Source organism: Leifsonia sp. ZF2019, from assembly GCF_019924635.1.
Lineage (GTDB): Bacteria > Actinomycetota > Actinomycetes > Actinomycetales > Microbacteriaceae > Leifsonia.
Map to the genome: position 1 here is coordinate 3326442 of NZ_CP065037.1, position 229734 is coordinate 3556175.

Below are 229734 nucleotides of genomic sequence, written 5' to 3' on the forward strand. Positions count from 1 at the left end.
ATCCCGGCTGTGGATCTGCACGGCAACCTCTCCCAGCCCGCACGCGACCGCAACCTGGCCGCGTTCGGCTCGGGCGAGGTGCGCGTGCTCGTCGCGACCGACGTGGCCGCGCGCGGCGTGCACGTGGACGACGTCGAGCTCGTCGTGCACGTGGACCCGCCGGCGGAGCACAAGGCGTACCTGCACCGCTCCGGCCGCACCGCCCGCGCAGGCAGCGCCGGCGACGTCGTCACCGTGATGCTCTCCGAGCAGGCCGGCGATGTGAAGACCCTCCTGCGCCACGCGGCCATCACGGTGACCCCGCAGCGCGTCTCCGCGGCGTCGGCCGCGGTGACCGAGCTCGTCGGCGAGCCGGCCGAGCGCGTCGCGCCGTCGTCCGCCCCGGCAGCAGCGGCCGGCGGCCAGGCCGGCGGCGGGCGCTCGGGCGCCGGACGCTCCGGCGGCGGGCGCGCGGGCGCTGGACGGTCGGGCGCTGGACGCTCGGGTGGCCAGAGCTCCCGCGGACAGAGCTCCCGCGGACAGAGCGGCGACGCGACGACGCCCGGCGGGGAGACCGCCGGTGGCGGACGACGTCGCGGCGGACGCGGCCGTGGAGCGGCAGTCGAGAACGGCCAGGCGCGTGACGGCCAGCAGCGTGACGGCCAGCAGCGTGAGGGCCAGGGTCGTCGCCGCGGCGGCCAGGGCGGCCAGTCGCGCGGTCAGGGCGGCCAGTCGCACGGGGTCCAGAGCGCCGGTGGTTCGCACGGCTCCCGCGGGCGCGACGCCGCCTCCGAGGGCGGACACCGCTCCGGTGAGCGCTCCGCAGCCAAGCAGGCGTCGGGACGCGGCGGCGAGCGCCGCTCCGGCGGCCCGATGCGTATGGGTGACCTGGTCAACTCCGGCACGAGCCGGGGCCTGGGCTCCCGTCGCGCGCGCGGCTGACCCGGCGCTCCCTCCCGCAGCGTCGCACCCAGGGGTCGCGAACTGCCGCTCCGGCGCGGCCGGAGCGGCAGTTCGCGACCCCTCGGTGCGCCCTAAGCGTTCGCTTGGGCGGCCAGGGCTGCGACCAGGCCGGTGACGAGGCGGTCGAACGTGCGGTCGAGGTCGTCGGGGAGGCCGAAGCCGCCGCCGAGCTCGAGGCTGAGGAACCCGTGGAGGGCGCTGCGGAGGATGCGGATGGCATCGATCTGCGCGTCGTCGGGGAGGCCGAAGCCGCGGATGACGGCGGCGAGCACCTGGATGGTCTCGTCGGCACGGGCGACGAGCTCGGCGTCGGCGGGGTCGGCGAGGTGCGGGGCGACCTGGGTGGCTGCGTACCGGCCGGGGTGGGCACGCGCGTAAGCGCGCACGGCGGTGGCCGCCGAACGCACCGCGTCCTCCCCCGAGCGGCCGATGGTCGCGGCGGCGAGTGCCCGCGTGAGCTCGCCCACCGCCTCCGTGGCGACCACGCGGCGCAGGTCGTCGAGGGACTGGACGTGCTTGTAGAGGCTGGGCACGGCGACCCCGGCCCGGGAGGCGACAGCGGCGAGGGTCAGCCGATCGAAGCCTGCGACACCGCCCTGGTCGACGAGGTCGAGGGCGACGGCGGTGACGGCGGCGCGGTTGAGGCCTGCCCTAGGCACGCGCGGCCTCCCAGCCTTCCGCGCGGCGCTCGCTCAGGAAGGCGAGCGTCGCCGGGACGGTGACATCGGGCCGCTGAGCGTGCGGATAGTGGGCCGCGTCCGCCACCCGGACGACCTCCGCGCCCAGCGACTCGATCCAGTCGGCCTCGGCGGAGGCGTCGGGGAAGTCCGGGTCGAGCTCGCCGACGAAGGCGAGCATCGGAGCGTGGACCTCGGGCAGGCGGGGCTCCACCACCGAGTGGGTGAGCTGGAGGGTCAGCCGGCGGAAATCGCGCAGGCGCCCGGGCTCCCGCAGGCTCGCCCGGATGGCCGCCACATGCTCGCCGAGCCACGGGGCCGTGCGGCCCCTGTTGAGCGGCTTCGTGTAGTAGCCGGCCCAGAACGCCGCGCCCCACGGCCCCGCGAACAGCAGCCGGAACAGCGCGTGCTGGAACCAGGAGGCGACCGGGCTCGTCGCCGGGTCGCGCAGAAGCGGACCGTAGAGCACGAGGCCGGCGATCGCGTCGGGGCGCTCGGCGGCGGCCCACGCGGCGGAGGCCGCACCCATCGAATTGCCCAACACGACGGCGGGACCGCCGAGCGCGTCGATCAGGGCGAGCAGATCTTCGCCGGTGGCGACGTCTCCGAACGTGCGGAAGCCGGTATCGGAGTCGCCATGCGAGCGGAGGTCGGTGACCGCGACGCGGAGACCGGCGTCAACGAGCGGACCGACCAGCTCGCGGTAGCTGGAGCGGAGGTCGCCCATCCCGGGGACGGCGACCACGAGCGGGCCGGAGCCCTCGACGGTGTAGCTGATGCGTCCCTCGGGGCGCTGCAGGAAATGGACCTGCGAGGCGGTGGAAGTCTTCATAGCCATGAAGCTAATACCATTAGCTATAGATCGCAAGCCCTTCACCGCGCCGGCGGCGGCCTCACTCGGCCGCCGACTCGCCCGGCAGCGGCACCGGGTATGCCTCGGCCGCCGACTCGCCCGGCAGCGGCACCGGGTATGCCTCGGCCGCGTCCGCCGAGATGCTCACCTCCCGCCAGGCACCCGCCTCCGCGAGCTGCCGCCGGGAGTAGTCGGCCGCCATGGTGGCGGCCGTCCGCCCGAGCGGCAGATGCGAGGGCTGTTCGGCGGCGTGCGCGACGCGGACGAGGATCTCCGCGGCGCGTTCCGGGTCGCCGGCCATCACACGGCCGGACCGGAGGAGGCCCATCGCGCCGACGGTGGACTCGTACCCGGCAGGGATGTCGCCGACCGTCATCGACGACCCCGCCCAATCGGTGGCGAATCCGCTCGGCTCGACGACCAGGACGCGCACACCGAACGGAGCCGTCTCGGCCGCCAGCACGCGACTGAAGCCGTCCACCGCGAACTTGGCCGCCTGATAGGAGCCGATCCCCGCCGAGCCTCCCACGCGTCCGCCGATGGATGAGAACTGGATGACGAGTCCGCCGCCCTGCTCGCGCAACAGGGGGATCGCGGCGGTGGTGACGCTGTAGACGCCCCAGAAGTTCGTCTCGAACTGGGCGCGGAAGTCCTCCGGCGAGCCTGTCTCGATGGGGGCGACGTTGGCGTAGCCGGCGTTGTTGACGAGCACGTCGATACGGCCGAAGCGGTCCCGCGCGGCCGAGAGCGCCGCCCGGGCGGCGACGGGGTCGGTGACATCGAGAGGCAGGGTGGCGACGCGGTCGTCGCCGTACGCGGCGACGAGGCCGGCCAGCCGCTCGGGAGTGCGCGCGGTGGCGGCGACACGATCGCCGCGGCGGAGGGCCGCCTCCGCGAGGGCGCGTCCGAAGCCGCGCGACGAACCGGTGATGAACCAGGTGAACTCAGACATGCTCGTTAGTACAACACCGTTTCGTTATTAACGCAACTTGGTTGCGCTAGGCTGGAGGGATGCCGACCGAACCGTTCGAACGCGCCCGCTCCGCCGACGCCAAGCGGGCACGCGAGCAGGCGATCCTGCAGGCTGCGCGCGGGGAGGCGCAGAAGCGGGGCATCCGGGAGATCACGCTCACCGACATCGCGGACGCCGTGGGGATGCACAAGTCGGGGCTGCTCCGCTACTTCGAGACGCGCGAGCAGATCTTCCTGCGACTCACGGCGGAGGAGTGGCGGTCCTGGGCGGAATGGCTCCTGCCACTGCTCTCGTCATGGCGGAGCGCGAGCCCGCTGCGATTGGCCGCGGCACTGAGCGACACGCTCGTCTCGCGCCCCCTGTTCTGCGATCTGCTCGCCCACACGCCCCTCAACCTCGAACGCAATGTGTCCGTCGACACCGTGCGCGAGTTCAAGCTCGACGTGCACACGCACGTCGAGGCGATCGCCGGGGAACTGCGACGGCTGCGCCCGGGACTCACCGAGCCGCAGGCGATCGACGTGATCGCGACGGCCACCAGCATGGCGGGCGCCCAGTGGCAGATGGCGACGCCCGGCCCCGAGCTGCAAGCGCTCTACCGCAGCGACCCGCGGCTGCGGCACGCGATCGTCGAGGTCGGCCCGCGACTGACGCGCGTGCTGACGGCGCTGCTGACGGGGATGGCCGCTGCGGACTGATCACGCGACTCATCACGAGGTCTCGGCGGCGTGGCCGACGGATCTCGTGATTCGCGTGTCGCGACGCGTGGCCGACGAGCCGCTTTACGGAGCGACCCGCCCCACTGAGGCCATGGCCGCCTTGACCAGCGCTCCCCTGCCGCCTTCCAGCTCTTCGGCGACCGTCGGGGAGACCGCCTCCTCCGGCGTCATCCACGTGAGCTCGAGCGCATCCTGGCGCGGCTCGCAGGTGCCGGTGACGGGCACGACGTAGGCGAGGGAGACGGCGTGCTGGCGATCGTCGGTGAACGCGGTGACTCCGGGCATGGGGAAGTACTCGGCGACCTGGAAGGGCACGGCGCTGGCGGGAAGCAGGGGGAAGGCCATGGGGCCGAGATCCTTCTCGAGATGGCGGAACAGCGCCTCCCGCAGTGTCTCGCCGTACATCACGCGGCCGGAGACGATGGTGCGGGTGATCTCGCCGACCGCGTTGGCCCGCAGCAGGATGCCGACCTCCGTCACCTGGCCGAGACCGTCCACGCGCACCGGCACGGCTTCGACATAGAGCAGCGGCAGCCGGCGCCGGATCTGCTCCAGCTCGATGTCGCTGAGCCACGCCGGCCCGGGCTGTGCGCCGTCGCCGGGCAGCGGATCGGGGGTGGGATCGGGATCCGGGGTGCGCACGCTCATGGGTCGATATTACGGACAGAGCGCGCCACCGCCACCGAGGGTGGACAGATCTGTTGACGGACGACACGCGATCGGGGGCTGTGGAGCGGATCGTGCTGGGGGACAGAATGATCTGTGTGCCTCTTCCCACACCCGAACTCCGCATCGACCGCGATGCCGTCCTCTGGTCGGCCGGCGAGAAGGACAGAGGGGGCCGCCCCCTCCTCGTCCTCTTGCACGGCTACGGATCGGACGAAGCCGACCTGTTCGGGATCTCCGCCTATCTGCCTCTGGAGCCCGTGATCGCGTCTCTGCGCGCTCCCATCCCCGAGGGGCCCGGTTTCGCGTGGTTCTCGCGCTTCACCAACGTGACGACCGACCCGCTCGCGGGGAACGCCGACGCCGCCGCGCGCGCGGTCCTCGACTGGCTCGACGAGCAGCCCGTGACCCCGACCGGCCTGCTCGGCTTCTCGCAAGGCGGTGCCATGGCGCTGCAGCTGCTGCGGCTCGCACCCGAGCGCTTCGACTACGCCGTGCAGCTGTCGGGCTTCATGGTGCAGGGCGAGCACGCCGGCGACGCCGACCTGGCGCGCGAGCCGGTCCCGGTGTTCTGGGGACGCGGCACGCACGACGACACCATCCCGCCCTCGGCCGTCGATCGCACGGCCCGCTGGCTGCCCGGGCACTCGGCCCTCGACGCCCGCATCTACGAAGGTCTCGGCCACGGCATCTCGTCGATCGAGCTCGGCGACATCTCCACGTTCATCCGTGCACAGCTGACGCGCTGATCCGCGCCGCACGATGCGGACCGAATGCGGAGAACGGCTCGGGCGGAAGCGACATCCGGTCCACATCGCCGGGGCTCGGGAGGGCCGGTGCGGGCGAGACGGCCCGCGGGTTCCGGGTGTCGGTGGTCGGGGGCAGGATGGTGGGGATGGGCGACGTGCTCGAGCGGTTCTCCCCCGCGACCCGTGAATGGTTCCGCGGGGCTTTCGCCGCGCCCACGGCCGCGCAGGAGGGCGCGTGGGAGGCCATCTCGCACGGCCGCCACGCGCTCGTCATCGCCCCCACTGGCTCCGGCAAGACGCTCGCCTCCTTCCTCTGGGCGATCGACCGGCTCGCGAGCGAGGAACGCCCTCCGGACGCTCCGAAGGGCACACGCGTCCTCTACATCTCGCCGCTCAAGGCGCTCGGGGTGGACGTGGAGCGCAATCTGCGTGCGCCGCTCGTCGGCGTGACGCAGACGGCCAAGAGGCTGGGGGCCGAACCTCCGCACGTGACCGTCGGCGTGCGCTCGGGCGACACCCCGTCGTCGGACCGCCGGGCGCTCGTCACGAACCCGCCGGACATCCTCATCACGACGCCCGAGTCGCTGTTCCTCATGCTCACCTCGCAGGCGCGCGAGACCCTCGCCTCGGTCGAGACGGTGATCGTCGACGAGGTGCACGCCGTCGCCTCGACCAAGCGCGGCGCGCACCTCGCGCTCTCCCTGGAGCGCCTCGACGCACTGCTGCCGAAGCCCGCCCAGCGCATCGGGCTCTCCGCGACCGTGCGCCCGCCGGAGGAGGTCGCACGCTTCCTCGGCGGGCGCGGGCCGGTCGAGGTTGTCGCGCCGCCGTCGGGCAAGCGCTTCGACCTGCGGGTCGTGGTGCCGGTCGAGGACATGAGCGAACTCGGCACCTCCACGTTCGCCAGCGACAACGACGACGACTCTCCCCCGCAGGCCGGCTCGATCTGGCCGCACGTCGAGGAGGCGATCGTCGACCGCGTCGTCGAGCACCGGTCCTCCATCGTCTTCACGAATTCGCGCAGGCTCGCCGAGCGCCTGACCGCGCGCCTCAACGAGATCTACGAGGAGCGCCTGCTGGGCGGCGCGCTCGACGCGGCGGGGCAGCGGCAGCCGCCCGCCGAGCTGATGGGCGGATCCGGTCAGACCCGTGGTTCGCAGGCCGTCGCCGACGACGCGGATGCCCTCGTGCTGGCCCGTGCGCACCACGGCTCCGTCAGCAAGGAGCAGCGCGCCCTCATCGAGGACGACCTGAAGACCGGCCGCCTGCGCTGCGTGGTGGCGACGTCGAGCCTGGAACTCGGCATCGACATGGGCGCCGTCGACCTCGTGGTGCAGGTGGAGGCGCCCCCGTCGGTCGCGAGCGGCCTGCAGCGGGTGGGGCGCGCCGGCCACCAGGTCGGCGAGGTCTCGCGCGGCGTGGTCTTCCCCAAACACCGCGCCGACCTCATCCACTCGGCCGTCGCGACCGAGCGGATGACGGCGGGGCTCATCGAGACCCTGCGCGTCCCCGCGAATCCGCTCGACATCCTCGCCCAGCAGACCGTGGCCGCGTGCGCGCTGGAGCCGCTCGACGCGGACGACTGGTTCGACACGGTGCGCCGCAGCGCCCCGTTCGCGACCCTCCCTCGCAGCGCGTACGACGCCACACTCGACCTCCTGGCCGGGCGCTACCCCTCCGACGAGTTCGCCGAGCTGCGCCCCCGGGTGGTGTGGGATCGCGACAGCGGCGAGATCACCGGCCGACCGGGGGCGCAGCGCCTCGCTGTCACGAGCGGCGGCACCATCCCCGACCGCGGCCTGTTCGGCGTCTACATGGTCGGCGAGAAGGCCAGCCGGGTCGGCGAGCTCGACGAGGAGATGGTCTACGAATCGCGTGTCGGAGACGTGTTCGCGCTCGGCTCGACGAGCTGGCGCATCCAGGAGATCACCCACGACCGCGTGCTGGTCACTCCGGCGTTCGGCGAGCCGGGTCGGCTGCCGTTCTGGAAGGGCGACGGCCTCGGCCGCCCGGTGGAGCTGGGCCGTGCGGTCGGCGCCTTTCAACGCGAGCTGAGCACGGCCTCCCCCGCCGATGCCGAGCTGCGCTGCGTCGAGGCAGGGCTCGACGCTTGGGCCACCAGCAACCTCCTGTCGTTCCTGGACGAGCAGAAGACGGCCACCGGGCACATTCCGACCGACCGCACGCTCGTGGTCGAACGCTTCCGCGACGAACTCGGCGACTGGCGCGTGATCCTGCATTCCCCGTACGGCATGCAAGTGCACTCGCCGTGGGCGCTGGCCGTGCAGGCGCGGGTGCGCGAACGCTACGGAATCGACGCGGGCGCCATGGCGGCGGACGACGGGATCATCGTGCGTATTCCCGACACGGAATCCCAGCCGCCCGGAGGCGAGCTCTTCGTCTTCGAACCGCAGGAGCTGGACGAGCTCGTGACCGCCGAGGTCGGCGGCTCCGCGCTGTTCGCCTCGCGCTTCCGCGAGTGTGCGGCGCGTGCCCTGCTGCTGCCGAAGTACAACCCGGGCAAGCGGTCGCCACTCTGGCAGCAGCGGCAGAAGGCGTCGCAGCTGCTCGATGTCGCGCGCAAGTACCCGAGCTTCCCGATCATCCTCGAGACCATCCGCGAGTGCCTGCAAGACGTGTACGACCTCCCGGCGCTCGACGAGGTCGCCAAGCAGATCGAGCAGCGCAGCATCCGCATCGTCGAGGCGAGCACGGAGAGCGCGTCGCCCTTCGCACGGTCGCTCCTGTTCGGCTACGTCGCGGCCTTCATGTACGAAGGCGACAGCCCTCTCGCCGAGCGCCGTGCGGCCGCGCTGTCGCTCGACGCGGGACTCCTCGCCGAGCTGCTCGGCCGCGCCGAGCTCCGCGAGCTGCTCGATCCGGCCGTGATCGAGCGGGTCGAGCTGCAGCTCCAGCGGCTCGACCCCGAGCGGCGGGTGCGGGGCGTGGAGGGCGTGGCGGACCTCCTGCGCCTGCTCGGGCCGCTGAGCACGGAGGAGGTCGCACAGCGCATGCGGGCGGAGGACGGGGCGACCGCCTCGGACGAGGAACCCCTGCCCGACGCCCTCCCGCACGCTTCGCTCACCGAGGCGACCGCGCATCTCGCCGCGCTGGTCGAGACGAAGCGCGCCCTCGCGGTGACGATCGCGGGCGTCGAGCGGTTCTCCGCCATCGAAGATGCCAGCCGGCTGCGCGACGCGCTCGGCGTGCCACTCCCGATCGGCGTGCCGGTCGCCTTCATCGAGCCGGTCGACGATCCGCTCGGCGACCTGGTCAGCCGGTTCGCACGCACCCACGGTCCCTTCGAGACCGCGGACGTCGCCACCCGGTTCGGGCTCGGCACCGCGATCGTCCACGACGCCCTCCGCCGCCTCGCGCACGACGGACGGGTCGTCGAAGGCGAGTTCCGGCCGCACGCCCACGGCAGCGAGTGGAGCGACGCCGAGGTGCTCCGCCGGCTGCGGCGGATGTCGCTCGCGGCCCTCCGCCACGAGGTCGAGCCGGTCGACACGGCGACGTTCGCGCGGTTCCTTCCGGACTGGCAGCACGTCGGCTCCACCCTGCGCGGGGTGGATGCGGTCGCCTCCGTGGTCGAACAGCTCGCGGGGGCGCGCATCCCGGCGTCGGCGTGGGAGTCGCTCGTGCTGCCCAGCCGTGTCGCCGACTACAGCCCGACGATGCTCGACGAGCTGACGGCGACCGGTGAGGTGATCTGGGCGGGCGACGGGTCGCTCCCGGGGTCGGACGGCTGGGTGAGCCTCCACCTCGCGGACTCCGCCCCCCTCACGCTCGCGCCTCCGGGCGAGCACGAACCGGACGAGCTGCAGCGGGCGGCGCTCGACGCGCTGTCCCGCGGCGGCGGATTCTTCTTCCGCCAGCTGTCGGACGCGCTCGGCGCTGCGGCGGGCGAGCCGGTCGACGACTCAGCGCTCGTCACCGCGCTCTGGGACCTCGTCTGGGCGGGGCTGGTCACGAACGACACGCTCGCGCCGCTCCGCACGCTCACCGGGAGCGGGTCCGGCGCGCACAAGCGCCCCCGTCAGCCCGCGCGTGCGCGCATGTACCGCGGTCGCGCTGCCGCCCGGTCGGCGATGGTGACACGCATGGGGCCGCCGACGGTCGCCGGCCGCTGGTCCCTGCTGCCCGAGCGCGACCTCGACTCCACGGTGCGGGCGCATGGACAGGCGGAGACGCTGCTCGATCGCTACGGCGTCGTGACGCGCGGCTCCGTCATGAACGAGGGGACGCCCGGCGGGTTCGCCCTCGCCTACAAGGTGCTCAGCGGCTTCGAGGAGACGGGACGCGCGCGGCGCGGCTACTTCGTCGAGACGCTCGGCGCCGCCCAGTTCGCCACCGGTGCGACGGTCGACCGGATGCGCGGCTTCACCCGCGACCCGCTGCAAGAGCGCGCCTACGCCGCGGTCGCCCTCGCCGCGACGGACCCGGCCAACCCGTACGGAGCGGCGCTCCCGTGGCCGGCCGCCCCGGGCGAGACCGGCACCGGGCACCGCCCGGGACGCAAGGCGGGCGCGCTCGTCGTGCTCGTCGACGGCGAGCTGGCGCTCTACGTCGAGCGCGGCGGCAAGAGCCTGCTCTCGTTCGTGGACCCCGAGGCGCCCGCGAGCCCCCTCGCGCTCGCCTCCGCCTCTCGTGCACTCGCGGCGCTCGTCACCGGGCGCCGTGTCGACAAGCTGGCCGTCGAGACGGTCAACGGGGCCTTCGTGCTCGGGACGCCGACCGGCGACGCGCTCGCCGAGGCCGGCTTCCTCCCCATCCCACGCGGTCTGCGGCTGCGATCATGAGGTGGCGACCGTGACCGACGGAATCCGGCGGGGGCCGCGTGCCCGAGGGTGACACCGTCTACCAGGCCGCCCGCCGGCTTCGGGAGTCGCTGGCCGGGCGCATCCTGACCGCCACCGATTTCCGGGTGCCGCGCTTCGCCACCGTCGACTTCTCCGGAGAGCGCGTCGACGACGTGCTCAGCCGCGGAAAGCACCTGCTGATGCGAGCGGGCGGGTTCACCATCCACTCGCACCTCAAGATGGAAGGCTCGTGGGAGGTGTACCGGTCGGGCGAGCGCTGGCGGCATCCGGCCTTCCAGGCGCGGGTGGTGCTGCGGACCGCGGAGGCCGAGGCGGTCGGATTCCTGCTCGGCATCCTCGAGGTCGTGCCGCGGTCGCAGGAGCAGGACGTCGTCGGGCACCTCGGCCCCGATCTGCTCGGCGCGGACTGGGATGCGGACGAGGCCGTACGGCGGGTCTCCGCTCATCCTGACATTCCGATCGGCGTGGCACTGCTCGACCAGCGGAATCTCGCGGGGCTGGGCAATGTGTACGCTAACGAGTTGTGCTTCTTGCGCGGCATGCTGCCCACACGCCCGGTGGCGGAGGCCGACGTGCCCGCCGCCGTCGACCTGGGCCACCGGCTCATCGTCGCGAACCGCGACCGGCCGCTCCGGGTCACCACCGGCGACACGCGCCGCGGCCGGAACACGTGGGTGTACGGGCGGGGCGGCCAGCCGTGCCGGCGCTGCGGCACACGCATCCGCCGCACGGAGCTCGGACGCACCGAGCTCGAGGAGCGTGTCACCTACTACTGCCCCTCGTGCCAGACCTGACCCGGCGCTTTCTCGCGCGCCCGCGCATCGCCGGTTGCGCGGAAAGCGGGGGCGAGACCGCCGAGCAGGCGGAGAATCCGCGTGCTCGGCGGTGACCGGTCAGGCCGCGGCCGTGGCGAGCGCGCCCGTGCGGATGGTCTCGAGGGCGGTGGACCAGGACTCGAGCTGCTCGAAGAGCGGGGTGAGGGCGGCCTCCTGCTGAGCGGTGGGCTTGAGCGACCAGTTCTCGAAGTCGTGGGCCAGGCTCAGGCCGACGAAGGCGCTGACCGTCGCGACCTGCAGCTGCGAGAGGACGAGGCGCAGGTGCTCGACCGCACGGGCGCCGCCGAAGACGCCATAGCTGACGAAGCCGGCGGCCTTGTTGTTCCACTCGGCGCCGACGAAGTCGATGGCGTTCTTGAGGGCACCGGACGTGCTGTGGTTGTACTCGGGCGTGACGAACAGGTAGCCGTCGAACTCGGCGATCTTCGCCGCCCAGGCCTTGGTGTGGTCGTTCGCGTACTGCCCCATCGCGGCCGGCATGGCCTCGTCGAGGTGCGGCAGGTTCCAGTCGGCGAGGTCGACGAGCTCGTACTCGACGCCCGGGCGCTTCGCAGCGTGCTCGTAGACCCAGCGGGCGACGGCCTCGCCGTTGCGGCCCGGGCGGGTGCTGCCGATGATGATCGCGATCTTCGTCATGTCCATCCTTCGATAATTAGGTGACGTGTCACCCTGTGCGAACCCCGGCATCCACTGCCGCATTCCCGCTGCGCCGACGGAATCCGCCGGACTAGGCTCGTCGCATGGATCCGCGGCACCCGCCGCAGCCCGATGACGTCAACCTCCCGTCCGACGCCTCCGAGGAGGAGCGGCGGCAGGCTCCGTGACTCCGGAGTTCTCCGCCGCCACGCCGCGTAATTCACCGGAATGCCGGAGATCGTGAGCCGATCCGGGCAGATCTCCGGAGTGAGTGGGGCGGAGGCGCGGGAGGGCGGAGGCGCGGGTGACCGGCGCGGAGAGGGCCGTCGCGTGCGAGGATGGCGTATGCCCACCGCGCGCACCCGGCCAGACCCGCGCAAGCTCAGCGCCGACGAAGAAGAGCTCTTCCACGCGTTCTATCTGATGCGCCGCGGCTTCGACCGAACCCTCGATGCGCAGCTGCAGCGCGACGACGGCATCTCCATCTCCGAGCTCGAGGTGCTGATGGCCCTCGTCCGCTCCCCCGGCCGGCGCCTGCGCGTGCGTGATCTGGTGGCCCTCACCGGCTGGGAGAAGAGCCGTGTCTCGCACCAGGTGACGCGGATGGCGGGTCGCGGGCTGGTGGAGCGGCAGGACTGCGCGGAGGACCGCCGGGCCAGCTGGATCCAGCTGACCGGGGACGGCCGTCGCGTCGTCGTCCGTGCACTGCCGCAGCACACGAAGACCATCCGCCGCATCCTCTACGACGCGATCACGCCCGAGCAGCAGGAGACGCTGCTGGAGATCTCGCAGCGGATGACGGCGGCGATGGAGGCCGCGCTCGACGGTGCAGGCGCGGACTGCACCGAGGCGACGACGGACTGAACGTTCTCGCAGGGGCGCCGCTCGCCTGCTGAGGTCCGCCTGGGAGGTCGGAGCCGAAACCCTGGCGATTCGTCGGGAACACCGCCGAAACCAGGGGCTCTTCAGCCTCGGCGCTCTAGCGTTCTCGTGTGCGACGACCGAATCTCCCCGACACCCCCGGCGCCGACGGCCGTGACGACTCCCGCGAGCCGGCGACCGAGGTCTTCGGCCGCGTGCCCGCGGCCGACCCCCGGCGGCCCGTGCGCGCGACGCGACCGGCGTCGGCCGTGCGGTCCGGCGCGGGAGCGGCGGGCGCGGGGAGCGCGGGCGGCGCCGGCTACGGCGGATTCGACCCGTTCGGCAGCGCGGCCGCCGGCGAGGCCGAGACCGGGCGAGGCGGCGGCTCCGGGCGCGGCAGCTCCGGACGCGGCGGACGCGGTCGCGGTGGGCGCGGCGGCGACGGCTCGGGAGGCGCGGGCGGCGGCAAACGCGGCCGCGACCCCCGCAAGCGCCGGCGCACCAAGCGCATCGTCGCCTGGACCGCCGGGACCCTCGCGGTGCTGCTCGTCGTCCTCGGCGGCTACGCGGCTTACAGCTACTTCCGCTTCGTCAACGGCGTGACGCACGTCGACGTGATCTCGAAGTCGGGGAAGGATGTCGACGGCACCGATCAGAACATCCTGCTCGTCGGCGACGACCACCGGCCCGACGGCGCCACGCAGGCCGAACTCGACCAGCTGAGCACCACCGACGACGGCGGCGGCACGAACACCGACACGATGATGATCCTGCACATCCCGGCGGACGGGAAGTCGGCGACGCTCATCTCGCTGCCCCGCGACTCGTGGGTGGACGTGCCCGGTCACGGGATGAACAAGCTCAACGCCGCGTTCTCCCTCGGCGGGGGCGCGACCGATCCGACGAGCGGCGCCAAGCTCCTCATCGACACCGTCCAGAACCTGACCGGCCTGTCGATCGACCACTACGTGCGAGTCTCGCTGCTCGGCTTCTACACGATCGCGCAGGCGCTCGGGCCGGTGCAGGTGTGCCTCAACGAGGCGGTCGACGACCCCTACTCCGGTGCGAACTTCCCCGCCGGCGTCTCGACCCTCGATGCCAAGCAGGCGCTGTCGTTCGTGCGTCAGCGCCACGGCCTCCCGCGCGGCGACCTCGATCGCGTCGTGCGCCAGCAGTACTTCCTCTCGGTGGAGGCGCACAAGTTCCTCTCGGCGGGCACCCTGCTCAACCCGGGCAAGCTGACCAATGTGCTCGACGCCGTGAGCGGATCGCTCGAGACCGACCCCGGCCTCAACTTCCTGCAGCTGGCCGCCCAGCTGCAGGGTCTCACCGGCGGCAAGATCCAGTCGGCGACCATCCCGATCTCCGGCACGCCGACGATCACCGTCGACGGCGAGGACCTCTCCATCGTCGAGGTCGACACGGCCGCCATGCCGGCGTTCATCCAGAGCCTGATGGGCACGCCGAGCGCCTACGAGAAGGCCACCGCGGCGAAGCCCGCCGACACGACCGTGACCGTGCTGAACGGCGGCAGCCAGAACGGCGCGGCGGGCACGGCGACCGAGGCGTTCGCCGCCGCGGGATTCAAGACGGGCACCCCGGGGGACGCGGACACCGTCGCCACCACGACCATCCAGTACCCGTCGGGCCAGGAGGCGCAGGCCAAGGCCGTCGCCGCGCTGCTCCCGGGAGCCGCGGTGCAGGAGACCAGCAGCGTCTCCGGCGTGACGGTCGTGCTCGGCGACGACGGCATCATGCCGTCCGCCGGCGGCGCCTCCTCGGGCGGCTCCTCTGGCTCGAGCGGCTCAGGATCGGCACCCGCGCCGGCGCCGACCCCGTCCGGACCTGCGAAGACCTACAGCGACACCGTCTGCATCAACTGACCGCTCGCCTCCGCCGGCCCGTCAGTCGAACAGCCGCCGGAAGATGTTCGTGTCCGCCAGGTCGACCAGCTCGTCGCCGCGGCCCGACATGATCGTGCGGAGCGCGTACAGGGTGAATCCCTTGACCTGCTCGGCCGTGATCGCGGGCGGGATGCTGAGCTCCTGACGCGCGGTGACGACGTCGATCAGAGCGGGACCGTCGTGCGCGAACGCCGTGCGGAGGGCGCTCTCCAGCTCGTCCGGCTTCTCGACCCGCTGGCCGTGCAGGCCGATGGCCTGCGCGACCTGGGCGAAGTCCGGGTTGTCGAGTCCTGTGCCGAAGTTGACGAAGCCGGCGGCCTTCATCTCCACCTCGACGAAGTTCAGGGACGAGTTGTTGAACACGACGATCTTGACCGGAAGCCTGTTCTGGCGGAGCGTCAGCAGTTCGCCGAGGAGCATCGCGAGGCCGCCGTCCCCGGCGAGCGCGACGATCTGCCGGTCGGGGAAGGCGGCCTGCGCCCCGATCGCGTGCGGGAGGGCGTTGGCCATCGAGCCGTGCGAGAACGAGCCGATGAGCCGCCTCCGGCCGTTCATCCGGAGGTAGCGCGCAGCCCAGACGACCGGCGAGCCGACGTCGGGGATGAAGACGGCGTCGTCCGTCGCCAGCTCGCTGATCAGGCGCGCGACGTACTGCGGGTGGATGGGCGTGCGGTTGCGGTCGTTGACGGCCAGCTCGTCGAGGCTCTTGCGCGCCTTGGCGTAGTGCGCGGTCGAGGAGTCGAGGTGCTTGGTGTCCGAGCGCTCCTTCAGCAGCGGGAGGAGCGCCTCCGCCGTGTCCGCGACGCTGCCGACCAGGCCGAGGTCGATCGGAGTGCGGCGGCCGAGGTTCTCGCCGCGGAGGTCCACCTGGATGATCTTCGCCTTCGACGGGTAGAACTGCTGATACGGGAAGTCGGTGCCCAGCATGAGCAGCACGTCGCACGACTCCATCGCCCGGTAGCCGGACGAGAAGCCGAGGAGGCCGGTCATGCCCACGTCGTACGGGTTGTCGTACTCGATGAACTCCTTGCCACGGAGGGCGTGCACGACCGGGGCTTTGAGGGCCCCCGCGAGCCGGATGAGCTCGGTGTGGCCGCCCTCGACACCGGCGCCCGCCAGGATGGTGACCTTCTTCGCGCCGTTCAGGATGTCGGCCGCGGCGCGCAGCTCCCCGTCCGTCGGCCGGGTGACGCGCGGCGAGTAGCTGATCGGCGCGGACTTGCGGCGGCCGGTGCTCTCCTTCAGGAAGATCTCGCCCGGGACCACGACGACCGCGACGCCGCGACGCTCCACCGCGGTGCGCATGGCGATCTCGAGCACGCGCGGCAGCTGCTCCGGGATGGACACGAGCTCGGTGTAGACCGCCGCCTCCCGGAACATGTCCTGCGGGTGCGTCTCCTGGAAGTAGGTGCTCCCGATCTCGGGACCGGGGATCTGCGCCGCGATCGCGAGCACGGGGACCCGGCTGCGGTTGGCGTCGAACAGGCCGTTGATCAGATGGAGATTGCCCGGGCCGCAGCTGCCCGCGCAGACCGCGAGCTCACCCGTGAGGGCGGCCTCCGCCGCGGCCGCGAACGCCGCCGCCTCCTCGTGGCGCACGTGCTCCCAGGCGACGTCGCCGTCCCGTCGCAGCGCGTCGGTAAAGCCGTTGAGGGAGTCACCGGGGATGCCGTACACCCGCTTCACCCCCGCATCCTTGACGATCTCCACGATGGTGTCGGCGACGGTGGGCATAGCGGGTCTCCTGACGGTCGGCGGGCGATACAGCCCACGCTAGCCCCCGGTCGCGCCGCTGACGAGGGGTGCGTCGGGGCCGGTTAGACTGACCCTCGGGGACTGCACCGCGGGGCGGGGGCAGCACGGGGAGGGGTCCGGGATGTCGGCACGCAAGAAGCAGACGAAGCGAGCGGTCATGCGCCTCGTCTACATCGACTTCTGGTCGGCCCTGAAGATGTCGTTCCTGGTCAGCCTGATCGTCGCCGCGATCACCGTCGTGCTCGCGCTGCTGCTCTGGGCCGCACTCGAGAAGTTCGGCGCCGTCGGGCTCGCCCGCAGCTTCCTCGAAGACGTCGCGGGAGCGCAGGGGGCAGCGCTCGTCGCAGGGATCACGTTCCCGAACTTCATGACGTTCACGCTCGTCGTCGCGCTGCTCGAACTGATCGTCGTCTCAGCGCTCGGGGCGATCGTCGCGGCGCTGTTCAACCTCGCGACCACCACGGTCGGCGGGTGGAAGGTCACGTTCGGGGGCGACTGACCTCCGCATCGCGCTGCTGCGCCCGCAGGTGTTCCAGGCCGCCGACGAGCAGGTCGACGCCGAAGGAGAACTCGGCCGTCGCACTGTCCCCACCCGGTGTGATCGCGGGCTCGGCTGCGTCGGTGAGCACGCCGAGGCTGTCGTACTGCATCCGCTGCTGCTCGTGGGAGACGTGCCCGAGCACGAAGTGCAGGAGCGCGGTCGCGGCGCGGCGGCAGGTGGCGTCGTCGAAGCCGCCCCGTGCCACGGCGGAGGCGAGGCGGTCGAGGGCGGCTCCCGCGCCCAGACCGAGGGCGAGCGTGCTGGCGACCACCTCCGCACCGTCCCGGTACGCGAGCAAGGCGTCGCGGAGGGCCGCCGCCTCGTCGCGGACGGCATCCATCCCGGTCGGCTCGGGAGCGGCCGCGCGGCCCGACGCACCGGCCTCGCTCGCGGCGACGATGCGGTCGGCGAGGTCCGCGAGCAGGGTCTGCTTGTTCGGGAAGTGCCAGTAGAGCGCGCTCGGCTGCACATCGAGGGCGGCCGCGAGGCGGCGCATCGTGAGGTCGGGGAGGCCGTGGTCGTCCAGGATGCGCAGCGCTGTGAGCGCCACATCGTCACGTGTGTGCCTGCGTCCGCTTTCGATCCCCGTCACGATCCCACTATAGTGAACGCTGTTCAGGTGAACAGTGTTCAGGTGAGGATCCCATCATGACCAGTGCCCCCGCTCCCGCCGCCCGTCGGCGCCTCGACGCGACCGACCTCGCGCGCGTCGCCGTGTTCGCGGCCATCGTCGCCGTCCTCGGCCTCCCCGGCGGCTTCACCTTCTTCGGCGGCGTCCCGATCACGGCCCAGACCCTGGGCGTCATGCTCGCCGGCGCGATCCTCGGCCCGTGGCTCGGCGCGCTCTCGATGGCGGTGCTGCTGGCGCTCGTCGCCGCGGGCCTGCCGCTGCTCGCGGGCGGACGCGGCGGCATCGGCGTCTTCCTCGGCCCGTCGGCCGGATACGCGCTGGGCTGGATCGTGGGCGCCCTCGTCATCGGCCTGATCGTGCATGCGGCGGGGCGCAGGCCGGTGTGGTGGCGGACCGCTCTCGGGATGATCGTGGGCGGCATCCTCGTGATCTATGCCGTCGGTATCCCGGTGCAGAGTCTGGTCACCCGCCTGCCCCTCGGCGAGACCGCGCTCACGAGCCTGATGTTCGTGCCCGGCGACCTGGTGAAGGCCGTGCTGGCGACGATCATCGTCTCGACGCTGGTGCGCGCCTACCCGCGGGCGTTCCGTCGGACGTGGCGCCTGGGCGGCACCCGGGCACGTGCAGGTGCGTACGCGGGGCAGGACTCCGCGGCGGGCGTGCCTGCCGGAGAGCCGGAGGCCACGACGACGACGACGACCACGCCGGCTCCGTGACCGCTCACCGGTTCGTCGCCCTCCGGGGACCGGCGCGCACCGTGTTCGCGGGGGTGAGTGCGGCGCACGCGGCAGGCGACGTGCCGCTCGTCGTGGACGAGCGAGCGTCCGCGGCGCAATGGGACACAGTGCGCGCGGTGGTGGACGGCACCCGACCGCATCCCGACGCGGTGTGGGCGACCCTCACCTCGGGCAGCAGCGGGGCCCCGCGCATCGTGCAGCGCACCGCAGCCTCCTGGGCGGCGTCGTTCCCGGCGATCGCCGACCTGCTGGACGCCGGACCCGGCGACGCCGTCGCCCTCCCCGCGCCGCCGGCCTCCTCACTGACGCTCTTCTCGCTGGCGCACGCCCTCGACGGCGCCGGACCCCGCCCGCTCCTGCCGCACGGGCACGTGCTCACGGCGGAGGACGCCGCGAGCGCGACGGCCTTCCACGGGACACCCCATGCCCTGCGCGCCCTCCTGGAGGCCGGTGCTCCCCGGCGACTGCGTACGGCCCTCGTCGGTGGCTCGCACCTCGACCCGCGCCTGCGCCGGCAGGCGGAAGAGAGCGGCATCCGGGTGGCCGCGTACTATGGCGCCGCGGAACTGTCGTACGTTGCGATCGACACCGGAGACGGCCTGCGCGCCTTTCCCGGGGTGGAGCTCGACGTGCGCGACGGCGAGCTGTGGGTGCGGTCGCCGTACACCGCGCTCGGGTACGCGGCTGCCTCCGACGGCCCCGAGCCGTTGCGACGGGACGGCGACTGGGCGACCGTCGGCGACCGCGCCGAGCTGACGGACGGACGGCTGCGTCTGCTCGGCCGGGCGGACGACGCCATCCTGAGCGCCTCGGCGACGATCGTGCCGGAGGAGGTCGAGAGCGTCCTGCGCGCGATCCCGGGCGTGCGCGACGCTGTCGTCTTCGCGCTGCCCCGCGGGCGGGTCGGCGCGCTCGTCGCGGCGGTGATCGAACCGTCCGCCGACGGGATGCCGGACCTCGCACAGCTGCGCCGCACAGCCGACGAGCGCCTCGCGCCCGCGCATCGGCCGCGGCGCTGGTTCGTGGCCGACCTGCCCCGCACCGCGTCCGGGAAGGCGGCGCGCGCCGAGACGGCACGCCGCGCCACCGCCGGGGAGGTGGACCGCATTGGCTGAGCGCAGCGCTCCAGTGATCGTCGCCGCCCGGCGCACCCCGATCGGGACGCGCGGCCGCGCGCTGGCCGCGCTGCGGGTGGAGCACCTCGCCGCGCCCGTCATCCGCTCCGCGCTGACCGACGCCGCCCGGACGACCGGGGGGCGGATCGAAGTCGCAGACGTCGTCCTCGGCAACTGCATGGGCCCCGGAGGCAACCCGGCACGCGTCGCCGCACTCGCCGCCGGCCTGGGGGCGCACGTCCCCGGCGCGACCGTCGACCGGCAGTGCGGGAGCGGTCTGGCCGCGATCATCGACGCGGCCACGGCCATCCGCGCCGGCGATGAGCGCGCCCGGGTCGCCGGAGGGGTGGAGAGCGCCTCCACCGCCCCGGTGCGCTCCCTGGACGGCGTCGCCTACGACCGCGCGCCCTTCGCACCCGACGGGTGGCCCGATCCCGGGATGACGGAGGCGGCGGAGGGCCTGGCACAGCACGACGGCATCCCCCGGTCACGCCAGGACGCCCACGCCGCACGCAGCCACGCCCGCGCGCGTGCGGCCCTCGTCGCCGGTCGGTTCGCGGACGAGATCGTCCCCCTCGCCGGCATGACCGCGGACGACGCGATCGGCGGGGCCGAACGCCTGCTCCCCCGGCTGCCCGCACTCTTCCCGGGCGGATCGCTGACGGCCGGCACCGCGACACGGATCGGCGACGGCGCCGCAGCCGTGGTGCTGGTGCCCGGCGCGCAGGGCGGCGGAGCCGGTGTCGGAGGCCGCACGCACGGCGTCGGCCGGCCCGTCGGTCTCGCCGTCCGCGCACATGCCGTCGTCGGCTGCGACCCCGCCCTCCCCGGAATCGGAGCCGCCCCGGCGGTGCACGCGGCGCTCGGCCGTGCCGGTCTCCGGACGAGCGATGTGGCCGCGTTCGAGATCGTCGAGGCGTTCGCGGCGCAGAGCCTGGCCGTGCTCGACCGCCTCGGCATCGTGGACGACGACGCCCGTGTCTGCGCCGACGGCGGAGCGCTCGCGCTCGGGCATCCCTGGGGCGCGAGCGGCGCGGTCGGCGTCGTGCGTCTCTTCAGCCGGCTCGTGCGCTCCGGCGCGCCCGCGGGGACGATCGGCGTCGCCGCGGCGTCGGTCGGAGGCGGTCTCGGGGTGGCCGCGGTGCTGGAGGTGGTCCGATGAGCGGAATCCGACTCGACGGCGTGACCGTGCGACTCGGCGACGCCGACGTGCTGCGCGATGTCGCCGTCGACCTGGACGCGCGCACGGTCGCGGTGATCGGCGAGAACGGCTCGGGCAAGTCGACCTTCGCGCGACTGCTCGGCGGCCTCACACCGGCGACCGCAGGCCGCGTCGAGGTGCTCGGGCTCGATCCCGCGCGGCAGTCCGCGGAGCTGCGACGTCGCGTCGCGGTCGTCTTCAGCAACCCGGACGCCCAGATCGTGCTGCCGACCGTGGCCGAGGACGTCGCGTTCTCCCTGCGCGCCGAGAAGCCGACCCGCGCCGAGGCGGCCGAACGCGTCGCGCGCGCACTCGCACGGTTCGGGCTCACGGACCTGGCCGAGCGGTCCTCCCACGATCTGTCGGGCGGCCAGAAGCAGCTGCTCGCGCTCTGCGGGGCGTTCATCCGGCATCCCGAGCTCGTGATCGCCGACGAGCCCACCGCCTTCCTCGATGCCCGCAACGCCCGCCGCGTCGCCGACCACCTGTTCGCCGAGGAGCACGGCCACCGGCTGGTGCTCGTCACCCACGACCTGGCTCTCGCGGAGCGGTGCGATGTCGCGGTGCTGTTCGCGGACGGCCGGGTCGCCGGAATCGGCACGCCCGCCGACATCGTGGCCGAGTACGAGGCGAGCATCCGATGGTGACGCTCTACCGGCCCGGAGACGGCCTCCTGCACCGCATGCCCGCCGGGCCGAAGACGCTCGTGCTGCTGGCGCTCGTGCTGGCGGTCTCCCTGTTGCCGTCGGTGTGGTGGACCGCCGCCGCGGCGACCGCCGTGTGCGTGATCGCCTACCTCGCGGCGGGTCTCGGCCTGCGGGAACTCGGACGGCAGGTCGTCGCGGTGCGCTGGGTCGTCGTCGTGACGCTCGCCGGGCAGCTGATCTTCCTGGGCGTGGAGCCCGCCGTCTCGAACACCGCGCGCGTGACGGCCGCGGTCGTGCTCGCCGCTCTGCTGGTGCTGACCACGCGCGTCACCGCCCTGCTCGACGCGATCGAGCGCGGGCTGGCCCCCCTCGCCCGCCTGCGCCTCGACCCGCAGCGGGCCGCGCTGCTGCTGACGGTCACCTTCAGCACCCTCCCCGTGCTCGCCCGCCTCGCCCACGACGTGCGCGAGGCCCAGCGCGCCCGCGGCGGCCGGGCGAGCCTCCGCCTGTTCGCGGTGCCGTTCCTCGTCGTCGCGCTCAAGCACGCCGACCAGCTCGGCGACGCCCTCACCGCACGGGGCGTGCGGTGAGCGGCGGGGCGCCGGATGGGGGTCGGCCGCGCGTCCTCGGTCCGACCGTCGACGAGCAGACCCGGTGCATCCATTACCGCAGCGAGCTCGACGTGATCGCGATCCGTTTCGCGTGCTGCGGTGAGTACTACCCGTGCCACCTGTGCCACGCGGAGGCGGCGGACCATCCCGCGCGGCCGTGGCCGACCGGCTCCGACGACGAGCGGGCCGTGCTCTGCGGCGTCTGCGGCTCCGAGCTGACCGTGGGCGAGTACCTGGCCGTCGCCTCCTGCCCCGCCTGCCGTGCCCCCTTCAACCCGGGCTGCACGCTCCACCGCCCCTTCTACTTCGACTGAGCCGCTCCCGAGACGGCGAATTCTTCGCCGCGTGGGTGGTTTCGCCTGGAGTTTCCGCCGCTTCGCCGCCGGGCGATGGGTGGGCGAAGATGGAGGGATGGCGCACGGATTCGATGAGGCGACCCTGGCGGGCGTGCTCGGACACATGAACGCGGACCACACCGGCGACAACCTCCTGATCGTGCGGGCGTTCGGGTGGCCGGAGGCGGTCGGCGCGGAGATGACCGCATTCGACGGCGACGGCGGGGACTGGCGCGTGGAGCTCGCCGACGGCACGACCGCCGAGGTGCGCGTGCCGTGGTCGGGAGGCCCGATCACGGAACGCCCCGAAGTGCGGCGCGAAGTGGTCGCCCTCTACGACGAATCCTGCCGCCGCCTGGGCGTGGAGCCCCGGCCGCACTGACGGCGCGCCGAGGCGGCCGATTCTCGGCCGCCTCGGCGCTTTCCCCCATACTTCGGGCCGCCTCGATTGCTATGGCGGCGCGATGGGATCAGCCGAACAGCTTGTGGAACCAGTTCCACAGCCAGGCGAGGTCGCAGATCCAGTCCCACCAGCCGCCGCCGGAGGACTTGACCTGGAAGGCGCTCCAGCCGATCACGCCGTTCGACGCGTTCTGCACGGAGAGCTTGTGGTCGCCCTTGTCGAGCTTGGCCGGGAGGGTGAGCTTCAGGACGCCGTTCGCCGGCACCTGCACCCAGCCGCCCGAGATGTTCTTCGGCGAGGAGTACACCCAGACGGAGACCCACTGGCCGGCGAGCTTCGCGTCCACGGTCACCTGGACCGGGTCGCCCGCCTTGTAGCTGGTCTTGTCGAGGGTGACCTTGCCGAAGAGCGCCTTCGTGAGGGCCGACTCCTTGGCCGCCTTCGGGTCCTTCGTCGGCTTCGGGTTCTCGACCGGCTTGTCCGCGACCTTCAGCGCCACCGTGACGGTGGTGCCGGAGTCCGGGGCGGTCAGCACCAGGGTGCTCGCGCCCGCGGCATCGGCCGGGACGGTGAACGCGACGGTCGCGCTGCCGTTCGCGTCCACCGGGACGCTGCCGAGGTCGGTCCCGCTGCCCGTCCACGAGAGCGTCAGCGAGGTGTTCGCCGGGCTGCCGAGGGAGGTCAGGTTCAGCTTCGAGACGGTGAAGGAGACCTGCTGGCCGCGCTGCAGGGTGTCGGTCGGCGCGCCGCTGACGGCCACGCCGCGGCGGGCGAAGCTCGGCGACACCGGGCTGGTGTTCTGCAGGTAGCTGATCCAGGCGTCCCGGTCGATGAGACCGGAGTCCTTGGTGTCCGTCCCGGCCGCGAAGGCACGGAAGTTGTCACCGCCCTGGAGCAGGAACGAGAACGAGCCGATCCGGTACGACTTCGCCGGGTCGATCGGCGCGCCGTTCACGAGGATGCTCGTGACCCGGTCGCCGGCGGCGCGGGAGGCGTCGTACGTGTAGCTGACGTTCTTCGACAGGCCGAGGTTGAGGAACGGCCGGCTCGGCACGGTGCCGTCGGCGTTCGTCTGCCACTGCTGCTCCAGCGCCTGCTTGAACTGCGCGCCCGTGAGGGTCGTCGTCCAGAGGTTGTTCACGAACGGCAGCACGGCGTTCGCCTGCGCGTAGGTGATGGAGCCGTCGGTGCCGTACAGCAGCTCGGCGCGCAGGCCGCCCGGGTTCACCACGCCGATCTCGGCGCCGCCGAGCTCCGCGGGCGAGAGGGTCGACAGCAGCGAGTCGGCGACGAGGTTGCCCAGGGTGGACTCGCTCGCGCGGTCGTCGCGGAGGCCGGAAGCGTATGCCGTCGTGATGTCCTTCGTGACGGAGCCGATCTTCTGGTTGCCGATGACCGCCGCGTCGGCGAGCGCCTTGTCGACGATCGTCTTGACCTGCGCGACCCGCGGGTACGCCGCCACCAGGTCCGCGTCGGCGTCCGTGGTGCGGGCGACGTTGCGGAGGGTGTGGGCGGTGACCTGGTCGGTCTCGGGGTCGACGGTCAACGTGACCTGGCCGATGTTCTCGCCGTAGCTGCCGGTCTGGACGACGGGACGCGTCGCGCCCTCGACGCCCGGCACCGGGGCGTCCCACGCGTACTGCTTGTGCGTGTGACCCGTGAAGATCGCCGAGACCTTCGCGCTCGTCTTGGTGACGATGTCGGCGAACGCGCCGCCGGCGGCGACCTCCTGCTCGAGCGTCGCGCCGTCCGGCGTCCCCGCCCCGGCGCCCTCGTGGTACTCCGCGACGATCACGTCGGCTTCGCCGTTGGAGGCGTCGCCGTCGGTGAGCTGGTTCGCCACGCGGTTGACCGCCTCCACCGGGTCGCCGAAGTCGAGCGTCGAGATGCCGCCCGGCGAGACGAGGGTCGGGGTCTCCTGTGTGACGGCGCCGATGACACCGACCTTGACGCCGTTGACGTCGAACACCGCGTACTCGGGCAGAGCCGGGTTCTTGGTGCCCTTCGTGTAGACGTTCGCGCCGAGGTAGCTGAAGTCCGCCGCGTCCTTCACCCGGCCGGTCAGGTCGGAGAAGCCCTTGTCGAACTCGTGGTTGCCCACCGCGCTGGTCTTCAGCCCGAGCGCATTCAGCACGTCGATGGTCGGGATGTCGCCGGCCGAGGCCGAGGCGAACAGGGAGGCGCCGATGTTGTCGCCGTCGGAGAGGAAGAGGGTGTTGCCCTCGCCGCCCTCCGCGCGCAGCTTCTCGATCGTGCCCGCGAACTTCACGGTGTTGGCGTCGATCCGCCCGTGGAAGTCGTTGATGTTGAGCAGGTTCAGCGTCACCGGCTTCGCGGCGAGACCGAGGCCCACCACGATCGGGTCGTGGTCGCTCGACCGGTACGGGTCGGCGGCGTAGAAGTTCGTGACGTTGTAGTTGTACCGGCTGTACTCCAGCGCGATCGACTCGCCCGAGTTGATGTTCCACACGTCCGCGCCCGTGATCGCGGCGTTGGCCGCGGGTGAGGCGAACACGTGGTCGAGGGAGCCGACCGTGCCGCCGAACGAGTACGTGTGCTTGCTCGTGCGCGTGCTGACCTGGTCCACGTAGCCCGCGTCGGTGAGGACCGTGATCGGGTCCTCCTGCAGGTACGCGTTGAAGTCGCCGATCAGGAGCACCTTGTCGAGGCCGAGGGCGGCCTTGCGCTCGTCGGCGAAGGCGACCAGCGCCTTCGCCTGCTTCACGCGGGAGGCGTTGGACGCGCCCTGGCCGTCGCCCTGGTCGGCGTCGGCCCCGTCGCCGGAGCCCTTCGACTTGAAGTGGTTCACGATGGCGATGAACGCGTTCGCGTCCTTCGCGCCGACCTTCTTGAAGGCCTGAGCGAGCGGCTGGCGGGCGTTCGAGAACGCCGCGTCGTCCAGGATGCGGGAGGCGCCGACCGGCTCCGCGACGGCCTTCTTGTAGATGAATGCGGTGCGGATGACGTCCTCGGAGGACGGCACGGTCGACGGCGACTTCACGTACGCCCAGACCTCACTGCCCGCCGCGGCGTTGAGCGCGCCGACGAGGGTCTTCAGTGCGTCATCGCGGTCGAGCCCGAAGCGGGCCGAGTTCTCGATCTCTTCGAGGGAGACGACGTCGGCGGTCAGTCCGTTGATCGCGGCGACGATCTTCTCCTGCTGGCGCTTGAGGTTGGTCGCGTCGGCGGCGCCGCGGGCGTCGCATCCGCTGTTGACCGTGATCTTGTTGCCGTCGCGGTCGGTGTAGAAGGTGCAGCCGCTCAGCTGGTCGCCCGTCGTGGTGAAGTAGTTCAGCACGTTGAAGGTGGCGAGCTTGAGGTCGCCGCCCACGTTCTCCGGGGCCGCGGTGCGCGTGTTCGCGAAGGTGGCGGGCTGGACCGTCGACGCGTTCGCCGGGGTCAGCTCAGCGGTCGGCTGGAACTTCCACGCGTTGTTGCGGTAGTCGAGGACGACCGGCTTCGTGAACGTGACCGGGGCGCCGACGCGGACCGGGTCGGTCAGCGACAGGTAGGGCAGCGGCTTGGACTTGTTGGCCGCGCTGAGGAAGTTGGTGGAGGCTCCGTCGTCGAGGACGACGCCGCGGGCCTTCACGTCGGCGACGGCGGCGGTGTACTCCGCGGTGCCGGGGCGCGCGACATCGGTGGGCTGCAGCAGCGCGGTCTCGCCTGCGGCCAACCCGATCTCGCCGTACTGGTTGGTCGAGTACGTGTCGGTGACGGTGAAGGGTCCCTGCGGGGCGATCAGCATGCCCTCGAGGCTCTCGCGCTGCGCGTCGGTGGCGGGGAGGCCGACCGTGGCGGGCGCCGGAGCGGTGACGGTGCTCGCGTCGAGCTTGTCGAGCTTCGACGCGGTGATCTCCGTGAGGCCGTTGAACTCGCTGACGGCGCCGGTCACCTGCACGTAGTCGCCGGCGGCGACGGAAGCGGCGTAGGAGGAGCCGTAGACGAAGACCGCGTCGGAGGCGGCGTGGGTGGCCAGGTCGACGGCGCCGCCCGTGCCGGGGGTCTGGATGTAGAACCCGTTGAAGCCGCCGGTCGCGTACTGCGCGGTGACGACGCCGACGGTGGTGACGGTCTGGCCCGCCTTCGGGCTGGTGTCACCGGTTCCCTGGATCTCGGAGATGGCGATCGCGCCGGCCGGGGGTCCCGGGTCGGTCCCGGTTCCGGGGTCGGTTCCCTCGCCCGGGTCGGTCGTGCCGCCTCCGGGGGTGGTCGCCGAGTTCTGCGGCGTGATGGTCGCGCTCAGGGTGAAGTCGGCGCTGTTGTCGTCGGTGTCGGTGAATGACGTGCGGTTCAGCGACTTGACGTCCGTGTTGGCCGAGGGCGCGGGGGCCTTGGCCTTCTCGAACGTGTTCGATGTGCCGTAGCCGAGCAGGTCGACCACGCCGGCCGCGCCCGTGACCGAGCCCGCGGGCAGGGTGAGGGCGGAAGCGGCGTTGGAGAGGATCAGGGTGCCGGTGGTGCCGCTGGGGTTCAGCGCGTTGCTCGCGATGTCGGGCGTCGGGAGGGCGGCGCCGTTGGTGCCGTTCGAGCCTCCCGCGACGAGGTAGTAGCCCTTGGCGGCGATGGAGCCGGTCAGCGGCACGACGCCGTTCGCGGCGCCGGTGCTGGTCGCGGAGCGGTACTGCACGCTCCAGCCGGTGAGGCTCACGGCGGCGTCGCCCGGGTTGTACAGCTCCACGAACTTGTTCGTGTAGGCCGCGCCAGCGCTGCCGCCGGAGAGGTAGGCCTCGTTGATGACGACACCGGTGCCGTCGGTGCTGGCGAACGCCGGCGTCGCGACGAGGGCGCCGGCTGCGAGGCCGGCTCCGACGATCGCGGCCGTGGCAGCGCGCCACACCCTGCCATTCCTGATTGACATTGCTCTCCCTGGTCGGTGGGGGTGGGATGGATCCGACGGTCAGAGTAGGAACCACGATCGTCGGGACTCTGTCTCTTGTGTGAACGTACAGAAAACTCGTTCAGGGGTAGACCGCTCATTTGAGCAGCCTTCGGGGGTGGTCCTGGTCGACCACCCGTGCATGGGTGGGGTCCGGCCCCCGCGGAATCGGGCTGCCCGGGCCGCCGTGCGCCATGATGGGTCCCATGCGGATCGACGAGATCGCCCATTTCCGGGCGCTGGCCGCCGAGGGGCACCTGGCGCTCGCGGCGCAGTCCCTCGGCGTCTCCCAGTCGACCCTCTCCCGGTCACTGGCGCGGCTCGAGGCGGAGGCCGGCGTCGAGCTGCTCGACCGGCGGCGTGGCCACCTCGAGCTCAACCAGTACGGGGAGATCCTGCTCGCCCACGCGGCGCGCGCCGAGCTGGAACTGGAGAACGCGCGGGCGAGGATCGCGGCCCTCCGGGACCCGTCCGCGGGGATCGTCTCCGTCGCGTACGTGTCGTCATTCGGCGGCTGGCTCATCCCACGCGTCGTGAGCGAATACCGCGCGCTGTTCCCCGACATCCGGTTCGTCCTGCGCGGGGGCACCGCGGACACGGTGCTCGACGCCCTGCGGGAGGGGTCGGCCGACGTCGCCTTCCTCAGCCCCGACCCGCGCGATCCCGGGATCGACTGGCACCCGCTCACGGCCGAGCGACTCGTGCTGGGCGTGCCCGTCGGGCACCCGCTCGCCGGCCGCGAACGGGTGACGGTCGACGACCTCACCCCGTACGAGCTCGTCTCGTTGCGCCCGGGCTCCGGGCTCCGCCACATCGCCGACGCCTACTTCTCGGCGCACGGTGTCGTCATGGCGCCGGTGATCGAGGTGACCGAGCTCGCCACCCTGCGCGCCCTCGTGCGTGACGGCGTCGGCGTCGCGCTCATCCCGGACACGCCGGCCGAGGCGGGGATCGTCGCGGTGCCGCTCGCCGACGAGGCGACCAGGGTCGTCGGCCTGGCGCGCAACACCGCGCGGTCGGAGTCGGCCGCCGCGGCGCAGTTCGCACGCTTCGTGCGGGAGGAGCTCGGGCCGCTGGAGTGAGCGCCTCCGGCCGCCCGGAGCGGGCGCGAAGCCGCTCGGCGCCGGGCGAGCGGAGAGGTCAGGTCAGGCGTGGCCCGCGATGACGTCCCAGATCCGCTCGGCGTCCGCCTCCAGCCCGTCCAGCCTCCCGCGCTCGTCGGCGATGAGGTACGCGCCGAAGAACGCCTGGACCGCGACCGTCGCGAGAGAGGAGGGATCGGCCCCCGGGGAGAGCTCGCCCGCCTCGGCCGCCTGTTCGAGGGAACGACCGACCACGGCCGACCAGCGCGCGTACGCGTCGTCGTCGGGTTCGGGGGTCAGCACGGTGCGGCTCAGCTTCATCGCCGCACGCACCCGCGCGTCCGTGGCGAACACGACGGCCACCCGTCGCAGCACCTCGCGAGCGGCGGCGAGGCCCGTCGCCCCGCTCGCATCCACCTCCGCCACGAGCTCCGGCCAGGTCGCATACTTCTCGGCGACGAGCGCCTCGGCGAGATCCTGCTTCGAGCGGAAGTGGAAGTAGACGGCGCCCTTGGTGAGCTGCGTGCGCTCGATGATGCGGTCGAGCCGGGCGCCGGCATAGCCGTGCGCATCGAACTCGGCGGCCGCAGCATCGAGGATCGCCGTGCGGCTGCGCTCGGCGCGTTCCTGACGGGGCATGGACGGGGAGACCTCCGGAGATGGGACGAACGTGGGTCCCCCCAGCGAAGACTGTACCTCCCCGGAACGGGGGCCAGGCGGGACACGCCGCGTCGCATTTCCCTCCGATGAGGCCGGGGATGCGCTTGACTATGCGCGCCCGGCACCGACCCGCCGAGCGCGCGGCGAGGGGGATGCCGACATCCCTCCGGAGCGCGGCATCCAGAGAGGAATCGTCATGAGCTACGAGAACCCCGCACCTCCCGTCCCCCCTGTCGCTGCGGAGGCCGTCCCCCTGTGGGCACCCCTCTACGGGGCCTCCTTCGGCGCGGCCGTCAAGCGCGTCTTCCGCAAGTACGCCGACTTCACCGGACGCGCCAGCCGCAGCGAGTACTGGTGGTGGATACTGTTCTCCGCCCTGGTGGGGATCGTCCTCGAGGCGCTCGCCCTCGTGCTCGGCCTGCCCGGCTCCACCGTCTCGGCGGACGGATCGTCTCAGCCGGGACCGGGGTTCTGGGTGGCCGGTGTGCTGATCCTCGTGTGGATCCTCGGCACGATCGTGCCGCACCTCGCGATCCTCTGGCGCCGCCTCCACGACGCGAACCTCGCCGGGCCGTTCTTCTTCCTGACGTTCGTCCCGTTCGGCAGCCTGGTCGTCTTCATCTTCACCTTGCTGCCCTCCAAGCCCGAGGGGGCACGCTTCGACCGTCCCCACGCGTAGCGGGGCGGCTCAGCAGAGCCGGCTCGGTCAGCAGGAGTCGGCGAACAGTCTCCGGGGCCGTGCGGGGTCCGCGTCGTCCAGCAGGACGGACGCGACCTCGCGCGGCGCCCCGAGCGGATCCTTGCGCCCGGTGGCGACGAACGACCAGTCCGGGCTGCGCTCCGGATCGTGCTCGACCCAGAGGGAGAAGTTCCAGAACCCGCGGAACTCCGGCGCGAGCAGGCCCGGGCCGTCGACGACGAGCACGCCCTCGCGCGTTCGGGAGGGTGCGACGACCTCCGCACGGAACGGGTCCGCCGCGGTGTCGGCCGTGACGCTCACGCGCTCGACGGTGTCTCCCGCCGCTCGGAGCGCCTCCGCCAGCGCGTCCGCAGCCCCGGCCGCATCCGCCTCCGGCACGCCGGTCACCGCGACGAAGCGCGGACCGCGGCGGTAGTGCTGGCGGAACTCCGCAGCGACCTCCGCGTAGAACCTGCCGCGATCTGTGGCCGTGCTGCCCATGACGTCCCCTCCTCCTGTCTCTCATCGGGAACGCTACGCGCGCCCGCTCGATTCCACAGGTCGCGATTCGGCCCGAATGTCGGGAAAGCGTGAGCGAATCCCGACATTCGGGCCGAATGTCGCGGGGTGTCGTTACTTCAGGGGGCCGTAGAGCGGTGCGGTCGCGCGGGCGTGGGTCGCCTGCTCGAAGGCGTACGCGAGGCCGATGATGCCGCTCTCGTCGTAGTCGCGCCCGAGGAACTCGAGGTTGACGTTGGCGCCCACGATCGGGTTGGTGCCGTCACCCGCGGCGGCCTGCCCCATCGGCACGGTGATGGCCGGCATGCCCGTGTTGGGGCTGAGGCGCATGTTCGTGCTGATGGTGCTGTACGGCGAACCGCTCGGGTACACGAGCGAGTCCAGGCCGTTGTCGTTCATCAGCTGCGTGACCGTCGCCTGCCCGGTGGCGATCGCCGTCGTGTGCGTGCCGGACGGACCCGCCCACGCCTGGTACTGCGCGTCCGTCACGTTGTTCCGCGAGGTGTAGATGCTGTTGCGGGAGGTGACGTTGCGGCCGCTCGCCAGGATGTCGGCGATTGAGCGCGCGGTCACCGTCGGCGCCAGGTGGTTCTGGATGTAGATGTTCAGGTCGTGCTTGAACTCGTTCGTGCTGCCACTGCCCTCGTTGAGGGTCGCGGTGAACGCTGCCGGGACGGTGGTGAGCTCGACGACGGTCGCGCCCTGCGCCTCCAGCGTCGCCTTGGCGCTCGCCCAGAGCCGGGTCACGGTGGCGTTGCTGCCGAGCATCGAGGTGACGATGCCGATCCGCTTGCCCTTCAGCGCCTCGGGGTCGAGGGCCGCGGTGTAGGAGGCGGGCACCTTGCCGGCCTGCTCGGCGGTGATCGGGTCGGCCGCATCCACTCCGGTGACGGCGTCGAGGGCGACGGCCGCGTCGGTGACGCTGCGGGCGATCGGACCGCCCGTGTCCTGGCTGAGCGCGAGCGGGATGATGCCCTCGCGGCTGGTCAGGCCGACGGTCGGGCGGATGCCGACCAGTGAGTTGTATGTCGACGGGACGCGGATGGAGCCGCCGGTGTCGGTGCCGAAACCGATCCCGGCGAGGTTGGCCGCGATCGCCGCACCCGTTCCGCCGCTCGAGCCGCCCGCGGTCCGCGCCGTGTTGAGCGGGCTGGCGACGAGGAGGGTCTTGCCCGGCTCCTGGCCCGACGAGAACTCCGAGACGAAGCCGTACGCGAACTCGTCGAGGCTCGCCTTGGCGAGGATGACGGCACCCGCGGCGCGCAGCCCCTTGACCATCGTCGCGTCGTCGCTGGTCTGGTTGCCGTCCCAGCACCCGCAGCCGCCGGTGGTGGGCATGTCGACGGTGTCGTAGTTGTCCTTCACCGCGATCGGGACGCCGAGGAGCATGCTCGTCATGCCCTTCTCGGCCCGGGTGGCGTCGGCCTTCGCGGCGATGGTCAGCGCCTGGGGGTTCTCGGCGATGATCGAGTTGAGCGCCCGGCCGCCGGTGCCCGTGTCGACGACGGTGCGGTCGAGGGCGGCGATGCGGGCGAGGTACTCCTGCGTGATCTTCACCGACGTCGTCACGCCGGCGTTCATCGCGGCCTGCATGTCGAGGGCGGACGCCTCCACCAGCTGGAAGGGGCCGTCGTCGTAGATCATGCGGTGCGAGACGCCGACCAGGTCTGCGACGGTGATCGTGCCGTCCCCGTCGAGGTCGGCCTTCGACACGGCCGACCAGCCGGCGGAGGCGGACGTCTCGCCGAGGTGCGCCGCGACCACGTCGAGGTCTGCGGTGGTGATCTGGCTGTCGCCCGTCAGGTCGGCGGCGGTGTAGTACGGGGCCAGGAACGCTCCGGTCGTGGGAGCGGGCGCCGGCTCCGCGCTCGCGGCCGGTGCGACGACTGCTCCGGTGGCGACCAGGGCGGCGAGCGCCGCGGCGGTGGCGGCGGTCGTGGCGACCCGGCGGCCCTTCGTGCGAGTCTGCATGGGGGTGGTGCTCCTCGAGGTCGGTCGGGCGGTCATCGGGCGTCTCCCGCGCGGCGGCGGCGGACGGTGAACAGCACGGCGGCGGCGCCCGCGGCGAGCAGCGCCAGCGCGCCGATCACGTACGGGAGCGCGTTCGAGCCGGTGGAGGCGAGGTCGCCGTCGACCGCGGACGAGCCGCCGGTGCCGCTGGCGCTCGTGCCGGCGTCTCCCGAGCCTCCTGCGGAGGACGTCGGGGTCGGGGTCGGCGAGCTGACGGCGGCCGGCGTGATGGTGAGCGCCGGGCTCGTCGCGGCGTTGGCGGACGTGACGACGGCGGAGGCGGAGTCGACCAGCGAGAGCGAGCGGACCGTGAACGCCGTGGACCCCGCCGCAGTCGCCCTGAACGTCAGCGTGGAGACGATGTCGCCCGAGAGCGCCGGGGAGGTCCCGAGGCGGGTGTAGACGAGGTCGACCGACCCGCTCGCGGTGCGGACCGCGTCGAAGCCGCCCGCGGGGACGACTGCACTGCCGTCGACGTAGGAGACGACGGAGGGGTCGAACGCGAGGACGGCTTCGTAGCCGAACACGTCGGTGGAGCCGGTGAGGGTCACCGTCACGTCGAAGGTGTCGCCCGCGGTCGCTGTCGTGGGCGCGGAGATCGAGACGCCGGTGACCGCGGGAGCGGCGAGCGCGGGAGCGGCGAGCGCGGGAGCCGCGGCGCCGATCGCGAGGCCGAGTCCGGCGAGCGCTGCCGCCGTCGCGGCGAGGAGGCGCACGTGTCGCCTGGGTTTCTGGTGCATTCGGGTGGTGCCTTCCTCTGGGGGCGAAAGGGGGCGCCGATGCGTCCGCCGTCAGCGGCGAGGACGGGGAGACTCGGAGGCGTCGAGGAGCACGACCTGCGAACGGTCCAGGGCCGGCCGGGGGTGGGCCAGCGGCTGAGGAAGCGGCTCCATCGACACCAGCGACGTTACGGAACGACTGTTTCGGGGAGCGCGCGGTCGTGTTTCTGAGACGTTACACAGACTGGGCCGGGCGACTGTGCGGGCCGCGCGACGCGGCGGTCGGCGTCAGCGGCGCTGGGCCTTCCAGTAGCCGCAGAAGAGGATGTCCTCCTTCGCGACGCCCGTGGCGATCCAGTGGCGGCGCATGGCGATGGCCAGCGCGGACTCGCCCGCCACCCAGCCGTAGAAGCGCTCACCGGGGGTCGGCAGGAGGCGCGCGCGGGTTCCTGCCGCGATCCCCGGGACCGCGTGCGGGTCCTTCCGGACGACCCAGTGCACGTCGACGCCGTCGGGCGAGGAGAGCGGCTGGATGTCGTCGGCGTGCGGGACCTCCAGCACGGCTGTGCCCCTCGTTCCCGCAGCGAGCGTGCTCAGGATGTTGGCCGCCGCGGGCACGCCGGTCTCGTCGGCGACGAGTCGCACGTGCGCGATGCCTGAGGCCGGCGTGAAGGAGATGCCCTCGTCGACGATGGCCACCGCGTCGCCGACGGCGCAGGTCTGCGCCCAGCTCGCCGCCGGTCCACTGGTCCCCGCGGCTGCGGACCCGTGCAGCACGAAGTCCACCTCGAGCTCCGGGCCGTCGACGCCGTCGGGGCGGAACGCGCGCACGGAATAGTTGCGCAGCACCGGCCGCACCGCCTTCGATATCGCCAGATAGCGCGCGAACGCGAAGACATCGAGCTTGGCGGGAAGACGGTTGAGCGCGTCCTCGTCCCCTCCGACGGGAAGGAAGAGCCGGAACCACTGGTCTCCACCGAGCGGGACGAAGCGGCTGATGTCCCCTCCCCCGAGTGTCACGCGCATGAAGCCGGACGAGAGGCGCTGGCGCCGGAGCACGTGCAGCACCAGCAGTTCCGAGCGTTGCGGCTTGATGCGGGTGGTCTGCATGTTGGTTCGGGCCACGGGCTGTCCCTCCAAGGTGGGTCACAGATGAGCCTATTCTTTAGGTAAGGCTAACCTAATACAACTTTGGTCACAGAAGTCGTGTCACCCGTATCGGGTGACGCACCGGTCCTGATCCCGCGCCTACGATCCGAAACACGAAGGAGTAACGCGGACGCTCACGACGTCGGGGGACGTGGATGATCGGAATCTCAGGATGGGCACTCGTGCCCGACGGAGCGACTCGGGTCGACCGTCGCGGGCTCCGTCGTGTCCTGGACGACGGAGAGCGGCGCGCTGCCGTCGTCTCGATCACCGCGTCGGGCGGCACGGGCAAGACCGCCCTGCTCCGCTCCTGGTGCGACGCCGAGCCGGGAGAGCGCTTCCTCGTCGAGGTCGACGGTGGGATCGGGCGCACGCGCGTCGGCGGCCGCACCGACTGGCGGAGGGCCCTCGACGGTGTGCGGGCACAACGGCGTCCCGTCACCGCCGTGATCGACGGCGTCGAGCGCATCCGCACGCACAGCGACCGCGAGCTGCTGCAGGAGGCAGTGCTCGCCTTCGACGCCGCCGTGGTCCTGAGCGGCCGCACGCAGCCGGTGGAGCTCGACCGCATATCGGCCGCCCGCCCGCTCATCACGGTCGGTGTCGCGGACCTCGCGTTCGGACAGCGGGAGGCCGACGAACTGCTGCGATCCGCCGGTGTGCTCCTCCCACCCCAGGACGTCTACGAGTTGGTCGACCGCACCGGCGGGCGGGCCATCACCCTGACCCTGGCCGTGGCCGCCCTCGCGCGCTCCCGTGACCCGCAGGGCGCGATCCGGCGGCTCACCCACTCCCCCGTCGGCGCCGACGAATACTTCGTGGGCACGCTGCTGCACACGCTCGACGAGGAGGACGCCGACGCCCTCCTCTCCCTGGCTGCGGTTCCCGCCTTCGGAGTCGGGCTCGCCGCCGAGCTGACCGGGCACGTCGACGCGGGGGCGACCGTCGAACGGCTCCGCGAGGGCAACGACCTCCTCCAGCGCATCGACGACGGCGAGGAGGGCCACGAATACCGCTTCGACGAGTCGCTGCGCCGTAACCTGCTCGCCGAGCTGGCCCGGCGCGACGCCCCGCGGCTGGACGGCCTGCGCCGCACCGCCGCGCACTGGTACCTGGCGGGTGGAGACCTGCACCGCGGCCTCGAGCACGCGGTCGCCTCCCGGTCGACGGACCTCGTCGAGGACGTCCTCCGCCGCCACGGCCTGGAGATGGTCTTCTCGGGCGACACCGGCCCGGTCCGCGACGCCCTGGGCGCCCTCGAGGACCGCGGCGTGATGTCCGCGGCCACCGGCCTGCTCGGTGCGCTCGTCACCTCCCCGACCCGGCTCGACTCGGTCCGCATCGACCACTTCCTCGCCCTCGCCGAGGAGGAGCCCGCCCGATCCCCCGAGAGCGAACTCGTGCTCGCCGGCATCCTGGGTCTGCGCGGCGACGGTGACACCCAGGCGGACCGCGATCGCTCCCTGGCCCGGCTCGAGCGCGCGGTGGCGCAGTCGATGCGCCGCCCCGCCGGCGATGGCGGCGCCCTGGCGGTCCTCGACGCCCGCATCTTCGCCGAGGCGGCGCGCGCCTCCCTGCTGCTGCGCTCCGGGAGGCCGGGCGAAGCGCTCGAGGCGGCCGACGCGGCCGCCTCGAGCGCGGAGGAGACCGGCCTGCCCTGGCTGCAGATGCTGGGGCTCGAGCTGGCCGCAGCAGCGGCCGCAGCGCAGCGGAGCTGGCCGATCGTGCACCACCTCGAGCGGCGGCTCGCCGGCATCGCCGGCGCCGAACCGAGCACCGACAGCATCGTCGCCGCCAGTGCGCTCCTGCGCGCCGCCGCGGCCGCCTACCAGTCGTGCGAGCCGTTCCGCTCGGCGCACCTCGCCGACATCGTGCAGGCGCGGTGGCGGGGGCTCGACACCGGCGACGTGATCGGCCCACGTGCCCTGCACCTGCTCTTCCGGCTCGACGAAGAGGAGGACCCCCGTGTGGTCTTCGAGGAGATGGAGGACCTCTTCAGCGTCGCTCTGCGGCGCAACCCCCGCACCATCGCGGTGGGGGCTTTCCGCTTCCTCGACCTGACGATGCACTATCGGGGGCGCGCCGAGGTGCGCGGACTCGTGGAGGTGCTCGATTCGCTGCTCGGCCCGCGATCGGTGGAGGCCGCCCTGGGCGGGTCCATCGCGCACGAAGGCACGCACACGCAGGACGCGGACGACGCCATGCTGGAGTCCCTCCTGCTGTCCGGCTCACCGGCGTGGCACAGCAGCAACATCGTCTTCGGCTGGCTGCTCCTCGCTGAACACGCCGCCGAGCGCGGTCGCGAGGATCTGGTCGGCTCCCGCCTGCTGGAGGCGCTGAATGTCGCCGCGCGCACAGAGACGCGACGACCCTTCCTGGCGCGGGACGGCGCCTTCGCCCGGCTGCTCTCCGAGCGGATCGGGAGCTTCGGCGAGCGCGAGGAGTTCGCCCGTTCGGTGCTGGAGGCGGTGGAGTCGTTCGGTCTGCGCCCCGCCGGAACCGAGAGCGGCCCGGCGCTGACCGGCAAGGAGCGTGAGCTCCTGCGGGAGCTGCCGCTGCACCAGAGCATCGGGCAGATCGCCGTGAAGCACAGCATCAGCGCCAACACCGTGAAGACCCATCTGCGCTCGATCTACGCGAAGCTCGACGCCCGCGATCGCGCGCACGCCGTCGAGAACGCCCGCTCGCTCGGGCTCCTGTAGCCTCCGGCTCACGCGCAGCCGGGCCCTCTCCGCCGTGGCATCCGCCGGCGTGCGCACGTGCGCGTCGAGGCGCCGGACGGAGACCCGTCGAATCACCCGGTCCGGGCGATTGAGACCCCTCCCCGCTCCAGCGAGGCTCCCTGTAAGGTCTCTCAATTCTTTCTCGCTGGGGGTTGCATCGTGGTATCCAGTCTCGACATCGGCACAGGAGCGCACAGACGCGATGAGAGGAGGTCACGGACCCCGCGCAGGCTGCTCGGCACCACCGCCGCGGGCGCGGCCGTCGCACTGACGCTCGCGGGTGCGGGCCTGTGGGCCCTGCCCGCGCAGGCAGCCCCCGGCGACACCTCCACCGCGACCGGCCAGTACCTCAGCGGCACGCTGATCGGCCTGGACGCGGCACTGATCGCCTCGCTCGGCGGCGAGGCCGCGGCGAGCACCGGCAGCGCCGACCAGACCAATGCGAACAACCTGAACGTCGGAGTGCTCGGGGTCGTGAACATCGCGGCTCCCGGCGGCATCCAGATCCCGCTGGACCTCGGCGGCGCCGGCGTTGTGTCGCAGTACGCGTCGGCACTCCAGAACGGCTCCTCGGTCGGTGCCTCCGGCCTCACCTCCGACTCCGGCGACATCGGCACCGGGATCACGCCGAAGCCCGGGATCGCCCCGGGGCCCCTGCACGTGAACCTGGCGCAGGCGGTGTCGTCGCTGGGCCTGCCGACCGCGACCCTCGACGAGCTGGCGCAGCTCGACCTGTCCTTGGGTGTCACCGGCGCCCGTGCGGCGCAGGCTGCGCCCACCGCACCCACGGGCGCCTACTCGATCGCCGGCGCGGGGCTCAGCTTCCACAGCGCGACGGTCGCCGGGCTGACCGGCGCGATCGACAGCCAGGTCACCACCGTGCAGAACCTCGTCAACGGGCTCGCGGGAGCGAACGGGACGCTGGCGAACGCGCTGGGCATCCTCAACATCCCCGGGGTGCTCACCACCACCGCCACCGTCACAGCCTCCGACCTCCAGGCCGCCGTCGCCCCGCTGCTCGCCGGCGAGATCACGAATCCGGCATACCCGGGTGTGAGCATCAACCTCGGGACCGGGACGGTCACGGTCGACCTCTCGCAGATCACCGGTCTCGAGAGCCAGGCGCCGAACACCGACATCCTGAGCGCTGCCGTCATCAGCGAGCTGGGCAACCGGATCACGGGCATCCTCGGCGGCCTGATCACACAGGTCCAGACGGTCCTGACCAACACGACCAACGCGCTGACGATCGATCTGTCCGCCACCGTGCTCGGACTCCCGGTCGTGACGGTCAACGAGACGATCGGGCAGCTCCTCGCCGGCGACACCAGCGGCATCAGCGTGGCGGGCATCGCCGCCGGCATCCCGCTCGGGACGGTCCTCTCCGCCCTGCTGACCCCGCTGAACTCGATCGGCGCCGCCGTCACCGCCCTCGGACCCGCGGTCCTCGCGCCCGTCGCCGGCACGCTCGTGCCGGCTCTGAACCCGGTGCTGCGTGGAGTCGTCCGGCTGACGGTCAACAACCAGGCCACCAGCGGTGGTGTCTTCACGGAGACCGCGCTGCGCGCCTCGGTGCTCCCCGACGCACAGGCGCTCACCCTCAACCTCTCGTCGGCGTCCGTCGGCCCGAACGCGCTGGCCGTCCCGCCGGTCGTCGACTCGCTCACCCCGACCAGCGGTCCGGCGGCCGGCGGGACCGCGGTGACCATCACCGGGTCCGGCTTCACCGGCACGACGGTCGTCACCTTCGGCGGAACCGCCGGAACCGCGTTCACCGTCGTGAACGACACCACCATCACCGTCACCACTCCCGCGCATGCGCCCGGCGCGACCGACGTCGTCGTGAACGGGCCCAACGGCAGCTCGGGACCGGGGACCTTCACCTTCCTCGCGGCACCGACCGTCGGCTCCCTCACCCCGACCAGCGGGCCGGAGACCGGAGGCACCGCCGTCACCATCACCGGCACCGGGTTCACGGGAGCCACGGGCGTCACCTTCGGCGGAACGGCCGGGACGGCATTCACGGTCGTGGACGACACCACCATCACCGTCTCCACTCCCGCGCACGCGCCGGGCGCGGCCGACGTCGTCGTCCAGAGCCCGAACGGAGACTCCGCCCCGGGCAGCTTCACCTTCGTCGCCCTGCCCGCCATCTCCTCCCTCGCGCCGACGAGCGGACCGGTGACCGGTGGCACGCCCGTCACCATCACCGGCACCGGTTTCACGGGAGCCACAGGCGTCACCTTCGACGGGACCCCGGGCGTCGGCTTCAGCGTCGTGAACGACACGACGATCACCGTCGCGAGCCCGGCGCACGCCGCAGGCCCGGTCGACGTCGTGGTGCAGCACCCGATCGGGGCCTCCGCCCCGGCGACGTTCACCTACCTCCCGCTGCCCGTGATCACCGGCGTCACTCCCGGCAACGGGCCAGAGACCGGAGGCACCGCCGTCACCATCACCGGCTCCGGGTTCACCGGCACGACGGGCGTGACGTTCGGCGGCACCCCTGGTGCGAACGTGGTCGTCGTCGATGACGGCACCATCACCGTCACCAGCCCGGGACACGCACCCGGCGCGGTCGACGTCATCGTCACCACGCCGGCCGGCGACTCGGCCCCCGGCGACTTCACCTACGACCCGGTGGTGGGCCCGCCCGCCATCGGCACGATCGCCCCCGACCACGGGCCGGAGACCGGAGGCACCGCCGTCACCATCACCGGCAGCGGGTTCACCGGCGCGACCGGGGTGACGTTCGACGGCACCACGGGGACCGCGTTCACCGTGGTCGACGCCAACACGATCACGGTCACCACGCCGGCGCACGCCCCGGGACCGGTGGATGTGGTCGTCACCAGCGGCGGCGGCGACTCCGCTCCGGGCGCCTTCACGTTCGACCAGCTGCCGGCGATCGCCTCGGTGACCCCCGACAGCGGACCGGAGACCGGAGGCACCGCCGTCACCATCACGGGCACCGGGTTCACCGGCGCGACCGGGGTCACCTTCGGCGGAACCGCCGGAACCGCGTTCACCGTCGTGAACGACACCACCATCACCGCGACCACCCCGCCCGGCACTCCCGGCACCGTGGATGTCGTGGTCCAGCACCCGAACGGAGACTCCCAGCCGGGAGACTTCACCTACCTCGAGGTCCCCGCGATCACGTCGCTCACGCCCACCACCGGGCCGGAGACCGGCGGCACCCCCGTCACCATCACCGGCACCGGCTTCACCGGCGCGACCGGGGTCACCTTCGGCGGAACCCCGGGCGTCGGCTTCTCGGTGGTGAACGACACGACCATCACCGTCGCGACTCCCCCGGGCACACCGGGCGACGTGGATGTCGTGGTGCAGCACCCGAACGGCGACTCCGTCCCGGGCACCTTCACCTACCTCCCCGTGCCGGCGATCACCTCGATCAGCCCGGACAGCGGCCCCGAGACGGGCGGCACCGCCGTCACCATCACCGGCACCGGGTTCACGGGAGCCACGGGCGTCACCTTCGGCGGAACCGCTGGAACCGCGTTCACCGTCGTGAACGACACCACCATCACCGCGACCACCCCGCCCGGCACGCCGGGTGACGTCGACGTGATCGTGCAGCACCCGAACGGCGACTCCCAGCCCGGCGACTTCACCTACCTGGCCGTCCCGGCGATCACCTCGATCACCCCGGACAGCGGCCCGGAGGCGGGAGGCACCGCCGTCACCATCACCGGCACCGGGTTCACGGGAGCCACGGGCGTCACCTTCGGCGGCGTCGACGGCACCGGCTTCACGGTCGTGAACGACACGACCATCACGGTCACCACCCCGCCGGGGACCCCGGGGACCGCGGCGGTCGTCGTGGAGCACCCGAACGGCGACTCCCAGCCGGGCGACTTCACGTACCTCGCGGCACCGCCGGTCATCGGCTCCATCGTCCCCGACATCGGGCCGCAGACCGGAGGCACGCACGTGACCATCACCGGCACCGGGTTCACCGGGGCGACGGCGGTCGTGTTCGGCGACGTCCTCCGCACGAACCCGGTCTCGGCGGCGGCCCTGGCGGTCCCGTTCGCGGCGGGCACGCCGGGGACCGACTTCACCGTCGTGAACGACACGACGATCACGGTCACCACGCCGGCGCACCTGCCGGGCACGTACGACCTGGTGATCGAGAGCCCGAACGGCGACTCCGAGCCGGCATTGTTCACCTTCACCCCGGTGGAGGGGGCGCCGGCGATCAGCGGCCTCACGCCGGACCACGGCCCGACGATCGGCGGAACCTCCGTCACGATCTCCGGCGCCGGGTTCACCGGGGCGACCAGCGTGACGGTCGACGGGGCCGCGGTGCCCTTCACCGTGGTGGACGACGGGACGATCACCATCGTCACGCCGCCGCACGCGGTTGGTCCGGTGCCCATCGTGGTGACCACGCCGGTCGGCCCCACTCCCGCGGCGACCTTCACCTACCAGACGGGCGCCACCGTCGGGACGGTCGACCCGGGCCACGGCCCGCAGGGCGGTGGCACGACAGTGACCATCACCGGCAGCTGCTTCACGGGCGCCACCGCGGTGCTCTTCGGATCGAAGCCGGCGACCTCGTTCACCGTCGTGAACGACACGACGATCACGGCCGTCACGCCCTCCGGGACGGGCACCGTCGCGGTCACCGTCACCGGATCGGCCCAGTGCGGCACCGGCACCCTCGCCGGCGGCTTCCGCTACGAGGACCCGGCTGCCATAGCCGGTGGACTCGCCGACACCGGTTCCGACGCCGGCGGCTTCAGCCTCCTGGGCGGATTCGCCCTGCTGCTGATCGCCTGCGGCGCCGGATTCCTCATCCGCCGTACCCGCCGGGCCTGACCGGACCCGGACGAAGAAAGGAGGAGTGTCCATGACCGAGACTCCCGCGGCCCCCGCCCCCAGCCGGCGGGCCCGCAAGCTCAAGGCCGTGCAGGCCGCCGGGCTCGTGCTCGGCGCCGGGGCCGCCGTGACGCTCGCCGCCTGGAACGACTCCGAGCTCGCCCGGGGCACGTTCAGCGCGGGCACCTTCAACCTCGTCGGCAGCGTCGACGGCACGACCTACACCGACCACGCGACGGCGGGCTCGCCGGCGACGCTCGGGTTCACGGTCAACGCCGCGACGCTGTCGCCGGGGGCGGTCACCGCCGCGCCGTTCGCCGTCGAGCTGGCGGCGAACACCACCAACCCGGCCGTCGTGACGATCTCCAGCGCGGGGTCGACGGGCACGGTCACCAACCTCACCTACGAGCTGCTGCAGACGACGACGTTCGGCTGCACGGCCAGCACGACGGGCACCGACCTCGTCCCGGCGGGGACGGCTCTCACCACGGTTCCCGGTTCGACCACGTTCCCGTTGACCCAGGGCACGGGAGGCGCGGCGGGGGCGCCGGTCTTCCTGTGCTTCAAGGTCACCGCGGGAGCGGGTCTCGCGCAGGGGCAGACCGGCGCCGCCACCTGGCAGTTCCAGGCGGCGAGCCAGTAGTCCATGCGTGAGGTGTCGCCGCCCCGCAGCCGGAGTGTTCGGGCCCTCCGGCTGCGGGCGGTGCTCGCCTCGGGACTCGTCCTCGGAGTGGGCGCGGCGGTCACCCTCGCCAGCTGGACCGACAACGAGTTCGCGACGGGCGCGTTCCAGACGTCCGTCTTCAACACCCAGTCGAGCGTGAACGGCGGCGCCTACACCGACAACTCGGTCTCGCCCGGGGCGACGTTCACCGTCGCCGGCCCGTTCGCGCCGGGAGTGTCGTCGTACTTACCCGTCCTCATCCAGACGACCGCCAACTCCGTCGCGGGGACGACCGTGCTGAACGGCGCTGTCCTCGGCGGCTCCGATGCAGCCACGCTCGGCGCGGCCCTGGTCTACCGGGTCGTCCGCACGACCGCCACCTGCAACGCGGCAGCCTTCACCGGCTCCCCCGCGTTCGTCGTCGGCGCTGCGGGGACCACCCGCGCACTGACGGCGGGGCAGGAGACCGGCGTCACCAATCCCCTCGCCGCCGCGACCAGCAGCTCACCGGGCGCGGCGACCGGCTTCTGCTTCGAGGTGACGCTGCCTGCCGGAGCGGCGAACAGCCTGCAGGGCAAGACGGCGACCGCCACCTGGCAGTTCGTCTCGACCTCGAGCTGAGCACGCGGAGCACGGGAGGAGCAGCCATGAGCATCCGGGAGCACACCGACGCCGTGCCCGACGCGCCCGCTCCTCGTCACGCCGCCGGACGGTCGGTCGCGCACGCGCCGCCCTCACAGCCGGTTCCGGCCGCGAAGCGCCCGGCGACACGTGCCGCCTCCCGCGCCGGGGACGCCCTCCTGACGCTGGCCTCCGTCGCCGGCGCCCTCTGCATCCTCGGCGCCATCGCGGCCGCGGTCTTCCACATCACCCTGATCCTCTTCAGCACCGGCTCGATGAGCCCGACCATCCCGGCGGGCGCCGTCGCGCTCGTGCGGGAGATCCCGGCGTCGGAGGCGCGCGTGGGCGACGTCGTGACCGTGGACCGACCCGGCGCACTGCCGATCACCCACCGCGTGGTGTCCTCCCAGCCCCTCGGCGGGGGCCGGGTCGAGCTCGTCCTCCGCGGCGACGCCAATGCCGAGAACGACCCCGCGCCCTACAACGTGTCGCACGTGCGGCTCGTGATCGCGAGCGTGCCCGGCGGGGCGCAGGTCATCGCGTTCTTCTCGAACCCGTTGTTCCTGGGCGGCGCGACCCTGGCGGCGACCGCGCTGGTGGCGTGGGCGTTCTGGCCGCGCGGAGGCGATCCGGCGCCGCGGCGCAGGCGCAGGCGCAGAGGCGGGCGCGACGGCACAGGCCCCGGCCCCGGCACAGGTACAGGCACAGGCGCGGGCACGACCGCGGGTTCTGCGGTCGCCGGCAGCGCGCTCGTCCTGGTGGCGGCCATCGGCACGGGCGCGGCCCTCGCCGTCGCCGTCCCCTCGTCCGCCCGGGCCGACGAGTCCGTGTCGAGCGGCCGCTACCTGACGCTCACGTCCGTCGCCGACCCGACGGCTTTCGCGCAACTCCGCCCGGGCGTCCCCGTCCGATGGGAGGTCGGGGTCGCCGCCGCCACGCCCTCCGCCGCGACGGTCGGGCTGGGCCTGTCATCGACCGGCCCGCTGACCGGCGTGCTCGACATCGGCATCACGGCGTGCGCGGTGCGCTGGTCGGGCACGTCGTGCCCGGGCGCCGCTCAGACACTGTTGGCCACGACACCGCTGTCCGCCGTGCTGTCCGGCCCGGAAGCCGCTGCCGGCGAGCCGCCCGCGCCCGCCGGTGTCGTCGCCGTCGGCGCCATGCCGTCGAGCGAGCAGCGCTGGCTCGCGATCGATGTCACGCTGCAGCCGGGCGCCGCGGACGGGTCGGCCGACCTCGACGTGTGGGCCTGGACCTCAGCCGACGACGTGCAGGCGGCCGCTCCCCCGGTAGCGCTCGCGGCGACCGGGGCGGCCCCGACCCTCCTGACGCCCCTGCTCGCGGGCGGCGCGGTCGTCGCGGGGGCCGGGATCGCCGCCGTCGCGGGAGCGCGCCGCCACCGCCACCCGGGCGACGAGTCGGGCGTGCGATGAGACGCGCCCTGCGCATCACTGCGGTCGGCGCCCTCGCGCTGGCCGCCGCCGGTCTGTTCGGCGTCTCGGGAGGCTCCCCCGCGCGGGCGGGCTGGTCGCGCTCGGTCTACGCCACGGGCTCCGCGACCTCCGGGACGTTGAACCCCGTCCCGACGGTCGCGTGCGGGTCGGCGGGCGGCCTCCTCGCCAGCAACATCCCGATCACGTGGACCACCCCGACGATCGGCGGCAACGCCATCGCCCCGCAGAGCTACACGATCGCCTGGAGCGGCAGCGCCGGCTCCGGCAGCACAACGGTCGCCTATCCTGCCACCACGGGGAACGTCACCGGCTCGACGCTCACCCTCCTCGGCACGTCCACGGTGACGGTCACGGCGGCCTACGGCAGCTGGACGTCGCCGGTGTCGTTGCAGACGCGCACCCTCACGACGACCCTGGGAGCGCTCGGGCTCATCGTGGGGTGGACGTGCGCCTGATGCCCACCGCCGGGAGCAGGATGTCGTCCAGGATCGAGAGCAGGAACTCCCGGTCGACCGCCTTGCGCTGCACGAGCACCCGGTAGGAGGCCATCGAGGGCGCGATGAGCGCGAGCTTCTCGATGTCGGCGTCGGCGGGGATCTCACCGCGCTCGACCGCGCGTCGCAGGAAGATGCGGTTGACGGAGGCGCGCGGCTCCACGATCGCCTCGTTGACGGCGTCGGCCAGCCCGGGGTCCTTCGCGAGCATGGACACGAGGCCGGCCATGATCTGGAGCTTCTTCTCGGCATCGACGATGGTGTGCGGCTTCATCATCGCGACCAGGTCGCCGCGCAGAGTTCCGGTGTCGGGGAGCGCGTCGAAGTCGATGTCGCCCTTCTTCATGCAGGCGACGGCGTCGATCACGAGGTCGGCCTTCGACGCCCAGCGGCGGTAGACGGTCGCCTTCCCCGCCTTGGCGCGGGCGGCGACCATGTCGATCGTCATGCGGTCGTACCCGGTCTCGGCGAGCACGTCGAGGGCGGCGTCGAGGATCTCGGGATCCCGCGTGTGGTCCCGTTTGCGCCCGAGCTTCGTCGCGGGGGCAGGTGCTGAGATGTCCATCTCCTCCAGTGTAGATGAATTTCTGAACAGATTAGATCCGGAACTGGTTGGTTTCGTATATGCTGGCCCGCATGTCGCAGACAAACCCCACCCCTTCGAGCGCCGCACCCGATGCGGCGGCGCCCTCCTCGCGCCGCTGGTGGACGCTCGTCACCGTCGCTCTGGCGCAGCTCATGGTCGTCCTGGATTCGACGGTCGTGAACATCGCCCTCCCCTCCGCGCAGGCCGACCTCGGCTTCTCGAACGCGGACCGCCAGTGGATCGTGACCGCCTACTCGCTCGCCTTCGGCAGCCTCCTGCTGTTCGGAGGCCGCCTCTCCGACCTCATCGGCCGCAAGCGCGCCTTCATCATCGGTCTCATCGGCTTCGCTGCGGCCTCCGCCCTCGGCGGCGCCGCCGACACCTTCGGCCTGCTCGTCGGCGCGCGCGCCCTGCAGGGAGCGTTCGGCGCGCTGCTCGCCCCGACCGCTCTCGCCGTGCTGACCACGACCTTCACCGTTCCGAGGGAACGCGCCCGCGCGTTCGGGATCTTCGGCGCGATCGCGGGAGCCGGCGGCGCGGTCGGCCTGCTGCTCGGCGGCTTCCTGACCGAGCAGTTCGACTGGCGCTGGAACCTCTACATCAACGTCGCCATCGCGATCGTCGCGATCGCCGGTGCGGCCGTCTTCGTGACCTCCGCGCACCGCACCGGCCCGCGCCCGAAGCTCGACGTGCCCGGCACGGTGCTCGTCTCCGGCGCCCTGTTCTCGCTGGTCTACGGCTTCTCGAACGCCGAGTCGGACGGCTGGGACTCGCCGCTCTCGTGGGGCTTCCTCGCCGCAGCGGGCGTGCTGCTGATCGCCTTCGTGCTCTGGCAGCGCCGCGCCCCGCACCCGCTGCTGCCGCTGTCGATCGTCGTCGACCGCAACCGCGCGGCCTCCTACAGCGCCATCCTGATCGCAGGCGCCGGGATGTTCGGCATCTTCCTGTTCGTGACCTATTACCTGCAGGCCACGCTGAAGTTCACGCCCATCCAGACCGGCCTCGCCTTCCTGCCGATGATCGTCATGCTGGTGACCGCCGCGCAGCTGTCGACCAACATCTTCGTACCGCGCTTCGGGCCGAAGGTCATGGTGCCCATCGGGATGACGATCGCCGCGACCGGCATGGTGTACCTCACCCACCTCGGCGTCACCGCGAACTACGCGGTCGACCTGCTGCCGCCGCTCATGATCCTCGGCTTCGGCATGGGCTCGACGATGCCCGCCGCGATCCAGACCGCCACCCTCGGCGTCGACCGGCACTTCGCGGGCGTCGCGTCGGCGATGGTGAACACCAGCCAGCAGGTGGGCGGATCGATCGGCACGGCGCTGCTGAACACCCTGGCGGCCACCGCGGCCACCGACTACCTCGCGGCGCACCTCCCGCCGACCGCGGAGGTCGCGGCGGAGGCCGCCGTGCACAGCTACGCGACGGCCTACTGGTGGGGCGCCGGGTTCTTCGCCTTCGGCGCCGTGCTCTCCGCGTTCCTCTACCGCCGCCGTGCCGCACTCGTGCAGCAGGCCGCGAGCGCGGCGGGCTCGGAGCCGTCCTCGGCCGGCGCACCGGAGCCCGTCATCGCCCACTGACGCCCCTCCCGCGCATCAGCGGGGACGCGGAACGCCGCTCTGCTCGCCGCAGAGCGGCGTTTCACGTCCCCTGTGTCGTTTGCCGTCGACAGGGAAGGGCCTCAGGCGACGAGCACTGGGATCGTCGCCGCGGTCAGGCGCAGCCGCAGTCGTCGCCCTCGCAGCATCCCGGCTCGACGTAGAGCACGACGCGCAGCAGCTCGTCCAGCGCGGGGGCGAGGTGGCCGTCGGCGAGGCGGTACCAGATGCGGCGGCCGTCGGGAACCGCCTCCACGAGTCCGCACCCGCGCAGGCAGGCCAGCTGGTTGGACATGACCTGGCGCGAGACGCCCAGCGCGTCCGCGAGATCGGACGGGTAGGCGGGCGCTTCGCGCAGGGCGAGCAGCACGCCCACCCGGGTCGGGTCCGAGAGCGCGTGCCCGAAGCGGGCGAGTGCAGCCGTGTGGGTGACGGTCGCCGCGGGTGCGAGGAGGCTCATAGCATCGAGGGTACAGAGAACCCTGAATTAAGGGAATCATGAATCGTCCTGGCTGTCCGGAATGTGCCGATCGAGCGCATACTCGGTAGGGGTGTGGAGGCCGACGCCACATCCATCAGGAGGACGGACCATGCAGCTCTCACGCGACGCGATCGGCCGGGCCGTGGTGGACGAGATCGGAGAGGGCGCGCTCGACGGCGCTCCCGCCACGTTCCTCGGTTCCATCGTGACGGGGGTCGCGCTCGCGGTCGGCGAGAGCGAGGTGCGCTACATGGGTGCGAGCGCCGTCCTCTCCGACGACGTCATCGGGGTCCGCGTTGGCGCGTTCACCGACGGCACGGTCGCGACCGTCGAAGCCGCCTACTCCCTCCAGAGCGGCACCGCGAACGTGACCACCCGCGTCCACCGGCGCGGCGACCTCGATCGGCTGGAGGTCATCGGCGGCACCCCCTCCCTCGGCGTCGACGACAACGCCGACTGGCCCGGCCGGTTCACCGTCCGCGCGAGCTACCGCGACGGTCTCGAGCTCACCATCCCCATGAGCGAGGCCAACACTCCGCAGAAGCGCAGCTCCGTCTGGACCATCCTCTCCGCCCTCCGCGAGGACCTCGCGAAGCGCTGATCCGGGTGCGAGACGTGACTCGTTGCGGGTGCGCCGGGCCTCGCACCCGCAAGAACTCACGTCGCGCGCCCGGTCTCATCTACGATTTCCGGACCAAGGAGGCGCTCATGCTCGGGGACATCGAGTGAGCCGCTGGCTCTTCCTCGCCGGGGCGATCCTCTTCGAGGTGACCGCTTCCCTGTCGCTCAAGGGCGCGCTGACGCATCCCGCGCTCTACCTCGTCGTCGCCATCGGCTACGTCGCGTCGTTCACCTGCCTCGGCGCATCGTTGCGGGCCGGGATGGCGCTCGGCGTCGCGTACGGCATCTGGGGTGCCACCGGCGTCGCCCTCACCGCCGCCCTGTCCACCGTCTTCTTCGGGGAGCCGTTCACCCCGCTGATGGGGATGGGCATCGCCCTCATCATCGGCGGGGTGCTGCTCGTCGAGCTCGGCTCGCAGGCGGCGCACCGCCGCGGGGCGGCCGCGTCCGTGGCGCGAGCGGCACCCTCGCCCACGACCGCCGCGGGTTCCGATCCGGTCGAGGGAGGCCGCGAATGATCGTCTGGCTCGCGCTCGCCGGCGCCATCGTCACCGAGGTCTCCGGCACGATCTCCCTCCGCATGGCCACCACCGGCCCCTCTCCGAAACGCATCTGGTACCTCCCTGTGGCGGTCGGCTACGTGCTCGCCTTCACTCTGCTCTCGGTCACCCTCGCCCTCGGTCTCCCGCTCGGGATCGCCTACGGCATCTGGGCCGCCGTCGGCGTCGCCCTCACCGCCGTCCTCGGTCGCCTGCTCTTCCGCGAGCCCCTCACCCCGGTGATGGCGCTCGGCATCCTGCTCATCGGAGCCGGTGTGGTGCTGGTGGAGCTGGGCGCGGCGCACTGACGCGCCGGGAGGGACCGCGAACGCTGGCGCCGGCATGGCGCGTACGGTGGTGGCGATGAGCATCGACGACTTCCGCATCCACGTGTCCGACGAGCTGCTCGCCGATCTGCGCTCCCGCCTCCGGGCGACCCGCTTCGTCGAGCCGCTCGGCTCCGTGCCGTGGGACGGCGGCGCCGGCGGCGCGGTGCTGCGCGACCTCGTCGATTCGTGGCTCGCCTTCGACTGGCGGACGCGCGAGGCGGCCCTCAACGCGTACGACCAGCGTCTGGCCGACGTGGGAGGCCATCGACTGCACTTCGTCCACGTCCCGGCCGCCGGATCGGCGGAGACGCGCATCCCCCTCCTGCTGCTGCACGGGTGGCCGAGTGCGTACACCGAGTATCTGCCGCTCGCAGGACTGCTCGCGAACCCGGCCGCGGCGGGTTCGGACGCGCGGATCGCCTTCGATGTGATCGTCCCGTCGCTGCCGGGCTTCACCTTCTCCGAGCTGCCGGAGGGGCCGCTCACCCGTGCCGCGATCGCGGCGGACCTCCACGAGCTCATGACGACCGTGCTCGGCTACGACCGTTACGCCGCGTTCGGCGGGGACATCGGCGGGGGTGCGGCGACGTGGCTCGGGGTCGACCATCCGGATCACGTGATCGGGATCCAGCTCCTCCACGCCCCGTTCCCGAGCGACGGCGAGGCGCGCACCGAGGAGGAGCGCGACTATCTCGCGTCCGTCGACGCCTACGACGCGAGCGACGGCGGCTACAGCGAGATCATGTGCACGCGCCCGGACACCATCGCTGCCGCTCTCGCCGACTCCCCCGCCGGTCTGCTCGCCTGGATCGCCGACAAGTGGCATGACTGGGTGGACGGCGATCTGGACGCGGCCGTCGCCCGGGACGAGCTGCTCACGATCGCCACGCTCTACTGGGCGACGGGCAGCGTCGGCACGTCGTTCCGGCAGTACTTCGACTACGACGCGAATCCTCCGCGGCCGCCGATCGCCGCGCCGGTCGGCGTGCTGCTCAGCCGCGAACCCGTCATGGCGGGCTTCCCGCGTTCCCTCGCCGAGCGGGCGGCCGCCGACCTCCGCTCCTTCGAGCGTGCTCCGCGGGGCGGCCACTTCCTCGGCCTGGAGCAGCCGCACCTGGCGGCGGACCGCATCAGGGAGTTCTTCGGCGGGCTCGCCTGAGCCCGCGTCCTACCAGCCGCAGGCCGTGAGCTTCGCGACCGCCTCCGTGAGGACCGTGGGTCCGCCGACCAGCGTCACCATGGTGACACATCTCCCTGTCCTCCGGCTTCCGCACGACTCAGTCGTCGCGGCGCTGCCCGAGGCGTGCGGAGGCGGAATCGTCGGAGATGTCGAGGGCTCTCGCCGTCGAGTCCCGGAGGTTCAGGCTGAGCGGGAGCTCCTGGGCCGTCGGCGGCTCGACGCGGCCCTGCAGCAGGTCGAAGAGCAGGCGGGCGCACGCCTGGCCGGCTTCGCCGCCCTTGGTGTCGATCGCGGTGATCGGCGGGTGCGCGGCGCGGAGGTCGCTGCTGTCGACGCAGGACGCGAGGAGGATGTCGCTGCCGATCCTCCGGCCGTCCGCAGCGAGCGCGTGGGAGATCGCGGTGGCCACCCCGTCGCCGGCGCCGATCAGCGCGTCGGTGTCGGGCGACTGCTCGAGCAGGGTCCGGGCGGTGTGCTGCAGTGTCGCCGTGTCGGCTCCGAACGGGGCCACCTCGAGGCGGGGCTCGACACCGATCGTGCGGCACCAATCGCGGTAGGCACCCTGGATCGCGTGCGACCAGTCGGAGTTGGTGGTCGAGGCGATCAGGGCGGGGTGCTGCGCGCCGCGGGCGTTGAGGTGCTCCAGCAGCAAGGTGGTGTACTGGGCGTGGTTCGACCACACGACGCCCGCCGGCTGTCGCCCTCCCGGCAGGCGCTCCGACGAGACGACAGGGAGCCCGGTCCCCAGCAGCCGGGTGATCATCGGGTCCTCGAGGACCGGGTCGATGAGCACGATGCCGTCGACATGCGGGCTGTACGCGGGGCGGGCGTCCGCGGCCGCGACGATGAGCGTCACGTCGTAGTCGAACGCCGCGGCCTCGTTGACGACCCCGTACACGAAAGACAGGTAGTGCTCGCTCCGGACGAGCACCTGCGGGATGTAGAGGCCGATCGCCCCCGTGGTCGCCGTGCGCAGCGAGCGCGCTGAGCGGTTGATCGAGTACCCGAGGCGTTCCGCGGCGACCATCACCGCGTCGCGCGTCGCCGGCGAGACCCGGCCACGCTCGCTGAGGGCGTCGGAGGCCGTGGTCTTGCTGACGCCGGCGGCCCGGGCGACGTCGATGATCGTCACCGGTGCGTGCGTCGGAGCTTTCTGAGCCATGCTCCCCTCCCCCTAGAAGACCTGCCAGGATTCCCGCGACGCTGTGCACGGGCCGCCTTCGTGGAACTGGAGATGCGCGTGCTCCAGGTCGAGCGAGATCGTGAGCAGGGTCTGCCAGCGGTGCTCGAAGGCGAGGTGGGGGTCGGGGTGACAGCACACCGGCGCACCGTCCGCCTCGTGGATGAGCATACCGGCCACCCGCCGCAGAGGATCGGAGGACGAGAGCGACGCCCGACGCTCGCGCAGCCGGTCCAGCCGGCGGTAGCTGCTGGAGGTGCCGGGGACGAGTTCCCCGGGCGCGAGACGGTCGTCGAGGAAGTGATTGGTGTGGAGGAGCAGGCCACCGTCGGAGGGCAGTACCGTGGCGTGACCGCCGGGGCTCAGCTCCACGCTGACCGCCTGCGGACCCGCAGTGGAGGCGGCCACGATCGTGAGCACCGTGGAGGCGGTGACCTCGGCGGACAGCGCGATCGCCACCGCCTCCTCCAGCGTTCCCGCTCCGTCCAGGACGCCGCGCGCGACCGCGTGCACCGGGACGCCCATGCCGCCGCCGTCCTCGGCGTGGTTGAGGATGTTGAAGTGCACCCCGACGCCGTCGCTGTTCACGCCGATCTTGCCGAGGATGCCGAACTCGGTGAAGTAGCGCACCTCGCGGCCCTCGGCCGTGCGGGAGCGGACGACGAGCGTGTCGTCGTTGGAGACGTCGTGCCAGTCCCAGGTCTGCACGGTGCGGGGCGCACCGGTCTCCGGGAGGTAGACCGACGTCGAGCACTCGCCCTCCCCGATCGCGCCGACGGTCGCGAGGATCTCGGTTCGCGCGTTGAGCATCCCGAGCTCCCACGCCGCCCGTCCCGAGCCGGCCGCGAGCCCGCGGAGCTCGTCGGCGAGGGCCGGACGCCACGACGCGATGCGCTCGATCGCGGTCAGCCCGAGGGGCGGGAGGTCGTCGGCGGCGACGCCGACAACCTCGAACAGCTCGGTGTAGCCGGCGATGTTCGCGGCGATCCCGTCGGCGAAGGCGCGACCGAGTTCCTCCCCGCGCAGGAACGGGTCGGTCTGGGTCGTCTCGAAGCGGCGGACGGTCATGCGTTGTCCCTCTCTGGGCTCGGTGCTCGGTGCTGTGTGGCGGGTGTGCGGTGCTCGGGTCCGTTGTGCCGGACCGGGAGCGGGACGGGTCAGCGCGCGCTGCTGAGCACGGCGTCCCACGCGAGTTCGGACGCGATCGCCCCGAGCGCGATCGAATTGACGGCCTGCTCACCGAGCCGGGTGCTGCCGGCCGGCGGGAGGGCGACCTCGTCGGTGGTCAGCGCGAAGAGCGTGTCGCCGTCGTGGTTGGTGTGGAACGGCTGGATGGCGCGGTTCATCGAGCTGTGCACCTGCCGTCCGAACAGCCGCAGCTCCTTGTCGTCGAGCTTCACGTTGGTGATCACCGCCGTCACCGTGGTGTTGCCCGGCGACGTGGTCGGAGCCTCCCCGGCGAGCAGGGCGGCCTCGTAGTCGATGACGGGGAGTCGCCGTTCCCCGGTCTCGCGGTCGTAGTTGCCGCGGATGACGGTCCCGTCCCGGTCGACGATCACGCCGACCGGGTTGACGACCGTGACGACCAGGATGCGCACGGGCCCGATCCGGCGGAAGGCCGCCCCCTGCCCGGTGAACTCGCACCGCGAGAGATCGACTTTGCCGGCGGAGGCGGCGATGCCCGCTCCCACCCGGCCGACCGGGATGGCGTCCTCCCGAGCCGCCAGCAGGGCTGCACGGCCGAGGGCGGCGTCCGGGACGATGCCGGTGTCGCGGGCGGCGAGATCGTAGATGACGGCTCCGGAGGCGGACCGCAGGTCCTGCCAGCCGACCCGGTTGCCCGTGCGTGCGAGAAGCTCCTCATCGACGCCGGTGGCCGCAGCCAGACCGTAGGACGATCCCCCGGCGAAGCAGATCGCGTGGTTGAGCTCCTCGTAGCGGCCGATGATGCCGATCGCGCCGCCCCGCGCGTCCACGGAGGTGCGCGCACCGGCCGGCACGGAGATCACGGTCGCGCCGGTCGGTCCCTCGACGTATTCGGCCGTGCCGACGGTGACGCCGGGGAAGTCGAACGCGACCTCCGAGCGGCCGGGACCGTGGGACGGGACGAGCTCGACATCGTCGTTGCCGACCCGGTCGCCCCAGAACGGCGGAGGGGTGAGCCGGTGCGGGAGGCTGTCGTCGTAGAGGGGCATCGTCGTTCCTTCGGTGCTGGTCATCGTCGTCTCCCGGTTCATCGCGCCGCTCGCAGCACCGCGTCCCAGGCGAGCTCGGAGGCGAGCGCGCCGACGGCGATGGCGGTGATCGGATCGTCCGCGCTCTCGGCGGCGTCCCGTTCGTCGAGATCGACCTCGTCGGTGGTCAGTGCGAACAGGGTGTCGCCGTCGAGCGCGGTGTGGAACGGCTGGATGGCGCGGTTCATCGAGCTGTGCACCTGCCTGCCGAAGTGGATCAGCTCCCTGTCGCTCAACCGCACGTTGGTCACCACGGCGGTGATCGTCGTGTTGCCGCGCTCGGAGGCCGGCCGCTGCGCGCGCTCGAGCGCCGCCAGGTAGTCCGGCTCCAGGCGACGGCGACGGCCGGTGGCCGCGTCGTAGTTGCCGCGGATCACGTCGCCGTCCCTGTCGACGATCACGCCGACGGGGTTGACCACGGTGATGACGAGGACGCGTGCACGGCCCACCTGACCGAATGCAGCGCCCTGGCCGGTGAGCTCGGTGCGCGCGTAGGACAGCTTGCCCGCGCTCGCGCTCGCTCCGGCGCCGACCCGGCCGACCGGGACGCTGCCGTGCTCGGCGGCACGGATCGCGGCCCGGCCGAGGGCCGCGTCCGGGAAGATCGCGTTGTCGCGGGCCGAGAAGTCGTAGATGACCGCGGTGGAGACGAGCTTCAGGTCGTCGACGGCACCGCGGTTGCCGCCGCGCGCCCGCAGTTCGTCGGCGACCCCGGAACCCGCCGACAGCCCGTACACCGAGCCGCCGGTCAAGCAGATCGCGTGTGCGAAGTACTCGAACCCGCTGCTCAGGCCGATGGCCCCGCCCCGGGCGTCGATCGCAAGGCGGGCTCCGGCCGGGATGTGGAGCACGGTGGTGCCGGTCGGGCCTTCCGCGTACTCGGCCACGCCGACCTCCACGCCGGGGAAGTCGTATTCGACGCGGTCGGCGCCGGTGCGCGTGAGCGGGACGAGGTCGAGATCGCGGTTGGCGATGCGGTCGCCCCACACCGGCACGCCGGTGAGTCGGTGGTCGGCGGTGGCGGGTGTCACGGTGCCTCCTGTTGTCACAGTGCCTCCAAGAGCTGGCGAGAGTATTCGTGCTGGGGGGTGTCGTAGAAGCGGCTCGTCTCAGCGAGCTCGACGATCTCGCCGAGCCGCATGACCGCGATCCGCTGCGCCACATAGCGCACCGCGGCGAGGTCGTGGGAGATGAACAGCGCTCCGAAGCCGTGCTCGGCCTGCAGGTCGACGATGAGGTTCAGGATCTGCGCCTGGACCGAGACGTCGAGCGCGCTGACGGCCTCGTCGAAGACGATGAACCGCGGCCGGGTGATCAGCGCACGCGCGATGGCGATGCGCTGACGCTGACCGCCCGAGAGCTCGTGCGGAAAGCGGTCGGCGAGCGCCGGGTCGAGCCGGACCTGTTCGAGCATCCGCGCGACGGCCGGCGCGTGGGCCGAGAGCTTCGAGCGGTCGAGCGCGGCCAGAGGCTCGGCGACCGACAGGGCGACCGGCAGACGCGGGTCGAGCGACCAGAACGGATTCTGCGGAACGGTCTGGACGAGCCCCAGCCTCTCCTTCCGCCTGCCGTACGGCTTGCCGAGGAAGCGCACGTCGCCCGAGGTCGGCGCGCGCAATCCCAGGGCGACGGCCGCGGTCGTCGACTTGCCGGAGCCGGACTCGCCGACCAGCCCGAGGGTCTCACCGGGGGCGACCGCGAGACTGACGTCGCGCATGGCGGTGAGCACCGACCGGCCGCGGCCCCAGCCGCTGACGAACTCGGTCGTCACGTGGTCGAGTTCGAGGATACTGGCGGTCATGGTCGCTCCGTTCTCGAGAGGGCCGCGACGTCCGCGACGCCGAACGACCCCGTGCGGATCCGTTCGCCGGGCGTCGCGCGGGCGGGATCGGCCGCCGCGAGGGAGACGGTGTACGGGTGCTGCGGGTGCTCCAGGACCTGCGCGGCCGGGCCGTCCTCGACGACCGTGCCGCCGTACATGACGACGACGCGGTCGCACCAGCGACCGACCGAGCGCAGATCGTGGCTCAGCCAGAGGACCGTGGTGCCGGCCTCCGCGGCGAGCCCGAAGATCAGCGTCGCCACGTCGGCGCGCACGTTGCTGTCGAGCGCGGCGGTCGGCTCGTCGGCGACGAGCAGACGCGGCGAACGCGCCATGGTCATGGCGATCACCACGCGTTGCGCCATCCCGCCCGAGATCTGATGCGGGAACAGGCGCAGCACCCGCTCGGGCTCCCGGATGCGGACGCTCTCCAACCGGGCGACCAGGGCCGCCGTGTCGGTCGGGAGGCCGCGGAGTGCGAGCGCCAGCTGGCGCCCGATCCTCATGGTGGGGTCGAGCGCGGCCACGGGATCCTGGGGGATGAAGCCGAGGCAGTCTCTGCGGAGGCGACGGATGCCGTCGTCGCCGAGGTCGAGCAGCGCGCTGCCGTCGACGAGCGCGCGTGTCGCGGTGACGGTGGCGTTGGCCGGCAGGAGCCTCCCGCACAGCAGCCCGAGGGTGGACTTGCCCGAGCCGGACTCGCCCACGATGCCGACGGTCTCGCCCGGCTCGACGCGCAGGGTGGCGCGGTCGAGGGCGCGCACGCGGGTGCCGCGGGTGGAGTACTCGACGGTGGCGTCCTGGAGGTCGAGGATCGCGGTCATGTCAGTCTCCTCGCTTCCCGCGGGTCGAAGCGGTCGCGCAGGGCGTCGCCGATGAGGTTGATGGCCAGGATGGCGACGACGAGCACCGCTCCGGGGGCGATGATCAGCCACGGCGCCGTCACCATGTAGACCGTGCCCTCCTGCACCAGCAGACCCAACGAGGACGCGGGCGGCTGGACGCCGTAGCCGAGGAAGGAGAGCCCGCCTTCCACGAGGATCGCGACCGAGAGCGCGTACGTCCCCTGCACCGCGACGGTGCCGGCGACGTTGCGGAGCACATGCCGCGTCATGATCGTCCGGGAGGTCACACCGCTGATCACGGCCGAGGTGATGAAGTCGCGCTCGACGACCTGCCGGGTCGCCTGCCCGACCATCCTCGTCATCAGCGGCACGGTCACGAGCACGATGCTGGCGAGGGCGGCCACGATGCCGGGACCGACGACGGCCGCGACCAGGATCGCGAGCACGATCGCCGGGAACGCGTAGAGGATGTCGCCCACCCGCATGATCGTCCCGCCGGTCTTGCCGCCGCGGTAGCCGGCGACGATGCCGCAGAACGTCGCGATGACCGCGGTGAGCGCGACGGCCACGGCCGACAGCAGCAGCGTCGTCGTGATCCCCTCCAGCAGTCGGGGCAGGAGCGAGCGGCCGAGGCTGTCCGTCCCGGCGGGGAACTCCAGCGACGGCGGCGCCAGCCGGCGTCCCACGATGTCGGTGGGGCTGCCGCCCAGGCCGAGCAGGCGGCCCAGGACCGCGGAGAGGAAGAGGACCGTCAGCACCCACATGGCCGACGTGGTCAGGGCGTCGAACGAGGCGAGGTAGCGCCAGGCCCGTGCAAGGGCGTTGCCGCTGCGCTTCTCGGAGATGATCGCGGTCATGCTCTCCTCCCCTTCTTCGCGACGCTGACGCGGGGGTCGATGACGCCGGTGAGCACGTCGACCATCAGGCTCGCGAGCACGAAGACCGCGGTCGCGAGCAGGACGCAGGCCTGGATCACGGTGTAATCGCGGCGGCTCAGCGCGAGGACGAGGTAGCTGCCGAGGCCGGACACGTTGAACACCTGCTCGACGATCACGGCCCCGCCCAGGAGGTAGGCCGTGATCGTCGCGGTCAGGGTCAGGACGGGGATGAGGGCGTTGCGCAGGACGTGGTGCCGCACGATGAACCACGGCGACTCCCCGCGGGCGACGGCGGCGGCGATGTGCGGCTCGACCAGCACGCCCATCACCGAGTCCCGGGTCGTGCGAGCGGTGGCCGCCACGCAGAAGATGGAGAGCACCAACGCCGGCAGCAGAAGACTCACCGTCCCCGCCCAGAAGTCCTGAGCCGGGGAGACGAAGCCTCCCACCGACAGACCCAGATCGAACCGGGAGAACACGAACACCACGATCGAGCCGACGACGAACTCCGGGAGGCTGATCCCGATGGTCGACACGATCCGCGTGAGCGCGCTGCGTCGGCCGGTCGACGCGTGCGTGCCTGCGGCGATCCCGAGCGGGACACCGACGAGCAGGGTGACGATCATCGCGATCGCCGCCAGCATCGCCGTGACGGGGAGCCGTGCGAGGATCTCGTCGAGCACCGGTCGCTGGCTGGCGAGCGACAGGCCGAAGTCGCCGCGCATCGCGCTGCCGAGCCAGAGCGCGTACTGCTCGGGCAGGCTCTTGCCGAGGCCGAGCGTCTGCCGCAGCTGCTCCTTCGCCGCGTCGCTCGAGAGCGGGCCGAGCACGATCTGGCTGAAATCGCCGGGGAGGCTCCTGATCGCCACGAAGATCAGGATCGAAGCGCCGAGCAGCACCGCCAGTGCGCTCAGGAGCCTCCCCGGAAGCCACCGGAGGACACGCATCGCTACTTCGACCCCGTCAGCCGGAAGTCGGTGAGGTAGCGGAAGATGTCGCCGTAGCCCTCGGTCGAGTTGATCGTGGCGCTCAGCTTGTCGGTGCGGTACGCGATCACGCCGGGCCGGGTCATCAGGGGCACCTGCTCCGCCGTGCGATCGACTTCGGCGCACAGCTTGGTGAGGACGGCGTCGCGCGAGTCGCCGACGGGCTCCTCGTTGGCCTGCACCACCAGGTCGTTGAGCGTCTTCGAGCCCGTCATGAACCGCGAGGTGAAGGTAGCCTGGTCGGTGTTCCACCAGCGCGAGACCATCGCGGCGTCGCCGTAGCCGGCGTACCAGCTGATTCCGAGGTCGGCCGATGCGGTCTTGTCGCCGCCGTAGAACACGTCGGTGTAGGTCGCGGTGTCGACGAGCTTGATGTCGACCGTGATGCCGTAGGGCCGCAGCTGCTGCTGGATCACCTGTGCGATCTTGCCCGGCGCACTCTCCTCGTTCCAGGTGACCAGGCTGAGGCGGATGTCGCTCGCGCCCGCGTCCTTCAGCAGCTTCGTGATGTCGTCCTTGCTGAGGGTGGCGGACGGGAGCTCGGAAGGCGTGCAGGAGCCGGGGAGCCCGACCGGGGTGACGCCCGTGGCCTTGCCGTGGCCGGCGAGCGTGAGGTCCGACAGCTGGGCGCGGTCGATGGCGGCGTTCACGGCGAACCGCACCTTCTCGTCATGCAGAGGGGAGGACGGGTCGGTCGAGTTGAGGATGAGGTAGTAGAAGTCGGTGTTCTGCTGGTTGACCGCCTTGACCTCTTTGGTGCCGGCGAGGAGATCGAGCGTGTCGGCGTTGTTGAAGAAGGCGTACTGCACGCTGCCGTCGCGGATGGCCGCCAGGCGGCTCGCCTCGTCCGGGACGATCTTGATGTCGAGCGTGTCGGGGCCGACCTTCTTCGCGTCGTAGTAGTGCGGGTTCTTCTCGAAGGTCCACGACTCGTCCTGCACGTGCGAGGAGGCGACGTAGGGACCCGTGCCGACCATCTGCTTGGCGAGGTCGATCGTGCCCGCGCGCACCTCCGCGGCGGGGACGATCGCGGCCGGGGTGTTGGCGAGCGCTCCGAGGAGCGCGGTGTACGGCGCGGAGAGGTGGATGGTCACCTCGTCGGGCGCGTTGACCTCCACGGAGGAGATCGGGCCGAGCTGGAGCGCCCAGGACGATTTGCTCTCCTGGAGCAGCTCGATGCTGCCCTTGACGTCGTCTGCGGTCATGGGACGGCCGTTGGAGAACACGGCGTCCGTGCGGAGGTGGAAGACGTATTCGGTGGGGCTGACGATGTCCCACGAGGTGGCGAGTTCGGGCTTGAACCCGAACTTCTGGTCGACGGTGACGAGCGTCTGATAGCTGAGCCCCTCGATCGTCCAGGAGCGTGCGGTGGTCGCGTACCGCGGGTCGAGGCCGTTCGCCTCGACCGTGTCGTAGTCGAGGTCGGCGTGCAGGGTGCCCCCGGTGGGGAGCGAGGTGTCTGCGACGCTGAGGAAGCCGGGAGAGACGTCGCCGGTTCCCGAGCTGACGTCTTTGTCATTCGAGGAACAGGCGGTGAGGAGCAGGGCGACCGTGACGACGGCCGTCCCGATTGTCAGGGATTTTCGCATGCTGGCGACTCCTTGCGCTGTGGGTGCGGCGAGGCCGCGGGGGCGGGCGGATGGGGGTGGGGGGACCCGGAGTTGCAGTGAAGTGCGATGCCGGATCGTTCCGGCATTGGAGGCAATGTAGCGTCACCTCGCGAACCGCGTCAATACCCCGAAGCGAGAAAACATCAGCGCACTCGACCCGCCCGGGAGTCGGCGGGAGTTCGGCGGCACAGCCGGCCATTGACGAAGGGTGGCCGATGTCGCTATCTTCGCTGGCATGCCGGAACGATCCGGCTCGGACGCACGGCGGAAGGAGCAGCCGATGGCCCCAGCACGCGTCGAGAGCATCCTGCGCTACCCGGTCAAGGGCCTCGCCGGCGTCGCCGCCCGCGGGCCGGTCGAGCTGCTGCCGGGCCGCGGCCTGCGCTGGGATCGTGGCCACGCGATCGAGAACGGCATCGTCGCGCCGCGCAGCGCCAGCGGATGGAATCCCCGCGAGACGTACTTCCATGTCGCGAAGAACGAGCAGATCGTCCGGATCGCGACCGCCCTCGACGATGCGGAGAGCCCGCACCCCCTCCTGACGCTGACCACACTGCCCGACGGACGGGAAGCGACGCTGCGGCTCGGCGGGGAGACGCTGCAGGCGCAGGCGGTGGACGCCCTCCTGGCCGCTGCGCTCCCCGCCGGCCCCCTCGGTCCTCCCACCCTGGTCCGCCGGAGCGGCGGCCTCTGGGACTGGCCGGCCGCCGAGCTCTCGATCATCAACCTCGCCACCCTCGAGGCTCTGGCGGCGGCGGGCGACCATCCCGTCGATCCGCGCCGGTTCCGGGGCAACCTGTACCTGGAGGGCCTGCCCGCCTGGGGTGAGCTGAGGCTCCTCGGGCGCAGGATCCGCGTCGGAAGCGCGGTGCTCGAGGTCTTCCAGCCCACCGACCGGTGCCGGGCGACCACGATCGACCCCGCCACCGGCGTCTCGGACCTCAACGTGCCCGCCCTGCTCGCGAGCCGCTTCGGCCACATGTTCTGCGGCGTGTACGCGCGCGTGATCGACGCGGGCCGGATCGCCGCCGGTGATGAGATCGAGATCGTGGGCGACGCCGATCCCCGACCGGCAGGGAGCCACGACTGGCCGCGCACCGCACGCGTGCTGGAGCGCGTGGTGGAGTCTCCCTCCGTCGTCAGCTTCTGGTTCGACGACCCGCTCGGGCTGCTGCCGCTGGCCGCCGCCGGACGGCACGTGCGCATCCACCTCCCGGGCGCGGACGCCCCGGCGTGGCGGTGCTACACGATCTCGGGCGTCGAGCCTGGCCGGTTCCGGATCAGCGTCAAACGCGACGGGAGGATCTCCCGTGCGCTGCACGACGCGCTGAGAACGGGCGGCGAACTCGTCGTCACCGGGCCGTTCGGCGATGTCACCCTCGACGACGCACCGGACGAGACAGGAGGCGTGCTGCTGCTCAGCGCCGGCGTCGGCATCACGCCGACCGTCGCCATGCTGCGCGCGCTCGGCGAGACCCGCCGCCCTGTGCGGGTCGTGCACACGGAGCGCTCCGGCGACGACCTCTCGCTCTGGCACGAGGTCGTCGCGCTGTGCGCGATGCTGCCCGACGCCCGCGCACAGCTGCATCTCTCCCGCGAGAGCGATGACCAGACGGCGGAGCTCGGCGCGATCGCCGGCCGCCCCACCGACGCCCATCTCTCCGCCGCTCTCTCGGAGCTGGCCGGACCGGACGGCGCGGCGATCGATACGGTCTCCGCGTACGCGTGCGGTCCCGGCACCTTCGCGATCGACCTCCGGGACCGGCTCGCGCGGCTCGGGCTGCCCGCCGACCGGTTCGAATACGAGGTGTTCTTCTCGCCGACCGCCGCCGCTCTCGCTCCCGCGCGCACGCCCTCGACGGCCGGACCGCACCGCGTCCGCTTCGGGGACGACGAGACCACGTGGACTCCGGCTTCCGGGTCGATCCTCGACGCCGTGGAGGGGGTCGGCGCCGACTGGCCGAGCGGCTGCCGGGTCGGCGCGTGCGGCACCTGCACGCGCGTGCTGCTCAGTGGGACGGTCGAGTACCTGACCGATCCGCTGACGCCGCCCGCAGCCGGCTGCGTCCTCGTCTGCTGCACCGCCCCGACCTCGGACGTGACGCTCGAACCGCCCGCCTGACCGCCACACCCTCCTGACCCCTCCCTTCCGAAGGAACCGACGTGAACACGCACTCCGCCCTGCCTCCTGCCGGACTCGTACAACCGACCCCGCCCACGCTCGACGCCGCGGAGGCCGAGGCCGTCGCGTTCGACGGATTCGGCGTCCGCGGCGTCGCGCACGCGCTCGGAAGCCATCAGGACCGCAACTTCCTCCTGCGGACCGAATCCGGCCGGCTCCTGCTCAAGGTGGCGAACCCCGGCACCACGGCCGAGGAGTTGGAGGCGCAGTCGGCGGCTGCAGCCCGCGTCGCCGACGTCACGGGGATCCGCGCCCCGCTCTCCCGCCCGCGCCAGGACGGCAGCACGGTCCACACATTCCACGAGGGCGGCCGGCCCGACGGACGGACGCTGAACGCGCGGCTGCTGGAGTACGTCGACGGAACACCGCTCGCGGGCGCCGGTCACCTCTCCCGTCCGAACACGCGCGCGATCGGCTCCCTCGCGGCCCAGGTGGACATCGCACTGGCCGAGCTCGACCACCCCGGCCTGGAACGCGTCCACCAGTGGGATCTGCGCCGCGCACCCCAGGTACTCGACGCACTCCTCCCGTTCGTTCGCGACGCGGCGTTGCGCGGTCGGCTGCTCGTCGCCGCCGAGTCGGCCTGGGCGCACGTGCAGCGCGTCGAGTCCCGGTTGCCGGTCCAACCGATCCACGGCGATCTGACGGACGACAACCTCGTCTCGGACGACCCTGCCGGTCGGCGTCCCGACGGCGTGATCGACTTCGGCGACCTGAACCGCAGCTGGCGAGTGGCCGAGCCCGCGATCACGGTCTCGTCGCTGCTGCACCATGCCGGGGGCGGCATCCAGACCGCCCTGCCCGCACTGGCGGCGTACGCCGCCGCGTCACCGCTCAGCCACGACGAGGCCGAGGCGCTCTGGCCCCTCGTCGTGCTCCGTGGCGCGGTGCTGATCGCCAGCGCGCACCACGTACTGGCGACCGATCCCGGCAACGGCTACGCCGCCGAGAACCTGACGCACGAGACGGCGATCTTCGAGCGCGCGACCGCCCTCCCGCTCGAGGTCGCCACCGCGCTGGTCATCGACGCGACCGGCCATGAACGCCCGCTCCTGGTCATGCCGGAAGCCGGGCCGCTCATCCCCGCCCTCGCCCCGGCCGATATCGCGGTCCTCGACTTCTCCGCGTCGAGCGAGGCGCTCGCGGGCGGCGTGTGGCTCGACGCGGAGGCGGAGACGAGGATCGCGGTCGAGGCCCTCGCCTCCGGCGCCCGCGCGACGCTGACGCGGTTCGCGGAGCCGCGACTGACCCGCTCCCGCCCCCTGGACCCCGCCGAGCCGGAGAACGCGGTGCTCGGCGTCGAGCTCACGTTCGCCGCACCCCAGCAACTCGTCGCGCCGTGGCCCGGTGTCGCGGACGTCTCGCCCGACGGGGTCGAGCTCCGCGGAGGCGGCCTCCTGCTGCGACTGGAAGGGGCGGAGGCCGTCGTCGATCCGGGCACCGCCGTCGAGGCGGGGGACCCGGTCGGCGTGGCGGACGGAGCGTTGGCCCTTCGCGTGCAGCGGGCGGATGCCACGACGGTGTGGGCCACCCGACCCGCGCTCGTCGCCGCCTGGCGGGCGCTGGTCGCCGACCCGACGGACCTTCTGCTCGGCCGGGCCCCGTCGCCGACCGCTGCGCCCGCCGACGAGCTGCTCAGGCGGCGGGACCGCGCGTTCGCGCGTGTGCAGGAGCACTACTTCGATGAGCCTCCCGTCATCGTGCGCGGCTGGAAGCAGTACCTGATCGACGCCGACGCGCGCGTGTACCTGGACGTGCTCAACAATGTCAGCGCCATCGGGCACGCCCATCCCCGCGTCGCGTCGGCCGTCGGCCGGCAGCTCCGCACGCTGAACACGAACTCTCGTTTCAACTACCCGGCCGTGGTCGAGTTCTCCGAACGCCTGAGCGCCCTCCTGCCCGACGAACTCGACAGCGTCTTCCTCGTGAACAGCGGCTCGGAGGCCGTCGAGCTCGCCCTCCGGCTCGCTCGTGCGGCCACCGACCGGGAGGACGTCCTCACCATGCGGGAGGCCTATCACGGTTGGACCGGCCTCGCCGACGCCGTCTCGACCTCCCTTGCCGACAATCCGCACGCGCTCTCCACCCGTCCCGGCTGGGTGCACACGGTGGACGCACCGAACAGCTATCGCGGCACCCACCGGGGCGCGGACGCCGGCGCGTACGCGCTCGACGCGGTCGCCGAGGTTCACCGTCTGGCGGCGGAGGGAACCCCGGTCGGCGCCGTCATCGCCGAGACGTTCTACGGCAACGCCGGCGGCATCCCGCTTCCGGACGGGTACCTCGCCTCGGTCTACGCCGCCGTCCGCGCGCACGGCGGCGTGACGATCGCCGACGAGGTGCAGGTCGGGTACGGCCGGCTCGGCCAGTGGTTCTGGGGCTTCGAGCAGCAGGAGGTCGTCCCCGACATCGTCGCCGTCGCCAAGGCGATGGGCAACGGCCACCCGCTCGGGGCGGTCATCACCTCGCGGGCGATCGCCGAGCGGTTCCGCACGCAGGGCTACTTCTTCTCCTCCGCGGGCGGGAGCCCCGTGTCCTGCGTCGTCGGCCTGACGGTCCTCGACGTCCTGCGCGACGAACGCCTCCAGGAGAACGCCGCAACCGTCGGCGCACACCTCGCGCGGCGGCTGCGCGAGCTCGGCGACCGCCACCCCCTCGTCGGGGCCGTGCACGGCTCCGGACTCTACCTCGGCCTCGAGTTCGTGCGCGACCGCGAGGCGCTCGAACCCGCCACGGAGGAGACCCGGGCGATCTGCGAGCGCCTCCGCGAGCTGGGCGTCATCGTGCAACCCACGAGCGACCGCCAATGCGTCCTGAAGATCAAGCCGCCGCTCTGCCTCACCATCGCCGACGCGGACGCATTCGTCGAGCGGCTGGACGAGGTTCTCACGTCCGGGTGGTGAGTCCGAAGGAGCGGAGAACCGGGGCGGGTTCGCGGAGACCGGTCGATCACGAGACGGCTGACCGGGCTCCGCGACGGCGACGCGCGTGGTCCGCCCCGGGAAGCGTGGCCGCTCGCCGGTTCCCCGCCTGAGGCCGGCCACGGCTGTCGTCATCCGATCTCGCGGTGACCTAGGTTGTCGACAATCGACATTCGAGATACGATGCAGTTCTTCACGAGGGAGTTCATGTGTCTGTCACAACCACGCCGCCGGCGAGACTGCAGAGTCGTTCCCGGGTCATCCTCTTCTCCGTCGTCGCCGCGATCGGCGGCTTCCTGTTCGGGTTCGACACGGCCATCATCAACGGCGCGGTCGATCCGATCGAGAAGAGCTTCCACCTCTCCTCCGTGGGCATCGGCGTGGTCGTGTCCATCACACTCTTCGGGGCCGCGCTCGGAGCGTTCTCCACCGGATGGCTCGCGGATCGGATCGGCCGGCCCCGGGTCATGCTGATCGCTGCGGTCGTCTTCGCCGCATCGGCAGTGGGGTGCGGCCTCTCCACCGGATTATGGGACCTGAGCTTCTGGCGGCTGCTGATCGGCGTCTCAGTCGGAGCCGTCACGGTGATCGGACCGCTCTACATCTCGGAGATTGCGCCGGCGCACATCCGAGGACGGCTGTCGTCCCTCCAGCAGATGGCGATCGTCCTGGGCATCTTCGCGGCGCTGCTCTCCGATGCGTCGATCGCGGCCGGCCTCTCGGGAGCGGACGCTCTCCACTTCCTCGGCTTGCCGGCATGGAGGTGGATGTTCATCGCTGGGGTTGTGCCCGCCGTCGTCTACGGCTTCGCATCCTTCCTGGTGCCCGAGTCGCCTCGCTACCTGGTGGCGCGCGGACGTGACGACGCAGCCCTGCGGGTCCTCCAACGGCTCGAGAACGACTCGGCCGATGCGTCGGCCGCGAAGGTCCTCGAGATTCGTGCGACGCTCGATTCGGCGACTCGGCCGCGATTCTCCGACCTCCTCTCCCGGCGAACCGGGTTCCTGCCGATCGTGTGGATCGGCATCGCACTGGCGGCGCTGCAGTCACTCGTCGGCATCGACGTGATCTTCTACTACTCGACCTCTCTGTGGCAGTCCGTCGGTTTCTCCGAGTCCGCCTCCTTCGGCCTGTCCGTCTTCAGCTCGATCGTCAACGTCGTCGCGACGGTCGTCGCCATCCTCCTCATCGACCGCGTCGGCCGACGGCGACTCCTCCTCATCGGGTCGGCGGGGATGTTCGTCAGTCTCGCCGTCGTCGCCATCGGCTTCTCGAGCGCCACGACGATCGACGGCGCACTGGTGCTCGCAGACGACTGGGGCGTGCTCACCCTCATCGGCGCGAACGTGTTCGTCATCGCCTTCGCGATCTCGTGGGGACCCGTCGTATGGGTGCTCCTCGGCGAGATGTTCCCCAACCGCATCCGCGGCATCGCCCTCTCCGTCGCAGCCACCGCCAACTGGACGTGCGAGGTCATCCTCAATCTGACGTTCCCGACGCTGCGCGACATCTCGCTCTCCGGAAGCTACGCCATCTACGCGGTGATGGCGCTCGTGTCCTGGTTCGTCGTCTACTTCGGCGTCCGCGAGACCCGCGATCGCGAGCTGGAGGAGATGACGTCGAGCGTGAGCGCGGCGGCGGTCCGCCCGCGACCGCTTCCTAGGCGCCGGTCGGCGGCTCGCTGAAGTGGGTGCGGATATGGTCCACGACTGCTTTCTCGGCGCTGGCGGCGTCCCCGCCCTTCAGGACGGCGATGAGCTCCCGATGCTGGGCCGCGACATCCGACGGATTGCCGTAGTAGGACGCGTCACGACGGAAGTACGCACGCACGCGGGGCTGGATGGAACGCCAGATCTGCAGACAGTGCTGCTGACCGGAGAAAAGGACGACCGCCTCGTGGAAGCGGACGTCGTCGTCGGCGATCTCACCGAGGTCTCCGCGCGCCGCGGCCCGCTCCATGCTCTCGACGATGCCTTCGAGCGCGCGGAAGTCGTCCTCGCTCATGCGATCCATCGCCTTGCGGAACGCGAACTGCTCCAGCGCGATCCGGACGGGGACGAGGACGTTCTCTATCTCCTCCTGGCTGACCCCGAGCACCTCGGTCCCACGGTACGGGTACGAGACGATGAGGCCCTCTTGCTCGAGCTGGCGCAACGCCTCGCGCACGGGTGCCCTGCTGGTGCCGAGCTGGTGAGCGACGTCGAGCTCGACCAGCTTGTAACCCGGGGGGAGCTCACCGGAGGTGATGGCCTCGCGGAGGACACCGGCCACGCCCTCACGACGGGACGTGGACGGAAGAGCGCGGAGCGGCAGCGTTGACATTCCTCCATGTTAGCCGTTGTTTTTTGTCGACATTCGACGAACGAGTAAGAAACGAGAGAAGTAGTGAAAATCACCAGAATTGAGACATGCGGTCTCCGCGGCGCGACGCCCGAGGGCGGCTGGTCGAACGAGTTGCGACCCGACGACGTGGTCCACACGCTCGTCGCGGTGCACACCGACGCGGGCGTGGTCGGGATCGGGAGCGCGTTCACCACTCAGCACCTCGTCGACGCCGCACTCGAGGTGCTCTCGCCTCTGCTCCTCGGCGAGGAAGCCCTCGATGTGGAGCGTCTCACGGAAACGCTCCACCAGAGCGCCTTCTGGATGGGCCGTGGCGGAAGCCTCACACACGCCACGAGCGCCATCGACATCGCCCTGTGGGATGTCGTGGGGCAGGCCCTCGGGCAACCGGTCGGTCGACTCCTCGGCGGCCGTCATCGAGAACTCGTGCGGCCCTACGCGTCGCTTCTCATGGACGAGCCCGCGATCCTCCGCGACAACCTGACCGCGATGGTCGATGCCGGATTCGAGGCCTTCAAGATCGGCTGGTGGAAGTTCGGGAGGGTGGACGCAGCGACAGACGAACGCACCGTCGCGGCCGCACGAGAGGCGGTCGGCGACCGGTTGCTCGCTGTAGACGCAGGCGGCTCGGAGGCGTTCTTCCCCGGGACGCTGGCGTGGGCCAAGCGGACGGCTGCGATGTTGAGGGACTACGACGTCGCGTGGTTCGAGGAGGCGCTCCCTCCCGAGGACATCGACGGTTTCGTGGAGCTGCGCGCGTCCTCCCCCGTTCCGATCAGCGGTGGCGAAGTGCTCACCCGGCGGCAGAGCTTCCAGCCCTACCTCGAAAGGCGGGCGTTCGACATCGTCCAGCCGGACACGACGAAAGGCGGCGGCCTCAGCGAGTCGCGGCGGATCGGCTGGATGGCCGCTGACCACGGCGTCCGTCTCGTTCCGCACGGATGGAACACGGGCGTCGGCCTCGCCGCCGACCTGCAGCTCGCCTCCGCGCTCCCGGGCACGGACCTGGTGGAGTACAAGACGGGGTCGGCGTACGTCGACGATCTCGTGAGCGGCGGATGGCGCCTCGACGCGGATGGAACCCTCGCCATCCCGTCGGCACCCGGCTTGGGCATCTCCCTCGACGCCGACGCGCTCGGTCGCTACGGCACGAACCCGCGTTTCGCGGACGTCGAGCGATGAGACCGGGACCAGCCTCCCGCCGCCTCATCGCCGTGCTGCGCGCCGAGCACGCCTCGGCCTACCGCCCCGTCGTCCGAACGCTCGTCGAATGCGGTATCCGCGAGATCGAGCTGACGCTCACTACGCCGGAGACCCTGCGCGACGTCCGCAGCCTCAGAGAGGAGTTCGGCCGGGACGCCTCGATCGGCGTCGGTACGGTCACCAGCGAGGAGCTCGCGCGACGGGCGCTCGACGCGGGAGCCCAGTTTCTCGTCACACCGGGCCTCGTCCCCGGCGTGCCGGCGTCGGCCTCGCGACTCGGCGTGCCGACCATCATGGGCGCGCTGACGCCGACGGAGGTCCTTGCGGCGACGAATGCCGGCGCGGACGCGGTGAAGATCTTCCCCGCTTCCGCGGTCGGACCGGGATACCTCCGCCAGCTGCGTGGCCCCTTCCCGTCGCTGGCGGCCATCCCCTCGGGCGGGGTCGAGATCGCCGATGCGGACGGATGGTTCGCCGCCGGTGCTGTCGCCGTCTCGATGGGCGGCCCTCTGATCGGCGACGCGCTCGCCGGCGGATCGCTCGCCGAGCTCCGCGAGCGGGCCGCGCGACTGGTCGCGGCGGCGGGCGGAGTCGGCACACCATGACGACGACCCACGCCCGCGTGCTCGTCGTGGGCGAGACCATGGGGCTGCTCACGAGCGGCGCCCATCTGCGTGCGGGGGGCCCGGTCCGCTTCTCCGTCGGCGGAGCGGAGACCAACACCGCCATCGGGCTCCGCCGCCAGGGGATCCCCGTCCGCTGGCTGACCCGGCTGGGCGACGACGCCGTCGGCGAGTCCGTCCTCGCTGCGATCCGCTCCGAGGACGTCGAGGCCGTGGCAGCGCTCGATCCACTCCGGCCCACCGGCCTCATGATGAAAGAGGCCAGGCCGGGCGGGCTGACCCGGGTCTCTTACTACCGCTCGGGCAGCGCCGCCTCGGCGCTGAGCGCAGCAGATGTTCGGGTGGAGCTTCTCGACGGAGTCGAACTGCTGCATGTGACGGGAATCACCCCTGCACTGTCCGACTCCGCCGCCTCCGCCGTGATCGAGGCCGTCCGGCTCGCCCGCGCGTGCGACATCCGGGTCAGCCTCGACGTCAACTACCGCTCGTCGCTGTGGTCCCGCGAGCAGGCCGGCGAGCGGCTCGCCGGCGTGGCATCGCTGGCGGACATCGTGTTCGGCGATCGCCAGGAGCTCGAGCTCCTGATCGACGCGTCCACGACGGCGACGGTCTCCGATGAGGCCCTCCTCGACACCATCGCCGGCATCGGTCCCGGTGAGGTCGTGCTCAAGCGTGGCGAGCGCGGAGCTGTAGCTCTCGCCGACGGATGCGTGCGCCATCAGGCGGTCTTCCCCATCACGCCCGTCGACACCGTCGGGGCCGGCGATGCCTTCGTGGCGGGGTACCTCGCCGGCGTGCTGGATGCCCGACCGCTCGACGATCGACTACGACGCGCGTGCGCGTGCGGAGCGCTGGCGTGCCTGAGTGAAGGCGACTGGGAGGGCTCCCCGACCGTCGCTGAGCTCGCCGCGTTCCTCGGGGGCGGTGACCCCGTTCTCCGCTGAGCCGCCGCTGGCGACCGGTGCGGCCGTGACGGAGTCGCGTCAGCCGGCTCTCCGACGGTGCCGACCGGCCCGCGCGCCCGGACGCTGCCCACCTGATCGGCGGCGGCGAGAACCTCGAAGACGGCCCGGCCGTCTCAGAAGTCGTTGGCGCTCTTCGCCATGAGGCCGCCGTCGCAGACGAGATGGCTCCCGGTGACGTACGAGCTCTCTCGACTCAGCAGCCAGAAGGCCGCATCGGCCACCTCCCCGGGCTCAGCCATCCGCGCCAGGGGTATCTGTACCTCCGCGAGCTTCTGCAGGCGCCGGCGTTCGGCCTCCCGTTCGACACCCTCGAGACCGAAGTAGAGCATCGGCGTGTCGGTCGCGCCGGGTACGAGGCCGTTCACCCGGATACCGTCCGTCGCGAGGTCGAGCGCGGCGGCTCGGACGAGCGCCGAGACCCCGCCCTTCGACGCCCCGTACGCGGCGTTGCCACCCCCCGCGAACCCGACGAAGGCGGAGGGCGAGGAGACACAGACGATCGCCCCGCCCCGACCGGCGCTGCGCATCAGCCGAGCGGCGGCCTGCACCGTGAGGAAGGTTCCGGTGAGGTTCGTGTCGATGACCCGCTGCCACGTGTCCACGCCGAGCTCGGCGACGTGGCCGTTGAGCTCGATCCCCGCATTCGCCACGACCCCGTCCACGCTGCCCAGCTCCGCCGAAGCGCGTTCGAAAGCACCGAAGACGTCCTCCTCGCGTGACACGTCTCCCCCGAGGGCGAGAGTGCGGGAGCTTCCGGCCGCCTCGCACTCACGCGCAACCTCCCTGGCCCGGGTGAGATCCCGGTCGAGCACCGCGACGAAGCGGCCGGCACGGGCGACGCGCAGGGCGATCGCCCTCCCGATCCCGCTCCCTCCGCCCGTGATCACCACTGTCTCAGTCATCGTTCCTCCTTCGAACCCATCATCGAGGCCGCGTCCCGGCGCTGCTCGATCCTGACGCGATAGCGCTGAGTCTCGCCGGAGCCGATCCGCGTCACCGACTCCGACGCTCGCGCGTCCACGATCCCGAGACCCCGCGACGTGCATGGCTCCCAGGCGAAGCAGTCCACATCCTCCAGCTCCTCCGACGCGAAGCTCGACCAGAGGACGCCGAAGGGGAGACCTTCCGCCTCGATGGTGACAGTCGGCCGGCCGCGAGGTGCGACGACCGTCAGCGACGGGGTCGTCCACTGAGCATGCCCTGTCCATCCGTCCGCCCGCGCCGTGAGAGGCAGTGTTCGGGGCGAGACGATCGCTCCTCCGCCGAAAAGAGCGCGCGGGAAGCACGGATGCTCGCCGAACGTGTAGCTTCGCACGCCATCGCTCCGATTGGTGATCGACGTGGTCACGGTGAGCGTCCCCGGCTCGACCCGGATGTCACGGGCCACGGTCGCTCCACCACCGTCCAGGAAATCTCCCGAGACCGACGTCGTGAGCCGTGCGGCCTGCTCCTGCTCCACCCGCCAGGCGACGCGGGGCGCCCAGCCGTGCTGCCAGGTGTCTTCGTCGGGCGTCCCGGCCAGCGGGAACATCGGGAACCAGCCGCCCCGGAAGATGCCGTCGTCGAAGTCCCGCTCGGACCGCCGCCCCGGTGGGCCGGGGGCAGGGAGCGACGATCGCGCGCCATCCCTTCGGTAAAGGAGCTCCACGCCACCGACCGCGAACGACGAGATCAGGCAGCCGTACCCGGGATGGATGACCGCACTCGTCTCTCCCGCGCCCGTCCCTCCCGCGCTCAGCCGGACCTCGGTCACGCCGCGACCCAGGGCGCCGGAAGCAATTCCGGGCCGCCCGTGGACGGGTAGGTCGCCAGGGAACGGAAGCCCTCGGCGTAGGCGAAGCCGGTGCCCATCGCGCGCAGAGATGCCTGAGTCCTGGCATTCGCGATGTAGTCGTCCCCGTAAGCGATGCGCATCCACTCGACCTGGCTGTCGTGGATCGCCAGAAGCTCCTCCTTGAGCTGCTGCGTCCGGGTCACGTCGACCAGCAGTTCCGGTGCCGGCCCGACACCGCCGAGGGTGTCCATGATGAAGAGATGCGGGATCTTGTCCAACGCCGCCAGCCGGGTGCGCACAAGAGGGACTGCCGCGGGGATCCTCGCATCGATAGCGACCTGGCCGGCGGTGCGGTGGTCCGGGTGGTAGTCCTCCTGCGAGTGCACGAAGACCACGTCGGGCCTCGCCTGCCGGTAGGCATCGATGAACCGCTCGCGGACCTCACGGGTGTTGAAGAGCATCTCGTCCTGGAATCCCATCCAGATCAGTTCGGCGCCGAGCGCGCGTGTCGCCGCGGTCGCTTCCTCGAAACGTCGCTGCGCGATCGGGACGGGATCGTCCCCCGGGCCTCCCACCTCTCCATTCGTTGCGATGGCGAATGTCAGGCGCGCGCCCTGTTGCGCGTACAACGCCATCGTCCCGCCGCACAGCAGCTCGATATCGTCCGGGTGCGCGCCGATGGCGAGCACCGATGGCTCCGATGCGCTCACTTGACACTCCCTGCTGTCAGTCCTTGGACGAGGAATCGTTGGCACAGCACCACCAGGATGATCCCGGGGATCATGCTGATGACGCCGATGGCCGCGGCTGCGCCGAAATCTGCTCCGGTCGGAGACTGCAGAAGACTCGAGAGGAGCTTCGTAACCGTCTGGGTCTGCTCCCCGGTGAATGTGACCGACAGCATGAGCTCGTTCCACGAGGCGAGGAAGGAGAAGAACGCCACGACGACGATCGCGGGGGCGATCATCGGCAGCACGATCCTCACCAGGCTGGAGAACTCCGAGAGGCCGTCGAGTTGAGCGGCCTCCTGCACCTCCTCGGGGAAGTCTTCGAAGAACCCGCGGAGCATCCAGATGGCGAACGGCACGTTGAAGGTGGAGAACGCGAGCACGAGCCCGACGTACGTGTCGATCAGCCCCGTGGCCGAGTAGACCAGGTAGAGCGGGATGAGGAGGATCACCGGCGGGAGAGCGCGCAGCGACAGCACATAGGTCGGAGCCGATCTCAATATTCCCCGACGCGCTCGGGCTATCGCATAGGCCGCCGGAACCGAGATGACCAGAGTCAACAACATCGACCCGAAGGCGACGATGAGGCTGTTCCTGATACTCGCCGCGCCGCCGAGATCGGCGAACAGCCGTGCGAAATGGTCGAACGTCGTCTGCTCGGGCACCCAGCGGAAGGGGGTCGCGAAGTAGTCGCCCGGCGTCTTCACCGATGTGAGCGCGATCCAGGCGATCGGGAACAGCGATACCGCCGCACCGACAGCGACGAATGCCGTCAGGGCGATCTGCCCTGCCACTGCGCGTGATTTCATCGTCTTCCCTCCAGGACGCGGATCAGCCCGCGGCTGATCAGGACCGTGATCGCCGTCAGCGCCAGACCCATTGCTGCGGCGTAGCCGATGTCGAAGAACTGGATCCCCTGCTTGTACACGTAGAAGCTGACGGTCTCCGTCGCCGATGCGGGGCCTCCCCCGGTCATGACGAAGATGACATCGAAGATCCGGAACAGGTCGATCATGCGGAACAGCAGCGCGACCAGCAGGAACTTCCGGATGAGCGGAAAGGTGATGGCCCAGAACCGCTGCCATCCGCCTGCGCCGTCCACGCTCGAGGCTTCACCGATCTCTTTCGGGATCGCGGCGAGCGCCGCCAGGGCGATGAGCATCACGAACGGCGTGTTCTGCCAGATGTCCGCCAGTGCGATGGCGATCCGGGCCAGTGCACCGTTGCCCAGCCAGTCGAGACCGACCCCGGTGGCGGTCCGGACGGCGTTGTCGACCGGGCCCCACTCGGAGGTGAAGAGGAAGCGGAAGGCCATCCCCGCGGAGGCGCCGGACACCATGACCGGCAGCGCAAGCAGCGTCGTGAGGATCGCTCTCCCTCGCCGGAGCGAGCTGATCGCCAACGCCCACACGACCCCCATGACCATCTCGACGGCGAGAGCCGGCAGCGCGATGAGCGCGGTCGTCGCGAGGGATGCGCCGAAGGCGGGGTCGGTGAACAGGCGTGCGTAGTTCGCCAGACCGACCGGCGTCGGCTCCGTCGACGCGAAAGAGTAGCCGTAGAACGATGTCCACGTCGCGTACCCCAGCGGGATCAGCACGAGTGCCGAGGTGAAGACGATGGCTCCCCCCGAGTAGCCCCACACGTAGCGCCCGGTGGACGCGTGGGTCGCACTCATCGCAGGAGTTCTTGTGCGCTCGGCCACTCCGACTCGACCGAGATCACCGCTTCCCGCTCGAGCGAGCGCTGGAGCGCGCTCAGCACCAGCACGGTGGCGAGGCCGTCGCGTCCATCGGGACGGAGCTGCCCGCCCTCCGCGATCGTGCGAGAGAAGTACCGGCACGATCGATTCCACCAGTCCTCAGCAGACCCGCCGGGCTCGGAATCCCACTGGACCGTGCGAGTGGCCGCATCACCGCTCACGATGAGCCCCTGATCGCCCATGTCCAGATCGATGACCCCCGAGGACCCGTGGATGGTCAGCCTCAGGTCGATGTCGCGCTGATAGCCGGCGGGCATGTCCCACGTGCTCTCCAGGACGGCCGTCGAGCCGCCGACGAAGTTCAGCACGGCGGTCGTGGTCGAAGCGCCGCCGACCGCGCCGTTCGTGGCGTAGACCGACGCCACCCGGTCCCCGAGCAGCCACTGGACGAGATCCGCGATGTGGGACATCAGGAACCAGAGCGGGCTCGTCTGGTCCCTCCAGGCCAGGGTCGCGGTCTTGACGCTCTTCTCGTTGAGACACAAGAAGGCGTAGCGCGGGATACCGATGCCGCCCTGCTCGATGAGCACCTTCGAGCGCAGCGCCGCCGGGCGATGACGGTTGCCGAAGTTGAGCATGAGCTGCCCTGCGGACGCATCCTCTTCACGGACCATGTCGACGGCGTCGGCGACGGTCGTCGCGAGAGGCTTCTCGCACAGGACATGGAGCCCCGCGCGGAGAGCTGCGATCACGGGATCACGGTGGGCGAAATCAGGGGTGGCCACGATCACGCCGTCCAGTCGCGCACGGCCCAGCATCTCGTCGGTGCTCGAGTACGACTCTGGAATCGAGTAGTGCTCTGCGATCGCCGTCCCACGTCCCGGGTCGAGGTCGCAGACCGCGACGACGTCGGCATTCGGGTCGGTGGAGTAGGCGTCCAGGTACCTCCGGCCCATCACTCCGGTGCCGATCAGTCCGAGTCTCATGGTTTCCCTTCTCAGGTTCGCGGCGGGGGCCGTGTTCGCGGCCCCCGCCCGTGTCGGGTGGTGCGGTGCTACTCGGCCCACTCGGGTCGGTACTCGATGCCGATCTTCTTCATCGCGTCCTGCTGGTGCCGCCAGGCGGCCTGTTGCTTGTCCCGGCCCAGTTTGTCCGTGATCTTGTCCCACGCCGCTGCCGCAGCCTCGAGCGCCTGCTCGGCGGACTTCTTCCCGGCGAGCGCGTTGTTGATCTCTGACGAGAGCGCGAGAAGGTACTCGTTCGACCCGGGGATCTGCAGATCCGGCATGCCGGTCTCGACCGTCTGTTTCTGCACGGCGATGAAGTCGTCCCCGTATTCACCGTCGCCGGGGAACGCCTTCTCCCATGCCCCGGCGTCCTGGAACGAACTCGTGCGCCACGGGTCGATCGCAGTCTTGGGATCCAGTGCGAGGCTGAGCGCGTGCTCGGGCTGGGATATCCACTGCAGCAGGTAGGCGGCGGCCGCCGCTTTCTTGCTGGCCTTCGGGATGCCGGCCGACCATCCTGTCGGCAGAGCCGGCCTGTGCGTGATGGATCCGTCGGACAGCTCCACGCCGGGCACCACCGAGACACCGACGTTGCCCGCGATCGTCGACACCGACGGATCCTGAGCCGCCTTTCCGGTCGACGACCACTGGATCACCATCGGAACCTGCTGCTTCACGAGGGCGGCTTCCAACTCCGGGTAGCCGAAGTTCAGAGTGCCGGGCGGCGCGAAAGGAACGATGTCGATCGAATCCTGCAGCGCCTTGACCCCCGACTCCGAGTCGATCAGCGGCTTCATGTCGTCGTCGAACCACACACCGCCGTAGCTGCCGAACTTGTTCGTCCACCACCAGGCCGAGTATCCACCCTGCTGCCACGCCTCTGCGACGCCGTATTTCTTCGTGCCGTCGCCGTTCCAGTCGTGTCCCGCGAAGTACTCCGCGACGTCGTGGTACGCCTGCCACGTCTTCGGCGGTTCGAGCTTGTACCCGTACTGCGCCTGGAATCCCGCCTGGTTCTCCGGCCGCTCGAACGCCGCGACGTTGTAGAAGAGGTTGTGCTGGTCTCCATCCCAGGGGACCGTGTAGGTGGTGCCTGCCCAGGACGTGTAGACGTCCCGATACACGGGCTCGATGTCGCCATCGTCGAAAGACAGCTTCAGTTCCGAGGCCAGCTGGTCCAGCGGCCTGAGGTAGGGGCTGTAGTCGGCCAGATTCGCGGGCTGCAGCAGAACGATGTCGTGACTGGACTTGCCGGAGCGGAACTCGAGCATGTCCTTCGTGTAGGCGTCCGCCGGTGGCACTACGTCGAACTTCATCGAGATGCCGAGCTCATCGTGAATCTGCTTCTCGTACTTCTTGAAGCCCTGGACGTACACGTCGGCGATGGCGCTGATGTTCAGCGTGACGTCGTCGAACTTGCCGTCCTTCGGCGTCGGCCCCAACGCGTTCTCCGCCGTGCCGGTGCACGATGTCATCGTCAGCGCTCCCGCCAGCGCTATCGCTGCCCCTGCAGCGATTCGTCGCACAGTACTCGACATGGCCTCTCCTTCGTGGCATTCGATTGTCTGGACAGGACAAGACTATGGTCGATTGTCGACATTCGTCAATAGTGCGTTCCCTGTCGCGCGGTGGCGGGTTCACCTGACCCCGGCCCGGATGGTCCGGGGGTCGTGCCTCGAGAGCCGATCGCGGCCGAGCGGGTGAGAATGCAACCACCATCGGTGCATGATCGGTCCCACGAAAGGCTCCGCGACTTCGTCCGGGTCCGTGACCCCACCACGCTCCAGTCGATGAGCGATAGCCGCCATCTGCACCGACCGGAGGGCGTCGCGGTACTGCACCGCGAGAGCGTCGTGCACCTGAAGCTCGGCTGTCACGGCGCGCAGCAGGGGCTCAAGCAGGGGATCCGTGAGTTCCGCCGCCATGCCCACCAGCGACCCCGACGACGAGCGCCTGCGTGTGCTGATCGGTGACGACGCCCCTGTGCAGGTGCGCGCAGCGCTCACGCTGCGTCAGCAGGACTACGCCCGCGATCCCCGCTACAACGCCGACTGATATCCGAGAGGGTCATCGCGAATGCACTCCCCATCGATCTCCAGCGCCTTCAGCGTCGGGTCGAGGTGACTGGGCGCCACGGTGCTCGTGGTGAAGCCGACGGAGTCCTCCTCGGAGCGCTCCGTTCGCCCGCGACCCGGCACCCGAATTCGGCCGACCACCCTGGGGAACCGCGTCGGAGGCCGCCGCGCGCACGCCGCCAGAGGGATGATCACGCCCGGGCCGAAGCCTTCGCACCTGCGAGGAGGTGGCGGGCCCCCTGGTCGAAGCGTCGTTCCTCATCGGGCGCGAAGAGCCGGTCCGTCGCGGCGCGCAGCGCTGGTCGTGCGCGTGTGGCATTCTCGAAGGCGGCGCGTCGAGAGGTCAGGTCGTCGAGCTGGTCGGCGGCGGCTTGCTGCTCGATGACCGATCCGATGGTGAATCGGACCAGGTTGAACCACGCGTCGACCGCGTCTCCGGCGTCGAGGATGCCCGCTTCGAGCAGGCGCGACGTCGCAGTTTCGCTGAGGTCGAGCATGTGGCGGCCGAGCGTGAAGGTGCCCGCGAAGACGCGCCCGCCATCCCGGTGACGCACGAGCGCGGATCTGAAGTCGGCGAGGAGCGCGAGGAGCCGCTCATCCGGATCGGCCTCGTCGGCGGGGATCGCGACCACTCCCTCGACGAGCGCGTCGGCGATGCCCTCCCAGAGTTCCTGCTTGGACGGGAAGTGCCAGTACAGCGAGGGAGCGCTCACCTGCAACCTCGTCGCCAGGGCGCGCATCGTCACCGCGTCGTATCCTCCTTCGTCGAGCAGCGCGACGGCTTCTTCGACGATCTCATCACGTTCCACGCGGCACCTCCTTCTTGACAATCTAACAGTGTTAAGGAGATCATGCGAATATGACTAACAGCGTTAAGGAAACATCGGAGGTGGTGGATGTCGTCGTGGTCGGGGGCGGCCCGGTCGGACTGTGGCTGGCGGCCGAGGCACGGCTGGGCGGCGCGAGCGTCGTGCTCGTGGAGCGTCGCGTCGAACGCGTTCGCCAATCCCGTGCGCTGACGATCCATGGTCGGACTCTGGAGACCTTCGGGCTGCGCGGGCTCTCGTCGCGGTTCCTGGAGGTGGGCCGCCCGATGCCGACGTGGCATTTCGCGAGTCTCGACACGCGGCTCGACTTCTCAGGGTTCGACACGCCGTATCCATTCACGTTGTTCATTCCGCAATCGCTGACGGAGGCGATCCTCGAGGACCATGCGGTCGAGGCCGGCGTCGATGTGCGCCGTGGCGCGGTCGTCGTCGGCATCGAGGACCGCGGGGATCAGGTCGACGTCGCTCTCGAGGACGGTGGCGTGATCTCCTCCCGGTGGGTGGTTGGCTCGGATGGCGCTCGGAGCATCGTTCGTCGCACGGCAGACATCGACTTCCCCGGGCTCGCGGCCACGGAGTCCATTGCGATGGGGGATGTCGTGCTGGACCTGCCCGATGGCGCCCCGCTTGGTGGAGGGCAGAACGAGTTCGGCGGAGCGAGCATCATCCCTTCCGGTGACGGGGTGCACTCCCGGGTGATCGTCCTCGACACCACCCGCAGACATGTCCCGCAGAACGAGCCCCTCACCCTCGAGGAATTGAGGGAGTCGCTGCGACGAACCACGGGCACTGACTTCGGCGCCCGTGATGCATCGTGGCTGACGCGCTTCACCAACGAGACGCGGCTGGCCTCCTCCTACCGCAAGGGCCGGCTGCTCCTCGCCGGAGACGCCGCCCACATCCATGCGCCGATGGGCGGTCAGGGCCTGAATGTGGGTGTGCAGGATGCCATGAACCTGGGCTGGAAGCTCGCTCTGGTCGCGACCGACCGAGCCCCGGAAGGTCTGCTCGAGACCTACGAGAGCGAGCGGCGACCGGTTGGCGAGCGTCTGTTCGCCAATACGGCTGCCCAATACAAGCTCGCATCGGACTTCAGCCCGGCGAACAGGTATCTGCGCGATGTCGTCAGCGGCCTGCTCGCCGTGCCCGAAGCCAACCGCGTCATGGCCGGCGAAGTGTCCGGATTCTCGGTGTCCTACCCGCAGCCGCTGGTCGCGGACTCGGAACCGACATCCGGGGCGGGCCGGCGAACCCCGGACCTGCCACTGACGGACGGATCGACGCTGCATCACGCGCTGGCAGAAGGAAAGTTCGTCCGGGTGACCACGCCAGGCGACCGGGCGATCCCGCTGCCGGCCGCGTTCCGACAGGTCCCGGTCCTCGACGTCCGGGCAGAGCGCCTCGACATCGACGACGTTCCCGCCGCCGGATCGATCATCGTGCGCCCGGACGGGTACACGCTGGCTGGCTCCGGCGCCGACGCAACCCCGCGCAGCCGCCCGTCGGTCAGCATCCAGCGCCTGAACCCCGAAGACCTTCACGGAGCCCCGGGCTTCATCAGCCAGATCGTCCAGGCGAGAGGATCGCTCGCCTTCCTCGCCGGGCAGGTCGCCCAGCGAGCCGACGGCACCTGGGTCGGACTCGGGAGCCACCGCGAACAGGCGGAGCAGATCGCACGCAACATCGACACCGCTCTCCGTGCCCTGGATCTCCGACGAGACGCCATCGTGAAAGAGACAATCTATGTCGTCGACTACTCCCCGGCGTTGCTCCGCGACATCGTCGGCCCGCTGCGCGACTCCTACACCGCGCCACCGGCCAGCACGCTGGTCGGCGTCGACACCCTGTTCGCCGCCGAAGCACTGATCGAAGTGGAGGTCACCGTCGCCGTCGAGGCATAGCCGGAAGGGTTCGCCGCCCCTCCGCCGCCGAAAGGGAGCGCCTCGCATCCGCCGCGAACCGCCTGTCCGCGAGACACCCGAGCGAGGAGTTCCCCCATCGTCTGCGTTTCGGAGTCGTCAGCTCTCCCCGCGGCGACGAGCGGGCTCAGCTGGGCCGGTATGGTTCCGAACAACTCTACTTGTCTGAGCAGTTCGTTGGTAGCGTCTCCCATGACACACCCCGGATCGCGGGAGCACCCCCTGACGGAGGAACACGGCCTGCCGGAGCGCAGCCGGATCGTCCAGCGGCGGATGGTCGACGCTCACCGGCGGGGTGTCCCTCTCCGTCGCCACCGATTGAGCCGGCTCACCCCGATGCCGCACCATCCCACGCTCAGGACCCCATGATGAAGACAGTTGCGCACATCTTCCACGACGACGCGGACTCGCTCACCGTCGGCAGCCGGCTCCCGGCCCGCATCGCCGAGGTCGCGGCGGACGACCACATCGATGTCGAGGTGTTCGCCTTCGGCCCCGCACAGCGTCGACTGACCCAGACGGACAGTGAGACCGACCGACTGTTCAACGCCCGGATCGACGCGCTGATCGCCTCCGGGATCCCGGTCGGCGCGTGCATCAACTCCGCCCGGGCGGACGGCACCGAGGCCACCCTCGCTCGACGCGGGCTCACGCTCGCCGTCGCCCGCGACGAGTTCATCCGTTTCACTCTCGAACGCGCCACCGTCATCACCTTCTAGCGACGATCCGTTCCGCGAGCGTGCGTCAACGCCGTCCTCAATGCTCCGCGAGCGACGCAACCAGCTCCCATCCGACGACACCCGCCAGGCAGGTGTAGACGATCCCCGCCAGGACGCTCAGCATCCGGGCGGCGGACGAGCCCGGCGCGAGACGGCGCTGGAGCACACCGGCGAGAAGGCCGACCGTCGTATCGACGACGTAGCCGATCGCCATGAAGCACAGACCGAGCAGCACGAACTGGGCGGCGCTGGATTCGGCGGAACCGAGGAACTGCGGCAGGAACGCCAGGAAGAACAGCGCCATCTTGGGGTTGGTCAGGTTGACGACGAGACCCTGCCGAAACCACGCGCCGTCCCGACCACCCGAGCCGACGTCGGCACCGCGGCGCGCCTCGCGAAACGCCTCCACGGCCAGCCAGGCGAGGTAGCCGAACCCGATCAGGCGCAGCAGGTTCAGCGACCACGGAAGCTCGCGGACCAGGGTGCCGGCTCCTGCGGCGACGGCGAGGGAGTAGACGAGCACGCCGAGGGCGACCCCCGCCGACGCCCGCAGCGCAGCAGTCCGACCGCCGCGGATGCCCACCGCGAGCATGTAGGCCATGTCCGTTCCCGGGGCGAGGCAGATCAGCAGGCTGGCCAGGAGGAAGAGCGGGAGGACGGCGACATCGATCATCGGGCGGCTACCGCGCCGGCGACGGGATTGCGGTGGCGATGCCTGTCCACCCTCGCACGATTGCCGCACCCCGGGCTGCACCACCGCTGGTTGCGCCGCGAACGGTGGAATATCTGCCCGCATCCCGGCGCCTCGCAGATGGCGATCGCGGCCAGGTCGTCGCGGGCGAGGAGATCGACGGTCGCTGCCCCGAGGACGCCGAGGAGCGCCGGGAAGCCGGCATCGGCCGCCAGCCGGCTCGTTCCCGGAACCGTCGCCAGCAACCGTGAGACGCCGGCAGCACGCACCCGGGAGTTGATGAGCTCGATGTCCTCCGTCGCCAGGGGCATCCCCCGGGCCGCGCAGCGGAGCAAGCGGTCCGTGGCGTCGCGCTGCTCGAGCACCTGCCCCAGCTCGATGTCCCCGTCGTCCACCGCCGGCAGCCACGCGGGCTCGGCTTCGATCCACGCGCGGAACTCCTCGACAGTTCCGATGAGCTCTGCGCGCCGAACACCCAGCCCGATGGTGGTGTTGGCGAAGTCGACCGCCAGGTGGTCGCCCAGCCAGATCCAGCGCGTCCGTGAAGTCACGCCCACATCATGGACCTGTCATGGATTGTTGCGCAAAAACCATTACATGGACTCGGGTCACGATGCGGCCGTTGACCCGGGGTGAGGGACGAGTTGGTCGCGGCGGACACGTCGACGCGCCCCACGGCTCCTGGGTCACAGCTACGAGCAGAGCGTGCTCGCGGCGTCCACCGCCGCCAGCCGCGGCTCGTGCGCCACACCACGAACACATAACTGGTGGTCACACGATCGATCCGATAGAGGGGGACCCGGCGCGACCAGAGCACTCCCGTGACAACCAGGGCATCGCCCACGCGACGCGCTCCAGCGAAGCCGAACCAGCGGACGGTCAGGTACCCGCTGAAGGCAATGAGGACAACCACGGCATTTCTGAGCTGAGGAGCGTCCGGATCGGTGTGAACGGCGACGCTCCCAGCGAGAACCAGCACCGCTGGCGGGAGAAACCCGCCGAAGTACTGGAACGGATGTGGTCTCAGCCTTCGACCGTAGAAGGCCGCCCACGCAGACTCCGCCGTCATCGGCGCCTGCGTTCTTCCCGCTGGACGCGCTTCAGGGTGCGCAGGTACTTCCGCTGCGGGGGCCCGTAGTCGCTGATGTAGCTGCTGGTGACCATCGCGGCGTCGAGCCGCCAGCGGAGCGGGATCAGCTCGACCTGGCGGGCGATGCTGTCTGCGAGGTCGGCATCCGGGTCGATGTCGCGGAGGATGATCTCGGCCGGCGGCAGCTGCATGTAGTAGCGGTCCTCGTCCTCACGGGTGAACTCCTGGTCGAGCTGCTCATACGTCCGCTCGACCAGCTTGTTCATCTCGCGGTCGAGTTCCACCATCTGCCGCGGCGTCAGCGCATCGATCCGGGACTGCAAGGCCGCATCGAGGTAGTCCGCGCTGTCGTCCGGGTTGAGGGTGTTGTAACCGCGTCCAAGCGGGTTCCACATCAGGGAGAGCTCCTTCGCGACGACGGGTTAGGGGCACCGTGTCCGGGCGGGTGTCAGTCGCGAGAGCGCTTGGCCGCAACCATTCGAAGCTGATTCAGCGCGTCTATGGCGGCGTCGCACCTCGCTTCAGATTGAGGGAAGATACCTCCGCAGATCTCCGATGTGAAGACCAGCTCGATGTGCAGTTCCTGACCCTTCCAAGTGCTATTCGTCTTAACCATCCATTGTGGAAGCGTGTCGTATGTCGCCGACTTCTCGATCTTCCCCAACCCGGCCCACGGAATCTCAAAGACCTTCGCGATCTCCTCATTGCTATCCCAGACCGCGAGTCCTGCGTCGCTAGCAACAACCGTAATGAAGTACGAAATGTCCCGAAGAGCAGGCATCTCCGGATCCGCATCAAAAATCGGCCGGAATCCGTCTCGCCGCGCGTTCTGCACGAAGGCGGCCGGATTCTCGCGACGCAGTCTGGCACGGGCGCGGGACGGGCGAACGACAAGCACGAGACAAATGACCAAGAGAACTACGAATACGGCACACATGATCACGATCCCGACGGTCAGGTCGTTCGCCAAGCCCAGCGGAGGGTCCTGAAGCCGTACCGCCGTCATGCCCACCATCAGGGCGAGCCAGACCACACCGAACGCGTAGCAAGCAATCCATCGGGAGATCACTCGTCGCTTCATCTCAGTTCCTTCGCTTCGAATCTCTAGTCGTTCTGCCACCAGGGGAAAGACAAGCCGGTCGAGAACACAGCGTTCTCCGCCCCAAGCCACCAACGGCCGGCCGTGCCGAACCCGCGAAATCCAGCGAGGAAAAGGCCCATCTGACAAGATGAGTCCATCTTGATCGTGCAAGCGATCGTAGTTGACCCGATACCGGAAAGAAGCGCGATCACTTCAAACGCGGGCGCGGCAGGAGTCGGGAGGAGAGCAGCAGCTTGCGTTGCCATACTGATCCACCCAAGGCCCGTCTGAAAGGCGTCAGCAGCGCGTTTCAGCCCTTCTGCCTGTGTTAACAGATTTTATCGAACATATGTTCGAAAGTGTGCTGCAATTGGTGGGACACCCGAACACATCTGGAGGACCTGGTCATGAGCATCGCGCCCGCCGCCGACATCGTCCACCTGTGGGACGACGCCGGCGTCCCTACCCGCCTGGTTTGGGCCGGCCGCCGGTACCGGATCCTCACCGCCGACCCCGTCCGGGATCCGGCCTACGACGCCGCGCTCACGCATCCGGTCGCGCGCCTGGCCGGCTGGGCCGTCGTCGCGGCCGCGGAGGCGAACCTGGCCGAGGTGTGCGCGCTGCAGCTGCAGCGCGGCGCTGGCGGGACCGGCTGGCTCCTGGTCGACGTCGACCCCGGCTGAGCCGATGGGAACCTCGAAACGGTAAGACGTGTACACCGGGCAGCTGGCCGGCCTCGAGGCGGAGGAAGCCCGCCGGCCCAAGCCGATCAGCATCCCCGAAGAGATCGTGCACGCCTCAGGACGTCGGCACGACGAGAAGACCCCGATCCCGGTCCGCGTCCACGTCCCCGTGCAGGTTGCGTATAGCGACGTCGAGCTCGTCGACGCCGACGCGATCGCCTGGACCAGCGGCGGCCTTGCCCTCGTCTGCTACACCCCCGCCGGCGAAGAAGGTCCGGGACCGAAGCACTCGTAATGCCTCGGTTCCGGACCGGCTTCTCACCCTCTCTGCGAAGGGTACCCAGCACGGCCGAGTTGACCATTACCCACACCTACGCCGAAGGCACCATCGTGCGCGGCACCGCCGACACCCTCGAAGTCCACGGCAACCAGTGGGGCCGCAGCCGGCTACCGGCCGGCCGCGAGAGGGCCAGTCACCCTCGCGCTCCCCGAGCCGACCCATCGGGCCGGCGTGATGGCAGGCTCCGCCGCGCTCAACCGCCTACCGGCCCCGCGACGTTGCACCAGCGTGGCCGGCCCGCAGACCGGGCGCCAGTTGTCGGGACATCAAGGAGGAAAATCGTGTTGGCGCCGGTTCCTCCGGCCAACTATGCCGACAGGGCTGAGCGGGCATAGGCACGCGCCGACCAATTGTCAGAGGTGGTCAGCCCCCGAACGCGACGAGCCCGTCTTCGCGTCGTCTACCCACCGGCGGATCACCTTGACATTGTGGTTACTGTGCCGCGTAACCATTTCGATGGGCCTCGGCTTGGACCAGAGCGGCGTGATCGGGGTCCACCGAGGTCCGCCTCTCCGCGACCGCCATATCACTGCCACATACCCGAACGTCACTCGTTCGATCTGAATAAGCGGGATACGACGCGACCACAGAACGCCTGTAATCACTAGGTCGTGCTCGTCCTTTCGCACGCCCGCGAGAACGAACCAGCGCACGGCGAAGTACGCACTGAACGTGATAAGAATCCCCGACCCGACCATCATTGAGCTTGTTGGGCTCTGTCGATAGGACAAGACGGCGACCACGACCAGAATCACAGGCACAAACGCCATCCCGAAATATTGGATGGGGTGCGGACGCAGCCGCGCATGAGGTCGTCTCGCGGATGCACCAACAGTCTCCGGCGCAGTCATGCGTTCTCTGGTTCCTCGCGACCAGCTAAACTCACCATGCAACCCGTCCTGTCCTCACGCCGGACAGGGTAGCAGGTCGAGTTGCCCCACCAGGAACGGTCATTACAGTGGTGAACAGGGATCCCGCCATTGACCCGACTCCGTTGCCTGACCACTGTGATCCCTTGACAAGGCGTCGGGCGGCCGCAGCCGTGGCGGCTCGTGCTGCAGGTGGCGCCGATCGGATTGCCGTACTTACGGTCACCTTCACCGCGGCTTTGAGCCCGGCGCCGACGGCACTTCCGAGTGCCATCCCGGCCATGCTGGCCAGGGCTTCCGCCCCGCGCCCTTGCACCGCGTAGGCGGCAGCCTGGACGCCACCGCATATGGCCGATGCCAGACCGGGCACGAAGCCACATGCTGTCAGCGCCGCGTTTACCCAAGGGTTGTCGGTGATCGTTTTGGCGACGTTCTGGACAACACCCCATGCGTCGTCCCAGAACAATTTGCCTGTCAGGTCGTGCCCGTTGATGGGATCGTTCGGGTAGTTGTACGCATTGCTATTGCCACCGAGCACCGGGTCCGATGAAAGGAACCGCGCAACAGCGGGAACGTATTGACGCACCCCCATTTCAATAGTTGAAACAGTCCCTTCGTGTTCGTAGAGCTTCTGGTGAGATCCTTCCCACCCGTAGGTCGCGCCTTGCGGCGTGTTTGCAGGAACGGCATCGTCCGCTCCGAGCGTCCCGATCCGAGACGTTGCTAGGTCGATCGGGTTGCCGAACGGGTCGTAGAGCGCGAGGTCGCCTTGGGCGACACCTGCTCCATCCATCTGGAGAAGGACGTCACCGTGGATGTTCGGGTACGACCAGGACGCGGAGCTGCTTTGCTGGGAGACCACGACTCCGCCGGGGAGGACGAGAGTGTGTTCAACGATGGCGCCAGCCGGAGTGAGGGTCCAGTCGGGCGTATCACCATCGCCGCTGAATCCGTAGCGAACGGTCGTGGCCGACCCGCCCACCGGAGTGACCGAACGCGCCACGATTCTGCCTGTGACGTCCCGGGTGTAGGTGATGGCGGCACCGCCAGCGATGCTTGTAGCGATGTGACGGTCTGACTGGTCGTATCCGATGGTCTGATCGGTCAGGGTAGTGGTGTTGCCCCGGTTGTCGTAGGCGAGGTTCGACGTGTTCAGGCTGGTGCCTGCAACAGGGTTGGGCATCGCCGACGGGTCCGGTGCGGCAAGGATCTCGACGGCGACCATGTTCCACGGGTCCTCGCCGTCGCTGACGCCGACGCTGACGGTGCCTCCGCTCGCGGCGACCGTGGTTGAGCGTTGAGCCCAGAAGAAGTTGTATTGCGGGTCGGTCAGTACGAGGGCAGATGTCGATGCGAGTGTCTTCGCCTCGGTGGCCGGCCCGCCTGGGGCGACGATGTTGGCTTGATTCGGATCGTCGGACAGCTGGTCGAACTTTGGCTGGTCGCCGGTGGTCCATCGCTCGCTCCCGCTGCTCGCGTGCCCTGCCCCGTAAACAAGCGACCCGGGTGCTGTTGTCGTGACGCTGACGGTGGGGGTACCTGCGAGCCCGCTGGAGGAGTTGCTTGCGCCTACTCCGGATGCCCCGGAGAACGCGACGATGCTCATGAGCTGGTGGTATTCCGCGCTCGAGTCGGTCTGGGTGCCGGTGATGGCGGCGTTGGTGAGCGTGTTGGCGGAGGTCGCTGTCCACACCTCGCTTGTGCCGCGTTGTGTGTTCTCTCGCTTCGCCAGAGTCCAGGTAAGGCCACCGCCGGTGACCGTGCCTGTCTGTCCGTGGCTGACGTCCGGGCCGTCGGACTGGTAGAACGCGACGAGGAGGTCGTTGGGTTTCGTCGTCGAGATCGTGGCGGTCACGGACGCAGCGGCAGTGGTGCTGTTCGCGCTTGCTCGGCCGTCTTCGGTTGCGGTTGCGGGAGGGGTGTTGCCGACCGTGGTGGAGGTGAGTCGGTCTGCGTTGTCGTAGCAATACGTCGTGACGGTGGTGCCGGCGGTGGTGGTGTCGGTGAACTTGGTTCGGTTGCCGTTCTTGCCTGCGGCGGTGTTGGTACCGCAGCCGCCGGTCGCGGCGAACTCGTACCCGAGGGTGTGTCCTGCTACTTGGGCGGAGGCGAGCCTGCCCACCGTGTCGTAGGAGTACACGCTGGTGCCGATGGTCTTAGGCCCCTGGGTGATTGTGTCCTTGACAACGCGGCCGGCTTGGCTGCGGTCGACCGTGTCGACACTTCCTGTCCCGGCCTGGTCGTTCCACCGGATAGAAGTGGTCGCGCCAGCCGCATTGCGGGCCCAGGCGCCGGTGCTGCCGTTTCCGGCGTTGCCCGCGCCTGAGGGGTAGCTCATGTCCGCAAGCTCGCCGTTGACGTAGGACGAGACAGCGAGGGTCTTCCCGCTGAGGTCCGCAACGGTCTTGACTCGGCCGTCATCGTCGTATGTGTACCTCTCGCCCTGAGCGGGCTGCCCGGAAGGGGTGCTCACCTGGGTGATGAGCTGGTTCAAGCGGTTGTAGCTGCTGGCCGTCACCGTCCCCCACACGTCGGTGTAGGAGACAGTCCGTCCGAGGAGGTCGGTGACCGTTGTGATTCGGCCGGCTGCATCCTCTGACCAGGTCGTCAACGGGTCACCGTTGCTTGTGGCGAAACTGGAGAGCACGATGCGTTCGGTGGTCGTCGCAGTACCCGACAGAGTCTGCTTAGTCACCCGTCCGCGATCGTCGAATGTGGTGCATGACCACGTGGTATCACCGGTCTTCTTGCTTCCGACAACTCGGCCGAGAAGGTCGTAGACATAGCTTGTCGTGACTGCTGCACCCGTTGCCGGACTCGGGCCAGTGGCACTCATCAGGCGGCCGAACTGCGGAGTGCCGACAGCGAGACCGCAGACGGCAGCTCCTCCGTTGACCTGGTCGGCGTAGCCGCCGAGCTCGGTGTAATAGGTGTTCGAGACAGCCGTGTTACCAGCGGGGAGGGTCTGGGAGAGCTGCCGCAGGTAGCCGGTGGCGCCGAAGGCTTCGTACGTGTTCGTGGTGGTGAGGGGGGCCGCCGTCCCGACGGTCATGGTGGTGGCCATTCCGAGCCAGGGGGTGGTTCCATAACCGGTCGTGGTCTTTGCCGGTGGAGTCTGAGCCGTGCCGAGACCGGTGACTCCCGCGGGTACCGCGTCGTCGGTCTGGGTGGTGGTGACCAGGCCGTAGGCCGGCGACAATGCGGTCCCCGGAACGACGACGCGGCTGCCTCCGGGCGGCGTCCAGAGCAGTTGGAGGCTGGCGGTGGAGGTGTCTTCCTTGTACTCGAGTCGGACGCGCATCGATTGACCGGCACTTGCGGTTACCGTTGCGGTCGGCGAAAGGTGCGCAGAGCTGGGAACCCAGTCGCTGATCTTGAGGACGTCGTCCAGCCAGAGCTGGGTGCCGTCGTCGGCGTTGGTGTTGAGGGCGTAGGTTCCGGCCACCGGGAACGTGATGGTTCCCGTCAGCCGAAGAGTCCAGTTGTCGGCGGGGCCTCCGGCGTAGGGGGCGGATGTTCCCCAGTTGGCGTTGACCGTTCCATCGGCCGTTCCAACGCCGAGCGCGTAGTTGCTGGGCACACCGCTGAGGGTCGAGTTGGGATAGTACGTCGCGTTCAGCCCTCGCATTCCCTCGTCGTAGGCGGTTGATGTGTGCGCTGTCGTTGACGCGCACGCGGTAACGGGGCGCAGGTCGGCGCCGTAACACGACACGGGGGCGGGACCATACGTGTCGGTCGAACGATCCAGCTGGTCGAACAGGGTGGTCGACTTTCGTCCGGCGGCATCGGTGACGGACGTGTTCTGGTCCTTGACCGTCCAGGTTTTGGAAGTGAGCAACCCTGTGGCCGACAGCGTCGTGGTTCCCCGCCAGGCGGTGTCGAAGGCCGCTGTCGCCGCGTGACCGTTGGCTGGAGCAGTCACGGAAGGCGAGAGCCCGGCTGCATCGACGAAAGTTGTTCCCGAACCATCGGCGTTGCGGTTGTAGGAGTAAGTCTTCTGCGGTTGCTCGTCGTCGTCCACGCCGTCCGGTGCCGGAAGCGTGATCCGCTGGACACGCTTTGCGCTGTCGTACGCGATCTCTGTTTTGACGGCTGCTTCTGGATCGTGCCGCGGGTGCGCCGCCAGCCAGTCGTTGACCGTAGCGGAGCGGATCGTCGAGAGCAGACCGTTCGTGTATCCGAAGTCGGTGACCTCATCGCCCGGGTCGATGATGCGAGCGAGCTGCACACCGCCTGAGGCGGCATCGACGGTCGTATCGAGCTGCGTATACAGAAGTTGGGTGGTGTCGTTGACCCCGATGACGTGTCCCGGGTAAACGATTCGGCAGATCATTCCTGGCGGCGCCGCGGTGAACCCCGGTGTGACAGGACATGCCAGCGGAGAACCGGTGTCAGTCGTGGTGAGCCCAACAGATGCCGCGCTGTCTCCTGCATAGGCGAATTTGACCTGACGAGTGTAGACGGTTCCCGACTTCGAGAGCGGGTCGGAGATGCTGTCCAGCTGGTTGGTGCCCGGCCGGTAGGCGGCTACCGGAGCAGCACGCTTCTTCGCATCCATCGCGTCGGTGATGCTCGTGACTTTGCCGGACGGGTCGAACTGGTAGATCGTGCCGTCCTCGTCGGTCAGGGTGATCGCCTTGGTTGCGTCTTGTGCCAAAACACCCTGCTCCCCAGGCGGCGGGGTATAGCCGCCGGTGGAGGCGCGGTTGTAGGTGTGGGCGGTGCCGGTGGTGTCTGTCAGGGTGACGGAGCTCTCCTTGACCTCCGCTCGAACGTAGGCGGTGTTGGTCCCGGTGAGGGCGGTAGTTGCTCCCCAGCCCGGAGGGAGAGTCTCGACCTTGCGCGTCAGCCAGGAGGCGGGCACGACCGTAGGATCGAGCGTCTTCTGGACCCCGTTCGCGTCTTTGTAGGTGCCCTTCACCCAGAGTTCGACGAGCCCATTGCCGTTGTTGTTGTAGAACTGCACGGCCAGTGGGGTGGGGACGATCGACCCGGCCGCCGCGGTCGTGAGCTGCGTTCCGCTTCCCCAGACGACGTTCTCCTGGTGCGCGTTGTTCCACTGGTCGATGGCGGTTGTGCCGTTGAGGATCAGCTTCGCGCCGTCATCACGGACGAAGCCGAAGGTGTAGGAGCCGCTTGCTGGAGGTGTGATGAATCCTTGCCACTGCACCATGTAATGGGAGGCTGGCATGGCCGGTGTCGGCGCGGTGGTACCCCAATCGACGCCGATGAGGGTATCGGTGCGAACGAGTCGGACTTTGTCGGCAAGGTCGGTTCGTGCGAACGAGTAGTTCGGCGTCGTGTCGGCGGAGAGGTCGTAGTAGGTGGCGGTGAGGCCGGACACCGACGCCTGTTGCGAGTTATAGGCGAAGGACAACCCCATCGGACCACCCAGGGTGGAGACGGTGGGAGAGGCGAAAGAGACATTGGCGTTCCCGTTGGCGAGGTTGACCGTCACCCCGCCCGCACTGTCGGTCGGTGACGGACCATTAGTGCCGGTGCGCGCCGTGTACGTGAAGTGATTGATCCAAGTGCCTGGCGACTTGTCGAAGCCGTCGTCCACGACGATCACCCAGGAGTATCTGACGCCGTCTTGTAGCACGTCGCCCGGAACAGTCCACGTGTACGGCGCAGTGGTCTTGACGTCCGAGACGGCGACGATGCCACTCTTACCGTCAGATCCGGTCGTCAGACGGAACTGGTACTTCATCGAGTCCCCGTTGAAGTCATTCCCCTGGCCGCCGCTGAGCACGGGGGTCGGGCTCACCAGAATCGACCCGTCCACTGGCGCGGCCGAGGATTGTGGAACGACCGCTGGAGTGTTGGTCTTGAACGAGTACACCTGGGACACGCGTTGCGAGCACGAACCGGCAGGGATCGATGTATCGCTGCTGCAGTATCCGTCTTTGACGTAGAGGTGATAGTAGTACGTCGTGTTCGGTTGCAGATAGGTTCCGGGCACTGTCACTGGGTTGCTGCTGGTCCAACCCGACTGCCAGACAACACCAGATTCGCCATCGGATCCGGTGGCCACACGGAAGTAGTAGCCGAGGCCAGTCCCCTCCGGATCAGACGAGGCGATCTTCAACGTCGGCGTCAGACTGGCGCGCATACCGCCCGTGGGAGACGGGGGTGCTGCCGTCGGTACGGCTGGGTAGTCCTTCCACGCGACCAAGAGGTAGGCGTTGAGACTCTTGAGGGTGTACGCGCCCGCCTGCTCTTGTCCGGTCAGCATTACGTAGGCGCCCGGGCTGCTGGTATTCACCCATGACGAGATCTGCTGGGCCAGTCCGTCTCCGCTGGAATTGCCATCGACCGTGATTGGCATCGTGGCAAGGAGCCCGCCCCCAATGCCGTTGTAGCCGAAGGAGGAGGCGTAGTAGATGCCTCCGGTGTAGGGGCCAGAAGTCGTGCCGACCACGCCGTTCATTGCGGCGTAGACACCAGCGTTGAGGATCTGCTTACCGAACAGTTGCTCGTAGGGGAATTTGACGATCGATCGCCAGTAATGGTCGCCGGGGTCGCGGGCGTTGCCGACGAGGATGGTGTCGGTGCGGAGAACGCCGTCCGATTTGTAGGACCGGATGTCGGTGGTCCCTGCGGGTCCCCAGGTGGTGGGGTCGACGTACACGGGGTAGACGCGGTCGCTGTCGGTCAGCCACTCCCGGGACGGAGACAGGGTGAGCGTCCAGCTGCTGCCGGTGCGCTTGACCGTCACCGGCACGTTCGCGGTGGCGTCGGAGGACTCGCCTTCCACTCCCGAGGAGTCCCACATCAGCGGCGTCGGGATCTGAAACCGCACGGTCCCGTTGACATCGGCGAAGTCCACACCACCGTCGGCATTGACCGACAGCGTCAGACCCGGAGCCTCAACACCCCACACGTACTCGTCGGCAGAAACTGCGGGGAGGGCGTCGAGTTTCAACGTCTCCTTCACCGACGACGGCTGCACCTGATACTCGAGGTCGACACCGTCGAACACGTCCGGATACGTCACCGTGTCGGTTCCGACACCGTTGCGGGAGGCGAACGGGAGCGGCGCCTTCATCGCCGAAGCAGCAGCCCCCTGCAACGTGTAGGAGACGCGGTATCCATCCTTCTCGACCGACATCACCCCGTCGGCGGCGCCGTCGCTCTTGAACTCCGGCCGCAGCACGTTCTGCGGAACACTCAGCCCCCCGGTGGCGCTGTCGGATTCGAGGCGGGTCGAGGACTCCTTCCACTCGCCGTGCTGAAAGACGTTCACCGGCGACGCCGACAGCTGGGTGACGTGCGACCCGTCATCCTTCGTGTAGGTCGTCGAGTACTCATCGCGGGACGTGACCACCGCATCGGCGACACCCTCCGGAGCAGCAGACTCCTCGGCTGCCGCACCTGGGTCCTCGAGGGAGAGCTTGGAAGGCTTCGCCGCTTCCGTCTCCCGCATCGGGCGCGCACTCAGGTCCTCGACCGGACCGCCAGCGATGGGCGCCGCGGTCGACGGCAGGGGCGGCAGATCCGCCGCAGATCGATTCGATGGCGCATCAGCGGAGGCTTGCGTTTCTGTGGCGTTCGCCGGCGACACCACCCCGACGATAAGTGCCATCGCTGCAACAAACGCAACTGCCACGGACCCAAAAGAGCGCGCGAAAGACCGCATTCAGAACCCCTCGACTAATGGAAGGCGCCCCCCGATAGTCGAGCGCGAGATCAATCTAGAGGGTTGGATTTCTGTACGTCGAGCAAGAAACCTATGCAAAATCTCATCGAGCACCCCCAATAGGTGGTACTCATGTTTCCGGTATGTTACAAATTCCCAGAGGCATTAAGATGCGCGATTGCGTCGAGTTGGACGCCTCTCAGCCGGCCACGATGCGCCTAGTTCGGGGGCGAGATCGGATCGCTGCAGCCATGCAACCATTGGGCGACTCGAGTCGAAGGGGTGGCCATGGGGGCATGGGACTGGTTGTTCAAGAAGCGAGCCGATAACCGCGCGGAGGCAACCTCGCCGACCTACTCGGTCTCGAGTAGCAGTCCGGTCTTCGCCGTCCTCGATGTCGAGACGACCGGGCTCTCCCCGAACAGGGACCGCATCCTTGAACTTGCGATCGTGCGCGTGGACGCGCTCGGCAACCCCGTCGACGAATTCACGTCGCGAGTCGACCCGGAGGGCCCTGTCGGCGCGACCCACATTCACGGAATTACGGCCCAGGACGTCGCCGGCAAGCCGCGCTTCCGTGACCTCGCCCCGACGATCGCCCAATCGCTCCACGGCCTTCCACTGGTGGCGCACAACGCGAAGTTCGACCTCGCATTCCTGCGTAGTGAGTTTCGCACTGCGGGGTGGGACCTCCCCTGGCTGGCCGCGTACTGCACGCTGGATGCCAGCTTCACCTACCTACCCGACATCGCCCGCCGGCGCCTTGCTGACTGCTGCTGGGCCGTTGGCACACCGTTGAGTGACGCCCACTCGGCCCTCGGCGACGCGCGCGCAACGGCCGGCCTCCTGCGCGCCTACATCGGTGCGCACCGCAGCGACGACGACCTCCTCCGCTCGATCCGCGGCGTTGCCGCCAGCACAGCCTGGCCGACCGGCCCTACCAGATCGCCGCAGGCGCATCGCCCCGAGACTGCCCCGCGGAGCCGCCCGGCCCGAATCACCCCGCCTCGCCCCCGCCAGGACTCATTGGTGCGTCAGCTGAACGCGATGAGCCTGCTCGAAGTGCTCGACGAGGGAGCACCCCCCGGAACCGGCGCCTATCTCGAGTTGCTCTTCACATCCCTCGAAGACGGTGACATATCACACGACGAGGCCCAGGCTCTCGACGAGCTCCGGACCGAGTACTCGCTGACGACCGACGACCTCGCTCGCGCACACGAAGCATTCATGCTGGCGCTTGCGCACCGGGCAGTCGACGACGGCATCATCACCCACGACGAGCGCCGCGAACTGCACAGCCTGGCCACACTCCTCTCCGTACCTGACACATCCGTCAAAGCGGTCCTCGACAGCGCGGACGAAGCACGTCGCACGCGTCTCAGCGCCAACCTCGGCCCCCTCCCGGACGGGTGGAGCCTCGGCGAACCCCTGCACGTCGGCGACAAGGTGGTCTTCACCGGCTGCGACGAAAGACAACGACAGCGGCTGGAGACGCGCGCCGAACAGCTCGGAGTACGCGTGGTCGGCAGCGTCTCCCGCCTCACCGCCATGCTCGTCACCGACGGATCCTTCTCAGGCGGCAAGCACGCCAAAGCCGTCGAACTCGGCACCCGGACCGTGCATCCGGATGACTTCGAGCAGCTCCTGCGATATCTGCAGCCCTCCACGCACGCGGCCAGCCGGCTTGTCGCCGCATCTGCCGCGCCGGCAGCGCCGCAAAGCCCAGCACCGCAAAGCTCCAACCAGGAGATTCGAGCATGGGCGTTGGCCAACGGCCACGAGGTCGGGGTCCGCGGCAGACTACCCAGAACTGTCATCGACGCTTTTGTTGCGCACCACGGAGCAGCTCGCGAGGGCGCAGCCAAGGCGTGACGAATCACACCTCCTCACGCTCGGCTCAACCTGTTGGACCCCTCTTCGCGTCGACGTCGACCAACCAAACGATTTGGTCGCGGCGCTCTACGTCGGTCGCAAAGTTCTCGATCCGAAAGCATCACTTGCTCGTGCTACCCACGGAGAAGTCCGCCACATCCCGGACGACGAAACGGGATGGCAATCCACCTGACACTCTCAGACGCGATTCGCGATTCGACTGCTGTGATCGCTTCGGCGACCTGGACTGGACCCTGCACGGCAAGACCTAATCTGTCACTTCGCGCGCCCCATTCTGGGGCGATGAGTGCGTCCAGTTTTCAGTAGATTCGGTTCGGGGTGCGTCGTACGGGCACCAGGGCGGAGGTAACTTGTGCGATTGACCAAGGTCAAGGTCCACGGTTTCGGAAGGCTAGCCGATGGAAGCATGGATCTCGGCCCACGGGTGATCGCCGTGGTCGGGCCCAACGAAGCAGGAAAGTCTACGTTTCTCGACGCTCTCGCTTATCTGACCGACCAAGGCGCTACCCTCCCAACAATCCGGCGATCGCGCTCGATCGTGATCGCTGACGACACGACGGTGGTGACCGGCTACTACGTCCTTGACGAGGCGGACTCCGAAAGCTTCGCAAGTGACGATCTCGAGGAGCTCCCCCGTGCCCTCGAGCTTTCCCGACGTGCAGGGTCAACTACGCGATACATGACCGTAACTCCCCCACCCGAGCCCTCACGCGGACGGGTCGCTGCCTTGATTGCAGCCTTCTTGGTTCACTACACGCCAGATCTCGTCCCGCCGTTCGGTCCTGAGACCGAACTTGACGAGTCAGAGCGAGAGATGAGGGAACAAGTTACTCAGGCGCTTGCCGAGGCCATAGAGGAAGTCCGTGTCGTGGCCGCGTCGGGCAATGAGCGGGATCTGCTCCCCGGCATGCGCGACCAGCTCGAATCCATCCGAACGCGGATGGCACCATTTGGACTACCAGCTGAGCAAAGGTCGCATCTTGACCGACTAATAGATTGGATTGACACGCGTGACCGCGGTGATGTAGTGCGAACACGCATGGGGCAAATGCTTCCCGTAGCCCTCCTATTCTCAGATGCCGATCGGAACCTGCCATCAACGTTCGCGTTGGATGACAGCACCGTAAATGAGGTACCTGCTGCCGTTCAGAACCTTGCCGACATGGCGGGCCTTAGCATTCCTGATCTCTGGCTGGACATTCAGAAAGGTGATCGTGCTGGCTACGGAAGCAAGATGCGAAAGGCGAATAGGCTCTTTGGGAAAAGTTCGAACTGGCATGGAGGCAGTCAGACCTGACCGTTGATCTCGACCTTTCTGGTACGACGATCAACATCGACGTACATCAGGGTGACGTGGCTGTCACTCCGATCGACGAGAGAAGCGCGGGTCTGCGCATGTATGTAGCGCTCACAGCGTTTCTAGAACGTCGCTCCCTCGACGTGAAGCCGCTCCTTTTAATTGACGAGGCGGAGACCCATCTCCACCTGGACGCGCAGGCAGACTTGGTCTCTTCATTCATGCGCCAACGTCAGGTCGCCAAGATCATCTATACGACCCACTCACCGGCCTGCCTCCCTCCCGATCTCGGCACCAGCGTACGGGCGGTCATTCCTAATCCAGGCAACCCGATAGAGAGCACCCTCGAAAACAGCTTCTGGCGAAACTCCACGGGCTTCACGCCCTTGATGATTGCAATGGGTGCGGGCGCGGCCGCTTTCTCCACGGCACGCTACGTGGTTTTGGCCGAGGGCGCGACGGAGATGCTTCTCTTGCCCTCCCTCATTCGAGCAGCCACCGGGATCGACGATCTCCCGTACCAGGTGGCGCCGGGTCTGTCGGAATCCGCCCCTGAGAATTACATCGGTTTGGACCTCGAGGGGGCGCACGTCGCGTTCCTCGTCGACGGCGACGAGGGCGGCAATAGGTTGGCAACGAAGCTGGATGAAGTAGGGGTGCCGATTCAACAAGTCGTCCAGCTCGACGCAGCCATGGTGGAGCATGTGCTCGACCCGAGCGTCTACGCGCGCGAGTACAGGAACCTTCTCGCAGAGTGGAACCCGCATCTAACCGTGGGGGATCCACTTCAACTCACCGTCGAATCAGGGACCCCCTGGCCAAGGCAACTTGAGGATTGGGCTGGAGCCCAGGGCGCCTCGCGACGTCCTGGCAAGCGCGATATGGCGACCTACCTCGTCGAGAATGGCACCGCACAACCGAGTGCGGTCGGGCGAGTGGCACTGGTGAAGTTGCACGACCAGCTCCTAGCAGCCCTCCTCATTTCGAATTAGCCAGTTTCGCCCAGGCCGCTACGGAGATCCCCGCCTCGCTGTTCCAAATGGCCAGTTGGCCGAGCGGCCCATCGAAGCGACCGCCGGATCTATCCGCATCGAGCTAGGGGTAGTCAAAAAGTAGTCAAACGCCCGATTCCGAGAAGGCGAAAACCCCCGGATCCCTTGAAAACACAGGGATCGCGGGGGTTTTCTCTGGCGGTACCGGTGGGATTTGAACCCACGGTGGGCTTTCACCCACACAACTTTTCGAGAGTTGCACCTTCGGCCGCTCGGACACGGTACCGCGGACAATCTTAGGCGAGGATTCCGCTGACCGCCAATCAGCGTCCACCCAGCGAGCGCACAGTCCGCGCCGACCCGGCGCACACGGTGCGCGGAGTACGCTGCACGCATGAACACCTCGGGTCGCATCGTCACCGCTGTCGCCGTCGCGGGTGCCGTCGCCGGCGGCGTCGCGTACGGCTGGAGCCGCATCCAGCAGAAGCGGGCGGCGATCGCCGCGGGCAAGGTGCGACTCAACGAAACCCTCCCTGTCAACTCGAAGTGGTGGCGGGACGCGGCGCTGGAAGAGGGCGAGCTGCTCTACGTCGCGATCGGCGACAGTGCAGCGCAGGGGATCGGCGCCTCAGCGCCCAAGAACAGCTATGTCGGGGTGATCGCCGACCACCTCCGGTCGGCCACCGGGCGCACGGTGCGCGTCGCGAACCTCAGCGTCTCGGGGGCGACGGTCGCGCTCGCGGTCGCGGATCAGCTGCCGCGGTTCGAGAAGCTGAAGCCGGACTTCGTGACGGTCGCGATCGGAGCGAACGACATCGCGGCGTTCGACCCGGCGGCCTTCCGGGCGGGCATCCGGCGCGTGTTCTCGGCGATCCCGCGGGATGCGGTCGTCGCGGATCTCCCCTACTTCTACCTTCCCTGGAACGAGAAGAAGGTCGCGGTGGCGAACGCGATCCTGCGGGAGGAGGCGGCGGATGCGGGGCTGACGGTGGCTCCGCTGCACGAGTCGATGCGGCGGCAGGGGCTGCGCGGCGCGTTCACCCAGTTCGCGGAGGACCTGTTTCACCCCAACGACCACGGCTACCGGGTGTGGGCGTCGGCGTTCCTCCCGGCCGTGATCGGCCTGGCGCAGGCGCGGTACCCCCGGCGACCCGCGGAGACGACGCCGCTCACGACCGCGTCGGCCCCGGCGCCAGGTACGACAGCACCCTCCCCCACGCCGGCACGATGACCAGGTGCCCGGCCCCGGGCACCATCTCCATACGCGCGTCCGGCACGACCCGCTTGTACCAGGCGGCGTGCGCGTTGCCCGCGAGCGCGTCACCCTGACCACCGACGATGAGCGTCTTCGCGCGCACATCGGCGGGATCGAAACCCCAGGGTCGTGCCGTGTACGACAGGATGTCGGCGGCGGCTCCCGCCGGGCCCTGCCGGAACGCGTCCCGCAGCATGCGGCCCACCCGGTCCCGGACGCCAGGCCCGGCGAGCACCGCGTCGTCGACGGCGGACGCCCCCACGGCGTCCAGCGGCACGTCGCCCTCGCCGTCCGCGGCCAGCACGGCGTCGGCCTGGGGCTGGAGCTGAGCGCTCAGCTGCTGCACCGCCTCGGCGGGCGCGAGACCGCCGAGCCGATCCGACTCGGCCTGCAACTCCGGCGGGATCCACGGGACCGCCTCGTTCGGGGCGGGCGTGGCGACGAGGGCGACCCGGTCGACGAGATCGGGATGGCGCGCGGCGAACGCGAGCGCGACCCGCCCGCCGGCCGACCACCCTGCGACGCCCACGGTGCGCGGGCGCTCCACGCCGATCGGGGTCTCCGCCAGGATGACGGACCTCAGATACTCGGCGATGTCGTCGGCCGCACGCGTGATGCTCGGCCACTCGCCGTACGGCCAGGGGTCGCTCGCCCCGTACCCGGGCCGGTCGATGGCGACGATGTGGACGTCGCGGGTCGCGGACGCGTCCGGATCCGGGTCGAAGACCGAGGACCCCGGCGCGGAATGGCAGAAGACGACGATCCGCTCCGCATCCGGGTCTCCCAGGGTGGTGATGCCGATGCGCCGGCCGGACCGCAGGGTATGCGTGAGGTTCGCCATGCGGCCCATTGTGGCCCCGAGGCGCGCGGCGGAGAACCCTCCACAGACACCGGCTCGCATCCACTTCTCCACCGAACGCCGCGATCCTCCCGCCGATGACGGTGGTGCTCCGTAGGGTGGACTGCGAACCGAGGAGGTGCCGTGGCGAAGGCTCACGTCAACTACCGCTGCACGGAGTGCGGCTGGACGGCGGCCAAGTGGGTCGGCCGCTGCGGCGAGTGCCAGGCCTGGGGCACCGTCGAGGAGTCCGCCGCGCCGACGGGGGTTCTCCGGGCCCTCACGCCGGTGACCATCGGCGAGAGTCGCGCGGCGCGCGCGATCACCGACATCCAGACCGAGACCGCCGGCCGCCGGCCGAGCGGCATCGGCGAGTTCGACCGCGTGCTGGGCGGCGGCATCGTGCCCGGCGCGGCCATCCTGCTGAGCGGCGAGCCGGGCGTCGGCAAGTCCACGCTGCTGCTCGAGGTGGCCTCCCGCGCCGCCGCCCGGCAGTCGCGCGTGCTGTACGTCAGCGCGGAGGAGTCGGTGGGTCAGGTGCGCATGCGCGCGGAGCGCACGGGCGCCGTGCACGACGAGCTCTACCTCGCCTCCGAGACCGACCTCGCGACGATCATCGGCCAGATCGACGCGGTGCGCCCCTCCCTCGTGATCGTCGACTCGGTGCAGACGGTCTCCAGCGGCAGCACGGAGGGGATCGCGGGCGGCCCGAGCCAGGTGCGGGAGGTCGCGAGCACCCTGATCCGCATCGCCAAGGAGCGCGATCTGCCCATCCTGATCGTCGGGCATGTCACCAAGGACGGCTCGATCGCCGGCCCGCGACTCCTGGAGCATCTGGTCGACGTGGTGTGCCACTTCGAGGGCGACCGGCAGACCGCGCTGCGCTTCGTGCGCGCCCTCAAGAATCGCTTCGGCCCGACCGACGAGGTCGGCTGCTTCGAGATGACCGGAGACGGCATCGCCGAGGTGCCCGATCCGAGCGGACTCTTCCTCAGCCGCACCGCCACGCCCGTCTCCGGCACCTGCGTGACCGTAGCGATGGAGGGGCGGAGGCCGCTGCCGGTGGAGGTCCAGGCCCTCGTCGTCGGCACCGCCGCCCCCAATCCGCGGCGCGTGACCAACGGCGTCGACAGCTCACGCGTCGCGATGCTCCTCGCGGTGCTCGAACGCCGCGCCGGCATCAAGCTCGGCGACAAAGACGTCTACGTCTCCACCGTGGGCGGTGTGCGACTCACCGAGCCCGGCGCTGACCTCGCGATCGCCCTCGCCGTCGCGTCGGCGGCCTCCGACCGGGCGATCCCGCACACGCTCGTCGCCTTCGGCGAGATCAGCCTCGCCGGCGAGATCCGCCCGGTCTCGAACGGCAAGCAGCGCGCCGCCGAGGCCTCCCGGCTCGGCTTCGCCACGCGCGTGGACGACCGCAGCGCCTCCATCCGCGAAGCCCTCCGCCTCGCGTTCACCGCTGGCGCGACGCCCCGCGAGCGCGAGCTCGACGCCGCCTTCTGACGCCGGGCGCCCCCGAGGCGGCCCATTATCAGCCGCCTCGGGGGAGAACGACGCATTTCGAGCCGCTTCGACAGGTACGGGGAGCGCAGGGACGCCCCGGCGCTACTGCAGGATGAACTGCTTGGTCTCGGGCGACTGGATGCCGCCGATGGCGGTCGTCAGGTGGTACGACGCGCCTCCGGCCGGAACCTGCTGCCGCTGTGCCTGGCAGGTGGAGGGGTCGGAGCGGGTGCGGTCCCAGGTGATGGGGGTCTGCGACGAGATGGTCTTGCCGGGCTGGAGCAGCACCTCCGCGTCGACCTTGTCGGTCTGGCAGTCGGTGGACTTCCAGTACGTCTCGGAGCCGCTCGTGATCGTGAAGAGTTGCTGCGCGGTGCCGGCGTCGATCTTGCAGGCGGAGGCTCCGGTGTTGGTGATCGCGACGGACAGCTGCGGCAGCTCGCCGGCGGCGTAGGTGTCCTTGTCGGTGACCGCCTCGATGCGCACGGCGGACGGGTCGCAGGCCGCCCCGCTCGCCGTCGTGCTGGCCGTCGGGATGCTGGTGGATGCGGCGGCCGTAGTCTTCGGCGTGTTCGTGCTGGTCGAGACCGGAGCGGGCGCACCGTCGGAGGCGCCGGGTCGCACGATGATGAGGATCACGACGACGATCACGGCGAGGAGGCCGAGGCCGAGGATGAGCCGGCGGCGCCAGTAGACGCTGCTCGGCTGGGGGCCGACAGGATGCTTGAACGTCGACATGCCCGCAGCATATCCGCGACGCGCCGGAAACCCCGGCGCAACGCGCTAGAGCCGCTTGAGCATACGTGTATTTCCCAAGGTGTTGGGCTTGACGCGGGCGAGGTCGAGGAACTCCGCGACACCCTCGTCGTTGGAGCGGACGAGCTCGGCGTACAGAGCCGGGTCGACCGTCTCCTCCCCCATGTCCTCGAAGCCGTTGCGCTCGAAGAAGCCGACCTCGAACGTCAGGCAGAACAGGCGGCTGAGCCCCAGCTCCCGGGCGTCCGCCTCCAGCCGCTGCAGCAGCGCGCGCCCGACACCCCGGCCGAGCCACTCGTCCGAGACGGCCAGCGTGCGCACCTCGCCGAGGTCGCTCCACATGACGTGGAGGGCGCCGCATCCGACGAGCCGGCCGTCCGCGTCTTCGGCCACCCGGAACTCCTGCACGGCCTCGTAGAAGGTGACCGTCTCCTTGCCGAGCAGGATGCGTCGTCGGACGAGGGGCTCCACGAGCTCCTGGATCGCCGCCACGTCTCCCGTGCGCGCCCGGCGTACCCGGATCGCGCTTGCCTCACCACTCACTCGTCCCACCCTACCGACACGCAGAAACCGCCGGGTACGCGAACTGTCTGCGTACCCGGCGGTCTCAGGCCGGCTCTCTGCGTGCTCGGCGGTTACAGCTCCGCGTTGGCTGCGAGGTCCGGGGTGGCCGGACCGGTTCCGATGGCGGCGGCCGCGTTGACACCGGCGCCGATCGACTCGGCGCGCGCCGTGGTCGTGAACACGAACTCCCCGTCACGGAAGTCGACGTGGACGTGGTCGCCCGCGTTCAGCTCGCCGTGCAGGATCTTCTCGCTCAGGCGGTCCTCGATCTCGTGCTGGACGGCGCGGCGCAGCGGGCGGGCGCCGAGCGTCGGGTCGAACCCGACCTCGATCAGCCGCTCCTTGGCCGGGACCTCGAGCTCGATGGTCATGTCGCGGTCCAGCAGGCGGTCGGAGAGACGCTTGATGAACAGGTCGACGATCTGGAGCAGCTCGGCCTTGTTCAGCTGCGGGAAGACGATGATCTCGTCGACGCGGTTCAGGAACTCGGGCTTGAAGTTCTTCTTCAGCTCCTCGTAGACCTTGCCGCGCATCCGCTCGTAGCCGGTGGTCGGGTCACCCTCGATCTGGAAGCCGACGGGGCCTCCCGAGATGTCCTTCGTGCCGAGGTTGGTCGTCATGATGATGACGGTGTTCTTGAAGTCGACGACGCGACCCTGACCGTCTGTCAGACGACCCTCCTCCAGGATCTGGAGCAGCGAGTTGAAGATGTCCGGGTGCGCCTTCTCGATCTCGTCGAAGAGCACGACGCTGAACGGCTTGCGGCGCACCTTCTCGGTGAGCTGGCCGCCCTCCTCGAAGCCGACGAACCCGGGAGGGGCGCCGAACAGTCGGGAGACGGTGTGCTTCTCGCCGTACTCCGACATGTCGAGGGAGATCATGGCCGACTCGTCGTCGAACAGGAACTCGGCGAGCGCCTTGGCGAGCTCGGTCTTTCCGACACCGGTCGGCCCGGCGAAGATGAACGAGCCGGAGGGGCGCTTCGGGTCCTTCAGGCCGGCGCGGGTGCGTCGGATGGTCTTGGAGAGCGCCGCGATGGCCTCCTCCTGACCGATGACGCGCTCGTGCAGCGCCTTCTCCATGAACACCAGGCGGGCGGACTCCTCCTCGGTGAGCTTGAAGACGGGGATGCCCGTGGCCTGCGCCAGAACCTCGGCGATGAGCCCCTCATCCACCTCGGCCGTCGTCTTCACGTCGCCCGAGCGCCACTGCTTCTCGAGGCGCAGCCGCTCGCCGAGGAGGTTCTTCTCCTCGTCGCGCAGGCCGGCGGCCTTCTCGAAGTCCTGCTCCTCGATCGCGGCCTCCTTCTGCGAGCGAACGGCCGAGATCTTGTCGTCGAACTCGCGCAGCTCCGGCGGGGCCGACAGGATCGACAGGCGCAGGCGGGCGCCGGCCTCGTCGATCAGGTCGATGGCCTTGTCCGGGAGGAAGCGGTCCTGGATGTAGCGGTCGGCGAGGTTGGCCGCCGAGACGATCGCGCCGTCGGTGATGGACACCTTGTGGTGCGCCTCGTAGCGGTCGCGCAGTCCCTTGAGGATGTTGATCGTGTGCGGCAGCGACGGCTCGTTGACCTGGATGGGCTGGAAGCGGCGCTCGAGGGCCGCATCCTTCTCGAAGTGCTTGCGGTACTCGTCGAGCGTCGTCGCGCCGATGGTCTGCAGCTCGCCGCGGGCCAGCAGCGGCTTCAGGATGCTGGCGGCGTCGATCGCGCCCTCCGCGGCACCCGCGCCGACGAGCGTGTGGATCTCGTCGATGAAGGTGATGATGTCGCCACGGGTGCGGATCTCCTTGGTGACCTTCTTCAGGCGCTCCTCGAAGTCTCCGCGGTAGCGGGACCCGGCGATGAGCGAGCCGAGGTCGAGGGTGTAGAGCTGCTTGTCCTTCAGTGTCTCGGGCACGTCGCCGCGCACGATCGCCTGGGCGAGGCCCTCGACGACGGCGGTCTTGCCGACGCCGGGCTCGCCGATGAGGACGGGGTTGTTCTTGGAGCGGCGCGACAGGATCTGCATGACGCGCTCGATCTCCTTCTCGCGCCCGATCACCGGGTCGAGCTTGTTGTCGCGGGCGGCCTGGGTGAGGTTGCGGCCGAACTGGTCGAGGATCTGGCTACCGGCCTGCGCGGTGGTCTGATCGTTGCCTCCGACCTGGACCTGCTCCTTGCCCTGGTAACCCGAGAGGAGCTGGATGACCTGCTGGCGGACGCGGTTGAGGTCGGCGCCCAGCTTCACGAGCACCTGGGCGGCGACGCCTTCGCCCTCGCGGATCAGGCCGAGCAGGATGTGCTCGGTGCCGATGTAGTTGTGGCCGAGCTGCAGGGCCTCGCGGAGGCTCAGCTCGAGCACCTTCTTGGCGCGCGGAGTGAAGGGGATGTGCCCGGTCGGCTGCTGCTGGCCCTGGCCGATGATGTCCTGGACCTGCTCGCGGACGGCGTCCAGCGAGATGCCGAGCGACTCGAGCGCCTTGGCGGCGACACCCTCACCCTCGTGGATCAGGCCGAGCAGGATGTGCTCCGTCCCGATGTAGTTGTGGTTGAGCATCTTGGCCTCTTCTTGGGCCAGGACGACGACGCGCCGAGCGCGGTCGGTGAATCTCTCGAACATGTCTCACTCCTCGCGACGCCGTTGCAGGGTCGGCATCGATACAAAGAGAGTAACCATCGCACCCGGGATGCCGGGGGTCTGTTCGCCGTGGGCGTGACCCGGGTTGCGTGCGGCCGCTCGACGTGCAACCATATCGAAAGTCGATAATAACGAAATTCGATATGGAGTGATGAGTCATGAGCACCGTGCAGGACATCCGGACGTCACGAGGCGATCGCGTCTCGATCGTCGCCTTCATCGCGGCGGGCGTGTTGCTCGCGGCCTGGTCGGTGATCGCCGCGGCCGTCGCAATCGCGGAGGCTGCGGGCAACAGGGACGTGCGGGTGCTCGCCGACTTCGCGGGCACGCCCGCGCAGGCGCCGATCGGCCCCGGCGGCGCGGCGCGCGAGGTCGAACTCGTCACCGCCTACGTGACGGCGCCTCAGCTCCCGGCGGCCTCCTTCGCCGCCCTGATCCTGCGGGAGGCACTGGGGGCCGGCGTCGTCGTGGCGATCGTCGTCTGCCTGGTCTGGCTCGCCCTCAACGTCCTCCGGGGCCGCATCTTCTCGCGCACCAACACCACGCTCGTCGCCACCGCGACCATCGGCGGGCTCATCGCCTGGGCGGCGATCGCCCTCCTCAACACGATGGTGGCCAACGGCGCGATCGCGCGCATCAGCGACCGGGACTTCGACAACCCGGTCATGTCCCTCCCGTTGCAGCCCCTGCTGCTCCTCGCGTTCGCCGCCTCCATCGTCGTCACCGCCTTCACGGTCGGCGACCGGATGCGCCGTGACACCGAGGGCCTGATCTGATGGGAGAGGAGGACTCCGGAGTCCACTGCCGGCTGGACGAGCTCCTCGCCGAGCGGGGGATGACGGTCGTCCGGCTCGCCGAGCTGGTCGGGCTCAGCGTCGTCAACCTCTCGGTGCTGAAGAACGACCGCGCCAAGGCGATCCGCTACTCCACCCTCGTGGCGATCTGCCGTGCGCTGGACTGCGAGATCGGCGACCTGCTGGTGCTGGCGCCCCCGACCGCGGAGGCGGGGCGGGTCTAGTGTGCGGTGCATGCCGATCACACTGGAGAACGTGGGCATCGCCGTCCGCGACATCGAGGAGACCATCGCCTTCTTCACCGATCTCGGCCTCAGCGTCCTCGGGCGCGACGAGGTGAGCGGGGAGTGGGCCGACACCGCCGTGGGGCTCGACGGCAACCATGCGAAGATCGCGGTGCTGCAGACACCGGACGGGCACGGGCGGCTGGAGCTGTTCGAGTACCTCCACCCGGACGCGATCGAGACGGATCCGACGCTCCCGAACGAACTCGGGATGCACCGGGTCGCGTTCCAGGTCGACGACATCGACGAGGCGCTCGCCACCGCGGCGAGACACGGCTGCTTCCCGCTGCGAGGCGTCGCGAACTATCAAGACATCTACAAGCTGACGTATCTGCGCGGGCCCAGCGGGATCATCGTGATGTTCGCACAGGATCTGACGAAGACGGCGGCGAGCGCGGACTAGGGCGGCCGCGCCACGCAGCGCGACCGGTCGCGGTCAGCCCTGCAGTCCCGGGATGGTGAGCGTTCCGTCCGGGAGCGTGATGGTCACGTCCGAGGTCGTGGTCACGCTGCCGGGCGTCGTGAAGACGGTCGTGTGCGGCACGTAGTCGCGCGTGCAGACGCCGCCCGGCGCGGGCGAGAGGGTGGCCTTGAGCTGGTTGCCCGCGGTGACGCTGATGGAGGCGACGGTCGGCGGGCAGGTCGAGCTTCCGTACAGCACGATGCCGAACTGTCGGCCGTCGTCGAGCCACGCGGCCCACGAGGCTCCTCCCGCGCTGCTGGCCGGAGCCTCCACGCCGGTCGGCTCGCCCGTGTAGTCCTTGACCGGCTGCTGCTGGGTCTTCACCCCGCAGCCCGCCAGCGCGACCAGCACGAGCAGGCCTCCGGCGAGGGAGGTCAGGGGGCGGGTCGCAGTCGAAGGCACGCCTCCATTGTAGGAACGCGAAGCGTGGCGGGACCTGTGCCGCCGCCGCCCGGCGAGAAGCCTAGGATGCCGCTATGAGCAACCTGGAGCGGGACCCCGCCGAGCTGACCGCGGTCGGGACGGCACAGGATCTCCACCGCGCCGGCGTCCGGCGACGCGGTGGAGATCCTGGAACCGCGCGACGTCCCGCTCGGCGGGCCGCGCGCCATGAACGTGCGCCGCACCCTCCCGCAGCGCCGACGCTCGCTGATCGGCGGCTGGTGCTTCATCGATCACTACGGCCCCGACGACGTCGCCGCGACAGGCGGGATGCGCGTGCCGCCGCACCCGCACACGGGGCTGCAGACCGTGAGCTGGCTCTTCGAGGGCGAGATCGAGCACCGCGACAGCGCGGGCAGTCACGCCCTGGTGCAGCCCGGCGAGCTCAACCTGATGACCGCGGGGCACGGGATCAGCCACTCGGAGGTGTCGACGCCGGAGGCGCGGGTGCTGCACGGCGTCCAGCTCTGGGTGGCGCTGCCCGCAGCCTCCCGCGAGGTCGCTCCCTTCTTCGAGCATCATGTTCCGGGGGCGGTCGCCGTCGGCGACGCGACGGTGCGCGCGTTCGTGGGCTCGCTCGCGGGCAGCGGCACAGCGGCGACGGTGTTCTCCCCGCTGGTCGGCGCGGAGATCACGGCTCCGGCGGGTGCGGTCGTGCGTCTCCCTTTGCGTCCGGCGTTCGAGCACGGGGTGCTGGTGGACGCGGGGTCGGTGAGTGTGGCGGGCACCACCGTCCCGGTCGCGCACCTGGCGTATCTCGCGCCCGGACGCGACGCGGTGGAGGTCGTGGTCGGCGCGGACGGCCCGGCCCGGCTGGTGCTGCTCGGCGGCGAACCGCTCGGCGAGCAGATCGTGATGTGGTGGAACTTCATCGGCCGCAGCCACGACGAGATCGTCGCGGCCCGCGCGCAGTGGCAGGCCGAGGTGATCGCCGGCGAGGATCAGGCCGGTCGCTTCGGCACCGTAGCCGGATACGACGGCAGCCCTCTCCCCGCCCCGAGCTACCCACCGTCCGCCTCCGCCCCCGCGGCTGACCCCCGCATCCGCTCCTCGAAGTTCGCGTCGTTGCGCTCATTCGCACGGAATAGCCGCAACGACGTGCACTTCGGCGATGGGTGGCGAGGACGGCACGGCGGCTCCACAGGAGGGCGCGGTACGATGAGCGCGTTATGAACGACATCATCGGCGGCATCGTGTGGTCCCTGGCGCCGACCGTGCTGGTCGGCCTCCTGTTCTGGATGATCATGCGCAAGATCGTGCATGCCGACCGCACCGAGCGTAAGGTCTACGCCCGCATGGAGGCCGAGGAGCGCGCCCGCCGCGGCCTCGCCCCCAAGCCGTAGGGCCCCGCTCGCTCCGCGATTTCGACCAAATCGCGCCTTTGCGACCGGTGGTTTCTGGTGGTGAGTGCAACACCCTTTGTTGATGTGGAGGGTTGGGATGGGGTTGCATTCGTCGTTGGAGACGCGGGTTGAGGCGTTGGGGTTGTTGTTGGCTGGTGCTTCGGCTGTGAGTGTGGCGGTGGTGGTGGGGGTGCCGCGTGGTCGGGTGCAGCGGTGGGCCAGGCTTGCGGGCATGAGGTTTGAGCCGGGGAGTCGTGCTGGTTTGTTGCGTGTCGGGCTGTCGGGTGCGGGTGGCGCGGCGGGGGGTCATGGGCGCAGGTTGTCGTTGGCGGATCGGGCGTTGATCCAGGCAGGGTTGGCGCAGGGGTTCTCGTTGCGCCGGATCGCGGGTCTGGTCGGGGTGGCACCGTCGACGGTGTCGCGGGAGGTTGCCCGTTCCAGGTGGTCGTATCGGGGGCGGTGGCAATATGAGGCGGGGGTGGCGCATCAGGTCGCCGGTCAGCGGCGGGCCCGGCCCAAGCCGCGCAAACTCGATCAGGATCCGTGGTTGCGGGCCGCGGTGGTCGAACAGTTGAACGCCCGGTTCTCCCCGCAGCAGGTCGCGGGTCGGCTGCCGCTGCTGTTCCCGGGGCGAGAGGATATGCGGGTGACGGCTGAGACGATCTACCAGGCCCTCTATGTTCAGGGCAAAGGCGGGTTGCGGCACGAGCTGACCGTGGTCAAAGCGTTGCGGACCGGTCGGGCGGGACGCATCCCGCAGTCGAAACTGCCGCGGCGCAGCAACCGGCCCTGGCTGGACGGTGCCCGGCTCAGCGACCGGCCAGCCCAGGTCACCGACCGCGCCGTCCCGGGACATTGGGAAGGCGACCTCGTCGTCGGACCCGCAGGCTCCGGGATCATCACCCTGGTCGAACGCTCCACCCGGTTCGCCCTCCTGGGCCGGCTGCCCGGAACCCGGGACTCCGCCACGGTCATCGACCGGCTCACCGAGATGATCGGCCACCTGCCGTCCGCACTGTTCTCGACCCTGACCTGGGATCAGGGCACCGAGATGGCAGAACACGCCCGCTTCACTATCGCAACCGGTTGCCCGGTGTTCTTCGCCGACCCTCACTCACCCTGGCAGCGCGGCAGCAACGAGAACCTCAACGGGCTGATCCGAGACTTCTACCCCAAGGGCACCAACTTCAACACCATCCCCGACGCCGACCTCGCCGAAACCCAACGCCTCCTCAACATCCGCCCCCGACAAACCTTGAACTTCCACACCCCAGCCGAGAAACTCGACCAATACCTACAAGGTGTTGCACTCACCAGCTGAAACCGCCACCGCTATTCATGACATTCGGTCCAAAAGGCCCTCCGCGACATTTGGACCGAATGTGGGGTTAGCGGGCGGCTTTCGCGACATTCGGCACGAATGTGCGACCGGGCCGGCGCGCTACTGCAGCGCCGAGGTCAGGCGCGCGAGGTTGTCGAGGACCGTGGAGCGCAGCGGCTGCTTCATCCACTCATCGAGCGTGAGTTCGCGGCTGTCACGCCGGTAGCCGTCCTCGACCGCGCGCATCTCGTCGACGAAGGAACGGCCGCGCACCATGAGCGAGACCTCCATGTTGAGCTGGAACGAGCGCATGTCCATGTTGCTCGACCCGATCACCGCGACGTCGTCGTCGATCGTGAAGTGCTTGGCGTGCAGGATGTACGGCGCCTTGTACATCCAGATACGCACGCCCGCGCGCAGCAGGGCTTCGTAGTACGACCGCTGCGCGTGATAGACGAGCGCCTGGTCGCCGATCTCGGAGACGAACAGGTCGACCGCGATACCGCGCTGGGTGGCGGTGGTGATCGCCGTCAGCATCGACTCGTCCGGCACGAAATACGGCGAGGTGATGACGATGCGCTCCTGCGCGTAGTAGAGCAGGGCGAGGAAGAGCCGGAGGTTGTTCTCACCGGCGAATCCGGGCCCGGAGGGCACGACCTGCGCGTCCAGCTCCTCCGGGTCGATGTCGTCCGTGATCGGTTCCGTCTCGCGGCGGAGCAGCTCGTCGGTCTCGCTGTACCAGTCGGTGATGAAGATGGCGTTGAGGCCGGCGACGATCGGCCCCTCCAGCCGCACGATGAGCTCCTTCCACTTGAGCCCGCGGCGGAGGTTGGACCTCTTGTTGTAACTCCGGTCGATGATGTTCTGAGAACCCATGAAGGCGACGCGGCCGTCCACGATGAGCAGCTTGCGGTGGTTGCGCAGGTCGGGTCGCTGGTACTTGCCCTTCAGCGGCTGCACCGGGAGCATCAGCTGCCAGCGCGCGCCCATCTCGGTGAGCCGCTTGATGGTCCTCTTGTAGTCACGGGTGCGCAGCGACGCGATGTGGTCGAGCAGCACGCGCACCGTCACTCCGCGCTTCACCGCGTCGGCGAGCGCGTCGAAGAACGGCGCCGTGGTGTCGTCGAGCGACAGGATGTAGAACTCGACGTGGACGTACTTGCGCGCGGCGTCGATCTCGGCGGTCATCGCGGCGAGCGACCCGGCGTAGTCGCCGTTCAGCGTGGCGCGGTTGCCGCCGACCAGCGGCATGGCGCCCAGGTTGCGGTTGAGCTGCACCACCGATTCGAGCCACGGCGGCCACGGGTGGTCGCGGCGCACCCGCTCGATGCCCTCGGTCGACTCGATGATGAAGTTGTTGATCTCGATCTGCTTGTCGCGTCGTTTCTTCGGGAGCTTGTAGCTGCCGATGAGCAGGAAGAACAGCACCCCGATGTACGGGATCAGGAAGATCGCGAGCAGCCACGCGGTCGCCGACGTGGGCTTGCGGTTGCGCGGGACGACGATGATCGCGACGACGCGGATGATGAAGTCGACCAGAAGCGCCACCACGACGATGGCGGTCGACAGGAACCCTGCGTCCATCCCGTCCCTTCGATCCCGGGCGCACCGGGAGCGGCGCCTACAGGGATACCGTAGCGAAGTCCCAGGATCGCGGGGCGACAATGGAGCGCCGCCGCCCGGAATGGAGCCCGCCACGCCTCCCGTCACCACGTTCCTCACCACCTGGTCGTTCGACCCGGCCGCCGCCGCGCTGCTCGCCGCCGCCGCCGCGCTGTACCTCGCCGGGGTGCTGCGGTTGCGGAGGCACGGGCATCGCTGGCCCGCCCGGCTGACCGTGTGGTTCCTGCTGCTCGGGCTCGGCTCCTACGCGTGGATCTCGTTCGGGTTCCTCGGCGCGTACAGCACGGAGCTGCGCTGGGCGTTCACCACCCGCATCGCGCTGCTGCTGTTCGTCGTGCCCGCGCTCATGAGCCTGGGCCGGCCGATCGCCCTCGCCCGGGCCGCGCTGTCGACGACCGGTCGGCGGCGCACCGAGCGGGTGCTGCGCTCGCGCGTCGTCCGCGTGCTCGGCAACGCGATGTTCGCGCCCGTCTTCGCGTGCGCGGTGTTCCTGGTGTTCCTCACACCCGTGGCTGCGGTGCTGCGCACCTCACCGTGGTCGGAGTGGACGATCTCGGTGCTCGTTCCGCTCGCCGGGATGCTGCTGGTGCTGCCGATCGCCGCGCACTCGGTGGTGCGCACCGGCTTCTTCATCACGGTGGAGTTCCTGCTGGCGTTCGTGGAGCTGCTGCTCGACGCGATCCCTGGGCTCCTCCTGCGCCTGAACGACGGTGTGCTGGACGGGGCCGCGCGCATCGTGGGGAGGATGCCGTTCTGGTTCCCGACGGCGCTGCACGACCAGCACCTCTCCGGCGACTTCCTCTGGTTCATCGCGGAGGTCGCCGACGTGCCGATCCTCGTCATCCTGTTCGTGCGCTGGATGCGCCTCGACCGCCGCGAGGCCAAGCGCATCGACGATCTGACCGACGAGCAGCTCGACGCCCTCACCCGCGCCCACCTGGAGCGCCGCGGGTGAGCCGTCCCCGCGGCTACTTCACGAGGGGGAAGAGGATGGTCTCGCGGATGCCGAGCCCGGTGAGGGCCATCAGCAGGCGGTCGATGCCCATGCCCATGCCACCGGTCGGCGGCATGCCGAACTCGAGGGCGCGGAGGAACTCCTCGTCGAGACGCATGGCCTCGTTGTCGCCGGCCGCCGCGAGCTTCGCCTGCTCGACGAAGCGCTCGCGCTGCACGACCGGGTCGATGAGCTCGGAGTAGCCGGTCGCGAGTTCGAAGCCGCGGGTGTAGAGGTCCCACTTCTCGACGACGCCCTCGCGCGAGCGGTGGGCGCGCACCAGCGGGCTGGTGTCGACCGGGAAGTCCATCACGAACGTCGGGCGCACGAGGTCGCCCTTCACGTGGTGCTCCCACAGCTCCTCGACGTACTTGCCGGCGAGCGGGTGCTCGATCTCGATGCCCGCGTCCGCCGCCAGCTCACGCAGCCGCGCGATCGGGGTCTCGGGGGTGATCTCCTCCCCGATCGCCTCGGAGAGGCTGTCGTACATGCGGATGCGATCCCACTCGCCGCCGAGGTCGTACTCGGTGCCGTCCGCCCAGGTCACGACGTGCGATCCCGAGACGGCGCGCGCGGCGTTCTGGATGAGCGTCTGGGTCAGGTCGGCGATCGAGTTGTAGTCGCCGTAGGCCTGGTAGGCCTCGAGCATGGCGAACTCGGGCGAGTGCGTGGAGTCCGCGCCCTCGTTGCGGAAGTTGCGGTTGATCTCGAAGACGTGGTCGATGCCGCCCACCACGGCGCGCTTGAGGTAGAGCTCCGGGGCGATGCGCAGGTAGAGGTCGGTGTCGAACGCGTTCGAGTGGGTCACGAACGGGCGGGCGGAGGCGCCGCCGTGGATGACCTGGAGCATCGGGGTCTCGACCTCGACGAACCCGCGGTCGGCGAAGGTGGCCCGGAGGCTCGCCATCGTCTTCGCGCGGTCGAGGACCGTCGTGCGGGCCTGTTCGCGCGCGATGAGGTCGAGGTAGCGCGAGCGCACCCGGGTCTCCTCGCTGAGTTCGTTGTGCAGGTTCGGGAGCGGCAGCAGCGCCTTCGACGCGATCTCCCACCCGGTGACCATGATCGACAGCTCACCGCGGCGGCTGGAGGCGACCTCGCCGGTGACGAAGACGTGGTCGCCGAGGTCGACCAGTTCCTTCCAGGCGGTCAGCGAGTCCTCGCCGACGGCCGCGAGCGACACCATGGCCTGGATGCGCGTGCCGTCTCCCGACTGGAGGACGGCGAAGCAGAGCTTGCCGGTGTTGCGCAGGTGCACGACGCGTCCCGCCACGCCCACGGTCTCGCCGGACGCCTCGTCCGCGGCCAGGTGCTCCCAGGCCGCGCGGACCTCGCGGATGGTGGTCGTGACCGGCACGGAGACGGGATAGGCGCCGCCCGCGGCGGTCTCGGCCTGGGCGATGAGCCGCTCGCGCTTGCCGAGCCGGACCGCCTTCTGCTCGCTGATCTCGTCGTCGGTGAGGTCGGCCTCGGGGGTGGGCGCGTCGGTCATCGGTGTCTTCCGTTCGGTGGCGAAGTCGGCCTGGTGGCTGCTCAGGGGGTCGTGATGCGCCGGTTGTCGATGAGGCGCGTCGTGCCCACGCGGGCCGCGACGAGCATCAGCGCAGGGCCGTGGTGGTCCGGCGCCGCCTCGCGGAACGAGTCCTGGTCGACGATCACGAGATAGTCCAGCTTAACCGCTGGCTCGGCCTCGATGCGTGCCCGCGCCGCGGCGAGCGCGGCCGCCACGCCGCCGGCTGCCGCACCCGCGCCCGCGGACAGTGCCTGGGACAGCACGACCGCGGCCGCCCGGTCTGCGATCTCGAGGTAGCGGTTGCGGCTGGACAGGGCGAGCCCGTCGTCCTCCCGCACCGTGTCGACGACCGCGAGCGTGAGGGGGAGGTTCAGGTCGTCGATCATCCGCCCGACGAGGTGCACCTGCTGGGCGTCCTTCTGGCCGAACACCGCGACGTCGGGCTGGACGATGTTGAACAGCTTGGCGACGACGGTGAGCATCCCGTCGAAGTGGCCGGGGCGGGAGGCGCCCTCGAAGAGCGAGCCCACCTCCCCGGCGGTCACGCGCGTGGAGGACTCCCCCTGCGGGTACATCTCGGCGGCCGTGGGCGCGAACACCACATCGGCCAGCCCCTCCAGGGCGGCGACATCCGCGTCGAGTGTGCGCGGATAGCGGTCGAGGTCCTCCCCGGGGCCGAACTGGAGCGGGTTGACGAAGATCGACACGACGACGAGGCCGCCGAGGTCGCGGGCGCGGCTCACCAGGCGCAGGTGCCCGTCGTGCAGGGCGCCCATCGTCGGCACGAGCACGACGCGGCCCGCGGGGTCGCCCGGCTGCTCGGCGAGGAGCGCCTCGTGGCGGGCGCGCGCGATGTGCGCGCGCAGTTCGGCGACGGTGGTGACGACGTGCGGCATGCTGATCCCTTCGGCCGCGGCGCCCGGAGATGCGGCGCGGTGCGACGGCCGGGGTCCAGGCTACTCGCCGCGGACCGCGGCTCGGGACGACCGCGGTGCCTTGGGACGACTGCGCTGCCTCGGGACAAGTGCGGCGAATCGGGACGACCGCGCAGCCTCGGGACGAGTGCGCAGCGGCGCCGGGGCGCGGTCGTCCCGTGGCGCCGCAGACGCGAGGCTAGTGACCGCCGAGGAACCAGCCGCGGCCGTCGTCGCCCGGGTCGCCCTCGCCCGGGCGGGAGGGGCGGTCGGAACGACCGGGGCGATCGGTGCGGTCCTCTCGCATCGCCTCGAGCACGCCCTCCACGTCGATCGCGGGCGCGGCGCCGGCCCGGGTGAGGGCGTTGTCGACCGCCGATCGCACCAGCGAGCTGAGGAACGAGCCGGGGCTCTCCACGCCGATCTCGCGCAGGATCCCCGTGGACTGCTCGACGATCGAGCGGGAGAACGCGGTGGCGGTGGCGATCGCCTCCGCGTACGCCGGACGGTCCGCCTCCGCCACGACCACGGGCTCCCCTCCCATCTCGACGACGAGCGCCTGCGCGATGGGAAGAACCGCGGCGGGCGCCGTCACGGCGAACCACGACTCCGCCAGCCGGGTGACGTCGAGGCTCGTGCCGGTGAAGTCCAACGCGGGATGCACGGCCAGCGGGATGGCGCCGGCGGCGGCAGCGGGGCGCAGCACGCCCACCCCGTATCCCGGGGCGGTGTGCAGCACGATCTGCCCCGGCTGCCAGGTACCGGTCGCGGCGAGCCCGGCGACGAGGCCGGGAAGCTCCGCATCCGGGACGGCGAGGATCACGAGCTCGCTGCGCTCGATCAGCACCGGGACCTCCAGCACCGGCACCTGGGGCAGCATCGCCTCCGCGCGCTCCCGGCTCGCGGCCGAGACGGCCGAGATCCCGACGACGGCGTGCCCCGCTCCGGCGAGCGCGACACCGAGCACCGGGCCCACGTGCCCGGCGCCGACGATCCCGAGGCCGAGGCGGCCCGAACGCTGTATGCCGCTCATGCGGTCTCCCCCCAGCGGTGGCTGCGGTCGGAGCGTCCCGCGGCGATCGCGTCCGCGGAGGCGCGTTCGAAGAGCCGGATGCCCTCCGCCGCGTCCATCGCCGCGAGCCGGGCGTGGACCGGGCCCGTCACCGTGTGGAAGTCGACCTCGGCGAGTCCCAGCGCGCGGTCGAGCGGGCCCTGTTCGAGCTTCACGCTCTGCAGCCGCGCGAACGGGACGATCACCAGCTGCCGCCAGACGAACCCGTGACGCAGCAGCACCGCGCCGTCGACCGTGGTGTATCCGGTGCGCTGCCACGAGAACGGGCGCAGCCAGATCGCGCGGCGCGGGCTCCCGGTCCAGTCGTCGCGTCCCTTCGAGATCATCCCGGATCGGATCAGATCGCGGTGCTCCTCGGTCGCGAGGCCCGGGAGGATGAGCGCCAGCACGCGCTCGACGTCCGTCGCGTCGCCGACGGGCAGCGTCGTCGTGTTGGCCTGGCCGGCTGCGCCCCTCTCGCGCGAGTGCCCGGCCGTGTTGATGCGGATCTGCCACCAGCCGAACGGGCGCCAGAGCAGCGGCTGCAGCACCTGCACGGCATGGATTCGGCCGGGCGGGAGCGTCTCGTTGCTCGTGCTCAGCAGGCCGAAGCCGACCCGCACCCCGTCGGGCGTCCCGGCGATGGAGTAGCGGAGCGACTTCGTGAACCGGTTGATGTAGAAGCTGGCCGAGCCGATGAGGCCCGGCAGCACGATGAGGGCGAGCCACAGCCATCCCGTCGCGGCGCCGATGGCGGTGAGGACGATCACGACGATGACGAACACCGTGAACCCGCTCATCACGAGAGAGCCCAGCAGGCGCAGCGGCGGGATCCTCACCACCGACTCCGGCGGCGCCGCATTCGGGTCGAGCTCCGGCGCGAGGAACTCGGTGACGCGACGGTTGACCAGGTCGCCGACGGCGGCGGTGCGGGAGTGGACCGGCGCACCATCGGGCGCGGCGACGGCGCCTGTCGGCCGGCCTGCTTCCTGCGCAGCCGCCTGCGCTTCGGCCGCGCGCACACCCGACGCGCGGCGCAGCACGTCCGAGCGGAGCCCGTCGGCCAGCGACGAGCCGAGATACGCGAGCTGCAGGTTCGCGTCGTGCCCGGCGACGGTGATGTCGAGCTTGGCCGCACCGAAGAGACGGGCGATCACGGGGCGCACGATGTTGATCCCCTGGATGCGGTCGAGCCGCGCCTTGCGCTGCGTGCGGAACAGGATGCCGCTGCGCACCTCCACCGTGTCGCCGGTGATGCGGAAGGTGTGCATGCGCCACGAGAAGTAGAAGGCGGCGAGGCACAGGAGGAGCACGACCGCCACGCCCAGCAGCGCCCAGCCCTCCCAGCCGCGGTCGTAGATCTCGTCCAGCGGGTCCCCGCCGTAGTCGGGCGCGCCGACGAAGAAGCCCACCAGCCGCTCGCGCAGGTTGGACAGCACGAAGCCGAGCACCGCGATGAACACGATGCCGCCGCGCAAGAGGGGCGTCGCCGGGTGCAGCCGGTGCCACTCACCGTCGGTGAAGCGCTCGGCGGCGCGCTTCGCGCCCGAGAGCTGCCCACCCGGCAACGGTGGCGCTGTGGCGGGCCCGGTCGGCGTGGCCGACCCGGTCGGCGTGGCGGGCCCGGTCGGCTCGGTCACAGCCCGGCCCGCCTGCTCTCGGCCAGCTCCACCAGACGGTCACGCAGCTCCGCGGCGTCCGCGTCCGGGAGGCCGGGAATGGTCACACCGGTCGAGGCGGCCGCTGTCACGAACTTCAGGTCGGCCAGGCCGAGCATCCGCCCCACCGGGCCGCGGTTGATGTCGATGAGCTGCATGCGGCCGTACGGCACCGAGACGAACCGCTGGAACATGATCCCGCGGCGGAAGAGGAGGTCGTCCTGCCGCTCCAGATAGCCGATCGAGCGTGCGCGGCGCGGCGCGATGACGAGGGAGACCACTGTCACGACCGCGATGACGCCGAGCGCGATCCAGCCGAGCGTCCAGCCCGCAACGAGCCAGAGGAACGTGGCGATCGCGGCGGCGACCACCCCGCTCACAAGGGTTCCGACGATCACCACGACGACGTACGTGGACGAGACGCGTCGCCACTCCCCTACGTTCAGGTCGATGCGGGCGTGCGGCTGGTCAGCGGGGGTCGGCATGCGCGTTCTCCGGGTCGTCGGCGTCGTCGTCGGGCGGGAGGCTGCAGAAGCTCTCGGCGACCAGTCCGGCGATCAGCAGCACCACGGCGCCGCCGGTGGCGAGGGCGGTCAGGAGGATCGAGTTGCCGCTCGGGAGGACGTCGCGGCTGAGCAGGTAGGCGAGCACGCCGACGCCGGCGCCGGTGAGCACCGCGCCGCTGAGCCCGCACGCCTTCGCCAGCACCACGATGCGCGTGGCCTGGAACGGGTCGATGCGGCGCCCGGTGCGGCCGCGGACGGCGCGACGGATGGGGACGGCGAACGCGACGATGATGACGGCGACCGCGACCAGGGTGATCGGCAGCGTGAGCGGCGGGATGAAGACGGGCATGCCGGTGGCCGACGCGGCCAGCTCTCCGAGGAACCCGACGACGATCCCGACGACGCCGAGGCCGATCAGGGAGGTGGGGCGGGTGCGGTTCATCGGGCGTCTCCGTCGGAGTCCAGGGTCTCGTCCGGGTGCACGGTGACCGGATCGGTCGCGCGCGCGGCGAGGTCGGCGACGCGTCCGTGCCCGGCGAGCACGGCCTCCGGATCGACATCGAGCCACGGCACCAGCACGAAGGCGCGTTCGTGCGCGCGCGGATGCGGCAGCGTCACGCGCTCGTCGTCCGAGACGATCCCGTCGTAGTCGACGATGTCGATGTCGATGGTGCGGTCGCCCCAGCGCTCGGCGCGCAGCCGGCCGAGGGCATCCTCGACACGGTTGACGACGGCGAGGAGCTCCAGCGGGTCGAGCACCGTGTCGACTCGGGCGACGGCGTTGAGGTAGGCCGGGGCCTCCTGGTCGATCCCGTCGAGCTTCAGGGCGGGGGTCTCGTACAGCCGAGACACCGCCTCCACCCGGATGCCGGGCTCGGCGCGCAGCGCGTCCAGCGCCGTGCGGATGGTCGCCGCACGGTCGCCGAGGTTGCTGCCGAACGCGAGGACCGCCGGCACACCGACGCGCATGCGCTGGGGCCGCGCTGTTCCGGGGGTCATGGCCGGCTCCGGACGACGCGCACGGCGACATCGCCGAACGGTACGGAGATCGGGGCGTCCGGCTTGTGCACGGTGACCTCCACACGCTCCACCGCGGAGTGGGCGAGCACCACCCCGGCGACGCGCTCCGCCACGGTCTCGATCAGGTCGACCGGGTCGCGCCCCACCGCCGCGGCGACCTCCTCCGCCAGCTCGCCGTAGTGCACGGTCTGCGCGAGGTCGTCGGACGCTGCCGAGCGGGCGAGGTCGAGGTGCGCGGTCACGTCGACCACGAAGTCCTGGCCGTTCTCGCGCTCGAAGTCGAATACCCCGTGGTGGGCGCGCACGCGCAGCCCGGTCAGGATGATCGCGTCGGCCGCCTCGGTGCTAGTCATCGCGTCCAGCTTGCCATGCCCGCACGACATCCAGCGCGATCCGCGTCGAGGGCACGTCGTGCACGCGCACCGCCCAGGCACCCGCCTGGGCGGCGAGAGCCGAGATGACGGCGGTGGGGGCGTCGCGCTCGGCGACGGGCGCGCCCTCCGGCAGCAACGAGCCGAGGAACCGCTTGCGGGAGGCCCCGATGAGCACCGGGTAGCCGAGGGTCTCGATCTCGTGCAGGCCGGCGAGCACCTGCCAGTTGTGCTCGCCGCGCTTGGAGAAGCCGAGGCCCGGGTCGAGGATCAGCTTCGCCGGGTCCACGCCGCGATCGAGCAGGTCGGTGACCCGTGCGGAGAGCTCCGAGCGCACCTCCCGGACCGTGTCGGTGTAGACGGCCAGCGAATCGGCGGAGTCCAGGCGCCCGCGCCAGTGCATGACGACGTACTGCAGGCCCGTGTCGAGCACGGCGTCGGGCATCGTGGCGTCGGCGAGGCCGCCGGAGACGTCGTTGATGACCGCCGCTCCGGCGTCGGCCGCCGCGCGTGCGGTGGACGCGTTCAGAGTGTCGACGCTCACGGTGACGCCGTGGGAGGCCAGAGCGGCGATCACGGGGACGACCCGCGCACGCTCCTCCTCCGGCTCGACGCGCAGCGCCCCGGGGCGGGTGGACTCGCCGCCGACGTCGATGATGTCGGCTCCCTGCTCCACCAGCTGCAGCGCGTGCTCGATGGCCGCGTCCGGCTCGAGCCACAGCCCGCCGTCGCTGAAGGAGTCCGGCGTCACGTTGAGGACGCCCATGATGAGCGTCACGAGACGCCGCTCCCGATCAGGGCCATCAGCTCGGCGCGTGCCGCGGGCTCGGTGTACGCGCCGCGCGCCGCGACGGTCACCGTGGTCGACGCCGTCTGCCGGGAGCCCCGGGTGGTGACGCACGCGTGCGACGCGTCGAGCACGACCAGCACCCCCTGGGCACCGGCGCCCTGCTCGATCGCGTCCGCGATCTGCTCGGTGAGGCGCTCCTGGATCTGCGGGCGGGCGGCCAGCGCGTCGATCACACGCGGGATGCGCCCCAAGCCGACCACGGCCTCCCCCGGCAGGTAGGCGACGTGCGCGACACCGAGAAACGGGAGGAGGTGGTGCTCGCACACGGACCGGAACGCGATGTCGCGCACGATCACGGTCTCGGCGCGCGCAGTCTCCAGCGGCACCGGCTCGCCCAGCTCCGCGGACGCGTCGACGCCCACGCCCGAGAAGAACTCGGCGTAGGCGTCGGCGACGCGGGAGGGCGTGGAGGCGAGACCCGGACGCGACGGATCCTCGCCGATGGCGGCGAGGATCTCGGCGACGGCCGCCTCGATGCGTGCGCGATCGAAACCGGTCATGCGGTCTGCGACCTAGGCGGTCGCCGGCCGGGGCTTGATCGCCGGCGAGCGCTTCGGCTTCGACGACGGCGGCTCGGAGTCCACCCCGCCGTCGACGGCGCCGGAGTCGATCGGCGCCTTGGCCTTCGGGAACTCGATCGGCGGCACGTCCGAGATCGGGCGCTTGTCGCTGGAGAGCCACTGCGGACGCTCCTCGAGCTTCTGCACGTCGGCGAAGATCTCGGCGATCTGGTTGTGGTCGAGGGTCTCGTGCTCGAGCAGCGACGCGGCCAGGCGGTCGAGGATGGCCCGGTTGTTGTTGAGCACCTCCCACGCCTCGTCGTGCGCCTTCTCGATGAGCTCGCGCACCTCCGCGTCCACGCGCTCGGCGATGCGCTCGGAGTAGTCGCGCTGGTGACCCATGTCGCGGCCGAGGAACATCTCGCCGTTCGCCTGGCCGAGCTTGACCGAGCCGATGTCGGCGCTCATGCCGTACTCGGTGACCATCTTGCGGGCGATGGAGGTCGCCTTCTCGATGTCGTTCGAGGCGCCGGTGGTGGGGTCGTGGAAGACGATCTCCTCCGCGACCCGGCCGCCCATCGCGTAGGTCAGCTGGTCGAGCAGCTCGTTGCGGGTGACGGAGTACTTGTCCTCGAGCGGCATGACCATCGTGTAGCCCAGGGCGCGGCCGCGCGGGAGGATCGTGATCTTCGTCACCGGGTCCGTGTGGCGCATCGCCGCCGCGGCGAGGGCGTGGCCGCCCTCGTGGTACGCGGTGATGAGCTTCTCCTGGTCCTTCATGACGCGGGTGCGCTTCTGCGGTCCGGCGATGACGCGGTCCACGGCCTCGTCGAGGGCGCGGTTGTCGATCAGCTGCGCGTTCGAGCGCGCGGTCAGCAGGGCGGCCTCGTTGAGGACGTTGGCCAGGTCGGCGCCGGTGAAGCCCGGCGTCTTGCGGGCGAGCACCTCGAGGTCGACCGACGCCGCCAGCGGCTTGCCGCGGCCGTGCACCTCGAGGATCTTCTTGCGGCCCTGCAGGTCGGGCGCATCCACGCCGATCTGCCGGTCGAAGCGGCCCGGGCGCAACAGGGCGGGGTCGAGGATGTCGGGGCGGTTGGTCGCCGCGATCAGGATGACGTTGGTCTTCGGGTCGAAGCCGTCCATCTCGACGAGCAGCTGGTTGAGCGTCTGCTCGCGCTCGTCGTGGCCGCCGCCCAGACCGGCGCCGCGGTGGCGGCCCACCGCGTCGATCTCGTCGATGAAGATGATGGCGGGCGAGTTCTCCTTCGCCTGCTGGAACAGGTCGCGAACGCGGCTCGCGCCGACGCCGACGAACATCTCGACGAAGTCCGACCCCGAGATCGAGTAGAACGGCACGCCCGCCTCACCCGCGACGGCGCGCGCGAGCAGGGTCTTGCCGGTTCCGGGAGGGCCGTACAGCAGCACGCCCTTCGGGATGCGGGCGCCGACCGCCTGGAACTTGGCCGGCTCCTTGAGGAAGTCCTTGATCTCCTCGAGCTCCTCGATGGCCTCGTCCGACCCGGCGACGTCGTCGAAGGTGACCTTCGGCGTCTCCTTGGTGACCATCTTCGCCCGGGACTTGCCGAACTGCATGACCTTGTTGCCGCCGCCCTGCATGCCCGAGATCATGATCCAGAAGAAGACGCCGATGAGCAGCGCGGGGATCAGGAAGCCGAGGATGTTCACGAACCAGTTCGGCTGCGGCACCTCGTCGTCGTAGCCCTTCGGCAGGTTCGCGTCGTCGACCGCCTTCACGATGTCGGCGCCGCGCGGCGTGACGTAGTAGAACTGCACCTGCGTGCCGAGGTTACCGTCGGCCTCCTTGAGCGTCAGGTCGACACGGTTCTCGCCGTCGACGATCTTCGCGCTGGAGACCTTGTCGTCGGAGAGGAGCTTGAGCCCTTCCTGCGTCGACACTCCCTTGAAACCCGACATCGTGATCAGGCTCGAACCGACCCACACGGCGATGATTGCGAGCACGACGTAGAGAATCGGGCCGCGGAAGATCTTCTTGACGTTCATGGTGCGACCACAGTACCGCCTGACCGCTGTGGGAGCGCTGCGTGTTCGCTCTGGGCGCGCTCGACGCCGAGACGGCGAATAGTCAGCCGTCTCGGCGCTCAGGCCCGCACTTTGCGCCGCCTCGACGAGAGCGTCAGCTGTAGACGGCGGGGGCGAGGATGCCGACGCCGCGCAGGGTGCGGTACCGCTCGGCGTAGTCGAGGCCGTAGCCGACGACGAACTTGTTCGGGATGTCGAAGCCGACGTACTTGACGTCGATCTCGACGCGGGCGGCGTCCGGCTTGCGGAGCAGCGCGAAGATCTCGATGGACTCCGGGCCGCGGCTGCGGAGGTTGGAGATCAGCCAGGAGAGGGTGAGGCCGGAGTCGATGATGTCCTCGACGATGAGCACGGTCTTGCCGCTCAGATCGGTGTCGAGGTCTTTCAGGATGCGGACGACACCGCTCGACTGGGTCCCGCTGCCGTACGAGCTGACGGCCATCCAGTCCATGGTGACCGGGAGCTTGAGCTCGCGCGACAGATCGGCCATCACCATCACGGCGCCCTTCAGCACGCCGATCAGGAGCACATCCTTGCCGGCGTAGTCGCGTTCGACCTCGCGCGACAGCTCGGCGATGCGGGAGCGGATCTGCTCCTCGGTGATCAGAATCTCGGTCAGGTCGTTGGCGACGTCCGTGAGTTCCATGGGGAGGGTGCTGTCCTTAGCTGTTGGGGTGAAACGTGAGCAGCCCGTTCTGCCTCACAACTCTAACGCCTGGCAGGCTGAGCGGACCCTGCCCGTGCCAGTCCGTGATGAGCTCGGCGACGGCGAGCGTGTGCGCGCGAGAGAGGGAGACGCCGAACTCGGCGGAGACGACCAGGCGGATGATGCGCTGGCGCAGGGCGGGCGGGTCGGCCGCCAGCCCGCGCACGTCGAGCGCGACGGCGCCGTGGTCGGTCTGGCTGACCAGCTCGAGCGCCCACTCGAGGGCGAGCCCGTCGAGCGCCTCGTCGTCCTCCCGCAGCTGCTCCGCCGTGCGGGCGAGCGCCTCCGCGATCCCGGGGCCGAGTTCGCGCTCCAGCACGGGGAGCACGCTGTTGCGCACCCGGACCCGCCGGTAGGCGGTGTCGTCGTTGTGCGGGTCGTCCCACGGCTGCAGGCCGGAGTCGGCGCAGACGGCGCGGGTGGTCTCCCGGCGCAGACCGAGGAAGGGGCGTAGCAGGGCACCGGTGTCCGGCAGCATCCCCTGCAGGCTCCCCGGCCCCGAACCGCGTGCAAGTCCGAGCAATACCGTCTCGGCCTGATCGTCGAGGGTGTGACCGAGCAGCACCCGCTCGGCACCGGTGGCGGCGCGGGCACGGTCGAAGGCCGCGTGACGGGCGGCACGGGCGGCGGCCTCGGGACCTCCCTCGCCGGCGACCTCCACGCGTTCGATCAGCACGGGGTCGAGGTCGAGCGCGCGGGCCTGGGCGGCGGCGCGCTCGGCGATCTCCGCGCTCCCGTGCTGGAGGCCGTGGTCGACCACCACCGCGCCGGCGCGGAATCCGGCCCGCGGGGCCTCGAACGCGGTGGCCGCCGCGAGGGCGAGGGAGTCCGCTCCCCCGCTCAGACCGACGAGGACGAGCGCGCCGGGAGCGAGCGGACGGGGCCGCTGCGGCCCGTGGTCGTCGTGCGGGTCGGGAGCCGGCAGCGCGGTAGCCGCTGCGAGGGCGACGCGAACGGCGCGGCGGGCGTCCGCCATGGGCGGCGTGAGGCGCGGGCGGCGCTCAGGGGAACCGGTGACGTGCATCCAGTAACGTTATTGCAGTCTTTCCGAAAGCTAAGGAGAACGGCACATGGCCGCATACGACGTCGTCATCGAGATCCCCAAGGGGAGCCGCAACAAGTACGAGGTGGACCACGAGACCGGTCGCGTCTACCTCGACCGCGTGCTCTTCACCAGCTTCGTCTACCCGACGGACTACGGCTACTTCGAGAACACCCTGGGCCTCGACGGCGATCCGGTGGACGCGCTGGTACTGCTCGAGTACCCGGCCTTCCCGGGCGTCGGCGTCAAGGTCCGCCCGGTCGGCGTGCTGAACATGAGCGACGAGGCCGGCAGCGACGCGAAGGTCGTCGTCGTTCCCGCCAAGGACCCGCGCTGGGCCCACATCCAGGACATCACCGACGTCCCGGAGCAGACCCGCAAGGAGATCGAGCACTTCTTCGCCCGCTACAAGGACCTCGAGCCGGGCAAGTTCGTCACCATCGAGGGCTGGGGCGACGCCGCCGAGGCCGAGAAGATCGTCGAGGCGGGCTTCGAGAAGCTCAAGGCCGAAGGGCACTGACGCCCGAGCGCAGAAGCACACGCAGAGCGCCGGAGAGGTCATCGACCTCTCCGGCGCTCTGCGTGTGCGACGCGATCAGCGGTGCGCTGCGCGACGGCGGCGGCGGGCGATCAGCAACAGCACGAGACCGCCGAGGAGGATGAGGGCGGCGGCGATTCCGGCGCCGACGAGATCCGAGCCCGTGTGGGCGAGGACGCCGGATTCCTGGTCCTGCGCCGCGTGCCCGGTCGGCGAATCCGTCGCGGGGGCGGGGGAATCCGCGCCGGGGGCGGCTGCCGGGCTGCTGGCCGCCGCTGCGGGCACGACGTGCACGGTGAACCGCTGCGTCGCCGACGGATTCGTGCCGTTCGTCGCGGTGACGTCGAAGCTGTAGTCGCCCGGCGTGACGCCGGCGGCGATGGTGCCCGTCAGCTTCCCGGTCGCGGCGTCGAAGGAGAGCCCGTCCGGGAGGAGCTGGCTCGATGGATCGGTGCTGGGCTCGTCCGCGCTGGTCAGGGTGGGCGTGGACAGCGTGGGCGCCGGCGCTCCGGTCGCGGTGATCGTGAAGGGGTCGATCGCGTCGCCGTCCTGGCCGGTGAGGTGGTCGGCGCTCGTGATCGCCGGGGCGGCGGCCTCCTCGACGGTGATCTCGTGGGTGGCGCCCGACGTGGTTCCCGTCGTGTTGTACGCCGTGATGGCGAAGGTCCAGCTGCCGGCTGTCGTCGGCGTCCCCGACACGGCTCCGGTGCCCGGGTTCAGGCCCAGGCCCGGCGGGAGGGTGCCGGTGACGCCGTACCCCATCGGGTCGAAAGCCGGGGTCCCGGCTGCGACGAACGTGTAGTCGAACGGCGTCCCTGTCGTCGCCGTGAGCGGCGGCGCGTCCTGGTCGAACGCCGGGGCGCTGGAAGGATAGACGAGCTTGACGTCGTCGCTGTCGAAGTCGGCGACATAGGCGGTGTCGGTTCCCGGCTGGAAAGCGATACCCGACGGCGAGGCCCCGTAATACATCCGGTCGGAGTCGAGTGTGCCGACAGCGCCGATCTCCGTGGCCGTGGCCACATCGATCTGCAGAACGATGCCGTATCTGCCTGGTCCTCCGGTGGTGACGAGGACGCTCCGGCCATCGGGGCTGAATGTCGCACCGTAGGAGTCGGCGGCCGTGAACCCGGCGACGGTTCCGGACTGCGAGCCCGTGGCGAGGTCGAGGACCGAGATCGAGGCACTGCCCATGTTGGTGACATAGGCGATGGTGCCGTCCGGGCTGACGGCGATACCCTCCGGTGCGGCGCCGGTGAAGCCCGAGATCGTGCCCGTCTGCGCGCCGGAGGCGACGTCGATGATCGAGATCGCGTTCGAGCCGGAGTCCGTGACGTAGGCGGTGCGTCCGTCACGGCTCAGAGCCACGTGCTTCGGGGTCACTCCGGTGAAGCCGGAGACGACGCCGATCTGCTTCGCCGACGCGGTGTCGATGATCGAGACCGAATTGCTGATCGAATTGGTGACGAGAGCCTTGGACCCGTCGGGGGTGAAGACCACCGACGTCGCATTGGCACCCGTGTACCCTGCGATCGTCCCCGTGACGGTGTCGGAGGTCAGGTCGACGATGGCCACCCCGGCCTGCATCCCGACGTAGGCGACCTTCTGGTGGGGGTCCACCGCGATCGAGAGCGGGACCGACGGAAACCCCCAGATCTTGTCAACGGCGGTCTTCGTCGAGGTGTCGACCACGGAGACCGACACCTCGTACTCGTTCACGGCATAGGCCTTCTGGCCGGAGGCGTCGAAGGCCACGTCGATGGGCGCCCCGCCGATCCCGACGGCGTCGCTGTAGCCGGTGTAGTAGGTGGGATACGCGGGCGTGGATGCTGCGGCGTGGGTCGTCGCCGCGTCCGCCGCCGTCGCCGCCGAGGCGGTCAGCGCCGCCGATGCCAGGGCGACCGCGACCGACGCGGCGACGACGAGAAGGCCTCGCCGTTTCTGAATGATTCGGGTTCTGTTCATGTCCATGCTTCCGGTGTGAGGCCAGGCGGCCGGTTTCGTGTCTGTGGTTGTCTTCACTGTGCCGTCGCCGACCCGGGCAGGGGATCGTCGCGGACCTCTGGAGGCCGCGCCTCACCCTGACGTTCACCCCCTCCCCCGAGCCCGCTTGCGCCGCCGAGGCCGACCGTGCGGCGGCCCCCGGGTGAATTCGTGCGACCGCATCGGTCACGGAATCGCCGCGGCCCCCCGCGACCGGGAAGCTGGGCGGACGACCGAACAGCCCGATCGAAGGAGGGACCCCGTGCCGACGACCATGCCACCCGGCTCACTCGCCCACGCACTCGAGAAGACCGCTCGCGGTCTGGCCGCGATGGGCGCCGGCGATCCGGCCCAGTTCATCGCGTGCTGGGAGCGCAGCGACGATGTCACCCTCTTCGGCGCGTTCGGGACCGTGGAGCGCGGCTACGACGACGTCCGGGCGACCCTGGAATGGGTGGCGACGCGATTCAGCGCGGGCACCCTCGTGGCCGACCACGAGATCGTGCACGAGGGCGCCGACCTCGCCTACACCGTGAGCACCGAACGCGGGGTGCTGTGCGTCGACGGAGCACCGGCGACGGAGATCACCATCCGCGTCTCGCACGTCTACAGACTCCGCGAGGGCGTGTGGAGGCTCGTCCATCGACACGGCGACCACCCGCCCGTCGCACCGGCACGGCGATGAGGACCTCGCTGGGCGGCAGGACGCGCCGACCTCGCTCCGTCGCGATCGCGGGAGGAGCGGTCGTCGTGCTCGCGGCGCTGGGATCGAGCGCCTATGGAATCGCCTGCACCGCCGCTCAGGCCCGCCTCTCCGGCCTTCACCACAGCCTGGCGGCGGTCTCGAGGGAGGATCGCGCCGAGGACGCCGTGATCGCGACGGCCGCACTGCATTCGCAGATGCTGGGTGCGACCCTCGCGGCACTGGACGCCGAGAGCGCGGGTCTCTTCGACGGCGATTCGCGTCGGCGCGTCGAGGAGGCGGAGACGGCGCTGCAGGGGGCGCGGGGTCTCACCAGCGCACCGGACAAGGAGGCGCCGACGGCATTGCCGCCCGCGTGGGATCTGGCCGCTTCGCTCGGCGCCATTCAGAAGGCATCGGTCGAGCTCGATCGGAGGTCGCGGGAGGCCGCGGACACACAGAGGCTGCCTCGCCGCTACCGCTCCATCGAATCCCAGGCGCTGGACCTGCTCCAGCCGCTGAAGGAACGCATGCCGGCGTCCGCCGCCCGGGTCCTCACCGCCTGCGCGCCGTCGGACGTATCGGCCGTGACGCGGTTCCTCGAGGCGGCCGAGGCCGTCTCGAGCAGCAGCGACGCCGATCTTCCGCGGCGCCTCGAGCGTTTCGCGCACCTCGCGCACCGGCTGCTCGCCGATCGCACCGCGCCGACGACGGCGCAGCCACGGACCGCCGGGGCCGCATCCAGCGTCTCGTCGCGGTGATCCGCACCGACCATCGGACGCGTGCCGACGTTCCGGTCACCGGGACGATCCGGTGTCACCGGGACAGTCGGGCGCGCAGCTGCGAGAGGTGCGCACGAGCCGCCTCGTCGGTCGTCGCCACCGAGCGGTCGAGAGCCGCGAGCTCCGCGCGGAAGTGGTCCGCCGCGACCTCCATGGCCTCGGGGCGACTCGCAGCGGCTTCATCGGCGATCCGGTTGATCTCGTCGACGGTCATGAGGAGAAGGAGCAGCGTCGCCGACCCCGTCCTGGTCGTCGGGAGGCTGAGCAGTTCACAGACGAGCTGATGGCGCGCGCGAGCCAGGGCTTCCCGCGGCGTGCCCACGATCTCGGTGCGCGTTCTCATGCATCAAGGCTGCCCCGTGAATGGGCGAACGGGCGGGGCCGTGGGTCGAGATCGACCAGGTTCACCCGGCGGCCACCCGCGGGCGAGGCGACGGGTGAATACCGGAGGCGGCGTCCGTCCCGGGCCGGCCCGCCCTCCGGGTACTGCGGACGCTGGAGTCATGACGAAACGAACCGCCTCCCGCATCATTCTCGCCCTCACCCCCGCCGCGCTGGCCGCTGCGCTCGTCGGCTGCTCCGCGGCCGCGCCCGCTCCTCGCACCACGCCCCTCTCTTCTGGGGCTGACGCGCCGTGTGCGATCCGGGACCTCTCCCTCCGGCAGCAGCGCGTCGAACACCCCGGAATGGGAAAGACGACCGTCGACATGACGGTGACGAACACGGGCACGCACGCGTGCACCGTCGCCGGGCAGCCGGTGGTCGAGTTCATCGATGCCCAGGGCTCCCCCATCGGCGCCGCGTCGAAGACCGGTCGCCCGGTCTCCGCCGTGCACCTCCGGCCGGAGAAATCGGCGAAGTTCACCATCGTCGTCGAGGACGACGGCAACTTCCCGGCGTGCGGCGCCACTCCGTCTCGCGGCTTCCGGATCTACCCGGAGGAGGGCACCGACGCCGTGGATGTGCTCGATTTCACCGGGACGGCCTGCAGCTCCCTCGCCGTCGAGCAGCTCTCGACGACGGGGATGGAGGTGTTGTAATAAGGCCCGCCGGACGACGCCGGACGGGCGGATGAGTGGAGGGGCGGCGGGGGGACCCGAACCCGCCCGTCGCCCCTGCACTCGATGGGATGTCCGCTTACCCGTCGCGGACTATTCCATAGTCGGCGATGCTCTGCCGGGCAGGGCGCTCTCGACGCCCCGCCCTCGGCATTTCACCCCCGCTCACCCCCGACGGTCCGGTCGAGGAACGCGAGAGTCGCGTCGAGAGCCTTCGTGGCCTCCGCAGAGTCCAGCCGGAACTGGTACTCGTGGAGGAGTGCAGGCTGGTGGTTCGCCGGCCAGAAGAGCTCGGTCACCGGCACCCCCTGCTGGGCCAGGGCTCTGGCCATCGGCACGGACTCCATCCAGGTCAGCCCGTCTCCGTTCCCGCCCGAGATGAACGTCGGCGGAAAGGCGGGGGTGACGTGCTTGATCGTCGACATCGTGCTGCCGACCGAGGTCTGCGACCAGTCCTTCGTGCCGGTGTACGCCCACAACGCGACCCGGAAGCCCCAGGCGTTGACGCCGGTCAGGTCGGCCAGCGCGTCCAGGTCGTACACCCCGCAATGGAGGATGGTCGCCGCGAGCTGATCGGGCCGGAGGGCGGGCGCGATCCCGAGAAGGTGCGCGTAGTCCGGGCTGGTGGTCAGGGTGGCGAGCTGGCTGGCGAGCTGCGCCCCCGCGGAATCCCCGGCGAGGACGATGCGCCGGGGATCGATGTGGAACTCGGCTGCGTGTTCGCTGACGAACCCGAGGGCGGAGTTCAGCTGCTCGACCGCCGCCGGATAGACCCGGTCCGGTCCGAGCGAGTAGTTGACCCCCACGGTGACGTAGCCCTTGTCGGCGAGGATGCGCAGATACGGGTCGACGTCGGCGCTGCTCCCCGATATCCACGCCCCGCCGTGGACCCACACGATGACGGGGGCAGGAGCCGAGATGCCTGCGGGCGTGAAGACGTCGAGGGTGGCGTCCGGGTCGCCCGGGCGGTACTGGACGCCGGTGCGCGCGTCGACGCGTCCGGGGGCCGGCTGGTGGCGGTTGAGCTCCGCCACGGTCTTCGCGCTCCCCTGAGCGAAGACCTGACGGATGAGGAGCGCCGAGGGCCAGGGAGTCGAACCGATCAGATTCGCGACCAGGGCGAGGGTGACGACGGTGATCCCCGCGCCGTAGGCGATACGCCGGTTTCGTGGGGAGAGCCCTCGCGGTCGGAGAGCCTCTTCGTTCGCCGCGTTCATCGTTTCCGTCTCCTTCGGGCGGTCGGTGGTCCTGGGCATCCTCGACGAGCACGGCAGCTGTGCCGGGCCGGTGCCCCTATTGTGGCCTGTCATGCGCGCGGGGCGCCGGCGGGCTGTCCCAGCATCCCGAGATCGACGGCGTTGAGCAGCGCCGATTGCCGGTCGGAGGCTCCCAGCTTCCGGTAGAGAGAACGCAACTGGGTCTTGACCGTGTTGATGGACACCCCGAGGGCGTCAGCGAGAGCCTGTCGTGAGTCGTGCTCGATCAAGTGCTCGAGCACGGCGCGTTCGCGCGCGGTCAGGGGCTCGCAGGCCTCCGCCCCGGCCAGCCAGCCCGTGGCGGCGAGCGCGCCGGGCCGCTGGGCCTCCGGCCGGCCCGTGCGGCCCCAGACGAGGGCCGGGGTGGTCAGCCCGTGCTGCGTCGCGATGGCGGCGCTGCGTTGGAGCATCCGTTCGCTCGCCGCCGGGCGCCCGAGTCTGTGCAGGCACGCGGAGGCGACGGCACACGCCGCGGCGCTGACGCGCGGATCGTCCTCGACGGGCGCTCGCAACGCGGTCGACACCTCCCGCAGCGCGTCCTCCGTCCGGCCGGCCTGTGCGCTGCGCAGGGACCGCACGAGCGCGGCCTCCGCTCCGCGCCGTGGCGATGACGAGAGGATGAGGTCGGCTCGACCGGACTGCCCGGTCGCGATCAGCAGAAGGCTGTGCATCAGCATCACCCGCGCGCGCCCGGCGCTCGCCGCCGGAAGCGCGGCCACGGCGTCCCCGACGCCGACGCAGCCCCGCTCGCATTCCCCCGTGCCGAGCGCATGCAGACCGGACGCCCACACCAGCGCCCAGTCTCCCGGCGCGTCCTCGGCCGCGAGCGGGTCGTGATGCGGATGCGGCGAAGGCGCGGCATTCTCCGCGCACAGGATCAGACGGAGGGTCTCGGCCAACGGCCCCGCGAGACGCTCGCGCTGGTCGGGATCGGGCAGCAGCCGGAGCGCTGTTGCGACCTGACCGTCGATCGCCGAGGCGACGGCGGCGGCCAGGGCGAGTTGCTCTCGGACGGCGCCGTCGGCCCACCCCAGCCCCGACTCGGCCGCGTGGACCGCATACCGGGTGGCTCCCGCGGAGAGCAGGCAGCGGGAGCATTCCAGCATCAGGGCGGCGAGCGTCGCCCCCAGCTCCTCCTGGGCCGGCTTCGGAAGCTGCTCTGCCGCGCGTGCTGCGGCGTGGGCTGCGCGTGCACTGTGCGCCGATTCGCCGAGCGCGCGACGGGCGATCGCCCGCAGCGTCAGCGTCCACACGGCGTCGGACTCCATCGTCGAGCCCACGCGACGCAGCGCCGTCAGTGCGTCCTCGAAGTACGCCCGCGCCCGTCCCGGCCGCACGTCGTCGACGGCCAGACCAGCCAGGACAGCGAGGACGGGGTGTCTGCCGATCAGCTCGCGGGGAATCGCACGGAGACACTCTCCGGTCGCCCGCAGGTCCGGGCCGGCGAGCCGGAGCCACCCGGACTGCGCGGCGCGCGCGGCGAGATAGAAATCACCGATGGCGACGGCGTTGCGGATCGCCTCGAGGGGACGATCGTTCTCCAGGCACCAGAGCGCGGTCACGCGACGGAGCCCTGCCACCTCACCCGGGTGTCGTCTGCACAACTCGTCGAAATAGCCCTGGCGCAACAGAGGCACCAGAGTGAAGATCCGGCGGTCGCCCTCGACCGTCGAGAAGCCGATCCCCAGACGCTCGAGTTCGTCCAGGGCGGAGCACGCCCGGTCCGTCGCCAGGAGCCGCTCGCAGAGCTCCTGATCGACGCGTTCGGCCACCGAGAGACGCATCGCCGCGGTGAGAAGGTCCGAGTCGGGTATCCGGGACATGGTGCGGCGGACGAGGACCTCGGCGACGTGGGCGCGCCCACGCCCGTTCCAGTCGAAAGCGCCGTAGTTTCCGCGCGCGAGCGCGATACCGATGAGTCGTGCCGCCAGGGGCAGCACCGTGTCGGCGAGGTAGACCTCGTCGGGGTCGTGGGGGCCTGCCAGGAGTGTGACGAGCTCTCGCGCCTCGGACCGACGGAACATGAGCTCGCGCGCGCCGATCACGGTCTGATCGATGTCGCAGCTCTCCGACAGGTCCGTCATCGCCGGAGCGTGACGTGTGGCGATGACGAACCGCGCGTTGCCTGCGGTGCGGGTCACCGCGCGGATCTGCGCGAGCAGGGCGGGATCGTCGTCGCACTCGTCGATGACGGCGACGACCTTGCGGCCGATCGCCGCCAGCTGCTCGGCGAGCTGGGGAAGCGGGGCGGGTGAAAGGGACAGCAGGTCGGCGAACTGCGACCAGAACGAACCGGCGGTCGTCGGATAGTCGAACCACAGCATCGTCCGATCGGCGTCGGAGCTCGCCCAGTGCGCGAGGAGGGTCGACTTGCCGCACCCGCTCGGCCCCTCCACGATCACGAGGGGCACCTCCGCATCGAGCTTCGCGAGGAGCCCGGCGCGCGTGACCAATGCCCCGGGCATCGGCGGGGGCGGCGATCCCGGCAGGTGCAACGGACGCCGCTCACTCATCGGCGGAACCGCCGATGCTCAGATCGAGCAGGGCGCGGACGGCGTCGTCCGAGCATCCGTCGCCGGTGAGGATCACCCCGTCGATGGTCGTGGCCTGCCAGCAGCCGTGCGCCACATCGATGTAGCCGACGCGGAAGTCGGGGCGACCGAGGCCGACCTGCCGATCATGCTCTGGCACGGATGCGGGGAACCGGTAGACGTATCCGTCTGGACTGACCACCGTCTCGTCGTCGGCGCCGTGCACGTCGTCTGGGAGAGAATTCACCCCTCATGCTGCCCACGCGCGGAGGCGGCCCGGCAGACGTCGGCCACCGCAGGGGACGCAAATCGCCCGCTGATTCACCCCTGACGCGGGCCGGCGATCAGCCGGAGCTCGCTGGCGCGCGCCAGCGCGGCCTCGCGACTGCTCACGCCCAGCTTCCGGTAGACCGACCGCAACTGCGTCTTGATCGTGTTGATCGAGACCTGCAGCTGGTCGGCGAGCTCCTCACGCGTCCGGCAGTGCGTGAGCGCGAAGAGGATCTCCAGTTCTCGTCGCGAAAGGGTCGGAAGCTCCTCGAGCGCCGGGAAGCGGTAGGGCCAGGATGGCGCGCCGCCCGCGATATGCCGGGCGATGACCGCCTGAACGCCGTCCGGCGCGAGAGCGAGAGGGGTGGAGAGCCCGTGGTGCGACAGCAGGGCACCCGCATCCGCCGCGAGTCGCTCGAGGAGGTCGGCCCCGGCGGCATCCGCCGCCGCGACCCCGACCACGGCGGCCATCGCTCGCACGCGTGGCGACACCCCCGCGACTCCCCCGGCTGTGGTGTCGGCGAGGGTGACGAGGGCCGATCCGGCATCGTCTCGGAGCACGGACTCGAGCGCCGACAGCACCTGGCCGACAGGCGGCTGCGAGCGGGAGCCGGCCGGGGAAGGGACCCCGGCGAGCAGCCAGGCGAGCCGGGACTCGGCGGCCAGCACGCCGCGCCAATACGGTGCTGACCCGTCGAGAAGGGCGCTGTCGATCACGGCTCTGACCCGGGGGTGGTCTCCCTCGGCCAGATCGATCATGCACTCCACAGCGATCGCCGCGGGACGATGCTCGACCGTCGCCAGGTGCGGCTGGAGCACGGAGAGCGTGGTGCGGGCGCGTGCAGCGTCCCCGCGTTCGAGCAGCAGGATCGACTCGGCGAGGACCCCGAAGAAGCCCAGATAGCTGTGATCCCAGCGCGCGGGATGCGGAGTGTCGGAGCGGACCCGCAGCAGTTCGGTCGCCTCGCGCAGCCGTCCCGCAAGGGCGACTACTCCGGCCATCACGCTCACGCAGTGGAACCAGCCCGCCGTACCCGGGCCGTTGCAGCGCAACCCCAGGGTCAGCATGGCCTCGGCGCGATCGATCTGGCCGGCGTTCACGAAAGTGAGCGCGAAATGCACGATCAGTCGGCTGGTCCCCGGCTCGGCGATCAGCGCACGCTCCGGATACGTCTGCACGATCCCCTCGGCCCGCGCGGCCGCGCGCACCGCCCCCGTCAGCCTGCCCTGCAGACGCAGCGCGGCCGTCAGCATCCCGAGGAGCCACAGCTGCTCCCCCGGTTCGACGCTTCCCACGTTCTTGCGGATGGACTCCGCGGCCAGATCGAACATCGGGAGGGCGGCGTCTTTGTTGCCCGCGGCGAGATAGTGCAAGCCGACCATCAGGTTCATGGCCGGGAATCTGCTCCTGTCGCCGACGGGGACCCGCTGGAGGGCGGCGGCGGCGGGCGAGTCGACCAGCCCCTCCCAACTCGTGCGGATCACCCGTGACGCCAAGTACAGGTCATCGATCTCGAGGGCGGCCTGCAGCGCCGGCCACGGGTGGCCGTTCTCCAGCGCCCACAGCGCGTCCCGCCTCACCCACGCCCGGGTCTCGTCGGTCCCGCGCTCTGCTCTCCGGTTGCGCAACGCCGCCCGGATCTCGGGAAAGAACTCGAACTCGTCCGGCCCCGTCCACCTGCCCAACGCCAGCTCCTCCGCGAGCGAGAGACGGGCGGGATGCTCGGCCCCGAGCGTCGACTGCACGAAGGCGTCCGAGAGGACCGGCGAGAAGGCCAGGCGAGCGAACGCCGAGAGCAGCCCGTCCGGATCGTCCTGGGTGGCGAGCACGAATTCGAGGTAGCGTTCGGCGGATCGGCTGTCGTCGAAGTTCTCGCCGGCGAGGAGCACGATCCGCCACCGCAATGGCGAGATGCTGTCGGGGACGGGCGACGGACTGGCCGGGCGCAGCCGGCTCAGGAGCCGGCCGGCCTCAGCGGAGGTGAACGCCAGGTCGGTCGCGTCGATCAGCTCCACCGCCGAGGGTGAGGCCGCCGCGAGTGCCGTGAATCGTTCGGGGTGCCGACTGGTCAGGATGAACCGGAGCAGCGACGTCGACTCCAGCAGGCGGAGCACGTCGTGGGCGAAGGCGGGCTCGTCCGGCACGTCGTCCACGATGACGGTGGCGGGCTCGTCCACCTGCGCCACGGCATCGATCCAGTCGTCCGGCTGGGACCCGGCCCCCTGGTCGCCGGGCGGCACGAGGTCCAAGCGCGCGGCGATGTCGAACCAGAGCTCTGCGCGGCCCCTGCCGCGTCCGGACACGGAGGCGCACCGCTCGCGCGCGACCCGCGCGTATTCACGGACGAGCGCCGACTTGCCGTACCCGGCCGGCGCGCCGATGCAGATCAACCGGGTCGGCGCGCTCAGGCGCTGCAGCAGGCGGGGCCGCGAGACGAACTGCTGTGGCACCTCCATCGCTCACCGCCTTCGCCCCGCCGTGGATCAGGCCGAGGGACGCGCCACCTGGTACCAGGGCGAGCCCCAGACGGACTGGATCTTCACGACGTCGCCCTCGGTGGGCGCAGCGATCATCTGTCCGCCGCCGATGTAGATGCCGACGTGGTAGAAGTCACCCGGGCCGCTGCCCCAGAAGATGAGGTCGCCCGGCTGCTTGGCACTGTACGAGACGAGCTGGCCCCTGCCCTGGGCCGTGTAGTACTGGTTGTTCACCGAGTGCGAGCCGATGTAGACGCCCGCGTAGGCGTAGGCCTTCATCGTCAAGCCGGAGCAGTCCCACGTGCTCGGACCGGCGCCGCCGAGCTGGTAGGGCTTGCCGAGCTGCGAGCGCGCGTAGGCGATGGCCGTGTCGACGACGTTGCCGTCGGGGGGCGCGACCGGGCCGCCACCGCCCGAGGACGATCCGCCGCCCGAGGACGACCCGCCGCCGCCGGACGACGATCCGCCGCCGGAGCTCGCCGGAGGCGGGGCCTGCTCCGCGGCTTTGCGCGCCGCCTCCTGCTGGGCCTTGAGCTGCTCGCCCTGGAGGTAGGCGGCCTCGACGGTGGACGACGTGTTCTTCAGGGCGGCGAGCTGGGCGACGAGCTCGGTCGACTTGCTCTCCTGCGTGGCCAGCGCGGCCTGCGCCTTGACCTGGGCGGCGTTCGCGGCAGCGAGGGCCGTGTCGGCTTGCGAGGCGAGCTCCTGCCGGGCCGACTTGGCGGACGTGGCCTGCGCCTTCAGCGATTCGGCGGCGTTCTTGTCCTTGGTCGCCTGCTCGTACACGGCCTTGGACTGCTCCGTGAGCTTGCTCATCGTGCCGAGCTGGAAGAGGAGCTTGTCGGCGTTGTCGCCCGAGCCTCCGCCGTTGAGCATGAGCTGGCTGGTCATATCGCCGCCCGCGGACTTCGCCAGGTGGGAGGCCAGGAGTCCCGCGCGCATCTGCGAGGTCTTCGCCTTGGCGGCCGCATCCGTCGCCTGCTTCTGCAGGTCCGCCTCCTTGGCGGTCGCGGAGTCGAGCGCGATCTTGGCCTGCAGGTACGCCTCGGCGGCCTTGGCGGACTCGACGCGTGCGGCGTCGACCCCCGACTGGAGGGTGCCGATCAGCGACGTGATGTTGTCGATCATCGCCTGCTGGTTCGCGACGTTCGACTTGGCCTGCTGCACGTCGTTCCACGACGGGTAGTCGACCGCCTGTGCGGGGGTCACGATGCCGATGGAGGCGGTGACCGCTCCCATCACGCCGGCGCCGATCGCCAGCCCGGTGCGGGTGCGTGTGCTCTTGTCGTTCTCAGCCAAGGGGGGCCTGCCTGTCTCTCATGAACGGGATGCCGTCGATCTTCACGTCGTTGATGCGCACCTCGAAGTGGAGGTGGCACCCTGTGGAGGCTCCGGTCGTTCCGACGCGGGCGATCGGCTGCCCGGCGCCCACACCCTGGCCGATGCCGACCATGATGCCGCCGTCGCGGATGTGCGCGTAACCGGTCTTGATGCCGCCGCCGTTGTCGATCAGCACGAAGTTGCCGTACGAGCCGTAGTAGCCCGCGTAGATCACGGTGCCGCCGTAGGCGGCGTAGATCGGCGAGCCGCAGCCGGCGCCGATGTCGATGCCCTGGTGGTAGGTACTGCCGACGCCGCCGGGCGACGGCCGCGAGCCGAAGCCGTCGGTGATCGGGCCGGCCGCGGGGACCGCCCACCCCTGCGGTCCCACGTAGCCGCCCGGGAGTCCGCCGGAACCACGCGCGGCGGCCGCAGCGGCCGCAGCGGCGACCCCGGCCTCGTATCCCTGCACCGTCTTCGCCGTGGCGTCCTTGAGCGCGGCCAGCTGCGCCTGCATCACGACGATCTGCTTCTGCTGCTCGGCGAGCTTGTCCTGCGCGGCCTTCGCCGCGGCGATCGCGGCCTCCATCGCGGCCTGCGCGGCGATCTGCAGCTTCTCGCGCTCCGCCTTGGCGACCTCCGCCTGCGCAGAGAGCGAGTCCGCCGTGTTCTGCGCCGCCTTCGCGTCGCTGTAGACCTTGTTCGACTGCTCGACGAGCTTCGACATGCTGCCGAGGTCGGAGAGGAGCTTGTCCGGGCTCTTCGACGAGGCGCCGTTGCCGCTCAGGAAGAGATTGGCAGTCAGGTTGCGGCCGCCCGTGCGGTAGAGCTGCGCCGCCAGCTTGCCCGCCTGGGCGCTCGCGGCGTCGGCCTTCTGCTGGCTCTCCGCCGCCTGCTTGTCGAGCTCCTGCGCCCGCATGTTGGCGTCGTCGAACTTGGCCTCGGCGACCTGCAGCTCGGCGCCACGCTTCTCGGCCTCGGCCTGCGTGGTGGCGACCTCGCCCTTCAGCTGCGCGATCAGGTTGGTGATCTTGTCGACCTGGGCGGATGCCGTCGACTCGTTGGCCTTGGCGTTCTGGACGTCCTGCCAGCTCGGGTAGTCGTCGGCGTAGGCCGGGGCGACGGAGCCGGCCGCGGCGACGGCTGCAACGATCAGGGCGGCGATCCCGGTGCGCAGCACCCGACCGCGTCGCCGGGGCGTCCTCTCCCCGGATCCACTCGTCTCGCGTCTCATCGCCACCTCGAACCCGCTCGTTTCACGCATCGCATCATGTCTCGTTCGTCACACCAGTCGCACGGGTATCGCTAGTCAACTCGTGCAACTTTACCAACATGCGCCCGCGAAGCCCAGGGTCGGTGGGCGCGGCGGGGCCGACGGCGCGTGACTCACGCGGACGGCGGGGGGAGCCGTCGCTCGCAATCTGCCACGGAGACCCGCCGAATCCCGGCATTTGCGTGGGGCGTCGCCCGATCCGGAACCTCCTGCGGGGGCGGCCCGGCATCGGACCCGCCCGGGATGCAGGACCGATTCGCATTCCGTCCGCATCTTCCGTATGCTTATGCGTCGGTGGTCGTCGTGAAGCGAAAGCGGAGCGGGACAACCCGGCCCCATCGTTTAGCGGCCTAGGACACCGCCCTTTCACGGCGGCAGCACGGGTTCGAATCCCGTTGGGGTCACCCGTCCTCGCAAGCAGTGGGCGTCACGTACAATTGAACACACAAGTAAGGCCCTGTAGCGCAGTTGGTTAGCGTGCCGCCCTGTCACGGCGGAGGTCGCGGGTTCAAGTCCCGTCAGGGTCGCCACGGCGACAAGCCCTTCCCCTCGGAAGGGCTTCCGTCTATCACCGCCCCGGCGGTGAGGCTCTGTAGCTCAGTTGGTAGAGCGTTCGACTGAAAATCGAAAGGTCACCGGATCGATGCCGGTCGGAGCCACCACGAAGACCCCCGGTCCATTACGGAATCCGGGGGTTTTCGCTGCCTGAAGTGCAACCGAGATGGTCTCGTGTCAGGTGACGACTTCGCTCGCGCCGGACCGAAGCGACCGCTCGACGGCGAACAGCACCCTGTTGACCTGGATGCCGGCCGCGAGGGGAGTCTCCGGGCTGCGCCCCGACCTCAGGTCGGCGAGATACCGTCGCGTCATCCAGGCGGGCGCCCCGCTGTCGATGCCGTCGAATGCCCCGCCGAGCATGCCGACAGTCGTGTGGCGGTCCTGGAAGACCTGCACTCCGCTGCGCCCGATGTCGGTCAGGGCGGAGCCCTGCGTTCCGACGAGCTCGTAGGTGAAATCCACGGGCGCCGGGTGGCTCTCCGGCAGGACCCACGCCGAGGTGAGGGAGGCGGTGGAACCGTCGGTCAGCTCGGCCAGCACGTGGACGACATCCCAGGTGTCGATTCCGCGACCGGCCAGGACGCCCCGGGTGCCCCGTGCGAAGACCGTGCGGATGTCTGCGCCGCCGATCCACTGGACGAGGTCGACCGTGTGGGGCATGAGGAACCACAACGGCGAGCTCTTCGCGGCCCAGGAGAGCATGCGCTGCGGCACCGAGTAGGTGTTGCTCAGCCGGGCGGCCTGGAAGATCGGCGCCCCGGTCTGGCCGGCCTCCACGCTCTGGCGGATCGTGAGGAACGGAGTGTTCCAGCGGTTCTCGAAGGCCACCATGCAGTAGACGCCCGCCCGCGCGACCGCGTCGTCGATCCGTGCGGTGTCCTCCGGCGTGGTCGCCACCGGCTTTTCGAGCATGAGTGCAGCGCCGCGGTTCACCAGCTCCGTCACGGCATCGGCGTGAAGGAAATCGGGTGTGGCGATGATCGCGGAGTTCGGGTCGGCCTCCGCGTACGCGTCTGCGATGCTCCGCCACACCGGGAACGGCTGCCCGTCGATGATCGCAGTCGCCCCCTGCGGCAGAGCGGGGTCGACGAATCCGACCAGCTCGGCCTGCGGCTCCGTCGCGACGACATGGGCGAACATGCGGCCGCGCAGCCCCGCACCGACGATCAGCACCCGGGGGTGCATCGCACCCATGGACAGTCCGCTCATCTCCACGCCCTCACGCGCCGGCGAGCGCCGTACGCAGGCTGTCGCTGGACTCGACGAGCTCCGCCGCATCCTCCGGGCTGAGGTCGCGCAGGAGCATGAGGACCGCGACCTGTACCGAGCCGCCTCCGCCCTCGAGCGCCGCGGCCGCCTCGTCTGCGGTGCATCCGGTGATGAACATCACGATGCGCTCGGCGCGCACACGCAGCTTCTCGTTCGTCGCGCGGAGGTCGACCATGATGTTGCCGTAGGTCTTGCCCAGCCGGACCATCGTCACGGTGGAGATCATGTTGAGGACCAGCTTCTGAGCGGTCCCGGCTTTCAGGCGCGTCGATCCGGCGATGAACTCCGGACCCACCACGACCTCGATGACGTGGTCCGCCCCGCGCCCGATCGCCGAATCCCGGTTGCACGCGACCGCGACGGTCAGCGCTCCCGCCGACCGTGCGAACTCCAGCGCACCGGAGACGAAGGGAGTGCGGCCGGAGGCGGAGAGGCCCACGACCGAGTCGAGCGGTGTCACGTCGATGGCCGCCATCGCCGCGGCGCCGCCGTCGCGATCGTCTTCCGCGTCCTCGACGGCCGTGCGGATGGCGGCCTCCCCTCCGGCGATGACGCCCACGACGCGGGACGGGTCGACATCGAACGTGGGCGGGCACTCGCTGGCATCGACGACCCCCAGCCGCCCCGCCGTTCCGGCGCCGACATAGATCAGCCGCCCGCCGGCCCGCATCCGCGCGGCGATGTCGTCGATGGCCGCCGCGACCTGGGGGAGCACCTGGCGCACGGCTGCGGGCACCTCGCTGTCGTTCTCGTTCATGAGCGAGAGCAGTCGCGAGGTCTCGAAAGTGTCGAGGTCGCCCAGGTCGGACGCCACGATCTCGGTCGTCAGTGCGTCCAGCTCGCGGTGCAGGACGTCGCGTGGGCGTCCGGTGAGGTCGGTCAGTCTAGACACGGATGGCTTACCTTTCGTGAGGCAGGTCGGAGCGGAGGGTGAGAGCCGCCGCACGGTCGATGGCGGCGCCGAGCGGTCGCCGCGGTGGAGGCCAGCCCTCGCGCGCGGGGCGCGGTGATGAGACCGGTCAGGAAACGCGGTCCGGCTTCTGGGCTCACTGAGGTCCTCCACGGTTAGGATGAAGACAAATTACAGCAACGGAAGCCAGCAAGTAAATGATTGACAGATTTTGCCCGATCTCAGTACTGTGACACGACGACGAGGTGGGAAGGAGGACACGTGGCACTGAGCGACAACGTCACTAGTGTTCTCACCGTGAGTATTCAGACGAGCATCCAGTCTCACGTCGACTCGTTCCCGCCCACCATGCGACGCGTGGCGGATGTCATCCTCGAGCGCCCGCAGATCGTGATGGAGAACACGATCAGCGAGCTCGCGCGGGCCTGCGACACCTCCGAGGCGTCCATCGTGCGATTCTGCCGAGCCCTGGGCTTCACGGGCTATCCGCAGCTCAAGCTCCAGCTGGCGGCCGAACTGGCCAAAGAGTCAGCGGAGTTCGGCGGCAACGGAGACGGAGCCTACGGGGCGGACATCAGCCCGTCGGACACCCTCGCGGAGATGGTCGCCAAGATCGCCGGCAGCGAGATCCTCGGCATCCGGGAGACAGCGGACAGTCTCGACATCAAGGTCCTCCAACGGGTGATCCGCAAACTGGAGCGGGCGAAGCGCGTGGTGCTGTTCGGTGTCGGCGCGAGCAACGCCGGCGCACAGGATCTCGCACAGAAGCTGCTCAGGATCGGGCACGTCGCGCTCGCCTTCCATGACGCCCACGATGCCCTGGTCTCCGCCGCGCTCGTGGAGCAGGGCGACGTGGCGATCGGCTTCTCCCACAACGGGCGCACCCGCGAGACCATGGCCTTCCTGAGTGCGGCTCGACGCAATGGTGCACACACGGTCGCCGTCACGAACGTCCCGGACTCGCCGCTCGCCGAGCAGGCGGAGAGCGTCCTGCGCACAGCCGTGCGCGAGACGACCTTCCGCTCCGGCGCGATGGCCAGCAGGATCGCCCAGCTCACGATCATCGACTACTTGTTCGTCGGGGTGGCCCGTGGTCGCTACGACCGCACCGTTCAGGCGCTCAAGAGCACGTACGAAATCGTCAAGGAACTCCGCGACGACAGCTGAGCGCCGTCGCGTCCTGTGCCCTCCGCGCGGGTCTTGGCGGCGCAGGACGAAAGAGGATCATGACCCGCACCAGGACGGGCGCGGAGCGCGCCGCTGACGACATCCGACTGCTCGGCGACGGCAGGATCGGGCTCCTGACGAACTTCACCGGGACGATGCCGGACCTGGGCCGCACGTCGGACGCGCTGGTCTCGGCAGGTGCTCCGATCAGCGTTCTGTTCGGTCCGGAGCACGGTCTGAACGGATCGGTGCAGGCGGGAGAGACCGAGTCCGAGTCGCACGATCCGCGCACCGACCTCCCGATCGTCGAGACCTATCTGAAGTCCGGAGCCGAGCTCGACCGAGTGTTCCAGGAGTCGGGCGTCTCCACCGTCGTCTTCGACATGCAAGACCTCGGCGTCCGCTATTACACGTACATCTGGACTCTCTACGACGCTCTGGAGAGCGCCGCGCGGACAGGGATGCGCTTCGTCGTCCTCGATCGTCCGAACCCGCTCGGCGGCCTTCGCGCGGAGGGTCCCGGCCTTCCTGATGCCGCGTTCTCGAGCTTCGTCGGTCGCAGCGACATCAACCAGCGCCACGGGCTGACGGCAGGAGAACTCGCGCGGCTGTTCGCGTCCCGGGACCTCGCCGGCCGCGGTCTGACGGTGGACCTGCACGTGGTGGAGGCCGAAGGGTGGAATCCGGGCGGCGGCTTCGACAGCACCGGACTGCCGTGGGTGCCGCCGTCGCCGAACATGCCGACCCTCGACACGGCGTTCGCGTTCTGCGGCACCGGCATCTTCGAGGGAACGAACGTGAGCGAGGGGCGCGGGACCACGCGCCCGTTCGAAATGCTGGGCGCTCCCTACATCGACGGCCGCCTTGCGACCCGGCTCCGCGAGTCGGACGTGGCCGGGGTCCTGTTCCGCGACGTGTGGTTCGCGCCGACGTTCCACAAGTACGCCGGCTCGACGGTGCGCGGCGTACAGCTGCACGTGACCGACCGCGACGCGTTCCGTCCGGTCGCGACGGGGCTGGCGGTCCTCGATGCGATCGCCGAGCTGTATCCGGACGAGTTCCGGTTCCTGCCGCCGGGAGAGCGTCTGGACGGGCCGGATCGCCGGCACGCCATCGATCTGCTCTGGGGTTCCGACGAGTTGCGCAGGACGGTGGAGTCGGGGCTGCCGGCGAGCGGGCTCGTCGGCCCGGCCGCTCACGTGACAGAGCTCTACGGGCCCGACGTGCTGCTCTATCCACGTGTTTCCGCCGTGTAACGGGCACGTAAATGATTGCCAAGAATCTTTTCCTGGCTGAAAATGCTTGACAGCATTGTTCCTATGAAGGTAATTTCGACCGCACCGACATCCAGCACCACAGCGAAGTGAGCGCGAGGAGAGCCATGCTGCAGACCACTACGACACCCACGATCCGTTCGTTCCGCACCGGCGACGGTCCCCGGATCGCCGAGGCCTGGACGCGTTCGGCGCCCGCCGACGGGATCACCGAGTCGCGGTTCCGCGACATGTTCCTGCTGGACAGGAACTTCGACTCCGACGGCCTGACGATCGCCGAGCAGAACGGCGAGATCGTCGGAGCCGCGTACGGCGTCCGCCGGCTGATCGCGGCCGACGGCGCGGACCTCGAGCGGGGCTCGGGCTGGATCCCGTTCTTCTTCGTCGTGCCGGAGGCGCGTCGCTCGGGGATCGGCACGACGTTGCTCCGGCGCACGATGGGCTGGCTCGCGGAACAGGGCGCGACGACGGCGTATTTCTCGTCGTACACCCCCAACTACTTCCTCCCCGGCCTCGATGGCGAGCGCTACCCCGACGCGCAGCGGCTCCTCGCCTCGCTCGGCTTCACGACGCAGTACGAGTCGGTCGCCATGGACCGGACCTTGAACGACTACGCGATGCCGGAGCGCATCCGGGAGCGGGCCGATGCACTGGTCGCTGCCGGATGGCGCTTCGGGTCGCCGACCGGGGATGACCTGCCGGAGCTGATCCGCATCGCAGGCACCCGGTTCAACCCCGACTGGGCGCGCGGCATCCGCGAGGGTGTGCTGGGCGGCCTGCCGCTGGAACGGATCATCACGGTCCGCGACCCGCAGGGCAGGATGCTCGGCTGGGCGATGCACGGCACGTACGAGAACGTGCTCGAGCGCTTCGGCCCGTTCGGTGTCCTTCCCGAGAGCCGGGGGACCGGCCTCGGTGAGATCCTCCTCCACCTCACGCTGGAACGGATGCGGGCGCTCGGCGCGCACAGCGCCTGGTTCCTGTGGACGGAGGAGACCTCGCCCGCCGGCCACCTGTACCTCAAGACCGGCTTCAGCGTCACCCGCACCTTCGCGATCCTGCACGCGCCGCTCGCTGGCTGAGCGGCCACGACATCACCGAGAGGAAGACCATGAGAACAGCACCGTCCCGCCGCCGGCTCGTCACCGCCGCGGCCGTCGCCGCGGCGACCGCACTCGTCATGACCGGCTGCAGCGGAGGCTCCAGCGGCGACGACAACGGGAAGGTCACCCTGACCTTCCTCAGCCACTACGGCGACGAGCCCATGAAGAGCGGCATCAGCACGCTCATCGACCAGTGGAACTCGGAGCATCCCGACATCCAGGTCAAGCAGCAGACCGTCAAGTTCGACGACCTGCTCACGACCCTCAACGTCCGCCAGACCGGCGGGCGCGGCGCGGACATCCTGAGCTCGTACGCGCTCTGGGGCGGTCAGCTGGCGGCCAACAACGTGCTGGACAAGCCGCCGGCGGACGTCGCCGAGGACATCAAGACGAACTACAGCTCTGCGGCCGCCGCGGCCGTGACCGGCGGCAACGGCCAGGTCTTCGGATACCCCACCGAGTTCAACACGTACGTCTTGTACTACAACAAGAAGATCCTCGCCGAGGCCGGGTACGACTCCGCGCCGACGGATTGGGCCCAGCTCAAGGAGGTGGCCGAGAAGACGACGAAGAAGGACTCCTCCGGCAACTACCAGGTCGAGGGCCTGTCGCTCATCCAGGACGGCGACAACCAGACCGCGCACCCCTTCCTCTCGCTGCTCGACGCGGCGGGCGGGAAGTTCCTGAAGCCGGACGGCAGCTCCGCCCTCGACAGCACGGCGAAGGCGACCATGGAGCTGGAGTCGGAGCTGGCCAAGAACGGCTCGACGACGACCTCGATCATGCCGACCAAGGCGTTCCCGGCGAACCAGGTGGCGATGGCCATCCAAGCGAGCTGGTGGATCGGCAGCCTCAAGAACCAGATGAAGGACGAGTACAAGAACGTCGGCACGGCGCCCGTCCCCGGCCCGAAGGCCGGCGAGCAGGGCTCACTCGCCTACGCGTTCTTCACCGGTGTGAACGCCGGGAGCAAGCACAAGGAGCAGGCTTGGCAGTTCCTGACCTGGTTCAACTCCCACAAGAACAAGGAGGGGGTGACCGAGATGGGCGACTTCCTCGCCTCGAACGGTCTGATCCCGCCGCGCAAGGCCGACGCCGACATCCTCGGCCCGAAGCTCCAGGCGGCCGACCCCAACCTCAAGCCGATCTACGAGGCGGCCGGCTACGCGATGGCCGAGTCGAACGCGGCGAACGCCTACAAAGCGAAGACGTCTCTCCACAACGCCCTCGATCAGATCCTCGTGAACAACGCACCGGTCAACCAGACGTTCAACGACCTGGTCGCCGAGATCAACCGCAAGTAACCCGACACGACCCTCGGGAGGGGCGGCGCCCCGCCGCCCCTCCCGCCCCGCGGAGGCAGCAGATGACAGGCACAGAACGATGACCGGCACAGTCGCGACCCCCACCCGTGAAGCGGTGAGCGAGCTCGAGGCACCCAGGCCACGGACCACGACGAGAAGTCGCCGCTTCCGCAGGGAGGGGCGTGCGGGATACCTGTTCCTCGCACCGTCGCTCCTGTTCTTCCTGGTCTTCCTGATCCTTCCGTCGTTCTTCGCGATCTTCCTGTCGCTCTCGAAGTGGGGCGGGTACGACCTCACGCAGATCCACTTCATCGGAGTCCAGAACTACACCGACATCCTCAACTTCAACAGCACCTTCGTCTCGCCGATCCTGGTGAACACGCTGGTGTTCGCGGCGCTGTCGGTCGTGCTCGCCGTCGCCGGATCGCTGATCGTCGCGCAGTGCATCGAGCGGCTCAAGTTCCAGGGGTTCTGGCGCTTCCTCTACTTCCTCCCCGTCGTGGCCACCGTGGTGGCGATCGGCAACGTGTGGAAGATGATGTACCAGCCGTCCGGCCTCATCAACGGCCTGCTCAACGCGCTGCACATCAACTCGATCGGCTTCCTGTCCGATCCCAAGATCGCGCTGCCGTCGGTCGCCGTGGTGCAGGCGTGGGCATCCATCGGCGCGGCGGTGCTCATCCTGACCGCCGGCATCAAGGCGATCGACCGCAGCGTCTACGAAGCGGCCGAGCTCGACGGCGCGAACAGCTGGAAGACGTTCTGGGGCATCACGCTGCCGCTGCTGCGCCCCTCCCTCGTGTTCGTCTTCATCACGCAGGTCATCGCCGGCCTGCAGTCGTTCGCCCTCATCATCGTGATGACCAAGGACGGCGGCCCGGTCAACTCCACGAACGTCGCAGCCTTCGAGATGTACCAGCAGGCCTTCAAGTTCGGCGCCTGGGGGACGGCGAGCGCGATGGCCATGGTGCTGTTCGTGATCATCTTCATCATCACCCTGATCCAGCTCTGGGTCAGCCGACGAGCGGGAGACGACGACTGATGCGCCTCCGTAACAAACGCGTCCGCACCCCCTGGTTCTCGTACCTCGTCGTGACCATCGGCGGGGTCGCGATGGCCCTGCCGTTCTTCGACATGGTGTCGAGCTCGTTCAAGGGATCGGGAGAGTACGGCATCCTGCCGTATCACTTCCTCCCGCAGGAGTTCACCTGGGGCAACTACTACGCAGCCTTCACCGAGCTGCAGCTGGGCAAGCTCTTCCTGACCAGCGTGATCGTGACCGTCGCGGTCACGGCATCGGTACTGATCACCTCGGCGATGGCCGGCTACGCGCTTGCCAAGCTGCGCTTCCGGGGGCGGGAGGTCATCTTCCGCTTCATCCTCGCCACGATGATGCTCCCGCCGTTCCTGCTGCTGATCCCCGACTTCCTGATCATGCTGAACTGGCCGCTGGTCGGCGGCAACAACATCCTCGGCCAGGGCGGCGACGGCGGTATGACGACCAACATCGTCTCGCTCATGCTCCCGTTCCTGGTCAGCGGTTTCGGCATCTTCCTGATGCGTCAGTTCATGGTGGGCGTCCCGAACGAGATGCTCGAAGCCGCACGGATCGACGGCGCGGGCGAGTGGCGGCTGTTCTGGAGCGTCGTGCTGCCGCAGGCCAAGCCGGTGGCGATCACGCTGGGCCTGATCACCTTCGTCGGCCAGTGGAACGAGTACATCTGGACATCCTTGATGGCCTCGGCGAACCCCGACCTGATGACCCTGCCCGTCGGCATCCAGCTGCTGCAGAGCTTCATCGACCCCAACCGCACGATGCCGATCGTCATGGCCGGGATCGTCATCAGCACCCTGCCCGTGCTGATCCTGTTCCTCTTCCTGCAGAAGTACTACGTCCGTGGCGTGGTGCTGTCCGGCATGAAGTGAACCGACCGAGAACGACGCGAGAAACGGAGCGAATCGAATGAGGACAGTGCTGGCCATCGGTGGGCACATCGGCGACATGGACCTGACCGCAGGACCCACGCTGGCGAAACTGGCGCTGGAGGGCGCGCGGACGATCATCCTGGCGTGCACCTACGGCGAGCGCGGCCACCCCCGCCTCTCGCCGGACGAGTACCGCGTGCAGAAAGTGCGCGAGGGCGAGGAGTTCGCCGCGGGCATCGGAGCGGAGTTCCGCGTGCTCGACTACTCGGACGGCTTCCTCCCCGCCGACGACACGGCGGCGGAGCAGATCGCCGACATCATCCGCACGGAGAAGCCGGACACGATCATCACCCACTGGACGAAGAGCATCCACCGGGACCATGAGCACGCGGCCGTGCTGGCCGAGCGTGCGCGATTCCTCGCGTCGCTTCCCGTCGACAGCCCGCTGGGCCGCCACAGCGTGGGGACGTTCCTGCACGCCGACAACTGGGAGGACGCGGACGGCTTCGTCCCCGACCTCTATGTGCCGATCCCCGACGAGGCGTTCGAGCGCTGGGCCGCCGCGATCCAGGGCCAGGCGTTCGCGCGCGGCGAGACGTACGGCTTCCGTTACATCGACTACTACACCGCGCTGATGTCGGCCAAGGGCTGTCTGGCGGGTGTCGACCGCGCGTGCGGTTTCGTGCGCGGCGGAAGCTCCAAGTTCGAGCTCGCGGGACCGTGACGGCCGCACCTCCAGCGCCGTCGAATGCGACCTGGGGCCACGCGGTCTCTCGTGATGCCTCGCACGACCAGCTGGTTCCGGCCGCAGCCGTCACCCCGGCCGATACGGCAGCCGTCGCGGAACTCTTCCGGCGGCCGCGCGGTTCGGAGAGGTCCGTGACATTCCGGTCGGGAGGCACGGGCCTCACCGCCCAGGCGTCAATCGACCGCACCTGCGAACTCGGGATGACGCGGGCGACCGGCCACGTGTACGAGCACATCCGGCAGCCGCTGGAGCGTGCGACGCGTCCCGACAGCTGAGACGGGCCCGGATGGGAATCTACGACGAGCTCGGCATCACCCCGCTGATCAACGCCTGGGGCACGGTGACCGCCGTCGCCGGGTCCCTGATGGCGCCTGCTGTCGTCGACGCGATGCGCGAGGCCTCCGAGGCGTTCGTGGACCTGCATCTGCTCCACCGGCGCGCCGGCGTGGAGATCGCCCGGATGCTCGGAGTGGAAGCGGCCTGCGTCACGTCGGGCGCCGCAGCCGGGATCACGATCGCTGCGGCGGCGAGCGCCGGGCTCGGCGGGGAGGCCGACCGGCCGGTGCTCCGCGACGAATGCGTGATCCTGCGCGCCCACCGCAGCCGCTACGACCGCGCGGTCACGGTCGCGGGGTTGCGTATCGTCGAGGTCGCGGCGCACGGAGCGTCCGATCTCCGCGCCGCTGTGCACGTCCGGACAGCGCTGGTGCTGTACGTGGCGGAGGCGGAGCACGCCCCCGGGTCACTTCCGCTCGACGTCGTCGCGGGCGCGCTGGAGGGGACCGGCGTCCCTCTGGTGGTCGACGCGGCCGCCGAGCTCCCGCCGCGCTCGAACCTCCGGCGGTTCCTCGATCGCGGAGCCGACCTCGTCATCGTGAGCGGAGGGAAGGAGATCCGCGGCCCTCAGTCGTCCGGACTGATCCTGGGACGTCAGGACCTGATCGCGGCATGCACGGCGATCGGCTTCCCGAACCACGGGATCGGTCGGGGAATGAAGACGGACAAGGAGACGATCGCCGGCCTCGTCCGCGCCGTCGACCTCTACGTCCGGCGCGACGAGGCTGCACAGTTCCGAGCCTGGGATCGGATGGTCGAGCAGATCGTCGGGACGCTCGATGCCCACCCATTGCTGCACGCGCGTCGGCACCGGCTCCGGGAGGCCGGCATCCAGCCGGCGTCGATCCCTCGAGCGTACGTCACGGCGCCGGCGCTCCCGGCGGAGGAGCTGGCCGCGCGTCTGCGCGCCGGGGACCCCGCCGTCGCCGTCGGGGTCGACGGCGACGCCATCGCGATCAATCCGCAGTGCCTGGAACCCGACCAGGTCCCCGCCCTCATCCGCGCGATCGTGGGGGCGTGCGCATACCGAGCACGTACCGGAGGACACTGATGACCGATCTGATCGGATCGCTCTTTCCGCAGCCGCGTCGAGCGCAGGTCTCCCCCGGCGACGGGCCGGGGCGTGACGCCCCGCTCGTGGTGCGAGTCGACCCGGCGCTGCGCCCCGAAGGCTTCCGCCTCCGCGCGGACTCCGGAGGTGTGCTGATCGAGCACGCCGACGAGCGCGGGCTCCGGCATGCGCTGGCGACGCTCGCCCAGCTGCGTTCCCATCCGGACTGGGGGTCGGGCGTCGTCGAGATCGCCGACCATCCCGACTTCCCGGTGCGCGGCTACCTGCTCGACATCAGCCGTGACCGGGTGCCGACGCGCGAGACGCTCGTGCGCTATCTCGACCTCGCCGAGCGGGCCCGCCTGAACCACTTCGAGCTCTACATCGAGCACACCTTCGCCTACCGCGGGCACGAGGTCGTGTGGGAGGACGCCTCACCGCTCACGGCGGAGGACCTCCGCTGGTTCGATGCGCAGTGCGTGGCCCGCGGCATCGACTTCGTCCCGTCGGTGAACTGCCTCGGGCACATGGAGCGCTGGCTGGTCCACGACGAGTACCGGGACCGCGCGGAGAAGCCCGACGGCTTCGAATGGGCCGGGGAGCACCGCCCCGCGGCGACTCTCCGGCCCACGCGCGAGAACGCCGACTTCGTGCTGGAGCTGCTGACCGAGATCGCCGCGACGACGAGCAGCGGAAAGATCAACATCGGCGCCGACGAGCCGTTCGAGCTCGGCCTGGGCGCCTCAGCGGCGCTCGTCGACGAGCGCGGCCGAGGGGAGGTCTACTTCGACTACGTGCAGTACCTTCTGGAGAACCTGACCCGGCGCGGCTACCAGGTGGAGTTCTGGGCGGACATCTTCGCCGAGCACCCCGAGCTGATGGGACGGGTGCCGCGAGGCGCCGTGCCGGTGGTGTGGCAGTACGACGGGCCGGCCCTCAGCGCCGCAGCTATCGAGCGCGCTGACGACGAGCAGCACGCGAGGTGGGCGGCGATGGACTTCGATGTCGAGGCCACCAGGAGTGGTGTGCGCGGCAGGGCCGCAGGACTGATCGCCGCCGGCGAGCCGTTCTGGCTGGCGCCGGGCACGAGCACCTGGCAGTCGTTCGTCGGCCGGATCGACAACGCGACCGACAACCTGGCCGACGTGGCCCGCACCGGCCTCGACACGGGCGCGCGCGGATACCTCATCACCCAATGGGGCGACTACGGCTCCTTCGATGCGCCATCGATCTCGTTCGGCCCGCTCCTGGTCGGCGGCGCGATCGCATGGTGTTCCGACACGAACCACGATCAGGATGTCGCCGGAGTGCTCGACCGGATCGCGGTCCAGGATGCGGCGGGCGGGTTCGGTCGCGCGACCGTCGAAGCCGGCCGCGCCGCCGCCGCACTCGATTCGCCCCTCCTGAACGCGAGCCAGCTCTTCACGGTGCTGTGGCGCGCCGGCCGCATTCCCGCCGCCGCCTGGCCGGAACCGGCCGGCATCGCGGCCGCACGCACCCACCTCGAGCACGCGAGTCGAGCGCTCGCCACGGCAGATCCGAGCGCCGGCGATGGCGGGCTCTGTGTCGCCGAGCTCGAGCACGGCATCCGTCTGGCGCTCCTCGGGGCGGACGTCCTCGCGCTCGGCCGCGACCGGCTCGACGAGCTCGACCCGCGGGTCGCTGCAGAGCTCCGCGACCGGCTCGACCGGCTGGTCGTCGACCAGCGCGCGCTGTGGCTGCGGCGCGCCCGGCCCGGTGGACTCGACGACTCGATCGGCAGGCTGCGACCGCTCAGGCGGCTCCTGGAACGGGCGGCGAACTCGGCTCCGGCCGGATCACTGCCCAGCAGCTGAGATCGCGGCGGCGGCGGAGCAGCGCCTCCGATCTCGCGCAGTCGCTCGTGCATACGGTACGTGGGTCCGTAGACGGAGACGGCCGCGATCGGGGCATCGACGGCGTCCACGATGACCGACACGACACGCTCGACGTCATCCGCACCGGGAGTCTCGTTCGCCGAACGCCAAAGTTGTGTATAGTCGCAACTGTTGCATGAATGCATCAATAACGACTCTCCCGCTGTTCTCCGGATCGACGCCTCCCGTCGATCCGCCATCGGCGCATGCCATGAGCGGGCCGATGTGGATGCCGACGGCGCCGCCCACGCTCGCTCGCCTGGTCGCGCTGCATCCGCAGCCGGTCCCGGTGATCCCGGTGCTGATGCTCGTCCTGGCGGGCCTCTACACCGCCGGCGTCGTCCTGCTTCTCCGCCGCGGTGACCGGTGGCCGGTGAGCAGCGCGGTGTTCTGGGCGCTCGGGATCCTGAGCGTGCTCGCCATGACGGCCACCGGCATCGACGGCTACGGGATGGAGCTGTTCAGCGTGCACATGGTCCAGCACATGGTGCTGTCGATGCTCGCCCCGATCTTCCTCGTGCTCGGCGCACCCATCACCCTCGCTCTGCGCGCGCTCCCGGCCCGGCCGGCGGGGACGTTCTCGGCCCGCTCCCTGCTGCTCTCGGTGCTGCACAGCGCACCCGCCCGATTCGTGGCCCACCCGGCCACGGCCCTCGTGCTCTTCCTGGGCAGCCTCTACGGCCTGTACTTCACACCGGCCTTCGACGGGTTGATGAGCACGATGTGGGGACACAACCTGATGCTGCTGCACTTCGTCGCGATCGGGTTCCTCTACTTCTGGTGCGTGCTCGGCGTCGACCCGACACCGCGCCGCGCCTCCCGCGGGCTGCGGAAGTACGCTGCGCCGACCGTGCGGATCCTGGAGCTGGCGGCGACGGCGCCGTTCCATGCGTTCTTCGGCGTGATGCTGATGATGTCGGTCGCGCTCGTCGTCGGCTTCTACCGCATCCCGATCTCCGGGTGGGGGATCGCCCCGCTCGCCGACCAGGCCGTCGGCGGCGGCATCGCCTGGGGCTTCACCGAACTGCCGACCGTGTTCGTGCTCGGCGTGCTCCTCCTGCAGTGGCAGCGCTCCGATGAGCGCACGACCCGGAGGCGGGAGCGGTCCGCTGCGCGCGCCGAAGCGGAACGACGGTCGTACAACGACTACCTCCAGAGGCTGGCGGCCAGAGACCGGGAGGGCACCCGCTGATGGGGCCGGCCATCGTCTACGCGTTCGCGCTCGGTCTCGCCGCGGCGGTCAACCCGTGCGGCTTCCCCCTGCTGCCGGCCTACCTCGCCGTCTTCCTGGGCTCCGAGCCCGCGCCCGTCGGGACGCGACTTCTCCGAGCGCTCCGCGCGTCGGTCGCAATGACCGGTGGCTTCGTGACGGTGTTCGCCGTCGTCGGGATCGCGGTCGCCACCGGGGTGCACCTGGCCGTGGCGTGGGTGCCCTGGTTCACCGCGGCCCTCGGCCTGGCCCTCCTGGTCGCCGGGATCGTCGGGGCGGCGGGCCACGACGTGCGGATCCCCGCGATCGCGCTTCCCTTCCGCTCCGGGCGGGGGATGCTGGCCATGCTCGGTTACGGCGCGGCGTTCGCGGCCACCTCCCTCGGGTGCGCGTTCCCGCTCTTCGCCGCCGCCGTCGCGCCGTCCACCACCGCCGCCTCCGCGGTCGACACGACGGCGGCCGCCCTGTCCTACGCATTGGGGATGGGACTCTTCGTGACGGCCTGCAGTGTTCTCGCAGCCTTCGTCGGCGCGGAAGCCGTTCGTGTCGCCGGACGGTACGCGAAGCACCTCCCGAGAGCCGCATCGGTGCTCCTGCTGCTGGTCGGGGTCTATGTGCTCGCCGACGGGATGCTGCTCATCCTCGAACCGCGCACGGAGCCGTCATTCGCGACCGTCGTCTCCCGGGCCAGCAGCGACCTGACCACCGCCGTCTTCGCCCACCCTCTGCTCGTCGGCGGGTTCGGCGCCTGCCTCGTGCTCGCCGCGCTGGCCGTCGCCGCCGTCGCCACCCGATCCACACGCCGCGCTCCGGAGAACCAATGACCCCTCGCCGTCACCGCACCTGGCCCCTCATCGCCGCCGCGACCGTCGTCCTGGCCGGCTTCGCAGCCGTCCTCGTCGCGGCGGCGCAACCGTCGTCCCCCGGGTCCGCCGCCCCCGCGTCCCCACCGACGGAGCCGGGGATCTCGACCGCGGCAGCGAGCCTGCTCCAGCTCGATCCGCTCGGCACGGCCGCGTCGAAGGCCCCCGACTACACGTTGACGGATCAGCGCGGACGGACGATCACCCCGTCGACCTTCCGCGGACGCAGCGTCGTCCTCACCTTCAACGACGACGAGTGTCAGGACCTCTGCACCCTCCTCGCCCAGGACGTCGCCCTCGCCGACCGGGACCTCGGCCCGGCCGCCTCCCGGATCGCCTTCGTCTCGATCAACGCCAACCCGTACCACCCGGCCATCTCCGACGTCGCGTCCTGGACCGACTCCCACGGGGTGGGCGGCGACGCGAACTGGTACTTCGGCACCGGCTCGCCGGCGACCCTGGCGGCCGTCGCCCGCGCCTACGGCGTGCCGATCGAGCTGGATGCGGCGCACCAGTCCGTCGTGCACGGCACGGAGATCTTCTTCATCGGCCCCGACGGCGCCGAACGCGCCCTCGGCCAGTTCGGCACCGACTCCGCCAGCACGGCGCCGTTCGCACACACGATGGCGCAGGAGGCCGTCGACCTCCTCCCGGCCTCCCAGCGGCGCCCGGTCGCCGGATCGGCCACCGTCGACCTCGCGACAGGAGACACCGGCATCGGCACGAGACCGAAGCCGTTCTCGCTGCCGGCTCTGACCGGGTCGGGCCGCGTCACCCCTACCACCGGCCACTACACGGTGCTCAACTTCTGGGCCAGCACCTGCACCGCCTGCGTCGGCGAGCTCGCCGACCTCCAGAAGGTGTCGGCCGAGTTCGCCGGGCGGGCCGACCTGATCGGCATCGACGTCTCCGACGATGCCGCCGCGGCCCGCGCCACCACACGACAGGCCGGCACGGGCTACCCGCTCGCGGTGGACGCGAACGGCTCGGTCGCCGGCGCCTACCGGATCTCCGGACTCCCGTACACCGTGATCCTGGACCCGACCGGTCAGGTCGTCATCCGCCACCCGGGCGCGTTCACCGCCGAGCAGCTCGAGTACATCCTCGACTCCCTCGTCCCGCCCGCCACGAAGTAAGGCGGGAGGCCGGGTCAGAGGCCCAGCGTCAGCAGATCCTCCGGCGTCGGCTCGCCCGCGGCCCTCGAGAACAGCTCCATCGCGTCGATGATCTGCTGCTGCTCGTCCGCGGTCAGGGACGTCAGGACAGCGGCGACCTGGCGGCGGCGACGCTCGGTGACCTGGTCCACGAGGCGACGACCGTCGTCGCTGAGATCGACGAGGATCTCGCGCCGGCTCTGCGGGCTCTCCTGTCGAACCACCCACCCGCCGTCGACCATGCGATCGATGGTCCGGCTGAAGGTCGACGGGACGGCGCCGACGCGCGCCGCCAATGCGCCCATCCGCATCGCGCCGGAACCGGCCAGCACGACGAGCACCCGGAACTGCGGCAGCGTCACCTGCTCCAACGCGTCCGCGACGGAGCGCGCGACGATCCCCAGCAGCGCCCGCGACGCCTGGAGCGTCGCCTCGGTCGCCTCGTGCGGGAAGCCGTGGTCCTGCATGGTTCCTCCAGTGTTACGCTGTTTGATGCATTCATGCAACAGTTGCATCTCTACATGATTGGGGTTCTGTGTCCGCCATCACCGCGAGCATCCGCGGAGTCGTCGACGGCTCACGTGCCAGCATGGCGCACTGGTGGCGACGCGTGCGCGCGACTCCCGCACCTTTGATCGCTTCGGCGCTCGTGGTCGGCGCCGGAGCCGGACTCGCCGCCGTGGTGTTCCGCTGGCTGGTGCAGACGGCGACGCTGATCTTCACCGGCACGGCCGACTACGCCGCCACGACCGGACACCCCGCCAACCCCTGGGTTCCCTGGCTCGGCGGCGCCTTCGTCATCCTCGCCCCCGCGATCGGCGGCCTCCTCTACGGCCCGCTCGTGCATCGCTTCGCGCGCGAAGCCCGCGGCCATGGCGTTCCGGAGGTCATGTACGCCGTCGCCCGCCGCGGCGGACACATCCCGGGCCGGGTCGCCGTCGTCAAGGCGCTCGCCTCGGCGATCACCATCGGCTCCGGCGGGTCCGTCGGCCGCGAGGGGCCGATCGTGCAGATCGGCTCGGCGCTCGGCTCCACCCTCGGGCGGATCACCCGCATGCCGGAGACGCAGCTGCGCACGCTCGTGGCGTGCGGTGCCGCCGGAGGGATCGCGGCGACGTTCAACGCCCCGATCGCGGGAGTGTTCTTCGCGCTCGAACTGATCCTGCGCGACTTCGCGACCCGGTCGTTCGCCGCCGTCATGCTGTCGTCGATCGTGGCATCCGTCGTCGGCAGGTCCATTCTGGGCGATCACCCGTTCCTCGCACTTCCGGCGTTCACCGTCAGCCGTCCGAGCGAGTACCTGCTCTTCGCCGGGCTCGGCCTGCTCGCGGGCGCGGTCGGGGTGCTCTTCAGCAAGATCCTCTACCTCGTCGAAGACCTCTGCGACTGGGCGTGGCGGGGGCCCGAGTGGCTGCGGCCCGCCGTGGGCGGCCTCCTGCTCGGTCTGCTCCTGTTCGCGATGCCGCAGCTCTACGGCGTCGGCTACCCCGTGCTCGAGGCGAGCGTCGCCGGCACGTACACCGTCGGCTTCCTGCTCCTGCTCGTGCTCGCCAAGATGGTCGCGACCAGTCTGACCATCGGCATCGGCGGCTCCGGTGGCGTGTTCGCCCCCAGCCTGGTCATCGGCGCCGCGTTCGGTGCCGCGACCGGCGAAGCCATCGGGCTCGTGATCCCCGGTCTCTCGGGTGACGCCGGGACCTTCGCGCTCGTCGGCATGGCCGCCGTCTTCGCCGGCGCCACTCGGGCCCCGATCACAGCCGGCATCATCCTGTTCGAGCTCACGGGCGAGTACTCGATCATCCTGCCGCTTCTGCTCGCGGTGATCGTCGCCACCGGCACCTCGCGACTGCTCAGCCGCGACACCATCTACACCCGCAAGCTCAGCCGCCGTGGCGTGGACCTGACCGCGCCCGCCCTCCCGGCCCTTCGCGGCACGACCGTCTCCGCCCTGATGTCGACGCCACCGCCGTCGATCCGCGGCAGCCAGGACGCCCGCGAGGCGATCGTCCGGCTGGGCGAGTCGCACCGCCGCGCAGCACCCGTGGTGGGTGACGACGGGTCGTTGATCGGGGTGCTCACCGCGGCCGATGCGGCCCAGGCGCTCGCCTCCGACGAAGCGACCGCCTCCCGCACCGCGGCAGAGCTCAGCGAGCGCATCACGGTGCTGGCCGCCGATGAGCATGTCGCCGACGTCCTCGACCAGGTCATCGGGGCGGAGGCGACCGATGGAGTCCCCGTCGCCACGGACGGCAGGCTCGTCGGATGGCTGGCTCCCGCCGACGTGCTCCGCGCGGTCGCATCCTGAGGAGCGGTCGCCTCCTGAGGAGATGGGGCGATCGCCGTCCTCCGCGCCGGACGAAGGTCACCGGATCGATGTCGGTCGGAGCCACGAAGCAAAAGCCCCCGGGAAACCGGGGGCTTTTGCTTCGTCAGCGCTTGCCGGACTCCAGATCGAAGAGCAGGAACGCCAGGAACCGGCCGCTGGGACGACCGGCGAACTCGTCGGGGAACCGCTCGTACGCGTCCGCGGAAGGCGCAGGCTCGCTGAGCGCCGTGATCCGGAATCCGGCCGCGGCGAACGCATCGGTCATCGCGTGGGGGGGACGGTCCCAGAACACCAGCTGCGCGCTCCGTCCGCCGAGACTCCACTCTTCGGTTCGCGACCGGATGCCGAAATACTCGGAGTCGCCGCCCGAGAGCCGATCTCCGAGGAAGGTGGCCGACGGATGCTCCTCCGAGATGATCAGCCTGCCCGCGGGCTTGAGGATCCGCCGGAACTCGCCCAGTGTCGCCCCCCAGTCCTCGAGGTAGTGGAGCACTTGCGACGCGACGACGAGGTCGAAGGTGTCATCGTCGAACGGAAGCGGTTCGCCGAGGTCGGCGACGGCGAGATCGGCGCCGTCGCCGAGCCTGAGTTCGGCTTGCTCCACCATCCCGGCGCTCGAATCGATACCGCTGACGACGGCGCCGCCCGCACGGAGGTCGGCGAAGATCGAGCCGGAACCGCACCCGGCATCCAGCACGCGCAGCCCTGCGACGTTCCCTGCCATCTCGGCGAGCGCGGGCCGGTTGTAGTACTCGTTCAGGAGGCTGGTCTCGTTCAGCGCCGCGTATGCCTCGGCGATCGAATCGTAGGCGTGCGTCATGGGGTCGATCGTGTCACACGCGTTCCCGTTGTGGACGGGGCTACGGCAGCACCCGTCCGGTGCGCCCGCCCCGAGCATGAGCGAGCCCTCTCAGCGCCTGCGCGTCCTGGCCGCCTGCCGAGCAGCGATCAGAGGTAGGGCGCGAGGTTCGACAGCACGACCCGGTAGCCGTCCGGATTGAGGTGGGCGCCATCGAAGGTCAGCTCCTTCTTCAGCTCGCCCCGTTCGTCGGCCAGACCGGCGTTCACGTCGATGAAGGGGAATCCGAACTCCTGCGCGATCCGCTCGATCGCGTCCGAAGCGGCCTGTAAAGCGTGATTGGAGCGCGTCGCGAGGAGCGCTCTCTCGTCCTCGTCGTTCCGGAAGTCCACCGTGTTGATCGGGTAGAACCTCAAAACACAGGTCTCACAGTCCGGCAGACGCTCCGCGATCCTGCGGAAGATCTCCCGCTCGTTCGCCAGGAACTCCTCCTCCGGGACCCCGAACCCGATGTCGTTCGTGCCGATGTTGATGAACACCTTCGACGGCTCGAGATCGAAGATCTGCGTATCCAGGTGGGCCAGGAGGAACGCCGTCGTCGTCGCACGCACGGCACGGTTGTAGATGATCGCGTCGAACGCGACCTCGCCGCTCTCCTGCCATTGCTCGATCGGGAAGATCTCCATGAGGCTGGACCCGACGAAGACGACCTGCCCACGCTTCGCAGTCCGGTTCGCTGTCGCGTACTTCTCAAGAAGCGACGCTTGGAACGCCTCCAGTTGCGGGTTGAGGGTCAGCGACTTCGTCTCCTCGGTCATGTCCGTTTCTCCTTCCTCGGTGCATCGTCCCTCTTGTACTGAGACCGGCCCCTTTAGACGACGCCCTGCTCCTCGGCGGGCGCGTGCTCGTCGACGGTGCGCGAGTTGGTCAGCGTGAGTGCTCCGACGCCCGCGATGACACCGACGGCGACGGCGAGGATGCCGAAGATCACCTGCTCGCCGCGGAAGAAGGACGCGACCAGTTCGAAGTTCCACGCCCCGTTCGGCAGAACGGTGGTGACGAGGGCGGCGATGAGCGTTCCGACGACAGCCGTGCCGATGCTCGTGCCCACCTCCTGCGCTGCATCGTTCATCGCCGCGCCCATCGACGTGCGGTTCTCGGGCATCGCTCCCACGAGCGCCACCGCGCAGATGGTCATGACCGTGCGGAGCCCGATCGTCATCACGATCATGGCGAGCGCGATGGCCAGGTAGTTCTGCTGGACGCTCCACCCCATCAGCGCGAGCCCGGCCGCCAGCAGCACGGCACCGACGAAACACGCCATCCGGTGCCCGAAGCGACGGACGAGCCACTCGGTGAGCGGGGTCGCGAAGATCATCGTGACGATGATGGGCAGGTTCGCCAGCCCCGCGACCAGCGGCGTCCAGCCCCACGCGTACTGGAAGTGCAGCACGAGAGCGAACATCACGCCGGCCATGGCGAGGGAGGTGCCGATCTGGGCGATGGCTGCGCCACGGACAGTCCCCCCGCGGAACAGCGACAGGTCGAGCATCGGCGCTGCCGCCCGGCGCTCGCGCACGATGAACAGGACGAGAGACGCGACGGCGCCGACCGCGACCGCGATCGTGACCGGGGACAGCCATCCGTTCTGCACGCCGCTCGTGAGGGTGTAGCAGGCGAGGCCGATCGTCAGGATGCTGAGCACGGCGCCGGGGATGTCGAGCCTGTCCTTCGTGAGCCCTTCGGCCGTGTCCGGCGCGACGCCGAAGTGCACGCCGAGACACGCGACGAGGGCGATCGGCGCGTTCACGAGCAGCAGCCACTGCCAGGGGAGGTGCGCGAGCACGCTGCCTGCCAGCAGCGGCCCGAGAACGAAGCCCGACATGCCCACGACCATCATCAGGGTGATCGCGCGCATCCGCAGCTTCTCGTCGTCGAACAACCGGAACACCAGGGAATTGGTGATCGGCGCCATCGCCGCCGCAGCGACGCCGAGCAGCGCGCGCAACGCGATGAGCTCGCCCGTGGTGGTGACCAGCAGCACGCCCAGGCTCAGCAGGCCGAACAGCGCGAGCCCCACCTGGAGCACGCGACGACGGCCGAACCGGTCGGCGATCGACCCGGCCGTCAGCAGCAGGCCCCCGAAGGTCAGCGAGTATGCACCGGTGATCCACTGCAGGGAGGTGGTGTCGCCACCGAGGCTGCGACCGATCGTCGGGAGGGCGACGGACAGCAGGGTGTTGTCGACCATCTCGACGAAGAAGGCGAGGCACAGCGCGGCGAGGGGCATCCACGCGGCCTTCATGGAGAGGTAGGTGCGCGGTCGGGCGATGGATTCGGTGCTCATGGCGGCTCCTGTATCGAACGGTGTTCGATTCTCGAACACAGTTCGATAGAATAGAACAATGTTCGATAAACGGCAAGCGAGAGCTCCACTGTGATGGGATGGGTGTCATGAGCAGCGCACAGCGGGACACCGACCGACGCACACGTCGCCGCACGACGGCGGAACGTCCCCGCGCCTCGCTCTCGCTCGAGTCCGTGCTGGCCGAAGCCGTCGCGATCCTGGACGAGTCGGGCGAGCAGGGACTCACCATCCGCGCGCTGGCCGCCCGGCTCGGAGGCGGCCCGGCGAGCGTGTACTGGTACGTGTCGGGGCGTGATGAGCTCCTCGACCTCGCCGCGGACTCCGTGCTCGCCGGCGTGCTGGAGGAGGTCGCCGATGTGGCATCGGACGACCCGATCGCCGAGTTGCGCACCATCGCCCATGTGCTCTTCGACACCCTCGCCGACCGCCCCTGGCTGGGCGCTTATGCGATGCGTGACACCGGACGCCAGACCCATTCGCTGATGTTGTACGAGCGGATCGGCGAACAGGTCATGCGACTCGGCCTCACCGCGCGGCAGAGCTTCTACGCGGCCTCCGCCGTGGTCGGCTTCGTGATCGGCACCGCGGCCGACATGGGCCAGGAACTCCCCGACGCCGTCACCTCCGGCGAGCTCGACCAGAAGGAGTACCTGGCCGAGGCGACCCGGCAATGGCGCGCCCTGGACCCGGCGCGATACCCGTTCATCCACCACATCGTCGACGAGTTCTCGGTGCACGAAGACCGCGACCAGTTCCGCGCCGGCCTGGACCTGCTGCTGGCCGGGCTCGAGTTGCAGGCGAGAGGGGCGGCGGGGCCCCGCGGCTGAGGGGCCGCCGGAACAGCCTGCCGGCCCGAGCCTCCGGAGCGGGCGTCGCTACTCGATACCGGCGACCGTCACGCGGATGGACGGCTCGTGCATCCCGGACGCGGCCGCCCAGTCCCTGGCCGTCGCGTAGACCGCTCGGCAGACCTCCGCAGCCGCCCGGTCGGCCCCGACACCGATGCGGATGGCGATGCTCGCCTCCGCGAGCACGATGTCGCCGCCGCCCGGCTCGGTGCCGGCCACCGTCGCCCCGACGGCCGAGGCGACCCTCGCGACGACGTTCGACGCCGGGTACAGGCGGGCGACCCCGGGGATGGCAGCGATCTCGGCCCGCAAGGCGGCTTCGCCGGTCGGCTGCGCACCCGTCATCGCAGCATCGTCCACTCCTGCAGCGCTCATCCCCACCCTCCGTTGCTGCTCTGGTCCTCGCGAACGTCGGTGACCGTCACGTCCACTTCCGTGACGACGAGCTCGGCGTGACGGGCCAGCTCTGCCGCCACCGCTGTCCGCACCCGTTCGGCCACGTCGGCGAAGGGGACGCCGTATCGGACGGAGATCTCCACGTGCACGGCGAGCGGGGCGCCGAGGGTCTCCACGTCTCCGTCGAGCCGGCACCGCCCCACGATCACTCCGTCGATCGAATCCCCGACACTGCGGACGAGCGCGCGGACCGAGCCCTCCGTCAGGGCGAGCTCGGCGAGCGGATCCGGATGGGCGAGGGGGATGCGCCGCCCCGCCTGCACGTCCAGCCGGATGCCGTCGAGGATACGGCCGACCCAGGAATCGTCGACGGGCACGCGCGCGGCTTCCTCCTCGAGGAGGTCGCGGGTCGTGCGGCTGAGCCGTTCGAGCGAGGCCAGCGCTGCGCGGCATTCCGCGGAGTCCTCGATGCCCGGGTCGGCCGGACGGCGCCCCCTGGCCAGGTAGTCGCTGAGCTCGTCGAGGGTGTGCCCGTCGATGAGGGCATCGCCCGGGAGGTGCGGATCGGTCATCGCCACTCCTCCATCGCCTCGAGCAATCGTCGTCGTCCGCGCGCCAGCTGCCCTCGGACGGTGGAGACCGGGATGCCGAGTTCCTGCGCGATCTCGTCGTAACTGTACTGTCCTGCTTCTCGCAGCACCCAGCACCTCCTCTGCAGCTCGGGCAGATCGTCGAGCGCCCTGCCCAGGGCCTCGCTCGCCGTGCGCACCTCGGCCCGGTGCTCGGGATCGTCGCGCGCGGGCGCGGCCGCGTCGACCTCACTGACGTCGTCGTGGTCGTGGCGCGCACGGATCCGGTCGATGCACCGCCGGCTCAGGATCCGCATCAGCCACGACTTGATCGCGGTCCCCTCCTGCAGCTCGCCCAGCCTCCTCCAGGCCGTGACGAACGTCTCCTGGACCACGTCGTCGGATTCGTAGGTGGACCCCAGCATGCGGCGCGCGTAGGCGCGCATCAGCGGGCCGTGTCTGCGCACCAGGACCTCGAACGCGACCGTGTCGCCATCGGCCGCGCGCCCGGCGAGAGTGTCGTCTCCGGCATCGTCGAGGAGGCGACCGCTCATCCGAGTCCATCCCCTTCTCCGCACCGGCCCCGCGAGCGTACGCTCGGCATCCGACGACGGCTAGTGCCCCGTCGTTCGTGGCTCTAAGCGATCTCCCAGCTTCGCGGCGTGACGAACGGCCCGGTCGACCCGTCTCAGGGGTGAGGGTCGCACGAACGGCCCCGATACATCCAACGGAAGGACAGCTCATGGCCACCACCACGACCACCACCACCACCGCCGGCCCCGCCGAGTCCGCGCTGGGCAAGACCGTCATCAACGACGCCGTCGTTGCCAAAGTCGCCGGCATCGCCGCGCGCGAGGTGCCCGGTGTCTACGCCCTCGGAGGCGGCGCCGCCCGCGCGCTCGGCGCGCTCCGCGACGCCGTGAACGCGACGGATCTCGGCCAGGGCATCAGCGTCGAGGTCGGAGAGCGCCAGGTGGCGGCCGACGTGACCATCGTCGCCGAGTACCCGGTCGCACTCCAGAAGGTCGCAGCCGATGTCCGCTCCGCGATCGCGCAGGCGATCGAGCGGATCGTCGGGCTCGAGGTCACCGAGGTCAACGTGACGATCAACGACGTCCACGTCCCGAGCGACGACGACGCCAGCGACCAGGAGGCTCGAGTCCAGTGAGCACGGCCAAGTTCGGCGCTCTGATCGGCGGCGGCCTCGCCGTGGTGTGGGCCGCGTTCGGCTTCTGGGTGTTCGTCGGCGTCGCGGCCGCGTCCCTCGTCGGCTATCTCGTCGCGCGCGTCGCGAGCGGCGAGATCGACCTCGGCCGGCTGGCCGACGCCTTGCGCGGCCGCCGCTCGTCGTCGTGACCGCCGGCCGGGACCGGTTCACCGCCGTGGCGCTCGAACACCTCGCGCAGGCGGTGGCGGCCGACGAGCTCGGCGTCGAGCGCCGCCGGGTCGCTGCGCGCGTGCGCGATCAGGGAGGTTCGCTCGCCGTCCGAGTGGCCTCGCCCCTGGCGATGCCGCCGCTGACGATCGAGCCGGAGACACCGCTGACGGTTCGACTGGGCGAGGCGGGCGGGAGCATCCGCGCACGCCTCGCCGCCCTCACCGGGCTGGCGGTCGTGCAGGTCGATATCCGCGCCACCGGCGCGGTCCTGACCGAGAGGAGAGTGAGATGAGCGGAGTGGACGCACGGATCGTGCGCCGGGAGACGCACTCCCCCCGGTCGACAGCGGCCGTGGTGACGGCGATCGCGATCGCCGTCGTCGTGTGCTGGCTGGCGCTGGAGAGCGTCCTGCACCTCCTTCAGCTGCCTCCGGTACTGATGAGCCCGCGTGACATCCTCACTCGCGTGGCGGCTGCCCCCTCCGCCGGATCCGCGACCCTGGTCGTCGTGGCGATCGCGGCGGGGCTCCTCGGCCTCGTGCTGCTCGCGCTCTCGATCCTCCCGGGCCGTCGGCCTCGCCGCCGCCTGGCGGCCGAGAGGCTCGCGATCGTCGCCGACGACACGATGCTCGCCTCGGCGCTGGCGCGCCGCGCGGCACAGGTCGCCGGAGTCGCTCCCGATGCGGTCACGGTCTCGCTCGGTCGGCGCAGCGGCACGGTGCGGATCGTCCCGGTCAGCGGAGCACCGGTCGACCGCGACGCCGTCCGGAACGCCGTCACGGAGGAGTTCGCTGCGGCGGGCACGGGAGCGCCGATGCGCATCGCCGTGGTCGTGCCGCCGAGCGGAAAGGTCGGATCATGAACTCCACCAACCGGGCGCTGAACCGCCTGCTGCTCGCGATCACCGGACTGGCGTCACTGCTGGCGGCCGCTGCCGCCGTGCTCCTGCTCGCCGTCCCCGGCGCGGCCTCCGTCTGGTCGCGGACGGCGGGGAACGCTGTGACCACTGCGGACGCGGTGTTCGGACGACCACTGTGGCCGGGCACCACGGTCAGTGCGGCCGCCGCCGTCTCTCTGCTCGCCGCGCTCGTGTTCGTCGTGCTGCTGCTCGCGTTCATCCTGCGTCAGGGGCACGGCGGCACCTCGACGGTGGCGACCGTCGGAACACCCGACGGCGCCGTCGAGATCGACACGGCGATCCCCGCCGCCCTCCTCGCCGACCGTCTGGACCCGGTGACCGGCGTGGACGGCGTGACCGTCAGCGCCTACCGCGTAAGCGGCACACCCGCTCTCAAGATCACGGTCCGCTGCAGGCGCGGTGCTTCGCCGCGCACGGTCGCGGACGCACTCGACGACGCGGTGTCCCGGCTCCACGACGCACTGGGGACTCCACTCCCCGTCTACGCGCAGCTGGTGGGCGGATTCCGCGCCCGCCTCCGTGCCCCGGCACGGGTCGACTCGTCCACGAGCGCCGCCCGGCCCTCGTGAACGCCCCGCACCACCACAACAACAAAGAAAGGAGACAGCCATGAGCGCTGCCGACAAGATCAAGAACACCGCGCAGGAGCTGAAGGGCAAGGCCGAGGAGGCCATCGGCAAGCTGACCGACGACGACAAGAAGGTCGCCGAGGGTAAGGCGGACCAGGCCGCCGCGAAGGTCAAGAACGCCGGCGAGGACATCAAGGACGCCTTCTCGAAGTAGCTCGCAGCGACGCGACGGAGCGGCGGTCCCGCAGGGGCCGCCGCTCCGTCGTCGTCCGGCGACATCCGAGCAGTTTTCGAGAAGCGCCCGCTCGCGCGCCCGGCGTAGGTTGAGTCCGGATCGACCGACGAAGGAGAAGCATCATGGCGACGACGTTCAGTGCCGAGGAGAAGGCCGCGATGAAGGCGGCGGTTGCGGAGAAGAAGGCCGCCGCGGCCGGAGCAGAGGCGGCGGCCGCGTGCGACGCAGCCATCGCGGCGCTCACCGGCACCGACAAGGAGCTCGCCCAGGTGTTCCACCGGCTGGTCGCCGAGAACACCGACCTCGCGGCGAAGACCTGGTACGGGATGCCGGCCTACGCGGACGCCGCGGGTAAGACGGTCGTGGCGTTCAAGCCGGGGTCGAAGTTCAAGATGCGGTACGCGACGATCGAGTTCCAGCCGGCCGCGGAGCTGGACGACGGCGACCTGTGGCCCGTCGGATTCGCGGTCGCGAAGCTGGGCGCCACGGAGCAGGAGCGCGTCGCGCAGGCACTGCGGCGCGCGGTCGGGCGGTGAGCCCCGCGCCTCACCCTTCCTTCCGCAGCACCTGCCGGAAGCCGTAGTGGGCGTTCGCGAAGACGGCGTAGAGCAGGAGGCCCGGGGCGAGCAGCCCCAGGACGGGCTGCATCAGCACCGCGAGGATGCTCAGCCCGACGAGAGCGAGGGCGACGGCGCTGAAGTACCAGCGTCGCACGGCCACGTAGAGGGCGGCCTTGAAGATCGCGCGCGCCGACGCCGCGGCGAAAACGGTGAGACCGGCGATGGCGGTGAGCGCCGTGACGACCGCGAGCAGGGCCACGACGAGGAGGGTCGGCCCGAGCAGGGCGGCCCAGACCGTGCCGGCGACGACCGCCGCGTCATAGAGGACGAAACCCACGAGGACCGCGGCGGCCAGCCCCACCAGGCCGGCCGCGAGCCCGCGTCGCCGATAGCCGCGCCAGAATGCCGAGAACGGCTGGGGATGCCCGTCGCCCAGCGTGCGGTAGACCTCGAACGCGCCCGCCAGCGACGGTGAGACGGTCAGCGAGAGCAGCAGCACCAGGGGCCAGGCCTGGAGCGCATCCCGCGCCGCGAACAGCACCGCGACGAGCGGGAGGTTCGCGACCGCGAGCAGCAGATCCACCATGAGGACGGCATAGACGTACCCGAAGATCGAGTCGAGGGTCTCGTGCCGCAGTCGCGCGAGGCCCCGCGGTGGCCGTGCGGCGCGGGCGGCCTGGCCGCTCATCCCTTCATCCCGCTCGTCGCGATGCCGGCGATGAAGTAGCGCTGACCGGCCAGGAAGATCACGAGGATCGGCAGGATGGAGATGACCGACCCCGTCATGATCATCGCGTACTGCGCCGAGTATTGGCCGATGAAGGAGCGCAGGCCGATCTGCACCGTCCACAGCTCGTTGCTCGACAGGTAGATGAACGGTCCCATGTAGTCGTTCCAGGTGTTCACGAAGGTGAGCAGTGCGAGCGAGGCGAGCGCCGGCTTCGAGAGGGGCAGGATGATCCGCGCCCAGATGCCGTAGTCGCTCAGGCCGTCGATGCGCGCGGCCTCGTTGAGCTCGTCCGGGATGGTCATGTAGTACTGGCGCATCAGGAAGACGCCGAACGCGCTGAAGGCCTGCAACAGGATGAGCGCGGTGAAGGTGTTCGTGAGCCCGGCCTGCTGCATCATGATGTACTGCGGGATCATGTACGCCTGCCACGGCACCGCGATCGTGGCGATGTAGGCGAGGAAGAGCGCATCGCGGCCCGGGAAGCGGACCTTCGAGAAGCCGTAGGCAGCGAAGCTGCCGGTCAGCACCTGCAGCACCGTGATCACGACGGCGAGCAGCGCCGAGTTGGCGAGGTACCCGGCCATCGGGATCGCCGTCCAGATGTCCGCGTAGTTGCTCCAGACGAACTCCTTCGGAATCCACTGGATCGGCACGCTGAGCACATCGCCGTCGTTCTTCAGCGACGACGAGAGCATCCAGATGAACGGCAGCAGCACGATGCCGAGGAGCACGACGAGCAGCACGTACATGCCCGTCTGGCCGAGACGGGTCCTGACGCGACGGCGGCGGGGCTTCGGGAGCGGGGCGTCGGGCCGGAACGCGCCGCCCGTCTTGAGCTCCTGGGCGAGGTCGGAGGTGAGAGTGGACATCAGCGCTCCCGTCTCTGCTGGATGCGGAACTGGAAGACCGTCACGAGCAGGACGATCAGGAACAGGACGAGCGAGATCGCGGACGAGTAGCCGAACTCGCCGTTGAGGATGCCGTCCTGGTAGATGAGCTGGGAGAGCACGAGCGTCGCCCGGCCCGGGCCGCCCTGCGTCATCACGAAGACGAGGTCGAAGACCTTGAAGCTCGACACGCTCAGCAGCACGAGCACGAGGAAGGTCGTGGGGCGCAGCGACGGCAGCGTGACGTTCCAGAAGGAGCGCCAGCGGCCGGCGCCATCCACCTGCGCCGCCTCGTAGTACTCGCGCGGGATGGCCTGGAGGCCGGCGAGGAACAGGACCATGTAGTAGCCCATGTCGCGCCAGACGCTCGTGATGATCACGGCGGGCAGCGCCCAGGTCGTGCTCGCCGTCCATCCCGGGGCGTCCGCGATCCCGATGGCGTGGAGGAACTGGTTGATCGGCCCGCTGGTCGGGTCGAACAGCATGTTCCAGACGATGGCGATCGCGACCAGCGACGTGATGTACGGGAAGAAGATCGCGACGCGGAAGAAGGCGATGCCGCGCAGCTTCTGGTTCAGCAGCAGCGCGAGTCCGAGTGAGAGCGCCAGCGTGAGCGGCACGTGCCCCACGGCGTAGAGCACGGTGTTCTGCAGCGCGATGCGGAAGTCGTCGTCGCGGAACAGACGCAGGAAGTTGTCGATCCCGGCCCAGGTCGGCGCGTTGTACGAGTCCCAGTGCATGAACGCCAGCCCGAAGGCGGCGATCACGGGCACCAGGGTGAAGAGGGCGAACCCGAGGAAGTTCGGGAGGATGAAGCTCCAGCCGATGAGTGTGCTCCGACGGCGGAGCCCGCGGGGCGCCCGCCGGGGAGTCGGCTCCCCGGCGGGTCCGCGTCGTTGCGTGATGGTGGTCATGGCGGCTACTGGTGGAGCACGTCGGACTTCACGCGCGAGCCCATCTCGGCGAGCGCGTCGGAGACGGACGAACTGCCGGTCATGATGAGCTGGTGCTCCTGGTTCAGGATGGTGCCGATCGCCGCGGCATTCGCGCCGGTGGGCCCGTCCGGGCGGATCACGTCGGGGTCGAACGCCTTCTTCGACAGCGCATCGGAGGGCATCCCCGGGAGGCCGAAGTACTGCTGGGTGATCTCGTCGCTGTGGTAGGCGGGCACGATGCCGACGCCGGCGACGGCCTTGGCTCCGTCCGGCCCGGCGGCGAACGCCAGGAACTTCTTGGCCGCCTCGATATTCTTGGAGTTCTTGTTGATGCCGAACCCGGTCGGGCCGCCCATCGTGGTGATCTTCGTGCCGGACTTCAGCTGCGGGACCGGCGCGATGCCCCAGTCGACGTCGGTCGTGCCGGCCTTGGTGTCGGCCAGCAGGGGCGCGATGAGCCAGGTGCCCATCGGGACCATGGCGGCCTTGCCCTTCTCGAACATGTCCTTGTACTGCACCTGCTGGCTGTTGGCCGTCGCCCAGTCCATGATCGTTCCGGCCTTCTGCATGCCCAGCGTCAGCTCGTACTGGTCGGTCATCCAGGAGTAGTCGGTCTTGTCGTAGCTCTTGTCCTGCTGCGCTGCGGCGTAGCCCTGCACCATGGAGTTCCAGGTGTGGATGTAGGCGCCGTAGACCTTGTCGGCGCCGTCGCCCTTCGTGAGCTTCGCGGCGTCGGCGGCGAACTCGTCCCAGGTGAGGTTCTCAGGGTCCGCGACTCCGGCGTCGGCGAACATCTTCTTGTTGTAGTAGAGCACCGAGAAGTCCTGGCGGTACGGCACGGCGTAGGTGGCGTCGCCCGATTTGTAACTCTCGGTCGCCGGGATGTCGGCGGTCGGGAGCCCCTTCACCACGTCGGAGACGTCGACGAGCTGCTTCTTCTGTGCGTAGCCGGCGTAGTCGGTGAGGTTCTTGACGGTGATGATGTCGGTGGTGTCTCCGCCGGCCAGCATCGTGGTGATCTTGTCCTCGTAGTTCGCGGCGAGGATGTCGACGGGCTGGATGGTGATCGACGGGTTCGCCTTCTCGAACGCGCTGAACAGCGCGCCGAACTCGGGGGTCTGCTGCAGGTTCCAGACGGCGACGCGCAGCGTCGTCGAGCCGGACGAGCCCGAGCCCGATCCGGTCGAGCCCGTGCCGGCGCAGCCGGCGAGGCCCAGGGCGAGCGCCGCCGCAGCGGCGGCGACGGCGATCAGGGATCTCTTCATGCGGAACAACTCCTTTGTCATCGGTGAAGGGGGAAGGGGAGGGGGGTCAGGCGCTCAGGCGGAGCGCCTCGCTCGTCACCTCGTCGAGCAACGGCTCGCCGGTCGCGTAGCGCTCCAGCTCGTCGAGGGCGGCGTCGGTCATGCGGTGGATCTCCGACCCGAGGGATCCCGCGAGGTGCGGGGTGACCATCACATTCGGGAGGCGGTACAGCGGGGAGTCCTCGGGCAGCGGCTCCGGGTCGGTGACGTCGAGGATGGCGTTGAGCCGGCCGGAGGCGCACTCGCGCTCGAGCGCCGCGGTGTCGACCAGACTCCCCCGCGCGGTGTTGATGAGGGTGGCGTGGTCGGGCAGCGCGGCCAGCTGCGGCGCGGCGATCATGTGCCGGGTCGACGGCAGTGCGGGAGCGTGCAGCGACAGCACGTCGACGCGCGGCAGGAGGTCGTCGAGGCGCGTCGGTACTCCCCCGGCGGCGAGGATGTCGACCGGGTCGGCGTAGGGGTCGGCGACCAGGCACACGACGTCGTCGAGCTGCTGCACGAGGTCGACGACGCGGCGGCCGACCCGGCTGAAGCCGACGACGCCGATGGTGCGCCCGAGGTTCGACAGTTCTCCGTAGCGGTGGATCTGGAGCCCGTGGTCGCGGCGCACCTGCGGGTCGGCGGCGATGAACGGCGCCTTCTTGCCGGCCAGGATGATCGCGGCGAGCGTGTACTCGGCGACCGGGACGGCGTTGGCCTCGGCGACGGAAGTCGCGCGGATGCCGCGCTCCCAGAACTCGGGCGTCACCTGCGGGCGCACCGTGCCCGCGCAGTGCAGCATCGCCCGCAGGCGCGGCATGCGGTCGAGCCGCGCGGCGTCGAGGCGGGGCGCTCCCCACCCGGTGAGCAGCACCTCCACGGTCGCGAGCCGGTCCGCCAGCGCGGGGTCGTCCAGGTCGTCGGCGAGCACGGGGTCGGGCACGCGTGCCAACCGATGGAGGCGTGCCAGTCGGGGCGCGTCGAACTGACGCTCGAACACGTCGCGGTCCATCACCACGAGCGCTTCGGGGGGAGTGATCTCGGTCATCGCCGCCAGGCCCAGCCTTTCCGTCCAGCGGCGATCGCGGGTCATTGCGTCGTCGCGTGACTCAGTACATACTCAGACCCGTCACAAACAAACCAATCATTCACGATCGAACACGAACACACACAATCGCATCCCAGGAGGCAACGGTGCCGCACCTCTCGCATCCCACGACGACCGACGATGACGCGGCAGGGGCGCGCCCGTCTTACGGCGATGTGTTCTCGCGGGTGAGCGCCCACACGGCACCGCCCGTCGGCACCCAGGCCACGGCGGAGCCGTTCGAGGGACCTCTGTTCGCCCACTGGGGCGACGGGATGCGGGAGCCCGCGCTGCGCGCGCTGCTGGGCGCCGCGGGCACAGAGCGCATCCAGGACCGAACGGGCATCCCTGCGGCCTCCGATCGGAGCGTGTGGGACCGGCTGGACCCGATCACGCTCGACGGGCTGGCCGCCGAGGCCGAGACCGAGCGCGGCCTCCCCTGGCCCGGCGTCCCGGCGTCGCTCTTCGCCCGCTACGCGCGCGACGGCGACCGGCGCGGCTACGAGGCCGCCGTCGACGCCCGCCAGCAGCGTCTCACCCGCGCCGTCGTCCTCGCCGCGACGACGCGTGGCGCCGAATGGATCGACGACGCCGCCGACGGCGCGATCGTGCTGTGCGAGCAGAGCACCTGGTCGCTCTCCGCCCATGACGACGCCGGCGCCCGCCGTGGCTTCGTGGTGCCCGACGCCGCCTCCCCCTACCTCGATCTGATCGCCGGTGAGATCGCCGCCCAGCTCGCGGTCGCCGACCGGGTGCTCGGCGCGGACTGGGACGCCGCGTGGCCCGGGGTCCGCGAGCGCATCCGGCACGAGGTGGAGGCGCGGGTCTTCGCCCCGTTCGAGACCCGGGACGACCTCTGGTGGCTGGGCTACTGGCGGGACGTCAACAATTGGAACCCGTGGATCCTCGGCAACGTGCTGCTGTCCGCGGCCCTGCTGCTGGACGATCCCGTGCGGATCGCCGCGATGACCGCGCGCGCACTGGACAGCCTCGACCGGTACGTCGCGACGCTGCCCGCCGACGGCGCGATCGACGAGGGCGTCGCGTACTGGTGGAACGGCGCCGGGCGCATGCTGGAGCTGCTGGAGCTCGTCGCCCAGCTCACCGACGGCGGGCTCGACGCGGGCGGCGTCCCGGTCGTCGCCGAAGTGCTGCGGTTCCCGATGCGGATGCAGCTCGGAGCGGACTGGTACGTCAACGTGGCCGACGGCTGGGCGCGCAGCCGGCACACGGAGCCGTGGCACCTCCCGTTCCGCTGGGGTCTGCGCCTCGGCGACGACCGGGTCGTGGACTGGGCCCGCGGGGCTCGGCAGCCCGGGCGCCCGATCGCACCCGCGACGGGCGGCCTGCCCCGCTTCGTGCGCGCGGCGGCCGACGCACGGTGGCGGGACGCAACCCCCGCCACGCCACCGCTCCCGCAGTCGGTGTGGCTTCCGTCGGTGCAGGTGCTGGTCTGCCGAGCGGTGGCCGGGAGCACGGGCGGCCTCGCGCTGGCCGCCAAGGGCGGCACCAACGACGAGAACCACAACCACAAGGACCTCGGTTCCTTCATCGTGGCCGCGGGCGGGCGCCCTCTGCTGGTCGATGCCGGCAAGCCGACGTACCGGCGCGAGACGTTCAGCCCCGAGCGGTACGGCATCCGCGCGATGCAGAGCGGCTGGCACAACGCGCCGGCGCCGCACGGCCTCGAACAGGGGGAAGGCCCGGCGTTCGAGGCTGCGGTCGTGACGGCACCGCACGGCGAGCCCACCTCCGCGCCCGGGGTGCCGGAGAACGTCGCCCTCCCGATCTCGCTGGAACTGGATCTGACCGCCGCCTACCCGCTGGCGCCCGGCGAGCGGTGGCGACGACGGGCGTCCCTCGTCTCGCCGTCCCGCATCGAGATCCGCGACGAGTGGCGGCTGCAGGCCGACGCGAGGGTGGACGACGGACCGATCGCCACCCTGCACCTCGTCGCCGCCGGGGAGGTGCACCGGTCGGACGACCGCGTCGTCGTCTCGGCCGACGGGCGCGCGATCGCCATCGACGCCGCCGGCCTGACGCCGGAGCTGGAGGAGTGGGCGCTCGACGATCCTGAGCTCGCGGGAGTCTGGGGCGAGCGCCTCACTCGCCTCTCGTACCCGCTGACCGACGTCGCAGGCAGCCTGACGATGACCATCGAGGAGATCCGATGACGAACAGAGAGCCCCTGTACTCGGTGCAGCGCCGCGAGCGCATCATGGACCAGCTGCGCGAGCGCGGCGCGGTGAGCGTGAGCGCGCTGGCGGTCGAGCTGGGAGTCAGCGAGCTGACCGTCCGGCGCGACATCAACACGCTCGCCCAGCAGGGCCTGGTCACGCGCGTGCACGGAGGTGCGACCCTCCGCAGCTCCCTCGACCCGGGCGCACGGTCGCCGGGCGCGCCGATGGTCGCCAAGTACACGATCGGGATGGTCGTACCGTCGCTCGAGTACTACTGGCCGCCGATCGTGCACGGCGCCCGCGCACAGGCGGCCCAGCTGCGGGCATCCCTCCTGCTGCGCGCCTCGACCTACGACTCCCGGGACAACCGCCGTCAGGTGGATGCGCTGCTCAAGGTGCCCGGACTGCACGGGCTCATCGTCGCTCCCGACACCCTGGGCGACGATGCGATCGAGACGCTCCGCTGGCTGGACTCCCTGCCCGTGCCGGTGGTGCTGGCCGAGCGGCGGGTGCGCACGGCCGCCGCCGCCCGTCGACTGGACTCCGTGGTCTCCGACCACACGGCCGGGGCGTCCCTCGCGGTCCACCACCTGCACGAGGTCGGCCACACGCGCATCGGACTCTTCATCGAGAGCGAGAGCCCCACCGGCCGGTACGTGCGCCGCGGCTGGCAGTCGGCCATCGCCTCGCTCGGCCTTCCCAGCGGCGTCGCGATGCTGCACGGCATCCGCTTCGACGCCCCCGGCCGGGAGGAGGCGATGGACGCGGCCCTCGACCTGTGCCGCACGACCGGCACCACCGCCGTCATCGTGCTCCCCGACCCGCAGGCCATCGCACTGGAGCAGCACGCGCTCGACCGGGGCGTCCGGGTGCCGCACGACCTCGCCATCGTCGCGTACGACGACGATGTCGCCCGATTCGGCGACCCGGCCATCACCGCGGTCCGGCCGCCGAAGGAGTTCGTGGGCCGGGAGGCCGTCAACCTGCTGATCGCCCGGCTGGAGGCCGGCGAGGGCCGGCCCGCCTACCGCGTGAAGCTCAGTCCGGAGCTGCACATCCGCCAGTCGACGCTGCCCGCGTCGATCGCCCCCGCCGCATCACTCGACGAAGGAGACGAGACCGCATGACCGCCGCCGATTCCGCCGCCACCACCGACCCGGCGCGTCCCTTCGACCCCGCGCGCATCGCCCTGCCTCCGGAGGACCGCTCGCTCTCGCCGCTCACCGGGTGGACGCGCGACCACTGGGCAGCGGTCGCCGACCACCTCCTCCTCTCCCTGCGACCGTATTTCACGTCGACGCGGAGCCGGGTGCAGCTGCCGGGCATCGTGAGCTCCCACGGCACGGACAGCGACGGGCTCGAAGGGTTCGCCCGCTCGTTCCTGCTCTACGCCTTCCGGACGCGCGGCGAGGCCGGCGTCGATCCTCTCGGTTTCACGGAGTGGTACCGAGACGGGCTGGTGGCCGGAACCGACCCGGCGGGCCCCGAGCGCTGGCCGCTCCCGAGCGCCGTCGGCCAGGCGAAGGTGGAGGCGGCCTCGATCGCGCTCGGCCTGCAGCTCACCCGCCCGTGGCTCTGGGACACGCTGGACGCAGCGGAGCAGCGGAACGTCGTCGCCTGGCTGGCCGACGCACCCGCGGGCTGGTACCCGGACAACAACTGGCTGTGGTTCCGCATCACGGTGGAGACGTTCCTCGCCTCCGTCGGCGGTCCGCATGATCCCGCGCGGATCGCCGCCGACCTCGCGACCATCGAGTCGTACTACCGCGCGGACGGCTGGTACGCCGACGGCTCCACGCGCGCGTTCGACTACTACTGCGGCTGGGCCATGCACCTCTACCCGCTGCTGTGGACGGCCTCCACCGGCGCCGACGCCTTCGGCGCCCGCGCCCTGGAGCCGGTGCTCCGGTCACGGCTCACCGACTTCCTCGACGACCACGCCGCGCTGATCGGCGCCGACGGCATGCCGGTGCTGCAGGGGCGGAGCCTCATCTACCGGTTCGCCGTGGCGGCGCCGCTCTGGATGGGCGCGATCACGGGTGCGACGCGCGTCCCGATGGGCACGCTGCGCCGCGGCGCCTCGGGCATGCTGCGGGCGTTCCTGGACCGTGGCGCGATCGACGAGCGCGGCCTGCTCTCGGTCGGCCTGCTCGGCGAGTGGCCGGCGATGGCGCAGTCGTACTCCGGTTCCGGATCGCCGTACTGGGCGGCCAAGGGATTCCTCGGGCTCGCACTCCCCGCCGACCACGAGGTGTGGACGGCGGTCGAGGAGCCGCTGCCGGTCGAGCGCGGCGACGTGCGCCGTGTCGTCCGCGCGGCGGGGTGGATCGTCAGCGGCACCGCGGCCGACGGGGTCGTGCGTGTGATCAACCACGGGACCGACCACGGGCGCCCCGGTGAGCACACCGCCGACTCCCCGCTCTACGCGCGGCTCGGCTACTCGTCGGCCAGCCTCCCTCCGCTCGTCGGAGCGACGGTGACGGCGCCCGTCGACAACACCGTCGGCGCGGTCGACGCGGAGGGGCGCTCGACGAACCGCTCGGGCTTCGCACGCGGAGTCATCGGGGACGACGGGGTCGCCGCGTTCGCGACGTCGATCGCGGGCACGCACTGGGTCTACGGGGACGACGGCGGTCCCGATCACGGCTCCGGCCGCACCGGTCGTGTCACCGAGGGGCCGACCCTCGTCACCGGCTCGCTCGTCCGCGGCGCGTGGGAGGTGCGCATCATCCGGCGCGTCGCCGACGAGGGAAAGGACTCGCCCGTGCGCCTGCGGGTGAGCGGATGGCCCGTCTCCGAGACGACGCCCGCCCTCGCTCGGCTCGTCCCCCTGCTCGGCGACGCCACCATCAAGACGCACACCGAGCCGGACACCTCGCCGCTCGGCCGCACCACGGTCGAGTGGGCGGAGTTCGACGGAGTCGCCGTCGACGACGTGATCGGCGTGGCGACTTCGGTCGGTCGCGCAGCGCTGCCCGATGTCCCGGCTCTGCGGGTGTTCCACTCCGTGGAGGGCGACCCGAGCGCGGAGGTGACGTGGCCGGACGGGGCTGTGAGCGTGCTCCCCCTGCTGGCCTGAGGCGCGTGACCCCTCTTGACGGCGCCCTCGTCGGATCGTAGATTATCGATTACTCACTATCGATTGGAGCAATGATGCTCGGGTTCCGACGTGCACGCCGCCGACGCGGCCTTCTCCTGGCGGGCGGCCTCGTCACCGCGGGAGTCCTCCTCACCGCCACAGCGGCCTCCGCGGCCGCGGCCCCGCCGCCCGGTCACCACCACGGCGGCACGACCTACTACGTGGGCCAGCACCCCGGGAAGGCTTCCAACGGCCGGACCGTGCACTCGGCGTTCACGTCGGTGCAGGACTGCGCCGACGTCGCCCAGCCGGGCGACACCTGCGTGATCCAGGACGGCACCTACGACGAGACGGTGACCCCGGCGCATTCGGGCACCGCGGCAGCACCGATCACCTTCACCGCGGCGCCCGGCGCGCATCCCGTGATCAGCGGCGCCGACCCGGTCACCGGATTCACCCCGGTCGGGCCGACCGAGCTCGCGCAGGTCGTGGCCGCCGACCCGTTCGCGGCGAACACCCCGTTCAGCCAGGCCGTCGCCGACGGCAAGGTCTACAGCGCCGGAGTCGACCTGGGCAGCGCAGCCGCCGAGGTGCAGATCTTCACCGACGGGGCGATGGACATCGAGGCCTCGTACCCGTTCCCCGGCACCGACCTCCTGAACCCGGCCGTCGAGCGCGCCGACGCGGGCACCGCGGACGCGACGATCGTCGACTCCACGCTGACCCGTCCCGCCGGGTACTGGGACGGCGCGCGCGTCCTCACGTCGTACTGGTACGTGACGGCCACCGGCACCGTCGCAAGCTCGGCAGTGGGGTCCGTCACACTGACGACCGCTCCCCCGTGCGTGCACAAGGTCGTGCCGACCGACACCTGGTTCCGGCTCTCCGGCAAGATCGGCGAGCTCTCGCATCCGGGATCCTACTTCTACGACGCGACGGCGAAGCGGCTCTACCTCTACAGCGACGACGACCCGAACGGCCACCGCATCGAGGCGAAGAAGCGCGACCTGGGCTTCGACCTGACGACCGCGAGCAACGTGCACGTGAACGGGATCGGCCTGTTCGCCTCCACCATCCGCACGGGCGACAGCAGCACCGGCGTCCAGCTCGACGGCATCGACGGGAAGTATCTGAGCCACTACTGGGACGTCACCCAGGGCGCGACGGACTGCGGCGCGAACGTAACCCGCGGCGTCGCGACCAGCGGCATCGTCCTGAAAGGCACCGGCAACAGCATCCGCGACAGCCATCTGCAGTACAGCGCGGGCAACGGCGTCTCCCTCGGCGGCTACGGCAACACCGCGGAAGGCAACACCATCACGGACGTCGACTACGCCGGCACCTACGCCGCCGCCGTCGCCGTCCAGGGGCACAGCCAGACCGTCACCCACAACACGATGGCGCGCCTCGGCCGCAGCGGCATCAACCTGCAGTGGAACGGTGTGACCGGCACGACCGCCGGCGCCGACCGGATCGCCTACAACGACATCTCCGGGCACGCCTCGCTCAGTGTCGACACCGCGGCGATCTACTCCTGCTGCTCGGCCCACATGGAAGGCACGCGGATCGACCACAATGTGCTGCACGATCCGACGCCCCGCCCCGGCGGAGTGTACCCGTTCGGCATCTCGGGCATCTACGCGGACAACGGGATGAGCGACCTCCAGATCGACAACAACCTCGGCTGGGGCAACCACGAAGGCACCGTCGAGCTGAACGGCCTGGGCACCGGATCCCACGACAACCTCGTCTACAACAACACCGGCGGGATGACGCTCTTCTATGTGAAGGAGGCCGGCCAGTCCACGGGCACGAAGATCTACAACAACATCGGCCCGATCACCGGCCTCGCAGGCGCGACCGACGGCGGCCTCGTGCTGTCGAACAATCTGATCGACGGCGACCCGCTCTACGTGGACCCGGCCGCGCACGACTACCGGCTGCAGGCGGGCTCGCCCGCGCGCAACGCGGCGATCCCCCTGCCCGGAGTGAACGACGGCTCGACGGACGCGACGCCCAGCCTCGGCGCGTTCCAATACGGGGCGGTGCCGTGGACAGCGGGGGCAGGCAGCTAGCCAGGAGCCGATCGCAGGCGGGGTCGTGCCCAGGCACGCCCCCGCCTGCGACTCCTGCGCGCGACTCCCTCCCAGCGATTATCGATTATGCTGGGAGGGATGTCGCACGCCGTGCGATGCGATCGAAGGGGAAACATGACGCAGCGTCTGGTCTTCGCGGGCGACTCCATCACCGACGCGGGGCGGGACCGCACCGACGACGACTCGTTCGGCGACGGCTACGTGTCGCTGATCGCCGACGAGCTTCCGGCACAGGGGGCCGATGTCGTCGTCGTGAACCGGGGGGTCTCGGGGGATCGCGCGGTCGACCTGGAGCGACGGTGGGAGGCGGACGTGCGGGCCCAGCGGCCGGACGTGCTGACCGTCTACGTCGGCGTCAACGACATGTGGCGCCGGTTCGACAGCGACGACCCCACCAGCGCGCAGGAGTTCGAGGCGACCTACCGGAGGCTGCTCGCCGGAACGGATGCCGACCGCATCCTCCTGATCGAGCCGTACTTCCTGCCCGTCCGCGCCGAGCAGGCGGAGTGGCCGGCCGACCTCGACGAGAAGCGCGCCGTGATCGCCCGCCTCGCGCAGGAGACCGGGGCGGTGCTGGTGCCGCTGCAGGAGACCTTCTCGCGGGCGGCCGCGGAGCACGGCGTCGCCGCCATCGCGCCCGACGGCGTCCACCCGACCCCGGCGGGCTCCCGGCTGATCGCCGACGCGTGGCTCGCGGCCTATGCCGACCGGGAAGCGGGCGCGCGATGACCGACCCGTTCACCTCCCTCGCCGGGCTCAAGCGCGGGCTGCTCTCCGACCAGATCTACGAGCTGATGAAGACGATGATCAAGGACGGCACGCTCGCCCCCGGCGAGCAACTCGTCGAGTCGCAGCTCGCCAAGCGCATGCAGGTGAGCCAGGCGCCGGTGCGCGACGCACTCAAACAGCTCGCGCACGAGGGTCTGGTCTCGCATGTGCGCCACCTCGGCAACTTCGTGGCCAGCTACTCCGAGGAGGAGTTCCTGCAGGCGCGCGCCGCGCGGGCGGAGCTGGAGGCGATCGCGGGGCGGCTCGCCTGCGGCACACTCTCCGCCGCCGCCCGGGCGCATCTGGACCAGCTGATCGCGCAGATGCACTCGGCCGCCGACGCCGGCGACCTGGACGCGTTCCGCGAACTCGACTTCGCCTTCCACCGCACCGTGGTCGAGGCGAGCGGCAACAGCTACCTGCCGAAGATGTGGGACATCATCGAGCCTGGCCTGCGCTCGATGCACGTGCTCGGCGACCCGAGCTTCGAGGGCGACTGGCACGAGGTCGCCGAGTGGCACCGCAGCCTGCTCGACCAGCTCGACGGGGAGGACCCCGCCGCCGCCTCCGCCCTGTTCCGCGCGCACGCCGCCGGCACCCTGCTGGAGGAGCCGGGACCGGATCAGAGCCGATAGAGGGCACGAGCGGTGCCGCCCCAGAAGGCGGAGGCACCGCCGGACCCGAGCGCGGGCAGCGCAGCGGCCGTGCGGGCGACGACCTCGGCGTAGGGCGCGACGCGGGCCGACATCGGCCAGTCGCTGCCGAAGAGGAGCCGGTGCGCGCCGAAAGCGTCCACCGCAACGGCGAGCGCGCGCCGCAGTCGACCATCGTCCGGGTCGCGCTCCCCGATCAGACCGGAGGCCTTGGCGGCGACGGAGGGATGCGCGGCGACCGCCCGCAGGCCCCCTTCCCAGCCGGACCCGGGTTCAGCGGCGCCCAGCCCCAGATGGCACACGACGATGCGGGTCGCGGGATGTCGGGCGGCCACGGCCGCGACGGCAGGCAGCTGCTCGGTCCGCACGAGGAACTCCACCACACCGGCTGCCGCCGCGACCCGCTCGCACAGGGCGTCGAGACCCGGAACGTCCGCCAGGTCGGCCCGGCGGTCGGGCACCGCGACCCGCACTCCGCGCACGCGCGCGCCGACGGCGCTCTGCGCGGCGCCCGACGGATCGCCCGGCTCGTACTGAAGCACCACCCCGGCGAGCAGCGGGTCGCTCAGGCCGGCCAGCCAGCGCGCCTCCTCCCGCGTGTCGGCGGCCTGCACAGCGACGACCGCGCTCACGGGCCCGGCCGGCGTCGTCGCCGCCCGCGACGCCTCCGCCAGATCGCGGACGTTCGCGGCCCGCGGCAGGCCGAGGCCGGGCCGGAACCACGACAGCTCCACCCTGTCCAGATCCCACAGATGCACGTGGGCGTCGACAGCGCCGCTGTCCGGGCTCGCGCCGTCGCCTGTCACACCGCCTCCAGCTCGGGCCAGAGCTCCGGCGGGATGGGCGCGGTCGCGGCGGCGACGAACGCCGCCACCTCCGCGGGCGTGCGCGCGCCCACCACGACGGCGTCCACGCCCCGGCGGTCGAGCGGATAGCGCGCCGCCGCATGGGGCAGCTGCACGCCCCGCGCAGTGCAGCGGTCACGGAGGGCGAGTGCCCGGCGCCGCAGCTCCGGGCCCGCCTCGCGGTAGTCGAAGTACGGGCTGCCCACCGGGTCGGCGAGGATCCCCGAGTTGTAGACGCCGGCCGCGATGACGCCGACACCGCGGTCCGCCGCGGCGGGCAGCAGGTCCGACTCCGCGGTGCGGTCGAGCAGGGTCACCCGTCCCGCGATCATGACGATGTCGATGTCGGCCTCGCGCACGAAGCGGGTCAGCGGATCCGGCCACACCATCCCGACGCCGATCGCGCGCACGACCCCTTCCTCCCGCAGCCGGAGCAGTGCGGGGATCGCCTCCCGCAGCGCCTCGTCGACGTCCACGGGGTCGTGCAGGTAGAGCACGTCGATCCTGTCGGTGCCGAGCCGGTGGAGGCTGCCCTCCACACTGCGGAGCACGCCGTCCGCGCTCAGGTCGCCCACGGTGTCGGCGCCCGAGCCGCCCACCGGAACGGGATCACCGTGCGCGTCGACGATGCGGCGCCCGACCTTCGTGGCGATCGAGACGGTGTCGCGGTCGACGCCGCGGAGCGCCGCACCCAGGCGTCGCTCGCTCGCGCCCGCGCCGTAGTGCGGCGCCGTGTCGAAGAACCGGATGCCGTCGGCGAGCGCCGCGTGCACGGTCGCCTCGGCGTCGGCATCCGCCACCGCCCGGAACAGGTTGCCGATCGGCGCGCAGCCGAGGCCGAAGGTCTCCGACGCGCCGGGTGTCGCCGTCAGAGGGCGAACGCCTGCGCGGAACGCCACTCCTCATACTCCTCTCGGGTGTCGGGGGTGAGCGGGTAGTAGTCGCTGAGCCGGGCCCCGTCGTCGAGACGGCTGCGGCTGAACGTCTCCCACTCCTCGTGGTCGCGCGCCGCCTCGATCACCTGGCCGGACATCGCCTGCGGCACGATCACCGGCCCGTCGTCGTCGGCCAGCACCACATCGCCCGGCATGCAGAGAGCGCCCCCGACGGCGACCGGCACGTCGTACGCCCAGGGGAACAGCTCCGTCTGCGACGCATAGTGCGGGGTGGTGCCCGTCGACCAGACCGGGAGCCCGAGTGCGCGGATGCGCGCGGCGTCGCGGATCCGGCCGTCCACCACGATCCCGGCGCCGCCCTTGCGGAGGAAGTAGCGGGCGAGGATATCGCCGATGCACCCGGAGAACCGGCTCCCGTACGCCTGGATCACCAGCACATCCCCGGGCTGCACCTGTTCGAGCACGTGCCAGAGCGCGGTGTGCCGCTCCACGTACTCCTGGCCCAGGCCGGAGGCGAGGTCCTCACGCTGGGGCATGAACTGCAGGGTGATCGCCGAGCCGACGACGCGCTGGCCGGGGCTCAGCGGCACCGGGCCGTCCACGTACGAGCGCGAGATACCCATCCCGTGCAGCTTGGCGCAGGCGGTGGCGGAGGTGATGGTGTCGAACCCCGCGAGGGTGCTCGCATCGGGGCGCCGGTACGCGCCGCCGCGCACGGGCAGGGTGAAGTCGGGATGCGGGAGCGCGCCCGGGGTCTCTGTCATGGTCGTTCCTTCGTGTTCTCGGCTCGGTCGGTGATCGCGGTGCGGGCGGCAGGCGCGGTGTGGAGCGTCAGCTCGGCACGGTGCGCGGGAGGCAGGAGGACCGTCACACGGTCGCTGTCCGCTTCGAGGCGTACGGGACGTGCGGTGCCGCGACGGGCGGCGTAGGCAGTGCTCGGTCCCGGGAAGTCGAGGCCGTCTTCGACGACGGCGTCGACCGCGACCAGCCGCGGCGAGGCCGGATGCGCCGGACGGACGACCACCCGGCGCGGCTGCGTCGGCGAGACGTTGACGAGCTCGAGGTCGACGCGGTCGCGCTCGACCGCCGTGACCAGCGCCGCGACGTCGGGCGGGAGGCCCGGTCGATCCCGGTCCGCGTCCGCGTAGGCGACCGCGGTGAACGGGAGGCCGCCGTTGTAGAGCACCTGCGGCGCCCCGCCCGCGAGCTGCGTCAGCACCTCGGTGACGACCGGGTTCACACGCTGCCAGAAATGCAGATGGACGGTCGCGGGATCGCTGTCGTCGGCGAGGATGAGCGCGACACGGCGGGCCACCTGGCCCAGCGCCATCGACAGTGCGCGCTCCGGGTAGTCGGGCAGGCGGCCGGCGAGGAAGTCGAGCCACGGCGCCTCGTGCCCCGCCTCGGCCTTGTCGCGGAACGCCATGACCGGGTCGGGCGTCACGGGCAGCCCCTCCCTGACCCGGTCGAGCCGGGCACGGTCGGCGGGGTCGTGCGTCCACCACCAGAGCCAGGTCGGCAGCTCGAGCGGCATCGGCGCGTAATCGAACCAGCCGTCGCGGCCGTAGCGGTGCGGGACGAGCAGTGCCGGCGCGTCGGCGGCGTCGCCGAGCCGGGCGAGCCAGCTGCCGCGCAGGCTGTAGGGAGTCTCGGCGACGGAGGCGACCACGGCCTGCTCCAGCACGGTGTCGAGCACACGGCGGGCGGTGTCCAGGTGCCGGTCGTCGCCCGTCACGAGGGCGGCGCTCAGGCCGCCCACGACGGTAGCCATGCCGACCGACGGGAGGCCGTGCGGCCAAGTCCAGCCGTAGTGCCCCCCGAACCAGCGGCCGTCGTGCAGGCCGCCGACCGTTCCGTCGGGCGCGACGCTGTCGGGGACCAGACCGCCGTTCGCCCGCGCCCGCTCGCTCCAGCCGTCGACGTAGCGCACGATCCACGCGGCCGCGGCGGGGTCGCGGTCCCGCAGCCAGCGGTTGGCGACGAGGCCGGTCGCGGCGAGGTTCACGACGACGTCGCCGGCGGCGGCACGCTGCATGGCCTCCCCCATCGCGCGCGCTGCTTTCGGCTCGGCGAGGTCGCTCCAGCGGGCGACGCCCGGCACGTATTCGAGCGGCAGCCCGTACCGCTCCATCTCGGAGAGGGAGGCTGAATACGGCTCGACCGTGTCGTTGAGGCCGGGCCGCGGCCCGAGGGCGCCGTTGTGCGGTGCGCGGATGATGTTCCGCTCGGCGTCATAGTTGCCGTGAGCCGGGTCCGTGTACAGCTCGGCGAATCGGCGGGCGCGCGCGGCGAAGGCCTCGTCGCCGGGGTCGGCGGCGCACAGTCCGTAGAAGAAGAGGAGCGACTCCCCCTGGTGGAACCAGTCGTAGCCGTTCTCGTACTCGCCGGTCAGCATCCCCGCCGCGGTCAGCTGCGCGGTGACGCCCTCCCACTGGCGCTTCGCCGCGGCGAGCACCTCGTCGCTGCCGCCGAGGAGGTAGAACGCGGGCCAGTTGAAGAACGGCTCGTAGACGTCGTCCACCCCGTCACGGTCGGTGAACTCGGCGGGGAAGAGGATGCCGCCGTCCGGTCCGGTGTAGCGGCTCTCGAACAGCCGCCACGCCTCCTCGATGTCGTGGAAGAGCCGGCGCTGGAGCACCGCCCAGGCGGGGATCGCGTCCAGCGGGATCCCGGTGATGGTCAGCAAACCTCAGCCTTTCGTCGCTCCGGCGACCAGGCCGCCGATGATGTGCCGCTGCATGATGATGAAGAACACGACGATCGGGGCGATCGCCAGCAGCAGGGTCGGGAAGACCACCGTGTAGTCGGTCGAGAACTCCCCCACCGCCGCGTACACGCCTGTCGTCACCGTGTAGATCCCGGAGCTCGGGCCCAGGATGATCTGCGGGCTCACGAAGTCGTTCCAGACGCCGATGGAGTTGAGCACCACGACGGTCGCGACGACCGGCCGCATGATCGGGAAGACGCACGACCAGAAGATGCGGATGCGCCCCGCGCCGTCGAGCGCCGCCGCCTCGTCGATGTCGCGCGGGACGGTGCGCAGGTAGGCGCTGAACAGGAAGATCGTCACCGGCAGCGTCGCGGCCGTCTCGAACAGGATGAACCCGGGGATGGTGTTGATCAGCCCCAGCACCCGGAGCACGAAGACCACCGGGATCAGCGTCACCTGGCCCGGGATGAAGAGCCCGGAGACGAACAGGAGCAGGAGTGCCGTGTGCCACTTCTTCCGGCCGCGCGCGATCACGTAGGCGACCGGTGCCGACAGCAGGATGCAGAACAGGTTCACCAGCGCGACGAACAGCAGGGTGATGCCGTACGCCGCGATCACGTTGAACTTGGTGCTGGTGATCGCGTTCCACAGGAACTCGAGGGTGAACGACGTGGGCGAGATCTCCAGCGGGTGCTGGATGATCTCCTGCTGCGGTTTGAACGCGCTGATCACCAGCACGTAGAGCGGCACGAGCATCACCAGCGCGGTCGCGCCGAGGGCGATCCAGCGCACGACGGCGGCGACGGGCGAACGGTGCGCGCTCGCGGGACCGCGGCCCCGTCGCCGCTGCGGCGCCGTCGTTCGCGGCGTGCGGCGGCCCGAGCGGGCGTCCTCCGGTTCGGCGAGCAGCAGCTCCGCGCCGACGTTGGGCGTGTCCTGCAGGGGTGTCGTCATCAGTCGGTCACCTTCTTCTCCGCGCCGCGGCGGGCGAACGTCACGGCGAGCCCGATCGCCGCCGTGATGATCAGGAGCACGACGGACTGGGCCGCGCCGAGCCCGAGCCGCGACTGCGCGAACGAGTCTTTGAGGATCTGGTAGACGATCGTCTGCGTGGAGGCGGCCGGGCCCCCGTCGGTCAAGGCCAGCACCACGTCGTAGACCTTGAGGAGGCCGACGAGCGTGAGCACCAGGTTCACCGTCACGACCGGTGCGATCATCGGCACCGTCACGCTGCGGAACTGCTGCCACCTGGTCGCCCCGTCGACGGTCGCGGCCTCGTAGAACTCCGTCGGAACCGACTTGATGCCGGCGATGTAGAGGATCATGTTGAACCCGAAATGCGCCCACACGATGGTCAGGATGACGGTCGTCTTGGCGAACGTCGGATCCGTCAGGAACGGCACCGGACCGATCCCCGCGATCCCGAGCAGCTCGTTGACCGCGCCGTGCGGGGCCAGCAGCGCCGACCACAGGAAGCCGATGATCAGCGCGCTGATGATGTATGGGTAGAAGAAGATCGTCCGCAGCACCGTGTTCGCCCGGCCCGGCCCCGAGATGAGGGCGGCGAGCAGGAGACCGAAGCCGTTGCAGAGGATGGTCCCCACCACGGCGACCGTCGCCGTGAACACCGCGGCGTCGATCGTGCGCGGGTTGCGGAACGCGTACTGGTAGTTCTCCAGCCCGATGAAGTCGAAGCGCAGGCTGTAGCCGTTCCAGTCGGTCAGGCTGAGCACGAACGCCAGGATCATCGGGACGATGAACATCACGAGGAACACCAGCACGGCGGGTCCGGCCATCACGAGGCCCGCGAGCCGGTCGCCCCAATTCGAGCGGGTGCGACGGCGGCTGCCCGCGTCGCCGGACCGCGCGCGCGGGCGCGGTCCGGGTGCGACGGTCTCGGTCGTCATGGGGGCGGCGCTCACTTGAGGTTGGCGCTGAACCAGTCGTCCATCGCCTTGTTCACGTCGCCGGGCGAGGTGCCCCCGAGCAGCGCCTGCGTCTGGGCGTTGATCTCGGTCGAGTAGCCGCTCGGGAGGGTGCGCTCGCCGTAGCCCTGACCGGTCGGTGTGTACGCGTCGTCCGGGGTGTCGGCGACGATCTTCGCGAGGTCGGTGCCGAGCGCCGTCGTGTCGTACTCGTAGCCGGCCCGGTAGTTGCCGTCGACCTTCAGCTGGTCGAGGATGGCGGCCTTGTCCGTCACCAGCCACTCGACCAGCTTGGCCGCCGCGTCGACGTGCTTGGACTCCTTCATGATCACGTAGGGGCTGGCGATGTTGGCTCCCATCGCGGGCTGTTTGACGCCGTCGACGGCCGGGGCGCGGAAGACGCCGATGTTCGCCGGGGAGCTCGCCGCGGCCTCGCTCGCCACGAACCAGCTGCCCATCGGGTACAGCGCCGACTTGCCGGCGAGGAAGTTCTGCTCGGCGTCGGCGTACTTGATGCCCAGGGCGTCGTCGTTGATGTAGCCCTGCTTGATCCAGTCGGCGTACTCGTCGACCGAGGCGCCGTAGGTCTTGCTGAAGGTGAGCTTGCCGACGCTCATCTTCTGGTACCAGTCGGGATGCTCGGCGACGACGGTGGGGAGCCCGACGGTCTGCAGCGCGTAGCTCGACATCCAGTCGCCTCCGGTCTGGATGCCGGTCCAGCCCGCCTTCTTCAGCTTCGCCAGGTCGTCGGAGAGCTCCTCCACCGTCGTCGGCGTCTGGGCGATGCCGGCGGCGGCGAAAGCGTCCTTGTTGTAGAACCAGAGGCTTTGCAGCTGCATCCCGATTCCGGCCATGTAGTACTTGCCGTCGATCGTGTACTGCTCCGCCAGCGGCCCGTCGGTGGCCCACTTGTAGGTCGAGAGGTCGACGAGTTCGGGGGCGAGCTCGGTCGAGGGCGGCAGCGACTCGACGACGTCGGGGGCCTCGCCGGCGGCCAGCAGACGCGGGACAGCGGCTGCCACTCCTTCGGCGCCCGGGTTCTGGATCTTCACGTCGATGTCGGGGTGGGCCTTCTCGAAGGGCTTCACCAGCTCGTTCCACCAAGCCTCGGTGAGATTCGGGGTGACGTTGACCAGCAGGCTGACGGTCTGCGTGCCGCCGCTCTCCGCGGTGCCGCCGGCCGCGCATCCGCTCAAGCCCAGGGCGGCAGCCGCGAGGGCGCCGACCGCGATCATGGTTCGCCTGCTGATCATCTTCGATCCTCTCCGTGCGCACGACCACCGTGTCGCCGGGAGCAACAATAATCGATAATCGGTTATGTCGCAAACGACTGCATCGATCCCTGCCGAAATGACGAGACGCGCCGGTCCCTCTCTTCGAGGGAACCGGCGCGTCTCGGTGGTGCGTCCGGACTTCGCTCGCCGTCAGCGGCGCGTGATCTCCGCGGTCGGAGCCACGCGCTCGGGCACGCCGCGGGAATCCGCGGCCTCGTCGCCAGCCGATCCCGACAGCGCCGAGGTGGGTGCGGTCACGCCCGGGTAATCCGGGGCAATGACCGACCACCCGCCGCAGCTGGTCAGGCCGGCGACGCTCGACGCGAGCGCCGCCTCCCCGCCGACGAGGGAGACGCGGCCGGCTCCCAGGAAGAACGTGTCGTCGAGCACACCCTGCGGCACGCAGGACGCGGTGCTGATGAAGAGCGGCGAGGACGTGCTGCCGCCCCACGCCGACGCGCCGAGCGCGTCGGGGAAGTTGAGCCCGTTCGCGAGGATCACCCGACTGCTGTTGCGGAAGGCCGACTCGACGATGCGCTGAGACGTCTCCCATCTGTCGCTGCCCGCGGCGCGGGTGACCGTGCCGAACCGCGCGAAGTCCGCTGCGAGCGACGGAGACATCACCGCCGTCCCGCCGATGATGACGATGTTGCTCGTGCCGAGCGATCGCAGCAGGGCGGCCGTGTCCGCGTCGACGGAGGCCGCCCCTCCGTTCACCAGCAACAGCGGGGCGTGCAGGCTTCCGGCCGCGGCGCCCGCACTGAGCGAGTCGGGAAAGTTGAGCCCGGTGGAGACGTAGACCGTCGGCGCAGACGTGAATGCGTTCGCCACGACGGCACGGGCCGTCGCGAACCGGTCGCTGCCGGAGACGCGCTTCAGATCGGGGGTCAGCGCACCGAGGGCCTTGTACACGTTGTCGCTCACGACGGCCGGGCCTCCGACGACCACGATGTGCTTCGGCTGGAGCCGCTTGATCTCGTCAGAGACGACGGACGGCAGGGAGCCGGGAGCGGTCAGCAGGAGCGGACCGGAGTCATGCGCTGCGGCCGGTCCGCCGCCCAGGGCGTCGGGGAACGAGGTGCCATTCGCCACATAGACGGTGCCGACCGTCGACGCGTCGGGGTACGCAGCCTGCGAGACGGCAACGGACGTCGCGAAGCGATCGCTTCCCGACACACGCTCGCCCGCGACCACGTGCATGGTGTACTTCTGCGTCACCGAATCGTTGTAGTCGTCGGTCGCCGTCAGGCTGAACGTGTACGTGCCGGTCGCGCTCGGCGTTCCGACGATCGTCCCCCCGGACGCGCGCAGCCCGGTCGGGAGGGCGCCACCGGTGATGGAGAACCGCACAGCCCCCCAACCGTCTGCCTTGATCTGCCGCGAGTAGGGGGCACCCTGCACCGCGACCCCGGAGTACGTGCCGAGAAGAGAGACGGGTTCCCAGATAGCCTGCACCTGTGCGCCGTCGCCCACGAAGATCAGGTTAGTGAACACATCGATCGCCGCGCCCCGGAAGACCGTGCCCGTGATCGATCGCGGGTTCATCGCAGCTGTCGTGGTGTCGATCGAGAACTCCTGGATCGCGTTCTGCCCGTACACCGTCTGGGTGGCCGGGTCGACGGTGAGCACCGAGACGCCCGGACCGTACGAGCCCGGGAGGGCGATCGTCGACGTGGTCCGCGACGAGCCGTCGACGACGGAGAGCGTGCTCGTCGAGGAGGAGCCGATGTACGCCTTGTGGTGCGCCGGATCGACGGTCAATGCCGACGGGGAGGCCTGCCCCGCCACGGAACCGAGCACGGTGAACGAGCTCTCGTCGATGATGGCGACGGCGCCCTCCACGGTCGCGACGTAGATCGTGCCGGCCGAGGGGTCCACGCCGATCAGGTTCGCTGCGCCGGGGACGGCCAGTGGCGTGCCTGCGGCGACCGTGCTCGCGTTCACGGGGACGACCGTCCCCGTCGTGCCGGTCGTCACGAACACGGTCCCCGTGTTCTGGTCGACGGCGAGATCGCGGAGGTTGCCGGGGATGGTGACCGAACCGCTGACGTTGCCGGTGCGCTCGTCGAACCGCAGCAGACGGCTCTGCGAGCTGTCGAGCACCCACGCGTAGGCCCGTACGGGGTCCACTTCCACGCGGAGGTTGGTCGACCCGCCGAGGCCGACGGTGGAGACGACCGCGCCGGAGTACTCGTCGATGACGTCGACCCCGCCGGGGCGGGCAGCGAACACCTGGCTGGTGTACGAGTCCACCGCGACATCGGAGACGGTACCCGCGACCGGGGTGGTGTACGCCGTGGTGAACGACCCGTTCCCCGGTGTGGCCTGCGCCGGCACGGCTGCGGTTGCGACGACGCCCGCCGCGGCGAGCGCCACGACGGCCAGCGCGGCCGCCGAGCGTCGGGGGCTGCGATGCGGCGAGGTCGTTTCCTGGTCGGTGACGGCGGCTGGGCGTATGCGCAACGACGGCTCGCTTTCGGGTACGGCTCGCTGCGGTGCGCGAGCATCCCGCTCAGTCAAGGGCATCCGCGCCGTTCTCCGGCGGCCCCAGTACAGGGGTCCCTGGTCACTCCACCGCGCCGAGGCTGATGCCGACGACGCGGTCGCCGCCGCCGCTCTTCGCCTCGTACATGGCGTGGTCGGCGAGCCGGACGAGCGAGTCGAGGTTCCAGCTCGGGTCGCCGTGCCGGGCGACCACCATGCCGATGCTGGCCCGGACGCCGACGCCCGGAGGCAGGGACGCGTAAGGAGCGCCGATCGCGAGCCGGATGCGCTCCGCGACGTCGTTCGCGGCGGCGAGATCGGGCACGTCGCAGACGACGACGAACTCGTCGCCGCCGTATCGGGCGACCAGGTCGCGCTGGCGGACCAGCTCCCGCAGCCGACCGCCCACCTGCCGCAGGAGCCCGTCGCCGACGTGGTGGCCGAGGGAGTCGTTGACCGCCTTGAAGCCGTCCAGGTCGATGAAGAGCGTCGCCTGCAGGGCGGCGTCCCCGACCTCGGACTCCAGGACGAGCGCTTCGAGCAGCCGGCGGTTCGGCAGCCCGGTGGTCTCGTCGTGGGTCGCGGCGTGGGCGAGCCTGCGCTGGAGCCGCAGCGAGGTCGCCGCCTGCCCGGCCTGACCGGCAAGCGCATCCGCGAGCGGGACGGCCTCCGCGTCGAAGACGCGAGGATGGAGGAAATAGCACACGAAGACGCCGAACAGGTCGGCCTCGTGACGGATCGGGGCGATGAGCAGCGAATGGACGCCGGCGCTACGCATCGCGTGCCCCAGGTCAGTGTCCAGCGCGTCCGCCTCGTCGGTGCCGCTGAGGAGCAGCACCCGGCCGCTCGCCACGACGGCGGCGATCGTCGGCGCGAGATCGAGCGCGCTCGCCAGCGGGTCGGATCCGGCCGACCGCACGAACGCGCCGCTCTCCTCGTCGACGAAGAAGACGGCCGCCTCCTCCGACTGATAGGAACGGCCCACCGTGCGCGCGGGGATCTCGGCGAGCTCGGGCTCCGTCCGCGCCGTCGCGAAGGCGATCGAAGCCTGGATGATCAGTTCGAGACGGTTGCGGGTGCGCTCCTCGAGCGATCGCGTCTGCGCGAGGCGGTCCACCAGGAGGGCCCGATCGGAGGTCTCGACGAGCAGGATGAACTCACCGTCCGGCCGCGCCGCCCGGCTGGTCACCACGGCTCGCTCCGACCCGTCGACATGGAGGACCCGCTCGAACACAGCACCGACGGGCGAGGACGACTCGGGGCTCGCCAGGAGCCCGCGCAAGGGGCGGCCGACGAGCGACGCAGCGTCGAGCCCGGTCCAGAGGCTGAACAGTCCCGTCGAGTCGACGACGAGCCCGTCGTGATCGACGACGACGACGGCGCACGGCAACTCCTCGGCGTTCAGCGCCTCCATCTCGTTCTCCTCCGTCCGGACGATCGCTCCGAGATTACCGTGACACTCTGTTTCGACCGCCGCGCTTGGCGCGATACATCGCGGCATCGGCGGCGTCGATCACGTCCTTCGCGGAGGAGCGCGTCGCGATCTCGACGAAACCGCACGACCCGGACACCTGGACGATGCCCCGGTCGGTCTCGATCGGGAGATTGACGAGGTCGACGAGGCGACCGGCGAGTGCGTCGCCGTCGGCGTCGACCGTTCCCGGGCTGAAGACGACGAACTCGTCGCCCGCCAGCCGGGAGACCAGGTCGGTGGAGCGGCAGGCGCCGGTGAGGCGGTCGGCGACGGTGCGGAGGACCGCGTCTCCGGTCTCGTGGCCGAGACGGTCGTTGATCTGCTTGAATCCGTCGAGGTCGAGGAACAGCACGATCCCGCCCGGCACCGGCGCCGTCGCCAGCGCCGCCTCGATGCGGCCTTCGAGGGAGCGGCGGTTGTGCAGGCCGGTCAGATAGTCGATCAGGGCGAGCTGCGCGAGCTGGGCTTCCCCGTGCCGTTCGAGGGCGCCCGCGATCTCCCGGCCGAGCTCCCGCACCTCCCTCGCGGTCTCGCCCCACGCGAGAGAGCGCCCGCTGACGCTCTCTTTCCATTCCGAGAAGGACCGCCGGGGCGAGAGGGGGGTGTCGCGGTTGTCCGCCGACTGGTCGCCGAGCCAGCGGATCACCTGGGTCGCCTCCACCCGGAACAGCACCAGCACCCCGCGGGGGCCGAGTGAGGCGACGAGCAGGCCGGCGAAGCCGGCGATCAGGCCGGCGAGGCCCGGATGGGTGCGCGCCACCTCATCGGTCTGGAACGCCTCGATGCCGATGGAGTCGAGCAGTTGGCTGCGATCGGTGTGGGGAACGCGCCCGATGCTGCGGCTGACGCCGTCGATCGAGACGATGGCGCCGTCCGCCCCCACCAGCTCGAGCAGCTGACCGCCCTGAGCCACGAGGGCGAGGAGCGGGTCGGCGGCCGACGGCAGGGCGCTCAGCAGCACGCCGCGACGGCCCTGGAGGGAGAGGTCGTGCCGGAGTGCGGCGATGGACTCCAGCGCGACCAGCTGCAATGTCATCTGCGCGGCCAGCACCTCGATCGCACGGCGAAGGAGCACCGGCATGCGCTTCGGTGTGCGGTGGGCGCACGTGATCATCCCGACGAGGCGGCCGTCGTGGATGAGTGAGAACGACACGGTCGAGGCCTGCCCCATGTTCCGCATGAACTCGAGGTGGTGCGGGGAGACCGCGCGCAGCTCGGCCTGGCTCAGATCCAGGGGCGGCTCCGCGGCATCCAGGGCGACGAGAGGTGTTCCGAGGTCGTCGGTGCTGACGATCGCACGCGAGAGCTTGGTGAGGTAGAGCGCCCGCGCCTGCTGGGGGATGTCCGAGGCGGGGAACCGCAGCCCCTGGTAGGGCTCCATGTCGGTCTCGGCGGCTTCGCCGGCCACCTCGCCGTGCCCGTCCTCGAAGAAGCGGTAGACCATCACACGGTCGAAGCCGGTCATCCGCTTCACCTCCGCAGCCGTCTCGCGGCGCAGGTCGTCGAGCTCGGCGACGAGGCCGAGCCGACGGATGGCCTCGACGACCGAGTACGTCGGCTGACCGGCGATCGCGACCGCCGGCTCCAGTTCGAGCACGATGCGGCCACCGACCATGTGGGTGATCGCGTCGTACGGCGCCCCGGACAGCTCGACGCGCACCGGATCCCCCTGCAGCCCGGCCGTGGCGCTCCACTCGATCGTGGGGCTCTGCAGTTCCGAGATCGGGCGGCCGAGCCACTCGCGCGCGTTCTCGCTCGCGACGACGATCTCGAAGGTGGCGGGGTCGACGGCCAGCAGGATCCCGTGCGACTGGATGCGACCGGGTGTGCGGATCGGCTCGCGCACGCACTCTTCGAGTCGGCGGAGTTCCGCGGAGTCCACCCTGCCGTCATCAGCCATCCGGCCAGAATAACTTGCCGATCAGCACTCCAAAACGAAACCGGAAGGTGCACGATTCGACGAGTTTGGCAATCCCCCCGGAGATATTTATGTCCTTCCCCCGCAGGCCCTCGCGCGGATAGCATCCGGCCACCGGGATTCGGCGGAAGAGGTGTCGGGATGGCGCAACGATGGGGTGCGGTGACAGTGCTCGGCGCCGCCCAGTTCGTGATGGTGCTGGACAGCACCGTGATGAACGTGTCCATCTCGACGGTCGTCGCCGACCTGCACACCACCATCGAGGCGATGCAGACGACGATCACCTTCTACACGCTGACGATGGCGGCGTTCATGCTCCTCGGCGCCAAGCTCGGCGACATCTGGGGGAGGCGGCGCGCACTGGTCATCGGATCGATCGTCTACGCGATCGGGTCGGGGACGACGGCGCTGAGCCCGAACATCGGCGTGCTCTTCGTCGGCTGGTCGGTCATCGAGGGCCTCGGCGCCGTGCTCGTCATCCCCGCCATCGCAGCGCTCATCGCGGACAACTACTCCGGCCACGCCCGGGTCACCGCCTTCGCGGTGATCGGCGCGGCCTCGGGTGTCGCCGTCGCAGCGGGCCCGCTGATCGGCGGCTTCCTCACGACGTACGCGAGCTGGCGATACGTGTTCGCCGGCGAAGTGGTCGTCATGGCCGTCGTGCTGCTGTTCAACCGATTCGTCCGCACGGCGGGAGCCACCAGGCCGGTGCGCATCGACGTTCTCTCCGTGCTGCTGTCCGCCGCCGGTCTCGTGTTCATCGTCTGGGGCCTCCTCCAGTCCAAGGTGTGGGGCTGGGTGCTTCCCACCACGGACGTCTCCCTCCTCGGCCTCTCGCCGGTGCCCTTCATCGTGGCGGCGGGCGCCGTGGTGCTCTGGCTGTTCTTCGTTCGCCAGCGCCGCCTGGTGGCGACCGGCCGCGCACCCCTGGTCGACACGCGGATCCTGGCCCTGCGGCAGCTGCGCGCCGGCGTGGGGAGCATCGGCCTGCAATACACGGTGACGGCGGGGCTGTTCTTCGTGGTGCCGATCTACCTGCAGCTCACCCTCGGCCTCGATGCGCTCTCCACGGGCCTGCGGGTCTTCCCGCTCTCGGTCGCCCTGGTGCTGTTCTCGATCGTCGGCACCGTGCTGGCGCGGCGCGTGCCAACCCGCCGCATCGTGCGCATCGGCCAGCTCGCCCTCGTGGTGGCGAGCCTGGTGCTCCTCGGCTCCGTCGACCCGAAGCTCGACACCTTCGTCTTCGGTGCCGGGATGTTCGTCGCGGGCGCGGCGCTCGGGCTCCTCGCCTCCCAGCTCGGAAACGCCACGATGTCGGCCGTCGGGCCGGACGAGCTGAGCGAGGCGGGAGGCGTGCAGGGGGTCTTCCAGAACCTCGGCTCCTCGCTCGGCACGGCGCTGGTCGGGTCGGTGCTCATCGCTGCCCTGTCCACCGCCTTCGCGGGCAATGTCGCCGCGAGCGACCTCCCACAGGACGTCCAGACGCAGGTGCAGGAGCAGACCAGCCAGGGCGTCGGCGTCATCCCTGTCTCCGGGGTCTCAGCGATCGCGGAGAAGGCGGGCCTCTCGTCGTCGGACAGCGCCACCCTGCAGTCGATCTACAGCGAATCCCAGCTGGAGGCGCTGCGGCTGTCCTTCGCCGCCCTCGCGCTCATCTCGTGCGCCGCCCTCTTCTTCTCCCGCCACCTCCCGACGAGGCTCGAGGAGGAGACCGGCGAGACGGACGACGCGCCGGATGCCGCCGTCAGAGCTTCCTGATCGTCAGCGACTGCTCGGCGAAGCCGCACGCGCCGGCCGCGTCGTGGAGCACCGACCGCGTCACGCCGAGCCCGGTCGCGCCGAAGACGACCTCGGTGTCCAGACCGAGCCACGGTCCGGCCGGCGTGCGGTGGAGGTGCACGGTGAGGTCGACGTTGGGGAACATCCACTCGGTGGGGTGGCGTCGCACGGCCACCCCGTTCGCCGTGTCCACCAGCGCGAGCCACGCCGCGACGGGATCGACCTCGACGCCCGCCACGAGGTCGCACGGCGTCGACAACCAGACCGTCGCGCGACCCGGCTCCGGCGGGAGCACTGCGCGCGCGTCGAGCGAGGCGACGTAGCCGCCGCGCCACACGTCCGCCATCGGCCAGCTCACGGCGGCCTCCGGAGAGACGAGCCCCTCGGAGGCTCCTCCCGCCACCTCCGCCGTGTCGAACGCCGCGAGCAGCCACGCCCGCGCCTTCACCACGGCACGACCACGGATCACCGCCGTCGCCTCCACCAGCTCGATCGTCCGCCCAGGACGGATCGTCTCGACCGTGAGCTCCACCGGCTCCAGGGCGAGGAATCCCAGGATGTCGTAGCTGATCCGCCCCAGCTGCAGCGGCGGTCCCTGGCGGTCGGCGGCATGACGGAGGATGGCGTGCGCGATCAGCCCGCCGAGCGGGCTGAAATGGATCTCATCGTCCGCCCACGCGCCGCCGACCCGACGGGTCGGCTCGAACGTCCGCTCGCTCGTCTGCAGGAAGTATGCCGTCGGCGCCAGGGGGTTCACGGTGTCCAGACTAGGCGGTGGTGGGCTCCCCCTCGGCTGCGGCCGGCGCCCGAATGCTCAGGAGGCATTCTCATCGCCGATCACTGCCGGCCGGAGGATTCGACAGGTAGGCGCGGGCCGCTACCGGTCGGCCTCCCGCGGACCGGCCGCCTCGACCGTCCTGGCGACGGCCACGGGCCGGCGGACCGTGCCGCTGGTCGCGTGCAGAGCGGTCACCGGTACGGACGGGGTCCCGCGGCTGCCCGGCGCCTCCGAGAACAGGCGGTAGCCCGCGGCGAGCCGCAGCGCCTCCTCCCGTGTCGAGCAGCCCAGCTTGCGGTACATCGATTGCAGCTGGGACTTGACCGTGTTCGGCGACACATGGAAGGACGCCGCGATGGCGGCGGTGGTGTCGTGCGCCGGAAGGGCGCGGAGTATCCGGAGTTCGCCGACCGTGAGCTGCGGTCGTGCCTTGATGTCGATGCGCTCGAGATCGCCCACGATGCCGTCGAACCCGCGCGGGATGTCCTGCGGGAGGTGCTGCCTGACCAGCTCCACCAGTTGACGCGGCGCTGAAGCGAAGAGACGCCGGCTGTCGCGGCGCGTCCCGACTCTGAGCACCCGCACGGCGGTGTCGCGCAGGAGGCCGCCCGTCGTCGCGAACTCGTGCCAGGCCGAGAGCACCAGCCACTCGGCGTGCGCCGCCGGGCCGAGGGTGCGGTCGGCGCCCAGGGTGCGCAGGAGCCGGGCAGCTCCGTCGACGTCGCCTTCGTGCAGGCCGAGCCGCACGCGAGCGAGCGAGGTCAGGGCGCCGGAGCCGTCGCTTCCCGCCAGCGACCGTGCTGCGGCGAGCTCCCCCAGCGCGATCAGCGCCTCGATCGAGGCGGCCGTGACGACGTCGTCCGCGAACGACCCCGACTGCGTCGGATGCGCGGCCGCGGCGAGCCGGATCGCCTCCAGCGCCTCGTCGGGCCGATGCCGGGCCAGCAGGGAGCGGGAGCGCGCCAGCAGGGCGAACGGCCAGGTCAGCTCGACGCTGTCGTAGGGCTCCAGGGCGGCGAGCCGCTCGTCGAGGTCGTCCGCGAGCCGCTCCGCACCGACCAGGGCCGAGGCCGCGCTCTCGGTCGCCCGGGCGGCACTCCGGTGGGCGAGGGTCGCCGGTGGCTGCTTCGCCGCCTCCGCCAGTGCGTTCACGGCGTCGTCGAGCGAGCCGCGCATCGCGTGGGCGAGGGCCATGCGGCCCAGCGCGAGCCGCTCGGCGTCGCGTTGGAGCGCGAACCGGCCGAGCTGTCGCGCGGTGGCGAACTCGACCAGCGCACGCACGGAATCCCCGGCGGCGAGCAGGGTCGACCCGATCTCGTGGTGGTAGAACCAGAGCGGACCGTCGGTGCGCTCGCGCGACTCGACCCGCGTCTGCACGATCCGGTCCTCCAGCCGCCGCGCGTACACGAGAGACGACTCGAGGTCTCCGCTCGACCGGAAGGCGATCATCTGCGCGAGCGCCAGCAGGTCCAGCTCGTCCGGGCCGAACAGCCGTGCCTGATCGGCGCTCACGAGCGGCTTGAACGGCCGCGCCGTGCGCGCGAGCACCGGGGTCAGCGGGTGCAGCAACCGCAGGATCGGGTGGCGCTCCAGCAGCGGGCTCGGCAGCGCGACGATCGCGGAGAGCAGCAGTTCGTGGTGCGAACTGTAGAGGGGCCACACATTGTCGAGCACCGCGGTCGCGATGCTCCCCTGGTTGCCGCCGGCGAGCGCATGCCGCAGTTCACTCTCGGCGCGGTCCGCATCGTTCAGATTCATGTCGTTCCCCTCGTCGGGTGAGGACTGTGGGATCGATCTTCATCACCGGGTGAGCCGCCGGGCGATGAGTGTGCGGTTTCTGCGACGGTTTCTGCGGAAACTGCTCGTCACGCTGTTCCCGCCCGCGCCGCCCGCGAGAGCACGAAGACTCCTGCGACCGCGACCCCACCGGCCGCGACGAAGGCGGCGAAAGCCCAGAGCGGGGCGCCGGAGGCCTCCCCCAGGATGGTGATGCCGAGCACGACGGCGACCGTCGGGTCGATGACGGTCAGACCGGCGACCACGACCTCGGGCCGGTTCCCGGCGTGTGCGCGCTGCACGAAGGCGATGGAGAGTGCGCCCGCCACGCCGATCCCGACGATGCAGCCGATCGTCAGGAGGTTCGTGGCGTCGACGGCGAACCAGTGCAGCTGCAGGGCGGTCTGCACGCGCAGGATGACGGTCTTGCCGAGCGTGGCGACGAACGCCGAGTACACCCCGCCCAACAGCACGAAGAGCACGGGCGGCACCGGGCGCGACCGGCCGGCCACGAGCAGGACAGCGTTCGCGAGCAGCACGAAGGCGAGCACCACCAGCACGGCGATCAGCTCCTCGGCGCCGATGGTGTGCTGCGTGCTGACCAGGGCGGCGACCGTGACGAAGGCCGCGACCCCGACGACACACACGGCGATCGCGCGCAGTTCGGCCCGGGAGGGGCGCCGCCCGCCGACGACGGCGGTGAGCGCGACGGTGAAGACCAGGGCGCTCACGCCGACCGGCTGCACGACGATGAGCGGGGCGAACGCCAGACTGCCCATCTGGAGCACGATGGCCGCACCCAGCAGCAGGGCGCCGAGGAGCCACGGGCGGTCCCGCAGGAGCCCCAGTGCGCGACCGCCGAGACCGCTCGCCCCGGGGCGGTCCGCGGTCTCGGCGACCCCGCGCGCCTGCAGCAGGTTGCCGACGGAGAGCACCAGGGCCGACACGAGCGCCAGCCCGATGCCGAGCAGAGGCTGGGACTCCAGCGGCGCGGTCACCGCGCCCGGCGCCTCCAGGCCGGCAGCACGATCAGGGACGCGAAGAAGAAGCAGAGCGCCCCGATGAACGTGCCCCCGTTCGCGAGCGCACCGTTGACCACGTCACCGTCCGGGAGGATGTACGCGCCGACGGCGGAGACGCCGAAGGCGACGCAGCCGATGAGGTTGACGAGCGCCGACCACCAGGAGGCTTTTCCGGGATCCCAGAGCGGTGCGGTGTGCGAGTAGGCGACGAACACCAGGAAACCGCTCACGAGGAAGGCGACCGACCCGCCCGCATCCGGGTTCCAGACGTAGTGCTCCTGCGCCGTCATCGACTTGGCGCGCAGCGCGGCGGTCGTGCTGATGTTGAACATCACGGTCCCGAACGACTGGGTCGCCGCGGCCAGCCACTCGGCCCGCACCATGCGACCCGGCGCGTAGGAGACGGGCACCGCGACGGCGCCGCTCAGGAAGAGCTGGATGAGACCGGCCGTGGTGAAGAACCACGCGCCGAAGAAATAGAGCAGGTTCGACCCGTTCGAGCCGAGCACCTCGCTCAGCCCGGGGGCCGAACCGAGGGCGAACAGCGCCGACCCGATCATGAACAGGGAGCATTGCTTGGTCAGGGTCGGAACGAACAGCCGCCGCGGCGGATCGCTGGCGATGGCCGCTTCGGTCATGGGTTGTCTCCTCGATGGTGTCGGCACGGCGGACGGCGACGGGGGGGGCTCCCGATGCCCCTCCCCCGCCCGTCCGTCAGTGGTGGAAGTGGGTCCCCGCGTTCGCCTCGCGGGGCAGCGGGGCGGCGAGCGCGTCCAAGTACGCGACCTCGCCCTTGATGTCGGCGAGCAGGGCGGATGCGAGATCACGGCTGAGGCCGACCTTCACGACGATGCGCTGGAGGATCACGTCGGCCATGTCGTCCGCCATGGGATACGCGGGCACCAGCCAGCCCTTCATCCGCAGCCGATCGGCGAGGTCGTACAGGCTCCACTTGTCGGTGTAGCCGTCTTTGAGCACCCACGCGAAGACCGGGATGGTGTCTCCCTTGCTGATCAGCTCGAAGGGCCCGATCTTCTCGATCTCGCTGGAGAGGTAGGTGGCGACGTCGATCGAGTTCTGCTGCACCCGACGGTAGCCCTCACGACCGAGCCGGAGGAACTGGTAGTACTGCAGCAGCACCTGGGCACCCGGGCGCGAGAAGTTCAGCGCAAGGGTGGGCATGTCGCCGCCGAGATAGCTGACGTGGAAGATCATGCTCTCGGGGAGCACGGCCGTGTCGCGCCAGACGACCCACCCGACGCCGGGGTAGACCAGTCCGTACTTGTGGCCGGAGGTGCTGATCGAGTTGACGCGGTCGATCTGGAAGTCCCACACCAGCTGGGGCTGGCAGAACGGCGCGACCATGGCGCCGGAGGCTCCGTCGACGTGGATCTTCACGTCGAGACCGGTCTTCTCCTGGATCTCGTCGAGCTTCTTCGCGATGGCCACCACGTCGTCGTACAGACCGGTGAACGTCTGACCGAGGATCGCGACGACGCCGATCGTGTTCTCGTCCACGTAGTCCTCGAGCTTGTAGCCGTCGAGGATGATGTGGTCGGGGCTGACCGGCACGTAGCGGGCCTCGATGTCCCAGTAGTTGCAGAACTTCTCCCACACGACCTGCACGGCCGCGGACATGATCAGGTTCGGCTTGTCGGCCGGCTTCTTCTCGGCCGCTCGCTTCTCCTGCCAGAGCCGCTTGAGCGCGAGGCCGCCCAGCATGCACGCCTCGGAGGACCCGATCGCCGAGGTGCCGATCGTGTCGGCGGTGTCCGGCACGTGCCAGAGATCGGCGAGCATGCGCCAGCAGCGGTCCTCGATCGCCGCGGTGGCCGGGTACTCGTCCTTGTCGATCATGTTCTTGTCGGCGGCTTCGGCGTACAGCTTCTTCGCTTCGTCGTCCATCCACGTGGTCACGAAGGTCGCCAGGTTGAGCCGCGAGTTGCCGTCGAGGATCGCCTCGTCGTGAACGATCTGGTAGGCCGTCTCGGGAAGGCTGGGGCCGTCCGGCATCCGGAACTTGTCGAAGGTGGTGGCTTCGCCCGGACGGACGAAGACGGGGTTGACGCTCAGCGTCGGGTCGACGTTGGTGGACGTCCGGGCAGGGGTGGTGTTGATGGTCACTTGTTCTACTCCTCTATTGCGGCGGGATGGTGAAAGGCACGGTCAGACCTCGACGGGCGGGTACAGGCGGTCCATCGTGTACTGCCTGTTGCGTCGGGCGGCCCAGGTGGAGGCGGCGATGAAGATGACCGTGAGACCGGCCGTCACCGCGATCGCCACCCCGAGCCGGTAGTCGACGCCGCCCAGGATGAGCTGGCGGAGGGCATTGTTGGTGTAGGTCATCGGGTCGATCCAGTTGATGTACTGGAACGGGACGGACGTCGTCGGCACCGGGTAGATGCCGCCGGCGGAGGTCAGCTGGATCATCAGGAACGCGAGGGTCAGCACGCGGCCCACCGCCGGCCCGAGCAGGGCGTTGAACATCTGGATCATCGCCATGAACATGAAGACCATGAGGACCATGAATCCGTAAGTCCCCCACTCGTACTCGGGCTTGATGCCGATGGCGAACCGGACGACGAGGAACAGGATGGTGGCCTGCAGGAAGCCGACGAACACGGTCGGGGCGTACGACGCCAGGACCACCCGGAACGATCCCAGTCCGCGGGCCAGCGGTCGCGACTGGATCGGCGTGAAGAGCATCCACGCGATGATCCCGCCGACGAACAGGGCCAGGCCGAGGAAGAACGGTGCGAACCCGTAGGCGAACGTCTTGGCCTCGTTGTTCGTCTTCTCGTGGAGCTCGACCGGCTGCGCCAGGGCCTTGATGAAGTTGCCCTGCTGCGAGTCGTTCCAGGTGGGGAGCAGTTTGAGGCCGAGCCCGGCGGCGCCCGCGAGCTCGTCGGTCCCGCCGGCGAGCTGCGTGGTTCCGGAGGCGAGCTGGTTCGCGCCGTCCGAGAGCTGAACCAGGCCGGAGCTGAGGGTGTCGGCTCCGGAGCGGAGCTGACTCGAGTCCGACGACGCCGTCGCCAGGTCGCGCTGCACCGCCCCTCCTTCTACGGCCCGCAGCACGACGTTCACACGGCTCTGGGGGTTGTTGAACTCCGTCGCGAGCCGGTCGACGTCGGAGTGGATCGCGTCGAAGAGTCCGCTGACCTCCTGCGACAGCTGCGCCTTCGTGAAGCTCTCCTGCACGCTCGACAGCCGCGTGGCGAGCGCCTGTTCCGCCGGGTCGTCGCTGGAGGCCAGTTCGTCGATGATGCCCTGCAGCTGGCTCTGCGCGGACGCCTGGGCGGAGGCGACACGGTCGAGCGCACCGGCGATGGCGTTGGTGTTCGCGTCGATCCTGGCCACGATCTGGCGGATCTCGTCGCTGCTGATGCCCGATGTCGCGACCGCCGTGTTCACTTTGCCGATCGCGGACTGCACCTTGTCGTCGAGTTCGTCGATCGCGCTCGACAACTGCGCGGAGCCTTCCTTGGCGGTGACGAGATTGGACGCCAGCTCCTGCGCACCGCTGTTCGCCGTCTGCATCCCGGAGTTCAGCTCGTCGACGCTGGCGACCGCTGCCTTGATCTTCGGGATCGCGCCCTTGACGCCCTGCAGCACGTTCTCGAACATCTGCTGCCCGACCTCGGCGCTGACCGTGTTGATCACCTGTTCGGCGGCGTCCTGCCCGATCACCGTCGAGAGGTAGTTGTTGGAGTCGTTGTAGGTGAACTGGAGGCCGGCCGAGCGCGGGTCGTCCGTGGCCGCGGAGGCGACCGACGCGCTGAAGTCCTTCGGCAGGGTGATGGTGAAGTAGTACTTCCCGTGGGCGAGCCCGTCGACGCCGGCCTTCTCCGAGGTCTCGTGCAGGTCGAGCTGCTTCGACTCGATCAGGCCCTTCACCACCTGCGTGCCGACCTCGAGCTTCTCGCCCTTGACCGTGGTGCCCTGGTCGAGGTTGATGATCGCGACGGGGATCTTGTCGACGTGCCCGAACGGGTTGTAGAACGCCCAGAGGTAGAGCGCTCCGTACATGAGGGGCATGAGGATGATGACGATGAGCGCGAGCCGCGGCATGCGGCCGCGGTAGTAGCGCTTGAAGTCGCTGCCCGGTGCGAATGCGGCGATCATGACTGCAGTGCCTCCTTCTCGAGGTCGGCGAAGTCGCTGAGGTTGGGCACCGCGATCTGCTCGCGGATCCCCTCGCGCGGCTCGACGCCGTTCACGTCGGCGGTGATGACGGTCTGCTCCCGGCCGAGCACGATGAGCCGGTCGAGCAGCTTGCGCGAGCTCTCGATGCTGGCGAGGTTGTCGACGCCCCCGACGACCAGCAGCGGCGGCCGGGCGACGTTGGCGAGCGCGATCCGCAGCAGGGCCGACGTCAGCTCGGGCAGTTCCTCCACCATCGCCTCCATCGCCGGCAGCCCGAGGTCGCCGAACACCGGTCGCGCGATCCGTTCGAGATCGTCCGACGTCGCCGGATTCACCCAGCGGTACCAGGGCGCGCTCCAGCGGAGCTGCTCCGTCACGACGTCCCTGACCCGGATGGTCTGGCCGATCCCGTCGACCTCGTCGATGTCCGCCATCGCCGCTCGCGCGAACAGCCGATGCGCGTCGTCCACGTGGCCGAAGGCCGTCAGGGTGCCGGTCGTGGGCTTCGTCCTCCCGGCCAGGGTGAGCAGCAGCGAGGTGCGCCCGCGGCCGCCGGACCCGACGAGCACGGTCACCCCGCCGGCGCGGACGGTCAGGTCGACCGGACCGTAGATGTGGCCCCAGCTCGCCGCGACGCCGATCTGCTCTGCATCGAGCAGGACCTCGCCCGGCGCGGGCAGGCGGTCGTCGGGGACGACGTCCGGCGTGCCGGTCTCGTACTCCTCCGTGGGCTGCGACACGGTCTTCTCCTCTGGGTTCGGTTCGTCGGGGTGGGTCGGTGGGTTCGGGGCATCGTGGGCCGGGGGGTCGCCGCGGTTCAGAGGATGTTCTTGACGACGTGGCCGTTCTTGACGATGAGCGCGAAATTGGTGTCGGGGTCGCCGATCACCGACAGATCGGCGAGGGGGTCCCCGTCGACGAGGATGAGGTCGGCCCACGCCCCCTCCGCCACCACGCCGAGCTTTCCGCCGCGGTAGGTGTTGCGCTCCCCGGCCAGCTCGAAGAGCGAGGCATTGCCCGAGGTCAGCATCTTCAGGGCGTCCAAGTTCGTGTAGAACTCGCCCAGCCGGGCGGCCATCGCGCTCTGCCGCGGGGCCGCCTGGGGCTCGAGCAGGAGGTCGGTGCCCCACGCGGTCTTCACGCCGTGCTTCTTGGCCCAGTCGTAGACCTGCTCGGTCCCGTTGCAGATCTCGGTGTTCTTGGCGGCGCGCACGGGATCGGGATAGTGGTGGTCGTCCTCCGCGAACGGCTGCATCGAGAGCCAGACGCCGGCGTCGGCGATCTTCGCGACCGTCTCCTCGTCGGCGAGGTGGCCGTGCTCGATCGACGCGACGCCGGCATCGATGGCGCGCGCGATGCCGGCGGGCGTGTAGACGTGCGTCGCGACGTAGGTGCCGTAGTCGGTGGCCGCCTGCACGGCGGCGCGGATCTCGTCCGGGGTGTACTGGAGGGTGTTCAGCGGGTCGTACATGGACGCCGCCCCACCGCCGAGGGTCAGCTTGATCTGCGTCGCGCCCTGCTTGAGCTGTTCGCGCACCGCGGCGAGCACTCGCGGCACCCCGTCGGCGACGCGGGTGAAGTGGATGTCCTCCGTGCGGCTGGGCTTGCCGCCGAACTCCTCGGGGACGTCGTACACGAACGAGAAGTCGGCGTGGCCGGAGGTCTGCGAGATCATCGCTTGGCTCGGGAAGATCCGCGGGCCCTCGAAGACCCCGCGGTCGATCAAGGCCTTGACCGGCGCGGTGTCGCCGCCCATGTCGCGCACCGTCGTGAAACCGCGCAGCAGCATCCGCTTCGCCTCGGCGATGGTATTGCCGTACAGGGTTCCGGTCGGCCCCTGCAGGAACTCGATCATGCTGTTGGCGTTCCCCATCAGGTGCACGTGCGCGTCGCTCAGTCCCGGCATCAGGAAGCGGCCCTTGCCGTCGAACTCGACGACACCGTCCGACGCGTCGCCGGCGACCGGCGAGCTCGAGACGGCGACGACGTGCGGACCCTCGACGAGCACATCCACGTTGTCCTGAGTGCGGTCGCTCACGCCATCGAAGAGACGGACATTGCGGATGATCATTCGCTGCGGAGCATGCGTTTCTGTCGTCATGCGGCCGACACTAGGGGGCGGTCAGAGGCCCGCACGGGGGTCCGCAGGATATTTCGCCCGGCCGGTCATCCCCCCGCTCACCCCCGGATTAACCCGCCGATAATCCCCGTCGCGAGCCGTCGCGATGTGTGGCTAGGGTCCCGTCACGTGAACCTCGTCGACGACGCGCTGGCCGAGGAGGAGCTGCGCCGCGCGCTCTCCTCCGGACGGCCCGAGGCCATCGCCCAGACGGCGATGGCGAACATCTGGCCGCTCTACACCGGCCGCTTCTCCCTGCTGATCCAGGCGATCGAGGGACTGCCGAGCGCCGTGCTCGACCGCTATCCGGTGCTGCGCGCCGTGCACCGCATGACGCCCGTGCTGGCGAGCAGCACGCGCCCGTTCAAACCGCTGCTGTACGCCGACGCATCACGGGCGATGTCAACCGACGAGCTCGACGTCCTCACCCTGGCGCAGATGGTGTCGTTCCGGTTCAGCGGCGATGTCGCGGCAGCGGTGGTGTACGCGCGGCGCCTGCAGGAGCGGCTCGCGCAGGCCCCCGTGGAATCGCGGGAGAGGGTGGACGGGCCGCTCTGGTTCTACCACCATCAGATCGGCTCGACGCTGCTCGCGGCGGGCGACTCGGCCCGTGCCCTGCAGGAGCTCGCGACGGCCCGCCAGCTCGGCCGCATCTCGGGCCGGCGCTACGCCGAGCGCATCGCACTCGGGCGGATGGCGCTCGCCCACGCCGTGCGCGGCTCCCTCGACGAAGCCGAGCTGGCGCTGACCCGGCTCGCCGGACTGCCGGAGCCGTCCGAGGCGCACGCGAGCGCGAGCGCGATGACCGAGCGCGCGGCCGCGGCACTGATCGCAGTGGAACGCCTCACCGACGACACCGACGACCTGCTGGCGCGTCTCGAGGCGTACGACAGCATCGAGCTCAGCTGGCCGTTCGCCCTCCTCGCCCGCACGCGCTGCCTGCTGGCACGGCAGCGGCCCGACGACGCATTGGAGGCCGTGCGGCTCGCGAGCGACGCGCATCCGAGCCAGCACGGCTCGTTCGCAGCCGATGTGATCGGCGCCGCCTCGATCGAGGCCCAGCTGGCCGCCGGCGACCCGGCGCAGGCGCGCCGCCTCGCCGAGCTGCGCGACCGATCGGGCGTCCTGACGACGCTGGCCGCCACACGGGTGGCGCTGGAGGACTCCCGCCTCGACGTCGCCGAAGAGGCCGTACGGGGACTCACCGCCGACCCCGCGCTGGGCCCGGGCCACCGCCTCGAAGCCCTGCTGTTCGGTGCGTGGGCCCAGACCGCCCGAACCGATGAGCTCGACGGAGCGACCGCCCGGCGGATCGTCCGCCTCGTCCTGGGCGGCGACGCCCGGCGGCTGCTCGCGACGATGCCGTCCCGGCTGATCGTGCTCGCCCGCGCCGAGGTCGAGAGCGAGGACGAGGGCACCGCGTTCGACGCGGCGACCGCAGAGCTCGGACACGTCGAGCTCTCCCGGCGCCCGGTGCTGACTCCCGGCGAGCTCCGGGTGCTGGGCATGCTCCCGGCCACCCCGACGACGCGGCAGATCGCCGACGACCTCCACCTCTCCCCCAACACGGTCAAGTCGCAGCTCACCTCGCTCTACCGCAAGCTCGGCTGCTCGACCAGGGACGACGCGATGCGCATCGCCGCACGCTTCCAGCTCCTCGGCGCCACGACCGAGGGACGGCCCGAATGAGCGAGCGCCCGGCGCCGGGCGGTTCGCACCGGACGGGACTGATCGACCGGCTCCGCGGCGCCCTGGCGGCCCTCCGCCCCTCCCTCATCACCGGGGCCGATGCGCAGAGCGACTCCGGTGTCACCGGGATGCTCGGCCAGCTCGGGGCCGCTGCGCTCGCCTCCTCGAAAGCGACGAGCGACGTCGAGGAGACCCTGCGGCGATTGGCCGTCGTGTACGACCGCCCCGAGCTGCGGATCTTCGTGCTGCCCACCCTGGTGCTCATCGAGGATCCGGCGGCGACGCCGTCGCAGACCTCGATCTTCCCGGCCGACGGAGGCACGCTCCGGCTCGACCAGGCGGGCGCCATCGACAGGCTCGTCCGCCGTGCCCTCGACGGGCGCCCCGACCCCGACGACGTGCTCGCCACGGTCACGACGATCCGGACGAGCGGGCCGCGTTTCGGGCCGGTGCTCACCGTCCTCGGCTACACCCTCCTCACCTTCGGATTCGGGATGGTCCTCAACCCCACCATCGCGGCGCTCCCCGTCTACCTCGTGCTCGGGGTCGCCGTCGGCACGATCGTCGTGCTCGGCAGCCGCATCCCGACGCTGTCGCTCGTGCTGCCCGTCGCAACGGCCTTCCTCGTGACGCTCGTCGTGTCGCTGGGCGTCATCCCGCTGGTCGGCGGCGACGACGTCGTGCGGCTCGTCGCCCCCTCGCTCGTCTCCTTCCTGCCCGGGCTGACGCTGACCATCGCGGCCGTCGAGCTCACGTCCGGCCAGGTCATGGCGGGGGCGAGCCGGCTCGTCTACGGGGTCGCGCAGCTCGGCCTGCTCGCCTTCGGCGTCTTCGCCGGAATCTCGGTCGCCGGCACTTCCCCGACCGCCAGCGGCGGTGTCGAGCAACTGGGCGTCTGGGCACCCTGGGCCGGACTCGTCCTGGTCGGTCTGGGCTATTACCTGTACTCGGCCGCGCCGCGCGGGTCGCTGCTCTGGATCCTGTACGCCCTCGTGGTCGCGCACGCCGCCCAGCTTCTCGGCGCGCTCCTCGTCGGCGCCGAACTCTCCGGGCTGTTCGGGGCGCTCATCGTCATCCCCGCCGTCGGACTCGCGGGGCGGATCCGGCGCGCCCCGTCGACCGCGATCATGCTGACCTGCGCCTACTGGGTGCTCGTGCCGGGGTCGATGGGGTTCATCGGGCTGAGCGAGGTCGCCTCCGGCACCGCGGGCGCGACCAGCACCATCCTGCGCACCTTCGGCTCGCTCATCGCGATCGCGATCGGCATGGTGCTCGGCGCCGGGTTCAGCCGCGACGTCGTGGCTCTCGCCCGCGGCTGGCGGCATCCGCGCCGCTGAGGGGCGATATCCGGTATTCGGTCCACCGTCCCGCGATGCTTCACTGGAGAGGAGAGGCCGGACGGGAAGGAGGCCGCCGTGACCGCAGGAGACGGGGCGTGGGCCGCCGTGGCACCGCTCGACGAGCTGCGCGTGCGCGCGCGGGGAGCCGACGCCGCGCAAGCCAACCCCGAACTCGCGGCCTACCTCGACGCGGCGGGGCTGCACATCGCGCGGCTCGACGAGGCGGAGGAGCTCACGCTGCGCATGACACGCTTCCCCGAGCTCAGCTTCGCCCACCTCCACGCGCCCGCCGCGCGGGTCGAGTGGACGCGCGGCGGCGAAGCGCGCGGCCGAACGGCCATCGTCCTATGCACCAACGGACGGCTCACGGTCGAGTCGTCCGGCGCCGTGCTGCATCGCCGGCCCGGGATGTTCCTCCTCCCTCCCGGCGACGACCCGGTGACCTTCGAGACGCACGCCCCGCTCTCCGAGCTGCTCTGCATCACCGCGCCGGCCGCCCTCGTCGCGGGACTCGAGCTCGCACCCCGCAGCACCCCGCGTCCCCCGCTGTCGCCGAGCGCGCTCACCCCTCTCTACGCCTTCGCCACCTCCCTCAGCGGCGGCTCGGCGAGCGGCGCGATCGCCCCGCTGCGCTCCGCGGCGATGGAAGTCGCCCGTGCCCTCGCCCGCCTCATCGCCGAAAGCGACCCTGGTGAGCTCACCCCCTTCACGCGTGCGATGCGCCTCATCGACGAGGGCTACGCCGACCCGCGCCTCTCCGTCCCGCGGCTGGCCCACATGATCGGCGTCTCCGAACGCAGCCTCCAAGCGGTCTTCGCCGCCGAGGGCACGAGCGTCGCGAAAGAACTCCGCGCGACCCGCGCCCGCGCCGCTCGTGAACTCCGCCGGGCCCGCCCCCACGCCCCGGCCCACCAGATCGCCACGGCCGTCGGCTTCGGCTCGGTGTCGTCGTTGTACCGGGCGATCGACGGGGACGTGCCCCGGGCGCGCGCCTGAGACGACGACGGCCGACGCGCTGCCGCGCGGAGCCGCAGACGGGGGCCCGATCTGTCGACCGGGCCCCCGCTGCTAGGTGGCGTTTTCACACCGTTGCGAACGATAGGCCGGCGAGCCGACTTCCGTACCGGGTTGACTCGCGGGCCCGAGCGGGATTCGCTTCCGCTGCTCACACCACGTCGTAGGTCAGATGCGTCGCCGTCGTGGTGACGACGACCTCCCGTTGACGCAGCGTGCGTGGCGGGCCCGCGGTGAAGAGGGGTGTTCCCGCGCCGAGGAGGAGGGGTGACAGATGGAGGCTCACCGTGTCGACCAGCCCGGCGGCGATCGCGGAGCCGATCAGCGCACCGCCGCCCATGAGGACGACGTCGAGGTCGGCGCCCCGGGCGGCTGAGGCCGCCTCGGCACGGGCGCGCGCGGTCGCGACCGCGTCGGCGAGTCCGGTGGTCGCGAAGGTCCAATCGAGCCCGGTCAGCCGGACCTCCGCCGGTGGCGTGGTCGTCACCACGATGAACGGCGGCTTCCCGACCTCGGCGGCGCCGTAGCCGATCTCGTCGTTCCAGCCTCCCGGGCCGTCGATGATGTCGAAGAGGTGCCGGCCCATGACGACCGCGCCCGACCGCTCGGTGGAGCGACGGATGATCCGCTGGTCGTCCGGGTCGTCCGAGAACGCCCAGGCGTGCAGCGGCTCGCCGCCGGTGCCGAGGCCGTTGCCGGGCCCGGCGTCCGGTCCGGTCACGAAGCCGTCGAGCGAGATGGTGATGTCGGCGACGACGCGGGTCATGGCGTCACCCCCTCCAGCAGCAGTTCGTCGAGCTTCTCGTAGCCCTCGCGCACCCCGTACTCCATGCCGGAGGCGATCATGGCGTCCAGGGCCTCCTTCGACGTCATCACGGAGCGGCCCACGAGGCTGGTGCGACCGTCGGGGAGCGCCTCGAACCGCAGCCGGTCGAGGCTCACCTCTCCCGGCGCGCCGAGGAACTCGAACGTCTGGATGATCAGCTCGTTCTCGACGACCGTGTGGATGACGCCGCGGAACCCGTAGGTGCCCTCGGCGTCGGTCTGCTCGAAGCCGTATCCTCCGCCGGTGCGGAAGTCCCAGTGGGTGATGACGGTCTCGAGGGCGCGCGGCCCGATCCAGCGCTTGTAGAGCTCGGGATCGGCGTGGGCCTCGAAGACGGCCTCGACGGGCGCGTCGAACTCACGGGTGAGATCGGCGTACGACGTTCCGGGGACGACATCGATGACGACGGGATTGCTCATGACTCCTTCTCCTTCGTTCTTTCTGGTGAGAGCAGGGTGTCGAGGCGCCGATAGCGGGCCTCGGCCTCCAGCCGGTAGCGGTCGATCCACGACGTGAGCCGCTCCAGTGCGGCCGCGTCGAGGTGCACCGGGCGTCGCTGAGCCTCCCGCGTGCGCCAGACCAGGCCGGCCGACTCCAGCACGCCGATGTGCTTCGACACCGCCTGGAGGGTGATGTCGAAGGGCTCGGCGAGTTCGCCGACCGTGGCCGGGCCGCGACTCAGGCGGGCGACGATCGCCCGGCGGACGGGGTCCGCGAGTGCGGCGAACGCGGCGTCGAGGGCGGCGTTGGAGCTTTCATCAACCATGTGCTTGATCAACCTTTCAGTTGAATACTACGCGACCAGGTCGCTCCTGGCAAGGGGCCATCGGAGCCGCCGGGAATCGAGTCTTCGGCGGCGCGATGGCGCGCGCTTCAATGTCGACGTCGGTTCACGGCCGCGAGCGCAGCCGACCGGCCGAGTTCGACAACGACTCCGGCAGGCAGGAGGACGTATGCCCGTCCCGCACAGGGTTCTACACGCTGTAGACGTTCGGCTTCAGCCTGGTGCCTGAGAGGGGTCCCGCGTCTACGGAGGCGGGCGACTGGAATCCCGATACTTCGGATGCTCAATTGCGCAGGCAACTGGATTACCGCTGAGTTCCGTGTGCGGGCGCTTCTACGTTTCTCTTGGCGCGCGATCAGCGACCTGTCTCCTTGCCTGCCGGAACGGACATTCCGGCAGGAGCGCACGCTTATGTGAACCGACAGCCGCACCGAGCTGCCCATTCCTAACAAACCCGAATCGAAAGGCGCTCATGACTAGTGCATTCACCAAGAAAGCAGCGCGTGCAGCGATCGCCGGCACAGTGCTCGTCGGCCTCACCGCGGCCGGGCTGGCGCTCGCGGCGCCCGCCAGCGCGGCGCCCGGGACGAACATGTACACCGGCCCTCTCGCCAACGCGACGTACAACCTGAGCGCCGGCGGCACCGGCATCACCAGCCACGGTGGCGCCACGAGCCTGGCGAACAAGGTGGCCGCGGGCACGGTGCCGCTGTGGACCTACCCGGGCATCGGCGGGGTTGGCACGATCTCGAACAGCGCCGGCAACTGCCAGCTCTCGCGCGCTTCGAACGCGTCCACCAGTATTGTCAAGTGCGACGACACTGCCCTGAACCAGACCTGGAAGGGCTTCCTCAGCGGTAACGACTTCGTGCTCCGGAGCTCGTACAACTCGAACTACCTGCACCTGTCGCCCACCGCACCGTCGGTGCTCACCTATCCCTACGAGGGGACAAATGGCTATCTGAACACGGGTCTCGCTTTGGCGACGCCTGCGGTGGTGGCTCCGTCTCTGGCGTCGCCGTTGCCGAACTCGACGATTACGCCGGAGACGGTGTTCTCGGGTGCCGGGTCGGTGAACACGACGATCACGGTGACGGATGCTGCCGGGAAGGTCGTCGGTTCGGCGACGGTCGGTGCGGACGGCACATGGTCGCTCGTGCTGGACCCGGCGCCGAAGAACGGGGCCCACGTCCTGACGGTCGTCGCGCTGGACACTGACGGTAAGTCGACGGAGCTGGCGAGTGGTTCGTACACGATGACGATGTCGGATGAGGAGCGGGCGCTGCTCTCGCCCGAGGCGGACACCACAGTCACGCCCGACACCGTGTTCTCCGGTACCGGTCACATCGGTGACACGGTCGTGATCAAGGACGCCGAGGGCACCGTCGTCGGGCAGACGACCGTCGGCAACGACGGAAAGTGGTCGACGACCCTGGACGGGCTGACCTCCAACGGTGCGACCGATCTGAGCATCGAGGTCACCGGCAAGGACGGCCTGACCGAGCAGCTGGCAGACAACACGTACACGGTCGAGGGTGTCGACCTCGACCGGGCGGTCACCTCCCCGGGTGCGGGCGAGACGATCACGCCGGACACCGTGTTCACCGGCACCGGGAACATCGGTGACACCATCGTGATCACGGACAAGGACGGCAACACGATCGGTTCCGCTGTCGTCGGTAACGACGGCACCTGGTCGGTCCCGATCAGCTCCCTCCCCGGCAACGGTGACACCACCCTCGTGATCGAGGTCACCGGCAAGAACGGCCAGAAGGAGACCCTCGCCGAGGAGACCTACGTGGCCGAGGGTGTCGACCTGGACCGGGCCGTCACCTCCCCGGGTGCGGGCGAGACGATCACCCCCGACACGGTCTTCACCGGCACCGGGAACATCGGTGACACCATCACGATCAAGGACAAGGACGGCACCGTCCTCGGTGAGACCACTGTCGGTAACGACGGCACCTGGTCGGCCCCGATCAGCTCCCTCCCCGGCAACGGTGACACCACCCTCGTGATCGAGGTCACCGGCAAGAACGGCCAGAAGGAGACCCTCGCCGAGGAGACCTACGTGGCCGAGGGTGTCGACCTCGACCGGGCCATCACCTCCCCGGGTGCCGGCGAGACGATCACCCCCGACACGGTGTTCACCGGCACCGGGAACATCGGTGACACGGTGAAGATCAAGGACAAGGACGGCACCATCCTCGGTCAGACCACCGTCGGTAACGACGGCACCTGGTCCACGACCCTGAACCCGGCCCCGACCAACGGTGACACCAGCCTGGTCATCGAGGTCACCGGGAAGAACGGTGAGACCGTGACGATCGCGGACGAGAGCTACGAGATGGAGGGGTCGACCACGAAGTTCGAGGTGACCTCCCCGGACCTGTCGAAGGACAACGGCGCGATCAAGAACGGCACCGTGTTCACCGGCAAGGGCGAGCCCGGCACCACCGTGGTCCTCACCGACAAGGACGGCAACACCATCGGTGAGGCTGTGGTCGATGACACCGGTCACTGGTCCACCCCGGTCACCGGCCTCCCGCAGGGTCCGAACAGTATTGGCATCACCCACACCGCCCCCGGTGCGGACCCCGTCGTCACCGACCTCGGCAACATTGTCGTGGTCTCCGACGACGAGTCCACCCCGCTGATGGACCCGGCCATCGCCGGCGGTGCCGCCCTGGCACTGCTCGCCGCTGCCGGAACCATCCTCGGCATCCGCCGCCGCAAGGCCACCCAACAGTAACGACCCACGGGTGCTCCCCAACGCACCCGTGACCGGTGGGCGGATGTCTCCCCGAGACATCCGCCCACCCTCACACCTGCGCGCCGGGTCCCTCCGGTTCCTCGGCCGGCAGCGGCGGAGTGCCGAATGAAATGGACGCGCACTCCCGCAATCCGCTCTTCGCTCCCGGCCGCCGGCGCGCCATACTGACCCCATGAGCCAGACCGGATCCCGCACGGGAGAGAACTCCTTCGTCACCTTCCTCAAGCGCCGGTGGCTCGCCATCGTGCTGATCGTGCTGCTGGCGATCGTCGCCATCCAGAACGCGTTCGGCGGCGACAAGGCCACCTTGTTCGTCCTCTGGGGCAAGCTCGTCACGCCCACCTGGGCTCTCGTGCTGATCGTGTTCGTCGTGGGGGCGATCGTCGGCTGGGTGCTGGCGCGCAACCGGGCGGCGCGTAAGAAGGGCTGACGACGCCCGATCCGGTCGGGTCGCGCGTCCAGCAGCGCCTCCGACCGGATTGAGCGGCCGCAGCGCTGAATCGGATCGCCGCGCACTGTTGGACTTCCCCGCCCGGAAGGGCGAATCTGGACGCATGGCCTACGAACCCGCCCCGAACCGCTACGACCGCATGCCCTACCGCCGCACGGGACGCAGCGGACTCGACCTCCCCGCCCTGTCGCTCGGCCTCTGGCAGAACTTCGGCGACGACCGCCCCATCGAGACACAGCGCGCGATCGTCCGGCGGGCTTTCGATCTGGGCGTGACCCACTTCGACCTCGCCAACAACTACGGGCCGCCGTACGGCGCGGCCGAGATCAACTTCGGCCGGATCCTGCGGGAGGACCTCGCGCCGTTCCGCGACGAGCTCATCGTCTCGTCGAAGGCCGGGTGGGACATGTGGCCGGGTCCGTACGGGCAGGGCGGCGGCAGCCGCAAGTACGTGCTGGCGAGCCTCGACCAGTCGCTCGCGCGCCTGGGCCTCGACTACGTGGACATCTTCTACTCGCACCGGCCCGACCCCTCCACCCCGCTCGAGGAGACCATGCAGGCACTCGACACGGCGGTGCGCAGCGGCAAGGCGCTCTACGTGGGCATCTCGTCCTACGGCCCGGAGGAGACGCGCCGGGCCGCCGAGATCCTCCGCGAGCTGGGCACACCGCTCCTCATCCACCAGCCGTCGTACTCGATGCTGAACCGCTGGATCGAGACGGAGGGGCTGCTCGACGCCGCAGGGGAGCTCGGCGTCGGTGTCATCGGCTTCACCGCCCTCGCGCAGGGGATGCTGACGGACAAGTACCTGAACGGCGTACCCGAGGGCTCCCGCGCCTCCGCCGCCGGCTCGTTCGACCAGAACTGGCTCACCGACGAGGCGATCGGGCGGCTGCGCGCCCTGAACGACATCGCGGCGTCGCGCGGGCAGACCCTCGCCCAGCTCGCGCTGGCCTGGGCGCTGCGCGACGACCGCGTGACCTCGCTCGTCATCGGCGCCAGCAGCGTCGCCCAGCTGGAGCAGAACGTGGGCGCGCTCGACCGCCTCGACTTCACGGACGAGGAGCTCGCGGCGATCGACGAGCACGCCGTCGACGCCGGCGTGGACCTGTGGGCGGGGGCGCGGCGCGGGGAGGTCTGACATCGCCGCATGGTACGCTATCCGGTACCACTCGGGAGGTTCTCATGACGGCTATGACAGCGACGGATGCGCGCAAGGGTTTGTTCGGGCTGATTCAGCAGGTCAATGAGGATCACACCTCGATCGAGGTGGTCTCCAAGCACGGCAATGTGGTCATCATGTCGAAGGACGACTACGACGCGATGACGGAGACCGCGCATCTGTTGCGGAACGCTCCGAACGCCGAGCGCCTTCTCGAATCGATCGAACGCGCACGGCGTGGCGAGTTCGAACAGCACGACCTCCTCGACACGTGAGCCGCGAACTCGCCTTCGACCGGCACGGCTGGGACGACTACTGCTACTGGCAGACCGAAGACCGCAAGACCCTGAAACGGATCAATCAGCTGATCCAGGACGTCCTCCGCGACCCCTTCACGGGAATCGGGAAGCCCGAGCCGTTGAAGCATGTGCTCTCGGGCGCCTGGTCGCGCCGCATCGACGACAGCAACCGACTGGTCTATTACGTCACCGACAGCCACATCGTGGTCCTGCAAGCGCGAGAGCACTACTGAGCGCACCGGAGACGCTCAGGTGCACCCGGGAAGAATGACAGATGTGAGCACCTGCATCCCGTTCCCGGTCGATACTCGATGTTCTCTGGTTGACTGCCCGCAGTTCTCTTCCGACGGATAGAGTGCGGGGGCTGTGGGCGTGACCACGATCATCGAGACCGAACGGCGCGCGGGCGTCGAACCGCTGGCGGCGGTGCGTCCGTGGACGATCGCGATCGCCTTCGGCCTGGTCGCCACCGCGGTCAGTGCCGCGGGCAGCTGGATCCCGTCGCTCTGGGGCGACGAGGCGGCCAGCATCATGTCGGCCCGACGCCCCGTCGGCAGCCTGATGGACATGCTCTTCCACGTGGACGCCGTGCACGGCCTGTACTACCTGGGGCTGCACGGGTGGATCCGGCTGGCGGGCGAGAGCCCGTTCGCCATCCGGTTCCCGAGCGCCGTCGCGATCGGTTTCGCCGTCGCGGCCATCACCCTCCTCGCCGGGCGGCGTGGAGGCCCGACGGCCGCGATCGCCGCGGGCGTCGTCGGCACGGTGCTGCCCCGCATGACCTACGCCGGGGAGGAGGCGCGCTCGTTCGCCTTCAGCGCCGCGGCCGCCGCGTGGCTGACCCTGCTGCTCGTCTGGCTCGTCGACGGGCGCGGCCGCACCGTGCCGGACCGCACCAGGCGCACCTGCTGGATGCTCTACGCCGCGGGGATGGCCGTCGCGTCGTACCTCTTCCTCTACATGATCGCCCTCGCGGCCGGGCACCTCGCGCTGCTCCTGCTCGCCCGCGCGTCGCGACGCACGGTGCGGGCCTGGCTGCTCGCGATGCTCGGCACCGGCGTGGCCATCGCGCCGATCGCTCTGCTCGCCTTCTTCGAGCGACGGCAGATCGGCTACCTCGGCTCGCAGCCGCTGGACCCGAGCGCCCTGCTCTACGCCCCGTGGTTCGGCACGCCGTGGGTGGCCGCGGTCGCCTGGGCGCTCATCGTCGTCGCGGTGACCGCCAGCATCCTCACGTGGCGCAGGGCCGGTCTCCGGCTCCGCGTGGGCGTGCCGGTGACCGCCACCAGTGTCGGCGTCTGCTGGCTGATCGTCCCGACCGGCGTGCTGCTGCTCGCGAACCTCGTCTTCCCGCTCTACACCGCGCGCTACTCCACATTCGCCGCCCCGGCCGCCGCCCTGCTCGTCGCCGAGGGCGTGCTCGTGCTCGGCCGCTGGATCGGGCGCGGCGACCCGCGCCGCGCGTTCGTCGCCGGCGGGATCGGCCTGGTCGGCTTCGTCGGCGTCTGCGCGCCCGTCTACCAGCTGCAGCGCGGGCCGTACGCGAAGAACGACAGCGACTGGTCAGAGGTGAGCGCCGCGATGGGCTCGCTCGCCCAGCCGGGTGATGCGGTGGTGTTCGACGAGTCGACGCGGCCCTCCCAGCGCCCGCGGCTCGCGATGCACACCTACCCCGCCGGGTTCGTGAACGCGCGCGACGTGACCCTCGAGATCCCGTACGCGCAGAACATCGGGTGGGCCGATCGCGCCTACGGCGTCGCCGACGCGGCCGCCATCGGGCGCTTCGACGGCGTGCACCGGGTCTGGCTGGTCGAGAACGACATCGACGGCCGCCTGAGCGACTACGGCAGAGACGCCCTGCTCGAGCTCGGCTTCGAGCCGACGGGACGCGTCGTGGACACCCACCGGACGGCGATCATCGAGCTGACCCGCTGACCCCTTCGCCCCCTATGCTCGGTGGCATGCGGGCACCTGAGAGCACCCCTCCCTCCGGCGAGCATGCGTCCAGCCAGCATGCGTCCGGCCAGCATGCGTCCGGCCAGCATGCGTCCGGCGGCCACCGCCCCGACGGGCGCCACCCGGCCGAGCATCTCGCCGCCGACGACACGGCAGCCGCCCGCCTGGAGTCACTCCGCTCCTCCTCGGTGGAGTCGGTGGCGCTCGGCGTCGGGACCGTGGCGTTCGTGCTGGTCGGCGTCGTGGCGCTCATCGTCTTCGCCGGCCGCCACCTCTCGATCTCCGGAGCGGGGTCGCTCGGGGAGTTCGCGGCCATCGCGGGCGGAGTCGTGGCGTTGCTCGCCTACGGAGGCGGACGCGCGGCCGTGTGGCGCATCTCCTGGTTCGGCGCCCCGGCCTCCGGCCGCCGCTCGCGCATGAGCGTCGCCATCGAGGTCTTCGACACCGTCGCGATCGCCGTCGCCCACGCGATCGTCGTCCTCCTGCTGTGGGCCGTGCTCGGCTACGTGCTCGCCCGCAGTTTCCAGGACGCGTTCGTGTTCGCCTTCCCCGGCGCCCTCCTCGTCTCCACGGCCGCCGCGGTCAGCGCCTACTACGTCTTCCTCTCGGCGGTGAAGATGAACCCGCTCCTGCTGTCGACCGTCCTCGCCGTCTTCCTCGTGCTCGGCGCCCTCACCAGCATGATCACGGCGTCCGACCCGCACTGGTGGGAGCAGAACCTCAGCGCGCTCGGGATGACGGACGATCTCTCCGGCATGACCTTCAACCTCACCGTCATCGTGGCGGGCGTGCTGGTCACGGCGATCGCGCGCTACGCCACCGCCGCGCCGGGCGGCGCCGGCCGGTCGCCGACCCGGGGCGAGCTCCAGGTGCGCACGGCGCTCATCGCCATCGGCATCCTCCTCACGTGCGTCGGCATCTTCCCGGTCAACCGCTTCCTCCTCATCCACAACACGGTCGCCACCGGCATGGCCCTCGTCTTCTGCGCCCTCGTCATCGCGCTGCGCTGGCTGCTGCCCGCACTGCCGCGCGCGTTCATCGTCCTCGGCTGGGTCTTCCTCGCCGTCATCGCCGGCGTCGCCGTGCTGTTCGCGATCGGCGACTACAACCTGACGGCGGTGGAGCTGGTCGCGGCCGTGCTGATCTTCAGCTGGATCATCGTGTTCCTGCGCATCACGACGGCGACCAACGCCGACGAGGCCGCGCGCGGGCGGCACCAGGCGGTGACGGAGCGGCCGTAGTCGGCGGTCGCGGGTACGCTGGCCGACATGTGCGGCAGGTTCGCGATGGACGACAGGGTCAACGCCGAGATCACCGAGTTCGTGGAGCGCACCGGGAGGCGTCCGGAGGACTGGCGCGCCGACTGGGAGGAGGCGTACAACATCGCCCCCACCGACGACATCCCGGTGCTCATCGACTCGGCGAAGGACCGCGAGCTGCGGTTCGAGCGTGCACACTGGTCGCTCGTGCCGGGGTGGTCGAAGGAGCTCAAGCTGACGTTCCCGACCTTCAACGCGCGCGCCGAAGGCATCGCCGACAAGTCGACGTGGCGCAAGCCCGTGCAGTCGCACCGGGCCATCGTGCTGGCGCGCGGCTACTACGAATGGCAGGGCGAGAAGGGACGCAAGACCCCGTATTTCATCCGCTACCCGGACGACCGGCTCATGGGGTTCGCCGGCCTCTACTCGTGGTGGCGCGACCACTCCAAGGCCGACGACGACCCGGACCGCTGGGTGCTGACGGCCACCATCCTGACGTCCGACGCGGTGCAGACCCTCGCGGACATTCACGACCGCAACCCGGTGATCCTCCCCGAAGACAAATGGCTGGAGTGGATCGACCCGTCGCTCGTGGGCGACCAGGCGCTGGTCGACGAGGCGGTCGCCACCGGCGTCGCCGAAGCCCAGACCCTGCGCTTCGACCAGATCGCCTCCTTCTCGTCGAAGGACGACGGGCCGCAGCTGATCGAACCGGTCTGACGCTCGATCCGTCATCAACGACAAACGATGCATCTAGGATCTTTGAGGCTTCTCATAAACTCCCCATATGCGCATACGAGCCGAGCGCGCCCGCGTGCTCATCACCGTCAAGGCGACTCCTCAACCGTCGGAGAAATACGGCGACACTTCGTGCGTCGCCGGGATTCGCATCGACGGGGACCGGCCGGAGTGGATACGCCTCTACCCCATCGCGTTTCGTTGGCTGGACGGCCAGCAACAGTTCCACAAGTACGACATCGTCGAACTAGACGTACGCCGACGGGATCTGGACACTCGAAGGGAGAGCTACTCCCCAACCCAGGATTCGTGGAGCGTTATCGAGACAGTGCGCCCCTGGAAGCACCGTCATCAGATCATCTCGCAAGTCGAACCGGCGACCACCTGTAGCCTGATCCGTGCCGCACAGCTCAGAAGCGACGCGCCCTCGCTCGGATTGATCTACCCGCGAGAGATCAGAGACCTTCAATTCGAGCCACACGGCGACTGGACGGCCGAGCAGATAGCGAAGATGAGGACCCGAGCAGAGAAGGAGGCGCACGCCCTCATCCCGATGAGCGGTCCGACACCAGCGCTACTCAAGGCGCCGCGTTTCAAGGTCTACTACCGCTACAAATGCGGAGACGACACGTGCCCTGGGCATCGAAACCGAATCCTCGACTGGGAACTGACGGCGCTTCAGAATCGGTATCGTTCCGACGACGACATCCACCGGGCTGTCACCGAGAACTTCCTGCACAAGAAGTTCGCCCCTGACCGCCAGACCGGTTTCTTCATGGGCAACTTCGAACTCGCCGCTCGCCGGAGCAAGTTCAGCGTCCTTGGTGTCTACTCGCCGAGAGCCGCCGAGACGAAACCTCCCGCGCCGACGCTTTTCTAGGAGCTCACTAGCTCCTCGGCCATGAACTGCCGGACCGCTTCTAGCGTCTGCTCGCGGTGGCAGTGGCGCTCGTCCTCCTCGAAACACATCAGGACGACCTCGCAGTTATTCGCCATCTCAGCGACTTCGCGGAGGCATTCTGAGGCCTCCGCACCTTCGATTGACTCCTGATATCGATGCCTAGCCCGTGCCGCCGCAGGTGACTCGATCTCGCCGTATCCATCCCTGTTGTCCCGCCGATTCCCCAGCACTGGCCTGTGAAGGTAGACGATGCCCGCCTCCTGGAGGGCAGCGCTGAGGGCCTTCTTCGCGAATCCCGGCTTCCTGGAGATCGCGTTCAGCCTCACGTCAACCAAGACTTGGACGCCTCGGAGTCGGAGGCGAGAGACGAAAGAGTCGATAGTCAGGCCTTCGTAGCCGATTCCTGTAATCCCCATACCCAAACCTTTCGTCGTCGGCCGCTGCCCCTCTTCCGCTACCCGGCAACTAGCGCAGCTGTGGCACCCCTCTCAGCGACCAGTGTGCACGGATCCTTCCAGGTGCAGGTTCCGCTACCTCGGAAAGCTCCTCCAAGGATAGGTCACCACGGTCGCGCGCGTATCTGATGCCATCCGCTTCACCGTCAGTCGTCCGTAGCTCCGGTGATCGGCAGCGACGCGCCGGTCGGAACACCGTCGGGACGGAGGAATCAGGACCGGCCGGGAGGATCTCCGGATGTGCCGAGGCGGGCCGCAGGCTGCCGGCCAGATCCGCCCTCAGCGCACCACGGAGGGGGACCAGGCGTGGGCGAGGAAGAGGGTGGGGCCGTGCTGGCCATCGATGGGGATGGAGTAGACGTTGCTGTCGCCCGGTTTGGCCGGGTCGGCGAGGCCGTAGAGCAGGGTGGCGTCGTCCAGCCACTCGGCCTGGTCGTCGACATTGTCGGAGATGGGGAGCTGCGTCTCGACGCCGGTGGCGAAGTCGAGCACGGCCAGCGTCCAGTGCGGGGTGCCCGTGGTGGAGAGGTTCTTCTTGTACGCGATCTTGGTGCCGTCGGGCGAGAGCGACGGGCACTCGGCGCCGTCCTTGATGGCGACGAGGCTGCGGCCGCGGAGGTTGCCCCGCACCAGCCAGTGATGACCGCCGGAGGCCGCGGTCGCGAAGAACGTGTTGTCGTCGTCCGAGAAGGTGACGCCCCAGAAGTTGCGGTCGTCCGCGGTGACCTTCTCGCCGTTCACGAGCAAGGTGAACTGGTCGAGGCTGCCGTAGTCGATGCCGTTGACCTGGGCGATGTCGGTGCGGGTCGAGAACGCCTTGACGCCGTACGACGAACCGGTGACGAAGGAGGTGTCGGCGACGAGCGACGAGTCCGCCGAGATGCGGGTCCGGCTCGGCACGCCGGGGAGCGCCCAGTCCTTCAGCCGGTCGCCGGAGGCGTCGTAGAGCGTCGCACCGAAACTGGTGACGACGCCGGCGTCGGTGTGCAGGCACATGAGGTTCTGGTGGGTGGCGTAGACGCGGTCGCACGGAAGGTCGGTGACGGTTCGCTTCGCCCGCGGATCGGAGAGCGGGACGGAGGCGACCAGACCGTAGTCGTCCCCCAGCTGGGTGTTGCGGAAGACGAGCAGCGGACCGGACGGCAGGGTCGGGCGCGGGGTGGAGACGGCGGCAGGGGCGGACTGGCGCGCCTGGTAGCCGGACCACGAGACGGCCGCGAACGCCGCCGCACCGCCCAGCAGCACCACGGTGACCACCGGGAGCAGCCACCGCCGGGATCGCGACGTCATGCGGCCAGTATCCCCGAATCGCGTCCCGCCGTCGCGCCCCCGTCGGGGGTTGGACACGGCGACGGACGACGGGACGCGAGCCCGGAGTGGAGAGGCGCGGCCAGGGCGTCGATGGTGTGCACGATCAGCCCTTCGCCGTGAATGTGCCGTAGAGGGCGTACGAGGTGCCGGAGTCGCCGGGGGTCGCCGTGAGCGTCACCGCATTGCCGTCGCGGCTGTAGGTGACGGCGGTGGCACCGCCCAGCGCGGGAGCGGCGGTGTCGTACATCCCGACCTTGGCGAGGGCCTGCCGGTAGAACTCGACGACGTCCGTGACCGAGCCGCTGGTGGTCCCCGTGAGGGAGACCTGGAGGTTGGGACTGTCGGAGGCGACCGAGCTGGTCGAGACCTTCGAGCCCTGGAGCTGGGGGACGAGGATGTCAGGGAAGCCCTCGACGATGCCGCCGGTCGCGCTGGCCGACTTCGGCAGCGGCGCGCTCACGGGGTACGGGATGGGGGTGCTCGGCGGGAGCGCCGGTGCTGCCGCCGGGTCGGCCGGGATGACCTCCGTGGTGAAGCGCTTGCCGGCGGCCGGCGGCGTGTTCTTCGCGGTGGGTGCGGGCCCAGCGGTCGCTCCGCCCGACGGCGCAGCTGAGCTCGGAGACGAGGAGGAGGAGGATGCGGAGTCCGCCGCCGGCTGCACGGCGGCCGGCCGACCCGCCGCCCCCGGCAGCAGCGAGAGGGTGATGGCACCCGCGGCGAGCACAGCGGCGGCGGCGAGTCCGGAGATGATCCACGTGCGACGGGAGAGCCTCATCGCTCCGCCTCCGGTGCCAGCGCGCCGTCCGTCTCGCGGTACGCGCGCCCGGTCACAGGGCAGACCCAGCGGCCGGCGCCCTCGTCGCGCAGCGGATGCCCGGCCTCCCCCACCCAGCCGATGCGGCGGGCAGGCACGCCGACCACGAGCGCGTAGTCGGGGACGTCGGCACGCACGACGGAGCCGGCGGCGACGAGCGCCCACCGGCCGATGGTCACGGGGGCGATGCAGACGGCGCGCGCGCCGATGGAGGCGCCGGTGCGGACGGTGACACCGACCGCATGCCAGTCGTCCGCCGACTTGAGGGTGCCGTCGGGATTCACCGCCCGCGGGAAGACGTCGTTGGTGAACACTGCGGCCGGGCCGACGAACACGCCGTCCTCGAGCACCGCCGGCTCATAGACGAGGGCGTGGTTCTGCAGCTTGCAGTTGTCCCCGATCACGACACCGGGGCCGACGTAGGAGCCGCGGCCCAGGATGCAGTCCGAGCCCACCACCGCGTCCTCCCGCACCTGCGCCAGATGCCAGACCCGGGTGCGGTCGCCGATGGACGCGCGCGGGTCGACATCGGCGGTGGCGGCGATGACGGGCACGGCCGTCCGGTCCGAGATGGTGATGGTGGTGGTGGAAGAGGTCATCAGCGTCGCCCCCAGGTCGTCGCAGTCAGTGGATCGGGTCCCGAGCGTCGCACGGAGCTCGGGGTCGTCGCAGTCAGTGGATCAGGTCCCGAGCGTCGCACGGAGCTCGGGGTCGTCGCTCAACAATGGGTGGGTGGTGCGCGGCTCCTCAGTAGGCGCCGGTCGGTTGCAGGAGCACCTTGGCGGTGCGCCAGAGGATCACCAGGTCGCCCGCGAGCGACCAGTTCTCCACGTAGTACAGGTCGAGGCGGACGCTCTCCTCCCAGGAGAGATCGGAGCGGCCGTTGACCTGCCACATCCCCGTGAGACCCGGCTTGATGTACAAGCGGCGGTGGACGTGGCTCTCGTACCCGTCGACCTCGCGCCGCAGTGGCGGGCGGGGTCCGACGAGGCTCATGTCGCCGACGAGCACGTTCCACAGCTGCGGGAACTCGTCGAGCGAGAACTTGCGGATGAAGCGTCCGACGCGGGTGACGCGGGGGTCGTCCTTCATCTTGAACAGGAGGCCGGAGCCTTCGTTCTGCTGCTGCAGCGACGCGAGGCGGGCCTCCGCGTCGACCGCCATGGAGCGGAACTTGAGCATCGTGAAGGTCGAGCCGTTGCGGCCGACGCGCTCCTGACGGAACAGGGCGGGGCCGGCGCTGTCGAGACGGATGACGATCCCGAGGACCAGCATGGGGAGCGCGAGCACGACCAGGGCGGCAGCCGAGGCGACGACGTCCAGCGCGCGCTTCAGCACGTGCTTGCCACCGGTGAACTGCGGGATCTCGACGTGGATGAGCGGCAGGCCCTCCACCGGGCGGAAGTGGATGCGCGGCCCGGCGACGTCGGTCAGCCGGGAGGCCAGGACGAGATCGGTCGCCGTGCCCTCGAGCGCCCAGCCCAGGTTGCGGATGAACCGGCTGCCCCCGCGAGGCTGGCCCGCGACGATGACCGTGTCGACGCCCAGCCGGTCCGCCGCCGCGGTGATACCCGCCAGATCGGCGACGACCGGGAGCCGGTCGGCGTCGGATCCGATGGTGACGAGGCCGGGCTCGTCCGGCACGGCGCCCACGACGTTGTAGGCCGCGCCGGACTTGCGCCGGATCTGTCCCGCGACGTACTCGATGTCGTCGGCGCTGCCGACCACGATCGCGCGGGAGAGGTAATTGTCGAACCGGCGCTGGCGCAGCAGCCACCGCCGCCACGTCCACCGGCTGAAGATGAGGGCGGAGGCGCCGATCGGCAGCGCGACGAGGAAGTAGCCGCGGGCGATGTCGACCTGCGCGACGAGAAAGAGGATGGCGAGGAGACCGAACGCGAGGGCGCTGGACTCGGCGACGAGCTTGTACTCGGAGAGCCCCATCCCGACCACGCGGGAGTCGCGGGTGTGTCCGGCGCTCAGGGCGAACAGCCATCCCGCGACGATGATGAGGGAGATCGCGCCGTAGCCGAACGGGAAGGCGAGCAGATTGGGCACCACGTCCCCGACCCCGAAGCGGATGAGGAACGCGGCCGAGACCGACGCCAGCACGATCACGGTGTCCGTGATGCCGAGCCGCACCCGGTAGTGCGCCGCCCAGTGCCGTCCGCCGCCGCGCGGCGTGCCGACCGGCTGCAGCTGCGGGTCGCCCGTGCGGACGTCCACCGGGCGGCGGAGGCGCCGGGTGGGGGCGAGCTGGCGGGGGCGGATGACGGTCATCGTCCGCACCCCCCGCCCGCCTGCGAGGAGACCGTCTCGCCGTGGCGTCCTCCGGGGAGGACAGAGCCGGCGGCGGCTGGGGGAAGGCCGTGGTCTCGAACGGCCTTGCCGCCGCCGGCCCCGATCAGGGGCGCTGCCCGACGGGACGAGGGCGTGCCGTGCTCGGTCGGTCGGGTACCGGTTCCGGTCATGGCGCATCCCCCTTCCCTCAGTCGTCGGGTGGCGTTTCAGGTGGTGGAGAGAGAGTTCGGGATGTCACAAGTGACGATTTCTCACCTCTTCACAAAAGTGAGAATACATCGTCTTTTGCTGCGATGGTTACCCCTCTACGGGGGTGGTCGCCGGCGACGCGACTCCCCGATCGGCGAGAAACGCGGAGAACGCCTCCGGATCGTCGAGATCGACCGGCGTCAGACCGGCATCGGGACGCGCCTGGTCGACGGCGAACGGCCACGCTGTGAGCCGCTGGGGATCGAGCGGTCGGTCGAGCACCCGGTCGAAGACGCTCACGTACGCCTGCGCCTGGGCGCGCCAATCCAGCTCGACGGAGACGCGCTCCCGGGCGGCGCGGCCCAGCGCCGCCCGGCGCTCCGGGTCGTCGAGCAGGGCCTCCACGGCGTCGGCGAACGCCCCGATGTCGCCCGACGGGACGTACACGGCCGTGTCACCACCGGAGACGCGGGTCTCGACGAGGTCGAACGAGACCGAGGGCAGCGCGAACGCCATGTACTCCATGGTCTTGTTCATCGTGGAGACGTCGTTCAGCGGGGTCTTCTGATCCGGCCCGAGCCCGAGGTCGGCCGCGCTCAGGTACTCGGCGATCTCCCGCGGCCCGACCCGGCCCGTGAAGGTGACGTGGTCGTCGAGGCCGAGCTCGGTGCACTGCGCACGGAGATCCTTGTAGCAGTCGCCGAAGCCCATGAGCACGGCGTGCACATCGGTGCGACCACGCCGGTGGACGAGCTCCTCCATGACCTCCAGCGCCCGGTCGACGCCGTCCTGAGGGCCCATGATGCCGAGGTAGGCGAGCAGGAAGGTCCCCGGCTGCTTGAGTCCGGCAGGGGGAAGCACCGGACGCATCACGCGCGTGTCCGGGCCGCTGCGGACGATCGTGATCTCTTCGGCGGGCAGACCGCCGCGGGTCATCGCGACCGAGCGATAGCTGCCGTTCGTCGAGATGACATGGTCGGACGCCCGGTAGGTGCGCCGCTCCAGCCAGCGCAGGCCGTTGTACTGGATGCGGCTCGGGAGCGAGGCCGGCTCGCCGAAGCGCGAGAGGAAGAGCTCCGGGTTGAGGTCGTGCTGATCGAACACGAAACGCACCTTCCGCCACCGCCACAGCAGGGCGAGCAGCCAGTACGTGTCCGGCGGGTTGCAGGCCTGGATGACGTCGAAGCCGCGGCGGCGGCGCACCTTCAGCGAGAGGCCGGCGGTGCGGATCCAGGAGTAGGCGAACTCCCACACGAAGCCCGCGATGCCCTGCGCCTCGCGCGCCGGGGGGTACTTGAAGATGGCGACGCCGTCGAGCTCCTGGTACGACGGATCCCCGGGGCCCTTGGGGCAGATCACGGACACCTGGTACCCCTGAGCGGTCAGGGCCTTGCACTCCAGCCACACCCTCCGGTCGAGGGGGACGGGCAGGTTCTGGACGATGATGAGCACACGTCTGCGTGCGCCGGGCAGCTTCTTCTTCACGACGGGAGACCTCCGTTCGGGCTTCGGGTGCGACCCCCTCATGCACCCTGCATTGGGGGCGGGCAGACCCATCGACAAAAGTGAGCATAGCTCGATAACCTTCGGATATGTGCGGAATCGCTGGAATCCACCGGCTCGACGGAACCGGCGTCGACCCTGCCCTCCTGCACGCGATGGCGGACCGTCTCGGCCATCGCGGGCCGGACGATCGGGGCGTCTGGACCCACGGCGCGGCCGGCTTCGCGCACACCAGGCTCTCGATCATCGACCTCCACGGATCGCGTCAGCCGATGACCTCCGCGGACGGCCGGTTCACCCTCGCGTTCAACGGGGAGATCTTCAACTACCGGCGGCTGCGGGAGGACCTGCAGTACCCGTTCACGACGGACGGCGACACCGAGGTCATCCTCGCGGGCATCGCCCAGCGCGGCATCGGCTTCATCGACCGGCTGGTCGGCCAGTTCGCGTTCGCGCTGCACGACTCCGCGACGGGGATCACGCACCTGGTGCGGGACCGCCTGGGCGTCCTCCCCTTGTACTACACGCACGGGGACGGCGCTGTCGTCTTCGCGTCGGAGGTCAAGGCGATCCTGCCCGCCCTGCCGCGGACGCCCTCCGTCGACCTGGCGAGCCTCGACTCCTACCTCTACGGCCGCAGCGTTCCGGCCCCGGACACCCTCTACGAGGGCATCCACAAGCTCCGCCCCGGCCACCGCGCAGAAGTCCACCCCGACGGCCGTCTGGAGGTGCTCCGCTACTGGCAGCCGCCGACGGAGGACAACACCCCGCGCTGGACCGAGCAGAGTGCGGTGGACGCGGTCGACGTGGCCGTCACGCAAGCGGTCGACGCGGCCCTCGTCGCGGACGTTCCGGTCGGCGCCTACCTCTCCGGCGGCGTCGACAGCAGTCTGATCGTCGCGAAGGTCGCCGCCCTGCGGCCCGGACGCACCGTGCACACCTTCGCCGCCGGCTTCGGGGACAAGCGGAACGACGAGCTCGGCTGGGCACGCATCGTCGCCGACGCCTTCGAGACCGAGCACCACGAGGTGCACGTCGACGCCAGCGACTTCGAGGACCTCTGGCCGCGACTCACCTACTTCCGCGACGCCCCGCTCTCCGAGCCGGCCGACATCGCCGTGTTCCGGCTCGCGGAAGCGGCGCGCACCACCGTGCGCGTCATCCTGTCGGGCGAGGGAGGCGACGAACTGTTCGCCGGCTACCCGAAGTATCGCGCCGCGCGAGCCGTTCAGCTCGCGTCGCACCTGCCGGCCGGCCTGCGCGCGAGCCTCGCCAACAGCATCGACCCCCGGCTGCCCGCCCGCCTCGGCCGGGCCCGCATCGCCCTCCGCGTCGCCGCGATGCGGAATGCCGAAGACCGCTACCGCACCTGGTTCGCCCCGTTCACGGCCAGCGAGCGCGCCCAGCTGCTCACGGGACTCCCCCGGCGCACGGCGCAGCTGCCCGACACGAACTCCGACGACGTCATCCGTGCCATGCTGCTGACAGACCTGTGGAGCTGGCTGCCCGACAACCTGCTCGAGCGCGGGGATCGGATGTCGATGGCCGCCTCCCTCGAGCTGCGCCCGCCGCTGCTGGACCACCGGCTCGTGGAGCTCGCGTTCCGGATGCCGTCGGCGTTCAAGGTGCGGCACGGCTCCACCAAGTGGCTGCTCAAGGAGGTCGCGCGCCGGTACGTCCCCTCCGAGGTGATCGACCGCAAGAAGGTGGGCTTCCGCGTGCCGCTCGACTCCTGGTTCCGCGGCGGGCTGCGCGAGGCGATGTGGGACCGGCTCACCGGGCCGGGATCCTTCGTCGGCGAGACGTTCGACCGCACCGCGGTGCAGAACCTGCTCACCCGGCACGAGAGCGGCGCCTTCAACGAGGAGAACCGCATCTTCACGCTGATGAGCCTCGAAGTGTGGCACGAGGCCGCGTTCGGCCGCACCGCCGCCCCGGCGCACTAGGCGGCGCGTGTGAGATCCGCGACGATCGTCGGCGGCGGCATCCTCGGCCTCGCCGTCGCAGAACGCCTCGCCCGGGAGGGACGCACGGTCACCCTGCTCGAGAAGGAGGACCGCTGGGCGGCTCACCAGACGGGACACAACTCCGGCGTCATCCACGCCGGTCCCTACTACGCGCCCGGGTCCCTCAAGGCGGAGATGTGCCGGGCGGGCAACGCGTCGATGGCGGCCTTCGCCGCCGAGCACGGCATCCCGCACGAGATCGGCGGCAAGCTCATCGTCGCGACCGCCGAGAAGGAGCTTCCGGGCCTCGATCGACTGGCCGAGCGCGCCCGCGCCAACGGGGTGCCCTCCCGACTCGTCGGGCCGGAGGAGGCGCGCGAGTTCGAGCCCGAGGTCGCGGCCGTGCGCGCACTGCGCGTGGAGACCACCGGCATCGTCGACTACGCGGCCGTCAGCCGGCGCCTCGCCGAGCTGGCGGGCGAGCACGGCGCGGAGCTGCTCACCGGCGCCCGGGTGCGTCGCGTCGCCGTCACGGGCGCGGGCGTGGAGGTCGAGCACGACCGGGGCACGTCCCGCTCGGACGTCCTCATCAACTGCGCCGGTCTGCAGGCCGACCGGGTCGCGCGCCTCGCCGGGATCGAGCCGGAGGTGCGGATCATGCCCTTCCGCGGCGAGTACTACGAGCTGAAGGAGGAGCGCCGCCCGCTCGTCCGCGGCCTC

205 protein-coding genes and 4 tRNA genes (2 of these 209 running past the window's edge) are annotated in these 229734 nt (G+C 70.3%); 101 read left to right on the forward strand and 108 right to left on the reverse strand.

The features are described 5' to 3' along the window. Window positions 1-921, forward strand: partial view of a DEAD/DEAH box helicase gene (locus IT072_RS16435; protein WP_223357907.1) — the 3' portion only. It extends 813 nt beyond the left edge of the window; 921 of the gene's 1734 nt are visible here — the last part of the coding sequence; its start codon lies beyond the left edge, outside the window; the stop codon is at window positions 919-921. Between the two features lie 92 nt (window positions 922-1013). Here the strand turns inward: IT072_RS16435 and IT072_RS16440 are convergent, their stop codons facing one another. The 3 genes from IT072_RS16440 to IT072_RS16450 form a co-directional block, all read right to left on the reverse strand. Continuing rightward, entirely contained in the window at window positions 1014-1601 is a 588-nt protein-coding gene (locus IT072_RS16440) for a TetR/AcrR family transcriptional regulator (RefSeq protein ID WP_223357908.1), read from the reverse strand. Beyond that, on the reverse strand, window positions 1594-2451 hold the full coding sequence (locus tag IT072_RS16445; protein WP_223357909.1) for an alpha/beta fold hydrolase: 858 nt from the start codon (window positions 2449-2451) through the stop codon (window positions 1594-1596). Before IT072_RS16445 ends, IT072_RS16440 begins: the two co-directional genes overlap by 8 nt. A 61-nt stretch (window positions 2452-2512) precedes the next feature. Beyond that, window positions 2513-3424 carry an SDR family NAD(P)-dependent oxidoreductase gene (locus tag IT072_RS16450; protein ID WP_223357910.1) on the reverse strand — a complete coding sequence of 304 codons (912 nt, stop codon included), beginning with the start codon at window positions 3422-3424 and terminating at the stop codon, window positions 2513-2515. Window positions 3425-3483: 59 nt separating this feature from the next. Between IT072_RS16450 and IT072_RS16455 the strand changes: the two genes are divergently transcribed. Next, window positions 3484-4143 carry a TetR family transcriptional regulator gene (locus IT072_RS16455; RefSeq protein ID WP_223357911.1) on the forward strand — a complete coding sequence of 220 codons (660 nt, stop codon included), beginning with the start codon at window positions 3484-3486 and terminating at the stop codon, window positions 4141-4143. Between the two features lie 84 nt (window positions 4144-4227). Here the strand turns inward: IT072_RS16455 and IT072_RS16460 are convergent, their stop codons facing one another. After that, window positions 4228-4812: an NUDIX hydrolase family protein gene (locus IT072_RS16460; RefSeq protein WP_223357912.1), complete on the reverse strand. Its 585-nt coding sequence runs from the start codon at window positions 4810-4812 to the stop codon at window positions 4228-4230. 116 nt (window positions 4813-4928) lie between these two features. Here IT072_RS16460 and IT072_RS16465 point away from each other — a divergent pair, with 116 nt between their 5' ends. The 3 genes from IT072_RS16465 to IT072_RS16475 all read left to right on the forward strand — a co-directional run bounded on the left by IT072_RS16465 (window position 4929) and on the right by IT072_RS16475 (window position 11196). Next, complete coding sequence (locus IT072_RS16465; protein WP_223357913.1) at window positions 4929-5579, forward strand: alpha/beta hydrolase; 651 nt, start codon at window positions 4929-4931, stop codon at window positions 5577-5579. Between the two features lie 146 nt (window positions 5580-5725). Beyond that, the gene (locus IT072_RS16470; RefSeq protein ID WP_223357914.1) at window positions 5726-10381 is read left to right on the forward strand and encodes an ATP-dependent helicase; all 4656 of its coding nucleotides are present in this window, start codon (window positions 5726-5728) and stop codon (window positions 10379-10381) included. Between the two features lie 38 nt (window positions 10382-10419). Further along, entirely contained in the window at window positions 10420-11196 is a 777-nt protein-coding gene (locus tag IT072_RS16475; RefSeq protein ID WP_223357915.1) for a DNA-formamidopyrimidine glycosylase family protein, read from the forward strand. Between the two features lie 99 nt (window positions 11197-11295). Here IT072_RS16475 and IT072_RS16480 read toward each other — a convergent pair whose 3' ends face one another. After that, window positions 11296-11874: an NADPH-dependent FMN reductase gene (locus IT072_RS16480; protein ID WP_223357916.1), complete on the reverse strand. Its 579-nt coding sequence runs from the start codon at window positions 11872-11874 to the stop codon at window positions 11296-11298. 345 nt (window positions 11875-12219) lie between these two features. Here IT072_RS16480 and IT072_RS16485 point away from each other — a divergent pair, with 345 nt between their 5' ends. After that, window positions 12220-12738: a MarR family winged helix-turn-helix transcriptional regulator gene (locus tag IT072_RS16485; protein WP_223357917.1), complete on the forward strand. Its 519-nt coding sequence runs from the start codon at window positions 12220-12222 to the stop codon at window positions 12736-12738. A 128-nt stretch (window positions 12739-12866) separates the two neighbouring features. After that, window positions 12867-14618 (forward strand): LCP family protein, encoded by a 1752-nt coding sequence (locus tag IT072_RS16490; RefSeq protein ID WP_223357918.1) that lies wholly within the window; start codon window positions 12867-12869, stop codon window positions 14616-14618. A 21-nt stretch (window positions 14619-14639) separates the two neighbouring features. Here IT072_RS16490 and poxB read toward each other — a convergent pair whose 3' ends face one another. Then, on the reverse strand, window positions 14640-16373 hold the full coding sequence (gene poxB / locus IT072_RS16495; protein WP_223357919.1) for a ubiquinone-dependent pyruvate dehydrogenase: 1734 nt from the start codon (window positions 16371-16373) through the stop codon (window positions 14640-14642). A gap of 142 nt (window positions 16374-16515) precedes the next feature. Between poxB and IT072_RS16500 the strand changes: the two genes are divergently transcribed. Then, window positions 16516-16893, forward strand: a complete 378-nt coding sequence (locus IT072_RS16500) for a DUF3566 domain-containing protein (protein WP_223357920.1) — start codon at window positions 16516-16518, stop codon at window positions 16891-16893. Here the strand turns inward: IT072_RS16500 and IT072_RS16505 are convergent. Next, window positions 16874-17527, reverse strand: coding sequence for a TetR family transcriptional regulator (locus IT072_RS16505; RefSeq protein WP_223357921.1), 654 nt, complete (start codon window positions 17525-17527; stop codon window positions 16874-16876). The two genes, IT072_RS16500 and IT072_RS16505, sit on opposite strands and share 20 nt — an antisense overlap. A 56-nt stretch (window positions 17528-17583) precedes the next feature. Between IT072_RS16505 and IT072_RS16510 the strand changes: the two genes are divergently transcribed. From IT072_RS16510 to IT072_RS16540, 7 genes are all read left to right on the forward strand, one after another. Then, window positions 17584-18282: a biotin transporter BioY gene (locus tag IT072_RS16510; protein WP_223357922.1), complete on the forward strand. Its 699-nt coding sequence runs from the start codon at window positions 17584-17586 to the stop codon at window positions 18280-18282. Further along, window positions 18279-19418, forward strand: a complete 1140-nt coding sequence (locus IT072_RS16515) for an ANL family adenylate-forming protein (protein WP_223357923.1) — start codon at window positions 18279-18281, stop codon at window positions 19416-19418. Before IT072_RS16510 ends, IT072_RS16515 begins: the two co-directional genes overlap by 4 nt. Then, a complete protein-coding gene (locus IT072_RS16520) occupies window positions 19411-20580 on the forward strand; it encodes a thiolase family protein (protein ID WP_223357924.1) in 1170 nt (389 codons plus the stop codon). The genes IT072_RS16515 and IT072_RS16520 overlap by 8 nt, the downstream gene beginning before the upstream one ends. Further along, window positions 20577-21266: an energy-coupling factor ABC transporter ATP-binding protein gene (locus tag IT072_RS16525; RefSeq protein ID WP_223357925.1), complete on the forward strand. Its 690-nt coding sequence runs from the start codon at window positions 20577-20579 to the stop codon at window positions 21264-21266. Before IT072_RS16520 ends, IT072_RS16525 begins: the two co-directional genes overlap by 4 nt. Continuing rightward, a complete protein-coding gene (locus tag IT072_RS16530) occupies window positions 21260-21856 on the forward strand; it encodes an energy-coupling factor transporter transmembrane component T (RefSeq protein WP_223357926.1) in 597 nt (198 codons plus the stop codon). Before IT072_RS16525 ends, IT072_RS16530 begins: the two co-directional genes overlap by 7 nt. Then, on the forward strand, window positions 21853-22191 hold the full coding sequence (locus IT072_RS16535; RefSeq protein WP_223357927.1) for a CHY zinc finger protein: 339 nt from the start codon (window positions 21853-21855) through the stop codon (window positions 22189-22191). The genes IT072_RS16530 and IT072_RS16535 overlap by 4 nt, the downstream gene beginning before the upstream one ends. A 97-nt stretch (window positions 22192-22288) precedes the next feature. Beyond that, complete coding sequence (locus IT072_RS16540; protein ID WP_223357928.1) at window positions 22289-22594, forward strand: DUF2470 domain-containing protein; 306 nt, start codon at window positions 22289-22291, stop codon at window positions 22592-22594. An 88-nt stretch (window positions 22595-22682) separates the two neighbouring features. Here IT072_RS16540 and IT072_RS16545 read toward each other — a convergent pair whose 3' ends face one another. Continuing rightward, a complete protein-coding gene (locus IT072_RS16545) occupies window positions 22683-27476 on the reverse strand; it encodes an ExeM/NucH family extracellular endonuclease (RefSeq protein ID WP_223357929.1) in 4794 nt (1597 codons plus the stop codon). A 224-nt stretch (window positions 27477-27700) separates the two neighbouring features. Between IT072_RS16545 and IT072_RS16550 the strand changes: the two genes are divergently transcribed. Beyond that, window positions 27701-28576: a LysR substrate-binding domain-containing protein gene (locus tag IT072_RS16550; protein ID WP_223357930.1), complete on the forward strand. Its 876-nt coding sequence runs from the start codon at window positions 27701-27703 to the stop codon at window positions 28574-28576. Between the two features lie 63 nt (window positions 28577-28639). Here the strand turns inward: IT072_RS16550 and IT072_RS16555 are convergent, their stop codons facing one another. Next, the gene (locus IT072_RS16555; protein WP_223357931.1) at window positions 28640-29215 is read right to left on the reverse strand and encodes a ScbR family autoregulator-binding transcription factor; all 576 of its coding nucleotides are present in this window, start codon (window positions 29213-29215) and stop codon (window positions 28640-28642) included. A 217-nt stretch (window positions 29216-29432) separates the two neighbouring features. On the opposite strand from IT072_RS16555, the gene IT072_RS16560 reads away from it, so the two are divergent. Further along, window positions 29433-29915: a DUF805 domain-containing protein gene (locus IT072_RS16560; RefSeq protein ID WP_223357932.1), complete on the forward strand. Its 483-nt coding sequence runs from the start codon at window positions 29433-29435 to the stop codon at window positions 29913-29915. A gap of 27 nt (window positions 29916-29942) precedes the next feature. Here the strand turns inward: IT072_RS16560 and IT072_RS16565 are convergent, their stop codons facing one another. The 4 genes from IT072_RS16565 to IT072_RS16580 all read right to left on the reverse strand — a co-directional run bounded on the left by IT072_RS16565 (window position 29943) and on the right by IT072_RS16580 (window position 34288). Next, a complete protein-coding gene (locus IT072_RS16565; RefSeq protein ID WP_223357933.1) occupies window positions 29943-30416 on the reverse strand; it encodes a hypothetical protein in 474 nt (157 codons plus the stop codon). Between the two features lie 132 nt (window positions 30417-30548). Continuing rightward, complete coding sequence (locus IT072_RS16570; protein WP_223357934.1) at window positions 30549-32405, reverse strand: amidase family protein; 1857 nt, start codon at window positions 32403-32405, stop codon at window positions 30549-30551. Between the two features lie 32 nt (window positions 32406-32437). After that, on the reverse strand, window positions 32438-33184 hold the full coding sequence (locus IT072_RS16575) for a cohesin domain-containing protein (protein WP_223357935.1): 747 nt from the start codon (window positions 33182-33184) through the stop codon (window positions 32438-32440). A gap of 267 nt (window positions 33185-33451) precedes the next feature. After that, window positions 33452-34288, reverse strand: coding sequence for a siderophore-interacting protein (locus tag IT072_RS16580; protein ID WP_223357936.1), 837 nt, complete (start codon window positions 34286-34288; stop codon window positions 33452-33454). A 206-nt stretch (window positions 34289-34494) separates the two neighbouring features. Here IT072_RS16580 and IT072_RS16585 point away from each other — a divergent pair, with 206 nt between their 5' ends. The 6 genes from IT072_RS16585 (at window position 34495) to IT072_RS16610 (ending at window position 45074) form a co-directional block, all read left to right on the forward strand. Then, the gene (locus IT072_RS16585) at window positions 34495-37014 is read left to right on the forward strand and encodes a LuxR C-terminal-related transcriptional regulator (protein ID WP_223357937.1); all 2520 of its coding nucleotides are present in this window, start codon (window positions 34495-34497) and stop codon (window positions 37012-37014) included. Window positions 37015-37194: 180 nt separating this feature from the next. Further along, complete coding sequence (locus tag IT072_RS16590) at window positions 37195-41880, forward strand: IPT/TIG domain-containing protein (protein WP_223357938.1); 4686 nt, start codon at window positions 37195-37197, stop codon at window positions 41878-41880. A gap of 31 nt (window positions 41881-41911) precedes the next feature. Then, a complete protein-coding gene (locus IT072_RS16595; protein WP_223357939.1) occupies window positions 41912-42523 on the forward strand; it encodes a SipW-dependent-type signal peptide-containing protein in 612 nt (203 codons plus the stop codon). A 3-nt stretch (window positions 42524-42526) separates the two neighbouring features. After that, window positions 42527-43165, forward strand: coding sequence for a SipW-dependent-type signal peptide-containing protein (locus tag IT072_RS16600; protein WP_223357940.1), 639 nt, complete (start codon window positions 42527-42529; stop codon window positions 43163-43165). A 26-nt stretch (window positions 43166-43191) separates the two neighbouring features. Next, a complete protein-coding gene (locus IT072_RS16605) occupies window positions 43192-44598 on the forward strand; it encodes a hypothetical protein (RefSeq protein WP_223357941.1) in 1407 nt (468 codons plus the stop codon). Further along, window positions 44595-45074, forward strand: a complete 480-nt coding sequence (locus IT072_RS16610) for a hypothetical protein (protein WP_223357942.1) — start codon at window positions 44595-44597, stop codon at window positions 45072-45074. Before IT072_RS16605 ends, IT072_RS16610 begins: the two co-directional genes overlap by 4 nt. Here the strand turns inward: IT072_RS16610 and IT072_RS16615 are convergent. Next, window positions 45049-45678, reverse strand: coding sequence for a TetR/AcrR family transcriptional regulator (locus IT072_RS16615; protein ID WP_223357943.1), 630 nt, complete (start codon window positions 45676-45678; stop codon window positions 45049-45051). The two genes, IT072_RS16610 and IT072_RS16615, sit on opposite strands and share 26 nt — an antisense overlap. Before the next feature lie 71 nt (window positions 45679-45749). On the opposite strand from IT072_RS16615, the gene IT072_RS16620 reads away from it, so the two are divergent. After that, window positions 45750-47285 carry an MFS transporter gene (locus tag IT072_RS16620; protein WP_223357944.1) on the forward strand — a complete coding sequence of 512 codons (1536 nt, stop codon included), beginning with the start codon at window positions 45750-45752 and terminating at the stop codon, window positions 47283-47285. Window positions 47286-47418: 133 nt separating this feature from the next. Here IT072_RS16620 and IT072_RS16625 read toward each other — a convergent pair whose 3' ends face one another. Further along, window positions 47419-47763 carry an ArsR/SmtB family transcription factor gene (locus tag IT072_RS16625; protein WP_223357945.1) on the reverse strand — a complete coding sequence of 115 codons (345 nt, stop codon included), beginning with the start codon at window positions 47761-47763 and terminating at the stop codon, window positions 47419-47421. Between the two features lie 130 nt (window positions 47764-47893). On the opposite strand from IT072_RS16625, the gene IT072_RS16630 reads away from it, so the two are divergent. The 4 genes from IT072_RS16630 (at window position 47894) to IT072_RS16645 (ending at window position 50432) form a co-directional block, all read left to right on the forward strand. Then, entirely contained in the window at window positions 47894-48385 is a 492-nt protein-coding gene (locus IT072_RS16630; protein ID WP_223357946.1) for a hypothetical protein, read from the forward strand. Between the two features lie 124 nt (window positions 48386-48509). Beyond that, window positions 48510-48923 carry a DMT family transporter gene (locus IT072_RS16635; RefSeq protein ID WP_223357947.1) on the forward strand — a complete coding sequence of 138 codons (414 nt, stop codon included), beginning with the start codon at window positions 48510-48512 and terminating at the stop codon, window positions 48921-48923. Then, on the forward strand, window positions 48923-49252 hold the full coding sequence (locus IT072_RS16640; protein WP_223361008.1) for a DMT family transporter: 330 nt from the start codon (window positions 48923-48925) through the stop codon (window positions 49250-49252). Before IT072_RS16635 ends, IT072_RS16640 begins: the two co-directional genes overlap by 1 nt. Before the next feature lie 55 nt (window positions 49253-49307). After that, on the forward strand, window positions 49308-50432 hold the full coding sequence (locus tag IT072_RS16645; protein WP_223357948.1) for an epoxide hydrolase family protein: 1125 nt from the start codon (window positions 49308-49310) through the stop codon (window positions 50430-50432). A gap of 118 nt (window positions 50433-50550) precedes the next feature. Here the strand turns inward: IT072_RS16645 and IT072_RS16650 are convergent, their stop codons facing one another. The 9 genes from IT072_RS16650 to IT072_RS16690 form a co-directional block, all read right to left on the reverse strand. After that, window positions 50551-51615 carry a LacI family DNA-binding transcriptional regulator gene (locus IT072_RS16650; protein WP_223357949.1) on the reverse strand — a complete coding sequence of 355 codons (1065 nt, stop codon included), beginning with the start codon at window positions 51613-51615 and terminating at the stop codon, window positions 50551-50553. A 12-nt stretch (window positions 51616-51627) separates the two neighbouring features. Further along, window positions 51628-52701, reverse strand: a complete 1074-nt coding sequence (locus tag IT072_RS16655; protein WP_223357950.1) for a C45 family autoproteolytic acyltransferase/hydolase — start codon at window positions 52699-52701, stop codon at window positions 51628-51630. Window positions 52702-52790: 89 nt separating this feature from the next. Continuing rightward, the gene (locus tag IT072_RS16660; RefSeq protein ID WP_223357951.1) at window positions 52791-53852 is read right to left on the reverse strand and encodes a P1 family peptidase; all 1062 of its coding nucleotides are present in this window, start codon (window positions 53850-53852) and stop codon (window positions 52791-52793) included. 14 nt (window positions 53853-53866) lie between these two features. Then, the gene (locus tag IT072_RS16665; RefSeq protein ID WP_223357952.1) at window positions 53867-54898 is read right to left on the reverse strand and encodes a P1 family peptidase; all 1032 of its coding nucleotides are present in this window, start codon (window positions 54896-54898) and stop codon (window positions 53867-53869) included. A gap of 14 nt (window positions 54899-54912) precedes the next feature. After that, the gene (locus IT072_RS16670; protein WP_223357953.1) at window positions 54913-55668 is read right to left on the reverse strand and encodes an ATP-binding cassette domain-containing protein; all 756 of its coding nucleotides are present in this window, start codon (window positions 55666-55668) and stop codon (window positions 54913-54915) included. Continuing rightward, window positions 55665-56513 (reverse strand): ABC transporter ATP-binding protein, encoded by an 849-nt coding sequence (locus IT072_RS16675; RefSeq protein WP_223357954.1) that lies wholly within the window; start codon window positions 56511-56513, stop codon window positions 55665-55667. The genes IT072_RS16670 and IT072_RS16675 overlap by 4 nt, the downstream gene beginning before the upstream one ends. Further along, window positions 56510-57391 carry an ABC transporter permease gene (locus IT072_RS16680; RefSeq protein WP_223357955.1) on the reverse strand — a complete coding sequence of 294 codons (882 nt, stop codon included), beginning with the start codon at window positions 57389-57391 and terminating at the stop codon, window positions 56510-56512. Before IT072_RS16680 ends, IT072_RS16675 begins: the two co-directional genes overlap by 4 nt. After that, window positions 57388-58359 (reverse strand): ABC transporter permease, encoded by a 972-nt coding sequence (locus IT072_RS16685; RefSeq protein ID WP_223357956.1) that lies wholly within the window; start codon window positions 58357-58359, stop codon window positions 57388-57390. Before IT072_RS16685 ends, IT072_RS16680 begins: the two co-directional genes overlap by 4 nt. Window positions 58360-58361: 2 nt before the next feature. Next, window positions 58362-59987, reverse strand: coding sequence for an ABC transporter substrate-binding protein (locus tag IT072_RS16690; protein WP_223357957.1), 1626 nt, complete (start codon window positions 59985-59987; stop codon window positions 58362-58364). Between the two features lie 301 nt (window positions 59988-60288). Here IT072_RS16690 and IT072_RS16695 point away from each other — a divergent pair, with 301 nt between their 5' ends. The 3 genes from IT072_RS16695 (at window position 60289) to IT072_RS16705 (ending at window position 66796) form a co-directional block, all read left to right on the forward strand. Next, window positions 60289-62130 carry an MOSC domain-containing protein gene (locus IT072_RS16695; RefSeq protein ID WP_223357958.1) on the forward strand — a complete coding sequence of 614 codons (1842 nt, stop codon included), beginning with the start codon at window positions 60289-60291 and terminating at the stop codon, window positions 62128-62130. Window positions 62131-62171: 41 nt separating this feature from the next. Then, window positions 62172-65093, forward strand: coding sequence for an aminotransferase (locus IT072_RS16700; RefSeq protein WP_223357959.1), 2922 nt, complete (start codon window positions 62172-62174; stop codon window positions 65091-65093). Window positions 65094-65320: 227 nt separating this feature from the next. After that, on the forward strand, window positions 65321-66796 hold the full coding sequence (locus IT072_RS16705; protein WP_223357960.1) for a sugar porter family MFS transporter: 1476 nt from the start codon (window positions 65321-65323) through the stop codon (window positions 66794-66796). On the opposite strand, the gene IT072_RS16710 is transcribed toward IT072_RS16705, so the two are convergent. Continuing rightward, window positions 66771-67433 (reverse strand): GntR family transcriptional regulator, encoded by a 663-nt coding sequence (locus tag IT072_RS16710; protein ID WP_223357961.1) that lies wholly within the window; start codon window positions 67431-67433, stop codon window positions 66771-66773. The genes IT072_RS16705 and IT072_RS16710 overlap by 26 nt on opposite strands. A gap of 63 nt (window positions 67434-67496) precedes the next feature. Here IT072_RS16710 and IT072_RS16715 point away from each other — a divergent pair, with 63 nt between their 5' ends. From IT072_RS16715 to IT072_RS16725, 3 genes are read left to right on the forward strand one after another with little or no spacing between them, the layout of a single operon-like run. Then, window positions 67497-68636 carry a mandelate racemase/muconate lactonizing enzyme family protein gene (locus IT072_RS16715; RefSeq protein ID WP_223357962.1) on the forward strand — a complete coding sequence of 380 codons (1140 nt, stop codon included), beginning with the start codon at window positions 67497-67499 and terminating at the stop codon, window positions 68634-68636. Then, the gene (locus IT072_RS16720) at window positions 68633-69262 is read left to right on the forward strand and encodes a bifunctional 4-hydroxy-2-oxoglutarate aldolase/2-dehydro-3-deoxy-phosphogluconate aldolase (protein ID WP_223357963.1); all 630 of its coding nucleotides are present in this window, start codon (window positions 68633-68635) and stop codon (window positions 69260-69262) included. Before IT072_RS16715 ends, IT072_RS16720 begins: the two co-directional genes overlap by 4 nt. Further along, window positions 69259-70224, forward strand: coding sequence for a sugar kinase (locus IT072_RS16725; RefSeq protein WP_223357964.1), 966 nt, complete (start codon window positions 69259-69261; stop codon window positions 70222-70224). Before IT072_RS16720 ends, IT072_RS16725 begins: the two co-directional genes overlap by 4 nt. 134 nt (window positions 70225-70358) lie before the next feature. Here the strand turns inward: IT072_RS16725 and IT072_RS16730 are convergent, their stop codons facing one another. From IT072_RS16730 to IT072_RS21440, 8 genes are all read right to left on the reverse strand, one after another. Then, window positions 70359-71147: an SDR family NAD(P)-dependent oxidoreductase gene (locus IT072_RS16730; protein WP_223357965.1), complete on the reverse strand. Its 789-nt coding sequence runs from the start codon at window positions 71145-71147 to the stop codon at window positions 70359-70361. Then, complete coding sequence (locus IT072_RS16735; protein ID WP_223357966.1) at window positions 71144-71998, reverse strand: hypothetical protein; 855 nt, start codon at window positions 71996-71998, stop codon at window positions 71144-71146. Before IT072_RS16735 ends, IT072_RS16730 begins: the two co-directional genes overlap by 4 nt. Further along, entirely contained in the window at window positions 71995-72729 is a 735-nt protein-coding gene (locus IT072_RS16740; protein ID WP_223357967.1) for a PIG-L deacetylase family protein, read from the reverse strand. The genes IT072_RS16735 and IT072_RS16740 overlap by 4 nt, the downstream gene beginning before the upstream one ends. Then, a complete protein-coding gene (locus IT072_RS16745; protein WP_223357968.1) occupies window positions 72726-73556 on the reverse strand; it encodes a carbohydrate ABC transporter permease in 831 nt (276 codons plus the stop codon). The genes IT072_RS16740 and IT072_RS16745 overlap by 4 nt, the downstream gene beginning before the upstream one ends. Beyond that, window positions 73553-74425: a carbohydrate ABC transporter permease gene (locus tag IT072_RS16750; protein WP_223357969.1), complete on the reverse strand. Its 873-nt coding sequence runs from the start codon at window positions 74423-74425 to the stop codon at window positions 73553-73555. The genes IT072_RS16745 and IT072_RS16750 overlap by 4 nt, the downstream gene beginning before the upstream one ends. Further along, window positions 74422-75435 (reverse strand): Gfo/Idh/MocA family protein, encoded by a 1014-nt coding sequence (locus IT072_RS16755; RefSeq protein WP_223357970.1) that lies wholly within the window; start codon window positions 75433-75435, stop codon window positions 74422-74424. Before IT072_RS16755 ends, IT072_RS16750 begins: the two co-directional genes overlap by 4 nt. A 68-nt stretch (window positions 75436-75503) precedes the next feature. Continuing rightward, window positions 75504-76994, reverse strand: coding sequence for an ABC transporter substrate-binding protein (locus tag IT072_RS16760; protein WP_223357971.1), 1491 nt, complete (start codon window positions 76992-76994; stop codon window positions 75504-75506). Between the two features lie 99 nt (window positions 76995-77093). Next, the gene (locus IT072_RS21440; RefSeq protein ID WP_223357972.1) at window positions 77094-77381 is read right to left on the reverse strand and encodes a TetR-like C-terminal domain-containing protein; all 288 of its coding nucleotides are present in this window, start codon (window positions 77379-77381) and stop codon (window positions 77094-77096) included. Between IT072_RS21440 and IT072_RS16770 the strand changes: the two genes are divergently transcribed. Next, window positions 77365-77511, forward strand: coding sequence for a hypothetical protein (locus tag IT072_RS16770; RefSeq protein ID WP_223357973.1), 147 nt, complete (start codon window positions 77365-77367; stop codon window positions 77509-77511). The genes IT072_RS21440 and IT072_RS16770 overlap by 17 nt on opposite strands. 211 nt (window positions 77512-77722) lie before the next feature. Here the strand turns inward: IT072_RS16770 and IT072_RS16775 are convergent, their stop codons facing one another. Beyond that, window positions 77723-78340: a TetR family transcriptional regulator gene (locus tag IT072_RS16775; protein ID WP_223357974.1), complete on the reverse strand. Its 618-nt coding sequence runs from the start codon at window positions 78338-78340 to the stop codon at window positions 77723-77725. 50 nt (window positions 78341-78390) lie between these two features. Here IT072_RS16775 and IT072_RS16780 point away from each other — a divergent pair, with 50 nt between their 5' ends. Continuing rightward, entirely contained in the window at window positions 78391-80259 is a 1869-nt protein-coding gene (locus IT072_RS16780) for an FAD-dependent monooxygenase (protein ID WP_223357975.1), read from the forward strand. Window positions 80260-80642: 383 nt separating this feature from the next. Continuing rightward, window positions 80643-80996, forward strand: coding sequence for a DsrE family protein (locus IT072_RS16785; RefSeq protein WP_223357976.1), 354 nt, complete (start codon window positions 80643-80645; stop codon window positions 80994-80996). Window positions 80997-81033: 37 nt separating this feature from the next. Here the strand turns inward: IT072_RS16785 and IT072_RS16790 are convergent, their stop codons facing one another. From IT072_RS16790 to IT072_RS16805, 4 genes are all read right to left on the reverse strand, one after another. Beyond that, on the reverse strand, window positions 81034-81669 hold the full coding sequence (locus tag IT072_RS16790) for a LysE family translocator (RefSeq protein ID WP_223357977.1): 636 nt from the start codon (window positions 81667-81669) through the stop codon (window positions 81034-81036). Then, window positions 81666-82238, reverse strand: a complete 573-nt coding sequence (locus IT072_RS16795) for a CGNR zinc finger domain-containing protein (protein ID WP_223357978.1) — start codon at window positions 82236-82238, stop codon at window positions 81666-81668. The genes IT072_RS16790 and IT072_RS16795 overlap by 4 nt, the downstream gene beginning before the upstream one ends. 514 nt (window positions 82239-82752) lie before the next feature. Beyond that, window positions 82753-83172: a hypothetical protein gene (locus tag IT072_RS16800; RefSeq protein ID WP_223357979.1), complete on the reverse strand. Its 420-nt coding sequence runs from the start codon at window positions 83170-83172 to the stop codon at window positions 82753-82755. A gap of 53 nt (window positions 83173-83225) precedes the next feature. Then, window positions 83226-83858, reverse strand: coding sequence for a hypothetical protein (locus IT072_RS16805; RefSeq protein WP_223357980.1), 633 nt, complete (start codon window positions 83856-83858; stop codon window positions 83226-83228). 407 nt (window positions 83859-84265) lie between these two features. Here IT072_RS16805 and IT072_RS16810 point away from each other — a divergent pair, with 407 nt between their 5' ends. Together IT072_RS16810 and IT072_RS16815 are read left to right on the forward strand one after the other, a co-directional pair. Beyond that, window positions 84266-84541: a hypothetical protein gene (locus tag IT072_RS16810; protein ID WP_223357981.1), complete on the forward strand. Its 276-nt coding sequence runs from the start codon at window positions 84266-84268 to the stop codon at window positions 84539-84541. Window positions 84542-84569: 28 nt separating this feature from the next. After that, window positions 84570-84836, forward strand: a complete 267-nt coding sequence (locus tag IT072_RS16815) for a hypothetical protein (protein WP_223357982.1) — start codon at window positions 84570-84572, stop codon at window positions 84834-84836. 927 nt (window positions 84837-85763) lie between these two features. Here the strand turns inward: IT072_RS16815 and IT072_RS16820 are convergent. Beyond that, on the reverse strand, window positions 85764-93335 hold the full coding sequence (locus IT072_RS16820; protein ID WP_223357983.1) for a PA14 domain-containing protein: 7572 nt from the start codon (window positions 93333-93335) through the stop codon (window positions 85764-85766). A gap of 342 nt (window positions 93336-93677) precedes the next feature. Here IT072_RS16820 and IT072_RS16825 point away from each other — a divergent pair, with 342 nt between their 5' ends. From IT072_RS16825 to IT072_RS16835, 3 genes are all read left to right on the forward strand, one after another. Next, on the forward strand, window positions 93678-95261 hold the full coding sequence (locus IT072_RS16825) for an exonuclease domain-containing protein (RefSeq protein WP_223361009.1): 1584 nt from the start codon (window positions 93678-93680) through the stop codon (window positions 95259-95261). A 379-nt stretch (window positions 95262-95640) separates the two neighbouring features. After that, window positions 95641-96579, forward strand: a complete 939-nt coding sequence (locus IT072_RS16830; protein WP_263282052.1) for an ATP-binding protein — start codon at window positions 95641-95643, stop codon at window positions 96577-96579. Window positions 96580-96614: 35 nt separating this feature from the next. Then, window positions 96615-97571 (forward strand): ATP-dependent nuclease, encoded by a 957-nt coding sequence (locus tag IT072_RS16835; RefSeq protein ID WP_223361010.1) that lies wholly within the window; start codon window positions 96615-96617, stop codon window positions 97569-97571. A 196-nt stretch (window positions 97572-97767) separates the two neighbouring features. Here the strand turns inward: IT072_RS16835 and IT072_RS16840 are convergent. Further along, window positions 97768-97857, reverse strand: a tRNA-Ser gene (locus IT072_RS16840). Window positions 97858-97965: 108 nt separating this feature from the next. Between IT072_RS16840 and IT072_RS16845 the strand changes: the two genes are divergently transcribed. After that, window positions 97966-98802 carry an SGNH/GDSL hydrolase family protein gene (locus tag IT072_RS16845; RefSeq protein ID WP_223357985.1) on the forward strand — a complete coding sequence of 279 codons (837 nt, stop codon included), beginning with the start codon at window positions 97966-97968 and terminating at the stop codon, window positions 98800-98802. On the opposite strand, the gene IT072_RS16850 is transcribed toward IT072_RS16845, so the two are convergent. After that, window positions 98741-99667 (reverse strand): alpha/beta fold hydrolase, encoded by a 927-nt coding sequence (locus tag IT072_RS16850; RefSeq protein ID WP_223357986.1) that lies wholly within the window; start codon window positions 99665-99667, stop codon window positions 98741-98743. The two genes, IT072_RS16845 and IT072_RS16850, sit on opposite strands and share 62 nt — an antisense overlap. A 141-nt stretch (window positions 99668-99808) precedes the next feature. Between IT072_RS16850 and radA the strand changes: the two genes are divergently transcribed. Then, window positions 99809-101170 (forward strand): DNA repair protein RadA, encoded by a 1362-nt coding sequence (gene radA, locus IT072_RS16855; protein ID WP_223357987.1) that lies wholly within the window; start codon window positions 99809-99811, stop codon window positions 101168-101170. A gap of 102 nt (window positions 101171-101272) precedes the next feature. Here radA and IT072_RS16860 read toward each other — a convergent pair whose 3' ends face one another. The 3 genes from IT072_RS16860 to IT072_RS16870 form a co-directional block, all read right to left on the reverse strand. After that, window positions 101273-101908, reverse strand: a complete 636-nt coding sequence (locus tag IT072_RS16860) for a hypothetical protein (RefSeq protein ID WP_223357988.1) — start codon at window positions 101906-101908, stop codon at window positions 101273-101275. 45 nt (window positions 101909-101953) lie between these two features. Further along, window positions 101954-102469, reverse strand: coding sequence for an amino-acid N-acetyltransferase (locus IT072_RS16865; RefSeq protein WP_223357989.1), 516 nt, complete (start codon window positions 102467-102469; stop codon window positions 101954-101956). Window positions 102470-102561: 92 nt separating this feature from the next. Next, window positions 102562-105090 (reverse strand): ATP-dependent Clp protease ATP-binding subunit, encoded by a 2529-nt coding sequence (locus tag IT072_RS16870; protein WP_223357990.1) that lies wholly within the window; start codon window positions 105088-105090, stop codon window positions 102562-102564. 176 nt (window positions 105091-105266) lie between these two features. On the opposite strand from IT072_RS16870, the gene IT072_RS16875 reads away from it, so the two are divergent. Genes IT072_RS16875 through IT072_RS16885 form a run of 3 tightly spaced genes read left to right on the forward strand, consistent with a single transcriptional unit; the run spans window position 105267 to window position 106589 of the window. Continuing rightward, on the forward strand, window positions 105267-105884 hold the full coding sequence (locus IT072_RS16875; RefSeq protein WP_223357991.1) for a hypothetical protein: 618 nt from the start codon (window positions 105267-105269) through the stop codon (window positions 105882-105884). Beyond that, complete coding sequence (locus IT072_RS16880) at window positions 105884-106126, forward strand: helix-turn-helix domain-containing protein (RefSeq protein ID WP_223357992.1); 243 nt, start codon at window positions 105884-105886, stop codon at window positions 106124-106126. Before IT072_RS16875 ends, IT072_RS16880 begins: the two co-directional genes overlap by 1 nt. Before the next feature lie 10 nt (window positions 106127-106136). Then, on the forward strand, window positions 106137-106589 hold the full coding sequence (locus IT072_RS16885; RefSeq protein ID WP_223357993.1) for a VOC family protein: 453 nt from the start codon (window positions 106137-106139) through the stop codon (window positions 106587-106589). Between the two features lie 33 nt (window positions 106590-106622). On the opposite strand, the gene IT072_RS16890 is transcribed toward IT072_RS16885, so the two are convergent. Continuing rightward, window positions 106623-107051, reverse strand: coding sequence for a hypothetical protein (locus IT072_RS16890; RefSeq protein WP_223357994.1), 429 nt, complete (start codon window positions 107049-107051; stop codon window positions 106623-106625). Between the two features lie 159 nt (window positions 107052-107210). On the opposite strand from IT072_RS16890, the gene IT072_RS16895 reads away from it, so the two are divergent. From IT072_RS16895 to IT072_RS16910, 3 genes are all read left to right on the forward strand, one after another. After that, the gene (locus tag IT072_RS16895; protein WP_223357995.1) at window positions 107211-108263 is read left to right on the forward strand and encodes a pirin family protein; all 1053 of its coding nucleotides are present in this window, start codon (window positions 107211-107213) and stop codon (window positions 108261-108263) included. Then, window positions 108260-108433: a hypothetical protein gene (locus tag IT072_RS16900; RefSeq protein ID WP_223357996.1), complete on the forward strand. Its 174-nt coding sequence runs from the start codon at window positions 108260-108262 to the stop codon at window positions 108431-108433. Before IT072_RS16895 ends, IT072_RS16900 begins: the two co-directional genes overlap by 4 nt. A gap of 97 nt (window positions 108434-108530) precedes the next feature. After that, window positions 108531-109754, forward strand: coding sequence for an IS30 family transposase (locus IT072_RS16910; RefSeq protein ID WP_442786773.1), 1224 nt, complete (start codon window positions 108531-108533; stop codon window positions 109752-109754). Between the two features lie 120 nt (window positions 109755-109874). Here IT072_RS16910 and cls read toward each other — a convergent pair whose 3' ends face one another. Beyond that, the gene (gene cls / locus IT072_RS16915; RefSeq protein ID WP_223357998.1) at window positions 109875-111338 is read right to left on the reverse strand and encodes a cardiolipin synthase; all 1464 of its coding nucleotides are present in this window, start codon (window positions 111336-111338) and stop codon (window positions 109875-109877) included. Between the two features lie 100 nt (window positions 111339-111438). Here cls and IT072_RS16920 point away from each other — a divergent pair, with 100 nt between their 5' ends. Continuing rightward, window positions 111439-112332, forward strand: coding sequence for a cytochrome c oxidase assembly protein (locus IT072_RS16920; RefSeq protein ID WP_223357999.1), 894 nt, complete (start codon window positions 111439-111441; stop codon window positions 112330-112332). A 13-nt stretch (window positions 112333-112345) separates the two neighbouring features. Here the strand turns inward: IT072_RS16920 and lysS are convergent, their stop codons facing one another. The 13 genes from lysS to tilS all read right to left on the reverse strand — a co-directional run bounded on the left by lysS (window position 112346) and on the right by tilS (window position 124542). After that, complete coding sequence (gene lysS, locus IT072_RS16925) at window positions 112346-113860, reverse strand: lysine--tRNA ligase (RefSeq protein ID WP_223358000.1); 1515 nt, start codon at window positions 113858-113860, stop codon at window positions 112346-112348. Between the two features lie 41 nt (window positions 113861-113901). Beyond that, entirely contained in the window at window positions 113902-114777 is an 876-nt protein-coding gene (gene panC, locus IT072_RS16930; RefSeq protein ID WP_223358001.1) for a pantoate--beta-alanine ligase, read from the reverse strand. 217 nt (window positions 114778-114994) lie between these two features. Further along, window positions 114995-115828: a Rossmann-like and DUF2520 domain-containing protein gene (locus IT072_RS16935; RefSeq protein ID WP_223358002.1), complete on the reverse strand. Its 834-nt coding sequence runs from the start codon at window positions 115826-115828 to the stop codon at window positions 114995-114997. Next, window positions 115825-117486, reverse strand: a complete 1662-nt coding sequence (locus IT072_RS16940) for a PH domain-containing protein (protein WP_223358003.1) — start codon at window positions 117484-117486, stop codon at window positions 115825-115827. Before IT072_RS16940 ends, IT072_RS16935 begins: the two co-directional genes overlap by 4 nt. Next, window positions 117483-117989 (reverse strand): PH domain-containing protein, encoded by a 507-nt coding sequence (locus IT072_RS16945; protein WP_223358004.1) that lies wholly within the window; start codon window positions 117987-117989, stop codon window positions 117483-117485. Before IT072_RS16945 ends, IT072_RS16940 begins: the two co-directional genes overlap by 4 nt. Then, a complete protein-coding gene (locus IT072_RS16950; RefSeq protein WP_223358005.1) occupies window positions 117973-118452 on the reverse strand; it encodes a DUF3180 domain-containing protein in 480 nt (159 codons plus the stop codon). Before IT072_RS16950 ends, IT072_RS16945 begins: the two co-directional genes overlap by 17 nt. Then, window positions 118449-119009, reverse strand: a complete 561-nt coding sequence (folK, locus tag IT072_RS16955; RefSeq protein ID WP_223358006.1) for a 2-amino-4-hydroxy-6-hydroxymethyldihydropteridine diphosphokinase — start codon at window positions 119007-119009, stop codon at window positions 118449-118451. The genes IT072_RS16950 and folK overlap by 4 nt, the downstream gene beginning before the upstream one ends. Then, window positions 119006-119383, reverse strand: coding sequence for a dihydroneopterin aldolase (gene folB / locus IT072_RS16960; RefSeq protein ID WP_223358007.1), 378 nt, complete (start codon window positions 119381-119383; stop codon window positions 119006-119008). The genes folK and folB overlap by 4 nt, the downstream gene beginning before the upstream one ends. Beyond that, window positions 119376-120179 carry a dihydropteroate synthase gene (folP, locus tag IT072_RS16965; protein WP_223358008.1) on the reverse strand — a complete coding sequence of 268 codons (804 nt, stop codon included), beginning with the start codon at window positions 120177-120179 and terminating at the stop codon, window positions 119376-119378. The genes folB and folP overlap by 8 nt, the downstream gene beginning before the upstream one ends. Further along, window positions 120176-120751 (reverse strand): GTP cyclohydrolase I FolE, encoded by a 576-nt coding sequence (folE, locus tag IT072_RS16970; RefSeq protein ID WP_223358009.1) that lies wholly within the window; start codon window positions 120749-120751, stop codon window positions 120176-120178. The genes folP and folE overlap by 4 nt, the downstream gene beginning before the upstream one ends. Window positions 120752-120763: 12 nt before the next feature. Continuing rightward, entirely contained in the window at window positions 120764-122773 is a 2010-nt protein-coding gene (ftsH, locus tag IT072_RS16975) for an ATP-dependent zinc metalloprotease FtsH (RefSeq protein WP_223358010.1), read from the reverse strand. Window positions 122774-122906: 133 nt separating this feature from the next. After that, window positions 122907-123458 (reverse strand): hypoxanthine phosphoribosyltransferase, encoded by a 552-nt coding sequence (gene hpt / locus IT072_RS16980; protein ID WP_223358011.1) that lies wholly within the window; start codon window positions 123456-123458, stop codon window positions 122907-122909. Window positions 123459-123474: 16 nt separating this feature from the next. Next, entirely contained in the window at window positions 123475-124542 is a 1068-nt protein-coding gene (gene tilS, locus IT072_RS16985) for a tRNA lysidine(34) synthetase TilS (RefSeq protein ID WP_223358012.1), read from the reverse strand. A gap of 46 nt (window positions 124543-124588) precedes the next feature. On the opposite strand from tilS, the gene IT072_RS16990 reads away from it, so the two are divergent. Then, window positions 124589-125080: an inorganic diphosphatase gene (locus IT072_RS16990; protein WP_223358013.1), complete on the forward strand. Its 492-nt coding sequence runs from the start codon at window positions 124589-124591 to the stop codon at window positions 125078-125080. A gap of 75 nt (window positions 125081-125155) precedes the next feature. On the opposite strand, the gene IT072_RS16995 is transcribed toward IT072_RS16990, so the two are convergent. Then, window positions 125156-127060: a putative Ig domain-containing protein gene (locus IT072_RS16995; RefSeq protein ID WP_223358014.1), complete on the reverse strand. Its 1905-nt coding sequence runs from the start codon at window positions 127058-127060 to the stop codon at window positions 125156-125158. A gap of 280 nt (window positions 127061-127340) precedes the next feature. Between IT072_RS16995 and IT072_RS17000 the strand changes: the two genes are divergently transcribed. Both IT072_RS17000 and IT072_RS17005 read left to right on the forward strand, forming a co-directional pair. After that, window positions 127341-127763, forward strand: a complete 423-nt coding sequence (locus IT072_RS17000; protein ID WP_223358015.1) for a YybH family protein — start codon at window positions 127341-127343, stop codon at window positions 127761-127763. After that, window positions 127760-128521: a hypothetical protein gene (locus IT072_RS17005; RefSeq protein ID WP_223358016.1), complete on the forward strand. Its 762-nt coding sequence runs from the start codon at window positions 127760-127762 to the stop codon at window positions 128519-128521. The genes IT072_RS17000 and IT072_RS17005 overlap by 4 nt, the downstream gene beginning before the upstream one ends. 55 nt (window positions 128522-128576) lie before the next feature. On the opposite strand, the gene IT072_RS17010 is transcribed toward IT072_RS17005, so the two are convergent. After that, window positions 128577-128885: a hypothetical protein gene (locus IT072_RS17010; protein WP_223358017.1), complete on the reverse strand. Its 309-nt coding sequence runs from the start codon at window positions 128883-128885 to the stop codon at window positions 128577-128579. Window positions 128886-129045: 160 nt separating this feature from the next. Here IT072_RS17010 and IT072_RS17015 point away from each other — a divergent pair, with 160 nt between their 5' ends. Continuing rightward, window positions 129046-129582, forward strand: coding sequence for a DUF4232 domain-containing protein (locus tag IT072_RS17015; protein WP_223358018.1), 537 nt, complete (start codon window positions 129046-129048; stop codon window positions 129580-129582). A 173-nt stretch (window positions 129583-129755) separates the two neighbouring features. Here IT072_RS17015 and IT072_RS17020 read toward each other — a convergent pair whose 3' ends face one another. The 6 genes from IT072_RS17020 to IT072_RS17045 form a co-directional block, all read right to left on the reverse strand. Beyond that, window positions 129756-130817: an alpha/beta hydrolase gene (locus tag IT072_RS17020; RefSeq protein ID WP_223358019.1), complete on the reverse strand. Its 1062-nt coding sequence runs from the start codon at window positions 130815-130817 to the stop codon at window positions 129756-129758. A gap of 89 nt (window positions 130818-130906) precedes the next feature. Continuing rightward, window positions 130907-133321 carry a helix-turn-helix transcriptional regulator gene (locus IT072_RS17025; protein ID WP_223358020.1) on the reverse strand — a complete coding sequence of 805 codons (2415 nt, stop codon included), beginning with the start codon at window positions 133319-133321 and terminating at the stop codon, window positions 130907-130909. A gap of 40 nt (window positions 133322-133361) precedes the next feature. Then, a complete protein-coding gene (locus IT072_RS17030) occupies window positions 133362-133634 on the reverse strand; it encodes a hypothetical protein (protein ID WP_223358021.1) in 273 nt (90 codons plus the stop codon). 74 nt (window positions 133635-133708) lie between these two features. Continuing rightward, window positions 133709-136114 carry a helix-turn-helix transcriptional regulator gene (locus tag IT072_RS17035; RefSeq protein ID WP_223358022.1) on the reverse strand — a complete coding sequence of 802 codons (2406 nt, stop codon included), beginning with the start codon at window positions 136112-136114 and terminating at the stop codon, window positions 133709-133711. 27 nt (window positions 136115-136141) lie between these two features. Next, window positions 136142-137374, reverse strand: a complete 1233-nt coding sequence (locus IT072_RS17040) for an NlpC/P60 family protein (protein ID WP_442786813.1) — start codon at window positions 137372-137374, stop codon at window positions 136142-136144. Between the two features lie 52 nt (window positions 137375-137426). After that, a complete protein-coding gene (locus IT072_RS17045; RefSeq protein WP_223358024.1) occupies window positions 137427-138635 on the reverse strand; it encodes a murein hydrolase activator EnvC family protein in 1209 nt (402 codons plus the stop codon). A 424-nt stretch (window positions 138636-139059) separates the two neighbouring features. Between IT072_RS17045 and IT072_RS17050 the strand changes: the two genes are divergently transcribed. The 3 genes from IT072_RS17050 to IT072_RS17060 all read left to right on the forward strand — a co-directional run bounded on the left by IT072_RS17050 (window position 139060) and on the right by IT072_RS17060 (window position 139390). Further along, window positions 139060-139132 (forward strand) — tRNA-Glu (locus IT072_RS17050). A gap of 49 nt (window positions 139133-139181) precedes the next feature. Next, window positions 139182-139258, forward strand: a tRNA-Asp gene (locus IT072_RS17055). Between the two features lie 56 nt (window positions 139259-139314). Beyond that, a tRNA-Phe gene (locus IT072_RS17060) sits at window positions 139315-139390 on the forward strand. A gap of 70 nt (window positions 139391-139460) precedes the next feature. Here the strand turns inward: IT072_RS17060 and IT072_RS17065 are convergent. Both IT072_RS17065 and murQ read right to left on the reverse strand, forming a co-directional pair. After that, complete coding sequence (locus IT072_RS17065; RefSeq protein WP_223358025.1) at window positions 139461-140495, reverse strand: Gfo/Idh/MocA family protein; 1035 nt, start codon at window positions 140493-140495, stop codon at window positions 139461-139463. Window positions 140496-140505: 10 nt separating this feature from the next. Continuing rightward, window positions 140506-141447, reverse strand: a complete 942-nt coding sequence (murQ, locus tag IT072_RS17070; protein WP_327058918.1) for an N-acetylmuramic acid 6-phosphate etherase — start codon at window positions 141445-141447, stop codon at window positions 140506-140508. Between the two features lie 279 nt (window positions 141448-141726). On the opposite strand from murQ, the gene IT072_RS17075 reads away from it, so the two are divergent. The 13 genes from IT072_RS17075 (at window position 141727) to IT072_RS17135 (ending at window position 155478) form a co-directional block, all read left to right on the forward strand. Next, window positions 141727-142632 carry a MurR/RpiR family transcriptional regulator gene (locus IT072_RS17075; RefSeq protein ID WP_223358026.1) on the forward strand — a complete coding sequence of 302 codons (906 nt, stop codon included), beginning with the start codon at window positions 141727-141729 and terminating at the stop codon, window positions 142630-142632. 59 nt (window positions 142633-142691) lie between these two features. Next, a complete protein-coding gene (locus IT072_RS17080) occupies window positions 142692-143888 on the forward strand; it encodes an exo-beta-N-acetylmuramidase NamZ family protein (protein WP_223358027.1) in 1197 nt (398 codons plus the stop codon). A gap of 125 nt (window positions 143889-144013) precedes the next feature. Continuing rightward, window positions 144014-144988: a GNAT family N-acetyltransferase gene (locus IT072_RS17085; protein ID WP_223358028.1), complete on the forward strand. Its 975-nt coding sequence runs from the start codon at window positions 144014-144016 to the stop codon at window positions 144986-144988. Window positions 144989-145017: 29 nt separating this feature from the next. Beyond that, window positions 145018-146313, forward strand: coding sequence for an extracellular solute-binding protein (locus IT072_RS17090; protein WP_223358029.1), 1296 nt, complete (start codon window positions 145018-145020; stop codon window positions 146311-146313). A gap of 79 nt (window positions 146314-146392) precedes the next feature. Further along, window positions 146393-147355: a carbohydrate ABC transporter permease gene (locus IT072_RS17095; protein WP_223358030.1), complete on the forward strand. Its 963-nt coding sequence runs from the start codon at window positions 146393-146395 to the stop codon at window positions 147353-147355. Further along, window positions 147355-148239: a carbohydrate ABC transporter permease gene (locus IT072_RS17100; RefSeq protein WP_223358031.1), complete on the forward strand. Its 885-nt coding sequence runs from the start codon at window positions 147355-147357 to the stop codon at window positions 148237-148239. The genes IT072_RS17095 and IT072_RS17100 overlap by 1 nt, the downstream gene beginning before the upstream one ends. Window positions 148240-148276: 37 nt before the next feature. Next, entirely contained in the window at window positions 148277-148963 is a 687-nt protein-coding gene (locus tag IT072_RS17105) for a PIG-L deacetylase family protein (RefSeq protein WP_223358032.1), read from the forward strand. A 155-nt stretch (window positions 148964-149118) separates the two neighbouring features. Further along, on the forward strand, window positions 149119-149262 hold the full coding sequence (locus IT072_RS17110; RefSeq protein WP_223358033.1) for a hypothetical protein: 144 nt from the start codon (window positions 149119-149121) through the stop codon (window positions 149260-149262). 11 nt (window positions 149263-149273) lie between these two features. After that, a complete protein-coding gene (locus tag IT072_RS17115) occupies window positions 149274-150374 on the forward strand; it encodes a hypothetical protein (RefSeq protein ID WP_223358034.1) in 1101 nt (366 codons plus the stop codon). Further along, window positions 150374-152209 carry a family 20 glycosylhydrolase gene (locus IT072_RS17120; protein ID WP_223358035.1) on the forward strand — a complete coding sequence of 612 codons (1836 nt, stop codon included), beginning with the start codon at window positions 150374-150376 and terminating at the stop codon, window positions 152207-152209. The genes IT072_RS17115 and IT072_RS17120 overlap by 1 nt, the downstream gene beginning before the upstream one ends. A 271-nt stretch (window positions 152210-152480) precedes the next feature. Next, window positions 152481-153461, forward strand: a complete 981-nt coding sequence (locus IT072_RS17125; RefSeq protein ID WP_223358036.1) for a cytochrome c oxidase assembly protein — start codon at window positions 152481-152483, stop codon at window positions 153459-153461. Then, window positions 153461-154303 carry a cytochrome c biogenesis CcdA family protein gene (locus tag IT072_RS17130; protein WP_223358037.1) on the forward strand — a complete coding sequence of 281 codons (843 nt, stop codon included), beginning with the start codon at window positions 153461-153463 and terminating at the stop codon, window positions 154301-154303. Before IT072_RS17125 ends, IT072_RS17130 begins: the two co-directional genes overlap by 1 nt. Then, the gene (locus IT072_RS17135) at window positions 154300-155478 is read left to right on the forward strand and encodes a redoxin domain-containing protein (protein WP_223358038.1); all 1179 of its coding nucleotides are present in this window, start codon (window positions 154300-154302) and stop codon (window positions 155476-155478) included. Before IT072_RS17130 ends, IT072_RS17135 begins: the two co-directional genes overlap by 4 nt. A 14-nt stretch (window positions 155479-155492) precedes the next feature. On the opposite strand, the gene IT072_RS17140 is transcribed toward IT072_RS17135, so the two are convergent. Further along, window positions 155493-155963, reverse strand: coding sequence for a MarR family winged helix-turn-helix transcriptional regulator (locus IT072_RS17140; protein ID WP_223358039.1), 471 nt, complete (start codon window positions 155961-155963; stop codon window positions 155493-155495). Between the two features lie 68 nt (window positions 155964-156031). Between IT072_RS17140 and IT072_RS17145 the strand changes: the two genes are divergently transcribed. Beyond that, entirely contained in the window at window positions 156032-157801 is a 1770-nt protein-coding gene (locus IT072_RS17145; RefSeq protein ID WP_223358040.1) for a chloride channel protein, read from the forward strand. Window positions 157802-157925: 124 nt separating this feature from the next. Here IT072_RS17145 and IT072_RS17150 read toward each other — a convergent pair whose 3' ends face one another. The 3 genes from IT072_RS17150 to IT072_RS17160 all read right to left on the reverse strand — a co-directional run bounded on the left by IT072_RS17150 (window position 157926) and on the right by IT072_RS17160 (window position 160968). Then, window positions 157926-158642 carry a class I SAM-dependent methyltransferase gene (locus IT072_RS17150; protein WP_223358041.1) on the reverse strand — a complete coding sequence of 239 codons (717 nt, stop codon included), beginning with the start codon at window positions 158640-158642 and terminating at the stop codon, window positions 157926-157928. Between the two features lie 128 nt (window positions 158643-158770). Next, on the reverse strand, window positions 158771-159439 hold the full coding sequence (locus IT072_RS17155) for an SGNH/GDSL hydrolase family protein (RefSeq protein ID WP_223358042.1): 669 nt from the start codon (window positions 159437-159439) through the stop codon (window positions 158771-158773). Between the two features lie 53 nt (window positions 159440-159492). After that, window positions 159493-160968 (reverse strand): MFS transporter, encoded by a 1476-nt coding sequence (locus tag IT072_RS17160; protein ID WP_223358043.1) that lies wholly within the window; start codon window positions 160966-160968, stop codon window positions 159493-159495. 107 nt (window positions 160969-161075) lie between these two features. Here IT072_RS17160 and IT072_RS17165 point away from each other — a divergent pair, with 107 nt between their 5' ends. After that, on the forward strand, window positions 161076-161816 hold the full coding sequence (locus IT072_RS17165) for a TetR/AcrR family transcriptional regulator (protein ID WP_223358044.1): 741 nt from the start codon (window positions 161076-161078) through the stop codon (window positions 161814-161816). Between the two features lie 48 nt (window positions 161817-161864). Here IT072_RS17165 and IT072_RS17170 read toward each other — a convergent pair whose 3' ends face one another. From IT072_RS17170 to IT072_RS17180, 3 genes are read right to left on the reverse strand one after another with little or no spacing between them, the layout of a single operon-like run. Continuing rightward, on the reverse strand, window positions 161865-162212 hold the full coding sequence (locus IT072_RS17170) for a hypothetical protein (RefSeq protein ID WP_223358045.1): 348 nt from the start codon (window positions 162210-162212) through the stop codon (window positions 161865-161867). Continuing rightward, entirely contained in the window at window positions 162209-162805 is a 597-nt protein-coding gene (locus IT072_RS17175; RefSeq protein ID WP_223358046.1) for an Asp23/Gls24 family envelope stress response protein, read from the reverse strand. Before IT072_RS17175 ends, IT072_RS17170 begins: the two co-directional genes overlap by 4 nt. Further along, window positions 162802-163356, reverse strand: a complete 555-nt coding sequence (locus IT072_RS17180; protein WP_223358047.1) for an RNA polymerase sigma factor — start codon at window positions 163354-163356, stop codon at window positions 162802-162804. Before IT072_RS17180 ends, IT072_RS17175 begins: the two co-directional genes overlap by 4 nt. 188 nt (window positions 163357-163544) lie before the next feature. Here IT072_RS17180 and IT072_RS17185 point away from each other — a divergent pair, with 188 nt between their 5' ends. From IT072_RS17185 to IT072_RS17215, 7 genes are all read left to right on the forward strand, one after another. After that, on the forward strand, window positions 163545-163970 hold the full coding sequence (locus IT072_RS17185) for an Asp23/Gls24 family envelope stress response protein (protein WP_223358048.1): 426 nt from the start codon (window positions 163545-163547) through the stop codon (window positions 163968-163970). Continuing rightward, a complete protein-coding gene (locus IT072_RS17190; RefSeq protein ID WP_223358049.1) occupies window positions 163967-164158 on the forward strand; it encodes a hypothetical protein in 192 nt (63 codons plus the stop codon). Before IT072_RS17185 ends, IT072_RS17190 begins: the two co-directional genes overlap by 4 nt. Then, window positions 164155-164472 (forward strand): hypothetical protein, encoded by a 318-nt coding sequence (locus IT072_RS17195; RefSeq protein ID WP_223358050.1) that lies wholly within the window; start codon window positions 164155-164157, stop codon window positions 164470-164472. The genes IT072_RS17190 and IT072_RS17195 overlap by 4 nt, the downstream gene beginning before the upstream one ends. Beyond that, window positions 164469-165041: a DUF6286 domain-containing protein gene (locus IT072_RS17200; protein ID WP_223358051.1), complete on the forward strand. Its 573-nt coding sequence runs from the start codon at window positions 164469-164471 to the stop codon at window positions 165039-165041. The genes IT072_RS17195 and IT072_RS17200 overlap by 4 nt, the downstream gene beginning before the upstream one ends. Next, the gene (locus IT072_RS17205) at window positions 165038-165667 is read left to right on the forward strand and encodes a hypothetical protein (RefSeq protein ID WP_223358052.1); all 630 of its coding nucleotides are present in this window, start codon (window positions 165038-165040) and stop codon (window positions 165665-165667) included. The genes IT072_RS17200 and IT072_RS17205 overlap by 4 nt, the downstream gene beginning before the upstream one ends. Window positions 165668-165707: 40 nt before the next feature. Continuing rightward, window positions 165708-165881: a CsbD family protein gene (locus IT072_RS17210; RefSeq protein WP_223358053.1), complete on the forward strand. Its 174-nt coding sequence runs from the start codon at window positions 165708-165710 to the stop codon at window positions 165879-165881. A 143-nt stretch (window positions 165882-166024) separates the two neighbouring features. Continuing rightward, window positions 166025-166438: a hypothetical protein gene (locus tag IT072_RS17215; RefSeq protein ID WP_223358054.1), complete on the forward strand. Its 414-nt coding sequence runs from the start codon at window positions 166025-166027 to the stop codon at window positions 166436-166438. A gap of 10 nt (window positions 166439-166448) precedes the next feature. On the opposite strand, the gene IT072_RS17220 is transcribed toward IT072_RS17215, so the two are convergent. From IT072_RS17220 to IT072_RS17240, 5 genes are read right to left on the reverse strand one after another with little or no spacing between them, the layout of a single operon-like run. After that, a complete protein-coding gene (locus IT072_RS17220) occupies window positions 166449-167150 on the reverse strand; it encodes a DUF624 domain-containing protein (protein WP_223358055.1) in 702 nt (233 codons plus the stop codon). Further along, the gene (locus IT072_RS17225) at window positions 167147-168061 is read right to left on the reverse strand and encodes a carbohydrate ABC transporter permease (protein WP_223358056.1); all 915 of its coding nucleotides are present in this window, start codon (window positions 168059-168061) and stop codon (window positions 167147-167149) included. The genes IT072_RS17220 and IT072_RS17225 overlap by 4 nt, the downstream gene beginning before the upstream one ends. Beyond that, window positions 168061-168993, reverse strand: a complete 933-nt coding sequence (locus IT072_RS17230) for a carbohydrate ABC transporter permease (protein ID WP_223358057.1) — start codon at window positions 168991-168993, stop codon at window positions 168061-168063. Before IT072_RS17230 ends, IT072_RS17225 begins: the two co-directional genes overlap by 1 nt. A gap of 5 nt (window positions 168994-168998) precedes the next feature. Continuing rightward, window positions 168999-170279 (reverse strand): ABC transporter substrate-binding protein, encoded by a 1281-nt coding sequence (locus IT072_RS17235; protein WP_223358058.1) that lies wholly within the window; start codon window positions 170277-170279, stop codon window positions 168999-169001. Window positions 170280-170325: 46 nt separating this feature from the next. Beyond that, window positions 170326-171390 carry a hydroxyacid dehydrogenase gene (locus tag IT072_RS17240; protein ID WP_223358059.1) on the reverse strand — a complete coding sequence of 355 codons (1065 nt, stop codon included), beginning with the start codon at window positions 171388-171390 and terminating at the stop codon, window positions 170326-170328. A gap of 101 nt (window positions 171391-171491) precedes the next feature. Between IT072_RS17240 and IT072_RS17245 the strand changes: the two genes are divergently transcribed. The 6 genes from IT072_RS17245 to IT072_RS17270 all read left to right on the forward strand — a co-directional run bounded on the left by IT072_RS17245 (window position 171492) and on the right by IT072_RS17270 (window position 180142). Next, window positions 171492-173558: a heparinase II/III domain-containing protein gene (locus tag IT072_RS17245; protein WP_223358060.1), complete on the forward strand. Its 2067-nt coding sequence runs from the start codon at window positions 171492-171494 to the stop codon at window positions 173556-173558. After that, on the forward strand, window positions 173555-174691 hold the full coding sequence (locus tag IT072_RS17250; protein WP_223358061.1) for a substrate-binding domain-containing protein: 1137 nt from the start codon (window positions 173555-173557) through the stop codon (window positions 174689-174691). The genes IT072_RS17245 and IT072_RS17250 overlap by 4 nt, the downstream gene beginning before the upstream one ends. Next, complete coding sequence (locus IT072_RS17255) at window positions 174688-176643, forward strand: DUF2264 domain-containing protein (protein ID WP_223358062.1); 1956 nt, start codon at window positions 174688-174690, stop codon at window positions 176641-176643. The genes IT072_RS17250 and IT072_RS17255 overlap by 4 nt, the downstream gene beginning before the upstream one ends. Before the next feature lie 71 nt (window positions 176644-176714). Then, on the forward strand, window positions 176715-178718 hold the full coding sequence (locus IT072_RS17260; protein WP_223358063.1) for a right-handed parallel beta-helix repeat-containing protein: 2004 nt from the start codon (window positions 176715-176717) through the stop codon (window positions 178716-178718). A 135-nt stretch (window positions 178719-178853) separates the two neighbouring features. Beyond that, window positions 178854-179468, forward strand: a complete 615-nt coding sequence (locus tag IT072_RS17265; protein WP_223358064.1) for an SGNH/GDSL hydrolase family protein — start codon at window positions 178854-178856, stop codon at window positions 179466-179468. Further along, window positions 179465-180142 (forward strand): GntR family transcriptional regulator, encoded by a 678-nt coding sequence (locus tag IT072_RS17270; RefSeq protein ID WP_223358065.1) that lies wholly within the window; start codon window positions 179465-179467, stop codon window positions 180140-180142. The genes IT072_RS17265 and IT072_RS17270 overlap by 4 nt, the downstream gene beginning before the upstream one ends. Here the strand turns inward: IT072_RS17270 and IT072_RS17275 are convergent. The 10 genes from IT072_RS17275 to IT072_RS17320 form a co-directional block, all read right to left on the reverse strand. Then, window positions 180130-180966: an amidohydrolase family protein gene (locus tag IT072_RS17275; protein ID WP_223358066.1), complete on the reverse strand. Its 837-nt coding sequence runs from the start codon at window positions 180964-180966 to the stop codon at window positions 180130-180132. The genes IT072_RS17270 and IT072_RS17275 overlap by 13 nt on opposite strands. After that, the gene (locus tag IT072_RS17280; RefSeq protein WP_223358067.1) at window positions 180963-181904 is read right to left on the reverse strand and encodes an aldo/keto reductase; all 942 of its coding nucleotides are present in this window, start codon (window positions 181902-181904) and stop codon (window positions 180963-180965) included. The genes IT072_RS17275 and IT072_RS17280 overlap by 4 nt, the downstream gene beginning before the upstream one ends. Next, window positions 181874-182665: a ribonuclease activity regulator RraA gene (locus IT072_RS17285; protein ID WP_223358068.1), complete on the reverse strand. Its 792-nt coding sequence runs from the start codon at window positions 182663-182665 to the stop codon at window positions 181874-181876. The genes IT072_RS17280 and IT072_RS17285 overlap by 31 nt, the downstream gene beginning before the upstream one ends. Continuing rightward, entirely contained in the window at window positions 182662-184587 is a 1926-nt protein-coding gene (locus tag IT072_RS17290; RefSeq protein WP_223358069.1) for a hypothetical protein, read from the reverse strand. The genes IT072_RS17285 and IT072_RS17290 overlap by 4 nt, the downstream gene beginning before the upstream one ends. A gap of 3 nt (window positions 184588-184590) precedes the next feature. Further along, window positions 184591-185565 (reverse strand): carbohydrate ABC transporter permease, encoded by a 975-nt coding sequence (locus tag IT072_RS17295; RefSeq protein ID WP_223358070.1) that lies wholly within the window; start codon window positions 185563-185565, stop codon window positions 184591-184593. Then, complete coding sequence (locus tag IT072_RS17300) at window positions 185565-186518, reverse strand: carbohydrate ABC transporter permease (protein ID WP_223358071.1); 954 nt, start codon at window positions 186516-186518, stop codon at window positions 185565-185567. Before IT072_RS17300 ends, IT072_RS17295 begins: the two co-directional genes overlap by 1 nt. Window positions 186519-186529: 11 nt before the next feature. Then, a complete protein-coding gene (locus IT072_RS17305; RefSeq protein ID WP_223358072.1) occupies window positions 186530-187789 on the reverse strand; it encodes an ABC transporter substrate-binding protein in 1260 nt (419 codons plus the stop codon). 171 nt (window positions 187790-187960) lie between these two features. Beyond that, entirely contained in the window at window positions 187961-190273 is a 2313-nt protein-coding gene (locus tag IT072_RS17310) for a cell wall-binding repeat-containing protein (protein ID WP_223358073.1), read from the reverse strand. A 103-nt stretch (window positions 190274-190376) separates the two neighbouring features. Further along, window positions 190377-191708 carry a diguanylate cyclase gene (locus IT072_RS17315; RefSeq protein ID WP_223358074.1) on the reverse strand — a complete coding sequence of 444 codons (1332 nt, stop codon included), beginning with the start codon at window positions 191706-191708 and terminating at the stop codon, window positions 190377-190379. A 34-nt stretch (window positions 191709-191742) separates the two neighbouring features. Then, the gene (locus IT072_RS17320; RefSeq protein WP_223358075.1) at window positions 191743-193668 is read right to left on the reverse strand and encodes a bifunctional diguanylate cyclase/phosphodiesterase; all 1926 of its coding nucleotides are present in this window, start codon (window positions 193666-193668) and stop codon (window positions 191743-191745) included. A 159-nt stretch (window positions 193669-193827) separates the two neighbouring features. Between IT072_RS17320 and IT072_RS17325 the strand changes: the two genes are divergently transcribed. Then, a complete protein-coding gene (locus IT072_RS17325) occupies window positions 193828-195444 on the forward strand; it encodes an MFS transporter (RefSeq protein ID WP_223358076.1) in 1617 nt (538 codons plus the stop codon). On the opposite strand, the gene IT072_RS17330 is transcribed toward IT072_RS17325, so the two are convergent. The 8 genes from IT072_RS17330 to IT072_RS17365 all read right to left on the reverse strand — a co-directional run bounded on the left by IT072_RS17330 (window position 195431) and on the right by IT072_RS17365 (window position 205222). Further along, complete coding sequence (locus IT072_RS17330) at window positions 195431-196222, reverse strand: thioesterase family protein (RefSeq protein WP_223358077.1); 792 nt, start codon at window positions 196220-196222, stop codon at window positions 195431-195433. The genes IT072_RS17325 and IT072_RS17330 overlap by 14 nt on opposite strands. A 120-nt stretch (window positions 196223-196342) precedes the next feature. Continuing rightward, on the reverse strand, window positions 196343-198001 hold the full coding sequence (locus IT072_RS17335) for a LuxR C-terminal-related transcriptional regulator (RefSeq protein ID WP_223358078.1): 1659 nt from the start codon (window positions 197999-198001) through the stop codon (window positions 196343-196345). 107 nt (window positions 198002-198108) lie between these two features. After that, complete coding sequence (locus IT072_RS17340; RefSeq protein WP_223358079.1) at window positions 198109-199017, reverse strand: multidrug DMT transporter permease; 909 nt, start codon at window positions 199015-199017, stop codon at window positions 198109-198111. Continuing rightward, window positions 199014-199679, reverse strand: coding sequence for a hypothetical protein (locus IT072_RS17345; protein WP_223358080.1), 666 nt, complete (start codon window positions 199677-199679; stop codon window positions 199014-199016). The genes IT072_RS17340 and IT072_RS17345 overlap by 4 nt, the downstream gene beginning before the upstream one ends. A gap of 76 nt (window positions 199680-199755) precedes the next feature. After that, entirely contained in the window at window positions 199756-201159 is a 1404-nt protein-coding gene (locus IT072_RS17350) for a glutamate decarboxylase (protein WP_223361012.1), read from the reverse strand. 48 nt (window positions 201160-201207) lie between these two features. Beyond that, window positions 201208-203163: a YhgE/Pip domain-containing protein gene (locus IT072_RS17355; RefSeq protein ID WP_223358081.1), complete on the reverse strand. Its 1956-nt coding sequence runs from the start codon at window positions 203161-203163 to the stop codon at window positions 201208-201210. Beyond that, on the reverse strand, window positions 203160-203924 hold the full coding sequence (locus IT072_RS17360) for an ATP-binding cassette domain-containing protein (RefSeq protein WP_223358082.1): 765 nt from the start codon (window positions 203922-203924) through the stop codon (window positions 203160-203162). Before IT072_RS17360 ends, IT072_RS17355 begins: the two co-directional genes overlap by 4 nt. A 77-nt stretch (window positions 203925-204001) precedes the next feature. After that, complete coding sequence (locus IT072_RS17365; protein ID WP_223358083.1) at window positions 204002-205222, reverse strand: metal-dependent hydrolase family protein; 1221 nt, start codon at window positions 205220-205222, stop codon at window positions 204002-204004. A gap of 210 nt (window positions 205223-205432) precedes the next feature. Here IT072_RS17365 and IT072_RS17370 point away from each other — a divergent pair, with 210 nt between their 5' ends. The 3 genes from IT072_RS17370 to IT072_RS17380 all read left to right on the forward strand — a co-directional run bounded on the left by IT072_RS17370 (window position 205433) and on the right by IT072_RS17380 (window position 209328). Next, window positions 205433-206992, forward strand: coding sequence for a LuxR family transcriptional regulator (locus tag IT072_RS17370; protein ID WP_223358084.1), 1560 nt, complete (start codon window positions 205433-205435; stop codon window positions 206990-206992). Further along, window positions 206989-208329, forward strand: coding sequence for a threonine/serine ThrE exporter family protein (locus IT072_RS17375; protein WP_223358085.1), 1341 nt, complete (start codon window positions 206989-206991; stop codon window positions 208327-208329). Before IT072_RS17370 ends, IT072_RS17375 begins: the two co-directional genes overlap by 4 nt. A gap of 78 nt (window positions 208330-208407) precedes the next feature. Next, on the forward strand, window positions 208408-209328 hold the full coding sequence (locus IT072_RS17380; RefSeq protein ID WP_223358086.1) for a helix-turn-helix domain-containing protein: 921 nt from the start codon (window positions 208408-208410) through the stop codon (window positions 209326-209328). A gap of 169 nt (window positions 209329-209497) precedes the next feature. Here the strand turns inward: IT072_RS17380 and IT072_RS17385 are convergent, their stop codons facing one another. The 3 genes from IT072_RS17385 to IT072_RS17395 are packed head-to-tail and all read right to left on the reverse strand — an operon-like array spanning window position 209498 to window position 210938. After that, window positions 209498-210112 carry a dihydrofolate reductase family protein gene (locus IT072_RS17385; protein WP_223358087.1) on the reverse strand — a complete coding sequence of 205 codons (615 nt, stop codon included), beginning with the start codon at window positions 210110-210112 and terminating at the stop codon, window positions 209498-209500. Further along, on the reverse strand, window positions 210109-210591 hold the full coding sequence (locus IT072_RS17390; RefSeq protein ID WP_223358088.1) for an SRPBCC family protein: 483 nt from the start codon (window positions 210589-210591) through the stop codon (window positions 210109-210111). Before IT072_RS17390 ends, IT072_RS17385 begins: the two co-directional genes overlap by 4 nt. Further along, window positions 210588-210938 carry an ArsR/SmtB family transcription factor gene (locus tag IT072_RS17395; RefSeq protein ID WP_223358089.1) on the reverse strand — a complete coding sequence of 117 codons (351 nt, stop codon included), beginning with the start codon at window positions 210936-210938 and terminating at the stop codon, window positions 210588-210590. The genes IT072_RS17390 and IT072_RS17395 overlap by 4 nt, the downstream gene beginning before the upstream one ends. Before the next feature lie 490 nt (window positions 210939-211428). On the opposite strand from IT072_RS17395, the gene IT072_RS17400 reads away from it, so the two are divergent. From IT072_RS17400 to IT072_RS17440, 9 genes are all read left to right on the forward strand, one after another. Beyond that, entirely contained in the window at window positions 211429-213708 is a 2280-nt protein-coding gene (locus tag IT072_RS17400) for an Ig-like domain-containing protein (protein WP_223358090.1), read from the forward strand. A 193-nt stretch (window positions 213709-213901) separates the two neighbouring features. Continuing rightward, on the forward strand, window positions 213902-214159 hold the full coding sequence (locus tag IT072_RS17405) for a DUF1049 domain-containing protein (protein ID WP_223358091.1): 258 nt from the start codon (window positions 213902-213904) through the stop codon (window positions 214157-214159). A gap of 124 nt (window positions 214160-214283) precedes the next feature. Then, entirely contained in the window at window positions 214284-215321 is a 1038-nt protein-coding gene (gene mgrA / locus IT072_RS17410) for an L-glyceraldehyde 3-phosphate reductase (protein WP_223358092.1), read from the forward strand. A gap of 53 nt (window positions 215322-215374) precedes the next feature. Further along, window positions 215375-215617: a type II toxin-antitoxin system Phd/YefM family antitoxin gene (locus tag IT072_RS17415; RefSeq protein WP_223358093.1), complete on the forward strand. Its 243-nt coding sequence runs from the start codon at window positions 215375-215377 to the stop codon at window positions 215615-215617. After that, entirely contained in the window at window positions 215614-215874 is a 261-nt protein-coding gene (locus tag IT072_RS17420; RefSeq protein ID WP_223358094.1) for a Txe/YoeB family addiction module toxin, read from the forward strand. Before IT072_RS17415 ends, IT072_RS17420 begins: the two co-directional genes overlap by 4 nt. A 139-nt stretch (window positions 215875-216013) precedes the next feature. After that, window positions 216014-217576 carry a glycosyltransferase family 39 protein gene (locus IT072_RS17425; protein ID WP_223358095.1) on the forward strand — a complete coding sequence of 521 codons (1563 nt, stop codon included), beginning with the start codon at window positions 216014-216016 and terminating at the stop codon, window positions 217574-217576. 26 nt (window positions 217577-217602) lie between these two features. Continuing rightward, the gene (locus IT072_RS17430; RefSeq protein WP_223358096.1) at window positions 217603-218838 is read left to right on the forward strand and encodes a DUF998 domain-containing protein; all 1236 of its coding nucleotides are present in this window, start codon (window positions 217603-217605) and stop codon (window positions 218836-218838) included. A 27-nt stretch (window positions 218839-218865) separates the two neighbouring features. Next, window positions 218866-219576, forward strand: coding sequence for an SOS response-associated peptidase (locus IT072_RS17435; protein ID WP_223358097.1), 711 nt, complete (start codon window positions 218866-218868; stop codon window positions 219574-219576). Window positions 219577-219643: 67 nt separating this feature from the next. Further along, window positions 219644-220474, forward strand: coding sequence for a hypothetical protein (locus IT072_RS17440; protein WP_223358098.1), 831 nt, complete (start codon window positions 219644-219646; stop codon window positions 220472-220474). Here IT072_RS17440 and IT072_RS17445 read toward each other — a convergent pair. The 6 genes from IT072_RS17445 to IT072_RS17470 form a co-directional block, all read right to left on the reverse strand. Beyond that, a complete protein-coding gene (locus IT072_RS17445; RefSeq protein WP_223358099.1) occupies window positions 220471-220911 on the reverse strand; it encodes a DUF488 domain-containing protein in 441 nt (146 codons plus the stop codon). The two genes, IT072_RS17440 and IT072_RS17445, sit on opposite strands and share 4 nt — an antisense overlap. Window positions 220912-221229: 318 nt before the next feature. Then, on the reverse strand, window positions 221230-222240 hold the full coding sequence (locus IT072_RS17450) for a hypothetical protein (protein WP_223358100.1): 1011 nt from the start codon (window positions 222238-222240) through the stop codon (window positions 221230-221232). Between the two features lie 124 nt (window positions 222241-222364). Beyond that, complete coding sequence (locus tag IT072_RS17455; RefSeq protein ID WP_223358101.1) at window positions 222365-223036, reverse strand: hypothetical protein; 672 nt, start codon at window positions 223034-223036, stop codon at window positions 222365-222367. Then, window positions 223033-223674, reverse strand: a complete 642-nt coding sequence (locus tag IT072_RS17460; protein ID WP_223358102.1) for an acyltransferase — start codon at window positions 223672-223674, stop codon at window positions 223033-223035. Before IT072_RS17460 ends, IT072_RS17455 begins: the two co-directional genes overlap by 4 nt. Window positions 223675-223822: 148 nt before the next feature. After that, window positions 223823-225355 (reverse strand): sugar transferase, encoded by a 1533-nt coding sequence (locus IT072_RS17465; RefSeq protein WP_223358103.1) that lies wholly within the window; start codon window positions 225353-225355, stop codon window positions 223823-223825. Window positions 225356-225673: 318 nt separating this feature from the next. Beyond that, window positions 225674-227050, reverse strand: a complete 1377-nt coding sequence (locus IT072_RS17470; protein ID WP_223358104.1) for a glycosyltransferase family 4 protein — start codon at window positions 227048-227050, stop codon at window positions 225674-225676. 107 nt (window positions 227051-227157) lie between these two features. Between IT072_RS17470 and asnB the strand changes: the two genes are divergently transcribed. Further along, window positions 227158-229014, forward strand: coding sequence for an asparagine synthase (glutamine-hydrolyzing) (gene asnB, locus IT072_RS17475; RefSeq protein ID WP_223358105.1), 1857 nt, complete (start codon window positions 227158-227160; stop codon window positions 229012-229014). Window positions 229015-229023: 9 nt separating this feature from the next. After that, a protein-coding gene (gene lhgO, locus IT072_RS17480) for an L-2-hydroxyglutarate oxidase (RefSeq protein ID WP_223358106.1) crosses the window boundary here: on the forward strand, window positions 229024-229734 show its 5' portion. 474 nt of this gene lie beyond the right edge of the window; only the first 711 of its 1185 coding nucleotides appear in the window; its start codon is at window positions 229024-229026; its stop codon lies off the right edge, out of view.

Excerpts from the sequence above, each read along its gene's own strand:
- IT072_RS17125 (WP_223358036.1), top strand. The coding sequence starts at position 152,481 with ATGAGCGGGCCGATGTGGATGCCGACGGCGCCGCCCACGCTCGCTCGC.
- IT072_RS17305 (WP_223358072.1), bottom strand. The coding sequence starts at position 187,789 with ATGATCAGCAGGCGAACCATGATCGCGGTCGGCGCCCTCGCGGCTGCC.
- IT072_RS17335 (WP_223358078.1), bottom strand. The coding sequence starts at position 198,001 with ATGAATCTGAACGATGCGGACCGCGCCGAGAGTGAACTGCGGCATGCG.
- IT072_RS16460 (WP_223357912.1), bottom strand. The coding sequence starts at position 4,812 with ATGAGCGTGCGCACCCCGGATCCCGATCCCACCCCCGATCCGCTGCCC.
- IT072_RS17105 (WP_223358032.1), top strand. The coding sequence starts at position 148,277 with ATGAGGACAGTGCTGGCCATCGGTGGGCACATCGGCGACATGGACCTG.
- folK (WP_223358006.1), bottom strand. The coding sequence starts at position 119,009 with ATGACCCCCGGAACAGCGCGGCCCCAGCGCATGCGCGTCGGTGTGCCG.
- IT072_RS16870 (WP_223357990.1), bottom strand. The coding sequence starts at position 105,090 with ATGTTCGAGAGATTCACCGACCGCGCTCGGCGCGTCGTCGTCCTGGCC.
- IT072_RS16675 (WP_223357954.1), bottom strand. The coding sequence starts at position 56,513 with ATGACCGCGATCCTCGACCTCCAGGACGCCACCGTCGAGTACTCCACC.
- IT072_RS16605 (WP_223357941.1), top strand. The coding sequence starts at position 43,192 with ATGAGCATCCGGGAGCACACCGACGCCGTGCCCGACGCGCCCGCTCCT.
- IT072_RS16540 (WP_223357928.1), top strand. The coding sequence starts at position 22,289 with ATGGCGCACGGATTCGATGAGGCGACCCTGGCGGGCGTGCTCGGACAC.
- IT072_RS16945 (WP_223358004.1), bottom strand. The coding sequence starts at position 117,989 with ATGCCGACCCCCGCTGACCAGCCGCACGCCCGCATCGACCTGAACGTA.
- IT072_RS16650 (WP_223357949.1), bottom strand. The coding sequence starts at position 51,615 with ATGGCTCAGAAAGCTCCGACGCACGCACCGGTGACGATCATCGACGTC.
- IT072_RS16760 (WP_223357971.1), bottom strand. The coding sequence starts at position 76,994 with ATGTCGAGTACTGTGCGACGAATCGCTGCAGGGGCAGCGATAGCGCTG.
- IT072_RS16455 (WP_223357911.1), top strand. The coding sequence starts at position 3,484 with ATGCCGACCGAACCGTTCGAACGCGCCCGCTCCGCCGACGCCAAGCGG.
- IT072_RS21440 (WP_223357972.1), bottom strand. The coding sequence starts at position 77,381 with ATGGCGGCGGAACTCACGGATCCCCTGCTTGAGCCCCTGCTGCGCGCC.
- IT072_RS16555 (WP_223357931.1), bottom strand. The coding sequence starts at position 29,215 with ATGCCCCGTCAGGAACGCGCCGAGCGCAGCCGCACGGCGATCCTCGAT.
- IT072_RS17270 (WP_223358065.1), top strand. The coding sequence starts at position 179,465 with ATGACCGACCCGTTCACCTCCCTCGCCGGGCTCAAGCGCGGGCTGCTC.
- poxB (WP_223357919.1), bottom strand. The coding sequence starts at position 16,373 with ATGCCCACCGTCGCCGACACCATCGTGGAGATCGTCAAGGATGCGGGG.
- IT072_RS17130 (WP_223358037.1), top strand. The coding sequence starts at position 153,461 with ATGGGGCCGGCCATCGTCTACGCGTTCGCGCTCGGTCTCGCCGCGGCG.
- IT072_RS16545 (WP_223357929.1), bottom strand. The coding sequence starts at position 27,476 with ATGTCAATCAGGAATGGCAGGGTGTGGCGCGCTGCCACGGCCGCGATC.
- IT072_RS16810 (WP_223357981.1), top strand. The coding sequence starts at position 84,266 with ATGAGCATCGCGCCCGCCGCCGACATCGTCCACCTGTGGGACGACGCC.
- IT072_RS17385 (WP_223358087.1), bottom strand. The coding sequence starts at position 210,112 with ATGACCCGCGTCGTCGCCGACATCACCATCTCGCTCGACGGCTTCGTG.
- IT072_RS17170 (WP_223358045.1), bottom strand. The coding sequence starts at position 162,212 with ATGAGCGCTGCAGGAGTGGACGATGCTGCGATGACGGGTGCGCAGCCG.
- IT072_RS16695 (WP_223357958.1), top strand. The coding sequence starts at position 60,289 with ATGGCCCCAGCACGCGTCGAGAGCATCCTGCGCTACCCGGTCAAGGGC.
- IT072_RS17165 (WP_223358044.1), top strand. The coding sequence starts at position 161,076 with ATGAGCAGCGCACAGCGGGACACCGACCGACGCACACGTCGCCGCACG.
- IT072_RS17015 (WP_223358018.1), top strand. The coding sequence starts at position 129,046 with ATGACGAAACGAACCGCCTCCCGCATCATTCTCGCCCTCACCCCCGCC.
- IT072_RS16645 (WP_223357948.1), top strand. The coding sequence starts at position 49,308 with ATGAGCATCGACGACTTCCGCATCCACGTGTCCGACGAGCTGCTCGCC.
- IT072_RS16620 (WP_223357944.1), top strand. The coding sequence starts at position 45,750 with ATGTCGCAGACAAACCCCACCCCTTCGAGCGCCGCACCCGATGCGGCG.
- IT072_RS17010 (WP_223358017.1), bottom strand. The coding sequence starts at position 128,885 with ATGAGAACGCGCACCGAGATCGTGGGCACGCCGCGGGAAGCCCTGGCT.
- IT072_RS17375 (WP_223358085.1), top strand. The coding sequence starts at position 206,989 with ATGAGCGAGCGCCCGGCGCCGGGCGGTTCGCACCGGACGGGACTGATC.
- IT072_RS16570 (WP_223357934.1), bottom strand. The coding sequence starts at position 32,405 with ATGCAGACTCGCACGAAGGGCCGCCGGGTCGCCACGACCGCCGCCACC.
- IT072_RS16480 (WP_223357916.1), bottom strand. The coding sequence starts at position 11,874 with ATGACGAAGATCGCGATCATCATCGGCAGCACCCGCCCGGGCCGCAAC.
- IT072_RS16820 (WP_223357983.1), bottom strand. The coding sequence starts at position 93,335 with ATGGCACTTATCGTCGGGGTGGTGTCGCCGGCGAACGCCACAGAAACG.
- cls (WP_223357998.1), bottom strand. The coding sequence starts at position 111,338 with ATGGACGCAGGGTTCCTGTCGACCGCCATCGTCGTGGTGGCGCTTCTG.
- hpt (WP_223358011.1), bottom strand. The coding sequence starts at position 123,458 with ATGGAACTCACGGACGTCGCCAACGACCTGACCGAGATTCTGATCACC.
- IT072_RS16920 (WP_223357999.1), top strand. The coding sequence starts at position 111,439 with ATGGAGCCCGCCACGCCTCCCGTCACCACGTTCCTCACCACCTGGTCG.
- IT072_RS16910 (WP_442786773.1), top strand. The coding sequence starts at position 108,531 with ATGGGGTTGCATTCGTCGTTGGAGACGCGGGTTGAGGCGTTGGGGTTG.
- IT072_RS17140 (WP_223358039.1), bottom strand. The coding sequence starts at position 155,963 with ATGCAGGACCACGGCTTCCCGCACGAGGCGACCGAGGCGACGCTCCAG.
- IT072_RS16685 (WP_223357956.1), bottom strand. The coding sequence starts at position 58,359 with ATGCGTGTCCTCCGGTGGCTTCCGGGGAGGCTCCTGAGCGCACTGGCG.
- IT072_RS17405 (WP_223358091.1), top strand. The coding sequence starts at position 213,902 with ATGAGCCAGACCGGATCCCGCACGGGAGAGAACTCCTTCGTCACCTTC.
- IT072_RS17210 (WP_223358053.1), top strand. The coding sequence starts at position 165,708 with ATGAGCGCTGCCGACAAGATCAAGAACACCGCGCAGGAGCTGAAGGGC.
- IT072_RS16875 (WP_223357991.1), top strand. The coding sequence starts at position 105,267 with ATGAGCACCGTGCAGGACATCCGGACGTCACGAGGCGATCGCGTCTCG.
- IT072_RS17355 (WP_223358081.1), bottom strand. The coding sequence starts at position 203,163 with ATGATCGCCGCATTCGCACCGGGCAGCGACTTCAAGCGCTACTACCGC.
- IT072_RS17445 (WP_223358099.1), bottom strand. The coding sequence starts at position 220,911 with ATGGGGATTACAGGAATCGGCTACGAAGGCCTGACTATCGACTCTTTC.
- IT072_RS16785 (WP_223357976.1), top strand. The coding sequence starts at position 80,643 with ATGATGAAGACAGTTGCGCACATCTTCCACGACGACGCGGACTCGCTC.
- IT072_RS16530 (WP_223357926.1), top strand. The coding sequence starts at position 21,260 with ATGGTGACGCTCTACCGGCCCGGAGACGGCCTCCTGCACCGCATGCCC.
- IT072_RS17200 (WP_223358051.1), top strand. The coding sequence starts at position 164,469 with ATGAGCGGAGTGGACGCACGGATCGTGCGCCGGGAGACGCACTCCCCC.
- IT072_RS17390 (WP_223358088.1), bottom strand. The coding sequence starts at position 210,591 with ATGAGCAATCCCGTCGTCATCGATGTCGTCCCCGGAACGTCGTACGCC.
- IT072_RS16470 (WP_223357914.1), top strand. The coding sequence starts at position 5,726 with ATGGGCGACGTGCTCGAGCGGTTCTCCCCCGCGACCCGTGAATGGTTC.
- IT072_RS16560 (WP_223357932.1), top strand. The coding sequence starts at position 29,433 with ATGAGCTACGAGAACCCCGCACCTCCCGTCCCCCCTGTCGCTGCGGAG.
- IT072_RS16780 (WP_223357975.1), top strand. The coding sequence starts at position 78,391 with ATGACTAACAGCGTTAAGGAAACATCGGAGGTGGTGGATGTCGTCGTG.
- IT072_RS17430 (WP_223358096.1), top strand. The coding sequence starts at position 217,603 with ATGCGGGCACCTGAGAGCACCCCTCCCTCCGGCGAGCATGCGTCCAGC.
- folB (WP_223358007.1), bottom strand. The coding sequence starts at position 119,383 with ATGACTAGCACCGAGGCGGCCGACGCGATCATCCTGACCGGGCTGCGC.
- IT072_RS17265 (WP_223358064.1), top strand. The coding sequence starts at position 178,854 with ATGACGCAGCGTCTGGTCTTCGCGGGCGACTCCATCACCGACGCGGGG.
- IT072_RS17320 (WP_223358075.1), bottom strand. The coding sequence starts at position 193,668 with ATGGCTGATGACGGCAGGGTGGACTCCGCGGAACTCCGCCGACTCGAA.
- IT072_RS16845 (WP_223357985.1), top strand. The coding sequence starts at position 97,966 with ATGAACACCTCGGGTCGCATCGTCACCGCTGTCGCCGTCGCGGGTGCC.
- IT072_RS17175 (WP_223358046.1), bottom strand. The coding sequence starts at position 162,805 with ATGACCGATCCGCACCTCCCGGGCGATGCCCTCATCGACGGGCACACC.
- IT072_RS17020 (WP_223358019.1), bottom strand. The coding sequence starts at position 130,817 with ATGAACGCGGCGAACGAAGAGGCTCTCCGACCGCGAGGGCTCTCCCCA.
- IT072_RS17225 (WP_223358056.1), bottom strand. The coding sequence starts at position 168,061 with ATGTCCACTCTCACCTCCGACCTCGCCCAGGAGCTCAAGACGGGCGGC.
- IT072_RS16800 (WP_223357979.1), bottom strand. The coding sequence starts at position 83,172 with ATGTGGAACCCGCTTGGACGCGGTTACAACACCCTCAACCCGGACGAC.
- panC (WP_223358001.1), bottom strand. The coding sequence starts at position 114,777 with ATGCCGCACGTCGTCACCACCGTCGCCGAACTGCGCGCGCACATCGCG.
- IT072_RS16745 (WP_223357968.1), bottom strand. The coding sequence starts at position 73,556 with ATGAAATCACGCGCAGTGGCAGGGCAGATCGCCCTGACGGCATTCGTC.
- IT072_RS17460 (WP_223358102.1), bottom strand. The coding sequence starts at position 223,674 with ATGACCTCTTCCACCACCACCATCACCATCTCGGACCGGACGGCCGTG.
- IT072_RS16950 (WP_223358005.1), bottom strand. The coding sequence starts at position 118,452 with ATGAACCGCACCCGCCCCACCTCCCTGATCGGCCTCGGCGTCGTCGGG.
- IT072_RS16720 (WP_223357963.1), top strand. The coding sequence starts at position 68,633 with ATGAGACCGGGACCAGCCTCCCGCCGCCTCATCGCCGTGCTGCGCGCC.
- IT072_RS17440 (WP_223358098.1), top strand. The coding sequence starts at position 219,644 with ATGCGCATACGAGCCGAGCGCGCCCGCGTGCTCATCACCGTCAAGGCG.
- IT072_RS17285 (WP_223358068.1), bottom strand. The coding sequence starts at position 182,665 with ATGACAGAGACCCCGGGCGCGCTCCCGCATCCCGACTTCACCCTGCCC.
- IT072_RS17240 (WP_223358059.1), bottom strand. The coding sequence starts at position 171,390 with ATGACCCGCGATCGCCGCTGGACGGAAAGGCTGGGCCTGGCGGCGATG.
- IT072_RS16825 (WP_223361009.1), top strand. The coding sequence starts at position 93,678 with ATGGGGGCATGGGACTGGTTGTTCAAGAAGCGAGCCGATAACCGCGCG.
- IT072_RS17090 (WP_223358029.1), top strand. The coding sequence starts at position 145,018 with ATGAGAACAGCACCGTCCCGCCGCCGGCTCGTCACCGCCGCGGCCGTC.
- IT072_RS16805 (WP_223357980.1), bottom strand. The coding sequence starts at position 83,858 with ATGAAGCGACGAGTGATCTCCCGATGGATTGCTTGCTACGCGTTCGGT.
- IT072_RS16550 (WP_223357930.1), top strand. The coding sequence starts at position 27,701 with ATGCGGATCGACGAGATCGCCCATTTCCGGGCGCTGGCCGCCGAGGGG.
- folE (WP_223358009.1), bottom strand. The coding sequence starts at position 120,751 with ATGACCGGTTTCGATCGCGCACGCATCGAGGCGGCCGTCGCCGAGATC.
- IT072_RS17035 (WP_223358022.1), bottom strand. The coding sequence starts at position 136,114 with ATGGAGGTGCCACAGCAGTTCGTCTCGCGGCCCCGCCTGCTGCAGCGC.
- IT072_RS16670 (WP_223357953.1), bottom strand. The coding sequence starts at position 55,668 with ATGACCGCCAGTATCCTCGAACTCGACCACGTGACGACCGAGTTCGTC.
- IT072_RS16990 (WP_223358013.1), top strand. The coding sequence starts at position 124,589 with ATGGCCGCATACGACGTCGTCATCGAGATCCCCAAGGGGAGCCGCAAC.
- IT072_RS17150 (WP_223358041.1), bottom strand. The coding sequence starts at position 158,642 with ATGACGCACGCCTACGATTCGATCGCCGAGGCATACGCGGCGCTGAAC.
- IT072_RS16680 (WP_223357955.1), bottom strand. The coding sequence starts at position 57,391 with ATGACCGCGATCATCTCCGAGAAGCGCAGCGGCAACGCCCTTGCACGG.
- IT072_RS17095 (WP_223358030.1), top strand. The coding sequence starts at position 146,393 with ATGACCGGCACAGTCGCGACCCCCACCCGTGAAGCGGTGAGCGAGCTC.
- IT072_RS17185 (WP_223358048.1), top strand. The coding sequence starts at position 163,545 with ATGGCCACCACCACGACCACCACCACCACCGCCGGCCCCGCCGAGTCC.
- IT072_RS17005 (WP_223358016.1), top strand. The coding sequence starts at position 127,760 with ATGAGGACCTCGCTGGGCGGCAGGACGCGCCGACCTCGCTCCGTCGCG.
- IT072_RS17100 (WP_223358031.1), top strand. The coding sequence starts at position 147,355 with ATGCGCCTCCGTAACAAACGCGTCCGCACCCCCTGGTTCTCGTACCTC.
- IT072_RS17155 (WP_223358042.1), bottom strand. The coding sequence starts at position 159,439 with ATGACCGAGGAGACGAAGTCGCTGACCCTCAACCCGCAACTGGAGGCG.
- IT072_RS16725 (WP_223357964.1), top strand. The coding sequence starts at position 69,259 with ATGACGACGACCCACGCCCGCGTGCTCGTCGTGGGCGAGACCATGGGG.
- IT072_RS17345 (WP_223358080.1), bottom strand. The coding sequence starts at position 199,679 with ATGACCGAAGCGGCCATCGCCAGCGATCCGCCGCGGCGGCTGTTCGTT.
- IT072_RS16610 (WP_223357942.1), top strand. The coding sequence starts at position 44,595 with ATGAGACGCGCCCTGCGCATCACTGCGGTCGGCGCCCTCGCGCTGGCC.
- IT072_RS17250 (WP_223358061.1), top strand. The coding sequence starts at position 173,555 with ATGACGAACAGAGAGCCCCTGTACTCGGTGCAGCGCCGCGAGCGCATC.
- IT072_RS16935 (WP_223358002.1), bottom strand. The coding sequence starts at position 115,828 with ATGAGCGGCATACAGCGTTCGGGCCGCCTCGGCCTCGGGATCGTCGGC.
- IT072_RS16660 (WP_223357951.1), bottom strand. The coding sequence starts at position 53,852 with ATGACCAGCACCGAAGGAACGACGATGCCCCTCTACGACGACAGCCTC.
- IT072_RS16445 (WP_223357909.1), bottom strand. The coding sequence starts at position 2,451 with ATGAAGACTTCCACCGCCTCGCAGGTCCATTTCCTGCAGCGCCCCGAG.
- IT072_RS16880 (WP_223357992.1), top strand. The coding sequence starts at position 105,884 with ATGGGAGAGGAGGACTCCGGAGTCCACTGCCGGCTGGACGAGCTCCTC.
- IT072_RS16730 (WP_223357965.1), bottom strand. The coding sequence starts at position 71,147 with ATGACTGAGACAGTGGTGATCACGGGCGGAGGGAGCGGGATCGGGAGG.
- IT072_RS16860 (WP_223357988.1), bottom strand. The coding sequence starts at position 101,908 with ATGTCGACGTTCAAGCATCCTGTCGGCCCCCAGCCGAGCAGCGTCTAC.
- IT072_RS17120 (WP_223358035.1), top strand. The coding sequence starts at position 150,374 with ATGACCGATCTGATCGGATCGCTCTTTCCGCAGCCGCGTCGAGCGCAG.
- IT072_RS17205 (WP_223358052.1), top strand. The coding sequence starts at position 165,038 with ATGAACTCCACCAACCGGGCGCTGAACCGCCTGCTGCTCGCGATCACC.
- IT072_RS17065 (WP_223358025.1), bottom strand. The coding sequence starts at position 140,495 with ATGAGCGGACTGTCCATGGGTGCGATGCACCCCCGGGTGCTGATCGTC.
- IT072_RS17260 (WP_223358063.1), top strand. The coding sequence starts at position 176,715 with ATGATGCTCGGGTTCCGACGTGCACGCCGCCGACGCGGCCTTCTCCTG.
- IT072_RS17415 (WP_223358093.1), top strand. The coding sequence starts at position 215,375 with ATGACAGCGACGGATGCGCGCAAGGGTTTGTTCGGGCTGATTCAGCAG.
- IT072_RS17180 (WP_223358047.1), bottom strand. The coding sequence starts at position 163,356 with ATGAGCGGTCGCCTCCTCGACGATGCCGGAGACGACACTCTCGCCGGG.
- IT072_RS17220 (WP_223358055.1), bottom strand. The coding sequence starts at position 167,150 with ATGAGCGGCCAGGCCGCCCGCGCCGCACGGCCACCGCGGGGCCTCGCG.
- IT072_RS16510 (WP_223357922.1), top strand. The coding sequence starts at position 17,584 with ATGACCAGTGCCCCCGCTCCCGCCGCCCGTCGGCGCCTCGACGCGACC.
- asnB (WP_223358105.1), top strand. The coding sequence starts at position 227,158 with ATGTGCGGAATCGCTGGAATCCACCGGCTCGACGGAACCGGCGTCGAC.
- IT072_RS17455 (WP_223358101.1), bottom strand. The coding sequence starts at position 223,036 with ATGAGGCTCTCCCGTCGCACGTGGATCATCTCCGGACTCGCCGCCGCC.
- IT072_RS17080 (WP_223358027.1), top strand. The coding sequence starts at position 142,692 with ATGACCCGCACCAGGACGGGCGCGGAGCGCGCCGCTGACGACATCCGA.
- IT072_RS17400 (WP_223358090.1), top strand. The coding sequence starts at position 211,429 with ATGACTAGTGCATTCACCAAGAAAGCAGCGCGTGCAGCGATCGCCGGC.
- IT072_RS17115 (WP_223358034.1), top strand. The coding sequence starts at position 149,274 with ATGGGAATCTACGACGAGCTCGGCATCACCCCGCTGATCAACGCCTGG.
- IT072_RS17450 (WP_223358100.1), bottom strand. The coding sequence starts at position 222,240 with ATGACGTCGCGATCCCGGCGGTGGCTGCTCCCGGTGGTCACCGTGGTG.
- IT072_RS16710 (WP_223357961.1), bottom strand. The coding sequence starts at position 67,433 with ATGTCAACGCTGCCGCTCCGCGCTCTTCCGTCCACGTCCCGTCGTGAG.
- IT072_RS17325 (WP_223358076.1), top strand. The coding sequence starts at position 193,828 with ATGGCGCAACGATGGGGTGCGGTGACAGTGCTCGGCGCCGCCCAGTTC.
- IT072_RS16485 (WP_223357917.1), top strand. The coding sequence starts at position 12,220 with ATGCCCACCGCGCGCACCCGGCCAGACCCGCGCAAGCTCAGCGCCGAC.
- IT072_RS17435 (WP_223358097.1), top strand. The coding sequence starts at position 218,866 with ATGTGCGGCAGGTTCGCGATGGACGACAGGGTCAACGCCGAGATCACC.
- IT072_RS17040 (WP_442786813.1), bottom strand. The coding sequence starts at position 137,374 with ATGGGAGCGGTCACCGCCTCCATCGGCATCGTGACCCCCGCACAGGCG.
- IT072_RS16450 (WP_223357910.1), bottom strand. The coding sequence starts at position 3,424 with ATGTCTGAGTTCACCTGGTTCATCACCGGTTCGTCGCGCGGCTTCGGA.
- IT072_RS16575 (WP_223357935.1), bottom strand. The coding sequence starts at position 33,184 with ATGCACCAGAAACCCAGGCGACACGTGCGCCTCCTCGCCGCGACGGCG.
- IT072_RS17235 (WP_223358058.1), bottom strand. The coding sequence starts at position 170,279 with ATGAAGAGATCCCTGATCGCCGTCGCCGCCGCTGCGGCGGCGCTCGCC.
- IT072_RS16625 (WP_223357945.1), bottom strand. The coding sequence starts at position 47,763 with ATGAGCCTCCTCGCACCCGCGGCGACCGTCACCCACACGGCTGCACTC.
- IT072_RS16595 (WP_223357939.1), top strand. The coding sequence starts at position 41,912 with ATGACCGAGACTCCCGCGGCCCCCGCCCCCAGCCGGCGGGCCCGCAAG.
- ftsH (WP_223358010.1), bottom strand. The coding sequence starts at position 122,773 with ATGAACGTCAAGAAGATCTTCCGCGGCCCGATTCTCTACGTCGTGCTC.
- IT072_RS17230 (WP_223358057.1), bottom strand. The coding sequence starts at position 168,993 with ATGACCACCATCACGCAACGACGCGGACCCGCCGGGGAGCCGACTCCC.
- IT072_RS17465 (WP_223358103.1), bottom strand. The coding sequence starts at position 225,355 with ATGACCGTCATCCGCCCCCGCCAGCTCGCCCCCACCCGGCGCCTCCGC.
- IT072_RS17025 (WP_223358020.1), bottom strand. The coding sequence starts at position 133,321 with ATGCCCGGGGCATTGGTCACGCGCGCCGGGCTCCTCGCGAAGCTCGAT.
- IT072_RS17215 (WP_223358054.1), top strand. The coding sequence starts at position 166,025 with ATGGCGACGACGTTCAGTGCCGAGGAGAAGGCCGCGATGAAGGCGGCG.
- IT072_RS16615 (WP_223357943.1), bottom strand. The coding sequence starts at position 45,678 with ATGGACATCTCAGCACCTGCCCCCGCGACGAAGCTCGGGCGCAAACGG.
- IT072_RS16790 (WP_223357977.1), bottom strand. The coding sequence starts at position 81,669 with ATGATCGATGTCGCCGTCCTCCCGCTCTTCCTCCTGGCCAGCCTGCTG.
- IT072_RS16900 (WP_223357996.1), top strand. The coding sequence starts at position 108,260 with ATGAACGACATCATCGGCGGCATCGTGTGGTCCCTGGCGCCGACCGTG.
- IT072_RS16500 (WP_223357920.1), top strand. The coding sequence starts at position 16,516 with ATGTCGGCACGCAAGAAGCAGACGAAGCGAGCGGTCATGCGCCTCGTC.
- IT072_RS16525 (WP_223357925.1), top strand. The coding sequence starts at position 20,577 with ATGAGCGGAATCCGACTCGACGGCGTGACCGTGCGACTCGGCGACGCC.
- IT072_RS16755 (WP_223357970.1), bottom strand. The coding sequence starts at position 75,435 with ATGAGACTCGGACTGATCGGCACCGGAGTGATGGGCCGGAGGTACCTG.
- IT072_RS17300 (WP_223358071.1), bottom strand. The coding sequence starts at position 186,518 with ATGACGACCGAGACCGTCGCACCCGGACCGCGCCCGCGCGCGCGGTCC.
- IT072_RS17135 (WP_223358038.1), top strand. The coding sequence starts at position 154,300 with ATGACCCCTCGCCGTCACCGCACCTGGCCCCTCATCGCCGCCGCGACC.
- IT072_RS16655 (WP_223357950.1), bottom strand. The coding sequence starts at position 52,701 with ATGACCGTCCGCCGCTTCGAGACGACCCAGACCGACCCGTTCCTGCGC.
- mgrA (WP_223358092.1), top strand. The coding sequence starts at position 214,284 with ATGGCCTACGAACCCGCCCCGAACCGCTACGACCGCATGCCCTACCGC.
- IT072_RS16565 (WP_223357933.1), bottom strand. The coding sequence starts at position 30,416 with ATGGGCAGCACGGCCACAGATCGCGGCAGGTTCTACGCGGAGGTCGCT.
- IT072_RS16885 (WP_223357993.1), top strand. The coding sequence starts at position 106,137 with ATGCCGATCACACTGGAGAACGTGGGCATCGCCGTCCGCGACATCGAG.
- IT072_RS17395 (WP_223358089.1), bottom strand. The coding sequence starts at position 210,938 with ATGGTTGATGAAAGCTCCAACGCCGCCCTCGACGCCGCGTTCGCCGCA.
- IT072_RS17160 (WP_223358043.1), bottom strand. The coding sequence starts at position 160,968 with ATGAGCACCGAATCCATCGCCCGACCGCGCACCTACCTCTCCATGAAG.
- IT072_RS16600 (WP_223357940.1), top strand. The coding sequence starts at position 42,527 with ATGCGTGAGGTGTCGCCGCCCCGCAGCCGGAGTGTTCGGGCCCTCCGG.
- IT072_RS17315 (WP_223358074.1), bottom strand. The coding sequence starts at position 191,708 with ATGGAGGCGCTGAACGCCGAGGAGTTGCCGTGCGCCGTCGTCGTCGTC.
- IT072_RS16750 (WP_223357969.1), bottom strand. The coding sequence starts at position 74,425 with ATGAGTGCGACCCACGCGTCCACCGGGCGCTACGTGTGGGGCTACTCG.
- IT072_RS17085 (WP_223358028.1), top strand. The coding sequence starts at position 144,014 with ATGCTGCAGACCACTACGACACCCACGATCCGTTCGTTCCGCACCGGC.
- IT072_RS16690 (WP_223357957.1), bottom strand. The coding sequence starts at position 59,987 with ATGCGAAAATCCCTGACAATCGGGACGGCCGTCGTCACGGTCGCCCTG.
- lysS (WP_223358000.1), bottom strand. The coding sequence starts at position 113,860 with ATGACCGACGCGCCCACCCCCGAGGCCGACCTCACCGACGACGAGATC.
- IT072_RS16630 (WP_223357946.1), top strand. The coding sequence starts at position 47,894 with ATGCAGCTCTCACGCGACGCGATCGGCCGGGCCGTGGTGGACGAGATC.
- tilS (WP_223358012.1), bottom strand. The coding sequence starts at position 124,542 with ATGCACGTCACCGGTTCCCCTGAGCGCCGCCCGCGCCTCACGCCGCCC.
- IT072_RS17255 (WP_223358062.1), top strand. The coding sequence starts at position 174,688 with ATGACCGCCGCCGATTCCGCCGCCACCACCGACCCGGCGCGTCCCTTC.
- IT072_RS17295 (WP_223358070.1), bottom strand. The coding sequence starts at position 185,565 with ATGACGACACCCCTGCAGGACACGCCCAACGTCGGCGCGGAGCTGCTG.
- IT072_RS16995 (WP_223358014.1), bottom strand. The coding sequence starts at position 127,060 with ATGAACAGAACCCGAATCATTCAGAAACGGCGAGGCCTTCTCGTCGTC.
- IT072_RS16850 (WP_223357986.1), bottom strand. The coding sequence starts at position 99,667 with ATGGCGAACCTCACGCATACCCTGCGGTCCGGCCGGCGCATCGGCATC.